We start from the raw sequence: 228,276 nt of genomic DNA on the forward strand, positions 1-228,276 counted from the left end.
CAACGGCCAGCTTGACGGTTATGCCGGAGTTCTTGTCGAGTTATACCGACAATACGCAGGCAACCTATGCCACGGTCGGTGAACTAGAGGACATCATTAAGGAAATCAAATGCTATTGCGGCTGCATGGATGAGGAGAACGGCTACCATGATTCCCTCCACCGCTGCTTTATTGCCGAGAACAAGGACGGCGAAGTCAAATGGACGGACCATGGCGCCCAATGCGGCATCTGCCTGACCGAACTGCAGGATGCCAAACGGCTCCATGACGAAGGAAAATCCGTCGAGGAAATCAAACAGTTCATCGATGACAAATATAAAGGTACCGAATCCTGATTCTGTACGTTCATATAAAAAGAGCTGCCCAAAAGTAGATCCCTCTACAGACGGGCAGCTCTTTTTTCACTTGTTCCTAGGGCTACTTGGAATGTGCCCGCTCCGGCTTTTGCCGCTGCGGAATGTTCGGCTGGATCCGCTCCGATGCCAACTGAACTGCCTGCTTAAGCTCAGTATCCCCAATTTCGATCGTCAAATCCCTATAGGGGAATGGATGAACGCTATACGACGACAGCTGTTTGGCGTATTCCCGTACTTCGCTCACCAGCCTCCCCATCGAGATCCCCAGCTCATCGCCGGGATAACCCTCGAGGCGGGATACAGCGCTTGTGAACATTTTGTATGCTCCTCTTACGTTGTTGTTCCGGAAATGAAAAAGCCCGACAGCCACTTGCAAAAGCCCCTTATACCTTGGATCCCGCTCCCGCGCGAGCCACAGTTCCTCAAGCACCTCATGGCATTCGAAGTAGTCTTGATCCCGGTTAAAGTAGACGAGGTAAGCGACATACAGCGGGTCATAGCTCATGTTCGTTTACTTTCTTCTTGGCTTCGGCCAGCAGCTCCTTCACCTCGTCCAGAAGCACCTTCATCGCATCCATGTCATGATCCTGAAATATCGCATTAAACCGGCTCTGAAAAGCAATCGCTTCATTGACGAGGTGGAAGAAATACAGCTTGTGTATCGCGTTCAGCACCTGTGTCGTAATATTGGAATCGTCCTCGAACTGCCGCTGCGCCTCCAATATATCCTCCCGGATGCTCGACATTTCCGTATCCAGCGTATTCGCCGCTTCTCCGGCTTTCTTCAGCCGTGCCCGAATGTCATCCGGCAGACTTTCCCGGTACTTGTAGCTAAGCGAGTGCTCAATCGTCGCCCAGAAATTCATGGCCAGCGTACGGATCTGAATTTCGGCGAGCACTTTCTTTTGCCCCAGAGCCGTTTGCACCGGATACTCGATAATCATATGAAAGCTCCGATAGCCGCTCTCTTTGAAATTGGTAATGTAATCTTTCTCATATAATACGGTCAGGTCTTTCCGTGCCCGGATATATTCGGCTACCCTCCGGATATCCTCCACGAACTGACACATAATCCGAATGCCTGCGATATCCTCAATCCCGGTTTCCAACTCGTCCATCGGCACATCGAGGCGCTTCGCCTTGTCCAGTATGCTCGAGATCCGTTTGACCCGACCCGTTACGAATTCGATAGGTGCGTATTCCTCCCGCTTTTTCAGTTCGGAACGCATCGTCTTGAATTTAACCTTCAATTCCTCAACGGTCTGCTCATACGGAAGCAAAAATGTCCCCCAGTCTCTAACGTCCATCGCCTTGCCTCCTGTCTTTACCCCTTTACCGATGATTAGCCCCGACGGCTTCGGAAATATGGCTGAAGCCATCCCGTGCAAGCAGCTCCCGGAGACCGGAATGAAGCTTGCGGTTCACCTCGGGCCCTTCATAGATAAGTGCTGTATAAATTTCCACCAGGCTTGCGCCCGCGCGTATTTTGTCATAAGCATCACTTGCCGTAAAAATTCCGCCAGACCCGATAATTGGAAGCGTACCGTCGGTCTGCTTATATATCCGGGATACAATCTCCGTTGACCGGTTACGCAGCGGTTTCCCGCTAAGGCCGCCGGTTTCTTTGGCGTTACTGTGCGTCAGGCCCTTCCGCGAAAGCGTCGTATTCGTGGCGATTATGCCGGAAACCCCGCTTGCACGAATCGTATCTACCATGAATTCCAGTTCCTCATCGCTTACATCCGGCGCAATCTTCACCAGGACGGCCTTCTCGCCTCCATGAATCTTGGCTTGGCGGGACATTTCGTTCTTTACGGCTTCCAGCAAGGATGACAATTCGCTCCCATGCTGAAGGCTGCGCAAGTCCGGCGTGTTCGGTGAACTGATGTTGACAACAAAAAAGTCGCCATACGGAAATAAAGCTTGAATGCAAGCTTCGTAATCACCGTTGGCTTTCTCGTTCGGGGTCGCCTTGTTCTTCCCGATGTTGACGGCAACCGGAATACGGCGTTCCTTGAGTGCAGACAGCCTTTTTGCCATCGCCTCGGCCCCTTCGTTGTTGAAGCCCATCCGGTTGATGAGTGCCTCGTCCGGAGGAAGGCGGAATAAGCGCGGCTGTTCGTTGCCCGGTTGTCCCTTCGGGGTCACCGTGCCTACTTCCATAAATCCGAAGCCGATGGAGGAGAATCCTTTGACGGCCTGAGCATTTTTATCCAATCCGGCGGCAAGTCCGACCGGTGTCGGGAAATGAAGACCGAACAGGTCCACTGCCAAATCCGGTGTTTCGCTAACACCGTACATCCCTCGCATGACAGCGTCTGCGCCAACCACGCCGGAGGCACGTCCAAGGCCGCCAACCACAAGGTGGTGGGCTTTTTCGGGGTCGAGTTTAAAAAATATAGGTTTGCCTATGTTGCGGTACAGCACATCCACTCTTCCTCTCATCCAGTTATTTCTCTATCCTTCAGTTTATCCGTTTCTGTCTCAAAAAGAAAGTTCTTCAGCATAAACCGGGGCGTTCGTCCTGGCGAGAAAGCGATATGGCAATTTCGGGACAAACCCCTTACAATAAAGGAAGATTGTACAAATCATATTTTACGATCATGAGAGAAAGAGGGGAAAGACATGTCAGCCAAACGTAAGCCTCCAACCTTGCAGCAGAAAAAAGAAGAGGTTAATAAGAAGGCCATACTATGGATCAGCTCCGGCATTGCTCTTCTTATTATCCTGATTATCGTTCTGATTGTGATCGCCCAGCCTTAATCCAGCCAGTGATACACCTTGCCCGGGTTGGTCTGCCCCTGGGCATGCTTGAGCTTAAAACGCTCTTTCGGCGTCCACAGGCTCTCGGGCAGAACCCCTTCTCGAATTTTTACGACGGTTCCCATCGGAACCAGATCAAACAGCTCCTCTACATCCTCCTTAAGCATACGAATGCAGCCCTCGGATTCATTGGCTCCGATACTGTCCACATCCAGCGTACCATGTATCGCGTACAACGTATCGGACAGCTGCATTCCCCGCGTCCCATAGGGGCCCTTTGTGGTCCCGTTCGGATTAACAACTTTGTCATTGATATGAAAATCACCCAGCGGCGTTTTCACTCCTCCGAGCCCGACCGCATAATTGCGCAGCATGACGGTGCCGCTCACGACGGCCAGCCGATGACGTTTCCGGTCAATGATGACCTGAAGCGGCTGCTCAAAAAAAGGATCCCCGTTCGGCGAAGTCCCCCAATATCCAGGCTCTTCCGGGTCGTTCCAAGGCGGCTGCTGTCCCGGTTGGTCCTCTGGGCCGCCAGTTCCTTGGGACTTATGCTTCATTAAAGCTCCGAACATCTCCTCCATCGCTTTCGAACGGCCGGACAGCCAATTGTTCGGATACGGGTGCGTCAGTTCATTCAAGCTTTTAGGCAGGCGTCCATGCCGAGCCTTATACTGGCTGACCGCTTCCTGCAGCACGGCCGTCTCGACTTGCAGATCCGCCCATTGCCCCGCGCTCCGCTTAAGCTGCGAACTATCCGCAGGCTCGCAATCACACTCCAATACAGCTCCTTCATATGGCTGGATCGCAATAGCGCCCTTAGCATCCCGATGCAATCCGTATAAACGTTCCATGTCCTTGCTCCATAACAGCCATTTGCCCGATGGCTTCATCCCAAGCGCAACCGACCAATTCGGCAATGCCTGCGGATGCCGGAGCAATAAGGACAGGGCTCCGGCGGAATCTTTCCCCTGGCCGGAAGCAACGGCGGTGTACAGCGGTTCTTTACGCGAATCCCGCTTCTCTTTGTTAACGGCCGAGGCGGATACCGGCTCATTCGGCGGGAACACATCTGATGCCACATCCCCGGGAACGGAGCCCGGCGCCTGGGCCGGAGGAAGAAAAACGAGCAGCAATAACACCAGCGCAGCAAGCAAACGCCGGGTTCTTTTTCGCCTGCGGTCCTTGTCCCTCTCCATCTCCAATAAGCGCTGTTCGTAATTTTTCCATATATCGGACGGGACCTGGCTAAGCTCGAAGGCTTCATAGACCCCCTCGGCCTTGTTATAGCAGTAATTTGCCTTGCCTTGTTCACCGGCCTGCTCATACTCCTTGCCCAGCAGGTACCAGGCCATTTTATTATCAGGATGCGTCTCCACATACCTTTTGAGGTACAGCGAATTATTCATTCGGGAGCCTCCTTTTATGACATTTTTACCTCTATTATCCTGTATATCGGTATAATTGCTCCAATTATGTATGAAGTGTAGGGTACGAAAAAACGCCCCCTGCCTTTGTCGGGCAGAGGGCGTCGGTATAAGTTCAAGATGGAATATCAGGGCTTAAAGCGGTATTGGTTATTCTGCGTTAAACGGCTCGTCTGCAATCCGAATTGAATCTGTTGGGCAGCCGTCGCAGGCATCCAGCATATCGTCATGCATATCTTCCGGAATTTCGGTTACCCCGCGGTTGTTGTCTCCGTCAAAAATGACTTCTGCCAGGCCTTCGTCGTCGTAATCGTAAATATCGGGTGCCGTTGCGCCGCATGCGCCGCAAGCGATGCAGGTATCTTTATCTACCCAAGTAAACTTCGCCATAGTCTCTCTTCCTCCTGTATATCTATAAACATCTCTATAAACATAGTATAAGCTGACGGTCTCCCGCCACCATCTACATATATTAATACAATTTTTTTAGGAATACAAATAAATTTCCTAACATTTTCCGACAAAAATCAGTTGTGCTCAAAGGAAATGAAGGACCTTCAACTATCAAAAAACGGCTAATCGCGGTCCGGGTCCTGCGAGGTCGGCTGATCGGCATTTTTATTATCGTTCCCCAGTTCCCTTGCAAAATCCATCTGTAAAGATGTACCTCTCCGCTTATGATTGCGGATTAAGGACGAGGGGTCATCTCCCAGCATGCCGGCGGTCAGCACTGCACTCTCACCGAATTTATTGCGCAGCTCGTCCATAACCCGGGTGAGCGATTCTTTCTTCGGCTGTTTCTCGTAATCGAACAAATCCAGCTGAATGGCGGATTCCTCCTTCGCGATAAGCTGCTGCAGCGTAACGCCTAGAAGACGGAGGGGCTTATCCTGCTTCCAATGCCGGTTATACAGCTCGCATGCTTCCCGGTAGATATCCTCGGTATTTTCCGTCGGAATGGCTAGATGCCTCGACCTGGTAATGGTCTTCATATCCGGTGTGCGCAGCGTGATCTGTATGCCGCTGGTCATCAGACCCTGCCTGCGGAGCCGGCGCGCTACCTGATCGCTCAGATTCAGGAGCACCCTTTTTGCCTCCTCCGCCGATGTAACATCCTGCGGGAGCGTGGTCGTGTGTCCGATCGATTTGCTCTGTTCCCGCTCCGCATTGACAGGAGCATGGTCGATGCCGCTGGCTGCCCGTTTCATCCATGACCCCATCACGCCAAATGTCGAGGTCAGCAGGCCTTCATCGGCAGCGGCGAGCTGTCCGATGGTCTGGATGTTCAGCTTACGCAGCTTATCGGCCGTCTTGCTCCCGATGCCGAACAGCTCTGCACAGGGTCTGTTCCAGAGCACCTGCGGGACATCCCGTATCCGCAGCACGGACAGCCCGTTGGGCTTTTTCATGTCCGAGGCCATCTTGGCCAGCAATTTATTGGGAGCAATGCCGACAGAGCAAGGCAGCGACAGCTCCTCGCGTATGCGCTCCTGGATCTCCCGGGCGATATCCAGGGGGGTGCCGAACTGCTTCGATCCCGTTATATCCAGGTAACATTCGTCAATCGAAGTCGCTTCCAGCAGCGGCGTATATGCATAAGCTATATTCATGAATGCATTGGAATACTTGCGGTACAGATGAAAATTTGGCTGGATGATCATCAGGTCAGGGTAAATCCGCAGCGCCTGTCTCACGTTCATTCCTGTGCGGATCCCGAGCGACCGTGCCGCATAGGAGCAGGTAACAATGACGCCTTTTCGCAGCTCGATGCTGCCTGCAACAGCCGTGGGTTTGCCCCGGTAGAGCTCCGGCTCCTCCGCTTCGTGTACAGAACAATAAAATGCATTCATATCCACATGAAGTATAACGCGGCCGCTGGCCGGATAATAATTGTCGATATGTCCCACGCAGAATTCCTTCTTTCTTTTGGTACGGTTCTTCCTATTCTAAATTGCCGGCCTCTTTTTCGAGCTCGGTTTGAATGATTCTTACATTTTCTTTATGACATGCCGCTGTAAATTCGGATACAAATCCGTGCTCCTGCTGCAGCCGGTCAAGCGCCGCATCATCGCCATGCATAACCGCCTGTCGCAGACGTTCCAGGTGGCTCCGGGCTGTCTCCACTCTTCGCTCCATGTCGGAACGACTTGTCGCATGCCGGCCATGCCCCGGAATCAGCAGGGATACCGGATGTTTCTTCAGAATCCATGAAGCTTTGCGAATCGTTTCATCGTAGTCCAGTGCGCTGTCGTAAATAAAGGGAAGCTCAAAATCGGATAAATAGTCACCCGCAGCAAATACGCCAACGGAGTCAACCAAGGTAAACAGGCCGTCTTTCGTGTGTCCGGGCGCTCTGTAGAACGTCAAGGTTGCAGAGCCGAGGATAAGCTGCTGCCCATCTTCCTCGATAACGAAGTCAAGCAGGGGGAATTCTATGGGGTAATCGCGAGTAATATAATAGGAAGCATCAAACTCACGTATTAATTTCAATTTCTTCTCTTTCTCCGGATGATCCCTGAGTCCCGCGCTCCCGATCGTCTTGGCGTCCGGAAACGCCTTGTAGCCGATAATGTGGTCATAGTCCCCATGCGTGAAGATCAGATATATTTCTCGGTTTCCCCGGACTGCCTTAACAAACTCCTGAATCTCACGGATTTCGTGCGGCAGCCAGTTCGGATCCATGATAATGACACATTCATCCAGCTCGATGACCGTTGAAGTTGTTTGGAATAACGCACTCTGAAAAACCGTCACCTTATCATTAGAATATTGAATCATCGCATAAGCCCCATTCCATTATAACTTGTTTAGACATTAAGAGTGCCACTAACGTCTTGTTCGTAGGATTATGAACGCATGGCTACCAGCCTAACGCCTCCAGCATACCGTTCCCCTTAACAGGGGTCAAGAATAAGCCCCTATCGGTCGTTTGTTTTTTTACTCTGTTACTTTCCCGCAAAGAAATGCTATAATACAAAATTATAAACAATGCGGTCCAATCCCGGACACCCAAAGGAGGACATCATGTCTAAGTCCATTTCCATCTTTGATACGACACTTCGCGACGGAACCCAAGGCGAAGGAATCAGCTTGTCGGCGGACGACAAGGTCAAAATCGCCAAGAAACTCGATGCTCTTGGTGTTCATTATATTGAAGGCGGTATCCCGGGAAGCAACAGCAAGGACATCGAATTTTTCAAAAGAGTCCAGGATCTCGGTCTAACCTCAAAAGTAACAGCGTTTGGCAGCACGCGCCGCAAAGGCTCCATTGCCGACCAGGATGCCAATCTGCTTCGAATTCTGGAATCCGGCGTTTCCGCGGCCACTTTGGTCGGGAAGTCATGGGATTTCCACGTCCATACCGCGCTTCAGACGACACTCGAAGAGAATCTGGCCATGATCTATGATTCCATCGCCTTCCTGAAGCAAAAAGGCCTCGAAGTGATTTTTGATGCCGAGCACTTTTTTGACGGATATAAGAACAATCCCGAATATGCTGTTGCCGTATTGTCCAAAGCACGGGAGGCAGGCGCTGATTGGCTTGTCATGTGCGATACGAACGGCGGCAGTCTCCCGCACGAGATCTCGAGCATTGTGACATCTTTAGCGGGTCCATTACCTGGCGCTCCGCTCGGCATTCACACCCACAACGATTGCGAGCTTGCTGTTGCCAACACCTTAAGTGCCGTACAGGCTGGTGTCCAGCATGTGCAGGGAACGATGAACGGTTACGGGGAACGTTGCGGAAATGCGAACCTGTGCTCCATCATCCCGAATCTGCAGTTGAAGCTGGGTTACGAGTGCATCGGAGACGATAACCTCCGCACGCTGACAAATACCGCAAGGTATATCAGTGAAATCGCCAACGTCAATATGCCGGTCAACCAGCCGTATGTGGGTAACGCTGCCTTCGCCCATAAGGGAGGCATCCATGTTTCGGCGATCCTCCGCGATTCCAGAACGTACGAGCATATCGAACCGGAGAAGGTCGGAAACAAGCAGCGCGTGCTGGTCTCCGAGCTCGCAGGACAGAGCAACATCGTATCGAAGGCGCAGGACATGGGTCTTGACTTTGATCCGGCTAGTGAACAATCCAAGCATATTATCGGAAAGATCAAGGATCTTGAACATGAAGGGTACCAATTCGAGGGCGCAGATGCCTCCCTGGAGCTGCTTCTTCGGGAAGCGAACGGAGAGCTCAAGGAACTGTTTACCTTTGAATCCTTCAAAATGCTGGTAGAGAAATCAGCCGGCCAGCCCGTCGTCTCCGAAGCCTTCGTCAAAGTCAACGTTGCCGGCGAGAGCATCTACACCGCGGCAGAAGGCAACGGTCCGGTCAATGCGCTTGACAACGCGCTGCGTAAAGCGCTGGTCCAATACTTCCCGACACTTAAGGAAATGCATCTTGCTGACTATAAGGTAAGGGTGCTGGATGACAAGGATGCGACGGCAGCCAAAGTACGGGTGCTGATCGAATCCAAGAACTTTGAGAATTCCTGGAACACCGTCGGGGTCTCCAGCAACGTCATTGAGGCGAGCTGGGAAGCGCTGGTGGACAGTATGCGCTATGCGCTCCTCGGCCAAATCTCACCGGAACAGGTGCATGAGTCCGCGGCCAGACAAGGGTTGGTTAATCACTAAGGCTGCGTTCAATATAAAAAGCGCGTATCCGCCATGTCATATACATGGTGGCCGCGCTTTTTTTGGTGTTTCCTGGTGTTTCCGCCGCTTTTCGCTTCACAATTAATTCAACAGCTTGGCTACCTTTTTGCGAAGATCCTTGGGATCCGGAGCGCCAAGAATGATTTCCTGGATCACGCCGTTTCGATCAATCAGCACATTTGTCGGGAAGACCTGGCCTTTATACAACTCCTCGAACACTTCTCCTTTGGGATCGAGAAGGATCGGATACCGGAGTTCAAAATCCTTAACGAATTGACGCGCTTTTTTCTCATTGTCATACTTGGACACGTTCACGCCGTAAATTTCCAGCTCATCTGCATATTCCGCTGCCAACTTATCAAGCTCCGGGGCTTCTTGCTTGCACGGTTCACACCATGATGCCCAGAAATTGACGACCATCGCTTTATCGCGCGCTCCGCCGCCGGAATATGTCTTGTCGTCCATCCCCTTTAACGTGAAGGTAGGGGCAAGCAGCCCGGCCTTGGCACCTGTCTCCGTCGGGAGCGGCTTCTCCTGCATGAAGACGGCCTGGATATTGTCGCCGGCTTGATTATAGATTACAGCGCCTGCCGCGACAACAAGCAGGACGATAATGATTATGTTTCGTTTCATAGGTATAGGTTCCTTTGCTAAACTTAGTTATAGTCCCTATTGTACCCTGAAACCCTAATCTTTCAAACACGCGATCGACTCCAATTACAGCCCGGGAGGGAAAAAGATGAACCCGTCTGACACGGCCCTGGAGCAGCTTCTGCTGCACGCGGCGGTACAACAGCATATATCGGACTATACGTATCATTGTCTGCCAGAGGAAGCTTGTGGTGTCCTTATCGGGCACTCCAGCGCAACAAGCCGATCGGTAACCGTTACACAATTTATTCCCGTAAAAAATACAGCGGAGTTTCCGCTGCATTCTTTTCTTCTGGATCCTGTTCAATGGACCCGCTTGGTTTTGACTGAAAAACGAATCGTCGGTTTGTTTCACAGTCACCCGCATACATCCCCTGAGCCGTCCGAAGAGGATCTGCTGCAGCTTCCATCCTTCGGCGGACTGCTTCAGGTATATGCCATCGGCTCTCCTGCAGCTTCAACTTCATATGCCCCCGGCTTGAAACCACTGCAGCTTCATGCCTACAAAATTATTCGGGGAACAGAAGCCTCAGAATTAACCAGCGATCTGCCATCCAATTCCTGGGGACGTCCGGGATCGGAATGCTATTCCCTCGCCCCGATTCCTTGCAAAATCCAAATAGAATAATGAGCTATCGCGTGCAGCCATCATGCTCGGGGTTTACGCCTCGCTTAGATAGACATACAAATCCCCAAGCGTGGTTGCATGGCCGCGCGCCTGAATTTCTTGCATATAATCCGCCCACAGCCGGGCGGTCATGCGCGCGTCGGACAGAGCATGATGTCTGCCCTCCACCGGAATGCCGCTGCTTCGCAGCAGCTCATCCAGACTGTAATCCTTCTGCTCAGGATATAATCTCTGCGCAAGCATCATCGTATCAAGGAGCCGGTGGGTTAATCGAACCTTCGATGTCTTCCACAAGGCTGCGTTCAGGAATCCGCGGTCATGCGCAGCGGCATGGGCAACAAGCACCCTGCCTCCTATAAAAGCCATGAAATCATGCAGCCCCTCCATTAAAGGCGGGGCTGCATCAACCATATGCTGCGTAATTCCTGTCAGCTCAGCAATGAATGGAGGAACAGGAGCACCGCTGTTAACGATCATATGAAAGGTTTCGTTCTCAATCACTTGCTCCCCGATGACCTTGGTTGCACCGAATGACAAAATTTCATCACCGTGCTGGTGATTGAACCCCGTCGTCTCGAGATCAAATACGACAACCTCCAGCTCGTCCAGCGGGGTACCCAGCACCTCCGGCCTCCGGTTATCCTTCATCTGGGATCGGATGAAGGCCAGCTGCTGCGCTGTCTGCGCCCCGCGCATGGAAGCGATGGCTGAATTAAAGTTACCCGAACGGAGCGATCTCCAGAAGCCCCCGTTCGATTGTCCCGGTTCAGTCATGGTTTCCTCCTCTCCGCAAAACGGTGCTCTCGCTGCAATGACCGGTGTATCCGTCTGACAACACCAAGCGTATCGCGAAGCTCGTACTGCATGGTTTTGTTCTTGAGCTGCTCCTGCGAAATATACCCGCTGCTGGTGATCAGCCCGTTCTCCACCCGATGGGGCGTGTTATTCCTCAATCGAAGAGCCGTCAAGAAAGCACGCTGTACGCTTTCCAGCAGCAAATTGCCGCCCTCAAGCAGCATGACCTTCTCCATCCGCTTTTGCGTCGAGGTTTCGGTGATGCCTCTTTGCAGCGCCATCGTGCGGATGCTGTTCACAAGGGGAATGTAGACGCCATACTTTACGTCAAATTCACCGGCATGCTCACCAAACCGCTCCGTCACAATTCGCCCCATAACATTAAGCGTTGCCTTGTGCTTGACCGTGTTTCGCAGTACGGCATAGCCGATGTTCGGGTGCAGCTCGACCGAGCTCCGGAAATGGTCGGTCCAAGCCTCCGATAGCTCGCCATCTCCCGCTATATGACGGAGATCCGAAGCGATGATGAAATTGCGAATCGGCTCCCACTGCTGATCTCCACACCACTCGCTAATCTGATTTTTCCAATCGCCAAGCTTTTTGCTCCATAAGGGTTCGGAACACATCACCTTTCCCGAACATTTGGGATAGCCTGCATACTCCAACAGATTCACCAGCCGAAGGCCATATTCCCGAAAAAAGGGAAGCTGATCCTCCTCCAGCTCATCGCCAATGATCAAACCGTTGTCCTGATCGCTCCACAGCGTCGCTTCCTGTCTTCCGCTGCTGCCAAAAGCAACAAACGCATAACGCGCAGGAGGCCGGCCCAAGCCAGCCTCCCACATGTCCTGCTCACAGATTGCCGCGGCACGCTGTCCAATCAGATCGTGCATCGTATTGACGGATGCGATCCACTCTCTCAGCTCCATGTCATAACGCATCTCGATCAGATGGTTCTGACAAACGATCCGTTCATCTCGTAATTGCTGGGCTGTTGCTGCTGTCTGAATTTCCGAGAATACCGGAAACAGATTGACGGATTTCAGAGGTTTCATGCCGCGGCCTCCTTATTACATATTCATGAACTATTTAGAGTTTAGTACTTATAAAGCCGTGTCGCTTCCAGGTACCGCTTTGCCCCCGGAACGAAACTCAGGGGACTTCCCTTCCGATTCCGCCAGAAGTTTCATTTGCTCCGGATATCCGTAAGTTCCGTGTTCACTGATATCAAGACCCACCAATTCTTCTTCCTCCGTTACGCGGATACCCATCGTAACTTTCATGATATACAGAATGATGAATGAGATCACGAGAACGAATGCAAAGGTGCCGACCAGGCCCAAAAGCTGAACGCCAAGCTGACCGAAGCCCCCGCCGTAGAACAAGCCTTCTTTGCCTACGCCTGTAATTTCAACAAGTCTCGGTGCTGCGAACAAACCGGTGGATACGGCACCCCACATACCGGCAATACCATGTACGGAGAATGCATATACAGGATCATCAATGCCTTTGCGGTCAAACCACTGAGCCGTAAAGAAGGTAATCGTACCGGCTACTGCACCGATAACGACAGCCGCCCAAGGTTCCACGAATGCACAAGCCCCTGTGATCGCAACGAATGCGGCGAGAATACCGTTCAGCATGCTGGGAATGTCCGCTTTGCCCAGAACCGCCCAAGAGATCAGCAACGCCGCAAGCGCACCTGCCGCAGCTGCGATATTCGTATTTAATGCCACAAAACCGAAGAAGCCGTCCGTGAGTGCGGAGATCGTGCTGCCTGGATTAAAACCGAACCAGCCGATCCAGATGATGAAAACGCCGAGTACCGATAAAACTTGGTTGTGACCCGGAATGCTGTTAGGCTTCCCGTCCTTATTATATTTGCCAAGTCGAGGCTTCAGAAGAACGGTAGCCACGAGCGCCGCTGTAGCGCCTGTCAAGTGAACGACCGTCGATCCGGCAAAGTCCTGCATACCCAGAGCCCCGAGCCAGCCGCCGCCCCATACCCAGTGAGCAACAATCGGGTAAATCACGATGGTGAACAGCAATCCGAACACGATATAAACGCTGAGTTTCGCCCGTTCTGCCATACCTCCGCAAGCGATAGCCAAGGATACGGCTGCAAAGGATAAATGGAACAGAAACATAATGGTTGTTGGCACATCGTAAGCGGACAAGGAATCAAAAGAGCCGGCCGCATTGTCACCGCTTAAGAAAAAACCTTCAAATCCGAAAAAACTGTTTCCGTTACCGAATGCTAGGCCAAACCCTAGCGCCCAGAAGGCGACGATTGAAATGCCGAAGGTCAGGAAGGTTTTACCTGCAACGTGGCCTGCATTCTTCATACGAACCGATCCGGCTTCCAGCAGTGCGAACCCTGCTTGCATGAAGAATACGAGCAATGCTGCCAAGAATACGAACACGGAGTTCAAGCCAGCCGTTAATTCAACATTCGTGGCTCCCCCATCAGCGGCAAACGCGCTCGCCGGGAATGCAAGCAATGCGATTACTCCCGCCATTAAACCTAGCCATCTTTTTTTCATGTTTTACACTCCCCTTAATGTAAACTAATATAACATAACCTTGAATTCATATTGTCATTATAGGGGGGAGAATGAAAATCCGCAACGGTTTTTTTCAAAATAAACTTCAGTTATGTAATATAATCTAACATTAAGTGCATACAGTGCAAATCGTCTAACATCCTGTATAGTATAAGTAAAGACTAAGCTTCAAGGTTTTTTGTCACAACTATGACGTTTGACTGTATGGTTCATGATCATGTATCATATTTCTATTAAAATGAAAATATAAATGCATTCATTAATGTCCATTCAATGAAAGCTTGTGAGGTGATGAATGATGGGGATCACGAGAGGAAACCTTTTCCGGATCGGTGAGCTGGCCAAGGTTGCCGGAATCAGCGAAAGAACCATTGACTATTATACGAAGCTGGGTTTGATCTCCCCTGAGAAACGGACGTTAAAAAACTACCGGTTGTACAGTTCTGAAACCTTAAGCACTCTCGAACGTATTAATCAGTTAAAGCAAGAGAAATATACTCTCGATGAGATTAAGGAGAGGCTGGATCGCTGGAAGTCGGTTCCCGATGATTCCGAAATGACGGAGAAGCTAACTAAGCTCGAAATACAGATGAAACAGCTGGAACGGGATGTGAAGGAACTCAACCCGCTTCTAAGTGAATTAAAGCCAAGTCAAGCCCGGGAGGTACTAGCTAACATTCTTCCTAAAGGGGCTGCTTGCATCGAGTCGCTACAAATCTTGCTGAACCAGTTCACTTCGATGTAAATGGTGAAGAACCAAATAACAACTTTGTATGGGGGTATGATATATGTATTCTGACTGGATGTTTATTCTCATTATTATCGCTTTTATATTCTCGCTCTGGGCTCAATTCCGGGTTAAAGGCACATTTAACAAATGGGCCAAGGTTGAGAACAGCACCGGCATGACCGGATACGATGCGGCCCGGCATATGCTGGATGCCAACGGACTCCACGACGTGCCGATTGAACCGGTGCCAGGCACACTCTCCGACCACTATGATCCGACCAAACGCGTTGTGCGCTTGTCAGAGCCCGTTTATTATGAACGTACCATCTCGGCCGTCTCCGTTGCTTGTCACGAGGTCGGCCATGCGATCCAGCATGCCGAGCACTATCCGATGCTTGTAGCCCGTCACAAGATGTTCCCGGTCGTTAACTTCGCATCGGGTATCGCTCCGTTTCTCTTGATTGCCGGATTCCTGTTCCAAGCCATGAACCTGGTCGGTCTCGGCATTATCTTCTTCTCTTGCGCCGTTGCCTTCCAGCTTGTCACTCTGCCGGTCGAGTTTAACGCAAGTAACCGTGCCCGTCAGCTGATGGTTCAAGAAGGCTATATCGCCAATGACGAAGAACGCGGAGTTGCTAAAGTATTGAACGCCGCGGCCCTGACCTACGTCGCTGCAGCCTTGATCTCTTTGCTCGAGTTGATCCGGTATATCATGATCTTTACGAGCAACCGGGAATAAACCAATACGCACAACAACAAAGGGCTTTCCTCTCTACCATGGATGGGTGGAGAAGGAAAGCCCTCTTTTTTATATGTTATTTTTGATTAATGAAGCCAGGTTAGGGAGTTGATGCGTCAGTCCCTGCACCTTCCTTTTTCGGCGACGGATCAATGCCAAAATATTGAAGCAAAAACGCACGGAAGGCTTGCGCAACCGGTGGCAGCTTCTCGTCCGCGCGGTGAATCAGACCGATGGAACGCGTTACCTTCGGCTCCGAGATCCGGACGCGTGCTGGCTGCAGCGGATTCGTCTGGAACAGCGCCATTTCAGGAAGCAGGCTGACCCCCATGCCGGCCGCAACCAGCCCGCGGATCGTATCCGTCTCCTCGCCTTCAAAAGCAATTTTCGGCGTGAACCCGGCTTCCAGGCAGGCATGCCACACGATCGGGCGCAAGGAGTAGCCTTTGCTGAACAGCACAAAGCGCTCCTCCTTCAATTGCTCCAGCTTGATGGTCTGCTCCCCCGCAAGCGGGTGATTCGGTGGCAGGATCGCAAACAGCTCCTCTGTCAAGACGATATCTCCGTCCACTTGATCATGGCGATCCGGAAACGGAGACACAAATGCCAAGTCCACTTCAGCCCCGACCACGTCCCGGATCAGTGTCGGGAACATCCCCTGCTTGAACCGGAACTTCACGTTCGGGTACTTCTTCCGGAATTCAGCCACAATGGACGGAATCAAATGGATGCCCAGGCTGTGAGGGAATCCGATGCGGATTTCCCCCTGCTCCGGGTCCAGAAATTCATGTATCTCGACGACCGCACGGTCCAAATCCTTCATAATGCTCTCCACCCGTTTGCAAAAAAGCTGACCAACCGGCGTTAACTGCAGATTCCGGCCTTTTTGCATGAACAAATTAACACCAAGCTCTTCTTCCAACTGATGTATTTGACGGCTGACGGCTGATTGAGCCACATGAAGCTCTTCTGCCGCTTGGGTAACGTGTTCCTTTTGCGCAACCTTTACAAAGTATTGCAACTGTCGTAATTCCACGCCTTTTATCGCTCCATTCTTATTCCCTAGAAGACTTGAAGACTTTATCAAATCATCCAATTCTATTATAACAGACCCTCTAAGGTCCGATTATGTTCGACGTTTAAATAATCGAATCATGAGACCGTAGAGGAAAAATCCGCCTACCAATCCGCCGACATGTGCTACAAGGCTGACCCCTGGTGTAAACGAGAACAGTATCCCCAGAATAAGCAGGGTGAACAGCGTCTTGCGGGACGACTCATCCATGACATGCCGCTGGAACAGGGCGATGTACAGATAAGCGCCATAAGCTCCGTATATGGCTCCTGAGGCGCCTACAAGGAAGGTATAGTCCTCCATGCGCTCATAATAAGCCAATCCGATTACATTACCGAGAACACCGCTGAGCAGATACAGAATGGCAAATTTCCAGCTCCCCATGATTCTCTCCAGCGGGGGAACAAATACCAGCAGTGCGAAGCTGTTGAACAAAAAGTGGTCAAATCCGTTATGGAGGAACATCGCCGTAAAGTATCTCCATGCCTGATCAACGAACTGCGGCAAATCCGATAAAGCTCCATATTTCAGCAGCGTAACCGGGTTTCTGGAACCGCCGTCAAAGGATGTAATTACAAACATCACCAGGTTGATCACAAGCAGCAGCGATGTAACGGGATAATAACGCAAATAACTTTTCCAATTTTCATAACGTACGAATATCATAGCATCCTCCTCATCCTAAACCAGGCAGGGGTGCCCCATAGTGGACATTCCCTTTTTAAAAAGATTATAATGTACCATGAACCTGATCACCAAACTTTGATATCCAAGGAGGAGATTTCTCATGGCTCAAGAACGTTCAGGAGCTGCCACTTTTAAAGGCAATCCTATTACACTCATCGGACCACAGCTCAAGGCTGGTGATGCCGCGCCGGATTTTACAGTGAGCAAAAACCTGCTCGAAGACGTATCTCTTAAAGATTATGCCGGTAAAATCAAGCTGATCAGTGTCGTTCCTTCCCTCGACACCGGGGTATGCGATGCTCAGACGCGCCGTTTCAATGAAGAAGCAGCTGGTCTAGGCGATGATGTGGTGATCCTTACGATCAGTGCCGACCTTCCGTTCGCCCAAGCCCGTTGGTGCGGAGCTGCAGGCGTTGACCGGGTCATTACGCTATCCGACTATAAATCGCGTTCTTTCGGTGAAGCGTATGGCGTGCTTATCAAGGAATTCCAGCTCGACATGCGTTCGATCTTCGTCGTGGATACTAACGATACCATCACCTATGTAGAATACCTTGGTGAAATGACGGAGCACCCGAATTACGAAGCCGCGATCGATGCAGTAAAATCTTTGCGGTAACACGCCAAAGGCTACATACACTGCACACTTTTAAAAAGCGGGAGAGCAGCTCTCCCGCTTTTTCTTATTCTACTAAGCATCCACTTTATACTTGCTCAGTTTTTTATCCAGAACAGCGTACAGGTTCAAGATAACCCGGTAGTTCGCTCCCAGATCCCCTAGGGAACCGCGGGACGCCGAATACATATCAACTGCGCTGCGAACCGGACTGATGCCGAGCACGGATACGGTAATGTCCAGTGTACGTCCAAACGAGGTTCTTTTCTCGAGCGTGATTTCTCCCACGGATTTAACCTCATGCAGAACTTTGTAACCCGGAATTTTTTTCAGTGTCGAGGAAACCTCTTCAAAACACTTTTCTTTTGAAAGATTGTAATAACGCGTCTTCAGCTTGGGATCTTTAGCACGGTCGCTTGTGCCGTCGTAGCTGCGCACGATACCAATTAGAACTCGTTTTAATGACAAAGACCGTTCCTCCTTTATAAATGACCGTTCCTTTCCATACTCTAGTTTAACATTGTTTATGCTTTCAGCAAACCTTTATATATAGCAAAAAGACACCTCTTTCACTTCGAATTCGAAATAAAAGAGGTGCCCATTCATTGGTTAAACGAAACCCGCCTATGCCGTCCGGTAAACATTGTCTTCGAACCTGCATTAGCAGGTGGGTGACCGCAGAACCGCTTATGAATTCCCCTTGTCATATAGACAGGGCATTTCAGCCACGATTACGTATAGATCTCCCTAGACATCGTCATTGGTTCAAAACAACGGAAAACCGAAACGAACATCGCAGGATGTAGTCTTATTATAGGGGGTTTTGCCGGAAAAGTAAACCTCGCATTATTTAAGGTTTCGATCCGTTCTCTCCCTTTTTGGCAGAATCCATGCTTTCCAGAAGGGCTTGTTCGGTTTCGGACTCCTCTTCCTCGGCTTTCTTCATCTTCTCCTGCTGTTCCTGCATTTTGGTGAAGGTGGCATAGAAGTTAAAGAACGCGAACAATGCCATCAGGCAGAACAGGAAGAACACGAACAGCACCGGCATCTGCGTGCCGATATACGCCAAGACAGCGCTTCCGATCAAAGTCGAAAATACGCGGAACGGACGAATCAACGTCAGCAGCACCGCATTTTTCAACAGCTGCGTCGTTTTCATCTCATAATGAACGGCCATGGAGAAGAAATTGAACAGGGAGACAAACAGCACGATAAGCAGCACGAGCATCACAATGCCGACAAGCTGGAAACCATCAAGCTGCGTCATATAAACCGTGTAATCCACGTACATAATCACGAACAGCAGCGTATAAAAAATACCGCCGATCATGCTCTGCTTGTAATTTTCCTTATAACCCTTGAAAAACGTTTTAAATACGGACACATCCGGATTGCCCATTACCCATTTGCGTACAACGGTAAATAAAGCCGCCGTAGCCGGAAACAAAACAAACGGTGATAATATTCCCAGAACCCAGTTGGACAGCAGCTGCTCATTATGCGCCTCCGGTGTCTGAACGGCCATCAGGAATTTGGTTAGAACGATAAACAGGAAAGGCGATGTACAAATAACCCACAAGATGTTCGAAAAAGCAATTCGGGTAATCCACTCGGTGAGCTTGTATAAGCCACCCATGGCTCCTTTCATTTCCAAATCCGTTTCCTCCTCACTCAAATCATGCATGTATCTATTAATATACCTTATTTGGTACATGCATTGCCAGAGCCTAATTTCAACGCACCTGGGTGAATGTCCAATCCATCGCCGTGGTTTCCCCATACGATATCTCGTAATCCGTTCAACAAACTTGAATTTCCAAATTTAAAGAGGAGGGATTATGTATGTCTTGTGAAGGTGGCGGCGGTTACGGCTACGGAAATAATGTTGGTATTGTCCTGGTTCTGTTCATTCTCCTTGTAATTATTCTCAGCACATTCTACATCTAATGTCTCTTTGAATCGTGAAGTGAGACAGATCGGCTGTTATTGCTCTAAAACTGCGAGTTTAAAGGGGATGCACCCTGGGTGCATCTTCTTTAAACATGAACAAAAGACGAAGCGCGGCTCCACCTGGTGTGGGCAGCTGCTTCGTCTTTTAATGTTCGTTTACTTCATTTCAGAAGAAGTTAACCGTTAAATACTATTCGTCTCCGCCCCGGTTAGGACGACGTTCGCCGCCGCTGTAGGAACGAGGTTTACGGTCACCACTATTGTTGCGGTCACGGTTGTAGCCACCGCCATCGCGGTTGCCATAACTGCTGCTTCCACCTTTGGAGTAGCCGCCACGGTTACCACCGCTGCCGCTTCCACCCTCACGGCGATATCCACCACCGCTGTTACTGCGTCCGCCATAGCCACCGCTTGGCTTGCGACCACTGCGGATGTCCGGCTTACGGCGTTTTGCACGGATCGGATCTTCCGGAGTCAAGTGAATATCGGATCCTTCCTTTTTGTCTCCAGTCAGGATCTTCATTGCAGCTGCCAGCAATTGTACGGAATCGTATTGTTCCAGCAATTGAATGGCAAGACCTTTATACTCGGTCAATTCACCTTGCTCAATAATTTCAAGCACACGTTCAGCGATAATGCGCTGTTTACCTTCAATAGCTTCAGCGATCGTAGGCAAAGGTTTACGTGGAATACGGTGACGAGTCACACGCTCGATAAAGTACAGATGATCCATCTCACGAGGAGTTACGAAGGACCAAGCTGTACCTTCTTTACCCGCACGGCCTGTACGTCCGATACGGTGTACATAACTTTCCGGATCTTGCGGCAAGTCAAAGTTCACAACATGGGTAACGCCCGATACGTCGAGACCACGTGCAGCCACATCTGTCGCTACGAGAACATCAATGCTGCCGTCACGGAATTTACGCATAACGGTATCACGTTGATGCTGGGACAGGTCACCATGGAGACCGTCTGCAGAGTAGCCGCGTTTTTGCAGGGCTTCTGCCAGTTCGTCTACCCGGCGCTTCGTGCGTCCGAATACAATCGCAAGCTCAGGCGATTCCATATCCAGAAGGCGGCTCAGCGCTTCAAACTTTTGACGCTCAGGAACTTCAATGTACGCTTGATCAATCAGAGGTGCACTAACGTGCTTAGGAATAACGGATACATGCTCAGGGTCTTTCAGGAACTGAGAAGCCAGTTTCTGAATGTTAGCCGGCATAGTTGCGGAGAACAGCAAGGTTTGACGTTCTTCAGGAACTAGCTTAAGGATCGACTGGATGTCTTCCATGAAGCCCATGTCCAGCATTTCATCCGCTTCATCCAATACAACCGTTTGGACATCATCAAGTCGGATGGTTTTTCTGTTGATGTGGTCAAGTAGTCGACCTGGTGTGCCGATAATGATTTGAGGCTTCTTTTTCAAAGCGCGGATCTGACGCCCGATATCCTGTCCGCCATAAATAGCCAAGGAACGGATTCCTTTAAAACGGGACAGTTTACCGATTTCTTCAGCAACCTGAATGGCTAGTTCACGGGTCGGCGTCATAATGAGAGCGACGATACGCTCCTCTTCCTTGGCGATTTTGTGGATAAGAGGAAGGCCGAATGCTGCTGTCTTACCAGTACCTGTCTGTGCTTGTCCAATCATGTCCTTGCCGGTTAGGGCAATCGGAATTGATTGGGATTGGATCGGTGTGGCTTCCTCAAAGCCAAGTTCGGTAATTGCTTGCAGCACGCGCGGCTCCAAGCCAAAATCTGCGAAATTTTTCAATAGGTTCATACTCCTTCTATCTGTGGACTTCCACTTTCTTCTCTGTATTCTTAAGTAGTGGTGACGTTTATAGGCTTTCCCGGCCAGCAGGATTTTCTGCACGAGGTGAACCGGTATATTTCTCTTATCACCAGCATGTTGACTGGTTAATGTATAATCATCCTGATAAGCTTGCAAAGTTATCAATGTAACGGACTACTCAAGAATATCCAATACATTATATCACAAAACATTTCTGGAATACCAGCAAGCTTAAAGAAGTCATAATAACCGGGAGGTGATTCCTATGTTGAAGCGTCTATGGACCTATTTTTCGATCGTGTTCGGCGGCATCATTATCGCCGGCGGATTTAATTTGTTTCTGATTCCACATCATCTGCTCAGCGGAGGCGTTTCCGGCGTCGCTCTGATTATCGGCTATTTCACGCCGCTAAATATCAGCATCATGTATTTTGTGCTCAATATCCCGATTCTTATAACCGGTTGGTTCAAGCTTGGCAAAAGGTTCGTTGGTCTCAGCGTTCTCTCGGTTATCGTTACAACTCTATTCCTGGAGCTCATTCCGGTTACTCCGGTTGCAACCGACATGCTGCTGTCCTCCGTTTTCGGCGGCGTGCTTGTCGGATTCGGTACCGGCCTCTCCTTTCGAGTTGGCGGTTCCACCGGGGGCTTTGATATCATCGGCTCCCTCGTTACGAAATACCGGGACTTCCCCGTTGGAAGTGTGCTCGTGACGCTGAACGCCATCGTCATTATGGCAGTTGCCTATTTGGAAGACGACTGGAATCTGGCCCTCGCCTCCATGGCCTCCATCTATATTGCCGGAAAGATGGTGGATATGCTCCACGTCAGTCATATCAAGGTTACGGTCTTTATTGTCACGAACCAGACGGAAGCCCTGCTGGAGAAGCTGCTTAAGCGCCCCCGCGGTATAACCAAGATCAAAACCGAGGGGGCCTTCAGTCATAAAGAAAAGGATATGCTAATGACCGTCACGACGCGATATGAGCTGGCTGAGCTAAAACAAATCATTACGGAGACAGATCCCCTAGCCTTCGTTAATATCGTGGAAACTACGGCTGTCATGGGTCAATTCCGCAAGAACTAAATATTTACCACCTGTGAGGGTATGGTAAATTTGTGGTATAATATTGGTGCGCGGTTCCTACAATATTCATGAGATCTTTTCCCGGGCATCGCTTTGGCCCAATTTTAATTGTTTTTCCGTTTTACAAAAGAACGTCCTGCCTAACCAATTTGGAAGGAAAGGGTGATTTTTATGGAAATGGAAACGGTAAAATTGTCACAAATCGTCATGAAGTGGTTCCCGGAAATGATACCGTTCTTTAGACAGAACGAACTGAATTCCATGATCGTTCTTAGGGACGGGCTGAGTATTCTGGAGCAGGAGGACGCTCTTGAAATCATTCAGTTCAGCATTTGCGAGCATCAGAACCAAACGCCGCTTCATTAATTTTAATGCTTCACGTAAATATCGCACGACAAGTGCCGTTATTCTCCGGTAAAATTCACCGGTGAGTAACGGCATTTTTTTATGGATAAATGTAAATTCTATAAGCACGTCATTCCCCACCAAAGCAGGTAAAGCTGCTGTAAACGCTATCCACCTTCTTTTATGGCTGTTATATTCCGATGCTAGTCACTCCCCATGTTCACACGTTGTTCACGGCCAACTGCCACAAATGTCGATTTTTAGCGTTTAGAACGCCCTTGACCCGTTTAATGAACTAAGTACGCTCACCCGCCGTTTCCAATTTATTGTCGATTGTAACAATCCTGTTCTTTTTGAAGGCATCCGTTCCTTTATAATCATGATGTGAATGTACACAAGGGAGAGAGTAATTATGAATATCATCTTGGCTTTATTCATCTTGGCGTCCGCGGGCTTCGGCGGTTCCAGTCCGCAAGATAACAATCTTCCCGCCAAACTTCAGGCTTCGTTAAATACCGCCATAATTCAGGGCATGCACCAAAATAACAACCAGGGTCAAGGACACTCCGGCATTCAGCCAAACACGACGGAAATCGATCCGCAGATTGACGCGCCTAAAGTCAAGGGCATTTATGTAACGGCTTATAGCGCAGGCGGCTCCAGAATGAATCAGCTCGTGGATCTTATGGACAAGACCGATCTTAATGCGATGGTCATCGACATCAAGGACGATGAAGGATACATAACGTACAAAACCGATAATCCGAAGCTGAAGGAACTCGGTAAATCCCAGCCTTTTATCAAAGACATCAAGCAGCTGATGAAGCGGCTGGAGAAACACGATATTTATCCGATCGCCAGAGTTGTTGTGTTCAAGGATACCATCCTTGCCAAGAAAAACCCGGAGCTTTCCTTCCGTAAAGGAGACGGCAGCGTCTGGACCAATGGCGGGGGCGACAGCTTCGTTAACCCGTACAGCAAAGAGGTTTGGGATTACAACATCGAAATCGCCAAGGAAGCCGCAAAACTCGGATTCAAGGAAATCCAGTTTGATTATGTCCGTTTTCCGGAGGGCTTTGAGAAACGTGCCGATTCCCTGAAATATACCAAGACGGATCAATCGCGTGTGGACGTGGTATCCGATTTTGTGCAATATGCCCGGGAAGAGCTAGCGCCGCTCGGCATACGCGTATCCGTTGACATCTTCGGGTATGCTGCTTCGGTACCCGCGGCAGAAGGGATCGGCCAAGACTTCGTCAAAATTTCCAAGAACGTCGATATCATCAGCCCGATGGTATACCCAAGCCATTACACGGCAGGCTGGTTCGGCTCCCCTGTACCGGATAAGGCTCCATACCAGACCATCAAAGGCTCCATGGAAGATACCCACAAAAAGCTGGAAGAGCTGGGAGATCAAAAACCGATCATTCGGCCTTGGATTCAGGACTTTACCGCGAGTTGGCTTGGAAGCGGAAATTATGCCAAGTACGGTAAAAAGGAAATCGAGGAGCAGATTCGCGCCCTCAAGGATACAAACGTCGATGAATATTTACTCTGGAATGCTTCCAACCGTTATACGGAAGGCGTCACTCATAAATAATTCAATTATCCATTCGTTAAGGGTCGGCCCATCAACAGGGCCGGCCCTTTCTGCGTTCAAATCGATCGGTGAGCTTACTTGACAGCAGATGCTATGATGAAGATTAGGGCCGGGCTTCGGGCCCTGAACATGCAAACCTGACGCACTCCGATTCAACCGCTGGTTGAGTTCTGGCTCGCCGCTCAATAAGCCAGTTATTGTTCCCATCCTTAGCAAGACTCTACAATATGGGGGCAGCGTCATAAAAACTACAATAAGAAAGGCACATCGCACATGCAACCGACCACTACAACACGGGGAAAGCTGAAGCAATTCGCGATTATTCTTATCCCCATTCTGATTACACAGCTAGCCTTATCGGCCATTACTTTTTTTGACACCAACATGTCCGGAAAATTCAGCTCCGCTGACTTGGCAGGCGTAGCGATCGCTACAAGCATCTGGATCCCGGTCCAAACCGGCCTCAGCGGAATTCTGATGGGGATAACCCCCATCGTTTCGCAGCTCATTGGCGGGCGTCAGGAAAATAAAGTCGCTTACCAAGTTAACCAGGCGCTCTGGCTGTCCATCTTACTCGCCATCGTCGTGCTTGGGATCGGGTATGCCGTTGTACCGGGCATTCTTGGAGCCATGAGCCTCGAGCCGGAAGTTCGGCGGATTGCCTCCCAGTTTCTCGCCGCCATATCGATCGGCATCATTCCGCTGTTCGCCTACACCGTGCTCCGCAGCTTTATCGATGCTCTGGGGCAAACTAAAATTTCCATGGTGATCACGCTGAGTACCCTGCCGGTGAACGTAGGCTTGAATGCGCTATTCATTTATGGATTCTGGGGCTTTCCAAGAATGGGGGGCGTGGGCGCCGGCCTCGCTTCCGCGATTACATACTGGACCGTTCTCATCATCGCCATGGTGATCATCCATAACAATCACCCGTTCTCTCCATTCGGCATCTTCAGGCAGCTTCAGGGTGTTTCCTTGAGTGCATGGAAAAGCCTGTTAAAAATCGGCGTGCCGATCGGGTTCTCCATCTTCCTCGAGACCGCTGTTTTCGCAGCAGTGACGCTGCTCATGAGCAGCTTTGATACGGCGACCATTGCCGCACACCAAGCGGCCCTGAATTTCGCTACGACACTGTACATGCTGCCGTTAAGCATATGCATGAGTCTGACGATCCTTGTAGGCTTCGAGGCCGGCTCGGGACGCATGAAGGATGCCTGGAAGTACGCTAAACTCGGCATCAGCACAGCCGTTATCCTGTCGCTGATCACGGCTGTCATCCTGTTTATGGCCGGCCGCCAGGTCGCCGGATTATATTCCAACGAGCCTGCGGTCGTGGCGCTGATCCAGCAGTTTCTGTTGTTCGCGATCTTCTTCCAGATCTCGGACGCTATCGCCACTCCGACCCAAGGGGCGCTGCGGGGCTATAAGGACGTTAATGTCGCTTTCATGCTCGCTTTTTTGTCGTTCTGGGTGATTGGCCTGCCAGTAGGATATGTGCTCGCCAACTACACCGATTGGCAAGCCTTCGGCTACTGGATCGGCTTAATCACGGGCCTTGCCGTCGGCGCTGCCCTGATGCTGATGCGTCTGGTCAAAGTTCAACGCAAGTTCGCACACCAGGTCAATGCACAAGCCCGATCCGCATCCTAAACGTCTATCGACGTACTTCTCAGAAGACAGACCGCTTTTAGCGGGTTTTTTCTTGCGAGACAGGGATGATAAGCCTCTGAAGTGTATACTTTCTTATCGTAATAAAAGACCGTCTCCATGCAGAATGCGTTCTGCAATGTGAGACGGTCTTTTTGCTTATCGTCAGAAATTAGGACACGGCCTAATTTATTGGGATAATCGCAATGCCAAATCATATAGTTCACGGTTAAATTCTTTCTTCGTATTAACGACCTTGTCAATATCCGTCAGGACCAGCTCACCCTTGATGATACCGCATCCTTTATCGGATTGGCCGTCAATCAGACTGCGAACTGCAAAATCGCCAAGACGGCTTGCCAGGTTGCGGTCAAACGGAGTCGGAGCTCCACCGCGCTGGATATGTCCGAGCACCGTTACCCGTGCATCGATCGAGGCATGGCACTCTTTAAGATCACATACGATATCCTCACCGCGTCCGACGCCTTCCGCTACGATGATGATACTGTGACGCTTGCCTTTTGCAAAATTTTCGCGCAAGCGGGTTGCCACTTCATCAAGGTTGTACTCCACTTCCGGCACCAGAATGGTCTCTGCCCCTGAAGCAAGACCCGCATGGAGCGCAATGTCGCCGCAGTGGCGTCCCATAACCTCTACAACGGACGAGCGCGCATGGGAAGACATCGTGTCACGCAGTTTGTTAACGGCGTCTACAACAACGCTCACGGCTGTATCAAAGCCGATCGTATAATCCGTAAAGGAAATATCGTTATCAATCGTTCCAGGAAGGCCCATCGTTTTGATTCCGAGTTTGCTGAGCTTGTTCGCCCCATGGTAAGAACCGTCCCCACCGATAACGACCAGCCCGTCGATGCCATGCTGGTTCAGAATCTCGGCACCCTTCCGCTGCCCTTCCGCCGTCTTGAACTCTTCACAGCGGGCGGAACGAAGGATCGTGCCTCCGCGCTGGATGATATCCCCTACGCTGCGAAGATCCATTTTGACAATGTCGTTCTCCAGAAGTCCTTGGTAACCGCGCTGAATGCCATATACTTCAAGACCGTAATACAGACCGCTGCGTACAACGGCGCGAAGCGCCGCGTTCATCCCTTGGGAATCGCCACCACTTGTAAGAACTGCAATTTTTTTAACCTCTGCCATGTTTCTTTTCCTCCTTCAATGTCACTCATGCTTATGCTTGCGAATCCATCGGCTGTTGACGTAGAAAAAGATCCGGGTCATCGGACTCTTCTTCATCAAACGTTTGGATACGGAGCGAACCAGTTGCTGCTCGCTGACTTTTGGATCGGATAAATATAACGCCAGTAACCCCTCAATGATCATACGATGAAAAGGGGTCGAGGGAATTGTTCTGACATCCTTCCGGGCCCACTCAACAATGGAAGCTATACGGTTCAGCATCGTATCGGCATCTTCGTAATAATTACAAAAGTTCAGATCGCCGCCCAGCCTGTCTTCGTCTTGATCAATAAGATAATCCAGCATAATGTGGAGACTGCATACATTCGGAAAATAAGACGCATGAATGGACGAAGCATCCTCGTCATCCAGAAACGGATCGGTTGCAGCCAAGAATAGCATGAACACACCCAAGGTTGATCCCGTTGCTGCCGCAAACTCATTCCACCGCAGATGCGGTGTCCGGTGAGCATGCAGGGACCACCATTCAAGCAATGCCGCTTCCCTCTTATCCGGATGGATGTGCTTGTATACCTGCAAATCGGTATACAGCCCAGCCAAATCCCTTATGTAGGGCTTTGCCGCTTCATATCCTGATAATTGACCGATGCAATCCCGGCATTTCTGCACAAGACGGAGAAGGTAACCTCCATCCTCCCTTTCGGTCCGGAGTGCGTAATAATCGGCCGGCTCAGTCTCAGGCGTAACGGCATCCAGCATCGACTGATGGAGCTGTCTGAAATCCGCTGGGTCCAGCGAAGTACTACGGTCACATAAATTATCGAGATAATCGCTAATTGTCTGGTAAGCTACAATCAATGGAATGAGAATATGCTTCTCCGGCAGATTGGCTGCGGCATACACCGCACCGCCCTGGCAGTGGAATCTTTTGTTATCTATACTGGCCAGTGCCTGCTTTCGTAGCTCCTCATCCGGAATTTGCTCAGCCTCCCGGCGCCACTTCTCCAATTCGATCCGCACTTCCGGGAGTATGAATTTGTACACCCGGCTCATCAGCCCGACAGGACTGCGCGGAACCTTACGGCTTAGCTCTTGATTATTCAATGAACTCTGCCTCCACATGGTTGTCTTTTTATCCCTATCCAAATCAAACCTATTATAATATGATCGTTCATTTTGCACAAATAACACAAATCATTGACGGCGTATGGTAGTTGAGCGCGTCCTATTATCCATCTATCTCCATTCTGCGATATGTTATATACTAGTCGGAGCTGAATAACAGACCATGAACCTCACGAATAGCGTATATGCGCCGGGTTCATAAAAAGAACGGAGATCCCCAGCATGAAACTTCCCGCTACGAAAAGACCGGATCAGAATTGGCTGCGCGCCTTTATGTTTACGATATTTGGCACGACAGCTCTCGTCATTTCCTATTTCCCGCTATATTTCAAAGAAATCGGCTTCAGCAGCGCGCAGATCGGTTATCTGTATGCCATCGGCCCGCTTATATCCATGTTCTCCAATATGATTTGGAGTTACACGAGCGACAAATACCGGACCATCAAACGCATTATGAACATTCTGATAATCGGACAGCTTGTCACGATGCTTGTTTTGTGGCAGGTTGCAAGCTTCGGCGTTGTATTGATTACAATCAGTTTGTTTTATTTTTTCTACTATCCGGTCTATCCCCTGGCGGATACAATGGCTATCCAAACGGCACAGAGGTACGGACGCAGCTTTACCGTCATTCGCGTATTCGGCTCACTCGGCTACGCGTTCTTCGCGCTTGCTATTGGATATGCCATCGGTGCCGCGGGCGCGTCGGCCACACTGGCCATCGGCATCGGAATCGGCGTGTTCACGCTGCTCTGCTCGTTTCTTCTCCGCGACGGAGTTGCTGCCAAGTCGGAGCCTGTCGAACTGGCAGCCCTCCTCAAGATATTGCGTTCCAAAGAAATATTGTGGTTCTTCGGCTGCTCGTTCTGTCTTGCCATCGCCCACCGTATGAATGAAGCCTTCCTCACGCTTACCTTATCCGACCTGGGTGCAGGCGAAGGACTCATCGGCTGGTCCTTGATGGTCTCGGCTGCCAGCGAGATCCCGATCTTCTTCCTGCTAAGCAAGTATGGCGACAAGATGAAGGAGCTGCCTCTGCTGGCTTTTGCAAGCCTGATGTTCGCGCTCCGTTTCCTGCTCATGGCCCTTGCAGCTGACCCGTTGTCCGTGCTCGCGGTTCAGTCTCTTCACAGCATTACATTCGGCGTGTTCTATGTAACCGCCGTGCGGTATATTACCAGGATCATCCCTTGGCAGTACCGCGCGACCGGCATGGCTCTATTCGTTATCTTCTGGTCAAGCGTTTCAGGACTGCTCAGCGGAGCCTTCGGCGGTTTGCTGTTCGAAGCCGCAGGAAGACCCACCTTCTATCAGCTCGCTGCCCTCTTGGCCTTTGCCGCTGGTCTCGGGTTTCTTTACCGGCACCTCTTTGCCAAGCCGGAGGATATGAATGTCGGCGGGATCAGCGCTTAGACTACCCGCTTGCATTTTCCTCCCTTGCTCCAAAAACAGCAAAGGCAAGTACGGACCAGATATTCATCCGTACTTGCCTTTGCTTACTGATGACAATGGCTTGACCCATCGGAATACAAAAAAGCACAGTTCTCTAAACCGAGAACTGTGCTTCATGCCTTGGTAATTCTATAAGATCTCCGTATTGGGAGCTAACTTACAGTTTTGTTACGTTGGCTGCTTGAGGACCACGGTTACCTTCAGTGATGTCGAACTCAACCGCTTGACCTTCTTCCAAACTCTTGAAGCCTTCTTCTTGAATTGCGGAGAAGTGTACGAATACATCCTCGCCACCTTCAACGGAAATGAAGCCGTAACCTTTTTCTGCGTTAAACCATTTAACTGTACCTTTCAAATGAACAACCTCCTAAAAATACCGCCATCTATGGCGAATATCCATATTATATCCCATGTTTTCTGACAATGCAATCCGTCAATTCGCCCTAAGGGGCTTTTTTTGAGCCACTATTTAACAGAAGATTATTTGCTTTTACGCCCGCGAGTGCGTTATCATTTACCCAAAAGCCTAAGTAGCAAACGGAGAATGCATATGATCAAAAAACATGAAATATACAAAAAAGACAAGTGGAACATGATGACGGTTGAAGTTCAGGGCCGGTACATCGTTCTCCGCGAAATTTCTGACCAGTGGGGTGAAGAGACCCATACCTTTATGAGTCGGCCAGCCTTGATGCACTGGGCTCAAAACCGTTTCCCCAAAGCAGATTTTGAAGGCCGGGAAGATGAGTGGAGAGACATGATGGCTGCTTTTAAGCAGGTGTAGAGCATGGATTATACGAATATCGTCATCTTCATTATCCTCGCGTTCAGTCTCGGTGCCATCATGATCATGTACCGGGATAAGATACCGCCAAGACTGAGGAAGGGGATGGCCCTGATTGCCGTCGCCTTCATCTTGTTTGCCTTTTACCTTATTGTATACAGCTTCTTGAATCTGGGTTCCTCGTAAATTTATAGGATGAAAGTGGCGGGTACGCGGCATACTATCGCTCGGATGCTTCAATTCGAGGAGGTATTATGCCATGAGAGGCGCCAAGGTGCTCTGCATTACGATTGCAATCAGCCTGATCGCTCCATCGACTACCCGCAACGAAGTCTTATCTGAAGGAACCCGGACTCCAACTAATACCTATCATTCAAGGAGGATTTCCATGGAACAATTGTTAAAACGCGCTGATGTCCCTAAAGAGCATCAATGGAAGCTTGAAGATTTATTCGCTGACCAGAAGGCATGGGATGCGAGCTTTGCGGAGCTGAAGAATCTTCTGAAACGCACAGCCGATTATCAAGGCAAGTTAACCAACGCAGCTTCCATCAAGGAATGCTTCGAGCTCGAAGACGAAATCTCATATCACGCCGAACGCTTATACGTGTATGCCCATATGCACCATGATGAGGATACAGCAAACCCTACATATCAAGCACTGACTGCCAAAGCCAAAAAACTGAACGTGGAAGCCGGAGAAGCCCTCTCCTTCATCACACCTGAAATTCTGTCCCTGTCCGAAGCGGAACTGGATAAACTGATCGATGACCCTTCCCTCAAGGAATTCAAATTCACGCTGACCGAAATGAAACGGGAGAAAGCGCACGTTCTGTCCAAGACGGAAGAAGCGCTGCTGGCTCAAGTCGGCAACCTCTCCTCTGCGCCGCAGACCATTTTCGGCATGCTTAACAATGCGGATATGAAATTCCCGAAAATCAAAAACGAGGACGGCAAGGACGTCGAGCTCACGCACGGCAACTATATTCAATTCCTGGAAAGCCCGAACCGCGAAGTTCGCGAGCGTGCTTTCAAAGCCGTGTACGAAACCTACGGCAAGCAGAAAAACACGATTGCAGCTACGCTGAGTGCCAATGTAAACAAAAATATTTTCTATTCCCGCGTGCGCAAGTACCCTTCCGTTCTCGAAATGGCGCTCTATGGCGATAACATTCCGAAGGAAGTCTACACCAACCTGATCGACACGATTCACGAGAGCCTGCCGCTTCTCCACCGCTACATGGAGCTCCGCAAGAAGCTGCTGGGTGTGGATGAGCTTCACATGTACGATTTGTTCGCTCCGCTCGTAGAAGAGTACAAGTGGGATATTACTTACGAAGAAGCGAAGCAAATGACCAAGGAAGGTCTTACGCCGCTGGGCGAAGATTATCTGAGCAGCCTGCAAGCAGGATACGACAACGGCTGGATCGATGTATACGAGAACGAGAACAAACGGACTGGCGCGTACAGCTGGGGCGCTTACGGCACCCATCCTTATGTGCTGCTGAACCATAAAGATAACCTGAACAGCATGTTTACCCTTGCTCATGAGATGGGTCATGCGCTTCACTCTTACTATTCCGATAACGCCCTGAAATACCGCGATGCCCAGTACACCATCTTCCTGGCTGAAGTGGCATCCACCACGAACGAGGCGCTGCTGATGGATTACTTGCTGAAAAACGCCAAGGATCCGAAGCAGAAAATGTACCTGCTCACCTACTATGCCGATCAATTCCGGACAACGGTATTCCGTCAAACGATGTTTGCCGAATTCGAGAAGATTGTGCACGAACGCGCGGAGAGCGGCGAATCCCTGACTCCTCAGGATCTATCCGACATCTATTATGAGCTGAACGTGAAATATCACGGCAAAGGCATGCAGGTGGATAAGGAGATCGGCATGGAATGGGCGCGGATTCCTCATTTCTACAACAGCTTCTATGTATACAAATACGCGACCGGCTTCTCGGCTGCGACCAGCTTCTCCAAGCAAATCCTTGAGGAAGGCCAGCCTGCCGTTGACCGTTACCTCTGTTTCCTGAAGAGCGGCGGCAGCGATTACTCCATTAACATTCTCAAGAAGGCCGGCGTGGATATGTCCTCACCGGAGCCGATTCGTGAGGCGATGAGCGTGTTTGAAGACATCATCAGCCAGATGGAGCAATTGACGAAATAAACATCCTCTATTGCAGGATGAGCGAATCTCAATTGACCAGTGGAATAAAATCCCTTGCCCTTTACAGGCAAGGGATTTTATACTGTTTGGAGGAAGGAGGTGTTTCCCATGAAAATTCAATGGTCGCTAATCGCAGCCTTATTGTTCGCCCTGATTACGGCTGTATTCGCCGTCATCAATGTCAATCCGGTCGCAGTCAATCTGTTATTCGGCACAGTCAATGTACCGCTGATTCTGCTGATTATCGGGTGCTCGCTAATCGGGGGACTCATTGTCGGTACGTTCGGCATTTACCGTCAATATCAAATGCAGAAGGAGATCCGTTCGTTAGCGGAGCAACTTATACATATCCGTGAAGTAACGGGATACACCCCGGAAGTACAAGCTGCGGAAGAGGAAAGCAAGAAAGAACAAAAGGACGCCCCCGCTGAATAGGGAGGGCTGTTCGTTTGAAACAAGGAGGCTTAACAATTCGTGTCGATACAACCGAATGAAACTTATGTGCTGGACCTGCTAAAAGAACTGCTCGATACACCGAGCCCTACCGGATATACCCAAGACATTATGAAGCGAATCGAACAGGAAGCCGCAACGCTTGATGTTTCGCTGGAATGGAATGAAAAAGGCGGTGCCATCCTGTCCGTTCCCGGACAAGACGGCAGCCGTACGGTTGGTCTGAGCGCTCATGTGGACACGCTTGGCGCGATGGTTCGTGCCGTGAAATCAGAGGGCACACTCCGCCTTACCTCCGTTGGCGGATACATGATGAACAGCATTGAGAATGAATACTGCATCATCCATACTCGCAGCGGCAAGAAATATACAGGCACCATCCTGTCTACCCATCCTTCCGTTCACGTGTACAGCGATGCTCGTGATTTCAAGCGCCAGGAAGCCCATATGGAGGTCCGGATCGACGAATTGGTGGAGTCGGCCGATGATGTGAAGAAACTCGGCATCGGGGTTGGAGATTTTGTTTCCTTTGATGCCCGTCCGGTCATTACGCCAAGCGGTTACATCAAATCGCGCCATCTGGATGACAAAGCCAGCGTCGCCGCACTCTTCGGCTTGCTTGAAAGCATGAAGCGGGATAACTGGGAGCCTAAACACAATGTGAAGCTTCTCATCTCGAACTATGAAGAAGTGGGACATGGCGCTGCCTACATTCCTGCCGACATCAACGAAATGATTGCGGTCGATATGGGCTGCATCGGCGATGACCTGAGCTGCAAGGAAACCGATGTGTCCATCTGCGCGAAGGATTCTTCCGGTCCCTACGACTATGACATGACCAGCCGTTTGATCCAGCTGGCCGAAAGCGAGGGCATTGCTTATGCGGTGGATGTCTACCCTCATTACGGCTCTGACGCTTCCGCTGCGCTCTCCGCAGGCAGCAATATCAAGGCCGCGCTGATTGGTCCCGGCGTTCATGCATCCCATGCGATGGAAAGAACGCATAAACAAGCCGTTCTTAACACCGTCAAACTGCTGGCAGCTTACGTAAAGTAAATCATTCATAACCAACGTCTATCCACGTACTTGCACAAAAGACCGTCCACGTTTGGTGGATGTTGTTCTTACGATCATCAAAATGGTTCAGCCTTCGCTGAACCTTATACTAACAAAGGGGCGTCCCGCCAGGCATTATGCCTGGGGACACCCCTTTTGTTATGATATGGATCGCTTGAATCATTACAATTTCTTGCTCTGTTCAATCTTCTCTGCGAGCTCGTTCAGATAGGTCCAGCGCTCCATCAGATGCTCCAGCTCACGCTCTGTTTCCTCCTGAGCCTTCATCAGCTCCTGAAGCCTGGCTGCATCGCTGCCGGCGGTCTCCATCTCCGATTGAATGGATGCCAGCTTGCTCTCGGTAGCCTCGATGAGACCGTCAATCTGCTCATACTCCCGTTGTTCTTTATAACTGAATTTCAAGCGCTCCCGCGGCGCTTCTTTAGCCGAGCTGTTGTCCGAACCTCCATTATCCCCCGACGCTGACTTGGAACTGGATGCTTCCGTCTTGCTCCCGGCAGCTTCACCGCCATGACGCTGCATCCATTCCGCATATTCGCTGTAGGAGCCAACATGGACACGAATCTGACCATTGCCCTCAAACGCCATAATCTTGTCCACCGTTCGATCCAGGAAAAAGCGATCATGGGATACCACGATACAGACGCCCGGGAACTCATCCAAATACTGTTCCAGGACGGATAATGTCTGAATGTCCAAATCATTCGTCGGTTCATCCAGCAGCAGCACATTCGGCGCGCTCATCAACACCCGCAGCAGATACAACCGGCGCTTCTCTCCTCCGGACAGCTTCGCAATCGGCGTCCACTGCAGCGCGGGCGGGAACAGGAATCGCTCCAGCATCTGGGCCGCGGTAATCGCCGAGCCGTCCGCCGTGCGGACAACCTCTGCCTCATCCTTGATATACTCAATCACGCGCTGACTGCCATCCATCTCCTGATGCTCCTGCGTGAAATAACCGAGCTTGACCGTCGGTCCGAGCACGACTTCCCCGCCATCAGGCTGAATCCGCCCGGCAATCAGATTGAGCAGCGTGGATTTGCCGCTGCCGTTCGGGCCTACGATACCAATCCGATCCTCGGGAACGGCAATGTAGGAAAAGTCCTGAATTAACGTTTTGTCGTCGATCTTCTTCCGGAGACCTTCGATCTCCAGAATTTTGCGTCCCAAGCGGGTGGAAGCGACCGATACGTCCAGCTCACCGGAGCTGTGTGCCATCTCCTGATCCTTGAGCTTCTCGAAACGCTCAATTCTCGCCTTCTGCTTGGTTGTACGGGCCTTGGCACCTCTGCGAATCCAAGCGAGCTCGCTCCGCAGCAAATTCTGGCGCTTCTGCTCAGAAGCTGCCTCACGCTCCTCGCGTTCTGCCTTCAGCTCCAGAAAACGGCTGTAATTCGCCTCATATCGGAACAGCCGTCCGTGATCCAGCTCCAGCATGACATTGGCCACCCGGTCCAGAAAATACCGGTCATGCGTAATCATGAGCAGCGCACCGCGGCGCTTCTGCAAATACTGCTCCAGCCAGGCGACGGATTCATTATCAATATGGTTGGTCGGCTCGTCCAAAATGAGCAAATCGGAAGGCTGGATCAAAGCTGCGGCTAGAGCCACCCGCTTACGCTGGCCCCCTGAGAGCGTCCCCATCTTCGCGTCATAATTCCGGATGCCCAGCTTGGACAGGATGGTTTTCGCATCGCTTTCTAGCTGCCACGCCTGCAGCGTATCGAGCGTCTGATTGAGCTTCAGCAGTTTCTGCTGCAGCTCCTCATGACTTGGATGCAGCTCCAGCAGCTCCATCGTTTCGGTGTACTCCCGCACCGCCTTCATCTCCGGAAGATCGCCCTCAAACACCTGCTGCAGGACGGTTTTGTCCGGATCAAACTCCGGGTTCTGTGCCAGGTAACGCACCCGGATGCGATTGCCCATCGATACTTTACCGGAGTCGGGCGGCTCGATCCCTGCGATGACGCGCAGAAATGTGGATTTCCCCGTGCCGTTAACGCCGATAATGCCGATTTTATCCTGATCCTCCATTCCGAAGGACGCATCTTGAAACAGAATTTTGTCTCCATAACTTTTTGTTACCTGTTCGACGGTCAAAATATTCATTGTTATGATCCCTACTTACATCTATAGATTTCGTTGAGTCGATGTTTCATCGGTAAGATGGATACATTATAACGCAATAAGCACTGCAATCCCATAAGCTGCCGCGCCGCCGAGAAGTGAGCTGACCAGATTAACTGCATCGTTGGACATCCAGGCAGCGCCGCGGTTACGCACGGTATCTTCACCACAGTGATGAGATACTTCCACCGATTTACCGCACACACGGCAGCGATACATCACTTGTAAAGTCGCTCCGAGATACGAATCGGCAAAAGCTCCTACCAATCCACCCGCAAGGGCTGCAAGGACACACGGCAATATCTCTGCATTCATGCCGCTCCATCCGGCAAGCAGCCATCCGCCTGCGCCTATCAGTATGCTCCCTACCGCTGCAGCCGTGGAGCCGACCCAGGAGACGCCGCCGGATTCCCCGGCGGTCAGTACCTTGCCGTTCAGCACGGAGCGCGGAGGCTTCCGGCTAAGGCTGCCTACCTCCGTGGCCCAGGTATCCGCCGTTACCGTAGCCATCACACCTATAAACAGAAATACCCACAGATCGGACGGAAACCATGCATTTAACAGACATAGCACCATGCCGATGCCGCCATTGGCGAATACCTGGCCCGCGTCCCGCCGGCCGGTCTTGGCATAGGATTTCTCCAGGTCTGCCTTCCGCTGCTTCCCGTATCGGGAAAGCAGTGTGGACGTAATGAAAAAAAGAAGCAGGGTTCCGAACCAAAACACGTTCCCTGCTCCGTAATATATGGTACCCATCAGAATAGCGGCTGCGGCTCCGGATTCCGATAGCGATCGTTTCCTGTACGCGGCTCCTGCCACGATAAGGGCACCTGCCGCCCCGATCAGCCAATCCATCTGTGACCCCTCCCATGTTAAAGCATATCAGATTACCCGATTTCGCAGCGGCCCAGACGGACATCTCCCCAGTACAATTCGAACACGTCACCGGATACCGTCGGTCCTACGCCAGCCGGCGTACCCGTGAAGATTAAATCACCCTGGCCAAGGCCATAATGCTCGCCGATGTAATCGATGATGCGCTGGAGGGAGAAGATCATATCCTTCACATTCCCGCGCTGTACTTCTTCGCCGTTCTTCCTTACGGTAAAATCAATATCCGCCAGCTTCGCGGTTCCGGGAAACGCAATGGATGGCGTAAGCGGTGCGGAAGATTTAAACGCTTTTGCCGCGGTCCAAGGATGTCCCTTCTCCTTAATGACCGACTGTACGTCACGCAGCGTGAAGTCGATGCCAAGGGCCATCGTTTTTACAAGCTCATCAACACTTTTACCTGGCGCGTAATCCTCCGCGAGTTGTATAACAAGCTCACCTTCAAAATGAAGACTGCCGCGGTCCATCGGCAGCTTCAGCACGCTGCCCTCCAGCGGAACGACGGCATGCGACGGTTTTAGAAATATCATCGGCTCTTCCGGTACGGCATTGCCGAGCTCCGCTGCATGCAATTGATAATTACGACCTACACAATAAACGTTATTCACCAGGGCACACATACATTAAAACCTCCATTTTCTTCGCCAGAATGGAACTTTGGGTGCTATTTTATTAATAAAAATCTGACCCCATGTATCGGGGCGGTTCGTACAGATCATGATGGCGGGATTCATTCGAGCGAGCGATCTCATGCTCTTCGCATCATCCACCGTCCAGGCCATCGGCGTAATGCCGTTCTTCACCAAATCCGACGCGAAGGCCGCATCCAGATGGGAGTAGCCGATGGATAAAAAGGAGCATTTCATTTGCTTCAAGCGTGCTACCAAATTGCGAGGATGCGCATCGATAATAAGTCCGGTTTTCACTTCAGGATCCAATTCCTTCGCTTTGATCAAGGCTTTCGGCTCAAAGGAAGTAAGCACCACATCCGAAAGCATCCGGTGGGCATGAATCCGTTCCAAAACGGCTTTCTCAAGACCGGGATACATGTCTCCGCTCGTTTTGAGTTCGATATTAAGTTTCAATCGGCCTTTGACAAGCTGCAGAACTTCATCGAGCGAGGGTACCTGCTCTCCCCTGAATTGGCGTCCCTTCCATTCGCCGGCGTCCATCCTACGGATTTGCTGCCAGGTCAGATCCTTCACCTTGCCCTTCCCGGTCGTCGTACGATCCACGCTGAAGTCATGTATCACGACAGGGACCCCGTCCTGAGTCAGTTGCACATCAATTTCCATCCAATGCACGAAGGGTTCATCCATGGCCATCTGAATGGCTGCGCGCGTATTTTCAGGTGCTTTACCGGAGAACCCCCGGTGAGCCACACATAAATTGTTCATGGTGGGACCTCCTTGATGTAACATTTAACGAATTATTCCACAGCCTTGCCTGCTATAACTTCACCATCAAGCGCTATTTTGACGCCGCCGACGGATCGCTTCTCCACCTCTTTCAGCAAGTCTTCAGCTTCTTTGCCTTCAAGCGGGATGACCTGTCCGATCTCCGTACGGTAAGGCGTCAGCTTCAAGTCACAGTCTCCTTGGTTGCTGCATGATGCCTGAAATACGGCTGTTTTCCACGTATCTTCATTCGACGATTTGGTAAATATGAAATTGCCGGTACTATACGCAATCCACTTGCCTTTGTACTGCTCCAATCCCTGCAGCACATGGGGGTGCCCGCCGATAATCAGGTCAGCCCCACCGTCAATGAACGCGCGTGACAGATTGATCTGATGGACATTCGGCGCCTTATGAAGCTCCTCTCCCCAATGGGCAATCACGACCACCAGATCGGCTTTGGAACGTGACGCCTGGATCGCTTCAACCGCCTTGGGCAGCACATGATCATAAGCCCCGGCCACCCCCGGCCTGTTTTCCAGCGCGTACCAGGTCGTCTCCGGAAGCACACGGCTGAAACCAAGCAATGCAACCGTCATGCCCTGAAGCTCGAAATACTGGGGCGCGAAGGCTTCTTCCTCATTCCGTCCTGCCCCCACGTAACGGATATCATGGTCCTTCAGATGCTTCAGGGTATCCAAAAGTCCTTCTTGGCCTTGATCCAGGATGTGATTGTTAGCCAGATTAACGGCTTCTACCCCGGCATCTCGAAGGGCCGGCAATACGTCCGGCGAGGACTTAAATACGAATTTCTTATTGGCGGCGCCAACGCCTCCGTTCGTAACGGGCGTTTCCAGATTAAGAACGGTCAGATCATCCTCCAGAAATGCCGTACCCAGATGCATGTAGGGATAATCATACCCGTGATTCTTCAGCGCATCCTCCACTTTGCCCGAGAACAAGGTATCCCCGGCAAAATGCATCACCACCCGCTTGGCGGTAGCGGAATCGGCAGGATCCTCTGCTGCGCTGCCCTCTGGCTCGGTCATATCGGAACCTGGAGGTTCGCCGGTCTCCGTCGTCCTCGGAGGCTTCGAATCCGCCCCCTCACTGTCAGCTTGTTGTCCGGAGCCTGGGCTATCCGTCCGATCCCCTTCCATGCCAAATTCCGGCATACCAGGCAGATAAGCCGTTTGCTGAACAGGATCTTCCTTAAATTTAAAATGATAGACAAGCAAAGCAGCGATCATAACAATCAGACATAAGTTAAGTATGATCCAAACCTGTCCGGTTCGCTGCTTACGGGCCTTCTTTTCGGCCTTGCTTTTCTCTGATCGTGACAGATGCATAGGTCACTCCTTTATTCACTTATGAGCTCGCGTAATAAGTCGCTCCCCTCATTATACCAGCTTCCCTATAAAGAATAGAACCCCCCGTCGCCGGGGAGTTCATATCTAAGCATTCTATTCGAATTTCGGGTAATAACGGATTTACAGGCCTATCAAGGTGATCACGGAATCACTCAGCGCTTCCATGTAAAGCGGGTCGCTGTTCAAGGAGTCGATGCGCTCGAGCCGCATATCCATTTCTTTGGCAATGCTCTTGGCTTCAATATCCAGGTCATACAGGACTTCAAGATGATCCGAGACGAAACCGACCGGCGCAACCAGCACATCCTCGACCTGTTCTTCTTTATTCAGCGTTTGCAGCGTATCCAGAATGTCCGGACCCAGCCAAGGCTCCGCCGTCCGGCCAGCGCTTTGCCATGTGAACTGCCACTGCTTGACGCCGGCCTGTTCGGCTACGGCTTTGGATGTCTCAAGCAGCTGCTCCTGATAAGGATCTCCGATGGACAAGATGCGTTCCGGGAGGCTGTGAGCACTGAACAGCACTCTCACGCTGTCCCGGTCAGCCCCTGCTTCCTCGAACTGGTTCAGCTTGGCGGACACCCGGTCGGCAAAGGCCTCGATCAGTTTCGGATGTTTGTGATAGCTCTCCACAAACGAAATCTCAAGTCCCAGCTCATCCGCTTTGGCCTGAGCGCGCTTCACGTAGGATCCGATGCTCATGGTGGAGTAATGAGGAGCCAGCACAATGCCGACGGCTTCCTTAATGCCGTCCCGCACCATTTGCTCAACGCCATCTTCGATGTACGGAGCTGCGTGCTTCAGTCCCTGATAGCATACAAACTCAAGATCGATCGCGCGAGGATCCGCATTTAATGTATCCTGCAGCGTGCGTACCTGCCGGTCCGTATTCTCGCGGAGTGGAAACACGCCCCCCACAATCGCCTCATAGCGGTCTGTCAGCTCCTTGAGCTGCTCCTCCGACGGCTTATTCCCGCGACGGATATGGGTATAATAACTCTCGATTCCTTCCATGCTCTCCGGAGTGCCGTAGGACATAACCAACACGCCAATCTTGTTCTTCATACCATCTCACCTCTGACTAATAAAATATTCAACATTTAAGAGCGTTGTGCACCTGCCTGCAGTGCCTGAGCGGAATATTCGTGAATATACGATGTCAACTCACGCAGTTTCTCTAGCGAAGCCTCCGGGAATAAACCGTGCCCTAGATTAAACACAAAGCCGGGTTCCTGAATCCCCTGATCGATAATCTCCTTCGCATACTGCTGGATGACCGGCATCGGTCCGGTCAGAACGGTCGGGTCCAGATTGCCCTGAACAGCATACTTATGCTCTAAGCGGCGGCGTCCTTCTGCAATGGACACTCTCCAATCAAGACCGATGACATCCGTTCTCAGATCCGTAAGCGTTGGCAGCAGTTCGCCTGAGCTCACGCCTGGAAAATAAATTTTCGGAACACTCAGGTCCTGAAGCTCTGCAAAAATACGCTTAATGGTTGGAAGGACAAACGTTTGGAAATCCTGTGGAGACAATGCCCCCACCCAGCTGTCAAACAATTGAAACGCTTTCCCGCCGTTAGCGACGTGGGCACGCAAATAAGCGATCACCATATCCCCGAGTTTGTCCATCAGCGAGAACCATACCTTCGGCTCACTGTACATGAGCTCTTTCGTGCGAAGATAATTTTTGGATGGTCTGCCTTCGATGAGATAGCTGGCAATCGTGAACGGAGCGCCGGCAAACGTGATTAGCGGCACTTCCAGCTCCTTATCCAGGATACGGATCGTCTCCAGAACATGTCCAAGATCTCCCTCGACATCAATCGGGCGCAGTTTCTCTACATCCGCCGCAGTTCGGATCGGATTATCAATCACGGGGCCGATATTTTTCACAATATCGAAATCTACCCCGATCGAGGCAACGGGATTCATAATATCGGAATATAAAATTGCCGCGTCCACGCCAAGCTTCCGTACGGGCATCAAGGTTACCTCTGCCGCCAGCTCCGGTTGACTGCATATTTCCAGTAGGGAGTACTTTTCTTTAATCTTTCGATACTCCGGGTCGTAGCGTCCCGCTTGGCGCATGTACCATACAGGAACGTGGTTCACTTCCTGCTTACGGCAAGCGCGGATGAATTGATCGTTATAGGTCATGATTAGGCCCCCATCAATGTGTATAAAGTTTCCTAAATTTCATTATGCCCTTTTTAAAAGTAAGTAACAACCGTCTTACATGGACATCCTATGAAAATCACATGACAATCTTATGACATTGTTAGCTTTTGGCACTTTTTAAATATGTTATACTGGAAGAACGGCATTTTTAGGGTAGCTCCACAATTCGTCCGGTCATTCCGGGCTCGACAGCTTAGAAAGGAAGTGAAGGGCACATTGACCAATTGGAAAATCAATCTCATTGTGCTTTGGTTCGGACAGTTTTTGGTCAACTCCGGGATGACTATGATCACCCCGTTCCTGACATTATATCTGGCGCAAGACCTGAATGTCGTGGGAGACCGGGAAATAGGACTATGGGCAGGATTGATATTCGCAGCCAACTTCCTGACATCATTCATTTTTCAACCGATCTGGGGAAAGGTCGCAGATAAATACGGACGCAAAATCATGCTGCTGCGCTCCGGCTTCGGCATGGCGCTGGTCATTGCCTGCATGGGCTTTGCTACCCATCCATGGCATCTGCTGGTTCTGCGTCTGCTGAACGGTACCATATCGGGATTTAACCCTGCTGCGATATCGCTGGTATCGGGCACAACGCCCAAGAATCGAATGGGATTTGCGATGGGCATCATGCAGTCCGGACAAGTTGCAGGCACGATTCTCGGTCCGTTGATCGGCGGACTCATGGCCAGCTGGGTCGGATTCCGGCCGATCTTCTATATCACTGGCGGACTGATCTTTGCCGCCTCGATGCTTGCTTTGTTCCTCGTTAAGGAAAATTTCAACCGCGAGCAGGCAGCCAAGGCGCCTCAGCCTTCGGTTATTGCCGGTCTCAAGGAGCTGAGCCACATTCCGCAGCTGCCGGCGTTATTCGCCGTCACGTTCCTGCTGCAATTCGCCATGATCAGTCCCATGGCACTGCTCCCGCTGTACGTTCAGAAGCTTCATGGATCCGCGGTGGATATTGCGATATGGGCCGGGTTTGTTGTAGCGGTAACGGGTCTGTCGAACATGATCGCCTCCCCGATTCTCGGCAAGCTCAGCGACAAGGTCGGCGCACACCGCATCTTGACCTACGCCTTGATCGGGACGGGACTTACGCTGATCCCGCAAGCCTTCGTTCAATCGGTGTGGCAGTTGATTATCGTGCGGTTCATGATGGGCGTCTTCATGGGCGGGCTGCTGCCGAGCGTCAACGCGCTGATTCGCTCTTACACGCCGGACGGCATGGAAAGCCGCTCCTTCGGTTTCAATACAAGCTCGCTCGCGCTAGGCAACATGCTGGGCGCGGTGATCGGCGGATTCTTATCCGGCTTCATCGGAATCGAAGGATTGTTTATTACTTCCGGCTGCCTGTTGATCATCAATATGATGTGGGTGAGAAGAAAGCTGTTCTCGCAAAAGCCTTCGCCCAAATATCGTTGATCCTCCGGAGTCTTTCATCTAAAGATGGAGGTAGTCTCCCAATCCAAACAACAAGGGGCTGTCCCGTGGTCTATATCGACCCGAGGACAGCCCCTTGTTATATTAAACATGTGCCCGTGAAATCACCTAAGTCTATGCGCCGTATTATGCCAGGTGGCAAGCTACAAAATGACCCGCAGTAACCTCCCTGAATGCAGGAACCTGTTGTTTACATATGTCTATGGCATAGGGACAACGTGTATGGAACTTGCAGCCTGCTGGAGGATTGGCAGGATTCGGAATGTCCCCCTGGAGCACAATCCGGTCCCGCTTCACCTTCGGGATCGGAATCGGAATGGCCGATAACAAAGCCTTGGTATAAGGATGAAGCGGATTTTGGAACAGCTCGTCCCGCGATGCGATTTCCATCATGGAGCCGAGGTACATTACGCCGATCCGGCTGCATAAATGCTCAACCACGCTTAAATCATGGGAAATAAACAAATAGGTCAAGCCCCGAGTATCCTGAAGCTTGCGGAATAGGTTAATGATCTGCGCCTGAATGGAAACATCCAGTGCGGACACCGGTTCATCCGCAATGATCAGATCCGGGTTCAGGATCAACGCTCTGGCAATGCCTACCCGCTGGCGCTGTCCGCCCGAAAATTCATGAGGAAAGCGGTCGATATGATAGGAGGATAGGCCGCACTGCCCGAGGACCTCCTGCACTTTCTCCCGCAGCTCCTGCTTGGAGGCCATCCCGTGATCAAGCAGTGCTTCCCCGATGGCATCGCCGATGCGCACCCGCGGATTTAACGAGCTGTAGGGATCCTGGAAAATCAGTTGAATCTTAGGGCGGATTTTGCGCATTTCTTGATCCGATAAGGCGTGCAGATCATTTCCTTTAAACTTCACTTGACCTGACGTTTTGTCCGTCAACCGCACGATCGTCCTGCCTACCGTGCTTTTACCGCTGCCCGATTCGCCGACAAGGCCGAACGTCTCCCCGGGTGCTATAGTGAGACTAATATCATCAACGGCCCTGACATGCCCTACCGTCCGGTTAAACAAGCCGGCCGTGATGGGAAAATACGTTTTTAAATGATCCAGTTCTAGCAGTGCCTCAGACATGTGTTAACACCTCCTCATACAGCCAGCAAGCCGCTTTTTGCCTCTCTCCAACCTGTTTGAGGAAAGGCTCCGAAGATGTACATACGGACATGCAGTGTTCGCAGCGATCATGAAAATAACATGATTCCTTCAGCATAAGCGGATTCGGCACTTGTCCCGGTATGGAATAGAGTTCCGCCTGTCTCTGGCCTACAATCGGTTTGGAACGAAGAAGTCCCTGTGTGTAGGGATGCTTGGGACGCTCGAACAACTCCACGACCTCGCCTTCCTCTACGATTTTCCCCGAATACATAACCACAACGTAATCAGCCATCTCGGCCACCACACCCAAATCATGCGTAATCAGCAGGATCGACATATTGGACTGCTCCTTAATCTGACGCAGCATGTCGAGTATCTGCGCCTGGATGGTGACATCAAGCGCTGTGGTCGGTTCATCCGCAATCAGCAGCTTTGGATTACAGGAGATGGCGATGGCAATCATTATGCGCTGCAGCATCCCGCCGCTTAATTCATGAGGGTATGAATTCGCGATCTGCTCCGGACGGGAGATTCCAACCTGGGAGATTAACTCAATCGCTTTCTGACGGGCTTTCTTCTTCCCAAGCTTAAGATGATCCATCAACGGCTCCATAATCTGCTGTCCTATCGGAAGAACAGGGTTAAGGGAACTCATCGGCTCCTGGAAGATCATCGCGATATCATTGCCGCGCAGCGACCTTAGCTGCGGCTTCGTCAGCGATAAAATGTCCGTATCTCCAAATCGGACGGAACCGGAAACGTTAACTGCATCTTGTTCAAGAAGTCTCATGACCGACAATGCGGTGATGCTTTTACCGCAGCCCGATTCCCCCACGATACATACCGTCTCGCCTTCCCGAACCCGCAAATTGATTCCATCGACCGCTTTGACGATCCCGTCCTCGGTATCAAAATGAGTGCGGAGCTCCTCGATTTCAAGAATGTTATTCATGACTCAGCCACCTTATTTCTTCTGTTTAGGATCTAGTGCGTCCTGTAACCCGTCCCCAAATACATTAATTGCAATAACGGTTGTGAATATAGCGACTCCAGGCGGAATCCATAACCAAGGATGCTTCTCGAAATCAATTAAATTGTTTGCCGCATCAATCATATTCCCCCATGTCGGTGTCGGCGGCATGACGCCTAGCCCGAAGAAGCTGAGCACGGATTCGCTTAAAATAGCGCCTCCAATGCTCAAGGTGGCCACCACAATGATGAGCGGAATGAGATTGGGCACCAGATGGTGAAACAGCTTCCGGCTGTCCCGCAGTCCCAGAACAATGGCTGCCTGCATGAATTCGCGTTCGCGGAGACTAAGCATCTGTCCCCGGACAAGCCTGGCTAATCCGGGCCAGCCCACAAAGCTAAGCATGAGCATAACGATATACATCCGGTAATCCGTTGGCACCTTCCAATCGGACAGCAGTGCGCCCATGATAAACAGGATGGGCAGGCTGGGAATCGTCAATAGCAAATCAGCAATGCGCATAATGATTTGGTCGACGATCCCGCGATAATATCCTGCTATCGCACCGAGCAATGTGCCGATAAACACAGATAACATCATCGATGCCAATCCGACGGTTAATGAGATCCGTCCCGCTTGCAGCAGTCGAGTCAAGACGTCTCGGCCCAGCAGATCGGTCCCCAGCCAATGTTTCAGGCTCGGTGCCTCGTACGACTCGGCCATATTGATCTTCCCGTCGGTGTACGGCGAGAAGATCGGGCCGATGAAACAAAATACAAACATGAAGACAATAAAAATCAAGCCAGACACGGCTAATTTATTTTTGCGGATTCGGCGCAGGGATTGGCGCCATAGGGATGAACGGGATTGTGAAGCCCCTCTGGCTTCCGACAGCTCGGTTACTCCTCCGCTAAAGGATGACATGGACTTTCCCCCTCGTCTGACAGAACTTAAGTGATCATGCTTGGCAGAATGCTATAATCGAACCCGGGGATCCGCGGCGTGATATAAGACATCGGAAATGAGTGTCCCGATGACCGTCAATATGGCGATAAACATCGTGAAGCCCATAAGCAGCGGGTAGTCCCGGACCGTAAAGGATTGCATATATAACTGACCGATCCCAGGCCAGTTAAATATCTTCTCGATAATCAACGAACCCCCGAACAGACCCGGAAGCTCGAATCCCACGAGCGTAATTGCCGGCAGCATGGCATTGCGCAGCGCATGCTGGAACAGCACCTTCTTTTCCTTTACCCCTTTGGCTCTTGCCGTCCGGATATAATCCTGACGGATGACCTCCAGCATGTTACTGCGGAAATATCTCGTCAGCGAGCCGACACCCAGAAGCACCATTACAACCACGGGCAGAGTCATATGATGAATGACTTCCTTGGCATAAGCCCAGCCCGTTGCATTGCTGCCTGTCGTAACCATGCCGCCGGGCGGTAACCATTTCAAATCGACGGCCAACACCTTAATCAGAAATAGTCCGACGAAAAATGACGGGATCGACATCGCGGCAAATACAAAAATCATGACAAGTGTATCGAACCATGAATACTGTTTATAAGCGGATATCACCCCGATAATAACAGCCAGCAGCCAAGTGAAAAAGGTGGATGTCGCCGCCAACAGAAACGAATTCCAGATGTATTGATTAAACAATGTCAATACGGGCTTCTGCTGGGCTAGCGAATAACCGAAATTACCTTGCAGCGCGTTTTTCACCCATGTCAGGTAACGCTCCACTAGTGGTTTATTGAAGCCATAAATCTCACGAAGCTCGGCTTTGCGCTCTGCCGTCAGCTTCATGTTGTTCGAGATGAAATCTCCTGGCGTCAACGCGTAGAGAACAAAGATAAGAATCGAAGCCGCCAGTAGAATCAGAATCATATAGATGCTGCGCCGAAGTAAGTACGTGCCCATGATGTACTCCTTACTTCAGGGACCATTCCGGCAGGCTCGCGGCAATGCCCCGGAACGGATTTACCTTGAAGCCCTCGAGACGGCCATTATAGGCGATGACCGATTTGCCATAACTCGTGAAGATATATGGAAGATCGTCATTCAGCACTTGATACAGCTCGTGATAAATTTTCTTGCGCTCCTCAATATCGGTCGTTTCCAGACCACGGGCATACAGCTCTTTCACCTTCGGATTGTCATACCCCTTCACTTCGCCGTTCACGAAGGCTACCACGCCATCAGCCGGATCCGTCAGAAGCGGTGTTGAGAATGCGGCGAAGTCATAATCTCCGCTCTCAACCTTGGCAACGAGAGAATTGAAATCGGCGAACTGCTCAGGCTCGAATTTCACGCCGATAGCTGCGTAATTTTCTCTGGCCACAGCGATGAATATATCCGTGGACTGCCTTTTAGAGCCGAGGAAATGAATGGTGAGCTGCTTTCCATCCTTCTCCCGAATTCCGTCGGCACCAACGGTCCAACCGGCCTCCTCCAGCAACGCGATCGCTTTTTCAGGATTGTACTCGTAAGGATTAATTCCTTCTTCCGTATAAGACCAAGAGATCGGGGATGTCGGAATATTGGCCAGCGTGGCTGCCCCTTGATTGGAATCCACATAGATCGTCTGGCGATCCAATCCGTATGTCAGCGCCTGACGCACTTTCTTATCCTTAAGCGCTTCATGCTCCAGATTCAACTGAATGAATCCATAATTGCTCGGTGTGTAGGGGACCAGATTCAGGAATCCGAGACCCTTCAGCTTATCCAGGTTGTCTTGTGTGGCCTGGAAGCTACCGTAATCCTGCTCGCCCGTTTCAATGAACTGCCATGTGTCGCCTTCCGTTGTTTTGTATATAAAACGTTCAAGCTTCGGCTTTCCCTTATAGTAATGTTCATTAGCGACAAACCGGACTTCTTGCCCTGGAATGAATTTATCCAGCTTGTAAGGTCCGCTTCCTACGGGAGTCGCATGGAGGTTCTTGATATATTCAAGCTCACCGAATTTATAATCATTGCCATAGTAGGCTTTGGAGAGAATATCGGAACCCAGTGTAAGCAAAGCGGTTGCATTCGGCTTCTCCAGCGTTACGGAGATCGTGGAAGGATCCTTAATCTGAATACCGGGGATGCTCTCGGCTTTACCGGCTTTGTAATCCTGACCGCCTTTAACGCCGATGGAAGTCAGGTCCGTGCCGCCGTCATAGGCTTTATCATGGAGGAGCGTCCATGTAAAGGCTACATCTTCCGTTGTTAGCGGAGATCCGTCACTGAATTTGACATCTTTTCTTAAATGGAACGTGTATGTAAGCTGGTCCTCTGAAACTTCCCATTTCTCAGCAAGATCCGGAACAGGAACGCCTTGGTCGTCTACAGTCACTAGGGATGCGTAGAGCAGGGAAGACACGTTGCCGTCATAGCCTGTCTGATGAAAATACGGGGTAAACGCCCCGCTTGGATCAGTCAGTCCAACAATTACCGTATCGGTCCGCTCCTTGGCCGAACCTGGGAGTTTGGATAAATCCGATGCGAGCACCGGCTCCGATAATCCAGCACTCACCGGGGTCTTTGCGTTCGCCCCTGTTTGATTCTGTCCACTCACCTGACTGCCGTTCCCTTGGCTCGACTCCACCGCAGCAGGTTCGCTTGAGCAACCCGATACCAGCAAAGTCCCCACCATCACGAGAGATAATAGTATTGATTTCCCCGTTCTCATAGAACTTCTCCTCCATCTCTTATACCTAAATTCCGATCAATTAAGTTTGTTTTATGATCGATAATCCATATTATAGAAACGTAATTCGGTTCTGTAAATAGAGAACTGATATTTTTTTCTCTCTAAACAGAAATATTTTTAAAATAAATAACAAAAGAACCACTTCTCCCGTAGGAAAAATGGTTCTTTTGTCCGACATAACACAAAAACGATGCTAATTCTGCAGTATATATTGTTTTAACGTACGATGAATTTCATCGAGTTGTTTGGACCTTAAACTGTAATAAACCAATGTCTCACCTTCAAAATGTGCATAGATCAGTCCGGCGCTCCGCAATTTCGAGAGATGATCATGCGTGATTCCTTTGGACAGCTTGAGGTATCGGACAATCTCGATGAAGGAACGCGGGCCTTGCTGCAAATATCTTAATATTTTCAAGCGGCTCTGTTCCCCGAGACAACGGATAATCCGCAAATCATGCGGAGGCAGATTCTCCTCTTCCCCTAAATAAATCCTGGATGAATAGTGGCATATCAAGGTAGAGCTATAGTCGCTTATCACATTCATAGGCTGAAAGTGATATTGAGGAATGAAGATAATCCGCTCAAGAGCGGCGGTTTCTCTAAACATCATGCCGTTGGTCGTTTCATCCATGAATGCCTCGGCTGTCATCTGCAATGCGGCAGCGGACCTCTCTTCGGCTACCGCCTCGAGCGAGGATAGGATCCGGGGATTCACTGAACTGAAATACTGGTCATTCCACAAGCTCAGCCGGGACAAAAGCTGGGACCGGAACTCCCCCATGTTCGCCGGAAATTGGGTCACGCACTCCGACATCAGCTCGAACATATCTCCTATCGTCAACCCCTCAAGCCATGCCAAAAACTTTGGCAGTGATTGATAATCAGGACTCAGCAAAGCCAGCAGATAAGCATGCTTCCAATCGGCATTAACCTCCATTGTATCCAGCTCGGCTGCAAATGATGGGGTCAACCGGCTGCGTGTTTCCTTCGCCCATGAAGATGACAGATCGATTTTTTTATGGGACTTGCGGCAAATATAAGTATGGAGACTGTTAAAGAATTCATACACTGGCCCAAATCTGACTTCCAGTCGACAGTCCAATGGCTGCACTCCTTCCAATGGTTATCTTATCGTCCAGCACATCTCGCTATTGGTTGTTTCATCATTTAACGCGTGCCAGGATCAGCCCGTCATAAGCAGGCAGCAGCGTGCTGACCAGCCTCTTGTCCGTCGCGATGACTTCATTAAACCGGCGTACCGCTTGAACCGAAGGACCGTTCTTCTCCGAGTTTAGCGTTCTGCCGCGCAAAAAGCAGTTGTCCCCGGCAATAAGGGCACCCGGATTCGCAAGCTCCATGGCATAATCCAAATATAGAGGATAGTTCTCCTTATCTGCATCAATAAAGAAAAAATCGAAGGTCCGTCCTTCCTGCTTCAACGCTGCCAAACTGTCCGCAGCCGGCCCGATCCGGTACTCCACCCGATCCTGGAATCCGGCCTTCTCCAAATGCGTGCCTGCAAGCTCTGCGTATTCTTCCTTCAGCTCGAGTGAGGTGAGCTTGCCGTCCGCAGGAAGTCCTCGGCACAGACAGATTCCGCTATAGCCGCCAAGGGCGCCGATTTCGAGAATATTCCTTGCGCCGGCTGTCTGGACCAGCATGGTCAGCAGTCGGCCGTATGCCGGTGCCACCGAAACCTCCGGCATCCCATGCTCGCGGATGGCCTCTATCACATACTGAAGCTCTTCATCTTCAGGGTATAATTGGTTAACATAATCATCAGGGGTCATAAGCAATGAAGCCGCCTCCTTTATCTTGATAAAATACGCTGTTTCCCGTTAAACCTAACGAGAACTATCATATGATAATTGTCTTAGTCAATGCAATCGCCTATACTATATAGATTGAACCGGCGGCGACTATCGCCGTACACATGTTAAATGGAGTTGACATCGTTAATGCCTCGATTACAATTGATCGCGACGGCCCCGATGGGGCTGGAAGCCGTCGTTGCCCGCGAGTTGAAAGAGCTCGGGTACACCGACATGGAAGTAGAAAATGGCAGAGTTACCTTTTCGGGTGACCTGATTGATATTTGCCGCTGCAATCTGTGGCTCCGGACGTCGGACCGTATTCTCGTCAAGATGGGTGAGTTTAAAGCCTTTACCTTCGACGAGCTCTTTGAAGGAACAAAAGCTCTTCCATGGGAGGAGTGGATTCCGGCGGATGGCGAGTTCCCTGTGGAAGGGCGTTCCCATAAATCGCAGCTTAGCAGCGTTCCCGCCTGTCAGGGCATCGTGAAAAAAGCAATCGTGGAGAAGCTGAAGCTCTCGCACCGTACGGAATGGTTCCCCGAGGACGGCCCCCGTTATGTAGTCGAGGTTTCTCTCTTGAAGGATCGAGCCATACTGACCCTTGATACCACAGGACCAGCCCTTCATAAACGCGGCTATCGCAAGCTGGTTACGGAAGCTCCGCTGAAGGAAACCATGGCTTCCGCTCTGCTGCAATTAAGCCGCTGGGGCCCCCATCGTCCGCTGTATGACCCATGCTGCGGTTCGGGCACCATTCTGATCGAAGCCGCGATGATGGCCTGGAATATTGCTCCCGGCCTGCGCCGCTCGTTCCCGTCCGAGCATTGGGACATCATCGGAAATGACCTCTGGGAAGATGCGCGCGAGGAGGCTTTTGACGCGGTGAAGGACGATATTCCGCTGCATATCGCTGGAAGCGATATCGACCCGAAAGCGATCGAAGTAGCCAAAGCCGCCGCCAAAAGCGCGGGACTTGCCGGCGAAATCGACTTTAAGGTCCTCCCTGCAGCCAAAGCCATACCTGAAGGTGAATATGGTTGTATCATCACCAATCCACCATATGGCGAACGGTTAAGCGAGAAAGAGGAGGTTGAACGTCTCATTCGCCAACTCGGATCCGTAACGCATTCGCTCCCGACCTGGTCCTTCTTCGCACTCAGCCCGACCAAGCAATTTGAGCATTACTTCGGCCGCAAGGCGGATAAGCGCCGCAAGCTGTTCAATGGCCGGATCGAATGCCAGTATTATCAATACCTGGGCCCCTTGCCGCCGCGTAACAAATCGGTGGAATAACGAAATGACGCTTCTTGCAAACGCCGCCCTTGGGCGGCTTTTTTGCTGCATCGTCGTTTGATTTCATGCCGGGCCAAGCTATAATTAGAAAAGTGTCTATCGACGTTCTTGCATAGAGGACTGACCGCGTTTCGAGAATGTTTTAGTTTTAGATAAAGGAGGATACCCACGTGCTCTCATCCCCATCATGGAGCGATATCCGAAGCCGGGTCTCCAAAGGGCTGCATTACCGGTACACCGCATATTTATTATTCCTTATCCTCATGATGTACAAGCTGGTCATGCTTGATCATCATCTCCATATTACCAACATGAAGCTGGATCAGGCCGATTATGTGATTGCTGTCGGCTCACTCCTGCTGATATCCTTCTGGACCTTGTGGCTTCCGGCCAGAGGCCGTCTTGCGGCTTTAACTTTATTAAATCTCTTATGGACGGGGATCCTGTACGCCGATTTGATTTATTACCGCTACTTCGATGATTTCATAACAGTGCCGGTGCTTATGCAGGCCGGACAGGTCGGTTCCCTCGGGGATAGCATTCGTTCCCTGATTCATGCGTACGATCTGTTCTTTTTTATCGATTGGCTTATGGTTGTCCCATTTACCGCCGTCATGGTGTTCCGCAAACGGAGATCCACCCTTGGAACCTATACACTCCCGGGGGAATACCGCCAGCATCGGCAGAGCCGGATCATTCGCCGGTTGGTAACAGGCACGCTTGTGTTCATCCTGGGCATGGTCATGACTTTCGTTCCTATCAAGAAAGCATCCAATACATGGGCCGTTGGCCTCTTTGAAGGCAATTGGTGGAATATTACGCTGTATAATGTGACGGGACTGATCGGCTTTCACGGATATGATATCTACCGTTATGGACGAGATCATCTCGTGGGGCAGCCCAAGCTGGCGGAAGAGGAAATCAATCAGATCAAGGCATGGTTTGATGCCAAACGAATGGAGCCGTCCGGTGCGGACGCCTTGTTCGGCAAGTATAAAGGCAACAATGTCATCATGATTCAGACGGAGGCCTTTATGAATTTTGTCATCGGCCAGTCGATCGGCGGGCAGGAAATCACCCCTAACTTCAACCGGTTGATGCAGGACAGTATGTATTTCAGCAATTTCTATCACCAAACCGGTCAAGGGCGAACGTCCGATGCGGATTTTGTCACCCACAGCTCCCTGCTTCCGCTGCCCACAGGTTCCGTATTTACGCGATATGCTGATCGCGAGTACGATACGCTTCCGGAGATTCTGAAAGAACAGGGTTATGGCGCAAACGTGTTCCATGCCTATGACAGCAGCTTCTGGAACCGGACCACGATGTACCGAGAGATGAATTACGACCGTTTTTACAGCAAGAAGGATTTTGAAATGAACGATGTGGAGGGATGGTCATTGAGCGACAAAGCGTTCTTCGCGCAATCGCTGGATGAGATGAAAGGCATCAAGCAGCCCTTCTACTCCTTCCTGATCACGTTAACGAGCCATCACCCGTATTATGTCCCCAAGGATGCCGCGAAGCTGGATACAGGGGCTTTCGAAGGCTCAATATTCGGGAACTATTTGCAATCGATCCACTATGTTGACGAAGCTTTCGGTCAGTTCGTCGAGCAGATGAAACAGCAAGGACTGTGGGATAACACCCTATTGATCATCTATGGAGATCACGACAATTCGATCAAGGAAAAAGCGGACTATGAGAAATTCCTGGGACGAGAACTGAATGCGCTCGACATGGAGCAAATCATGAACCAGGTTCCCCTGCTCATCCACCTCCCTGATGGAGGGCATGCCGGAGTATATCCGGAGGCCGCCGGCATGATCAACGTGACGCCGAGCATCCTTCATCTTCTCGGTGTATCGGATGAGCCGTATTACTGGATCGGAAGCCATCTGTTTCAAGACAATCCGCGTCTGATTCCGCTGCGCAGCGGCGCATTCTCCGATGAGAAGGTGTTTTACCTGCCCACCGAGACGGCCGGACTTGAAGGGGGAACCTGTTACGATCTGACGACGCGTCAGCCAACTGACATCCAGGCATGCCGTGACGGATATGATGAGACACAGGAGCAGCTGCGGATATCCGATCAAGTGATCACGTATGACCTGCTGAAGTTATTTAAAGCACAGGGTGAAGCGAATACCCGGTAACCGGGCCTACCGTTAGAAAATTCCCAATCTTATTTTAGCCTCTGATCACTGTTGACCAAGGCTGCTTTAAACCAAAACAAACCAGGCTGATCTTATCCATCGGCCTGGTTTGTTTTGGGGGCTAGGCAGTGTCCGAACACGCACGCCAAGCTGCATTTATGAAGAGATCATCTTTTTCACTGATTTATATCAAGCCCGCCGGGTAACCGACTCAAAATGTTTTCTCCGGCTGACAAGCGTTCCGTACATCAACACAAGCCCCATCAATGCCAGGCTAGCTACAATTCCCAGCGTCATATAGGCAATGTCAGGTGCAAAGAGTCGTATGGAATTCCAAGGGGAGCTTGTCAGACGCGTGAAGAGGGGAATGATGCCAGCTGAAATCGCAAAGAGAACCAAACTCAGCGGAAGCGTGAGATATAACCTCAAGCTGTGTTTCTGCATCCTTAGCAGCATCCATATCACGATAGCGAGCAGAATGATCAAAGTTATCACCAATCCCCAAATTACCGGATGGGTTCGAGCGGAAGGCGGCTTCGGGTCTTGTCCGTCTAATATCCCTCTCAAGTCCTTGGAGACCTGATACAATCTGGCTTCCTCCAAAATGTGGTCCTTGTTGGTTAAAATAACGGCGCCTACGTCCCGATCAGGAATTAAGAAGATTTCCGCCCGTGCTTCCGGCGTTGATCCGGAGTGCCATACCAGCTTCTCGCCTTGTTCCGTCTCGCTTATTCTCCAGCCAAAACCATAGGCGCGATCCGGTCGATGCTGAACTAAAGGCGACAGGAGCAGCTCCTTATATTCCCGACTAAGCAACATGTCGTTATCTTGGAGCAAAAATTGGAGATACCGTGCCATATCGTCGATGCTCGCCGTGATATAACCATAAGAAGCACCACTATTGTCATAGGGAACGCTGCTCACTCGCGGATAGCCGAACCACGATTGATACCCTTGTTCAAAACCGGTTCGAACCGCCCGCTCCTCATCGGCTGCAGCCGTACTCATGCCCAGCGGGCCAAACACATGCTGCTCCATATAATCGGCATAGGATTGACCCGACACCTCCTCCAGAACAGCTCCCAGAATCATATAATTGGCGTTACTGTATTGATGTTGTTCTCCTGGTGGTCTGCTAAGCTTTGCGTTGGAGAGATTGCTCACAATCTCTTTAAGGGCAGAAGCATCCTTCGCACCCACATCGGAATACTCCAAGCCCGTATATGTACTATATCCGCTCGTCTGAGCGAGCAATTGCCTTATCGTTATTGACGACACCTCAGAAGATGCTTCGGCTTCAAACCACGGCAGATAGGCCCCAATGGACTCATCCAAATCCACCTGGCCTGACTCCATTAGCTGAACAATCCCTAACGCCGTCATGGATTTGGAGATGGATCCGAGTAAAAATGGAGTTTTCGAGCTGACCGTACTGCCTTCGGCTGTAACGCCATAGCTGTTCGTAAACACCATGCCCCCGTCCTGTACGATGGCAACGGAGAGGCCCGGAATTTGATATTCCTCCATCGCCGCCTTCATGTAGAGGTCAACCTTATCAGCTATGACTTCTTCCGCTTCTACTACATTCCCCCATGTCGGAAGCACAAATGCCAGAACGGTTAAAACGACATACGTCCACTTCTTTCTCATAACACGCTTCCTTCTTCTGTAAACGGCAGGGAACGTCTATGTCTTCTTTTACCGAAGACGTGGACCAGAATCGTAACGAGCGCCGAAATCGAAAGGCTGAATACAATCAACATCATATTCCACCACATCTGATCGGATATTCGGTACAGCAGATTGAAGCCGGTTATCTCATACCCCTTCACCCATGCCGTCGTTAATGATAAGGAAAATAACAGCTGACATATGATATAAACCACCGCAAAGACCAGTGGATATTTCAGAAAGCCCCATACGCCCAGCCGCCCGCTACGCGGTCCCGGTTCTTCAGGAACAGACTCGAAATCCCTGGTGTCTTGTACTCTAACCAAACCTTGCACCTCTGCATAATCCCTGACATACATATTGGGAGAGCCCAGATCTTCAAGACCATACTCCCCATGCTCCCGGCTTGCCTCCAGATGCTCCTGGATCTGTTCGACAACGGCTTCCACCTGAGTTGGCGTCATTTCGTACCGTTTCAACTCGCGGCGAACGTTCGCGATAAACTGTTCTTCTTCATAGGATAATGTCATGATCTCTGGCTCTCCTGTTCCACGCCATCGGCCATTCGCTGCACATTCGATGAAAGCAATGATCGAATATCCTGCTGCAGCTCCTGCCACTCCTGGATTTTCTTATCCAGAAACAAATCTCCGCTAGGCGTTATTTCGTAATACACTCTGGCTTTGCCGCTCTCGCTAAGCTCCCTCGTATCCGTCACCCATCCCTGATCTTTCAGCTTGGACAGAATCGGATAGATGCTTCCTACTCCCTTCAATTTCAGTCGGTGTTTCTCTAGCTCCTTCATGATCTCGTAACCATAACTCTTGCCATGGCTCAGAATGGCCAATACGCACATTTCCAAATGCCCTTTAATTAAACTTGTTCTATCCATGACAACAATTTAACAAAAATATATATCGGAATCAAGTATATAATTCAAATACGTATACAAATCCGTAAAAAAAGTCCGTTCACTAGCTCGAAAGCTATTGAACGGACTGCACAGGATCATAAACTACTTTTTAGCTGAACGAAGCTTGGACAGACGTTCCTTCTCTTCGCCTAACAACTCTTCCGCTAATTCCACCGCGTTTCGGTTCCCCTGCTCAATCACCTGGGAAACCGCTTGCTCCGTATGGGATAACGAATTCTCCGCTTGTTGAATCAGCTGTTCCGTCGGGTGGGACATTGCCGAGGATACGGCACGGTGCAGCTTCTCAACGGAATCTAGCGCGCTGTTGCTGGGACTGTTGGAATGAAGACTGGAATCGTGACTGTTCATGACGGATGCTCCCTTCTAAAGTTGTTGTTCCTGTTGCCCTCTTAGCATGGATGGCGGAGCCAGGAACTATACCCGTAGAATGGGAATACCACGAAACTTTGATACAGGTGTGTCAAACAGACTGTTTGTTTGTTATTTCACAAACGGCAGCGCCTTTGCCAGCACTTCATCCTCTGAAGGCGCGCTGACATAACGGCCGTTGATATACATAAATGCGCGTTTGCCGCAAGGACCGCAATAGGATTTACAGCCGATCTTAATGTCGGCATCCGGTACCATTTTCTTAATTTTCGGGATCATTGTCTTCAACTTCGTATGTCTGCACTTCTCGCAGACGCGAATATCATTAGCCATTGTACATTACCTTCTTTATTCTGAAGTAACCTAGTGGTCGCCGTGATTGCCCTGGGACGGATTCGTAATCACAAAGCCTTCCTCAGGAAAATAAAGATAGTCGATTTTGACGCCGTCCAGGAAAGGTTGTCCCGCCTCCAAAATGACATCGATCTCTTTATCTGTGGATACGATGACATCATTTTCCTTCGGCGTATCCAGATCCAGACCGTAGTGGGCATGATCGCCATGTGCATGGGTAACCCGCACGCGAAGTTTCTTGTCCTTGTTCTCTTCCTTGTCCAGCTCTCGCTTTAACACCTTGGCGGCATTTCGGGTAATTTTACATTTCACGTATATTCATCTCCTCACGGATGTTTCATTCAATATGTTATTGTAGACCCCTGCCGGCTTTTTCGCAAGGGTCCTGTCTGTATTGTTACAGCCCGAAGCCCATTTACCGTACGCGCTTGGCGGTGCCTTGATCCTCACCGTGAAGACCCGGATATTTCCGTTCGACGCGGGATACGAACCAGTTCATCAGCAGCATCGTAACTCCGATATCATCAATCGGCAGCAATGGCATAAAGTCCGGCAGCACCCAGTACAGCACAACCGGAACCAGGAATAACAGCTTGTCCCCGAGTGTAACCCGGGAAGAGGTTAAATAACCGAATATCCGCTGGAATACGTGCGACCAGCGCCGAAGCGACCATAATCTTCTCCACTTCATGTTGTTCCCTCCATTCCACGTTGCATGTCTATATCATTACCCAATTAGCAAATCTCTAAGAAATCCCGGCATAAACCATATTCCGTCCGGTCCGCAAGCGGTAAGAGGGCGAAAAGAGGCCACTGCCTTGTGATCCATGAAAGCAGCGGCCGAATTCTTCTATAATTGTATACGTTAAATAGACCTTTTCGTTTCAAAATATCCTATTCCAAAGCCATAAACGCAGCTAGAATGGATCCCACCTCGACGCACAGATCCTCGAAATCCTCAAGCGGCAGCGGATTCATCCCATAACCAACCTCCACGGTAAAGCCCGGCCTCCGGTAATGCTGAATGAACCAATCCTTGTATCCCGCATCGCTGCCCTGCAGCTTCACCGGCCTGTAACCGCCGGCCTGACCTAATCTTCTGGCCATGTCCTCACTTTCCGGAGGTTCGTAGTCCCTGTAATTCCAATAGATCTCCCTGCCTTGGCTGTGAAGGGAAAGGGCCCGTTCCGGAGATATCGATAATGTATGGTGATATACGGCTTCGGCTTCCGGCTCGCTAAGCGGCTTAGTCCCCGCATAATCCTGCGGGGAGGGGCGGACTTTCCCCCTACGCGCGACTTCCTCATGCCAATGTGCAGGGAACTGGTCACCCAAATCCACGCCGTTCATATTCGCCTTCCAGCGCCGAAAATCCTCGCGTCCGCCATTCCACTCGAGCAGACGTTCATAATATGGATGGGAAGGAGTGACTCCTTCCTGTACGAGCTCTACCCCATCCGGGTTTGCCATCGGCACAACCCATAACGTATAGTTCCGGTACCAGGCATCCGGCTCCTGAAAATAAACCGGCGACCCTTGCGATAATGCCCTGCCGTATTCCTCCATGAAACGCATCAGACAAGGGGTTGTGATCCATTCATTGGCATGCAGTGCTGCATTAATGTGAAGGTTCTTAGGGCCTTTACCGATTTTGGCCGCATATAGTGGTTTGCCGAGCACACTTCGGCCGATGACACTCCACTCGATAACAGGGTAGCGCAGCTGCATCTCTTGTATATCGCGTTCCAGATCCCCCGGTCCGTATTCGCCGGTTAATCGTATCATGCGCTTATGCGTGGTACCCGGCAGAACGATCGTTTTTCCCTGTGGCAGATGATGAGCCGATAACCCGGGATTCAGTTCTTCCAAGGCTTCCTTCCGAAACCGGAACGTATTGGCAATGCTATCAAAGGTATCATGTTCCTGAATGACATACCTTCGGCGCAACGATGCAGGAAGATAGAGCATTTGCCCCTGCTGGAGATACGGCTGCTGCGCCGCCCATGGATTCGCCGTAATCAGCTGTTCATACGCCAGACTATATCTGGCAGCCACGCGTCTCAGCGTGTCGCCTTTCTGTACGACATATTGCTGCATAATGGATTCCTTTCCGCGGCAAAGCCGCTTCAATTAGCGTCCATTCCATGTATATGAGCGGCCGGTTGTCCAACATGTATGATGCAAAAGATCGAAAAAGGGGCGTTTAGTCCCGCTCTTTTTCTAATCCTGGCACCGGAAATTAATAAAGGCAGGACAAGGTCTTATCCCTTGTCCTGCCTGCGCTTACTTGCTCTTATTTTTCTAGATAAGCTCTAAGGTATGAACCGTGAATTATAGCTTCGTAATTTGCCAGACAACAGGTGTCCGCTTGATATGCTCTCCGAGCCATTCGGTCGCAATGCTCTGAAAAATGACCGGATCTCCTGTACAGAAGAATTGATGCACCGGGCTCTCCATGCTGCTCGCGAGCTGGCCTTTATCGTACAGAATCGTGCTGACCTCGCGAGCCGTCTCATCGGCGGAGCTGATCAGTTTCACGGACGGCCCCATGACGGTTTGGATCGTATTCCTCAGGAACGGATAGTGAGTACAGCCCAGGATCAGACAATCAATGGAGGTATCCTTGATGCCTCTCAAGGATTGCTGCACTACCTGCAAGGATTCCTCGGAACGGAACAATCCGTGTTCGACGAGCGGTACCAGTTCGGGACAGGCTTGGCTCTCTACCTCGATGTAGGGCGACAGCTGTTTCAGAGCCGCTGTATACGCTCCGCTGCCAATGGTTCCGACTGTACCGATCACGCCGACGTTACCGGTCTTCGTTGCGCTTATGGCGGCTCGCGCCCCTGGGTGAATGACACCGATGACCGGTACAGGCACTTTGGACGAAATATAATCAAGCGCCGCAGCCGTAGCCGTATTACAGGCGATCACAATCATTTTAGGATCATACTGAATTAAATAATCTACAATTTGCTCCGTAAATAAACGGACTTCTTCCGGCGTACGGGGTCCGTAGGGTGCGCGGGCTGTATCTCCGAAGTAAATAATTTTCTCTCTCGGGAGCTGTCTCATCACTTCTTTAGCGACAGTCAGCCCGCCGACACCCGAGTCTAGTATTGCGATTGCTTGCTGCACGAACCCACCGCTTCCTTCTTGTCAAATTCATGGTTTACTGTGATACCATATGTCATTTCGGATCGAAATGTACCTTAAATCTTACCCCAATTCCCCCCTATCTTCAACAAGGACGCCGCTGCAAAGAGAGTTGGTTATTTGTTCAAGCAATTGTAGGACTCTTGCGCCAGTCGCTGACCGTAGGTAGTTTATACTATAGTAAGCACGCGTATAGTAAAGGAGAATTCTACGTGAATGACAACATTCATCATACCGACCTTATGGAAGCTGCGGAGCAGTTTATCGAGCTTTGTTATGCAGAATTAAACCGTCCTCCGGAAGAAACCGAGGCTCGGCTCATGGACATACGCTTACAGATCAAACTAACAGGTACATATAAGCATACACTCGAGGAACTGACGCACGGGGCCAAAATGGCTTGGCGAAACAGCAACCGCTGTATCGGCAGACTGTTTTGGGATCGCCTAAAGGTATTCGATGCCAGGCACTTAACGGAGACCTCTGACATTTTCTCAGCACTGCTCCACCATATCGAGAGTGCCACCAATGGCGGAAAAATCATGCCAACGATTACGATTTTCAGGGCTGCACATCCAGGGGAGGCCCCACTTATGATCAAAAACCACCAATTGATTCGGTATGCGGGTTACGAAACGCCGGACGGGACGATTGGCGACCCGGCTTCCGTATCCTTCACGAAGGAATGCATGGAGTTGGGGTGGCGGGGAGACTTGACCGACTATGATGTGCTGCCGCTGGTTGTGCAGCAGGGGAATGAGCCGCCGGAGTGGCTTCCGATACCGGAAGCCTACGTACTGGAGGTCCCCTTGGAGCATCCCGAACTTCCAGCTCTTAAAGAGGAAGGGATAAAATGGTATGGGGTGCCTCTCATCTCGGACATGCTGCTTGAAATCGGCGGCATTATATACACGGCAGCACCGTTCAACGGCTGGTATATGGGAACCGAAATCGGAGCCCGTAACCTAGCTGACGAAGGGCGCTACAACAAGCTTCTGCTTATTGCCAAGCTGATGGGCCAGGATACTTCCAGCGTAACGACCTTATGGAGGGATCGCGCCTTGGTTGAACTCAATGCTGCCGTGCTCTATTCATTCAAGAAAGCAGGCGTCAGCATCGTAGACCATCATTCGGCAGCAGCTCAATTCGGTTTGTTTGAACAGCGCGAACAGCAAGCCGGGCGGGAGCTCACAGGGGATTGGAGCTGGCTGATTCCTCCGGTCTCGCCGGCTACAACACATATTTTCCACACCTCTTATCATAACGACATCCGTTCTCCGAATTTCCATTACAGGAGCAAAGAGCAGTAATCGGGACTTTATTTCGAATCATTTATACACAGCAAAGCCGGGGCTCTGTGCCGCCCCGGCTTTCATGTATTTTGGCGTAATTTCCTTATTCTCGTAGATGATGTGCTTAAGCGATTATCTGATCCTGGATTAATCGTTGATCTTCACTTCAGTAACAGTGGATGCATAAGCCTCTTCTTCAAAATCCTCGTCAAACGAGGAGACCTGCGCAATTTCCTCTTCTGCCAGCCAGCTTTCTTGCCGGTTGCGCCAGGACTGAATGTCGGAGATCACGTTCTCCGCCCGATCTGTCATGATGCCGATCAGGTTAACCCCCTGCTCTCCTACCTTCTCCGCTGCCTCCTGCACCTTGGTGCCGATGCCGCGGGCGCCGTCGGCAATGTCATTCCGAAGCTCTTTGCCGGATTTTGGAGCCAGAAGAAGTGCGGTAACAGAACCTGCAACACTGCCGATCAATACTCCCCAGAGGAGTCCTTTGCTCTTCTCTTTCATATTCCATCTCTCCTTCTATTTGGCTTGCCCTTCGCCGGACTTGGAGGTGTACTTGTTCCATGAATGCCAAAGCGTCATTCCGGCATCAACCCACCGGAACATCTCCCCGATCTGCCGTTCATTATCGAGGCGAGCACGTTCCAGATGCTCAATGGCGGTTATGGAAGCTTTTTTCCCTACAGCATGAATCGCATCGGCCGTCTTGGCTACCGCTGACGCAGCATCGGACATGGAAGCGGCAAATGCTTCGCCGGCCGCCAGCTGTCGCTGAATCATCTCTAACGAGACGGATGCCTGCTCCAGCACTTGCGAGGCTTCCTGCGTCAATCGGGTACTGTCTTCCTCAAGACGGCCCAGCATGGTCTCGGCCCGCCCGATCAGCTTTTTAACCGACAGCATCATGATCACCGCCGCAACCGCGATCAGAACGATGCCGATGGCAGCGGCCAGTGCACTCCATTCTGTCATTGGGAACTCCTCCTTTCGTCCGACCGGGCGAATGCCTAGTCGCTTGATGCATTATAAGCAGCATGGGCTTGTCTTGACACAACATCGGCGTTTTTTTATTCCCGCATCGAAAAACCACGACCATCCCCAAAGCTTCGGAACATGCTAGGGCTTGCAAGGAATCCAACAAAAAAACAGACCGTTCAAAGATTCCCTGAAGGTCTGTTATGGATGAATCATATGGAAGAGCCCATGGCATCATGGGATATTTCTTTTTAATACTTACAAGCATCAATACATCTCGTTTTTTAAATACTCACGGACATTTCCCGCAAACTGCTCCAGCACATCAGGCAGAATCGAGGTTAAAGGATGAAGCGCATGCCTGTCCCAGTCATAGTAGTCCTGTACAAGCGGTTTACGCAATCGTACCAGCTCCAGCAGCACCTTATGAACCTCTTCGGGGAACACCTTTTCCTCATGATTAATATCCATGATATCTTCATAGCTGCTGGCATCCCGCATAATAAATCCGTCAATCAAGTAGCTGCCGACATCCGTTACGACTTCGATCGCCAGATGAAGCGCACGCTCCTGAACCAAGCCCAGTACCAGGCCTCCGTCCCATGTTTGTGCCGCAGCACGCAACCCTTCCGCAATTTCGGGAATCGCGCTCAGACGCCGTTCAATTTGTTCTTGATTCACATAATACACCGCAAATCTCCTCCAGCCTGTTGTTGTAAGGTCTATATCATTGCCTACACTTCAAAATCTACGCTAAGCGTATGATCTTTCACCGTATTAATGTATTGGATCACTTCCTGGTGAACAGGATGGACGGCATATGCTTGCAAATCTTCAAGATTGTCCACTTCAACGATCAAAGCCAAATCATATGAGCGCTCGGAGCGAATAACATCGGCACCCGCCTCAAGGGATCTTAGCATCGGAATCTTGCCATCCATATCCCGCAGCACCTGCACCGTCTTCTCAATATTCTCGGCGGATGAGTCCTTCAGTTTGAAAAAAACAATATGTTTAATCATCGTCCGTTCCTCCATCTCTAGCATGTATGTAAATCTTTCGTATCTATCATACCCCGTTCGTCCGGAAAAAGAAATCGCTCCCACCAACATATCGGACATATCAGCTGCGCTGGATCTAATCAAATAGGAGCACCGTCTGGCTTACACCAGAATGTGCTCCTGAAATCAGCATTCTATTTAAGGGAACAACCGCTGCAATCACGAACTTAATGGGTTCAGCATGTTCTGGGCAATCCAGACGCCGGCGGCTCCCGCCTGAGCAAGCCCCCTGGTAATTCCGGCGCCATCCCCGCCACAGTAAAGCCCCTTGATTTCCGTCTCGAAGGACTCCGACAGCTTCGGTCTTGCGGAGTAGAACTTGGCCTCCACCCCGTAGAACAGCGTGTGCTCCGACGCAATCCCCGGTGTGACTTTATCAAGTGCTTCGACCATCTCGATCAGGCTTTTCATGGTATTGTACGGCAGCACCAAGCCAAGATCACCAGGAACGGCCTCCTTCAGCGTCGGCTCCAGAAATCCTTCGCGAATTCGGCCTTCGGTGGATCTCCGGCCACGGAGCACGTCGCCGTATTTCTGTACAATGACCCCGCCGCTGGATAGATCGTTAGCCCGCTTGCATATTTCACGCGCATATTCATTAGGCTTGTCAAACGGCTCCGTAAACTTATGGGATACGAGCAGCGCAAAGTTTGTATTGGCTGATCCCAATGCCGGATCTTTATAAGAATGGCCATTGGCTGCCATAACTCCGCTATGGTTCTCAACCACAACATGACCGGAAGGATTGCTGCAGAACGTACGCACCCGGGTTCCAACCGAGGTGTTAAAGATGAATTTGCCTTCATACAAATGCTCATTGATCTCGCGCATGACCACATCCGAGGTTTCCACCCGAACGCCCACGTCTACTTGGTTATTATGCATTTTCAATCTGCGTTTTTCAAGTATGCCGGTCAACCAGGCAGACCCGTCGCGGCCGGGAGCAACCATCACCAGATTCGCCTCATGGACCTCTCCGCCCTTCATCGCGATGCCGGTGACGCGGTGAGTTCCGTCTTCTTTGACGGTAACAATGTCCTCGACTTCCGCCCGGAAAGCCATATCAATTCTAGTCTTCAAATATTCATATATCGACTTCAGAATCTCCAAATTCTGCTCGGTTCCAAGATGTCTTACCTGAGCACGCAGCAGCTTCAGGCCCGCTGCGTATCCACGCTGTTCAATATCCCGGATCGCATTTGTTGTCGGGTCCGTAATGGCAGGTGTCGCTCCATGCTCCAGATTGATAGCGTCCACATATTGGATGAGCTCCATGACTTTGGAGCCGGGCAAATAATCGGTCATCCAGCCGCCAAACTCCGTGGTGATGTTGAATTTGCCGTCGCTGTATGCTCCCGCCCCACCAAATCCTGCTGTTATCGAGCAGGCCGGCAAACAACCGGCAAATTCCTTACGTCCTACTGCCGGTGGACAGAGCTTAATCTTCTCCTCCAGGATCGGACAGCTTCTCCGGTAAATATCATGTCCCTTGTCAACCAGGAGCACCTTGCTTCCTGGTGACTTCAATGTCAGTTCATAACAAGCGAAAATACCGGCCGGACCGGCACCAACAACGATAACATCATATTTGCTCATCATATCCCCCTGTGTGTTTGACTGTCGCTTCTGCACACCGCTCTGGGCACAAAAAAATCCTGCTTCGAATAGGTATGCTTGCGCATCCTATTCGTAGTCAGGAATTTAAGGTCCCTTGTAGAAACCCCTGAACCTTATTTTCAGGGATATACGAATAAGCATCTTTTTTCTTCTTCAACCATAGTTAATATAAAACGGATTTACGAATGAGTCAATAGATAATGTGTTTATCGTTCGTATTTGACTCTATTCATCCTCGTTTTAAACCTCTTTTCCCCCAATAAACATCATAAAAAGGCGAACAATACATCAAAATAATCAATCAAACGGGTAGGTCTATCGGACCATTACATCCGACTTATAAATCAGGTAACAACGAAATGGAAACAATTGTTTGATGATTGGCTATTGAAAAGTGAGTGTCGAATATTGTAGTATTGTGTTAAAAAAATCGGAGGAATTATGCCTACACAACTGCAGCAAGAAAAACACTCCATTGAGGCGTGGTCCCTGATCAATCGTAAATATTTGGGGAAAGGTGTGCGAGTCAAGCGCTTTCGCCGGCCGACCCGCTGCCAAATTCGCAACCGCGTCCTACTAGCCGTACTTATGGCCAACGATATCAAATTGTCGCAATTGGCCGAGGAACTGGGAGTATCCTCCCGTAGTGTCAGCGCCTGGGTATATGAGGGACGCGTTCCCGGTAAAAACAACCTGGAGAAGGCCTGTGACTACTTGGGTTATCCCCGCCACATTCTCTTCAGGGAAGAACTGCTGGACAAGTCACCTTTAATCTGTCAGCCGGCGCCTTCCCGCTTCATGAAACGCACCCTGACACGCTCACCCGTTAGCAATCGGATTCTGACAGGCCTGTGCATGGTTCATGATTTGTCGGTAAGCGATGTCAGCCGCTGGATCGGCGTGCATCCCGGCACATTCCGCAAATGGCTGCACCAGGGCACCGTGCCATCCGCAGCGTTCCAGGAAAAAGCGGAACAGTTCTTCCGTATCCCTAAATCTGTTCTATTCGCAGATTGCGCATTAAAGCAAAATTCCTAATTGAAGTTGCACGTTATATTATAACCATACTTACTATTCAACCAATGCTCAGCTTGCCGGGTCGATCCGGCTAAGCCGGGCTTATTTTCTGTTATGGCATATTTCGAGATGATCAGGGAATACAAGTAACATTCCGTTTGCATCATCCAACAATTGAGGTGACAGAAATATGACGCTACGTCAAAAGCAAATTGGTGCTGCACTGGGATTGCTGGCCGGAACAACCATGGGAAGCGGTTTTGGATTCCTGCTGGGCTGGCACTCCTTTAATCTGATCGTCCTGGTGGTCCTCTTCGGTTTATTCGGAGTAACGGCTGGTCTTTGGCTAGGCTCCCGAATGATATTCAAAGAGCTGCCTTAATGAACGATACGATTCATCGTTCTGCCTCTTCCTCGCTGAGAATGGAGGCAGAACCACAAAAAGAAGACCGGAGATTCCGGCCTTCTTTGTTATTCATTCGTTATGGGGCCTCGCATAAACAACATATAACGGTCAAGATACAGCAGCGCCTTCGTTCTTGGGAGCTTCAGCAGCCTCATCGGTGATAGCTCCCGTGGCAGGGCTGCCGACGGTCGTATCCGGTATATCCAGGTTGATCCAAGTTTTGCCTCCGTCCTCGGTTTTGGCTTGACCGCTGAATCCCGTTTCAGGCGATGTGAAATGGAGAAATCCGGCATTCGGCGTGCTTCCAATCCGAATCCACGTCTCCCCGCCATCCATAGTGCGGTACAGATCGTTATTCTCCATCACCGTCCAGGCCTGCTTACCATTCAGCGCAAAGATTTGACGTACGGTGCCTTTCGGCTGAGCTTGAACCTCCCATTCCGTACCACCGTTATCACTAAAAGCAATCCAGCCCTCTCCGCCAATCCAGCCCGAGCTATGATTAATGAGCCGGACCGCCGTCACATCCGCTAAATCCACATCGGGTTCAGCGGCCTGATGATCTGGAGTAACGTCCGTATCATCATCCGGTTCTGCAACGGCACCGCTTCCAGCGGCGTCATCGTCTTCTGAGCCGGATGAGGGCTCTGTCTCCGGGGCATCCTCATTCGAAGAATTCACCGATTGCTCCGGTACCGGAAGCTCAGCCGTATTCCCCTCATCCGTTGGTTGACATCCAACAGACAAACTAACGACAACGAGCAGCAGCAAAATAAAGCTAAGCCCTTTTCGAGGTTTTATCACAGGATCACACCCCTTGTATTCAAAATAACCAGCCAGTAATGCTAACAGGTCTTATATTATAAATCCAACTCCATCGAATTCACCCTAAAGCTGAACGGTTCCTCTTGTTTAGTATAACGCGATTTCCACATGAAGAGGAACGAAAAAAGCTGTTCTTCAAGTTAAATTTCCACTTGAAAAACAGCTTTGCTTCATAGATGCGGTCGAGAGGACTCGAACCTCCACGGGGGTTAGCCCACACGGACCTGAACCGTGCGCGTCTGCCAATTCCGCCACGACCGCATGTTATGTAAGTCGTGATCGAGTTGATCACCGTAATTAAGAGTATATTACGCCCAGAGTTAAAAAGCAAGCATTTTTTTAAAAAAATTGTCGAAACCATCAAACTACATATGGTTTCGACAGCTCAAGTTGATCTCAGATGGTCCATTGATCATGTATGACGCCAGATAACACCCAGTTCTCCCCATCTTGTTCAAATACAAGCCGGAGGCTTTCCCAATCCATCCCCGCATAATCAGGATGAACTCCATCGAAGTAATACTCGACAATGACAGCTCCCTTATACTGGCTGCTTGCATTGTTCACCGTATTTCCTTCGCTCTTGGATTGGTTGTAACCGATCCATGGCGCTGCGGCAAAATCGCGGGTATAGATGAATTTATTAAAATAGTTCTCAAAATTCAACGAGATTGGTTCTCCGCTGCCATCATACTCACCCCATCGGTATAAGGTATCGTGGTTAAATCCCTTCCTCAGCTGCTGCTTGCCAAGTGTGACATCCTTCTGCCGGTCAACATGCGCATAAGGGGAAAAAGTGATCCCGTTTGGATGAGCGAGCTCTGCAAGCTTTTCAAAATCCTTGTTTTTCAAAAATGTTATCGCTTGATCACTCTTCTTGGACAGGACTGCTTCTGCCTCCTTCGGGGTGAGTAACGGATAGATCATAGCTTCTTTAGCCTGGTTATTCCAAACAACCTTACCTCCCAAACCCTCTGCCGAGAATCGGAGGGGGATATAAATACGTCCCTCCTTGAGCAGAGGCGGGGCATCCAGGGTCACAGCTTTGCCGTCTTTCATGGCATGATTCTGCCCCACGGTGTAACTCGTTGAATGTGTGCCATTACTTACAATGGCCGTCTGCTTGGCTTGGTCCCAACGCACTTCGGCTCCCATCGCTGTTGAAATGCCACGGAAAGGCACCATCACCCTGCCGTTATGAATAAAGGGAGGTGATTCCAGCAGAAGTCGGCCTCCATTCACCCGAACTTCGATAGGTCCACCTGAGGATGTGTCCGCAGCCCAAGCTTCTCCTCCATAAGCCACGGAACCGGTCATCCCTAACACTACCGCCACGATCCCAGCCAGCAGCCTTCTCACGCCTTGACGTTTCTTCATCACAAACTCTCCCCTCCTAAAGCCCGGTTCACTATCTATTTTCATTATATAAGATTTATAACCCTTAGGCCCATCCATAATCGGATTTACTATTTTTCTGTCCCAGCCGTCTCGATTGGATAAAAACTCTCCACTGTATGTTTATTCAATAAACCCTTCATACTAATACAACGTTGTCATGGATTGGCGTGTCATAAACCATATGAAATGTGAGGAAATAACGATGTATATCAAAAAATATGCGATCACCCTGCTGTCAGGCTCCCTCTGCCTTTCTTATACCGTGCTTACAGATTGTCTGTTCGGGTTCCCATGGTATAACTTTATGATCAACTGGCAGTTTACTCTATTCTCCATCATAGAGAAGCTAACGGTTACGGTGCTGCTATGTCTCCTAATCCTTCCCGATTGTTATCGGGCATTCAAAAATAAAAAGCCCCGTGATTCAAACCAAAGTCCTGGAAACGCGGGACATGGTTCATGAACCGGAGCTAGATTCGGACTTTGCCTTTCCCTCAGAACTTACCCTGCGTATCAAACCGATCAGGACAAGCAGCAAGGGCACTGCGATTGAAAATATAGGGAGAACCATATATAGATGTTGGCTTCCTTTCATAAGATGCTCGCTATACGAGCGGGCGAGAATCATCGAATTACCGAGCATGATTAAAGCGAAAGGATAAATCAATTTTTGATAGGGAATGTTGAACAGCTCGGATGCAGAGATCAATGCAGCATAATAATACAGACTTATTTTGAAAAACACACCAATAATTAGAACCATCACGATCAGAATTTCCGTCCGCTCAATCAGCTCCGAAATATTGGCTTTTCCGACCATCGTCAGCAGTGGAAAAACCGAACGCTCCGTGATGTTGTCCCCAAGCACAGAAATGGTAACGGCAGAGGTTAGCGCCAGCATCATTCCGCTGAATAAAATAGCCAGATACCCTGCCTTAATCCCGCTCTTCTGCTGGCTCAGATGCGGAAGGAGGACCGTAGCAACGATCAACTCCCCAAACGGGAAATGCATATTTTTTTTCAATACAGATTCAATGATGGGTTGTATGCCGTTACCCAGAACAGGAAGCAAGCGATGGACTTCCACGATCGATGAAAATACGATAACCAGGGCGCTGAATACGCTGATCAGCAGAACAATCGCCAAGAAGATCAAAGCGGTACGCCCAAGCACCTCCAAACCTTGATGAAGCACAAAAGCAACGGTCATCACCATGATCAGATTGACAATGAGGAGGGGGGTCTCCTTAAGGGCTGCCGAAGCCATTACCAACAACCCTCCGTCCACGATATCTCTGGAGCCTGTATACAGATAAAACACGCAGTAGGATACCCCCACCAATCCCCCTAAATATTTCCCAAGCAATATTCGATAATAAACCGTCGGCAAATGATCAGGAAACATGGAGTATAAGTAAACATTCAGCGAATAAATCATCGTCCCGATTACCATGCCAATCAGCAGCCCAATCCACGAATCCTTACCAGCCTGCAGCCCCATGTTCACGACAAGTGTTGTTCCGAACTGAAACAGTACCAGCAACGAGAAGAACTGCAGCGGACTGATTTTCACCTTCACTTTTCAGCTCTCCTTTACTGGGTCTTCATGTTGTATTTAAAGGATCGATCTCTTGTCTGTGAGTTACGCACAACGGATTTCACATGATATTCCACTTCCAATTGCGGAAAGATAACATCCCATCGACCCTTCATCTTGTGCCAAGCTTCTGGTCTGGCGCGCTCTACCGTTTGGCCGAATTCCAGGATATCGCTGTTCGCTTCCTGACACTTTTTCACGGCTAATTTCAGAATGCGAGCCACCTCTTGGTTAGCGGCTGCTTCAATCGTTCTCATCGAATCCGGATTCCGCAGGTCGATGTCGCTCATCACTTCCCGGATCGAGTAGTTAAGTTCGACGAATATGTGGATAACAGGTTGAAGCGGATCTTTAAACTTCGCTTCCAGCCGGGTCTTCGATCGCATCACATCCAATGCAATTTCGCCCTGTCCATTTTCAAGTTTTATATTTAATGGCGTTGCTTGCATTTTGTTCTTGATCCACACGGTTCCCTTGCTCTCTTCCTTGGTCATCCAATCTTTAAGTTTGTCGCCCTTAAAAATAGCCAGATTGGAGATAACGCCCAGACCCGCGCTCTCCGAACTTTCAAGATTGGATTTCTTTACGGCTCGCTGCGCATCACCTTCGATGAAAACGCCGTTAATGACAGGCCCGCCACCAGGAACGAGCAGATCCCGAATGACATCATCCACCTCTACACTGAAGTTCTCGCTTAATTGTCTTGAGGTTAATTTAATCTTCTGTACAAGCGCGAAGGCCGTAATCTTTCCGATGGGCGTCAATACAGCAACCACGTCTTCCGCCCTTTGCCCTTCTGCGGCCACCAATATTTCGGTCGTCAATCGAATATCGGAATCGCGGTCCAAATAGTCGAATAGATCGATAATTCCGTTTCTGGCCACCTCGTCGGATATAACAATTAATCCCGTGTGGGCAAGCGAAATGATACGCGGTACTTTTCGAGACGTATTTCGCAGCGCTTCGATGATCGTTTTTCCGGATGCTCTGTATATGGATGTCGGTGTCGCTCCCCTGCCCGTTTTGCCGGATATTTCATCCGCAATGATGGTCTGGAAGGAAATCATATATTGCTGCTCTTCTTCCTTCCAGTCAATGCCGATACCGGCAACAATGGCCCGCTTATTCAATTCAGTCGCATCCCAGCAGCCCGTTATCGTACTTAGGCAGCAGCATAGGAGGACGATAACCAACCATCTGTATCTGAACATATCCCGGCCACACCCCTAACGTTATTTACGATTGGCCTCAGCGGCTGGAACAGCCGTATTTTGGTCCCCGGCACTACTGTTATCCCTCCCGGGATTCCGGTTGTGTAAACCGGATGTATTCCCAGCTTCCTGCGATGCAACTGCCCCCGAAGCACCTTTTTGTCGACTGCTGCCTGAATGAGATGCGGACAAGGCTTCCGCTTGGAGCGACTTGAAAGGCATACGGATGACAGCGTCTTTTTGATTCCGTAATCGGAAAGGGCTGATCGGCGATAAATAGGGAACGCCGAACGAACGGAGACTATTCATATGGGCAACCAGAATGATTAATCCCAGCGTCAGCCCGTAAAATCCAAACATGCCGGCCAGTATCATAAAAGCAAACCGTATTAAGCGTCCGGCGATAGACAGGTTATAGGCTGGTATGGCAAAGCTTGCAATACCGGTCAAAGCCACAACAATGACCATGGCTGGCGTAATCAGCCCGGCTTCAACGACTGCCTGTCCCAAAATCAAAGCACCGACAACCGAGACGGTCTGCCCGATGGCTCTAGGCATCCTCACCCCGGCCTCACGCAGAATCTCAAATACGATTTCCATCAGCATCGCTTCGACAAAGGCGGGAAACGGAACCCCTTCCCGTTGAGCAACCAAACTGATTAGCAATAAGGTTGGCACCATTTCGTAATGGAAGGTAGTTAGGGCTATATAAACCGATGGACCCAAGATCAATATAATAAAACTGAGATAGCGGACAATCCGCATCACAATCGCAATATCAAATCGCTGTGCATAATCTTCGGGTGATTGGAAGAAGTGAACAAATAAGGTTGGAAGGACCAGAACGAAGGGGGTACCATCAACCAGGACGATGATCCTTCCCTCCAGCAATTTACTGGCGGCATCGTCAGGACGCTCCGTGTTATAGATCGTGGGAAAAGGGGTTATCGTTTTGTCTTGTATAAATTCTTCAATATAAGCCGATTCCAGAATCCCTTCAATCTCAATAGCATTCAGCCGTTCTTTAATCTCCTGTACGATCCCGGGATCTGCTTTTCCCTTCACATACATAAGAGCTACGTGGGTGTGGGTTATGGATCCGATTTTCATGGTTTCCAGCCAGAGATCGGGGGATTTCATCCTCCGCCGGATCAGGGATATGTTGGTAGCGATGGACTCCACGAAGCTATCCTTGGGTCCGCGAACCACAAGCTGGGAGGTCGGCTCGGTAACGGATCTCCATTCTCCGCCCTGCGTCCCCGCCACGATGGCTTTCTCAGCACCTTCCAGCAGGATCACCGTATCCCCTGACAGAATGGCTAGCATGATATCATTCCATTCCGTCATCATTTTGGACTCGCCAATCGACAGCCCATCCTTCATGATCTTGTCCAGAAAGGCATCAGGCCCCTCATCCTTATATAAATCAGGGGTTAAACGCAGGAGAGAATCCATTACGAAATGGTTGATCATCTCTGGATCGCTGAGCCCGTTCAAGTATACAATGGCGCAGTTCTCCTCAGGTCCACCGCCCAGCTTCAAACGGCGGGTAACAATATCCGGGCTATCCCCGGATTCGGTCCGTATGCGATCGAGCAGTTCTTGTATATGGCCCGAAATCACGGATGACCCTGACTTCGAGGATACAGCCTGCTCCTCTGATTTCTTCGTGGGAACTGGACGGCGATTACGAGATCGGTAGCGTATCATGTCGGTTACCCCCATCCTTCAAAGATCAAGTTAACTCCATTATTTGCTTTACATTCCTTTTTCATGCGGAGATAAGAAAGAGGGATTGGGAAGCTGCAAGAAGAATTGTCTAACATTAAGATTACATACGCATAGGAGGACTGTATTTGAAACGATACATGTTGCCATTGATCATCCTGATTATGAGTTTGTTTTATATTTTCTTTATTCCATCCGAACCCTTGGTCATGAAACTGCTGTTCAAGCTCATTCCGATGTGGCTCATCATCCTGTTTGCCTATCGGCAATTCCCGCCCCATAGATCCTGGATTCACTATCTGCTGTTAACAGGACTGTTCTTCTGTATGATCGGTGACGGGACGCTCATCTGGTTTGTTGTCGGTCTTTCTGCCTTTCTGATCGGACATCTGTTCTATACGGCCGGCTTCTTGGGACAGTGGCGTTATTCAGGTCCTCGCCTTCTTAGCATCGTTCCGATTGCAGGCTATTCGGTTTGGATGGGCATCCAATTGGTGTCTTCTCTCAAGTCGAATGGAGAACAGGCTTTGATTATTCCTGTCATCGCTTATATCGCTGTCATTTCATTCATGCTCTGGACAGCCATCATGACCAAGAATCGATATGCGATGGTTGGAAGCCTGCTCTTTGTCATCTCGGACTCGATCTTGTCCTGGAACATGTTTGTTGCCGATATCCGCTTTTCGAACGTATGGATCATGACCACGTATTACGCAGCCCAGTTCCTGATTGCCAGCAGCATCTCGGCTTTTGATAGCCCTCAAGCAAAGGCCTTAGGAAGCTCGTCCTTGAATACATCTGCCTCCCCATAGAAGACGAAAAAAGGCTGAGTCCGGGTCCACCCGGGCTCAGCCCTGTCCAGCATATATAGTCCAATCACAGGACCTGACCATGTATCATTAACACATCAAACAAATCCGATAAGCTCTTAATCCCGCCAGTTCATGCGAACCTGCTTAATTCCCTCTACCTGCCACAATTGCTCGAACAATCCGTTAATTCCCTTGCTGTTAAAAGAATACACCCGGAATTCCATCGTCACCTTGGTCGAATCGTCTTCCGTCGTATCATTATTCACGATCATGCCTTCCACCGTCATATTTGCCTTTTGCAGCAATTCGGTAATGGTGCTCACATGAACCGGACGGTCTCCAGCCTCAATGATGATCTTCAAACTGCCTGACTTTTTGATAAAGAGAAATTTCGATTCCAATTTATTCAACACCAGCGTGCTGACCAGAACAATCGCTGTCGTTATGATCGCGGGCCAGTAAAAACCGGAGCCGACACTTAAACCGATAGCCGCTGCTACCCATAGGGTTGCCGCCGTGGTAAGACCTGAAATGATATGATTGGAACGCCGCAATATAGCCCCCGCACCAAGAAAACCGATACCGCTTACAACTTGTGCCGCCAGCCGGGCAGGATCAAACCTCGCATTGGGATGATTGATCAATGCAGAATCAAAACCGTAAATGGAAGTCAGCATAATCAGCGTTGATCCGACAGCCACCAAGAGATGGGTTTTTAAACCGGCCTGCTTGTTTCTGCGTTCCCGCTCCCAACCGATTAAACCGCCAAGCAATGCTGCGAACAGCAGCCGCATCAGCATGGTCTCCGTATCCAGTTGAAACACATCCATTCCCTAATCTCCACCCATCTTTGTCATGTAAGGCAGCTCTTCGCTATACCATATGTTCATCCTGCCAGCGCCACAGCTCTTTGCTGGAAGTGGATATGCCGATTACACCGCTCTTTAAAGCCGTATCAAAATCCTCCAAATCGATCATGAGTCCTCCTGCGATGACGGGCACGTCCACCTCTGCACGAATCCGTTCCATGATCCGCTGACACACCATGCCCGGCAGCACTTCAATAGCATCCGGATTAGAGGCCTTAATCATCTTGATCCCGTTGTCCAGGGAAACGGAATCGAATACAAACAGACGCTGAACCGTTAACAAGCCCAGTTTCTTCGCTTCTACAATCGCCGTGTTTTTTGTCGTGACAATACCGTCAATGCCAACCTTTTCAGCTAAATACTTAACCCCCGTTTTGTCTTTACCGATCCCCTCGATCAGATCAAAATGCACAAACGAGAGCTTGCCCGCCTCCCGAATCTGCTCGACGATCGATTCGATGATAAAAATATCGGTCTTAAGAATAAACACGATATTCGATTCGGTCGCTAATACAGCAGGAAGTTCCTCGGCATTCATTAATGAAGTAATAATGGGCTTACGCTTCAAGCAATACGAAATTCGTTGTGCACCTTCAACACTGGTTTTCATATTTTCACCTCGTTGCCGCAGCAACATCTCCAATTCTCCCGTTGCCCCGGCATATTTTTGTAAATCATCATGACTTTGCTTCGTCTGCCTGCTTCACGGCAGTACCGCTGAGATAAATATCGTAGACCGAATTCAACACATAGGTGGGCTTCACGCTGCTGTCCATCAGATCGTCCCTGCTCGATACCCCGGTCAGCACCATTGCCGTACTCATCCCTGCCTGATTTCCCATCTTGATATCCGTCTCCAGTCGATCCCCTGACATCAGACAATCTTCCGCCTTCACTCCCAAAATATCAAGAGCCGTCAGTGCCGTCAAGACGGAGGGCTTACCCATGACGGTCGTAATTGTGATGCCGGCAGTGCCTTCGATGGCACCGATCATGCCGCCGCAATCCGGGACATCGCCGCCAGGCATCGGACATGTTCGATCCGGGTGGGTGGCAATCACTTCGGCGCCCCGTTTAATCGCCTGATAGGCAAAATCCAGATGACGGTAGTGAAAATCCCGATCCCACGACACAACCACAACGTCGGTTTCCTCCGGCGATGATGCAAATCGTATTCCATTGTCCAACAGCTCGTTCTTCAATATTTCCTCACCAATGACATACACATTTGCGCCGGGATGATGTTTCTGAAGATAATGAATCGTAACGAGCGCAGGATTCAATATATGATTCAGTTCCACTTGAATGCCAAGCTTCCTTAATTTCTTCAAATAGTTTTCCCTGGAATCTATCGTTTTGTTGGTCAAAAACAATAGCTTCTTATTCAGTCCCTGCAAATAATGAATGGTCTCCACCGCACCATCAATGGCCTCAGCCCCAAGATAGATCGTACCGTCCAAATCAAAAATATACCCTGAATAATGATCCATATTTCGTTCTCCTCTGCATGTTCAATCTGTATTTTCGCCCGTAAACGTAAATTGGACATGTTCTGGTCAGATCAGTTCTGTTGGACCCACAGTCCCCATCCGTAAAGTATACATATGACGGTGTCATGTCCTTTAGTCCTTTGGACAAGCAGTTCCACGCGGATACAAAAAAATGAGAAGCACTTTGCATTGAAAAAGCCTTCATCCATGACAAATGAAAGATTCTCGTTATGCAAAGGGCTTCTCATCATCTCTGCCCAGCTCTATAACTTTATATGGTTATACTACATCCACATTTTACATTTGACAAGATGATCCTCATAAATAAAATCCCTATCGATTCATCGCCGACATGGCGGTGGATTGCCCGGCTTCCTCGTCGGAGCGCGATTCTGTTACGCCTTCCCGATCCGGCGAATCCGTAAACCGTTCCATCCTGATGCCTTCCGCCATACCCCATGCCAACTGCAATTGATCCTGCAGCAGCTCCCACTGCCTGTCGACTTCCACATGATTCCATTCTAAATATTCTCGCATAAGCCTCATCACGGGTGCTATGATTCGCTCGGTTTTTTGCCGGTCAAATAATATCCAGCCTGTTCTTCTTAACAGAAAATCCACTGCGGTCATCGTCATCTCATAGTCGATGGAATACTCGATTTCCGCACGTAACAATCGAGACTCGATCGTATCTGCTTCCTGCGAAGAAGTGCCGATCCGGTTCATCAGTTCCATCGTATTGGAGCCGTACCTGTTCATGAGGTTCACTATATCTTTAGGCCTGATGCCGAGGGATTCACCCTGCTTAATTAACTTCTTCCGAACCTCTTCATAGGTTAGGCCGTTCAGGTCGCCTCCGCTGATGGGAACCCGATCCGTCGTACAAGGAGGATAGATGGTGCCATCAGCGTCTTGAAGCTGTCTGGCTGCAAGGTTCACCACCTTTTCGGCCATTTTCCGGAATCCGGTCAGCTTTTCGCCTGCAATCGTGATCAACCCGGAATCGGATATAAACATCTCATCTTTTCTCGATATTTCCGAAGGACCTTTTCCTTCCTCGCGGACGAGTGGCCGTAAGCCCGACCATCCGGATTCGATATCGTCCGGCTTCAGCCTTGCTTCCGGAAAAGCATGATTCACCGCATCGATAAGATACCGCCGATCCTCCTCGGTAATACCGGGCGTCTCAATCGCCCCCTCATACACGGTATCGGTCGTTCCGATGTAGGTCTTGCCCTCTCTTGGAATGACAAAAATCATTCTGCCACCCGGCACATCGAAATAAGCAGCCTGCCGTATCGGAAGCTTGGCATGATCCACCACCAGGTGAACGCCTTTTGTTAAGAGCAGCCGCTTTCCCTTGAGCGAGTTATCCTTGAGTCTGATCTGATCCACCCATGGCCCGGCGGCATTGATGATTTTTTTGGCGCATATCGTATAGGTCTTACCACTCACTTGGTCTTCTACGTGAGCCCCTACTACTTTTCCTCCCCGATACATGAATTCCTGGACTTTGGCGTAATTCGCGATGAGCGCTCCCTTGGCTCGAGCGGACTTCATCACTTCAACCGTTAATCGCGCATCATCGGTTCGGTATTCATAATAATAACCGGAACCTTTCAATCCCTCCTTTCGAAAGAGCGGTTCAAGGGTTAGGGTACTCTCACGCCGGAACATCTTCCGCCGTTCACTGCGTTTGACCCCCGCCAGCCAATCGTACAGATACAACCCGATCGCGCTGGCAAGATATCCATACGTGCCTTTTTTATAAATTGGGAGCAGCATGGGAATGGGCTCCACCAGATGCGGAGCGCTCCGGTGAAGCAGTGCCCGTTCAGAACCCACTTCACGTACTAAGCCGATCTCTCCTTGCTTCAGATACCGAAGACCGCCATGAATCAGCTTCGTTGATCTGCTGCTTGTTCCCGAAGCAAAGTCATTCATTTCCACCAATCCGACGCTCATCCCTCTGCAGCTGGCGTCCCAAGCAATTCCCGCACCCGTGATACCGCCGCCAATCACCAGCACATCCAGCTTTTTTGCCGACATGCCCTGCAAATATTGGGTCCGCATCTTGGCGGATAAGCTTGTGTCCACCTGACATTCTCCCCTCTGAATTTAAAATAAAGAACCTATTTCATAATAAGAAAAAGAACCGCTTCTGCTAGGAATGCATACCAAATACAGCACGCATTTAAGCAAAAGGGTTCTCCGTTATCTCCGCCACTTTATGCAATAAATATGATTATTCATTATAGGTTGCTTTTATACTTATGTCTACAAGGAGCCTATTCAGAACCGTTAAAGCCGATTCTCACTTTTTCCGTAAAGCCGATGGAGCCATGCTTTTATATTTCTTGAAGGTTCGGCTGAAATAATAAATATCATTAAACCCGGTTGCAGCCGCGATTTCGGATACCGTAAGCGGACTTTCACGAAGGAGATAATCCGCCCGGTTGAGCCTCGTCTCATTCACATACTCCGTCACGGTCCGGCCGCTGATCTCCTTGAACAGCCGGCTGAAATGAAAGCGGCTGAGACCGGCCATGCCGGATAGGAGTTCCACCGACAAATCCTCCCGGTAATGCTCCTCGATATACTTGAATATCGGGGCAAACCGCTCCACATTCTTCATCCGCTCGACGTATTCATCCAGTGTAAGAACCGTCGCTACATAACCTCGTACAAGCAGCGTAAGCAGCCGATACAGCTCGGATTTGACGGCCAGCTCATACCCGAATTCACGCTGTTCCAGCTCATGAATGATGGACAGCATGGAGGCTAGCGCATCGTCCCCGCTAATTCGGTTCTCGAAGATCAGCCGGTTCTGGGTGATCGGCGTGATGAATTTCATCTCGGTTGCATCCAGCGAATGGCTCTGAAGCAGCGAAAAGTCCGCGATTAACGCATAATAAAACAAATGATCCGACAGGCTAAGGCCATAATGCAGCTCATTCCGGTTAATGACGATCATATCGCCTTCCTTGACCGTGAAGGTGGACGAGCCGCACTCCAGACTCGCTTCCCCTGATACGATATATAGAATTTCAAGATGTTCATGCCAATGGTGGTTAAACAAAACCTGTCCCCGGCCATCAAACTCGCAACGATGAACCTTAATCGGAAACTGAGGATCCGGCATCGTCATCGGTTCTCGCAGTGTTTTGTCCAATGTTCTGATCTCCTTCCAGTAAGACAGCACAATTGTACAAACAAACAGCACGGTTTATCATGGTGTCTTCCTCTAAAAGCATTATAATACGAAAGTGTAATGCAGTAAATTCAGAGGAGTGAACTCATGAAATCTATTAATGTTGGCGTCATTGGCACGGGATCGATCTCTGCTATGCATCTGCAATCCTATCAGAAACATGCGAACGCGAATTTGCTCGCCGTGTGCGATTTAAATGAAGAAAGAGCACAGCGTGCAGCTGAAAAATACGGTGCTACCAAAGTGTACACCGATTATAATGAACTTCTGGCTGATCCGGAAATCGATGCAGTAAGCATCTGTACCTGGAACAATACGCATGCCGAAATCAGTATTGCGGCACTGAATGCGGGCAAACACGTCCTGGTTGAGAAACCTCTCTGCCGTACCGTTGAGGAAGCGCTTCAAGTACAGGAAGCCGTTAAATCCTCCGGCAAGCTGCTTCAGGTCGGCTTTGTAAGACGTTATGACCCTAATGCTCAGATGCTCCGCGAGTTTGCAGACAAGGGTGAATTCGGGGACATCTATTTCGCGAAGGCTTCCTCCGTTCGTCGTCTTGGCAATCCTGGCGGCTGGTTCTCAGACATTGAGCGTTCCGGCGGCGGACCTCTTATCGATATCGGCGTGCATGTCATTGATCTGTGCTGGTACATGATGGGTCGCCCCAAACCGGTTTCTGTCAGCGCCAATACATATCGGAAGCTGGGCAATCGCTCTAACGTCCGCAACCTCTCCTTCTACAAAGCGGCTGACTATGACGCTGAGAAGAACACGGTTGAGGATATGGCGAATGCGATGATCCGTTTTGAGAACGGTGCCTCTTTACTGGTGGACGTCAGCTTCACACTGCATTCGAAGGAAAATCTGCAATCCGTTAAATTGTATGGAGACAAGGGCGGATTCGAGATTGATCCTGAAGTGGTCATCGTAACGGAGAAGCACGATACCATCATCAACATCCAGCCTCAAACGGACAACAAAGGATTCGATTTTGACGCGGCTTTCCAAAGCGAAGTCAATCATTTCATTTCCAGCATCGAGAACGGCACGTCACCTCTCAGCCCGGTAGAAGACGGCGTTGAGATCATGAAGATTCTGTGCGGGATCTATGAATCCGCCGAAAAAGGGGTTGAAGTTCTCTTATGAAACTAGGAATAAGCTCGTACAGCCTGTACCAGGCCATGAACAAAGGCGAAATGACCATTACCGATGTCATCGACTACGTTGCGGAAATCGGCGGAGAGCATATCGAGATCGTTCCGCTCGGCTTTAACCTGAAGGAAACACCGGAGTTGATCGATACGATTAAATCCCATGCCGCATCCAAAGGACTTGAAATCTCCAACTATGCCATCGGCGCTAATTTTGCGGAATTGGATGACGCTGCTTATGAAGCGGAGATTGAACGAGTTAAAGGCGAAGTGGACATTGCAGCTGCGCTTGGCGTCAAGCTGATGCGCCATGACGTAGGCTCTTCCAAGGACTTGTCCATCACGCATTTCCTGGAGGAGCTTCCCCGTTTGGCCAATGCATGCCGTATCATAGCCGATTACGCGGCAGAACGCGGCATTACCACAAGCGTGGAGAACCATGGCTATTTCATTCAGCATAGCGACCGCGTAAAAGCGCTGGTTCAGACCGTTAATCACCCTAACTTCAAAACAACCCTGGACATCGGGAACTTCCTCTGTGCAGATGAGGTGTCCACCGTGGCTGTCAAGAACAACATCGGCTTGGCTTCGATGGTTCACTTCAAAGACTTCTATTATCGCCCGGCTCACCGCGCACCTGGATCCGGTTGGTTTAACACCTCCAGCGGCAACTGGCTGCGTGGCGCGATTGTCGGCCAAGGCGATATCGATATGCCGGAAGTCGTTCGCATCGTGAAGGAATCCGGATATGACGGCTACATCTCGATTGAATTCGAGGGGCTGGAAGATTGCCGGACGGGAGCTAAGTTTGGATTGGAATATCTCCGTAAAGCCTGGAACGAAGCTTAAAGCAGACGGCTTATGGATGACACAAGGATGATATAAGGGGGATATTAGGATGTCGAAGCCTATCATGCCTAACAAAATTGGCGTTATTGTTGACAGCTTTCGGGTTGGAGTAAGAGATGGTCTTCTTAAAGCAAGGGATGTCGGTGCAGACGGCGTTCAGATCTATGCCGTTCACGGCGAAATGGATCCGGCCAACCTCTCTGCTTCGGCCCGAAAAGAACTGAAGGATTACATCGATTCACTGGGACTTGAAATCTCCGCCCTCGTTGGTGACCTTGGCGGACACGGCTTCCAGGACCCTGCTGAAAATGCGGCTAAAATCGAGAAATCCAAGCGAATCATGGAGCTCGGCTTGGAGCTGGGAACCAATATCATCACCACGCATATCGGCATCGTGCCGCAAGATCACAACAGCCGCGTATACGAAACGATGCACAAAGCTTGCCTGGAGCTTAGCACGTTCGCGAAGTCCATGAACGCATTCTTTGCCATCGAGACAGGTCCGGAGCCTTCGGCTCATTTGAAATCATTCCTGGACGGTCTGGGTTCCAACGGTGTATCCGTTAACTTTGATCCAGCCAATATGGTCATGGTCACTGGGGACGATCCGGTACAGGGTGTGTACAACCTGAAGGATTATATCGTTCATACGCACGCGAAGGACGGAATCAAGCTGGTTGATTACATCGACCCTCGTGATGTATACGGCGATTTCGGATACGAGGCACCTGCCCTTGACCATGACAAAATTGCCGATATGGCGGAATCCGGCGAGAAGTTCCGTGAGGTACCGCTTGGAGAAGGCGGCGTTAACTGGAATGCTTACCTTCAAGCTCTCAAGGATATTGGCTATACGGGGTATCTGACGATCGAACGTGAAGTGAAAGCCAATCCGGAAGCGGATATCAAGCTCGCTGTTGACTTCTTGAAAACATTCAGAGCTTAGCATTCACACAATCATTCAGAGTTCTTGCTGCAGGATGTCAAGGCTATTGCTTGATACGCAGCCGTGACTCATTAACGAAACAAGGCCAATCAGGCTATTCCCTGATTGGCCTTGTTTATATTGGTTTTACTCTAAAGTAAGTAAAATTAAGAGACCACCTGTTTCCCCGATACGGTCTCCAAAGCGCCGTTCGCTCTCGCGGAACGAATCTCGGCTTCAATAATTTCTAGCGATCCGGCAGCGCTTTCTGGCGTACATACCGTTACCGGCTCTCCTTGTGCAACATGCTCAATGAAATACCGGAGTTCACGGTAATAGCCGGAATCCCCGGACAGCTCAGCCGTAAAGCCTGGAGCGTCTTCAGGATACACCGTCAGTTCATTATTCTCGAACACCAGCGTAGCCTCCTCGAAATTCACCCGGTATCCCATATAAAAACCGTGTTCGCCGTGCAGTGTCCAATCCGCATGTGCGTTAATCACTTTGCCATCCGGGAAACTGTAGTGGGTGGATACGATATCGTACGAGCTTCCTTTAATCATCGTTTTGGCGAATGTTGATACCCGCTCCGGTTTGCCCATCAGCCAATGGATCATATCCACGTCATGCACATGCATGTCCGTGATACAGCCACCGCTCTTGTCTCCTTCCAGGAACCAGCCTTGAGGCGGCTCCGATCCCCGGAAGAATTCGCCTGCAACGATGCTTCCATAACGGCCGTCCTCCACGCATTCTTTTAAATATTCATAGGCTGGCCAAAAACGCAGGCATTGTCCGATCATGAGCGTTTTTCCTGCGCGCTCGGCTGTTTTCACCATGCGCCAGGCTTCCTCGGAGCTGCCTGCGACAGGTTTCTCGCACATGACGTGAATGCCCCGCTCCAACAGCATGCAGGACATGTCCGCATGCAAATAAGTCGGCAGGCATACATCCACAATATCCAGCTCTTCATGCTCCAGCATTTTGTCCACATGGTCATAAAGATGATAGGGCTCCAGGTCGTATACATCCCGTTCGGTCGCCATATTGCCGTTGGCTTTACTGTCCTTAAGCTCATCGATACGCAGGTCGCAAATCGCCACCAGCTGGATGGCCGCACCCTCTTCGGCTAGTCGAACATAATTGTCAAAATGCATGCGGCCCATGAACCCAAATCCCAATATTCCGATTTTCAGCATCCTTATTCCCTCCGTATCCCTTATTATGATTGGCCTTGATGCTCGCGTGCATCTGGCTTGCGCAAAGATGGCGTGCGTCCAAGAATCGCATCCATTGCATTGGATGTATTAAATATAATTTGCTCCGAATAGTGGGTATACGCCGGGATCATCTCTGCCGTAACATAGTTGTCATAACCGATCAAACGCAGCGCTTCAACGACGGCCGGATAATTAACGTCCCCTGCCAACAGATCGACAAAACCGTGCAGTCCGCCTGCCTGTCTGCGGTAATCTTTGAAATGGACTTTTTTGATCCGCTCACCCAAAATCCGAATCCAGTGCTCCGGATAACCGTTATTCACAACATTGCCTACGTCGAAATAGGAGCCGACATATTCGGAACCGATCTCATCGATGAAGGTCCGCAATTCCAGTGGTGACAGCAGGAATTTATTCCATACATTCTCGATCGCGATGGCAACGCCGGCGCTTTCAGCGTAAGGAACCAGCTTGCGAATGGATTCTTGAGCCCGCTCGTAGGCATATTCGTAATCGATGACGGCTGAACCAGGAACAAAATCGACCCCGACCGCCCCTGGGATCACAAGTATGGCATCCACTCCGAAAGCAGACGCAAGTTCCAGCTGCTTCTTGCAAATATCCATGGCCTTCTCACGGACAGCCGGATCATCACTTGTCATCGGATATTCCCAATACAAACCTGTCGCCAAACCCGCGATATCCAGGTCCGCTTCTTTCAGCTGTGCCGTTATGGCCTGTACTTCTTTATCGCCAGCTTGAAGCCCGAGCTCCCCTGTTTGGTTTAGTGACAATTCGATTCCTTCAAACCCGGCTTCTTTGGCCAATCGGATGCAGTCGGAGATGGAAGCATCTCCCGGGAACGACCAGATATTAATCCCTTTCTTCATCGTAAATCCCTCCTAAAATCAATAGGTTGATGTTGTAACACTCGTTTTCTGAAACGCATCATTTGACTTTTTCCGTCAAGTTGTAAATAAACCATTTGGATGTAATAATACTTATATAATAAATAAATATTCCGCCAAATGATTTAGATAGAAAAGTGATTATTTGGACAATTCCGTTCTATTTACCATCTCTTAATAACATTTTGGAGTGAGCATACGATGGCCGATATGGACCTCGATTTTCCGATACAACGCGAAGCGCCCTTTCGCGAATGGTCACCCTGCATTCACTATGCGCAGTTTCAACGCATGGCGACGGGATCACTCCCGCAGCGCAGGTTATACGATTTTGAGCTGCTCTATGTATACCAAGGGGAAGCCGCTACAACGATGTACGGGAACCGCTATCGCATCGAGGCCGGTCAGCTGATTTTTCTGCCGTCCGGTGTTTACCATCAGAATGAGGTGGTTTCCCATCCTGACGCGCGGTTTCTGGGGATTCATTTTGATTTCTTTGATGAGCTGGACATACAGACCGAAGCGGATATGATCGTGAATGAAGCCGTGCTGGATACGGATAAATTCGCGCATGAAGCGGTGTCCTCCGCATTTCCCCCACTCTCTTCCCGTGTCATCTACACGCCACCATTGCCATGCGTTCAGATGATGGAACGAATCGTGGAGGAATTCACCCTGCGTCCCGCCGGCTATGAGCTTGCCTGCAAAGGGCTGATGCTGGATGTGCTGGTGCAACTGCTTCGGACGCATCCTTCCCAGGCCTTGACGGAAACGTCACCGCACGATGCCAAACTGATTGAACTGATGTCTCAAATCGAAAAAACTCCAGCCAAAGACTGGAGCAACAAAGTGATTGCGGAGCATTTGATGTTAAGCCCGGATCATACCGCCAAATTGTTTAAACGCTTTGCCGGGATGCCGCCAAGTGAATTCGTGCAATCCGTTCGTCACCGGGAAGCACGTCGGCTTCTCCGGGAATCCGACATCTCGATCGAGGCGGTTGGCGAAGGGGTCGGATACCCGGATATTCATTATTTTAGCCGAATCTTCCGCAGACTGGAGGGGATTACCGCTACCGATTACCGCAAACTCTCAAGAATTCTGTAAGGTGGGCAGACCATGGTCAGCACTTGCGTGCGTTCTAAGCCAGCGATCCATTCGATCGAGTGCTTCGCTCAATTGATCGGACGAAGTTGCATACGAGCAGCGAATAAAGCCTTCGCCCCCGGCGCCAAACACATGACCGGGTACAACTGCGACCTTTGCCTCCCGAAGCAATCGCTCCGCAAACTGCTGCGAGCCCAGACCCGTTCCGGTTATGCTGGGGAACGCGTAGAAAGCACCTTGAGGATTGCGGCAGCTTAGGCCGATATCGGACAGACCTTGCACAAACATCCTTCTGCGTTCATCATAAGCCCGCTTCATTACGTCCCGATCCCCGAGTCCATTCCTTAAACATTCGAGAGCCGCAATCTGCCCCATGATGGGTGCACAGAGTGCAGTATATTGATGAATCTTGACCATAGCGCTCACCAGTTGGGAATCGCCGCAGAGGTATCCGACCCGCCAGCCCGTCATGGCAAAAGCTTTGGAAAATCCGCCGATGACGATGGTGCGCTCCCGCATTCGAGGCAGCGAAGCAATGCTGGTATGCGTGCGGCCATAGGTAAGTTCGGCATACATCTCGTCTGAGATCACCACCAAATTGTGCGTAATCGCAAGGCGTGCAATCGGAAACCAATCCTCATAGGTCATAACGGCGCCTGTCGGATTGCTCGGAAAGTTAACAACGATCGCTTTCGTCCGGGGTGTAATCACCTTCTGCAGCGCGTCCGCAGTCAATTTGAAGTCATGCTCTGCGGAGAGCTCCAGTTCGACGACAGTTCCTCCGTTCAATTGCACAAGAGGAGCATACGCCACATATCCCGGCACGGGAATAATAATTTCATCCCCCGGCGAGATGAGCGCCCGCAGCGTAAGGTCAATCGCTTCGCTGCCGCCAACCGTGACCAGTATCTCGCTCGTCGGATCATATTGCAGCTGGAATCCGGCAACCAGATATTCCGCAATCCCTTCCCTTAGCTCCGTTAGCCCTTCATTCGGCGTATACATCGTGCGGCCATGCTCCAGAGCTCGTTTGCAAGCCTCAATCGCACACGAGGGCGTCACAAAATCCGGTTCACCCACGCCGAGAGAAATGACGTCACCATCCGCTTCCGCAGCATTAAAAAATTGCCGGATGCCGGAAGGCGGCATGACTTGCACCGTTGATGTTAGAAAGCTGCTCGTTGTATTCATATGCTTCTACTCCTTGCCTTCGCTTTTTCGTTCCGATAATGAAGTTTCAATAATGGCATCCAGAAGTCCGCTGAACGAATAACCCGCCGCTTCCGCGCTTCTCGGCAGCAGACTGTTCTTCGTTAAACCCGGGAGCGTGTTGACCTCCAAAATATAAGGAATATCGTCCTTCAGGATGATATCGATCCGGGCATACACCCTGCACTTCAGCGCCTTATAGCATTGAAGCGCTGCCGCGCGCACTCGCTGCTGAAGTTCGGAGGGAAGCTCAATCACTTGCTCATCCGCTTCGCCATCTACGTATTTGGATGTATAATCGAAAAACTCGGAGTTCGGCTTGATGGACACAATCGGGAGCATCTCGCCATTCAAGACCGGGCAAGTAATCTCTTCTCCCTCGATCAGTTGCTCGATCATCACGGAGCGGTCCCACCCCAATGCCTCTTCAACCGCGGAAGCTAGGGCATTCGCATCACGCACGATCCGAGTGCCAACGCTGGACCCGCCTGCGTTCGGCTTCACCACGACAGGAAAACCAAGTCCCTCCACGTCGGCGGCGGCCAGCTCCTCCATACTGTTGACTATGATCCAATCGGCTGTATTCAATTCCTCGTACCGCAGCAGCTTCTTGCTCAGGTCTTTATCCATGCAGACACTGCTGGAGAGAACGCCGCTTCCGGTATACGGAATGCCCAGGGAGTCGAGTGTGCCTTGCACCGTCCCATCTTCCCCGTATTGCCCGTGCAGGGCGAGCAAAGCGATATCGATGCCTTCGGTTTTGCTGATCAGCTCGCGTTTATCGTTAATCTCGATCGGATAGACCTCGTAGCGGCTTTTATCCAGATGAGCTATCATCTCTTTGCCGGTCATTAGCGAAACTTCCCGCTCGGATGATACGCCTCCCATGATGACGCCAACCTTCATGATGTTCCCTCCTAAAAAGTTTAGTATGACAGCACTCCGCATGCGGATTATTCTTCCGATCTCTGTTGCCCTCAGATTTCCACTGATTTGAATATTCATTGTTGAAATCCGACCGCAAAGGAGCACGCTGCGCTTCTCCAGAATAATTCCGCCTTCTCCGTTGAAGTCAAAAGATTTCTCAGAGAAGCATTCCTTGTATGCTAATCAGCACTTCGCATGCGGATTATTCTTCCGATCTCTGTTGCCCTCTGATTTCCATTGATTTGAATATTCGTTGTTGAAATCTGCCGGCAAAGGAGAACGCTCCGCTTCTCCAGCATAATTCCGCCTTCTCCGTTGAAGTTGAAGATCTCTTATTCAGGTTGAAACACCTTTCAACCTGTTAAACAGCATCATACTTCGCATTTGCTTACGTCCTGGCATTTTTGCAATTTATTTCTTATTAGCATCATTTCGCTTCATCAGTTGAAAACCGACTTTTTCTCCAGTTTTCGCTGCTTCTATTTTGCTCTGCTTTATTACACCAGCTTCCTTGCCGCCTCGCCGATGATGCGAATCCCCTTCTCGATGTTCTCGTCGGAGACGCGGGAGAATCCGAGACGCATGGTGTGATGGCCCCCGCCATCGGTATAGAAAATGTCGCCTGGCGTGAACACCACGCCCTGGGCGGAGCAGGCTTCCAGCAGCTCGCGGGTTCGGAATTCGGGACCGAATTCAACGAACAGGTGAAGCCCGCCGTCGCCGGACAACCGCTCCATCGGGATCCACTCCTCGCAGCAGCGGATCGCAAGCTCATATTTTCGCTTGTACTCGGCCTTCGCCTTCTTTAAATATTTTTCGAAGTTGCCGTTGTACAAATATTGAAAGAGTAGGGATTGATCCAGGGTTGATGTGTGGATGCTGCGGGCGCGTTTCACGCTCTCCAGATAATGAATCAGGGTCTTGTCGGCTAGCACCCATCCGACTCGCAGGCCGGGAAATAGGATCTTCGAGAAGCTGCCCAAATAGATCACGCTGTTATTCTCGCCGCCAGCACATGCAACGAGCGGCGCGATGTGCGAGCCCGAATAGCGCAGCTCTTCGTTGAACCCGTCTTCGATGACGGGAATCTCGTGCTCATTCAGCAGCCGGAGCGCTTCCAGCCTCTTCTGGTGGGACATCACGATTCCTGTAGGATTATGATAGGAAGGCACAAGGTACGCCATGTCGTACGTCCGCTCCGACAGCTCGCGCGCGAGCCCCGTCAGGCTGATGCCGTCATGCTCCATCTCAACGCCGGTAATGGCGTACCCGTGCATTTTAAAATTTTTAATGGCTGTATGATGGGTGGGATTCTCGCACAGGATGCGGCCATGCCCTTTGTTCAAGGCCGATAACACTAGACTTAAGCCTTCCGTAAAACCGCTGGTGATCAGCATATCCTTCCCCTCAATATTCACGCCCTTGTTCTCCATATAACGGAGAAGGTAATCAATAAGCGGTTTATAGCCCTTGGCGTAACCATAGTTTAGAAGTACATCGCCTTCAAGCGACATCCGGTCCAGGAAAGCACGCTTGACATTTTGCAGGTCGAACAGCTTCTCATCGGGAGCGATGCTTGTAAAAGATATGGAGCCCTTCTCGGCTCGAATACCGTGCTTCATCAGATCATGCGCTTCCGCAAGCCTGGCGTATTCGTTCAGGCGAGGACCCCAGTCCAGCCGTTTGCCAACGGGCTGCAGCGAAGCTCCGCTGATCGATGGGGTAACAAAGTGCCCCTGCCCTTTGACCGCATAGATATAGCCTTCGTCCTCCAAATCCGAGTACGCGCTCAGCACCGTATTGCGGCCCACTCGAAACAGCGCGCTTAGCTCACGCGTGGAGGGAAGCTTCTGATCGGCTTGCAGCGCGCCGGTCGTCATCAAGCGCTTCATGTAATCTTTGACTTGAATATACGCCGGGCGGTCATTCGCCAACTTGAAATCCAAATACATCGTCCGTTCCCCCTTGCTCTTATGATGGCATATTTTCGGAGATACCACTAGAACCACGACAGGCCTCTTTCGCCTCAGGCGTGGTTTACCCGGTAACGGCTAAACGTTCGCAGAACCCCCAAACATCTCATCTCTATGATCGGTCTGCCCTTAACATCGGTATACCTTAGAAACACGCCATCTTCCCTAATCATGGAACCATACGGGAACTCGCCTAAGCAAGTATGCATCCGGGAAGAAACCATCCGGCAAGGAAAAGGCAGCCGTTATGCAAATCAAAAACTGCCCCACCTTCAGAAGAAGATGGGGCAGTCTTGCGGATGATTCATGCGGCCTAAAATGGCCTGATTAGTCTAAATAAGTCGACGGCCCGCTTACTTTACAACCAAACTTTCCTTAATCTTATCGTTGATCCACTGCCGCTTCGACAGCAGCCATTCCTGATCCCTCGGGTACGTCTTGAAGGTGATCGGCTCTTCGAGCCCTTCCTCCAGCGCCTGCAGCACAGCCTCCCTGCCGATCTGCGTCTCCAGCAGTTGAAGCGCTCTCAAATCCTGAAGCGCTTCCTGGAATACCTTCAGCCGAATGGATTCAATCGGTCCTTCTTCACCAGGGTATACCACAAAAGCATCCCCGGAAGGAAAACCGCAATCCGCATCCGTCACCTTGAACGGATCAATGGCGCGTTTCGAGTATTGCGAATTCCAAAAGTTATAACCCCAATGGAGAAATCCCTCGATGTTAAACTTATACAGCTGAATCCCGATGATCCGGTTTCTTGCCGAAGGCAAATTGAAGAAACGGTTGGACACTTCCTTGTACTGGGAACAGCAATAATAGGTCCACAGTGGCGCTACCTGTTGATCCAAAAAAGGCTCAATGTGATTGCTGGCCGGAATCGGACGCTTCACCAGCCCCTGCTCATAGAACGAAATATCGGAGAGCGCGTCAATGATCGGGTAATCCGGCAGCAGCTCGTTCATCAACCGGCTTGCATGACCGTAAGCCTCCAGATGGGACTCGGACGGCTCATCGGATACATGGAAATAACAGCGCTGCTCAAGTCCCCGGCTTTCAATCCAACCGGTGAGGGCCGGTATGAATTGTCTGATGAAGGCATGATACGCTTCTCCGGTCGCATCCGTCTCCCATCCGAACAGCTTCTCAGGCTTTCCGTTCACGTTAGCGATAATCTTCGGCGCATGCCCGGCTCCCCACTGGGTGAAAAGATGCGAGAATTCCAGGTACTGAATCCCATTAGAATTACACAGGTCTGCCCAGCGGTCCAGCTTATCAAACCCAAACGCATACGTTCCATCCTGGGTAACAGCCACGTCTACCAGCTGCACCGTTGGCCGTTCTCCGCCCACTTCCGTATCCAGTGGAGGCGTAAACAATGGGGTCAGAATCATATTGATGCCATGCTGAGCGGCGGTCCGCATAAATTGACCGATCAACGTCCAATGCCGTTCGCTAAAAATCCCCGCCTCGTAGTAGTTCGCCAAGCAATCGGCATGGAACCATTCCGTATGAATCAGCTTCTGGTCCGGCAAGGCTGCCGGAATCACTTCCAGTGTGAATACCTCTTCTCCAAGCGACTCCCCCGATTCCGCTTCAAAACGGATCCGGATTTCATATGTACCGCCCTTGATCTCACCCTCAGGCTGTACCGTAATCCACAAACTTCTCCACTGGTTCGGGCATCCGGTTACTACAGACTCTGATGCCAGAGGCAGCAACGGGTCCGGATACAGCCCGGGAGCAGCTCTTAAGATAAACTCGTCATGATCATGATACGTGGGCAGCTCCGATGGAACCATGCCTACAGAACGGACGGTAATCCGTTCGCTCAACGCGGATTGCAGATGAACCCGGATGTTTTTCAACAAGCGATGGGAACGGTAAGCAACTTGAAACGAGAACGTCTCATTGCCAAACGAAGACCCTCTGTCATACGAGGCTTGGGACAGTTCTTCATCGGCAAATACTTTGGTCAAAGAGCTCAACAGCCGGGTCTCAAATGATACGGAATGGCTCATGCAGGTTACATCCTCTCTACAATGAAATGGGGTACTTTCACGTACATCTTACACTAATCTGGGTGGAACGGAAGGTAAAATTTACGTTTTCGATAAAAAGGAGCCACCGCCCTTTTGCGATGGCCGCCTTATCATGGCATTCCATACCGGAATTCCATACAGGATATCCGCCGGATGTTAGAATGCTCCCATCAATCCTTCGAGCTCCGGTATACTTCAAAGCCCGACAGGCGTGGACACCATCTCGATTCCAAAATGGTAAGCCGGATATATTGAGCCCGTACAGCGGGAAAACGGCAGATACGTTTGCGCCCGATCACCGTCCCGGATTGGATCGCGTGCCAGTTCCCATTTTCCATATATTCAAGCTCGAAGCGCTCGATCCGCTGCCCGTACCGGTATTCAGCCAATACGATATGATCGAAATCGATCGCTTGCCCGAGGTCCAGCTCAATCACGGCGTATTCCGTACCCTCCTCGGGACTCCAATACGTATTCTTGCTGCCATTGACCATATTTCGAGCATCCGATCCGGCTTTCGTCTCGGATGCCGTAATATCCGCACCGGCAGCCAAATTGGTATCAAACGTTGTTCGAATGGCGTCCCCGAGCTCCTGCAGACGCTGCAGATCGAACTCATGAACCAATCCGCGGGTATCCGGCGGAATATTGAGTAAAAATGTGGCATTGCCGCCAACCGAGCCGTAGTAAATATGCAGCAATTCCTCCAGCGATCGGACCTTATCATCTTCGGACGCATGATAGAACCAGCCGGGACGGATCGAGGTATTGACTTCGGCCGGATACCATACCAGCTCCCTCTCGCTCTGAATGACGCTCCGGCTGCCGAGATCCTCTTCGCTCGATTCATAGCGGCGCGAAAACGCCCGGTCATCGGTTTGCTGCGACTTTTCCTGGATCGCTTCATTCTGGCGCAGCGACGCGGGAACGACGCTCCACTCCGACTCCCTGCAATGCCCCGCCTCATTCCCGCACCAGCGAATATCCGGTCCGCATACCGAGATGGCGGCATTCGGCTGCAGTTCCCGAATCAGGGCATAGTACGCTTCCCAATCGTATTCCTGACGCTTGCCGTTCGGGCCTTCGCCGCAGGCACCGTCAAACCAGACGCAGAATATCTCGCCGTAGCCGGTCAGCAATTCTCTTAATTGGTTCAGGAAAAATTGATTATACCTCAGCGAATCGCCATATGACGGTTCATGCCGGTCCCACGGGGATAAGTAAATGCCAAACTTGATCCCCCCTCTCCTGCAGGCATCGGCAACCTCTTTTACCACGTCCCCAAGTCCGTTTCGCCAAGGACTGCTCTTCACGGAGTGCTCCGTATATTGACTCGGCCATAAACAGAAGCCGTCATGATGCTTGCAGGTAAGAATCAAGCCGCGCATGCCGGCGCTGACACAAGCGCTCACCCACTGATCCGCATCCAGCTGCTCCGGATTGAACAGCGCAGGATCTTCTTTTCCCGTGCCCCATTCCATATCCGTGAACGTATTGATGGTAAAATGAAAGAATGCGTAGAACTCCATCTCCTGAACGGCTAATTGACGTTCAGAGGGCTTAATATTGGCAGCGTATTCAATGAAATTGTGCAAGCGATACACCTCCTATACCTCTATTCTTGGTTGTCTAATGCTTTCTGATGAATCTCCAGATACTTATCCAGCTGCAGTCCCTTAAATCCGCTGACATAGGCATCCCAGTCCTTCTCGATGTCCTTGCTGCCGGTTACAAATTGGGCCAGATTCGATTTCACGTAATCCTGAATCGTCTTCTGAATCTGCGCGATGAAGGTGGCGTCTTTCGGATCGATGAACACATCCGTCGGGTACACCAACTCCGGTTTGGCAAAAGGCTCGTATTTCTTCGCAGCCAGCCACAAGCGATACTCATAAGCTCCGTTGCCAAGCGGATCTTCCGGAGCGACAAAGGATTCGCGGAGGGAGTTCACCATCAGCATCGTTCCAAGCTGCCACCAGGTTACGTCAAGCGATCCCTCGGGCACATCCCGCTTCAGCGCTTCGTATGCGGCCGGCTCGCCATTGTAATCAAGCGCACCGGACTCCGCCTTCCGCCATCCCTCTCCTTCAAAGCCCCAGGAGGTCATCACGGTGCCTTCTTCGGAGAACAGGTAATCCGCCAGCTTGATCGCCGCGATCCGCTGCTCCTCCGTCGCTTTATTCGTAATGACAAACGATCCATCCCCTGCTCCGACGCTATAACCTGCAAGCTGCACGCCATTCGGTCCTTTCAGCGGGGGAACGACATCGTATTCCTTATGGCGGGGCTTGGCATCGGTTGGTTCCAGCACGCTGCTGATCAGCGCATAACCAACGGCGCCGACCACATTGTCCGTTTTGTTGCCGAGCTGCTTGACGGCATCGCCGTTTTGGGTAAACGCTCCTTTGTCGATCAGTCCTTCGCTGTACAGTTTGTTGAGATATTTTAAACCTTCCTTCCACTCGGACTCAGCCGCGGACAAAATCACCTTGCCATCCTTCACGCTTAAATAAGTCGTGCCATTGTTATATATAAAAGCATTCATCAAAAAGGCATCAACTCCTCCTCCCCACACATCGAGCGAAGTGGTCATCGGAATTTCGTCGGCCTTGCCATTGCCGTTCGGATCCTGCTCCTTAAAGGCTTTCAACACTTCATAGAACTCATCGGTTGTGGTTGGCATCTCTAGACCTAACTTCTCAAGCCAGGTTGTATTGATCCACATCCGCTGGCCATACGTACAGTGCAGGCACTCATTCACCTTCGGAAGCGCATAAATATTGCCGTCCGGCGCGGTCATCGCCGATTTTAAATAGGAGACTTCCTCCAACGCTTTTTTAATGTTAGGTGCATGCTTGTCGATTAACTCATTCAAGGGGATAAAGGCCCCTTGCATACCATACTTGATCTGATCCGCCTTGGATATGCCGGCATTCATAATGAGCGCCGGATAGTCTCCGCTGGCCAGCATCAGCAGTTTCTTGTCGTTGAATACCGCGTCGGGCGTCGTATTCCATTTGAACGTAATCCCCAGCTTCTCTTCGATATGCTTGGAGAACGGATTGACATCGAGGCTCTCGATGCCGGCGGACTGAGGAGCGAATACCGATAGTTCAACGGGTGCCCCTGACTCCGGAGGGCTTGCCGGACCTTCAGTTCCTGTTTCACTTGTCTTGCCGCAAGCGGATAGAACCAGCACTGCCACGAGAACCAGACTTAAACCTAATCCAGTGAACCTTTTCAAATCAATTCCTCCCTAATATGGAATACCTGCCCGTACTTCGTAAGCGAAACCGTATTTTTGCATATACCCCCTATATGTCCGAACATCGGAAATACCCTATTCTATAGTGCCGGCCTCACCTCCTTCACGAAATAGGAATCACCCTTTCAAGGACCCGATCATTACGCCTTTGACAAAATACTTCTGCACAAACGGGTAAATGATCAATACCGGGGCGCTTGCTACCACGATCAGCGAATACTTCAGCAAATCCTTCAGCCCTTCGCGGACCAGCAGCTCATTCACGTTTGTCACCATCTCGGCGCTGACGGAATTCAGGATCAGAATATCCCTCAGGAAGATCTGAAGCGGAAACAGGCTGCTATCCTTCAAATAAATCAGGGCATTGAAATAGGAGTTCCAATGGCCGACGGCATACATCAGCCCGAGCACGGCCAGAATGGGCTTCGAAAGCGGAAGGACGATTTTAAGGAAAAAGGTAATGTCGCTGCTCCCATCCATTTCCGCCGCTTCGGCCAGTTCATCGGGGATCGTCGTCTGAAAAAAAGTCCGGGCGATGATGACCTGGAATACAGCTAGCGCACCCGGTATAATCATGGCCCAGCGCGTGTCGAGCATGCCGAGCGACTTCACGAGCAAATAGTTCGGTATGAGCCCACCGTCAAAAAACATCGTGAACACCAGCAGCATCATAATGATGTTGCGAACGTAAAACGTTTTGCGGGCGAGCGGATAGGCAAGCATCACCGTGAATGCGACGTTTACGATCGTGCCGACAACGGCATAGAACAGCGAGTTGCCAAACCCGATCAGAATGTTGGAATTCTGGAACACCGCTTTGTAGCCGATCAAGGTCACATCCACCGGCCACAGCCACACTTTGCCCGAGGACACCGCACCCGGGGAGCTGAAGGATGCGCTTACAATATGCAGCAGCGGAAACAGAATGACGATCAGAACGACGGATAAAAACAAATACACGATTCCAAGGAAAATCCGGTCTGCAGCGGACTCCCGTACGGTTGACCTGCTCATGCGATTCCTCCTACCATAGACTTGTGGATGAGACTTTTCGGGATACGTAATTGACGATAACCAAGAGAATGAAATTGATTATGGAATTGAAGAGGCCGATGGCGGCAGAGAAGCTGAAATTTGCTCCGAGCAGACCGACCTTGTACACATAGGTGGAGATGACCTCGGACGTGTTCTGATTGAGCGGGTTTTGCATGAGATAAATTTTCTCAAAGCCCAGGCTCATCAGGTTGCCCAGATTCAATATGAGCAAAATGACGATGACCGGAAACAAGCTGGGAATATCGATATTGATGATTTTTTGAAGCCGGGTTGCCCCGTCCACTCTTGCCGCCTCGTACAGATCGGGATTGACTCCAGCCAAGGCCGCAATATAGATGATGGCGCCGTAACCGGTGAACTGCCACACATCGGACCAGACATAAATCGACTTGAACAGTTCCGGCACGCCAAGGAAATCAACGGTCTCAAGCCCGAGCGCCCGGAACAGATTGCTCATCAGCCCCGTGTTGGGCGAGAGGTTCACGATCAGAATCGAAACGATGACCACCGTTGAAATGAAGTACGGCGCGTATGTCACCATCTGGACGGTTTTCTTGAAGCGGCCGTTCCTGATCTCATTCAGTGCCAGCGCCAACAGAATGGGTGCAGGGAAACCGACCAGCAGGCCGTACAGGGAAATTTCAAGCGTGTTGCGGACATACTGCCAGAAGAACGGAGCATCGAATAATTGCCGGAAATAATCGAATCCTACCCAGGGACTGCCGAATATCCCCTGTACGACGTTGTATTCCTTGAATGCAATCAAGACGCCGAACATCGGAACGTATTTGAAGAGGATGATGTAGACTAACGGGAAGAACACGAGCAGGTAGAACTGCCAGTGCTTTATCAGCTTCTTCCTCGTTCGGTTCATGGGCTTGTTCGGTGGTAGATTCGTTGGTGCCTGTGCATCTGCAGGTACTGGGATTGCGCTGCTCATTCGAGCCAATGGGGTCACCCTCCTTCGCTTTGTGTTGATCCTAAGTCTAGAGCGGACGGCTGCATCCGATCAATAAACAAGATTCTCCGAATCAACGTATTTCCGCGGGCAAGGTGTAATTTTAGGGCAGCCAGGCCGTGAGGCCGATAAACCTTTTTCCGTCGCTAAACCAATCTCCGCTTACAGCAAAAAGGCCCGCGGGACGGTTCATCCGCAGGACTCTCTACTTGGTTCATATAGGCATGGAAGGGCTCAGAAGGGTGGTTAGTTCCCGTACTTCTGCTGCCTAAAAACAGCTTGCTCACGGTAATCCCCCGGTGACATCCCCATCAGCTTTTTAAACATCCGGCCAAACGAGATGGCATTGGAATACCCAACTTCGGTCGCGATATCTTGTACAGGCAGCAAGGTCTCTTCGAGCAGCTTCCGGGCATGGTTCATCCGCAGCTCAATTAAATAATCCACGAATTTCTGGCCGGTCTCCTCCCGGAACAGCTTGCTCAGCGTCTTCCAGTTCATATTGAAGCGTTCGCTTAAATAATTGAGAGACAGATCCGGATTACTCGAGTTCTGCTCCATAAACAAGCGCACCTTCTGAATCGTGTCCGCATGATTTCGACCCTCCATGAGAGCGAGCATACTGTCGTACAGAGCGGATAAAACCTCCCCGAACTCCTGTTCCAGCTGCTCCAGTGTATAGGATGATTGGAGCGCGTTCCGTAAGGCAGGCTGCCCCTCTGTCAGCCACAAATCCTGATATTCTTTTGCCATGCACGACATTTCACGTCCGAGCGCGTACATCATGTAATCCACCAGGTTCACCACGCCGTCCCGATCCAGCATGTTTTGTCCAATGTTATGGATGAGGGCATTGTATTTCTCCAGCCAATCCCTGTTGACGAGCCGGAAGGATTGAGCCATCGAACGGATCAGGTTCAAGAAATCAAAGGCGTGGCCCCGCTCCTCCCCGGATACTTGGGTGTAATGAATGATTCGGTTCTCGCCGAGGATCATTTTGTATTTCAATGCGGTGCGTGCCTGCTCATAGGAGTCCGGAATATCCGTATATCGCTCCGCTTTCTCCCCCATACCAACGGTTATGGTCAGCTTCAGATGCTGCTCCACCCACTGGCGGGCCTGCTCAAGCAGCGTGACCACGTGCTGTGCTGCGTCCTGGTCATCCGCCATCGTCATCACGCCCAGCTTCGAAGCGGATATCCATTCTGTCCAAACACTCGTTTCCTGCCCTGCTGCAATTTCTTGAACGACACTTTTGAGGGCAAATTTGATCAAATACTGGTCCTGCTGCGGGTACTGCTCGCAGAACAATGGATATTTATCGATTTCGATGACATTGACGATCTGTGATTCGGACAAGTCCGGCAGTCCCATGGCGTCCCGCTGCTCGTTCCACTGCTCCAAATGGGACGGGTACTGCCCCTCCATCAGCTGCTGGAACAGATACGCTCTGCGCAGCAGCAAATCCTCACGATGCTGCTGTTGAAAGCTGCTCGCCTGTTCCAGCATACTTTCGAGTGCCGATTCGATAAATGCGAACTCATCCTGTTTACTGTTATGGATCAGCGCGCTCGTTTTAGACTGGGAATAGTTATGAATCCGGGACACGATGGCTTCAATCGGCTTATAGTTTCGGCGCGTAACCAATACGATCCAGACGACCCCGGCAACGCACATGAGCAAGCCGACGATAAACCAGATATTGTACAGCTGGCTGACGATACCAACCACTCTGCCTTGGGTAAGACCTCCCTCATATACCCACCCGGTATAAGGCGAAACCGCCTGGGAGACAAGCTCCCCACTCTCTGCCATCGAGGTACCGGGGAGCATGGACTGCCCCTGCGTATCCTTCATATGAATAAAACTAACATCGGGATTGACCATGCCCTGAATCATGTTATGTATGGCGTCCACCTTGATATTGACGGCAATAACACCTTTCCCATGGGTAACGAAGGGTGCATCTCGTACCAGGGTTACCACATGCTGCATGCTGTTGAAGCTGAACTCCCGGAAATTCCGCATAGCACTCCACTTTGCTTCACTATTGACCTGGCCCAAATAAGGCTTGAGAAAGTCATAATCCGCATAATCCTGCAAGTTGAACGAGGACGAAGTAGTCAGGACGAACTCATCCTGGGTCCGCACGAGCACCATGGAATCGACAAGCGGATTGGACACCTTGAACTGCTTCATGGCCTTTACGGCCTGCATGTTCAAATAGACGTTGTCCTGATCCTCATGATTGAAAAATCCCGACATATCGGGGTTGAACAGCAATTCCTGCACGAGCATCTGATCGATGGCCTTCAGCGAGTTGTCCACCGAACGCATCGCCTGATGAATCATCGTCTCATTGGCCTGAATCGCACCTAGCCGAGACTGTTCCCCAAGCATCTGGAAAAATACAAAAAACACAAAGGAAATCACGATAAAGAAGACCGGCATATACGATAAAAGCTGACGGTAAAACCATGCTTTTCTTCCCATAGGCACCCCCCTAAAGCGAACTAATTCCTTATCTCATCGCCGATTTGAAGTAATTTCATCATAGAAGAATGCGCGGGGTTTACCAACACTTTTTTGGAGCGCGGAAGAAAAACAAGTCTAAAGCCTCACGACTTCCATAGCATTTACACCGCCTTAACCTATGGTAATTATCCTTTGTCTTAAGCTGCGGCAACAGAGGGAGATCAACCGACTATAGACCGAAACTACGGATTTGGAGGAGTCGGCATAGCCGGTTCTCCCTCGCGGCCAAGCCGCCGGCTTGCCGTTTCCCTGCGTCCTGTCGCGGGGACATGGGCTCCCGCTTTTGCCAAACCGAACCTCGGCATATTGTTGTACAGACATTCATATTGTCCTTCCGGAACCAAATAGGTTTCGTGGAATATCCCTACGTCCCCTCCCGTTCCAATCTTGCGGTTGAAATCCCGCCATGCCTTCAGGTGATTGGCTCCGTGACGGGCATAATGCTCCAGGTGTTCGAAACTCCTCCAATATTGAATGAGAGTAAGCCCCCTGCCGGAAAAATGATAGGTACCGTCCATGAAGCCGAGCTCCTCCTTGTTCCGGTACAGCTCCTGAAGCATCGGGGACATGGCATTCATAACAGGCAGCCACTTATGGACCGCCCACCACTTGTTAATCCGAAACCCGATCACGAATACAACGAAGGATCCTTCCATGTGTGCGGTATATCGACCTGGAATGACTTTGCTCATACTTGTTCACTCCTCTTCCTTTATTTCTAGCAGACCAAGATGCGTTTCGTAAAAGCGACTGATTTCGGTTGAATTGTACAATTGAGCCGTCAGAAACGCGCCATAAAAAATAGTGAAACAGATCTGCACGGCTTGCTCCAAGGTAAGGGCTTTGTTCAGCCTTCCGGCTTGATCTTCTTCCTTCATGAACTGCTGGAATAAAGCATACATGTTGGGTGATCGGCTTCCCGCTTCCTCGTGACCGGGAAAGAGCAGTGATACTTCCGCAGGGCTCAGCTCCGGCATGCAAGGCTGCATGTTCTGCTCTGCGAGAAAGGAGATCAGGCTAGGCATCATACCAGGCCTTACTTGATGTTCCTTAGCCACTTGAGACAACAGATGCCGGAACGCCTGAAACCCTTTTTTCCCTTCCGTATCAATCTCGATGACCCGCTCGGTCAGCCATATCCGCATAAAATAAATCAGCAGATCCTCTTTGCGTTGATAAAACTTAAAAAAAGTGACCTTGGATATTTCTGCGCGCTTGCAGATGTCCTCCAGCATAACTTGGCTGAACATCCGGTCCTTCATCAAGGATAATGCCGCTTCATACATTGCGATTTTGTTCTTGGCTTTTTTTAATTCCCTTAATGGGATTTCCGAATCCATTGTGATTAGCACCTCTTCAAAGTTAACTTATGTAAATAAATTAACACGAGTTAATTTATTTTGTCAACATAGCCAAACAGACAGACAAAACACCCCTGACATCAGCAATGCTGATGCAGGGGTTACGTTCACGCTGCCTTTCGAATATGGTCCCTCTTCATTCACCAGTACATATCCCAATCTTTAAAGACCCTCACCAACGCCTCGAAATAGAAATAGTCCCCCCAAATGCAGCATTCGTCGATTCCGTTTCCAAGCGGCTTTCCGTAGACCGCATGCTGCAGAATGCCGTTGGATTCAGGGAGCGTTGCTGTCGTATATCGATCGCTTAAAGACGCCAGGATGCGCAGTGCCGCGTTCTCGTATGTACGGCGCTGCGGATGCGAGAGCGGTAAACGCTTGGCCAGCTCCAGCATTCCGCATACCGAAATGGCGGCTGCCGAGCTGTCCCTCTCTTCCTGCCCTTCGGTGAATATCAAATCCCAATAGCACACATAATCCTCAGGCAGCCGATTCAAATAGTAATTCGTGACTCGCTCGGCATCATGCAGCAGTGTTTCTTCCTTCGAATAGGCATAACTGAGCGGCATACCGTAAATGGCCCAGGCCTGACCGCGGGACCAGCACGAATGATCCGCATATCCTTGGGACGTTTGCCCAAACCTTGGTTCTCCGCTCTCGACATCCATATAATACGTGTGATACGTTGAGGAATCCTCGCGGATCAAATAACGAGCGGACTGCTGTGCATGGCTTATGGCAGCGCGCCGATACTCCGGTTTGCGGGTTTCCTCCGTCGCCCAATAGAGCAAAGGCAAATTCATACAGCAGTCGATGATCATTCGGCCGCGCTGTGACGGTTGATCCAGCTTGCCCCAAGCCTGAATGATCCCGGCTTTCTCGAAATACCGCTCCATCAGCAGGTCTGCTGCGGCCAAGGCAGTCCGTCTCGCTTCTTCATTCCCGGTCAGCTTATAAGCGGCAACGCAGGACAAGGAATACAAAAATCCCAGATCATGCGTCTCCGTGGCGATGCGGTTCTCCACGCGCTCCTTGTAGCTGTGGAGCTGAAGCTCCGCAATCAACCGGTACTTGGCATCCCCCGTGACTTCATAAGCCAGCCACAGCATTCCGGTCCAGAAGGACGAGGTCCATTCCGTGTTGCCGATTGCCTCGTAGATATTATCGCGGCTGGCAGGGGACGGAAAACGATTGGAGAACGTATCTAAATTCTGATCGATCCGATGAAGAACGAATTCGATGGCGGCTTCGGTCCTTTGCTGCGTCCATGTCGTTACCTCGCCGTATTTTAAAGGTTCCTGAATCGCTTCCATTTCTGATTGGCCACTCCTCTCTGCGTTCAACGTTACTGCCCGCTTGCGCTCACCCGGTATTTGCCAGGGGTGACGCCCTCCAATTTCTTGAATGCCCGGATGAACACGACATCATTGGTATAGCCGACCAGTTGGGCCAGCTGCGCATTGGTCAGTTCCGATTGCTCCATCAATGTCTTCGCCTTCTCAATCCTCGCACGGGTAATATAGTCGGTGATATTGCATCGATTCATCTTTTTGAAGAAACTCGAGATATACTGCGGCGTCATGCCGAAATGGTCGGCAATCATGCCAAGTCCTAAATTATAATCGGTTAAATTCCTGTCGATGAATGCCATCATATCCTGCTGCAGCTGGATGCTGTGATCGCTATGCTCCGTATGAAAGAGACAAGTCAGTTTGTCATATAACCGCTTGGTCTCGGCTTGCATTTCATCGCTTGTGGAACAACCGAATATATGCTTTACGGGGTCAAAGTTCGGGCCCAGCAGACTTTCATGATCCGTGTTCGTCAAATTCAGTATTTTCAGAAATGTGCTTATGATATTGAAGAACAGGCATCTGCCCAGTTCAGGGGTCATTCCCGCCGAATTAAAATTCATCGTATAAATATTGTCCAGCAGCTTAGCGACATTTACCGTATCGCCGCTTCTCACATGGTTGACAAGCTGCGTCTCGAATTCGATCGGATAGTAATAATGATGCTTGATGTCCCGTACATGCCCGAAGTGAATGATGGAGTTTCTGCCGCTGAACATACGGTAATCCAGGGCGGCCATGGCTTCCAGATAAGCGCTGCCGATCGTTCCGTTTCCTGTGCGTACGCTGCTGACGGCAATCGTCACGGAAATATGGAAACGGTCCTCCAGTACCCGGAGAAATCGTTCTGCAAATTCATGAAGGAAGAGCTCAGCCTCCCCGCTCTCAACTGGATGGAAATTGACCAGGAACGCTATCCGGTCGCGTTCCATATCGACGGCGAATCCCTGGTGGCCCGAATTCGCAATGTCCGTGCCGATATTCGAGACAATAAACCGGATTTGCGTCCAATCTTGCTCCGATGGTTCCGGCGACAGCCTTGTAATATCCACTGCCTGAACGATGATGACTGCAAACATATCGGATCTGAAGTGGATGCCCATGGTCGTTAAAGACGGCCCTCCCTCCTTTCCTGCGTGATCCGGATCGATGTAACCGCGAATGAGCCTTGACAGAAAATCGGCTCGTATGACGGGGCTTTGCCGGAACAATCGCTCCCTCAGATCCCGCTCCTCTACAAACGATCCTTCAATCGTTTGCAAAATGAAATCATATTCGTTGGTGGCTGGTTTACCCTGAATGGGCTTTCCCTGGAGAATGGCATCAACCACGCGTTTAATGGGGCTATACTGTCGGTACCCAAACCAACACGCGACGCCTGCTCCTGCGAGAAGTGATGCAATAAACACAGACAAAGCCATTCTTTTCAGCTGCGTCACTCGCTCCATGACACTGTCCATCGGCATGACGGACACGTAATGCCAGCCCGCCTCCTTGGATTCCGTAAATGTTATCATGCTGTCCGTGCCGTTCAGCATTTCTTTAAACAATCCCGATGGTCCGGCAAGCCTTTCCGTCACCTGTTCGGACAGTTCCGAGCCCGAGGAGCTTGCGATGACTCTGTGTTCCCCGTCGACGATATAAATCTCGCTGTCATTTGCGGACTCGATTTGCCGGAACATCTCCTGAACCTGCTGCCCATCGATCATGATAACGAGCGCTCCCCGGATATCGGACACATCATGAACCGGAAGTGATTGCGCGTAGGTGATCACGTCCGCCGGGTTGCCGTTCCCTTGGTTCGGATTCTGCAACAGCACATCGGAGGGCAGGAATGACATGTTGTGATAGCGGCCAAGCATGCTCTGCTTCCAAGTTTCAAAATCCATATTTTCAAATCGGTAGTACTTGTCGTAGAAGGCTCTTGCATCTGTTCGCATGCCAGGCTTCAAGATGACATCTCCCGCCTGCAGATGAACATAGAAATCCTTCACGAATCCGCTTACAAATGTTTGATAACGGTTCAGGTAATCGCGGACGAACTCCACTTGACGATACGATTCCCCTTGATCATGCCGATCAAGGTTCAGCAGATAAGCCAGCTTGGGGTTAAACATGATTTGCTTAGCCAATATATCCACTTCTTTGAGCTTGCTGTCCATGGAAAGCCGCAGCTGCTCCAGCATCGCCGAATTGGAACGCTCCGCATTGTTTTCCATCACGTTTTCCACCCGTTCATACAGAAACAGCCCAACGGTCATCGGCAGCAAAAGTATGAACATATACGAAACGATCATGGTTTTCAAGACACGTCCCCGGCTGCTTTTGCGCTTGCCGGGCAGAAGGCTGGGTATCGAGATCATGACGCATTCCTCCAAGAAAATGTATGGAAACCTATTATCTTGAATCCTTCGCCGAACGGACTAGCAAACCCTTTAATAATTTGGGTCACCCAGGTGAGAAGCGTCCCCATTAAAGGGATGTCTAAAGTTGAGGTACATCGTAGTATTTAAAGCGCCTGAACTAATCGCACGGAACGAAGCTTCACGGCAGCCGCCTGCCAAATTTCCGGTCCAAAAGGTTTTGGCTTCGCAAGCTTGCTCGATAAGGTCAACACATACGTGCCCGGATTCTCTATTACGATCCGCCCGATCGATGAATGAATCTCGGTGTACGGATGCTGACAAGAAATGGAGTCGTTGACGACCTTATCCTCTCGGGGAATACACGCAATCGTCTGTCCTGCTGCCCGTACGGTGACTTCATGATCATATTCCTGTTCCCAAACGGCATCGGATTTTTTGAAGTTGACGAGGTTGACTTCATATATGCCGGACGACGCTGCCTTGAAGGTCCACCGGGCCTCGTTCATCCCGTTGCCTGTCGTTATTTCCGACAGGACAAGATCCAACTTAACAGCGCCGTTTGCCTGTTGGATAAAACCCTGATCTACATCGGTCCTGCCATCGAGTTCCAATGCAATAACCGATACATGGTCTTCTGGGGGAAGTTCAGGCAATCGGATCCGCATCTCGTGATGGTCCGTTTCCGGCTGATAGCTCTGGTGCACAGGAAGACATGTACTGGGGTCCGTGAGCAGATAAGCTTTTTTAACCGTATTTCTTACGCCGTTCAATACCAATTCTTCCGCAGGCCAATAGCGATTGTACACATGTAGGAAGAGCGTATCCCCTTTCACCGTAACCGCTCCCCATTCCAGCTCATAAGGGAACGGGCTTGCGCTTGTGCCGTAGACCGCCTCTCCATTTCGCCCAAGCCATTCGCCGACTTCCTCCAGGCGCAGAACGGATTTTTCCGGAATTATGCCTGTTTCCGTAGGGCCGACATTGAGCAGCAGGTTCCCTCCCTTGCTTACGATGTGCACCAACTTTCGGATCAGAGCATCCGTCGATTTCCACACTTGATCCTTGGTGCTGTACCCCCACGATTGATTTAGGGTCATCGGCGTCTCCCATTCCCGCGTTTCCTCGCCATGCATCGGGATTTCGTTGTCACCCTTGGATTGGTAATCCCCGAAATCAGGCCAATGGCTTACCCTGCTGTTAATCAGGCAATCGGGCTGAAGCCCACGGATCATGTTTACCATCGCTTCGCTCTCCTTCTTCGACAATCCCCCGGAGGTGTCGAACCAGAGCAGCCCGACCGGACCATATTCCGTCAACAGCTCACGCACTTGTCCCTTCGCTTTATGGTTCCAGTAACTAAAGAACGCCTTCTTCTCCAGCTCATAGTCCCATAGATTGTTAAACGTATCGTGAAGCGCATGCGGATGATGCCAATCAATGACATGGGAATAGTAAAAGCAGAGCCGGATTCCTTCCTCCCTGCAAGCCTCGGATAATTCCTTCAACGGATCCCGGCCGAATGGAGAAGCGTCCACGATATTGAACGGGTCCGTCCGTGAATGGTACATGGCGAAACCATCGTGATGTTTGGCTGTGATGACGATATATTTCATGCCTGCCCTTTTGGCGCAATTGACCCAAGCCTTGGCATCATACTGCGTCGGATTGAATTCCTCGGCGAGTTTCTCATATTCCTTTACCGGTATTTTGTTGGCATACATGACCCACTCCCCTTTGCCGAGCAGCGAATATACCCCCCAGTGGATGAACATGCCGAATTTGGCGTCCTTCCACCACTGCATCCGGCTCTTGCTTTCCGTTACGATATCTAATGAGTCAGCCATCGTTCTCCTCCTATTCCTTAATGGCGCCGATCAAAACGCCTTTGACGAAATATTTCTGCAAAAACGGATACAGAAGCAGTATCGGCAATGTGGAAACGATAATCGTTGCATATTTAATGGTGTCCGCGATCGCCATCCGGTCTCCCGAGGCCTCCGTCATCATGCTGTCGGTCGTATTGGTTATGAGAATTTCCCGAAGCACGAGCTGAAGCGGGAATAGCTCCCGGTCCCTTAGATAGATGAGCGCTCCGAAATATGAATTCCAATGTCCAACGGCATACCATAAAATCATGACGGCGATAACGGGCATGGACAGCGGAATAATGATCCGGAACAGAATGATCAGATCGTTCGCCCCGTCGATTTTCGCCGATTCTTCAAGACTTATCGGAACGGACTGAAAGGCAGTCCGCATAATGATCATATTGAACGTACCGATCATCCCGGGGATCAGCATCGCCCAGATCGTGTTCAGCATCCCCAAGTTATTGATCAGCAGATAAGTCGGAATCAGCCCGCCGCCGAAAAACATGGTGATGACGATCAGCATCATCAGGACATTTTTGAAGTACAAATTTCTGCGGGACAGCACATATGCGCCGATCGCCGTGGCCACCAGATTGATGGCCGTTCCCGCCACAACGTAGATTAGCGTGTTCCGATATCCCGTCGTAATCATCGGATTGTTAAACACCGCCTTATAGGCTTCGAAGTTAATATCAAGCGGCGCGAACAGCAGCCCCCGGTGCTGGGCCAATGAAGCGGGATCGCTGAACGAAGCGAAGGCAACATACACGAACGGATATAAGGTGACGAAGCAGAGGCCCGTCAGGATCAACGCATTCAAACAGACGAAGGTTATCTCGCCTGCGGATCGTTTGTTAGCCATGGATGCCCCCCTCTCTACCACAGTTTATGTTCGCTGACCCGCTTGCTGATCGAGTTCGCGAGTACAAGCAGGATGAAGCTGACCACCGCATTGAATAAACCAACGGCGGTCGTGAAGCCGTAATCCGTCTCCAGAACCCCTCTTCTGTAGACAAAGGTCGAGATCACGTCTGCCGTTTCATAAGTAAGCGGGCTGTACATCAGCAATACTTTTTCGCTGCCAACGCTAAGCATGGAGCCCATATTGAGAATGAAAATGATGATGATCGTCGGCAGCATGCCCGGCAGCGTAATGTGCAGCATCTGTTTCCAGCGGCCTGCGCCGTCCATCTTAGCCGCTTCGTAAAGGGTCGGATCAATGGTGGCGATGGCAGCAAGATAAATGATCGAACCCCAGCCCACGCCTTGCCAAATGCCGGAGCCGACATATATCGTACGGAACCAGCTGGCCTCGCTCATGAACGGAATCGATTCGATGCCGAAAAAGCCCAGAATCTGATTCACCAAGCCATCTCTTGCGAGGAAATCGAACATGATCCCGGTCACGACGACGATGGATACGAAATGTGGCAAATATGATATCGTCTGAACCGTACGCTTAAACAGCCGGCTGCGGATTTCGTTCAGCAGCAGGGCAAGGATAATCGGTGCCGGAAACGCGAAGATGAGCTCATAGACATTGATCAGCACGGTATTGCGCAGAAGGCGTTCGAAATAATAGCTGTTAAAGAAATTGCGGAAATGCTCAAATCCGATCCACTCGCTTCCCCAAATGCCGTCGGCAATGCTGAAATCTTTGAAAGCCATCAACAGACCGTACATCGGTCCATAGTGGAAGACGGCATAGTATAGAATGACGGGAAGCGCCAGTATGTAGACGAATTTGTTCCGTTTCAAATCGTTCGCAATCGTTGTCCATTTCCCTTTGCGATGCTCGAAGGGATACTTCTGGGTGGCTGACAATCGAATCCCTCCCTCCAAATCAATTTATATTGCGCCAAGAGCGGCGGAGTCTGCATGTTTCCGCCGCTTCAGGACGTTTACCGTTTACCGCTTACCGTTTACCGTTTACCGCTTACCGTAACGCTCCAAGGCTTTCTGCTGTATTTCCAGAGCTTCGGCAAGACCCATGGATTCAATGGTTTTTACATACTTGTCAAACTGATCCAAAGGTTCGGCACCCATGACGAACTTCAAGTACATCTCGTCCTTGTACGTGTTGATGTCCGTCATGATGGAAGCATAGCGGCTGCTCTCGGATTGAGTCGGCGTTGTGCGCGGCATTTTCTTCTCCATGGTCGGCTCTGCCCAGATGATCTTGGACTCCAGCTGATCCGGCTCGGTCGTGTATTGTTGATCGAACCGAATATCAAGCATGAACGGCCCGCTGAAGGTTGCGCGGTTGTGCTTGGACATGGACTGAATCACTGGCAGTCCGGAAGGGTCCTTCAATACTTCGGGCTTAAATATCGGCTTGCCGTCCTCCATCGAATAGCTGACGCCCTCTTTTCCGAAGTTAAACAATAGGGTGCCTTCCTCGGAATAGCCGTAATCCAGCCACTTCACCGTTTCAATCGGGTTTTTGTTGCTGGTGGTAACCGCTGCCCCGATTCCGTTAAACGCATGGTCCTTGTATCCCCAGATTTGCTTGTCTCCCTTGTTCATCACAGGGTAAGGGGCTGCCACCAATCTGAAGTTCGGATCTTTATCCTTCATGAGCGTTCCATACTTGCCGATCCCGCTGCCGGTGTATAGAATCGCTGATCCGATTTGCCCGCCCGTAATTTTGGCCTCCAGCATTTTCTCATCGGTCGTCGCAAAGTCTTGATCAAGCAAGCCTTCCTTGTACCACTGGTTCATGAGCGTCAGGAACTCCTTAAACCTCGGGTCCGTCGGGCCGTATTTAACCTGACCTTCCTCTTGATAAAACCCGGCATTAATACCCCATGCCCCGAGAAAAGCGGTTGTTGTATCGACATCTCCTTTCGTCAGATACAGGGGAATCTCATCCGCCTTGCCATTACCGTTCGGATCTTGCTCCTTAAAAGCCTTCAATACGTTGTACCATTCATCAACCGTGGTCGGCATCGATAGCCCCAGCTTATCGAGCCAATCCTGCCGGATCGTCGGTCCGAGAAATACCTTAAGCTTGTCGTCGGTGCGCAGAAACGGGAACACGTAGATGCTGCCGTCATCGGTCGTAATTTCCTTCTTCCACTCCGGATGCTCCTCGAGCACCTTTTTAAAGTTCGGGGCATATTGATCGATCAAATCATTGAGTTTGATGATTTTGCCGTCTTTGATCGCCTTCTCCGGTCCCCCCGGATAGCCGGCCCATGAATATTCAATCACGTCCGGGAGTTTATCCGAGGTCATCATGAGGTTGAACTGCTCCGTCGCCTGCTGGCCCTGCGGAGGATGCTGAAAATCCACTTTCACCCCGGTGATCCTCTCCAGCTCCTTATAAGCCTCGATTTCGTTATAACTCTTCATCGTAGCGGACACCTGGCTAACGATTTGCACCCAATACGTCAGTTCCGATAGAACCGGAGGGTCTTCCGGGTCCGACGCTACCTCCGGTTGTTCCTTGGCAGGACCGCCGCACCCTGCCGCCGTAATGGCCATGGTGACGGCAAGCAAAACAATCCAGAATACTTTAAACCTGTTGACCTTCATTATCATTTGCCTCCCTTTTCCTTTGCTTGTTGTGTGAACTTCTGGTTTGTTAAGCACCACCTTACTGAACATTTTGGCGATTGAACACTGCCGTGTTTTCTAATTGTGCAATATTTTTTTAAGGCAGTACATTGTCTATATTTAATCTTGGACTGACTTATTTCATGATGATGGCCATTACAGAAATGAAGGGCGGCCATTTCGGCCGCCCTTCATTTCGCAAGCTGCTAGGAAGCCGAGCTGCGGCTTCGGATGTAGTCTATGTCTCCAAGAAGCAGCTCCGCGAAGCCGAAATCGAGATGCTTGCCCTGCTGCGCCTTAATGGCATTCTCCAGCGAAGTGATCGCATCCTCAGCTGCTTCGCTTCCGGCCGGATGCTGCTGGAGATCCGCGATTTTGGCCAATATGCTTTGGGAGATGCCATGATTATCGATCCAGCCCTTCTCTTCCCCTGCTCTCACGATATCGTCGAGCTGTTCCTGATCGACAACGACTTCAAACGGGTATTCGCGAACCGAAATATTCCCGGCTGCATCTTCTGCCGTTATCCGAATGGAGTGCGGTCCTGCTGTCAGCGTTAAGGGCTCTCTAACCAGCGTTTCGGCAGCTTCCTTGCCATCCAGTTCCACGATAACACCGGATACGCCGCTTAATGAGTCCGTGATTTGAGGTGAAATGGTGAAACGCTCGGTTTGGTATACGGACTGGGTCACGTTTGCCGTGATTTCCGGGCCGGTCCGGTCGATCTTCACCGTCTTGGAAGCTTCGTCGCTGGTCACACCCGACATCGCGGCTGCCCGGGCATGTATCGTTGTCTGGCCTTCCGCTTCTACAAGTATGGGAGCCGTGTAATCCGTCCATTTGCCTTCGGATCCGATCTTGTACTGGCTTCGCATGCCCGCCGCTTCAGCTTCCGCTGTCATGGCAACGGTGACCTTCACCGATTCACGGTTCCATTCGCCGTCCGTGTCGGCCTTGATCTCGGGAGGAGCGTTCAGCGTATGCGTCTCCCGCAGCCGCCACACCTCCTGCGAAGGCATCGGCAGATTCAGGGCGTCAACGCGGGAACGAACTTCTTCTTTGGAATACGGAAGCGCCCATTTATCGAAGAACTCCGTCAGATTCTCGCCTGCGATGGTGGATGCCATGATCACAAACGTATCGATTTCCTGTTGGTTCGTCGCAGGCAGCTGCGATGCTGGCAGCTCCCGGTACGCCTTATGAAGCTCAGCGTAGAAATCCCATCCGTAAGCTAGCGACAGCTGACGGAACATCACGAGATAACCGAAGAGATCCAGCTGGCCCGAACTGCCGAACGACTTGTTTGGTATGTCGCTTTCGATATAATCAAAAGCGCGGTCGTAGAAGTCCTTTCCTTCCGCGTTCCGAATCAATAAGTTGCTGCTGTTGCCGAATTTTTCTTGGACATATAAAGAATAAATATTAACGGTAATTTCGCCCGTTACGTTCCAGTTCCAAGCTCCTTGCTGATATTCGTGGCCGGTCTCGTGCCAGAAGCCCCATCCACCTTGCGTTACGCGGGATATGTCAACGGCATGACCCGCGGAAGGATCAATGTGGAACATGATGGGATAGCCGGCATGCATATAACCCGCGCTAATCTGTCGATCCGCAACATAACGGAACGGAAGGTCTATACTCTTATGCGGCAGCGGTTGATTCGGGGAAAGCCCTGCAACTTCCTCTGTATAGTCCACGATCGCGTCCCACTTCTCCAGTAATTGCTGCGGATCTCCAAGCTGCCTGATATACTCTGACGGAAGCGTCAAGATCACTCTGCGTCCCTGCAGCTCGGCCCAGGGAGCAGGATAATCACGAACAGCGACCTGCCATTGATCGGGAGAGGTCTCTCCGAGGATATAATACGGCGCTTGAACCCCGCCGCTGATTTCAATATTCTTCTCAACGCCAGGCTGCGGCTTGGTTGGAATCAGGTAAATCAGACCGCCATACGGGCTGCGAATCCGATTTTCACCCGGAAGAAGCGGCTTTCGCTGCGTTATGACCGGAGGTCTTTCCCATTCTGTTTTACTTGTCAAATTGTCCGTGTGTGCCCCAACCTGCACATCCAGATGCTGCGTGCCTTCAGGGACCTGAACCGTCACCCATTCCCCAGCCGGCGCGTATATCCCCGTGCTGATCCAATTCTTTGGAACCGTGCCTTGACGTAAATAGTCAAAGGTTGAATAATCAAAATTCACGTGAACGGATTGTCCCGTCACTCGCGGGGTGTCCACCGGAACGGCTCCAGGAAATTGATCGGCATAAGGGGATTGGGGTGCCGTCAGATCATTGCCGATCCTCCCTAATTGAAAAGCTAACAATGCACTGGTATAGGGCGCCTTGGAACGATCCAGCGGAAACGTAAGCTGGGACTCCAAATCGCTGGCATCCTGCTCGATCACGGCATACAGCTGACTTTGAGGGGTGATGCTGCTGACGGTTCCACCGGTCACCGAAGCGATGACCTGCAGCTTCTTATCCGCGCCGGCGCCAGGCCGTCCGACGTTCACCTGATCCGGTGACAGCGTTCCAGCCTCAATCGCCTCGGCCTGCTCCAGCAGCTTTAGCGAATGATAATTGGCGGATTGCTCCGGTGTCAATTTGGGCAAGGTTTCCGTTCGAGTCGACGCCGTATTGTTCATCAGACCAAGACCCATCCGGTTCAATAGGCGCTGCACCGGGAAATCTTCACTGAGCCTGCCCGAGCGGCCCTGATATTCATTCCCGAGAAAGACATGCGGATACTGCTCCATCACCCATCCCTTTAAAGGGACTACAACATGACCACCCTGCGCGACGTAATCCTCGAGGACGTCGACCTCACTATCCTTCAGCGTGCCGTCAACATAAGCTACGGGGTAGCGGGACGGATCCAAATGCTCAGGCGTGAATTGCTCCAACCGGACCAGATCGATCGGCACATCGGTTTCGATGGTATAATTCTTCCACGTTGCCGACAACATAGGCAATCGGCCCTTGCCTTCCAATGCCTCCTGATAGGTCAACGTCTCGGAATCCTCGGTCAGCCACAGGAGGATGTTACGGGCCACCGTCTTCCGCTCATCGGTAATATCGGGGGAAAACTTGAAATAAGAATCGTCGCCTGCAACAACGACTTTGCCTTTTCCGTAACGGGCAGCCGCAAGAATTGGCGTCGTGTCCGGGTTGACCGCCAGGACGAAGGCTTGGTCTCCGATGGCGGCACCCCCCCCGTTATACGTGGCCGATACCGTCGGATAACCGGACAAATCCTTGTAAATAACATCCAGATCCTGTTGAGTCGCCATATTCGCGGCCGTGTTTGAGTCTAATGAATGAACATCAGCCTGCTCTGTCATACCATTGGCCGCCATCAGTGTCTTTCCTGCTGGCGGAACGGCCACAAGCACGCACGCAACTGCCAATAACAGCTTCAGCCACTTTTTGGTGTGGAAACCCATAGTCAACCGTTCAACTCCTTTGTCGATGATTTCGTAATCACAATGAGAAACGAATAATTTCGATTCCACCTCCCCCTGCGGCCCCTTTTTCCCACGTCTTAAATATAAAACGGCCGCCCGGAACACCATACAGTCGATTTTTAAGATCGGGCTGTATTTTCTCCGGGCGGCACTAACTTTTTTTAATATTCGGTTGACGGTAATCAAACGGTATGACTGTTTCTAATGATCAGCCCCTGGCTGCGGCATCCGCATAGAAAATAATCGTGTAAAATTTCGTTGTCTCGTTGCCAGGGTTCACGTACCGATGGGGCCGGTTAGCCGAGAAATGCACGGAGCTTCCGGCAGGCACGGTGTAGCTTTCATCTTCGCGCCAGAGCTCCAGCTCCCCCTGATGCACAAAAATATACTCCTCAACGCCATCATTATGAGCTTCAGATCCGTGATCGCAGCCCGGATCCATCATAACCATGTAGGACTCAAATTTAGTGCGCAGATTGTAGGAGAACAAAGGGTATACCCGGTACGCGCCTTCGGCCTCGTGAAAAGGCTCCACGTCCTCCGGTGATACCACGGTTACTTCGGTTTCCGCCTCTTCGATGAGCGTGGTGAATGAAATGCCGAGACCGCTAACGATGCGCCATAATACGGAGATCGTCGGGTTGGAATCCCCCCGCTCGATCTGTCCCAGCATGGCTTTGCTTACACCGGTCAACTCGGCTACGTTATCGAGGCTGAGGCCCCGTGATTTGCGGATGGCTTGCAGATTTCTCCCTACTTTTTTATGAATGGGTTCCAAGTGTAACCATATCCTCCTTCTGAAACTAAGCCGTTAACTGATCTTGCTCTGATCCGCTTGCGGCTTCTCCATAAGCTTTGACACCATATCATCGGTCATATGGTTCAAATCATATTGTACATCAAATCCCCATTCTTCGCGTGCTGCAGTTGCATCGATGGAATCCGGCCATTCATTCGCAATCGCTTGACGGACAGGATCCACGTTATAGTCGAGGCTGAAATCCGGTATGTGCCGACGGATGCTGGCCGCAATCCCCTCAGGATCAACGCTCATTGCCGTGACATTAAAGGCATTACGGTGCTTCAGCTTGGACGGATCCGCTTCCATCAATGTAATGATGGCGGAAATCGCATCCGGCATGTACATCATGTCAAGGTATGTCCCTTTATCAATATAAGAAGTGTAGCTGCCATTGCGGATGGCGTCTACATACATCTCAACCGCATAATCCGTCGTTCCACCGCCTGGAGGCGCGGAGTGGGAGATCAGCCCTGGAAAGCGCAATCCGCGGGTATCCACTCCGAATTTATGGTAATAGTAGTCACACAACAGCTCACCGGAGACCTTGCTGACTCCATACATCGTTAACGGGCGCTGCAGCGTGTCTTGCGGCGTTGCTCGTTTCGGGGTGTCCGCTCCGAATGCCGCGATGGAGCTCGGCGTAAAGAACTGGCAGGATAATGCCCGTGCCGTCTCGAGCGCGCTTAACAAACCGCCCATGTTCAGGTTCCACGCCAGGGCCGGATTGGATTCTGCCTTGGCGGACAACAGGGCTGCAAGGTGGATAATCGTATCCGCCCGGTGCTCTTTGGCCGCTTCGTGGAAAGCGTGGTGGTCGGTTACATCCAGTATTCTGAACGGACCTGATTGCACCGTTTCATGCTGAATTTGGCGAATGTCCGTTGCTAGAACCGCTTCTTCGCCATATATCTTCCGCAATTTTGCCACCAGGTCTGAGCCAATCTGACCGAGCGCACCGGTTACCATAATTCGTTTCATCACTTGTGCCCCCTTATTAGATCAGACCCAGCTCGCGTCCGATGGTTTCATATGCGGAAAGTGCGCGATCCAGCATCTCCTTCGTATGGATGGCGGTTGGCATATTCCGAACTCTTCCCGTGCCTTTTGGCACCGTCGGGAATACGATCGATTTGGCATACACGCCTTCTTCGTACAATCTGGTGCTGAATTTCTGGGTGGTTGCTTCATCTCCAATGATGCAAGGCGTAATCGGAGTTTCCGTACGGCCGACAGAATAGCCAAGATTTTTGAGCCCTTCCTGCAGGTATCTAGTGTTCTCCCACAGCTTCATCTGCAGATCTTTGCTGTTCCGCAGGATGTCGATAGCCGTGATGCAAGCGGCTACGGTGCCTGGAGGCAGCGCCGTGGAGAACAGGAACGGCCGGCTGCGGACCTTGAGCCAATCCACCAGATCCTGGGATCCGGCAACATAACCGCCGACGGCTCCAACCGCCTTGGACAGCGTGCCGATCTGAATATCTACCCGCTCCGATAAACCGAAATGCTTCACCGTACCCGCACCGTTACCAAGTACACCCGATCCATGCGCGTCATCTACATAAGTGATCAAATCATAGGTTTCGGCAATCTCCACGATTTCGGGGAGCTTCGCAATATCGCCGTCCATCGAGAACACGCCGTCGGTAATAACCATAATTTTGTTATATAAACCGGATTCTCTCGCTTCTTTCGCTTTCGAACGCAGATCGTCCATGTCCGAATGGTTAAAACGAATAACCTTCGCCTTGGTCAATCGGCAGCCGTCAATAATGGACGCATGGTTTAATTCATCCGACAAAATCGCATCCCCGGCACCCATCACCGCCGAGATCGCCGCCATATTGCAATTGAAACCGGACTGATACGTCAGCACCGCTTCGGTTCCCTTGAACTGCGCAAGCTTCTCCTCAAGCTCTACATGAAGTGCAAGCGTTCCGTTAATGGAGCGAACAGCGCCGCTTCCGGTCCCGAAATCGGTCGTAGCCCGGATGGCCGCTTCTTTCAAACGCTCATCATTCGCCAGTCCGAGATAGTTGTTGGAAGATAAATTCACGAATTCACGACCCTGAATGGTAATAAGCGGGCCATTCGGACTTTCAAGAGGCTGGATGGTATTATAGAGTCCTTGCTGCTTGAGTTCCGTTAGATTATCCTGTAAGAAAGCGCTTAACGATTGACTGGACATATGAAATTCCTCCCGTGGATCCGAAGTATCTTAACGTACATATCATTTACCATTCCATTGTATGCAAAAAGTCACATGCATGCAATATCCTGTACAAAAATATGTTATATTGTATAAACAAAAAAGCCATGCTTCCTCAATCGAGAAAGCATGGCTTCTTCATGGTTATTCTCTTAGCGTCCAAATATCAGTTTGCGGCTTAGGCAAATTCAATGAGGCAATCCTTGTTTTTCCGTCTTCCGTCAGGCCTATTGCCCATTTGTCGAAAAATTCAGTCAGGTCCTCTCCAGCCGTTTGAGAAGCTATGACGGCAAAAGTATCGACCGTGCCTTGAATTTCATCGCGAGATAATTCGCGGTATTTCTCGAATATCCGGGTATAAAATTCCCAGCCGTAAGCAAGCTGAAGCTGCTTGAACATCACCAGTCTTTCATAATTGCCGATTTGACCGTATTTTTTTGCCGGATCATGACGTTCTACAAATTCGATTCCCCGGTCATAATAATTCTTGCCGTCATTCCCGACTTTCAATAGTTCGGAGGCATTCCCGTACTTCTCTTGGGTATAAAGTGAGCACAGGTTAACGGTCACTTCCCCGACATCGCTCCAGGTCCATGTGCGCTGCTGGTATTCATGCCCAAGTTCATGCCAGAATCCCCAAGCGCTTGTTTTTATATAATGGACATCCAGCAGGTTGGCCGCATAACTGAATGGCATCATGATCGGATATCCCGCATGCATCGCCCCCGATGAGATCTGTCCGTCTGCGACGTAACGGCGATTCAATTGATGGGCGGTATGAGGCATCGCCCTGTCCGGGTCAAGACCTACCAGTTCATCATAACTATCGTAGATTTCGTCCCAGGTCCGCATCAACTCCTCCGGATCGGTTACTTGGCGAATCAAATCCGAGGGGACCGTCAGGATCATTCGTTCGCCTTGAAGCTCCGCAAAAGGGACGGCAACCGGGCCGGTGCGAATTCTCTCCCATTCCTCAAGCGTAGTTTTGCCAAGCACGTAATATGGTGCTTCCGCCGCCCCGCTGATCTTGACGGTTGCCCGAAAATCATCCTTCGCCTTTAGGGGAATGAGATATATGAAGCCACCATATGGGCTGTTAACTTGATGGATGCCCGGGGTCAGCTTCTGGTGGTTTACGATAAGCGGAACTCGTCCCCACTTGCCGGATCCTCTCAAATCGTCATCATGCGAACCGATTTGAACCGTTAAATGCTCCACGCCTTCCGGTACTTCAAGCGTAATGACTTTACCGGGGGGTGCATACAATCCGGTACTGATCCAGTTTTTCGACGGAAGGGCGTGCGTGTACATCGTATTGGGGAAATCAAAGTCGACCTCGACTTCCCAATCGTTAACGATGGCCGCTTCCTCCGAAACTACTCCCGGAAATGCGTCGGCATACGGAGATTTCTCGTTGGTAGGATCCAAGGTAAAGTGACTGAAACGGAAGTTATGCAGCGCATTCGTATAGGGCTGCTGAAATTTTTGGATCGGGAACACGGCGGGTGGCAGGCTGCCGGCCTCCGTATCTGCCCAAGCGTACAGCGGGGATTCGCTGGATAGCGTTTCGAGCGTCTCGTTTAGTATATTGTAGAGCCGCTCCTGTTTTTTGTTCGCAGGGGTGCCCGGCGGGCCGATATCGATTTGATCGTAAGTGATCGTTCCCTCTTCCACTTCCTTGCCTTGAGCAAGCCGTGTCTTGATATGATGATCGTGGGCTTGCTCATAGGTCAATGCCGATTCGCCCACACTAGACTCCGAGCCTCTGTTCATCAGCGTCAGCCCAGCCCGGTTAAGCAGCTTTTGAATCGCGAAATCACGGCTGAGTCTGGCTCCCCTCAGATTGCCTACCTGAAGCACGATTTCCTCAGGGGTATCACGCGTTATTCCCTCGATGCCGCTCAGGTTATCCGCCACGACAATGCCGCCGCCTAACCTTAGATATTGATCCAGCGCTTCCAGATCCTTTTCCTTCATCGTTGGGTCTACATAGGCTGCCGCATATTTTTGCGGATTCAGGTTTACGGAATCCCAACTGTCGATTTTCACCAATTCAATGGGCAAATCCGGGTTTACCGTAAGCCCGGCGGAGGTAGTTATCAATCGAATCTTCTTCCCAGATTTCTTCAATGCATCTTCATAGCGGTTCGTATAATCGTTTCCTTGACCTTGATTCGTGGTGGCATCTTCCGTCAGCCACCATAAAATATTCCGGGCCAGTTTACCGGCAGTATCACCCGCCGACTCAGTCAGATTGAAATACTCCTTGCTCCCCGCGACAACGATACGCCCTTTGCCGTAACGGGCTGCCGAAATCGTTGGAATATAATCGGGCACGTTGATATTGAATGCCGCATCCCCTACTGCAGCAACTCCTCCGCCTGCGAAATAGGGAATCGCTTGCAAATCCTTATAAAATATGCTGAAATCGTTCTTAAGTACGTCCAGTGGCGTTCCTGCCGACCAAGCGGAACCAGTCGCTCCGGATGATTCAAGTTCGGGCATCCCGGTGGTATTTGCCATAGCAGGATCCGTCACCGTCCGTGTACTGATCTCCGCAGGTTCGGCAGCTGCAATGGATGCGGTCATTAATAATATCGCGGACCCGATTACTCCGTATTTCTTAATCCGTTTCATCATCATCATTCCTTAACGATTCCTCCTCGATTTCCTTTGATATCCTGATGGAATGGCAGATCAGCCATAAGCTTTGAATTCATTTCCTCCCCCTTGATATGTCATGGAATGCGATTTCTCATTTAGCTTAATGAATGCCGCTCGGATTTGAAATGCATAAAAAACACCTCAATGTATCCAAAATACACAACCGGTAGGGGGCAGCCAATGGATATTAACCACCTGAAGTTGATTCAGAACTACCTGGCTAACGCGAAGCTTCGCTTATCCATTGCCAAGGTTGATAAAGTGTCCCAGAACTGGCGCTTTTTTAATATGAGGCCGTCCTATAACGCCCTTTATTTTATAAGGGAAGGGGAAGGCTGGATTAAGATCGACGAACAAGAATATTTTCCCTCCCCCGGGCAAATCGTGCTCATGCCAGCCGGATCGCTTCATTCCATCTCTGTCGTTAACGACAATACCTACAGGAAGTTCTGGTGCCATTTTACCGCCAAGGTGGACACGCTGAACTTGTTTCAGCTGATTCATCTTCCCCACGTGCTGGATGTGCCGGACGAGTCATATATGGAGCAGTTATTCAAGGAATTGATCGATGCCTATCGGAGCAGCGCTTGGACCGCCCCACTGCAAAGGAACGAAATACTGATGAAGCTTGTCCGACATTATCTTGACATCGTTCCCGAGCGCCAAATCTCACTGTCCATGCTGCCTGATATGCAGAAGCTGAACACGGTATTCCAGTATATCGAGGAGCATATCAACGATAACGTCAGCGTGGAACAACTGGCAGGACTTATCCATTATAATCCCAACTATTTCATCCGCTTCTTCAAATCCAAAATGAAGATGACACCTGTGCAGTATATTATTAAAGTCAGGATCGAGAAGACAAAAGGTCTACTGATGACCACGGATTTGACGCTGGAGGAAATCGGGAGGAAGGTGGGAATGGAGGTCCATTATTTATGCCGGGTATTCAAGCAGTTCACCAACATGTCGCCGGGGGAATTTCGTAACCAGATTATGTCCAACCGCTAATAAAAATCCCCCTGAGAGGGTTATCGGAATCCTATTCCGATACCTCCTAGGGGGATATGAGGGACGACGCTATACAGTAACTCTTATAAACTATAGCTAACTAATGCTGGAAGCTATACCCATTAAAATCAGGTGGATATCGCTTCATGCAGCGCCTCGACATAAGCGGCAGCAAGCTTGGACAGGGTCGCATTCTTATGGCTGATCCATCCGACGTTGATTGTCTCATCGCATGCGAGCGGAACCGGAATAATCTCGTTCCCGTTCAGGTCAGCGCTCAGCACCCCGGTCGAAATCGTATAGCCATTCAGACCAATCAGCAGATTGAACAGGGTCGCGCGGTCATTGACCCGGATGCTTTTTTTATGGGACAGCGTGCTGAGGATTTCCTCAGAGAAGTGAAACGAATTGTATTCCCCTTGCTCAAATGACAAATACGGATAATTCTGAAGCTCGTCAATGTTCACGATGGACTGCTTGGCCAGCGGATTTTTGATGCTGATAAAAATATGCGGTCTGGCCGTAAACAAGCTGGTAAACTGCAGTCCTGCATCCTTCAACAGCTTGTTGATCACCTTGGCATTAAATTCATTGAGGTACAGAATGCCGATTTCGCTGCGCAGGGTTTTGACATCCTGGATAATTTCATAAGTCTTCGTCTCCCGCAATGCCAGCTCATATTCATCCTGTCCGTATTCCTGAACCAGATTCACGAAAGCATTAACCGCAAAGGCATAGTGCTGTGTGGATACCGAAAAATGCTGCGGAGAAGGCTTCGCGTTCAGATAACGCCCCTCCAGCAGCTCGGCCTGCTCTACCACCTGTCGTGCATATCCTAGAAACTCCGCTCCCTCTTTGGACAATGAAATGCCTTTGTTGGTCCGCTCGAATATCGTAATACGGAGCTCCTCTTCCAGATCCTTGATCGCGTTGGACAGGCTGGGCTGGGAAATGAACAAGCGTTTGGCCGCCTCATTCATCGAGCCTCGATTGGCTACTTCAATGGCGTATTTCAGCTGCTGTAAGGTCAAGAATATCCCCCTCTTTAATTTTGAATTTAGATACCGATAAATAAATCGTATAGAACCATTTTTCATATTTTAAAATTATATATCTCGATTTGAAGGGAAACGCTAACTCCTGTCAAATACGGTAGGATATATCAAGGTTTTCATGTCATTATATCGAAAAATAAGGAGCGCGATAAACTTTCTATGCTGAAACAAAAGAACAAGCTTATGAATTCAGTCTCACTGGCCGTCATGGTTATTGCCGGCATCGTACATCTGCTCGCCCGGAAACTTCATCTGTTTGATCACACCATGCATGCACATGGCATGCTCACATCTTCCGAGATGGAAAGTCAGTTCGGCCCCACATTGTATATACTGCTTGCCCTTCCTGTTGTTCTACTGGCAATAACTTTGGCTATCTATGCCAGACGTTCGGATCATCCGATGATTCCGTACTTACACACGCTCATCCTTACGCTTGGAAGCGTTTCGATGATTGCCGGCGCAGGCGGTCACGTCGAATTTCACTTTTCCATCTTTATGGTTGTTGCTGCATTATCCTATTATAAAGATATAAGACTTATCGTATTGATGACGGCTATATTTGCCATACACCATTTGCTTGGCTATCTGGTCATTCCTGAACTTGTGTTCGGAACAACCAGTTACTCGCTCACCATGCTTCTCATACATGCCTTATTCCTGATCTTCACATCGGCAGCAACCAGCTGGCAAATTCTCAGCACACTGAAGATCGAAACATTATTAAAAGAGGAACAGCATCAACAGCGTGCCGCGATCATTGAGGAGATCACGTCGAAATTGTCGCAGACCTCCCTCCAATTGAATGACACGGCGCTGCAGCTAAGCAGTCAATCAGGGCACAGTACAGAGATCAGTAAGCATCTTGGCGGAGTTGTTCAGCAAGTAGCCGCCGGAGCACATCATCAGTTACATGTTATGAAAGCGAATACCGCCGCCATTGGCGATATTGCCGTAGGAATCCGGCATGTGGCAGCTTCGGCAACAGAAGCCGCAGCTGCATCCGAAGAATCCGCCAGACAGGCAGAGTTCGGCAGTCATATAATCGGTAATATCGTATCCGAGATCAGGAATACCGGTCAATCCGTCACTAGATCGCAAGAGGCAGTAAATACGTTAAACCACCATATTGCCCGAATCGGACATATATTGCAGGTGGTTCAAAGTATTGCAAGCCAGACGAATTTGCTGGCATTAAACGCTTCCATCGAGTCGGCAAGAGCCGGCGAGGCCGATAGAGGGTTCGCGATTGTAGCGGGTGAAATCCGCAAGCTCGCCGAGCAATCCTCCGCCTCCGTTGAGGAAATCACGGAGCTGATCCGGACTATACATAGAGAAACCGCCGATCTGTTAGGCAGCATCGGCCTAGTGGATCACAACATGAACACCGGGCTGCAGGTTGTAGATCAGGCGAAGGCTTCATTCGAAGTAATCTATCATGCCGTAAAGCAGGTAGCGCTCCAAATGCAAGAAATCTCCGCATCCACACAGCAGTTAAATACGGGTTCCGACCAAATGAATCAGTCCATACAAGAAATGACCCAGTTTACAAGTGAAACGGCGGAGCATACTCATGAAATCGTCGAAGCGTTCCGGGGACATTTTGAATCCATTAAGCAAGTCTCGGATGCAGCCGACATCATGACCAAGCTGGTTGCCGATTTAAATCTTATTATAGAACGTTTGAAGGAGTGAAAGTGGGGAGTCCTGCATTCTCCATAACAATAAAATGGGACAGTCGCTTGGACTGTCCCTTAAGCACTTCGTGCTTCCTGGATGCTCTAAATATTCACCTTATAACCCAGAGCTAATTCATCCCCGGGCAAACCCCGGATTCCCCAGTTATGCTGCGGTGTTTCAAATATCGTAATCTCCACATCCTGCGGTGCGATATGCAGCGTATTCTGAATCCGTTCGAATAACAATCGAATCAGATGTTTCTTGGCCTCCACAGTACGACCTTCAAATACGCTGATCTCGATCACGGTGTAGCGATCCGTTCTCCCGTCAGGGAAGTGGAAATCCTCCCCGTTCATGGGAAAAAACCGATGGAATTTCTTATCCTCCGGAAGTTCAAACGCTTCGACCACGCATGCGTGTATCACTTCCGATAATTGCTCCTTGACTGGGTTCAACCGATCCCGGACGCCGTAAATTTTGATCTGCGCCATGCTCTGCTCATCTCCTCTATTCTCATCTAAGCTCAGGCTATGTTACCTAATAACTTCATTCGATTCGAGCAGTGAAAAAACCTTCTTGCCTGGATGCACATTTGAACAATATATGCGGATCATTTCTTCCGATCACTGTTGTTCCCCGATTTCTTAGACTTATTATACTGTAGTAGAAATTCGGGAACAAAGGCGCTACCGCTGCGCTTCTATAGAATGGTTCCGTCCCCTCGCCTGAATTGATCTCTCCCCTGTCTCCTACTCCCCGGTCTGGAACTGCTTCTTCGCCCACTCCACATAGGATGGATGGTTCCGGATCAATTCTTCATGCGTCCCGCTTCCCGTAATTTGTCCTTTTTCAAGCACAATGATCTGGTCCGCCTCGACGACGGTCGATAACCGGTGCGCGATGACCACGGTCGTACGCTCGACCATCAGATTGTTCAGAGCCTTCTGCACTTCATGCTCGGAGTCGCTGTCCAGGCTTGCCGTCGCTTCATCCAGAAGCAGGATGTCCGGCTTCCGCAGCAGCGCCCTTGCAATCGCCACCCGTTGACGCTGACCTCCGGATAACTGGATGCCTCGCTCCCCAACCTCCGTGTCATATCCTCTCGGCAAGGCCTCGATAAATCCCTCCGCATAGGCCAATTTCGCCGCTTCGGCAATTTCCTCGTCGGAGACCGGCTCCTCCCGTCCATAGACGATATTGTCCCGGATCGTTCCGGTCATCAGCGGGCTGTCCTGGGACACATATCCGAGCTTTCGCCGCCAGGACTCCAAAGTATAATCACGGATCGCTTCAAAGCCAAAGTAAATTTCCCCGCCGGATGGCGTGTAGAACCGCTCAATCAAGGAGAACACCGTGGTTTTGCCGCTGCCGCTGGGTCCTACCAGCGCGGTGACCTTCTTGGCAGGTATCGAAAAGGATACCTCGGACAGAATGGTCTCGCCTTCATGGTAAGCAAACGTCACCTCTTTAAATGCAACGTCCCGATGCCCTTCCGGTGCAGTACGCACCGCACGATCGTCGCTCTCCGGCTCATATTCGAGGATAAGCCGCAATCTCTCGGTTGCCGCCATCACTTTTTGGAGCTGGGAATAGAACGTGGCAAACTGGCTGAAAGGAAACATGATCTGGAACAGCAGCAGGATAAACGATACCAGCTCGCCTGCGCTAAGCGCGCCGGAAGAGACGCGAACGCCGCCGTATCCGATGATGACCACCAGCAGCACAACCATGACCATCGACATCAACGGAATCAGGACCGAGTTGATTTTGGCTTCCTTCATGCCAAAACGGTAAAGGCTGTCCATATCCTCGTACCCGCTTTTCTCCTCCCTCCGCTCTGCATTGGAGGCTTTCACCAGGCGGATCTCGCTGATCACCTGGGTCAGCATGGCGGACAGCTGGGCCAGCTGTCCATACATACTGATGGAGATTTTGTACATTTTTCCGCCGATGGGCATTAATATGCCGAACCCTACCGGAACGGCAATCAGGATGATGAGGGTCATCCGCCAATCCAAGTAAAACAATATGGCAACAGCCCCCAAGACGGTCAATAGATTCGAGCAAAAAGCAATCAAATGATCCGTGATCAGCGTCTTCACTTCGTTCGTATCATTGGTCACCCGACTCATCGTTTCTGCCGAGCGATGCTTGTCAAAGAACGGAACCGGCAAAGCCAGCACCTTGGTCCAAAGCCGTTTACGAATTTTGTTGACCGTCTGGTTCCCGACATAGGCAAGCATATAATAGGAAAGTCCGCTCGCCACAGCTTCCAGCAGGAACAGAACGGCCAGAAAGCCGACCGTGCGAATATTAAACGAATCTGCCGCAAAGTTATCGATTAATTGGCCGGTGATGAGCGGGACGACCAGTCCCGTCACCGCACCAACCAAACTGAGCACGATCGCCAGAAAGAGCACCAGCTTCGGAATGCCCGAAGAACGCAGCAGCTTGATAAAATATCGAACTGTGGTTTTTGTTACCTTGCCCTTCTCATCTACGGTTTGCTCCATTCAAACTTCCTCCCTTCTCGTTCAACCCGTCACATATAGATTTCTTTGATAAAACGGCCGGTAAACGAGACTTCCACAGCCGCCACGTCCTCAGGCGTTCCTGTCGCCACGACAGACCCGCCGGCAGCTCCTCCGCCAGGCCCGATATCGATGATCCAATCCGAATGCCAGATCAAATCCAGATTGTGTTCAACCAAAATCACAGTGTTCCCCGCGTTCACCAAGCGGTTCAACAGAACGAGCAGCTGCCGGACATCTCCTGGGTGAAGCCCGGTTGAAGGTTCATCCAGCAAATACAGCGTGTGATTCTTAGTTTTTTTGCTCAGTTCCTTGGCCAATTTAATCCGCTGTCCCTCACCGCCGGATAAGGTACTCACCGATTGTCCCCACTTCAAATACCCAAGTCCGACATCGCAGAGCAGTTGGGTCAATTCCATTATTTTCGGTCGATCCTCCAGAATCGACAGACTTTCCTCAATGGTCATATCTAAAATGTCGGAGATGGTGTAACCGTTATAGGTCACGCGCAGAACCTCTTCCTTAAACCGCTTGCCCTTGCAATCCGGACAACGTACTTCCAGCTCCGGAAGGAAGTGCATATGCACGGACACCACGCCAAGGCCTTGGCATGTCTCGCATCGCCCACCTTGCGTGTTAAAGGAAAAGTGCTTGGCCGTCAATTGACTTTCCTTGGCTTCCGGCAAGCTGGCGTACCAGTTTCTGATATGGGTGTAAACATCGGTATACGTAGCAATGTTGGAGCGCTGCATTCGGGATACCGGCGATTGGTCAACCGTAATCAGCTGTCCCACCGATTCCCAACCTGTGATGGCCTTGCAGCCGATTGGAGTTGATTGATCACTTCCGGATTCCGCCAGAAGATCAAACAAAAGTGTGGATTTACCAGATCCCGATACACCTGTCACCGATATGAGACAGCCGAGCGGGAAAGAGGTCGTGATATGTTTCAGATTTCTTAAATGTGCATCCTCGATCGTCAGCAGGCTTCCGTTTCCAGCCCTGCGCTGACTCGGTGCCGTGAGCATCGTGTTATCCCGGAAGTAGGATCCGGTCACGGACTGGGGATTATGGATCAATTCCTCCAGCGTTCCTTGACCTACAACCGTACCGCCCATCGTTCCCGCACCCGGTCCGATATCAATGATATGGTCAGCGGCCCGCATCACTTCTTCGTCATGCTCGATGACGAGCACCGTGTTGCCCAAATCTCTCAGTTGTTTCAGAACCTGGATGAGTCCCCTGGTATCTTTGGGATGCAGTCCCGTTGTCGGTTCGTCCAAAATGTAAAGCACCCCCGTGAGGCCTGATCCCAGAATCGATGCGAGCCGAAGCCTCTGGGCTTCTCCGCCTGACATGGTGACGACCTGCCTCTCCATGGACATGTAACCCAATCCGACATCCATAATACGTTTAAGTCTGACGACGGAATCATGAATAAGCGGTTCCACAATCGTTAATTGGTCCTCCGTCAGCTTATTCAGCAGTGCCTCCATCCAATTCAAGGCTTCCCCGATCGACCAGGCGTTGACTTCGTTAATGGAGACTCCCTCTACCCGGACGCGGCGGCTGTCCTCCTTGAGCTTCGTTCCGTAACAATCCGGACAGACATGCTCATGAAACAGGGAGGCTTCACCGGACTCGCTCCCCTTCTCCCGGTACCTCCTCCATATCCCGGTAACCACGCCCTCGTACTTGCCTTGTCCTACGGACTTCGGCGGCTTCATCTCAGGAAAATGTCGGCTGAACTGCTCGCTCTCTACGCCGAAATACAGGAGATCACGTTGAACCTCGTCATAATCCCGAAGCGGCATGAACTCATCGAATGCGAACCCGTAATACTTGGCTGCCGCTTTCAGAATGCTGGTGTTATAATCGGTAAGAGCGCTGTACCACGTTGCCACCCCGCCATCTCTTAGGCTTAATTCCGGACGGAACACGGCATCCATGTTCAGACTCACCGTTTGACCGAGTCCGCTGCATGTCTCGCATGCGCCTTCCGGCTTGTTAAAGGAAAAATGCGACATCGTCAATTTTTCGAGACCATGGCCGCATCGCCTACAATGAACCGTCTCGTGAGAATTGCTGATCTCTTCCTCATCCGCCAGTCCGTGATAGGCTTCTCCATCCACATGAGGTATCACCGTATCGCCACAGGACGGACAAGTACGTTCACCAAGCTTGGCAAACAGAATTCGAAGCAGCGTGTAGATATCCGTCACCGTTCCGATGGTGGATCTTGGGTTCCGGTTCGTAATGTGCTGTCCCACGCTGATCGACGGGGAAAGTCCTTCAATCGAATCCACCTTCGGCTTGCTGACCGAGTCCGACACCATGCCCATGGATTCCATGTACTGCCGCTGGCACTCCCGCTGCAGTGTATCCATTGCGAGCGTGGACTTCCCGGAGCCGGACGGTCCTGTCATGACAACCAGTTTGTACTTCGGGATTTCAAGCGAAACATTCTTCAGGTTATTCTCCCGGGCACCGCGAATCTTAATCGTTCCTTCCATTTTCGAACCTCCTAAAAGTTTTATGGAGCATAACTTCATTGGAACACGTCGCAATAAAACTCGCTTCGAATACTCTTTCATTTTGGAACCTTAGTTCCAATACTTCATTTTACAAACCCATCTTACAACATTGATGCAAGTACAAAATCCCAAACATAAAAAGGTTGATCTATCGCCGCTTTCGATATCAAAAGCCGTCACGGAGCTTTAAGGTTTATGTATAATGTTTGGTGCCGTTTCATTTGTGTAAACACAGCATTGACTATATAATGGGCTACAAATAAACTTATCGTATGTTCTGAGGAGAGCGGTACCTATGCCGAAAAAAATCGCACCCGAATTTTATTTTATTGGCAACCATCCCGTACTGGATTTCGTCAATACCAAAATCGCTGTCAACGGTCAGCCGCTGGATTTACTGCTTGACTTCGAGGCTTTACTGGATTGGCAGGTCAAGGCTAACCTGCTGACCGAGGTGGAGCGAAACTTGCGCAAGGCGGTATGGACTGGCTCCGAGGAGGAAGCCGGAATCGTGGAAGCCGCCAGACTGCTCCGCGATCACCTCTTTATTCTGATTCAGCCGGGCAGTGTGAACGAAACCTCAACGGAGGCAAGCCTGCAGTTTGTCAATGGGCTGCTGCAGGAGCAAATCACTCGCACAACGCTTGTGGCAGAAGGCAGCACGTACAGCCGCAAAAGCCGTATGCTTTTTCGCAAGCCGCTGGATCTGTTGACCCCGGTCGCCGCATCTGCCGTTGATTTTTTAACCACCCATGACCTGAAACTGGTGAAAAAATGCGAAAATCCGGCGTGCGTGCTTCGTTTTTACGACCATAGCAAAAACGGCACAAGGCGCTGGTGCAGTCCCAAAACATGCGGAAACCGCATGAAGGTCGCTGCCTATCTGGAGCGTCAGAAACAGCAGCAAACGAAGGAATCTTAGATAAACCATCTAAGATTCCTTTTTTTAATACCCAAAATAACACTTTACAGGTTAAACACCAAAATATATAATACCCTTAAATCATTTACGATGGTTAATAAAACCATAGGGGGGTGTTTTTTTCTTATCATTACGACCAGTCAAAAGGATCTACATAGCAATCGCATCATAAAAAATCGTAGGTATTCAAGGAGGCGTTTATCGAGTGGAACACAAAATCCAGTACCACACGGCTCAAATCGAAGGTTTGGACATTTTTTACCGTGAAGCAGGGGTCCCTGGCTCGCCTGTCGTCCTGCTGCTGCATGGTTTCCCGACTTCCAGTCAAATGTATCGCCAATTGATCCCGGCTCTTGCCGATCAGTACCATGTGATTGCACCTGATTATCCCGGTTTTGGATACAGCAGTGCACCTGACCATGATCAATTCCAGTATAGTTTTGACCATTTCAGTCAGCTCATCGAGGCATTGCTCGCACAATTAAATATCCAGAAATTCTACGTCTACCTTATGGATTACGGTGCACCCGTTGGGTTCCGGATTGCAGCACGCCATCCCGAGCGAGTTCGGGGGCTGATCATCCAGAATGGGAATGCCTACGACGAGGGGCTCGAAGAATTCTGGAATCCCATCAAAGCATATTGGGAAGATTCCGCGAATCCGGATAAACGTGAGGCTCTGCGCGGGTTAACCAGCATCGAGGCAACGAAGTGGCAATATACGCATGGCGTCCATGATACCTCCCTTATTAGCCCGGACACCTACACGCTGGATCAAGCGCTGCTGGACCGCCCCGGCAACCAGGAGATACAACTTGATTTGTTCTTGGATTACGGATCAAATCCTCCGTTGTACCCGGCTTGGCAGCAGTATTTCCGGGATGCGCAGCCACCAACGCTTATTGTATGGGGACAAGGCGACCACATCTTCCCTGAGAACGGGGCCCATCCGTATCTGCGTGATCTGCCCGAGGCCGAGCTTCACATCCTGAAGGATGCCGGGCATTTTGCGTTGGAGTCACATGGACCGGAAATCATCCAATACATTCGCGCATTTTTGGAACGGCAATCATCATGACATAGATCAAGACGAGGATCCGCTATTTTCCCAACAGGCTTTTCATTGAGTCATACTTCATGATACAATCCCCCAGAAAAAAGGATTCAGGCAGACCCGCATGAGGCAAGGGGGACCGTCATGGGTATCAGACCGATTGATATCGCCAAGAAACTGGGGGTTACCACAAGTGCGCTCAAGCACTATGAAAAATGGGGAATTGTCCCTCCTGCGAAGCGTGCTCCGAACGGTTACCGGATATATACCGAGGAGCATGCCGCTTACTTTGAATGCATCAGAGCCATGTTTCCCGGTTTCGGTGTAGACGTTACAAAGCAAGTGATGATCAAACTGCAGGAGAACGAGCTGGATGAAGCTCTGTGGATCGTAAGCGAGGTCCAGGCCAATCTGCAGCAGGATAAAATCCTCGCGGAGCGGACCATCCGCATTCTGGAAACCGAGCAGCTTGACCTTGTCGATGCCCGTGGCCGGAAAAGAGAGTTGACGATCGGGGAGGTTGCGGCAGAGACCGGCGTTCCTACCTCGGCCATCCGCCACTGGGAGAAGGAAGGCGTCCTTAATCTGCCTCGGGATCAGGATAACGGCTACCGGAAGTTCGATGGCGCGCAGATCCGGCAGATCATGATCGTTCGGATTCTTCGCTCAGCCAACTATCCGCTTGAAGTCATTAAGGATGTACTGCATGAGCTCGAGCATCATCAAGTTCATAACGCCAGACGGGTGCTCAAGGACACGCTGGTGTACCTCAATTACCGCAACCATAACCAAATACGCGGCGTGCACTATCTATATCAGCTGTGCCAAGTATTGAAGTTAATGTAAGCCCCATTTTCCAATTCGCGTTATGGTTTACACATACAAAAAAAACAAACACGAAAGCTCCATCCGTGTTTGTTTTTTTGTATATATATTGATCCTTGATAACCTTATGTACTAGGGGGATTTGAAGAGTTTTCCCCGATTATTCCAAGAGATTATCTCGTTATGGAGTCTGGCATGTTCTTAGCTGTCATGTGCCGTTTGTGGATTAACTTTGATGGAACCGACGGAGGTAGTCAGGGATATTTTCGCTCCGCCGCCGTTTACATCACTCTGCCCCCGGCTTGCGCCTGTAATCTGTCCCAGCTCGGTTTGAGTATCCAGCGTATATTTCATGGACGGCGCAAACGTAGCCGTGATGCTGCCTGCCGATGTGGTGGCCGTCAGCGTGCTGTCCTTATCGATCTGCTCTAGATCCAGCTTCACGCTGCCCGCTTCGGATACGATCTTGGAATTGCCCGTGATTTCGGTTTTACCGAGCAGAATTTCCCCGGCTCCCAACTGAAGTTCAAAAGCTCCCTTCAATTCATTCAGCCGAATCTTTCCAACATCATTCTTGATGCGGATATGGTGCAGGTCTTCCGGTACTTCGATCACATAATCAATCATGAATCCGGAATCGCCAAATTGCTTCTGCGACCAATCCCATAAACTCTTGCTGGAGTCCTCCATGGGGTGCGTTCTTAATTCCAGCGTACCGTCGTTGAGCGTAAAAGAAGTGGCCGCCTGCTCCGTAACCTGGGTACGAATATTGTCATTCTTGAAGAAGCTTTCGTTAAACCATACGGTGGTTTTTACTTTGATCTCATTACCGGGTACAGCGATGAGCTCAATATTGCCTACGGCATGGTCGATGGCCAGTCCCTCGGCTGCTCCCGCTTCCTGAGCCGTCGTCAACTCGAATTCTTTCCCTTCCCGCTTTACTTGATCACTGATAGCCAGCGCTGAATCGCCGGCAATATTTCCGACTTGCGCTAGTTTATCAAGCTCCTGATTTAATGCTTCCTCCGCATTATTGGCGGCATCGCATCCCACCAGTACGGCAAATATCAACAGCGATGAGATTTTCACTGCCATCATACTCTGTTTTCTCATAAAAATCTCCACGTCCATTCCTCTTTATGTATATGTCCATTATATCGTGAAGGAAAAAGTTAACACGCTGCCACGGACCAGTTTCTTCCTGGACCTTAGTCTGGGACGCCCCCTCCGTCTTTTGTATGACGCTGCGCGTACGAATCATTGCCCCAACATCATGCGCGGTTCTCATGGCTGGTCTATTCGCAGCACGACCTTCCCCCGAACATGGCCGGACTCCACGATACGATGCGCTTCTGCCGCTTCGCTCAGCGAAAACGTCCAGGACACATGGATCCTCAGTTCCCCTTGTTCATATAATTGAACCAGTTCGGCCAATCGATCCTTGGATCGCTGACTGCGGATCGCGCGAACGCCCAATTCTTCTACCCGATCGAAGGCTACAATCGTGCCGATGCGGCTCCGGTCGCCGACAAGCTCCACCGAAGCCCGCAGCGCTTCTTCGCCGGCGGCATCCAGCGCTGCACTCACTCCCTCGGGGGCTGCTGCCTTGACCCGGTCTACAAGACCTGGGCCATAAAAAACAGGAACAGCACCCAGTGAACGAAGATAATCATGATTTCGCTCGCTTGCCGTTCCGATGACCCGGGCCCCCCAGGCACGAGCGATTTGGACGGCAAAAGAACCGACGCCACCCGCTGCCGCATGAATCAAAACTGTATCCCCGTGACCGACCCCTAGCGTCCCAAGTGCCGTATGAGCGGTTTGCCCCGATGCGGTCAAGACACCGGCTTCTTCCCAAGGCATGGAATCCGGTTTGCGTACCACTTGATCTGTGCTGACCACCACATACTCAGCGTAGCAGGCGAGTAAAGACCAGCCAATGACGTCCTCTCCAACCACAAAGTCGGTGACTCCCTCACCTACCTGATCTATCGTTCCGGCGAACTCGTTACCGAGGATTTGCGGCATCCGCAATGTCACGCCGGGCGGCGCCCAGCCGCTCCCCCTGATTCCGCAGTCGGCCGGCTGTACGCCAGCTGTCTTGACGCTAACTCTTACCTGACCGCTACCGGCCTGAGGATCTTCAAATTCCAAGACACGCAGGACATCCGGCGGTCCAATCGTACGAAACGCAGCGGCTCTCATATCGATCATCCTTTCATGAATCCCTTGATCTTCTTTCTGAGATCATTCTATAATCATCGATAGATAATAAAAAATACAAAATTGTCTATGTATATATATACTGGAGTATATAAGCAAGGACGGTGAACCGTAATGGAAATGTTACAGCTGAAGTATTTTATAACCGTAGCAAGACTTGAACATATGACCAAAGCTGCAGAGGAGCTCCATATTGCTCAGCCGGCGCTCAGCAAGACCATTTCCAGACTCGAAGAGGATCTCGGCACTCCGTTATTTGAACGCCAAGGCCGGCAAATCCGTCTCAATCCGTATGGCAAAGCATTTTTGGCAAAAGCCAAAGCAGCGCTGCAGCTGCTGGAAGAAGGACGGCGGGAAGTCGAGGATCTGGCGGGACTGGAGCATGGGCGCATTCATATGGCCCTATCCAACATGGAGCAGCTCCGTGAGCCTTTAAGATTGTTTCTAAGCAAACATCCGAAAGTCAACTTTCATATCATCCAGTCTTCGATGGAGGATATGGTTCAGACCATTGAACATAATGAGGTTGATTTCTTTCTCACTTCCATGCCCATCCGGCACCCGGATATACGCAGTTTGCCTTTGCTCGTCGAAGAGGTGTTCTTAGCCGTTCCCCCTACCCACCGCTTAGCCGGAAAAAATCAAATTCACTTAAGCGAGGCTGCAGGAGAATCGTTTGTCGGTTATAAAGAAGGCCATCCGTATCAGAAGATGAATAATGAGTTTTGCAAACAAGCCGGTTTTCAGCCGAAGGTCGTCTGCGAGGTGGAGGATCCCGGAACCATAGCCGATTTGGTCCGTTCCGGATTTGGCGTGGCTTTAATCGGTGAATGCAGAAGCGGCGAGGAATTAAAGCTGACGAAGCTAAGCATTCAGGAGCCTCTGACCCGCCGCATATTCCAAATTGCATGGCTGGAATCCAGGTACTTGTCCAAGGCCGCGATTTCTTTCCGTGATTTCCTTGTGGAGTATTACGCGGAATCACGGTAAGGGGGTCACAACCACGTCGTAAACGACGTGGTTTTTTTATCTCGAGCCCCTAGAAGCTCCGGTTAATTTCATCTTTGGCTATTCTCCCTCCGGCCGGAGTCTGTCGGTATAATAAACCCAAACAATCGCAGCCCAAAGCGGACAGCGATTGTTGGTTAGCATATATTCAAAAGGTCTACTTCACGGTACGGTTATAATCCTGGATTTTGGTCGTAATTTCTTTCGCTGCGTCGTCCAAGGCCTGCTGTGGTGACTTTTTATTGTTCAGTACCTCCTCAATCGCACCTTCCACAATCTGTCTTGCCTCAGGGAATACGCCCATCACCGCCCCCTGGGTCGCTTTAACCAGCTTCGTCTGGTGCAGCTGATCAATGGCCGTCTGGAATTGCGGGAATTTCTTCAGATTCTCCTTCACGCTTTCTTCTTCATACGCCTTCGTGGTAATCGGGAAGTACCCGGTATTGATATGCCAGTATGCCTGCTCCGATGGAGAGGTTAAAAATTTAATAAACTCCCATGCGGCTTTTTGCTCTGCTTCAGGACGGCTGTTCATCATCCAGAGGCTTGCTCCGCCCACGATAACGCCGCCTTCTCCCGCTCCTTGCGGCTTCGGAAGGAAGCCTGTGCCTACTTCGAATTTGCCTTCCGCGCTATCCACAAGTCCTTTCAAGGCTGCGGTTGAGTCCAGGATCATGGCGACCTGACCGGCCGAAAAGGCCTTCTTGGAATCATCGGTTTTACGTCCCAGATTATTGGCTGCCTTGGAATCGATCAGATCCTTCCACCAAGTCAGCACCTTCTCGCCAGGCTCGGTATTGACAAGTGACTCGGTCGCCAGATCGTCTCTGCCGTTGCCGTTGTTCACATACTCCGCACCCTGATTGGCAAACAACTGCTCCATAAACCAGCCGTATATGGCAAAATTCGCACCAACCGCCTTCCCTTTTTTCGATATCGTGTCAGCCGCGATTTTCAGTTCTTCAAACGTCTTGGGCGGACTTTCCGGATCGAGCCCTGCATCCTTAAACAGGTCTTTATTGTAATACAGTATCGGATTAGAGGAGTTGAAAGGCATGGAATACAGCTTATCCTCAAATGTATAATACCCGCTGATGTTAGGCTCTAGCTGCGACACATCCCACTGATCCGCATCGATGAACTCCTGCATGGGTGTAATTAGTTTGGAATCGATCATAAACCGGCTGCCGATCTCGTACATCTGGACCACGGACGGTCCCTCGTTTGTACCCATCGACGCCTTCAGTTTACTTAACAGGTCATCATAGGTTCCCTGATATACCGCCTCTACCTGCACCTTGTCCTGCGAAGCGTTAAAGTTAGCGACTAATTGATCAACCACCTTGGTTGTCGCGCCTCCCATCGCATGCCAGAACACCACTTTTTGAGTGCCAGCATCGGTCTTTGGTACGGGATCCCCCCCTTTTTCAGACTCCTCGCCCATGTTAATGTTACATGCGCTAAGCAGCATGATCGCAGCTAACACGATACTTACCAGCCTCGTTCTTCTTTTCATCCGCGCTTTCCTCCCCTTTCGTTCGTAAAATGTTTCCTATGATAAACCTGCCTATGACAGGCCAACCACCGCACTAACCCTTCAACGCACCAGCGGTAATTCCGCTCACCAATTGTTTAACGCCAAAAGCCAGCAGCACAAAGGAAGGGATCAGCACGATGGTCACGCCGGCCAGAATCAGGTTCCATGACATCACCTCAGCATGCTGCAGCATAGCCACCCCGATCTGCACGGTTCGCATCGAGGCCTGGTTCGTGATCAAAAGCGGCCACAAGAAGTGATTCCAGTGCGTCAGAAAGGTATACACCGCCAAGGTAGCAATGGAAGACCGGGACAACGGCAGCACCATGGACAGATAACTGCGGATATGACCGCACCCGTCGATTTTCGCCGCATCAAACAGCTCACGCGGGAGCTGCAGAAAAAACTGGCGCAGCAAAAACACGCCAAAAGCCCCTGCCATAAACGGCACAATCAATCCCTGGTAGCTGTCCATCCAGCCCCAATCCTTAATGGTCAGATAGTTGGGAATAATCGTAACTTCCCAAGGAATCATCATCGTTGACAAGAAGAGTCCGAACAGCAGTGTCTTGCCCTTAAAATTCAGAAATGCAAACGCGTATGCGGCCAGACTCGATGTAATGACCTGACTGATCATGATGGCCGACGAGACGATGAAGCTGTTCAGAATAAAACGAATAATCGGAAAGCCGGAGATGGCCTCCGTAAAATTGCCCAGATAGAAGCTCGACGGGAACAGCGGCGGTGGAAAATTAGCGACCTCCTTCTCGGTCATAAAGGATGAGAACACCGTAAAGATGAGCGGATATAACACAATCAAAGACAGGAGGATGAGCAGCAGATAGGTGAACAGGGACGTGATTCCGCGCAGGGTCATTGGTAATGCACCTTCTTTTCCAGAACTTTAAACTGCAGCAGCGTAAGGAGCAGAATAATCGCAAACAGGATCAGTGCCTGTGCGCTGCCGATGCCAAACCGGAAATTGACGAAGGCATCCTGATAAATGGAGTAAACCATGACATTGGTGGAGTTGATCGGGCCACCCTTGGTCAGGATGTGAATTTGTCCGAATGCTTGAAATGCACCGATAACCGATACAATCAAAGCAAAGAAAATCGTGGGTGACAGCAGCGGCAGTACGATTTGGATAAAGGTCCGGATCGGCCCGGAGCCGTCCATTTTAGCGCTCTCGTATATTTCCTCCGGAACTCCCTGTAAACCGCTGGACAGCACAATAAACAGAAACCCCATGTTCATCCAGATCGTCATGATCGAGATTGAGATCAGAGCCCAGGAAGGATCGGTTAACCAAGGGATCGGCCCGAGATGAACGAGGCTTAGAAAATAGTTCAGCATGCCCGCCGTAGGATGAAACAGCAGGAACCATATAATCGATCCGGTCCCCACGGAAATGACAATCGGCAATGAGAAGACAAACTGAAACACCTTCATCCCTCGCAGCTTGTTGTGGGTAAAGGCGGCAAGAAACAGTGACCATATCAGGGAGGTGGGCACGGTAAACAAAATAAACATCATCGTTACGCCAAGATTCTTATAGAATGATTCTGTTGATAGAAGGCGAATAAAATTCTCCAACCATACAAATTCAACAACCTGACCCCGCGGATCCGTTATCGTCATGCTGAGATAAACCGATTTCAGCATCGGGTAGAACAAGAACATCATAAACAAGATGATGGAGGGTGCCAGAAATCCATAGGCTAAAGCATGCTCACCCCAGAGCCTTTTTCTTATCGCTGCGCTTTTAGGTTTCTTGCTGTGTAAAACGCTTTCATGGCTAGACAACCGACATTCCCCTTTCTTCGAAAATTTCGCTCTGCCATTCGAGAAGACGCAAGGATTCGTAAAAAAAGAGAACAAAAAAACACATAAACTGCATGCCGAAAAACAGACAAGCAATTGATGTGATTCTCCTCTTCTCCATCACATAGGCAGCATGCTTTATACAAATCCTCCTTTCATTATTATCAATAACAATGAAAATTTAGAACATTCCATCCCTTGATATTTCGAGGGTTGACAATACCTGGGAATCGATTATATTCTTGAGTAAACACTCAGTAAATTAAATTCATCATGTAATCAAAAAAGGAAGCCATCTGCCTATGCCTACAACAAGCAAACGAAATGCCAAGAAGGAACGGATATTGAACGCCGCTCTGAAGCTGTTCTCGCAGCAGGGATTTCATGCGACGACAACCAAAGAGATTGCTTCTGAAAGCGGCGTTGCCGAAGGGCTAATCTTCTACCACTTCGGAGATAAGCGGAAGCTGCTGCTCTACCTCGTGAACAATTTTTCCTTTGTTGCGCAGCTTCAGGAGGATGCGGGTGAACTGTCGAAGCTTCCTGCGGAGGAAGCCCTGTTTCAATACGGCTTGGCGTACCTCGAGTTCCTCAGGACGAACATGGATTATCTGATGCTCATTTGGTCACCTGAACTCATAAGGGATGCCGAGGTATCCAATGAGGTGTCACGGCTGATCGAAGGTTTTGGGACCGCAGGCAGCAGCATACTCAAACAGGCGGCGGAATCGAAGCATCAACCGGAACAAACGATTCAGGTTGCGTTGATGATGATGACCTCCTCCATCCTGGTCTATTGCATGCTCCATTCCCGTTTCGGGCAGGAAGCGCTCCCGCTCGGGGACGAATCCTATATTCGCGAGCTCGTCCGGCTGCTGATGCATGGTTTTAATGAAGAATCCTAAGTCGCAATGTCAATCCAGGAAGGATCGAATAGAAAAGCTGATCGCAGAACAGACAGAACCTCTCTGCATCAGCTTCTTTTGTCCGCTAGATTTGAGTGTTTACTCAATTTATATCAGTATCGCTAAATTGTTAGATGGAAGGGAGAAATGAGGATCATGCCAGATTGGAGTTTCGCCATGGTGTTGTGGCTGCTGCCGGCTGTATTTTTCATTCACGATGGGGAAGAGATTGCCACGATGGAATGGTGGCTAAGGAAGAACAAGAATAACCCCAGAGTCTCCCCATTCTCGCCTGTTTCCATTCCATGGGATAAACACATCACCCTGCAATTCACATTTGCCGTCCTGCTGATCGGCTTCATTCTCACAAGCGTAACGGCCTTTACAGCTCTTAACTTCGAAAGCAGCAGCCCATTCAACGCGCTGTTCGCGGGCTTTGTTACGGTGTTCCTGCTGGATGGTGTGAAACATGTGGGAGCATCGATCGCCCTGTGGGCATACACCCCGGGTGTCATTACTGCCGCCATCCTTGAAATTCCGTACGGGATATATGCGCTCTGTCGCCTGCTTCATGCAGACATCATCAATATGACTTCATTCGCCCTCGGAATCATCATCGCCCTGCCGATCACCCTGCTGCTGGTATGGACTGGTCTGACGCTTGGAAAACGTATTGCACCTTTCCGCCAAAACATATAGAGCATTCCTTCCATGTTCCGAGAAAAAAAAAATGCTTCCGGACTTCTTCATCCGGAAGCATGCTTCTTCTCACTCTTTCGCGAATCCTACAAGCTCCAATCGCGTCTAGGCTTATAACCTGCCTTCTCCAGGAATTCCCGCTCCATCTCCGGACCAAGACCCTGAATCCCCACCTTGGCGCTCATCGACGTAATCAGCATCCGGCTGGCCACTTCCAACGTTTGCAGGGCCATCCGCGCTTCGCGAATGGTCGTATCGTACACAACCACGCCATGGTTCTCCAGCAGCAGAACATTGGCGAGCTTGGCCTTTTCCCGAACGCCCTCGCCCAGCGCGTCACTGCCCGGATGATAGTAAGGCACCCGTTCGATTCGCTCCAGATAATACATGGTCTCTACGAACATGTTGGACGGGAGCTCCAGATCGGAGCAGGCAATAAGTGTTGTATAGAACGGAGAAGCATGGAGCACTGCGCCGATCTCCGGACGGCTCTCGTAAATCGCCCGATGCATCGGTGTTTCTTTGGACGGTTTGCGCCCCTCTGCTCCATATATATTTCCGGACAGATCACATTCGATCAGGTCCGATTCTTCCAGTTCGCCAAGGAAAGTCCCGCTGGCCGTAACCACATAACGGTCCCCTTCCGTTCTGGCGGAGATATTCCCCGCATTACCCCACGCAAGGTCATATTGCATCATATACTTGCCGGTGTGCTGCAGTTCTTTTCTAATCGTTTCCGCGCTAGCCATGATATCTGCCTCCTGTATTTCAGCATTTATTCTACTTCAAATAACCACTCATATGACGAGCATCGCCCCGCGTATTGCTATTTACCGCCTAACAAGTTCGGCAGGAACATCGACAATTGCGGAAGATACGTGATCAGCAACAGGTCAATGATCAACACAATATAGAACGGCACCATCCCCCTTGTGATCTGATCCAGCCGGATCTTCGCGATCTGGGCCGATATGAACAGATTGATGCCGAGCGGCGGCGTGCACATCCCGATTGCCAGGTTGACGATCATAATGATACCGAAATGGGTCGGGTCAATCCCGAATTCAGCTGCTACCGGCGCCAGCAGAGGTGCCAGGATGATGATCGACGCATTGGATTCCATGAACATGCCCACGATGAGCAGGAACACGTTGACCAGCAGCAGGAACACAATCGGATTATCGGATATGTTCACGAAGAAACCTGCAACCGCCTGCGGAATTCCTTCACGCGTCATGATCCAGCTGAACAACCCGGCGCTTGCAATGATGAACATGATCACGGATGTTGTAATCGTGGATTGCGTCAGAATGTTAATCAGCTTGGAGAATTTAATCTCTTTATATACGAATACGCCGACAATGAATGCGTACGCTACGGCAACGCCGGCAGCCTCGGTCGGCGTAAAAATACCGCCGTAAATTCCGCCAAGAATAATGATCGGCATCAGGACAGCCCAGAAGGATTCCTTGAAGGCCTGCCATACTTCTGGCGGCGTCTTTCTCTTCTCGCGAGCATAGCCTTTTCGTTTCGCAATAATATAAACGGCAATCATAAGCGATAAACCAATCATAATTCCCGGAATGAGACCCGCCATAAACAGATCGCCGATGGAAGTTTCGGCAGCTACCCCGTATAGAATCAACGGAATGCTTGGCGGAATGATAACCCCCAACTCACCGGACGTCGCTTGAAGGGCACCCGTAAAGTTCTTGTGATACCCCCGGGAGATCATGGCCGGAATCAGGATACTGCCCAGCGCCGCGGTTGCCGCGGCGGAAGAACCCGATATAGCGGCAAAAAACATCGAGGTTACAATCGTTACAAGTCCGAGTCCGCCAGGCAAATGGCCTGTAAGTGCATTCGCCAGGTTCACCAGTCGTCTTGAAATCCCGCCAAATTCCATCAAGGTACCCGCGAACACGAAGAACGGAATCGCCATGAGCGGGAATGAATCCGTTGACGTGAATGAGCGCTGTACGAGTACAAGCAGCGGCGTGCCGCCTTCCCACCAGATCGCTACCGCCGACGCCATCCCCATCGATACGGCAATCGGGACACTGATGGCGAAGAAAAGGATCAGACATCCGAATAGTACGATAGGCATTATAATCCTTCCTCCTTCGCTGGCGGTATGGTATCGGAAACGATCGTTTCCAGAATGACCGCTACCGCATTCATGATGAGCAGCACCGCTCCAATCGGAATAGCTGCATAAGGAACCGACATGCTAAGCCCCATCGCTGCCGACGATTGCACGGAGACCCGGCCCAGAATATCGATGCCCTGGACCAGCAAAAGAACGAAAAACACGATGCATATCGCCATGACGGTGATTCGAACCACCTTTCGGTTGACTTCACTCACCAGCTCCGGCAGCAGCTCGATCGCTACCAGCCGATGATGGCGCAGCGCCAGCGAGGAACCCAGGAATACAAGGTAAACCATCAAGTATCTGGCAAGCTCCTCGGACCAGTGAAGCGGATATCCGACAATCCGGTATATAATCTGCATGATAATCAGGATGGACATGACACCCAGGATCATGGCCACTGCGATGCCTACGAGTTTGTTGAGCGTATCGATCGCTTTTAATGTCTGCCGCATGGCTTATCCCCCCTCTTGAAGAAAAAATAGTTATGGCGTGTTGATAATTTTGTCGTACAGCTCTCTTCCGTACATGTTGGCAAAGCGTTCATGCACCGATTTGGCTGCCGCCTCGAACGATCCCTTATCCACTTCCACAAACTCCGTACCGAATTCCTCAAGCTCATTGATGATCTGCTCTTCTTGTTCAAAAACCAGCTGATTCTCGTATTCCGTCGCTTCCTTGGCCGCTTCTTCAATAGCCTGCCGCTGAGACTCATTCAAGCGTTGATACGTCACTTCGCTCATCGCGAGCATCACGTAGCCGTATACATGATCGGTCATCATCATATACTTCTGGACCTCCTGAATCTTGGAGCTGGCCGTAAAAGCAACCGGATTCTCCTGCGCGTCAATAACCCCGGTTTGCAGCGATGAATAGACTTCGCCAAAGGCCATCGGCGTCGGCGTCGCGCCCATCGCTTCCCAAGCCGCAATGGAAGCCGGAATCTCCGGCACGCGGATTTTCAAGCCGCGCAGATCGCTTGGCGTTTCAATCTTCTTGTTGGCGGTCAGCTCGCGCGGGGTTCTCATCCAGAACTCCAGACCGCGGACCTCGGCATTGTCAAGCAAGCTCTGCTTCAGTTCATCGCCGACATCCCCATAGAGCACGTTCTCCAAATGCTGCTTGTCCCGGAACAAATACGGCAGCTCCAAGATGGCATAAGGACTGTAGAAATTCGATAACACGCCCGCCGGCAGCGCAAAATCCACCGATCCGATCTGCATCCCTTCGATCAGGTCACGGTCATTCCCGAGCATCGAGCTGGCATACACCTCTACCTCGATCTCGCCGCCCGTTTTTTCCTTCACCAATTCCGCAAATTTGAGCGCGCCCAGATGCCACGGATCGGATTCGCCCGTAATATGACCGAGCCTCAGCTTCATCGGGCCCTCATCCGTATTCGGCTTCGTCATAAATAAAGCGCTTACAATGAGCAGTGCAGCCACCATGACAACTGCGAGTCTTTTCCACATTTGTCGTTCCCCCAATCTGATATGAAGTTCCTGCAGCCTCCGCCGCTAGAAGCAGAAGCTGCGGGGAAATGTTGATTATGAAAAGGTGACGATGACCTTCAGGGACGAATCTTCCTTCTTGTCTACCAGGCGGAACCCTTCCGCGGCATCTTCATAAGACAGTCGATGGGATATGACGGCTTTGACGTCCACCGCTCCGCTGGCTAATAAATCGATGGCGGATATGGTATCCTCGCGCGTATACGTCATGCAGCCCACGATTTCCTTCTCGGTTTGCTGCAGATTCACGATATCGAAGGTTTGCGTGCCATGGAACATCGCTATCGTTACGCAGCGGCCGCCTTTGCGAAGCAAGGCAAGGGCATCATCCACGATCCCGGGAACCCCGGCTGCAATCAGCACCTTATCAAATTCGCCATCGATTTCCGACTTGGCTTCCTCGGTCCAACGTTCCTTGCCGCGGATGTTTAAGGTGTGAGTAGCCCCCATCTCCTTCGCGGATTCAAGCGCATAATCCATGACGTCCGTCACCATGAGCGTTGTAGCGCCGGCAGCCTTCGCAGCCGTCATGGCGAGCAGCCCGATCGGTCCGGCACCGAGAATGGCGACCTTGTCTCCGACTTCGATCCCGGCTTTGCGTACCGCATGGACCCCTACCGCGAAGGGCTCAACCAGCACGCCCAGCTCATGGTCCAGCTGATCCGGCAGCTTGAAGACGCATGCTTCCGGCGCCGCAAAATACTCCGCCATCGAACCGTACCAGCCCTTCAGGCCCGGTGCTCCCCGTTCCGCGCAGTAATTCGTTCTACCCGTCAGACAGTAATCGCATTTGCCGCAGCCGACCTGGGGCTCCACGGTTACCCGATCGCCGATCCGGAAGGATGTGACGTCCTTGCCCACCTTCACGATTTCGCCGGACACTTCGTGGCCGATAATGACAGGCGGCTTCCGAAACAGGTGCAGTCCTTTGTAGGTATGAATATCCGAGCCGCAAATGCCGGCTGCTTTTACCTGGATCAGCACTTCACCTGCCCCGATCTCCGGTATGTCCACGTCTTTAACGACAACTTTGTACGCATCCTCCACATATACAGCCTTCATTGTCTCTCCCCCTTGATGAATTCAAAATCGCGGTGTGATCCCGTATCTCTCTGTTATATAAAAAGCGCTTGCTTTGATTCCTGCAGATGCTTGCGCATCACGTCGGCGCTGCTCTCCTTGCCGGTTTTCAAGGCTTCATAGATCTTCCAGTGATCCTCCAGGAACTTCTCCATCCGGTGAGGATCCTTCCGCAGATGCCGCCGGGTGATTCGCTGCAGATGATCATGGTAGTTCAGCAGCACCCGGTGGATTTCCTGATTGCCCGTGCACTCGCATAGGATCAGGTGGAAATCATGGTCGGCCTGGGCGAAATTCTTGACGTCGAGCCGGCTGACGATATCGGCAGTTTCGGCTAAATTGCTCTCCAACTCCTGCTCCTGCTCCGGCGTCAGTCTGGATTCGACCTGCTGGCAGTTGAAGGTCTCCAGCGCGATCCGAAGATCGTAGATATCCACGATCCGGTTCACGGATAAATCATTAATGATAATGCCCTGCTTCGAGGAGACCGTGACAAAGCCCTCAGCTTCCAGCCGCGTCAACGCTGCTTTAATCGGCGTCTTGCTCATCCCCAGCAGCTCAATCAATTCCCGCTCGGACAAGAATCGTCCCGGCTCAAACTTCTCGTTCAGAATGCTTTCCTTGATTTCATTGTAGGCCACGTCTTTTAACAGAAGAGAAGAAGTGGTCCCTTTGCTTTTATCCATCATCATTCGTTGATTCTCCTATCTTGGCTATTGATCCCGTGCTATTGATCCGGTTCAGGGAATCCGGCATCCCGTACTTTGATAAAATAATCCGGCGATCCCAGCTGCCCGCCCTTGAGGGCCAATTCCAGACCGTCAAGGCCGGCGTCATCCGAATATACCCTGCACAGCGGAGCCCCCGGGGATATGTCCCATATCATCTCCAGCCCGTAGGCGCCCATTTCGCTGGTGACAAAACCGGAGGTATCTCCTCCAGCGACGACAATCCGGCGGAGCCTGGCGTGATTCATGACCCGCTTCGTTAACTTCCCGAGGCTTCTGCCGATAAACTCGCCCGCTTCCGCTCCGATCAGTCCCATGGCCTTCAACCGCGTTCGCGTCTCACCGATCGCTTCATCCTCCGGGCCAAGCGCCGTATAGAGCACCACGCTTTGTCCCTTAGCGAGAATGTCTACAGCTTGCTGAACAAGTTCCGACTGGGCAGTATCATGGGTATCCTCGATCACGTCTGGCGTAATGCGAATGCCGCGGAACCCTGCGGCTATCGCCCGCTCAATCTGAAGCCGACTGACCGGCGAGGCACTCCCGGACACCACCAGAATCGTATCGGTAGGCCGGACCGGCGCTTTGGTCGTGCTATTCTCCAGCGAAGGGGAAGCAAGTCCAAGCTCATCCCAATGGGCGGCCAAGGCGTATTCGACGCCGGACGAACCGACAACGAATGCCCCCGCCCCTTCCGGCTTGTCCTGAATCAGCTGCCCGCACAGCTTGAGCCTGTCCTCATCCAGCGCATCGAACAGCAGAATTCCCGGCTTCTCCCCCAGTTTATCACGATAACGGCCAAGAACCGCATCCTGGTCTCCATCCAATTCGACAATATCCATCAAAGCAATCGTATCGGCCGTCTGCGCCGCCAGATGAAGACGCAGATCCGCCTCATGCATCGGCGTGGAAGGATGCTGCGACATGACGGGATGCCGGTCCAAGCGGTACACCGTATCCTGCATTTTCGCAAAATGCTGGCCGAACAGCGTATAGCGTCCTAAGCGGGGTGCTCCGACCAGCAGCGGAACCGTAACCTGATCGGGAAAATAGTCTCTTGCCACCCCAATTGCGCGGCCGATACTGCCAACCTCCGGTGAAGAATCGAAGGTGGAGCATGTCTTATAGTGAACGAGAGGCGCACCGCTCATGGACAGCTTCTCAAATACCGGCCGGAGCTCGGTTTCCATATCCTCCGAGGATTTGGCTCTGCTGGTACCCGCTACCCCTATGCAGCGCAGGCCTTCAAACTTCTTGAGCCGATCAAGCGAAGGAGCTTCCAAAAACAGCACCGTGCGGTAACCGCTTCGGGCCAGCGCCTCCATCGCATCCGTCGAACCCGTGAAATCATCGCCATAGAAAGCAAGCAGCAGCTCATTGTGGTTCATGCGTGTCCCTCCTGAATCTATGATAGATCTATCATAGATCTATTTGAGACCTATTGTATGGGCAGCGCTTTCAAATGTCAACTGTCTTTTCGATTTGAAGTGAGATATGTCATTGCGGAACCCCCATGAGATATCCTCGCATTCCTCAACATATTAACCAAGCGCTGGCTCATAAACTTAATGGATAGCAGTTTAACCGGATACGTTACGTAAAAACCATATGGAGGGAAGATACAGATTGATGGAGGATTAGAACCGGAACAGAGGAACTCATGACCGCATACCACATCCGATACGCAGCGACGGAGCAGGCGGGCCGGACTACGGCCCGCGGGATGTGATGAGGGATATCGAGAATCCCGACATGCTTGTTCCACCAGCCACGGATGCGGGCTTGATGCCCAATCTGAAAATGTCGTTCTCCGACACGCATATCCAATGGATGCAAGCGGTAGAAATTTCATCGGAGATGTGGGGCCCGGCGATCTGTGGTATTTTCCTGCCGGTCTCCCCCACTCGATCCAGGGACTCGAGGAAGGCTGTGAATTCCTGCTGGTTTTTGACGACGGCCACTTCTCGGACCTGAACACCTTATCGATCTCCGACTGGTTTGCCCATATGCCAAAGGATGTGCTGTCCGCCAACTTCGGCGTTCCGGAGAACGCTTTTGACCATATCCCGAAGGAACAGGTTTATATTTTTCAGGATCAGGTGCCAGGTTCGCTCGAAAGCCAGGAGGTCCAATCCCCTTACGGAACAGTGCCGCTGAGTTTCAAGCACCGGCTGCTGGCGCAAGAACCGATCATAACCCCCGGCGGAAGCGTAAGAATCGTGGATTCCAGCAATTTTCCGATCTCCAAAACCGTTGCAGCCGCGCTCGTTGAGATCAAACCGGGCGCCATGAGGGAGCTTCATTGGCATCCGAATCAGGATGAATGGCAGTATTACCTGGCAGGACAAGGACGAATGACCGTGTTTGCCGGCAATGGAGCGGCGCGGACCTTTGATTACAGAGCCGGTGATGTGGGATATGTCCCCTTTGCCTTCGGCCACTACATACAGAACACGGGCACGGAATCCTTATGGTTTCTCGAAATGTTCAGAAGCGACCGGTTCGAGGATGTTTCTTTGAATCAATGGATGGCCTTGACCCCTCGGGACCTGGTCCAGGATAACCTGAGAGTTGGAACCAAAGTCACCGATGCTTTGCGCAAGGAAAAGTGGCCTGTTGTTAAATATCCGAGGTAAATTCTAGCCTCCCCTTTGATCGAGGACATTGCCTGTTCGATTAAACGTCATGCAGACCGGCCAAGAGGATTTTATTCCAACGCCGTCTGCCTTTGCCGTCATGCGGACATTTGACTTTTCTTTCCTCCTGCCATATAGTTCATTAATGAAACTATTTCATACGTGAACTATTCGAAAGGAGAACTATTGTTGAACGACAAGGCAAAGCAATGGATCGACCGATATGTGGATGTCTACCTGCTGGTCACCCGGCGGATTAACGCCCAGATTCGGGAACATCTCGGTGAAGATTTGACCAATGACCAGTTTCAGGTTGTGCGCATCATCAACAGCATGGATCACTGTACTTCATCCCATCTGGCGGAAACGCTTGCCGTTGGCAAGAGCTCGATTACCGCTATCGTCAACCGTCTCGTGGATGCCGGCATTATCGACAGAACCCGGGACAAAGCAGATCGCAGGCTGGTTTATCTGACTTTAACGGAATACGGACATACGATTTTTGAATCTGCCCAGGAGCAGATGAGGGAGATCATCTCCCCTTACCTGCAGCATTTTGAAGAAAAAGATATCGAAATGTTTATCTCGATGTTCGAGAAACTGGGGCAATTGATGTTTGAATCAGGGGGGAGAAAGAATTGAAAGCCATACTGAAAGCAAGATGGGCCATTATCGTGCTGTGGCTGGCAGCCGCAGTCGTGCTGTTTTTGTTCGCGCCATCCATGTCGGACTTGGTTCGGGAAAAAGGGCAATTATCCGTACCGGACGGTTACACCTCTTCACGCGCTGCTGAAATTCTCAAGGAAGCCTCCGGCGGCGAGGGCGGGGAAACCCTGCACCAGGTTGCGCTCGTCTTCAATAAACCCGATGGGTTAAGCGAAACGGATAAGGAGAGCATACGGGAGGGCGTTCAAGCTTTAAATGACAAAAAAGAAAGCCTCCATATCGATTCCATCAATGAACCGTTCACGCAAACGGAGCTGGAAGACACACTGATTGCCAAAGACGGCAAGACCATCATGGTCGCGCTTCAGGTCAGCGGAGGCCAGGAAGCGGTGAAAGAGCTGCCCGAGAAGGTCGATCAGGTGCTCGAAGGCGTTCAAGCCGATCATTACCTGACAAGCGAAGGCCTCATTAATGAAGATACCATCGTCAGCTCGGAGGAAGGCCTGAAGAAAACGGAATATATTACAGTCGTCTTTATTCTCCTCATTCTATTCGTTGTATTCCGTTCCTTCGTCGCACCGTTCGTGCCGCTGTTGACCGTAGGGCTCAGTTATATCGTGTCGCAGTCGGTTGTCTCTTTTCTCGTGGATCAGTTCAACTTCCCGATATCGACCTTTACCCAGATCTTTATGGTGGCCGTCATGTTCGGGATCGGGACCGACTACTGCATCCTGCTGATCAGCCGGTTTAAGGAAGAACTCACCACGTCGGAGGATACCCAGACGGCGATCATCGAAACTTACCGAAAAGCCGGCGGCACCGTGCTTTATTCCGGGCTTGCCGTATTTGTCGGCTTTGCAGCTATCGGGTTATCCAAATTCATTCTGTACAAATCCGCGGTTGCGGTTGCGATCGGCATCGCCGTTATGCTTCTTGCATTGGTTACAGTCGTGCCGTTCTTCATGGCGGTCCTTGGGAAGAAACTCTTCTGGCCGTCACGTGGCAAGCTGGAGCATAGCGAAAATAAGCTTTGGGGAGCGGCAGGTTCCTTCTCTCTTAAGCGTCCTTGGGCTGCGCTGCTTGTCGTAGCTGTTATCGTGGCCCCTTTCCTGGCTACGTACAGCGGCAAGCTGTCGTTTAACAGCCTGGAGGAAATCGGGCCAAGTTACGCTTCGGTTAAGGGCTTTAACATTATTTCGGACAGCTTCGGTCCCGGACAATCGCTGCCATCCACCATCGTGATCAAGAACGATGACCGAATGGATACGGCGGAATACATGGGACTCGCGGAAAAAATCAGCCGTGAAGTGGAAAAGGTGGATGGCGTATCCAGCGTACGCGGGCTCTCCCGTCCAACCGGTGAGCAAATCAACGATTTCCTCATTCCAACTCAAGTCAAAACGTTAAATGAAGGATTGGGAGAGTCCAAAGACGGACTGACCCAGATTCAGAATGGACTATCCGAAGCAGGCAAACAGCTCAGCGAGAATACGCCGAAGCTGAATGAAGCCGCAGCGGGAGCCAAAGAGCTAACTAAGGGAACCGCCGACCTCAAGGACGGCATCACGGAGCTTGGCCAAGGCCTCAGCGCCATTCAAAAAGGAATCCAGAGCGGCAGCGCAGGTGCAGGCGAACTCAAAGCAGGGCTTGCCCAGGCTGCGAAAAGCGCGAAAGAGTTAGCTGCAGCGCATGCCCAGCTTCTCCAAGGTTATAAACAGCTTGATACCGGATTAACAGCTCTTGAAGGCGGCGTTGCCGGACTTAAAGAACAACTGGGCGGCGTTGCGGCTGCACTGAGTGGACTTGAAGGCTCCTTTACGGGACTGGAGAGCAACCACCCGGAACTCATTCAGGATGCCGACTATCAAACCATCAAAGGTACCATCACGCAAACAGCGGCAGGCACAGCCGAGCTGGCAGCAGGGTTAGGACAAATCTCCGAGCAGCTTAAAGGCGCGTCAGCCGGCTTATCGGAAGCCAACGCCGGCTACGCCAAGGCAGCCGCCGGGCAAACGGCGCTTGCCGACGGTCTTCAGCAGCTCGTGACCGGTATCGCCGAGCTTCAATCCGGCCTTTCGCAGGCAGCTAACGGGCAAGGACAGATCGTGAGCCAAATTCCTTCCATTACGGGCGGTCTTGACCAGCTGCAGGGCGGCCAAAAGCAGCTTGCCGACGGCTTTGGCGACCTAACCGGCCAGATCGGAGAGCTGACGGAAGGACTGAATTCCAGCGCGGACGGATTGAAACAAATTTCGGACGGACTGCATTCCGCTCAGGATTATCTGCAGCAGATCCAGGACGTTCAGGATGAAGAGCTCAGCGGATTCTTCATTCCGCAGGAAGCCCTTGAGAATAAGGAATTCCAGACGGTATTCGATACCTATCTCAGCGATGACCGCAAAGTGATGACGCTGGATGTGGTTCTGGCAACCAATCCGTACAGCGAAGAAGCGCTGGGCAGCGTCGAACAGATTCAAGCTGCGGTTGATCGCGCAGTAAAAGACACGAAATTGGAGAACGCCGAGGTTGCCATCAGCGGCATTACCAGCACGAACAACGATTTGCAGAACATATCGAATGAAGATTACTCGCGAACCGTCATTCTCATGCTGAGCGGAATCTTCATTATCCTGGTCGTGCTGCTGCGCTCCATCGTGATGCCGATCTATCTGATTGTCTCACTGCTCATCACGTACTTTACGGCTGTCGGGGTTACGGAGATGATCTTCGTTCACGGCTTCGGGTATTCCGGCATCACCTGGGCTACTCCGTTCTTCAGCTTTGTCATGCTGATCGCGCTTGGAGTGGATTACAGCATCTTCCTAATGGCGCGCTTCAACGAAAACAAGTCCTGGAATGTTCAGGATGCCATTCTGCATGCCATGCGCAACATGGGTACGGTCATCCTGTCTGCGGTGGTCATCCTTGGCGGTACCTTTGCGGCGATGTACCCGTCCGGCGTACTGTCCATGATGCAGATCGCCACGGTTGTCCTGGTTGGACTTGTGCTCTATGCACTCCTATTCCTGCCATTCTTCGTACCGGTGATGGTCCGTATCTTTGGCCGGGCCAACTGGTGGCCGTTCACCCCCAAGGAGCAGGACGTAAAGGGCAGCCCATCCGGGCATGACGTAGGAATGTAGCTATTATAAAGATGACCCAAACCTAACAATGATCAAAATAACCGCCTTTTCCTGATTCATGACAGGTAAAAAGGCGGTTATTTTCTATGCCATTTCAATAAATGTGAACGGAAATCTTATCCGTGAGTACTTGGGACGATTACCAAAGAACCGAGCGAATGCTTTTTGTTGGGGAATAGCTATACGATCCTCACATTTTCTCGTATATTAAGAAGAAGAATTCTCGGATCTTAAACCATACCAAACCTAAAAGGAAACGTGAACCGTGCCAACACGATCTGCAAACCATACCTATCGCATTCAAACTAAAAAGATTCTTCAGTATATATTGGCCATTGCTGTTTTTCTGTCCGTGCTCCTCAGCATTCGGTGGTATTGGATCGAGACCTTCGTTCCTCCCCACCATCCGCAAGCCTCCCAAGGGGTGCTCGACTTACGCAGCTGGGACCTCATTCATTCCAAATCCATAACATTGGATGGAGAATGGGAGTTCTATCCTGACATGCTCGCCACAAAACAGGAACTGGAGCAAACCAATCCGCAGCATCGCTATGTGCAGGTTCCGGGAAATTGGCGGGGAAGCCAAACGAAGGCATCCGGATCCGCTTATGGTACCGGAACCTATCGGCTTTGTATTCTGGTCGATCCATCCTTAACCGCTCCCCTTTCGTTCTGGATCCAACAGATTCAGGCTTCGGCGAGCGTCGAGATAAACGGCCTTAAGATGGGAGAGATGGGCAACACCGGAGAGGACGGCAAAGACAACTATTCACCGGCTCGAAGTCCCTTCGTTGTCGATTACGCTCCCGCTAAACACACGCAAGAAATCGATTTGATTATACGCGTGGCCAACCATGAGCATCCGCTCCAAGGCGGAATTGTAAATTCCATCAAGCTGGGATCCAGCGAAGCCATCCACGATGAACGCGGTCTTTCCATCGATCTTCAGCTCATTACATTCGTCGTGCTGATCCTTCACGGTTTGTATTCCTGCATTCTGTATTTTTTCAATCCGCGGGAATGGACGCTTCTTGATTTTTTTCTGCTGCTTCTTACCGCATCCGTGACGATTGTAGTTTCAGATGACGATTTACTGTTGAAATGGCTGCCCATCAATTACGCTTGGGATCTTAAAATCTCCATCTTGTCTTATTCTTGGCTATCGTTTTTCGTATTGAAAATGACCAGGAGCTTCACCTTGAAGACCCGCAATCGATGGTTTATCGGTTATAGCATTTCCCTGCTTCTATATTCCGGATTTATTGCAATCGCACCTGCTTCTCTTATTTTCTGGACGGTGGAATACAAAGTTTTTGCCATTCATTATTTATTACCAATTATCATCTCTATATATATGTTCGGGAGAATGGTGGCTGCAAGCCGGGATGACGCGATCTTTCTGCTCTTGGCAGCCAGCGGCGTTTTCTCCAGTGTTATTTGGGGAGCACTCATTAAATATCAGGAACTTCCAAAAGTGTATTACCCCGTTGATGTCATCGCGGCCATCATCGGTTTCTCTGCCTATTGGTTTAAGCGTTATTTCCGCAACGTCGATAAAATCAGCAAGCTCAACCGCGAATTGCAGAAAGCGGACAAAATGAAAGACCGGTTTCTGGCCCAGACGTCACATGAGCTGCGAACGCCGCTGCACGGGATCATGAATATCGCCCAGAGCGTCTCAGACAGAGAACAGCATAATATGGACAATCGAAGTGCGGAGGATATGCAGCTCCTTGTTAAGGTTGGACGCCAGATGTCGCATTTGCTGAATGATCTACTGGACGCCGTAAGGCTGAGGGAAAAGCGAATCGTACTGCATGCCGAGCCGCTGTCCCTTCCCTCTATCGTAAATGGCGTTATCGATATCTTGAAGTATTTGGTCGAAGGAAAAGCCGTGCAGTTAAAAATGAATATCGACACATCCGGAGCCCTCCCTCTCGTTATGGCTGATGAAAAAAGGCTTGTGCAAATCCTCATGAATGTATTGCATAATGCCATCAAACATACCGAGGAAGGAAGCATTGCCGTAACGGCTAACGCCAAGAACGGGCAAATGTTCATCGAGGTAACGGATACGGGAACGGGAATGGATCAGGAAACACAGCAGCGGGTATTTCTGCCCTACGAACAAGGCGATCCCGGATACGGCGACACCAACGGCATAGGTTTGGGCCTTAGCATCAGCAGAGAATTGGTAGAGCTTCATGGCGGCTGGATGACGGTTCACTCCGAAATCGGAAGGGGTTCGACGTTTACATTCACGCTTCCTTTGGCTGATTCGACTGACGTAGAGATGTCCCCCAATATATCGGCCGTTCGGTTCGAGGCCTATGAAGAAATGGCGGCAAGCCGGAACGACCTGAATGACCAGCCGCTCCAAACCGCAGAAGTCCCGTCAGCGGAAGAGCAGATGAACATCCTAGCCGTTGACGATAACCTTGTAAATTTGCGAGTGCTTGCGAGTATATTGATGTCTGAACCTTACCACCTGCAATTAACAACTTCGGCCGGAGAAGCGCTGGAATTGCTCGGAACGAAACCATGGGATTTGGTAATCGCAGATGTCATGATGCCGCAGATTTCAGGTTACGAGCTGACACGGAAGATAAGGGAACGTTATTCCCCTTCCGAACTCCCTGTGCTTCTGCTGACGGCGCGCAGCGATCCCTCCGACATGTATGCGGGATTTCGGGCGGGTGCCAACGATTATGTCACGAAACCGGTGGATCCGATGGAGCTTAAATACCGTATCCAGTCGTTGATTACGTTAAAGCAGTCCGTGAATGAGCGTCTTCGTATGGAGGCCGCCTATCTGCAAGCGCAAATCCACCCGCATTTTTTGTTCAACACCTTGAATTCAATCCACGCTTTGAGTGAAATTGATGTGGAACGAATGCGAAAACTTAATGAGGCTTTTAGTTCATTCCTGCAAATCAGCTTTCAATATCAAAACTCCGGCAAATTTGTCTCACTATCGGAAGAACTCGAACTTGTACGCGCATATTTGTATGTTGAGAAGGAGCGACATGGCAACAGGCTCCATGTTATATGGAACGTGGATCAGGATATGAACCTCATGCTCCCTCCCTTAACGATTCAGCCTCTGGTCGAGAATGCGGTACAGCACGGTATTATGCAAATAGCCAAGGGCGGAACCGTACAAATTCGTATTGAACGTCAGCAATTTTCCACGCTGATTCAGGTCAAGGATGACGGCATGGGAATGAGCAGAGAAAAAGTACAGGAGTTGCTGGATGCTCCGCGAGAGGACAAAAGAGGAATCGGCCTCTACAACACGAATCGCAGGTTGATTCAGACGTATGGGAGCGGTCTTACCATTCAAAGCGAGGTCCATGAAGGGACAAACGTGTCTTTTGTCATCCCGGATTCGGAGTAATGTAACGAGCGGGCACCGTCTCCCGGCAAGCCACCTGAACATGGCATTCTCCAGACGCTCCGTTGGCAGATAAAGCGGGTCCATGAAATATGGAAGGTACAAAAGAACGGGAGTAAGGATTCATACACGAAGCGTCTCTTAACAGAAAAAGGAGGGCATCCCGCCAGATCTAAGATCTTTGGGACACCCTCCTTTTTTTTAAACATACTTGCGAATTCGATTGCCGAGTGTGGCTTTTTCCTTCTGCCATTAACTTGATACTCATCGCCGTAAACCGAAGATGCTTCAGTCTAGTAGCTCACGATACAACTCCGATATAAAATCCGTCATACCCCTTACTTCCCACCGTTTGAATTGCCGTTCCGGAAATGGCGGAGTGGGCGGAGAGCATATCCATGAATTTGCGGATACCGTGCACCCGAGGGTCTGTGCTGTGATGATCGATAACTTCTCCATCCCGGATCACATTATCGCTAATCATGACGGTGCCCGGCCGTGAGAACTGTAACGCCCACTTCAAATAATTCGGATTGTTGGGTTTATCGGCATCGATGAAGATCAGATCGAACGGCTCCACCTTCTCCTCGGCCAACTGCTCCAGCTGTTTCAGGGCATCGCCTACCCGGATTTCCACTCTATCCTCCAGTCCGGCCAATGCCACGTTGGATTTGGCAACCTCGGCATGATGCGGATCAAGCTCCAGTGAAATCAGCTGCCCGCCATCCCCAATCGCCCTAGCCATCCAGATCGTACTGTAACCTCCCAGCGTACCGATCTCCAAAATTCGTTTGGCTCCCTTGATCTGAACGATGACGTTCAGCAGCTTACCTTGAGCCTTGGATACATCAATTTCCGGCAATCCGGCCTCCCGATTTGCAGCTAACACCTTCTCCAGCACCTCATCATAAGGAATCAAATGTTCTGTGAGGTAATCGTCCACTTTTTCCCAAGTTGCAGCTGCAGTTTCCTTCTTTTTCATATCCGTTTCCTCCCATATTCTCCATTTGGATCTTACAAAATCATTGTATGTGATATATTGTTATAGATATAATATATATTTAAGCGACTTATATAACTTGAATATATGAATGGATAGGAGTGCGCTTCTCATGAATTTACACGCATTACGGCTCTTTCACGTCATCGCCACAACGGGTAGTGTTACCCGTGCTGCTGAATTGTTAAATATAAGCCAACCCGCCATAACAGCCCAGGTAAAAAAATTCGAGAAGGAACTCTCCCTTACGCTGTTCAAACCACAAGGCAGGGGCATCGGATTGACGGAGGCCGGTGCCGAGCTCGTCCCGCTTGCCAAAAGACTGTTCTCTGTCGAGCAGCAGATTGAACAATTCTGTCTGGATTATCGCAGCGGTTCGAGGGGACAAATCCGGATGGCGGCAACTTATCTTCCTTCCCATTTTCTCCTGCCGGCCTGGCTCGCGAAATACAAGCAGCGGTACGAAGAAGTAGAAATGAGCATAACCACCACGAATTCTAGCGATGCGCTTAAGCAGCTGTTACATATGGATGTCGATCTTGCGATATACGGCGGCCTGCCAGAGGAATCTCCGAATACGATACGGACCGAGGAGCTGTTCCGGGATGAGTTATGGTTTGTCGTATCCCCCGATCACCGTTACGCCAATCAGCGTATCTCCCTGGATGAGATGATGAGAGAGCCTTTTGTTATGCGGGAGGAAGGCAGTTCAACGCGGGAGCGGTTATTTGCCTTATGTCGTACCCATAGCGCGCCTTCCCCGCGGATCACGCTGCAATTCAATGGTCTGCACGAAGCGATTATGGCCGTCATTGCCGGATACGGTGCAAACTTTGTATCCTCACTCGTCGTGCGGGAGTATGTGGAGCGCGGCGAGCTGAGCCGGGTCTATGTCGATGGAATCGAGCTGCAAAATATCATTGCGGTCTGCACCCGCAAGCATGAACCGTTATCCGCTGCCGCTATGAACTTCGTGGATATGATCCGAAATCAGTAATAAGTAACCGTTACATTTTCCCTATACATTTTGCCTGCCGGGCTCCTCGTATTCTGATGTGCCGTAATTCCAAAAGGGCTGTCCCGCCAAGATCCAAGGATCTTTCGGGACTGCCCCTTTTTTTTGTCTACTCCTCTGAAGCTTGATTAATATATTCGCCGAACGCGTTAACCTTTAATGGAGCCGATCATGACGCCTTTCTCGAAATATTTTTGCATAAACGGATAAATGAGCAGAATCGGAAGCGTCGATACGATAATGACCCCGTACTTGATCTGATCGGCATAGCGCTGGGCATACCCTCCTGCATCCCCGCCTGTTCCCGCACCGCTCGAGAACACCTGGTTCGACAGCAGAATATCCCGCAGAACGATTTGCAGCGGCTGGAGCTTCGTGTCTCGGATGTAGATCAGCGCGGTAAAGAAATCATTCCAATGCCCCACTAAATAATAGAGTCCGATGACGGATACCAAGGCTTTGGACAGCGGCAGTGCCACCTTGAAGAAAAAGGTGAAATGGGAGCAGCCGTCCATGACGGCTGCCTCATGCAGCTCCTGCGGCAGCGAGTTTTCAAAAAAGGTCCGCGCAATGATCAAATAAAACACGTTGACGGAGAACGGGAGAATAAACACCCAGATCGTGTTGGTCAGGCCAAGCCCCTTCATCAACAAATAGGTAGGAATCAGCCCGCCGTTAAAAAACATCGTGATCACGAAAATAAACATGATGATCCGTCTGGCGCGAAATTCCTTTCTCGACAGCACATAAGCCGCCGGAAGCGTAAACAGCATGTTAACCAGGGTGCCGAATACCGTGTAAAACAGCGTATTTCGGTACCCCGTCCAAATCCGCATATCCTTGAAAATCTCCTGGTAACCGAAAAAGCTGATGTTTTTAGGGATAAACATAACCTTCCCCGTAGAGACGAGTGTTGAGTCGCTGAACGAAGCAATGATGATAAAGTACAGCGGATAAGCGATCAGCAGAAAAATCAAACCGCACAGAAAACCCAATGTGACCTTAAACGCTATCTCCTTGCCGTTGATGCGCGTTCTGGTAAGTTCATGTTCCACAACCGTTTCTCCTTCCCCGATCATTAGAATAGGCTCGTTTCCGACATTCTCTTCGATATCGTGTTCATCGCATACAAGAATACGAAATTGATGAGCGTGTTAAACAAACCGATGGCCGAAGCCAAGCTGAATTGATTGGAGATGATCCCGATTTTATAGACGTAGGTGGCAATGACCTCTGAGACGGGAAGGTTCAGCGAATTCTGCATCAGGAATATTTTCTCGAAGCCGGTCCCGAGGATATTCCCCATGCTGAGAATAAACAGGATGATGATGGTGGGTATGAGGGCGGGAATGTCGACATACCGGATCGTCTGCCATCGGCTGGCCCCATCGATTTTGGCAGCATCATACAGCTGGGGATCCACGGTGGACAAGGCTGCAAGATAGATAATGCTGTTCCAGCCGCAGTGCTGCCATATGTCAGAGAGCACATACACCGGGATAAATGTCGAGGTGGAGGCTAACAAATTGATATGTCCCAGCCCCACCGCCTTCATAAAGTGACCGACAACTCCGGTTTCGGAGGATAGCAGCACATTCAGCATGCCGACCAGCACGATAATGGATATGAAATGAGGTAGGTATACGGTGGTCTGCATCAGCTGCTTCATTTTTTTTCTGCGGATCTGGTTAAGGATGAGAGCCAATATAATCGGAGCCGGAAAGCCGAGCACGATCGTGGCCAGACTGATCAGAAACGTGTTTCGCATCAAATCCGTGAACAGGTAACTGTCGATGAATTGCTGAAAGTAGGCGAGCCCTCGCCACTCTCCGCCGGTCAGGCCTTGGCTGAAATCGTAATCCCGAAACGCAAGCTGAATGCCGTACATCGGGACATAGTTAAACAAGAGAATAACGGCAATCGCCGGAAAAATCATAATCCACAGCTGATAATCTCGTCTGAAGGTGTTTTGTCTTTTGCGGGATTCCATATCCTCCCTCCTAGTTTTGATTCATGTAATTGTCATAATATTTTTGCATAATCTCCAGATTCTGCTTCAGTCCTGCTTTCTCGCTTTCCTTGATGTACGCGTCCCATTCGGCTTCCACGCCGCCCTTGGTCACCCATTTGGCAAAGCTGGATTCCGCCAAATTCATCACGTTGGTGTTGTTCAGGCTCATGGCGTTATTGTCCATGGTGGAATATTTAATAAACATGCCGGGGAACACGTCCTTGTCGGGATCCACGTCTTCTAAAGCAGCCTCTAGCGGCTCCGATTGTCCCAGCACCTCCTGCATATCGGTGCCGAGCGTCAGCTTCAAGGAATCGGGGATATAAAATGCGCCGTTGTCCGCCATCGTTGAGGTCCATTTCCATGTGCCCGGATCCATCTTGGCATCGGCAGGAGGCAGAACGGCATATGTACCGTCTCCATTATCTTTAATATTCGGACCGATGGATCCGAACAACACTTGCATACCCACCTCGGGAGCATAGAGCTCGTTGATGAATTTCATGGCCGCTTCCTTGTTCTTGGTCTTGGCGGACATCACGATATGGTTGGGTCCATAGTTCAGGGAGTAATGATCATAACTCCAGGACAGCTTCCCAGCATAATCTGCCGACACCTTCATCGGCGGCATGGAAGCATACTGCGGTGCCAGCTGTTCGCCGAAACGGTCGGAAGCCACCCATCCCCAAGTGAAGCCGACCTTGGCTGTGTCCCCTTCGCCGCGCGCAATGGATTGATATTTCGTATAATCATGGGTGAACACTTCCGGGTTAATCAGCCCGGCCTTGTACAGCTTGTTCAGGAACATGACCATCGTTTTGTACCGGTCATCGGTGAGGAAGTTCTTCACCTGTCCGTCCTCCACGAAATAGCCCTGCCCGCTGCCGTCTGTCAGCGTGATGCCCATGCTGCCCAAGAGGACCGCAGGGTTAAAATATCCGCCGATGCCTCCCGGCCAATCCATCGGAATCTCGTCATTGGGATCGCCATTGCCGTTGGCATCCTTCTCTTTGAAGGCCACGAGCACTTCATACAGCTCATCCCATGTGGTCGGCATGCTCAGGCCGAGGTGATCCAGCCACTGCTGGTTAATGAATTGCCTGCTGGCGGAAGCCGGCCAGAACCGCTGGTATTTCGGAAGACCGTATATTTTGCCGTCCGACTGCGTTGCAATCACTTTGGTATCCGGTTTTTCATTAAACATGTTCTGTACGTTGGGTGCTTGATCAAGCATGCTGGACAGATCCTGGAAGAGCCCCTGGAACTGCGCAAAGTCGGCATCCGTAATGACGTTCGGCCCGATAAACAGATCGGGAATATCTCCGCTGGCCAGCATCGTCCCTTTCTTCTGTCCCCAGTCCGCGGTAATCTCCTGCCATTCGATGTCCACGCCCGCCGTTTCCTCAACCTTCTGCAGCCATTCCATTTCGGCCAGTGGCTTCGTGAGCGGGTGCTTGGTAATGATGGCGGTGAGCTTTACTTTGCTGCCGGTTTGCTCTCCGGGCGTCTCGGCCGATTCGTTCTTGTCGCCTCCTGCCCCGCTGCAACCTGTTAACAACATAGCCGTTATGGCGACGAGCGAGATGAAAACGTTTACCCTTTTCTTCATTCCATTACCTCCTGGTTTGGTTTGTTGGTCTGGTCCATAGGAAATGCAGCCATGTCTTGGCCTTGCCTTGGGACACATATCACTCTAAACGGAGGGGAAGAGCCCCGTAAACGAACAGTTTTTTAAGCATCCTCATTTTTTGAAAGCGCTTATAATAAGCCGGTTGAGAGCGCATCCATTTCGGCCCGCTGCAGGGAATTCAAATATTGTATATGTTCAAAAATTGAAGCTGCTTAGCTTAAAAAAGCGCCGGCACAGAAGCTTATAAAGAAAAAAGTTTATAAAAGACCGCTGTAAGCTGCCTTAGTTGGCATCAGCGGTCTTCGTTTTATGCTTTATGTGTATTTCGATATTGTCCGGGTGTCGTGCCCACCATCTTTTTGAAGGAACGGATAAAACTCGAGGTGTTGGTGTACCCCACCTGTTGAGAGATGGCTTCAAGGGTCTCCTCGCTGTTCCGCAGAAGCTGAATGGATTTCTGAATCCGGAGCTGATCGATATACTCTTTGAAATTTTGCCCCATCGTTTTTTTGAAGTGATGGCTGAAGTTAGAGACCGACATATCAAAATAATCGGCCATCATCTGCAGCGAGCAGTTTGGATCCATTCCTTTCTCCGCAATAAGGGACAGTATCTCTTCCTGCGTTGCCGTACGGGACACGGGGAGCGTTTCGCTGATCATATCGCACAGCTTGGCATAACTCTCCCTGATAATTCCGATCATCTGCTCCAGCGTATAACGGTGGTTAAATGCAGCCTCGGTTAGCCGAAGCAGGCTCTGGTCGTCATGACGGAACCGCTGGAGGCCGTTGAAGATGACGGTCACCGTATTGAGGTATACGCTCCGTATCATATGCGGCGGCAGGCTGTCATTGCTTAAATAACCGATCAATCGCTCCGCCAAAGAGCCCAGCATAGCCGCATCGTTCTTGAGGATCGCAAGTTCGAGGGATTGCAGGATTTCGGCAAAATAGGATACGGCTCCGGTTTGGGGGACCTCGAGGTTGTCAAAGATCAGCACGGTCCCGGTCTTCCGGATGCGCAGAAACTCCGCCGTGCGGAGCGCCTGCAGGTAAGAGAGATGGAGGTCCACCGGCAGTTGAGCTGCGCTAGGCTTACCAATGCCAATCACCGTTCGCCGGCCCGTCTGCTCCAATATTTCATCTTGCATCCGTTCCAGGCAGGATTTGAGCGGGAAATTCTCCACATGGGAGCACACCAGAATCAATTCCTGCTGATAGATGCTTTTAAAGAAATAGCCTTGGACATCATCCGGCAGCCGTCCTTCATAGTTCCGGCAGTAATCCAGTATCTTCTCTATCCCTGCTCCATCCGCTTCACAGCATAGTACGGCAACCGTGAAGGAATCATGATGAAACCGGATGCCGACCTTTCTTGCTTCCCGTTCAAAATCATCCCAGCCTGCAATATGCCCGCTCACCAGCTCAAACAGCAGGTTATCCCGCATAATCGGCAAAGATCCCTTCATATGCTCGTCCAGCTTGCTGTTGGCCAGCGAAAGCTCCTCCAACGTATATTTGATCGTATCGATTTCATTCATGTGTTTCCGCTCCCGCGGTTCAAAAACTTGAACGGCGAGATCAACCAAACGGCGAATCGGCTGGTAGTTCTTCCGGATGGATACGTAGATGATGAACATTTCAAGCAGCAGAATCAGCCCGACCAGGATGGCCGTATTCAGCTGAATCGTCCGAATGCCCTGCAGGGACTTCGTTACCGGCAGCAGGCTCACATATTTCCAGCCATTCTTATCCGAAACCGAGAACGACACCAGATAGTCCGTTCCGCTGATTTGGTAAATGCCCGAAGAGGATGCTGACTCTTCCCCTATGCCGTGCACAAGATTCCTGAAATCATCGGAGGATTGGTATGACGTATCATTGGAGGATACCAATCGCCTTCCCTGACCGTCAAACACATAAAAATCGCCGCTATAGGTTTCCGAAACGGACTTCATCATCCGGACAATCGTATCCTCCCTGACCATGATCATGACGGCTCCGGGAGAATTCGAGCCTCCTACCGGCAGCGGCTGTACGAAGGTCAGCATTCTGACCCGGTTATTGCCGGGCACAACCACATTCTCCACAGGCCTGACGATAGGAGAATGAAGATCATTCAGGGTCTGGATCATATCTTCATGCGCCCAGTTTTCATAATAGTAACCGACGCCCGGAATGGAAAGGTCGTCTAGACTGTATGCGCTTCCAGTTTTGGAAAACAAATAACCGATGTTCTTCACATACAGCAAGGTGTTGTAAATAAACGCATCGGTTGCATTGTATTTTTTCATCTCATTGGCAATAAGCACCCGCTGGTAGTCGCTTTCCTCCGCCTTATACATCTTGAATTCCCGGTTCTGCACCAGTTCAAACGGCAGATTGTATACATACCTTGTAAACGTATCCATCGATGTCATGAACTGCTCCGTAATATGCGCATTCCAGTCCATTTCCTTCTCTTTCACCACTTCTGCCGAATAAGGGTAGTAATAGCACAGGATGACGATCACGGGAAACATCAGCACAAGCAAATAGGAAATCAACAATTTTGTCAGCAGATTAATCTTATGGATTCGCAAGCGACGACCACCTCCCTATCCTTCATACCAAACCTGAAAATGTTATCTATAAGAATACGTAATTTTCAAAAAAAAGAAAACTCATTTCCTGTTATAAACCTTTGGAAATGAGTTTTTTGATATGTGTACTATTTTTGTGGCAGCAGTCAAGAGGATTGCTCCACGCCCCATTTTTCGGCCCACTTCTCCATCTCCTGCAAAGAATCCAGGAAGTCCAGCCCCTTCTCGGTCAATGAATACTCCACGGAGACCGGAACGGTAGGGAATACCTCGCGTCTTACGATCCCGCTGCCTTCCAAATGCCGGAGCACATCCGTTAAGGATTGCGTCTTGATGATGGCTGCATCCCGATGAAGCTGATTAAACCGTTTCGGTCCTTGCGCTAATTGCGCGATGACGAGAAACGCCCATTTGGCTCCAAGAATTTGCAGCACCGAGCAGATATGATTGAAAGCTGGCTTTTCCTGAAAGTCTTCTCTTACCGGTTCCAATACCTCACCCCATCACTAACTAATCGTAAGTTAATCAAAATGATTGGATAATATCCAAATACTTTGCCTTCTTACATAATATATGCGCACTACTTATAATACAAACACAATGAGATTTCAAGTTATACCAACCCGTTTGCGGCATGTGCTAGCCATGATCGCAGAGGGTATTGATCTCCGAACGAAAGGATGAATTAGATATGAATCGATTTACGATATATTTATTAGCGCTTGGAGTTTTCCTTACCGCCACTTCGGAACTGGTCGTCTCGGGTATTCTGTATGCGATCGCTGACGATCTTCATATTTCCTTGGCCTTTGCCGGCCAGCTGATTACCGCTTATTCGCTGGCTTTTGCGATCGGGACACCGTTTCTGGTCTCGCTTACCGCTCGGATGAACCGTAAAAAAGTGCTGCTCGGCTCGCTTCTGCTGTTCATTGCCGGCAGTCTCGTTTCCTATTTCAGCACCGAGGTATGGATGCTCATGGGTTCCCGCATCATCCTGGGGGTAAGCTCAGGGGTGTATCTCGTTGCCGCCATGGGGACTGCAGCCAAACTGGTATCGCCCGATACATTGGGCCGTGCCATCGGCACCATCGTGCTGGGTTTCAGCAGCGCCATGGTGCTGGGCGTTCCGATCGGAATATGGATCACGAATCTGCTGAACTGGCAATCCATCTTTCTGCTGCTGGCTCTGCTCAGTCTGGTGGTTGCCTTTGTCCTGATTAGACTCCTGCCGGATGTTGAAGGAGATACACCTGTTCCCTTTCGCCAGCAATTCAAAGTGCTGGGGAGCGTGGTCATCGTGAGCGCGCTGCTCCTTACGTTCTTCCGGGAATCGGGTAACTCGGTACTGTTCACGTATGTTACACCATTTATCCAGGATATTTTCCATATGGCGCCGTCAGGCATCAGCATCATTATGCTCGGCTTTGGACTGTTTGGAGCAATCGGCTCCAGGCTCGGCGGATATGGGGTCGACCGGTTTGGGCCTGCGAAAGTGATTACCCTCAGCACGCTCATTCATATCGCGGTATTCGCGCTTCTTCCGCTGCTCGCCAGCCAATCGTTCATAGGGCTCGTGCTGATGGGAATCATGGTGCTGTCCATGTTTGCGGCGGGGCCGGCCGTTCAGAGTTATTTTATCCAGCAGGCTCCGGGCTCTTCCAATCTGATTCTCAGCCTAAACACCTCCATTGTGCATCTCGGGTTAGCCGCAGGCGCGGGTGCAGGAGGCTTCATGGTGAATACGACGTCCACCCTTCAATATCATCCATGGCTCGGTGGATTCGTGCTCGCGCTCGGCCTGGTTGCAGGACTGGTCAGCTTCTCGACGGGACGGAACTCGCCGATTTCCATACCGAAATCGGCCTGACCTCGCCTGCTCCACCATAGGATTTTAGCGCAAGCCGCCCTGCCAGCGGGCGGCTTGCATCTGCTGATTCATAAAATGGGCTCACGGATGTTTGCCCATGGGCATAACGTGTGTTATGGGTCAACGCCTATTACATTATGAAGGGCAGGAATCAATAGTGGCGGTCTCTTATATGGATTTCACCTCACCCTCCGTTCGGTATACTTACGATATGAGCAATAACCCTTTTTTCAAAAAAGATAGTCAGAATTACATTAATTCTCTCTCCGTAAAAGAATTGAACACGCTCGGCAACGCTTCCCTGCTGGATATATACCTCAGTACCGGAAACGTAGTGGAGCCGCATATCCATCAGAATGCAACGGAGCTGGTCTATGTCGTTTCCGGCTCAGCCATCGTCTCCCTTGTCAATCCGTTTACGAAAGAGCTGCTGAACTTCACGGTAACGCCGGGGCAGGTTGCGCTTGTGCCCCAAGGCTGGTGGCATTATGAAATGGCGACGGTTGACAACACGCACCTGATCGCGGTCTTTGACGCGCCGGTGCCTGAATTCATTGGAGGTTCGGATCTTTTGAGATTGACGCCGGCCAGCGTGTTCGCTCACACCTACTGCCTGGACGAAGCCAAAGTCAAAGAGACCTTGGCGCCGATCACCGACACGGTTGTCATCGGGCCGCCCAAAAGCTGTCTGCAGCAAGGGCAAGTGCAAGGACAGATGAAACATCAGCCTCATGCGTCTCATCATAATCAGCACTATTATCATCAAGAAGGCACTGTGAACCGTGATTATGAGCTGCTACAACAACAGCAGCAGTTGTTCCAGCAGCAGTTCCAGGTTCAGGATCAACCGCAGCATGGAACGTATGCTGCTGAACCACAGCGAATACCAACTCAAGAACAAGAGCAATTCCGTTCGCAGCAGCAATTACAAGAACAACAGCGTCAGCAGTTCATTCAACAACAGCAGCAGTTGCCATTCCTGCAGCGCCAGCTCATTGGAAATGGCTGGGATCAATTCTGATCAACCCTCTGGTGATAGAGGTCCTCCATAGAAATACGCAGCATCACGATTCGCCAGCGATGCTGCGTATTTCTTTTTATATGGAATTATATTAATTAGGAAAACCGGATGCTCCCGTTATTTTCATCTTCCGTCTGGGGTATGGCATGATCGCAGAAGCTGCCATACAAGAAGAACTGGCAGAGGGGAAACTCCAATCACGACCTATTCCGTCCTGGCTGCCCGAGCGCCGGATTTATGCCGTTCGCCACCGCAATAAGCTGATCAGTCCCGCGCTGCGGCTGTTTTGGAGAAACCTTTTGAACAATTTTGCATCACAACAGCCGGAAGAGAGTCATGACACGATTCAAGATTAATCCCGCTATATTTCGTATTCTTCGAAAAACGGTTAGAATAGTAAGGTACGGCATCTATCGAATGCCAATGTATATTGAAGGAGGATCCCTATATCATGAGCGTTGATTATAAAGCGTATTTCGCTGAACACCGCGAAACCCATCTGAATGAGTTGAAGGAATGGTTGTCCATTCCGAGCATTTCGGCCCTGTCCGAGCATAAAGGCGATGTGGCAAAGGCTGCCGAGTGGCTCGCAGGCAAGCTGACCGAAGCGGGACTTGAGCATGTGGAAGTTCATCAAACGGCAGGACACCCTATTATTACGGCAGACTATTTGCATGCCGAAGGCAAACCGACCGTGCTCGTTTACGGCCACTATGACGTACAGCCTGTAGATCCGCTTCATCTGTGGGAAACGCCGCCCTTTGAGCCGGCTATCCGCAACGGTAAATTGTATGCACGCGGAGCAACGGATGACAAAGGCCAGCTGTTCCTGCATGTCAAAGCCGTTGAAGCCATTTTGAAGCAAGAGAAAGAGCTTCCGGTCAACATCAAGTTCTGCATTGAAGGCGAAGAAGAGGTGTCCAGCCCGAACCTCCCGCTCTACCTTGACAACAATAAGGACAAGCTGGCTGCTGACGCCATCGTGATCTCGGATACGTCCCTGCTCGCACCTGGCAAACCGGCCATTTCTACAGGCCTTCGCGGATTGTGTTCCCTGGAGTTGTCTCTGGAAACAGCTAATACCGACCTTCATTCCGGTACATATGGCGGCGGGGTACCCAACGCCCTGCATGCCCTCGTCTCCCTACTCGCCTCGCTTCATGACGAGCAAGGCCGCGTCGCCGTAAAAGGCTTCTATGACGGCGTGCTCGAGCTGTCGCCTGAAATGCGCGAGGAATTTGCCAAGCAGGAATTCGACGAGGATAAGCTGAAGCAGGATCTCGGCCTCGATTCCCTGTACGGTGAGAAAGGGTTCTCCTTCGTTGAACGCGTGGGAGCGCGTCCGACCCTTGAGCTGAACGGCGTATATGGAGGGTTCCAAGGAGAAGGCAGCAAGACGGTCATTCCGAGGGAGGCCCATGCCAAAATTACGTGCCGTCTGGTAGCAGACCAAGATCCGCAAGCCGTGCTTGACGCGATTGAAGCCCACTTGCATGCCCACACTCCAGTCGGATCGAAGATTACCTTTAAGCCGAAGGAAAAAGCATTCGCCTTTAACATCGATCCATCCCATCCGATGCTGCAAAAAGCCGCGGACGCGTTCGAGCATGTCTACGGCACGCGTGCCCTCTTTACGAAGGATGGCGGGTCCATCCCGATCGTGGAGAAGCTGTCCAGCACGCTCGATGCACCTGCCGTCATGATGGGCTTTGGCTTGCCGGACGAGAATCTGCATGCTCCGAACGAGCATTTTAATTTGGAGAATTTCGATCAAGGCTTGCTGACGATCGTAGAGTATTTGAAGCTCGTGTAACTTTTGACACCCGGCACAGTCCGAAGAGTAAAAGTAATATTCTAAAAAAAGAACGCGTATGGCGGGAGAACCGACTCCCTGCCAATACGCGTTCTTTTGTTTGTATGAAAAACCGCTGCCATCCCAAACATACGGCTGCCAACGGACCACAGATCCGTTATTTGCCACGATTCAGGCCATTCTCTTATGGTAACGGACACCAAGTCCGCTATTTAACCTTTTCGCTGCGGAAAAACGAGCTTTTTAAGCAAATAACGAACCTCATGTCCGCTAGAATCAAAGTTTAGCTCTTATCGGATCAAATAACGTCCGCTGAGTCCGGTGAATCCGAAATTACATTTGACACGCTGTCCACTCCACCTTCTCGCTCGTTAATGTCAGCAGCTCATTATTTACTTCGTTTTGTGTATCGCGATCTTGCGAGCTAAGATTCTCCAAATAACGATTAGCGTCATTCGTCCTTGCTCTAAGCCCCTCCATTTATGGAATCAGCAGTTATCATATCACCGTGATTGTACTATGGTTCAGCATTGGCCTTTCTTCTTCCACAAACTATGTTGTTGCGCTAGCAGCGCATATGCATTCATAGCGATGGGGATGTTAATAAAAGTGCATATCGGGTATTAAAAAGATAACATCTGTACATCGCTGAGGAGGGAACGTATGAGAGCAGTCACATTTCAAGGCGCAAAAGACATTCAGGTCAAACACGTGGAGGATCCGTCCATTCAGACCCAGGATGATATTATCGTCCGCATCACCTCTACAGCCATTTGCGGTTCCGATCTTCATATATACCTAGGGGCTATGCCTGCGGCTAAAGATTACGTGATCGGCCATGAGCCTATGGGGATAGTAGAAGAGGTCGGAGCTAACGTAACCCGCGTGAAAAAAGGCGACCGCGTCGTTCTTCCGTTCAATGTTTCTTGCGGCCACTGCTACTATTGCAATCACGATATGGAGAGTCAATGCGACAATTCCAATGGCAACCCGGATGTCCATACCGGAGGTTACATGGGTTTCACTGAACGCTATGGCAACTATCCTGGCGGGCAGGCTGAATATTTGCGCGTACCGTACGGGAACTTTATGCCGTTTGTCATCCCCGAGTCATGCGAATTGGAGGATGAGGCGCTTCTCTTCTTGTCCGACGTTCTGCCTACGGCCTATTGGAGCGTGGAGAATGCCGGCGTGAAGCCAGGCGATACCGTCACGGTGCTCGGCTGTGGACCGGTCGGTCTGATGACCCAGAAATTCGCCTGGATGAAGGGCGCTAAACGGGTAATCGCCGTGGACCGCCTTCCTTACCGGCTGCAAAAAGCAAAGCGAATGAACAACGTTGAGATCTACAATTTTGAAGACTATGAGGATATGGGCGCGTACATCCGCGAGATCACCAAGGGCGGAACAGATATTGTGATCGACTGCGTCGGCATGGACGGGAAGAAGTCAACCATGGAAGCCATCGGTCAAAAGCTGAAGCTCCAGGGCGGAACGTTAAGTGCAATTGATATTGCCATCGATGCCGTTCGCAAATTCGGCACCGTTCAGCTGACCGGTGTATACGGTTCATTGTACAACATGTTCCCGCTGGGCCATATTTTTGAACGGAACATTACCCTTACCATGGGACAAGCCCCCGTCATCCATTATATGCCGGAGCTGTTCAAGAAGATCACCGCCGGGGAATTTGATCCAACCGAGATTGTATCTCACCGGCTTCCGCTGGAACAAGCAAGCGATGCCTATCGGATATTTAGCGATCATGAAGAAGACTGCACCAAGGTGGTTCTGAAGCCGTAGCGTCAATTCACAGCGACAAGAATAAACCAAGCATCTCCTCTCTCAACTTTGGGATTGGATAGGAAGTGCTTGGTTTTTTGTTTCCCGTTTCATGGAACTCTTAGTGAGTGAGCTTAAAATCTTCCCGGATGAGTGTTGGACGCTTCGACATAACCTCAAGTCTCAAGGGATGCGTGTCGTCAACGGCTAACATATTCGCCGGGGAGGCTGTCTATTCATTCGCTTTTCTGGGATTCACCCGAATGATCGTCCCGCATGGATCGGATATCCAGTAGCCCTGCGAGTTCTCGTAAACCTCCACCTCATCCCTGCGATCCACCTGATGCTCTCTCAAATATGAAGCGGCCGCCTCAGGATGATCCGTAGTGACCTCTAACCAGACATCCTGCTGAGCATAGTGAGTCATGCAATCCAGCCATAAATGGTTCGGGCCGTGCTGAAAGAGGTGTGAACCATCCTTGAAGCCCAAATAAGGCAGCTGCAAAACCTCTTTGTAAAAATGCACAGTTTCCTCATACTTGTACTTCGGAATTTTAAGGGCAATATTGTTTCCACCGACAAACCGAATATCCGCTGATGACATGAGTACAAACCTCCGTCTGTTTTTTTATTATCGTATCATGCTCTGGCTTCAATAAATTCTTCTAGATTGCTATCCTGTCAATGATAGGCTAAGACGACCTCGGCATCGGTTTATACCAGTTTGGTATATGCGTCTGAAACCCCTCATACCAGTTCAGTACCTCTTGAGCCTGATTCAGCATAACCTCCACTTCCTGCTCTCCGAAGGGAATCGCCCAATGAATCGAGGAAATCTGATTGCTCGCGATATAGAGTGCCATTAATCTAAAGAATGAATCCGGTACCTCTCCACCTTGGAAATATCCGTGAATACGACCGGAAGCAAACCACGGGCTAATCGCGGCATCCCATGTTATCCGGTTAAACTCCTCCCAAGGATCACCGGAATCCGCCCGGTTGAAATCGATGATGCCCAGTTCACCTTCTGGCGTAACCACCATATTGCCGATATGATAATCCCCATGTTGAAAAGCACGAGGCCGCTCCTCAAGCAAATACCGATGCTCCTCCATATAACGAATCATGTTGTCCGCACCTGCGAGTCGGATGCCGCAGCTCTCATAATTTTTGATGTACCTATCCATCTTGGAATGATAATAAACTGCCCACGTGTCAAAGCTGCTTTCAGCCGGAATACGATGCAATTCGCTTAAATATTTGCCTGCCTGAACGCCAAGCCGGTACTGCTCCTGAGAATCCAGCAAAGGAATCGCATCCCTTGCATCTTCTCCCGGAACCCATGTGAACAGGGAAAATACTTGCCTGCCCTCATGGCAGACGCCAAAATCAATCGGGCGGGACATTCGCATTTCGATAGGATCCAGCTTTTTTACCGCTTCAAACTCCCACCGCTTTCGCTCATATTGAGAGATGTCGGATAATCGAAGGAGCCACTCCTTGCCTTCCGTATCCTGAACATAGTATTTGCGATCTGCCGACCAGCCCTTATCAACCGTTTGAACGGTCATCCATTTATCTGCCCCCGGGATTTCGCGAATCTCGTCCTGCATGCTGCACACCCCCTATATTCGATATCCGGCACGATCTTTAAATCTCATACATTATAAATGAAGAGGGTTCTATAGACCATGCAGATAATTTCCGGCTAAACACTGAAATACATAAATTCTTCTTCTCCCCATAATCACTGACCGTAATTGTCAGGAATGATGTAATATACTCGACTTACAGCATCCATCCTAATATAAAGCGAGGGTTTACACATGAACATGAGCATAGAGGATTTTACGACAGAATGGTTAAAAGAGGCTCGGATTACGGAACAAGTCATGGACGCATTAACCGACGATTCGCTCAAAACCGCCATGACGGATCAGCATCGCACGCTCGGTCAGCTGGCATGGCATTTGGTTATGTCGGTTCAGTATATGACCATGCTCGGTCTACAATTTGAAGGCCCGTCCCGCGAGCAGGAAATCCCGGATTCCGCCGCCGAGATTCAGAGCAGCTACCGCCGGATCCGGCATGCCTTCCTGGATGCCGTGAAGTCGCAGTGGAGCGAGGAGGATCTTCGCGCTACCCGTGAATTCGACGGAGAGCCTTGGTCAAATGCGGCATTCCTGCATTTTACCCTGGTTCATCAAGCGCATCACCGCGGACAGATGACGGTGCTGATGAGACAAGCCGGCCTGCGAATTCCCGAGCTCTACGGTCCGACCTACGATTCCTGGATCGACAAGGGCATGGACCCGCTCGTGTAAAAAGGATACAATTTATTGGAAGTAACATGGGGGATTCTCCCCATCTGGAAGGAGCACGCTTGATGTCTAAAGCGGATAATATGCTGTCGATCCTGTGGATGCTCCGCTCGGGCAAAAAGATGACCGCACAGCAAATCGCCGATGAACTGGAAATCCATGTTCGAACGGTGTACCGCTGCATCGATTCGTTATGCGCCAGCGGCGCGCCCATCATCGCCGATTCCGGGCCGAACGGCGGCTTTCGGATCCTCGGACAGTTTGCCGAATCCCCACTGATGTTTGATGCAGAAGAGCAGAAGGCATTGGTGCATGCTTCGATCTTTGCCAAAGAAAGCGGCTATCCGTTTACAGATGCGCTGCAGCGGGCGATTGACAAGCTGAAGCTTTATACGAACGAAGAGCAGCTTTCTCAGATCGAACGGCACAGCGGCGGCGTCTCGGTGTTGCAGCCTCCTGTCCATAAGGGGCTGCGGCCGCTGCTTCAGACGCTTGAAAGTGCCGCGGCGCACGGGCAAACCCTGAAAATGACGTATTCGAAGGGCAGGGAAGGCGCCAGCATTACCCGAAACTTTGACCCCTACGGTATCATCCACTGGAAGGGTCAATGGTATGCCGCCGGCTTCTGCCATCTGCGTCAAGAGATTCGCAATTTCCGCGTGGATCGGATCATTGGGCTGGAGCCGACGGAACATGCATTTGAACGGCCCGCTGATTTTTCGGCCAAGGATGTACTGCTTGGCAGTCTGCTGCCCGATCAAGGCAGCCATGAACCGCTGGTCCATGTCGTCATCCAAGGTCACGAGCATGTTCTGAATGAATTAAGTCAGCATTGGTTATTTGGACATACGCTTGTGAAACGCTGTGATGGAGAAGCTCATTTCCGACTGGATACGTCTTCGCTGACGTCCTATGTTCCCTATTTTCTTCTCCCTTATGGCAAATCTTTAACCATTCTGGAGCCCGCTTCTCTTGTTCTGAAACTGTCAGAAATCACGACAAGCATGGCGCTCCATTACGAACGCATGTTAAGCGACATGACCAAAAAGGAAGGGTGAACCCGATGGAGAAATTCGCGATGTACGGAAAGTTGACCGCCCATCCCGGCAAACGGGATGAACTTGCAGAGATCCTGCTCGAAGCAGCAGCGATGCTTAGCGATAACAAAGATTGTGAACTCTATATCGTCAACGTTTCGGACAGCGATCCGAATGCCGTATGGGTCACGGAATTGTGGAGCAGCCAAGACGCGCATGCCGCTTCATTGCAGGGAGCCGATACGTCCGAGCTGCTCCAGCGCGGACGGCCGCTGATCGCCGGCGCGGAGCCGCTCAAGCTTAAACCGCTTGGAGGAAAAGGTTTTTAGATATAGCTGGTCTGAAGAAAAGAGGCTTTCCCCGAATCGAATTTCTGGGACAGCCTCTTTTTTGCTATATATTGTTTCGGTATTCCGAGGGGCTGTAACCGACCTCTTTACGAAACGTTTTCGAGAAATAGTTCGCCGATTCAAAGCCGGTTGCGTCCGCAATTTCTTTGATGCTCAGAGGGGTCGTTCTCAGCATGAGTTTGGCCTGCTCCATCCGCTTAAGGCTTAAATATTTCTGCGGCGTGATCCCGAAATGCCGCTTGAAGTACTTAATAAAATAATTCGGATGCAAATGCAGCGTCCCCGCCATCTGCTCCAGCGTAATCTCCTCATGCAGGTGATTCTTAATGTACTGCTGCACTTTGTGGAGCCTGCCCATATCTTCCATTTTGTCCTTATGAATCTGCGGGTGCTGGTGTTCGAACACTCGGGACAGGATGTCCAGCATCACCGACTTTTCCCGCAGACGCGCGGCGATGGTATCGGAGCGATGCGCATCGACCAGTTGCTGGAATAATGTCGGCATCTCTGCGTTCCCCGACAAATCATAGCAATAGGGAACGTTCAGCCAGGAAAATACATCGGAATCGCCTACGGTCGCCGAGAAGTGCGACCAGTATTTAAGATAGGGGCGGCCGCTGATGACAGAGTAGGATTGCCTGGTCCGTGCCGGCATCAGAACCAATTGACCCGGAACGGGATACAGCTCCTCATCGCCGATTTTCACCCATCCTTCCCCATCCAGGATAAAATAGAGTTTGTTATAAGACACGGTGTAGTCGAATTCCTTCCACTCCGGCCAGCACTGCGTTCTTTCGGCCTCCCAGATCTGAACCTGCATGTTCAGGAGCATCTGCTGAATGGCTTCATGTTCATTTCGTTCATTCTTCATCTTCGATTATCCTCTAAAGTTATTATAATACCCGTCAGAGTTAAGTAATTATCTATTCATACTAACACATTCTTGTTAAAATCAAACTCGACAATTCCAAGAATCGGAGGTTTGAATCCATGACAACGACTACCACTCCAACCAATCAAGTCATCCAGGAACGAAACCAGCGTGTGCAATGGTTCCAGAACGACCGTTTCGGCATGTTCATCCACTGGGGACTCTACTCGATCCCAGCCAGAGGCGAATGGCTCCGAAGCTCGGAACAGATGAGCATCGAAGACTATCAGACCTATTTCGATGAATTTGATCCCGTTGACTATAATCCGCGGGAGTGGGCCAAAGCGGCCAAAAAAGCAGGCATGAAATATGCGGTGCTAACGGCCAAGCACCATGACGGATTCTGTTTGTTCGACAGCAAGCTGACGGAATATAAATCAACGAATACCAAAGCCGGGCGGGACCTCGTGCAGGAGTTTCTGGAAGCTTTCCGTGAAGAAGGCCTTAAAGTCGGCCTCTACTTCTCGCTGATCGACTGGTACCATGAGGACTATCCGGCCTATGGAGACCGCATTCACCCCATGCGCGCGAACGAAGCCTTCAAGCGCGATCCGAAAAACTTCGACCGATACCTGGATTACATGCACGGGCAGGTTCGAGAGCTGCTGACAGGCTACGGCAAGCTCGATATTATGTGGTTTGATTTCTCCTATGGTAACATGCGCGGCGAAGTGTGGCGCGCCACCGAGCTGATGAAGATGATCCGCGAGCTGCAGCCGCACATTCTCATCGACAACCGGCTCGAAGGCAGCGGCGAGAGCGGAGGCAGCATCTATACTACCGATCCTTCCGTTTACAGTGGAGATTTCGCTTCACCTGAACAGATCATTCCGCCGCACGGCGTCGTGGATCAGACGGGTGCCCCGATCCCGTGGGAAGCCTGCATCACGCTGAATAACAACTGGGGTTATGCAGCCGCCGACCGCAATTACAAATCGGCAACCACGATCATCCGCAAGCTGGTGGAATGCGTCAGCAAGAACGGCAACATGCTGCTGAATGTCGGACCAGACGCTAGAGGCGTCATCCCGAGGGAGAGCCTCGACGTGCTGGAGGAAATCGGTGACTGGATGAGTAAGAACGGCGACAGCATCTATGGCTGCGCGGCCGCTGATTATCCGAAGCCGGATTGGGGTCGGTACACCCAAAAAGGCAATAAGCTGTATGCCCACGTCTTTGAGGAGTCCATCGGACCGATCAATCTCATCGGCATGGCCGACAAGGTGAAGAAGGCACGTCTGCTCGCGGACGGATACGAATTGTTCCTCAGCCGCCCATGGAGCGCTGCGGAATTCATCGAGGACGCATTTGTGAATTTCGCGCGTCCTGAACACTTCACTTATCCGCTCCCTGACAAACGCAATACCGTCATTGAACTGGAGCTTTATGACGAATCGGATCGTTCGTAACGATAAGATCGCATATACCATGAACTAATCCCTATAAGAGCCTGACTTGATGTTTTGTTACATCGCGTCAGGCTCTTTTTTATGCCCCGACACCCTATCCTCCTGTTATCATCATGCAATTCCAAACGCAAAAAATCGTATTGCACAATAACTGTTTATGCTATATACTAATTATCAATTAAACTGTTTATTATATATACAATTAATTAAGGGAGATGTGCTGACAATGAGTAACTATGCTGTTGAGATTCGGCAACTTCGCAAAAGCTTTGGGCACCAAACCGTGCTGGACGGGATCGACCTGAGCGTGCCGCAAGGAAACGTATTTGCTCTTCTTGGTCCTAATGGGGCCGGCAAAACAACCCTGATCAACATCCTGTCCACATTGGTGACGCCCGATGCCGGCAGCGTGAGGATTAACGGATTTGATCTCCGCCATCACAAGCAGGATGTGCAGCAGTCCATCAGTCTGACCGGCCAATTCGCTGCCGTTGATGAAGTATTGACCGCGGAAGAGAACCTGCGGATGATATGCAGGCTGTCCGGTCTATCCGCAGCGGAAGCGCGCCTGCGAACCGCCGAACTGCTCGAACAATTCGATCTCGCTGCTGCTGCCGCCAAGCGCGTGAAGACGTATTCGGGCGGGATGAAGAGACGGCTTGATCTTGCGATCAGCCTTGTCGTGACGCGGCCCGTGCTGTTCCTGGATGAACCGACCACGGGACTGGATACACGCAGCCGCCGTACCCTGTGGGATATCATTCTGCAATTGAAGAGCCAGGGCATCACCATACTGCTGACCACGCAGTATTTGGAGGAAGCGGATCAGCTCGCGGATCGGATCGCGGTCCTGGATGGCGGGCGAGTCGTTGCTGAGGGAAGTCCGGCCGAGCTGAAGACCCGAGTCGGAGGAGAAGTGCTTGAGCTCCGTAACGAACACGAAGAGGTGATTCACAGGATTCCGACAAGCGGCAGCATCGGGGACGTCGCACAGACGCTTCAAGAGTTCACTCGCCTGATACCGAATGAGACGCGCGTAAGTCTTCATAGACCGAATATGGATGATGTATTCCTGTCGCTAACCGACAAGAAATTGGAGGAAATCATATAATGAGAGCAACAGCTTCGAATACAAAAACAACGTCCTTTGCGGTCACCCAGACCGTCTTTATCGGTCGCAGCTTACGTCACAGCATCCAGAACGCAGAGGCGATGATTACAGCAATGATGCTGCCGATCATGTTGATGCTGCTGTTCACCTATGTATTTGGCGGCGCACTCGATCCCAGCGGACAGTATGTAGACTACGTGGTGCCGGGAATCATTCTGCTATGCGCAGGTTTCGGATCGTCCAGCACGGCCGTCGATGTCTCCCAGGATATGACCAATGGCATCATTGACCGCTTCCGGACCATGCCCATTCAAAGCATGAGTGTCATTACAGGTCATGTGGTAGCCAGCCTTGCCCGAAACATGTTGGCGACTGGCGTCGTTATCGCTGTGGCTCTGCTCGTTGGATTCAGGCCTTCAGCCGGACTTCTGGATTGGATTCTCGCCATCGGCTTGATCGCGCTCTTTATCTTTGCTTTCACCTGGCTTTATGCCGCCATCGGCCTCGTTGCAGGCAGTCCGGCAGCGGCCAGCAGCTATGGATTCGCCCTGCTCTTCCTCCCCTACCTCTCCAGCGCCTTCGTTCCTACCGAGACGATGCCGACATGGCTGCAAGGGGTCGCAAGCAATCAACCGATCACGCCGGTGATCGAGTCCATTCGCGGGTTGCTGACGGGTGGTTCTATCCAAGATCACATCGGCTGGGCAATAGGATGGTGTCTGTTCATTCTTGTCGGCTCCATGGCATGGAGCATGTGGACCTTTAAGAGAAAAGCTGGGCGACGCTAAATATGCATAGGGTCGACAGCTATCCAAGGATGCCCCGGACCACGCACCGTGCGCATAATGGAGCAGTGCGCACGATGTAGCATTGCTTTTTTAAGAGCCAATCTGGACACGGCATCTGCCTTCCAGCGAATGTCATGTCCGTCCCGGAACAATATCAACCAAACCCGATGCTTGATAAAACATCCGCTTTGGGCCTAATCAACCAGCAAGAAAAACCGATCCTCAATGCGAGGATCGGTTTTTTTACCCAGCTGCGGCGCGCTTTTACTGCACTCTCTTACGGCAAGCTCTTACTCCACACTCTTACTGCACTCTCTTACGGCAATTTCTTACTCCATACTCTTACTGCACACTCTTATCTGCACACTCTTACGGCACTCTCTTACGGCACTTTCTTTCTTCACTCTCTTATCCACCACGACCTGTAACTGTAACTTTGGCCGATATCATTACTTGTCCGACTTTCCCGGCTGTGTCTTGGTCTGGAGATAATGATCAATGCCGTCCAGAATGCGTTCTAACCCGAAATCAATGTCATTGCCAATCGGATTCACTTCCTCGTTGTCTTCCGTATAGACCCCCGACATCACAACCGGATACAGGAACGGAAACCGATCCGGCTTCATAAGCTGTTTCAGCGCTGCCGTATAATCGATTCCACTGAACTGTTCCGGGGTGGAGCCTGCCTGTATGGCGCGGTCCATATCCCGCTGCATCATGCCGCTTGATCTAGCGTAATTGCTTAACAAGAGAATCAAAGACATCCGCTCATAATCATTCAGCGGGAGATCCGTCATGAACCGCAGACCCCAATCGATAAATCGCAGATTGTTCGGCGTAATGGGAATACCCGTAATCGGAATGTCTCCAAACCAGGGGTGATCCCGGAATACCTGCATCGTCGATTTGACGTAGACCCGCATATTCTCGCGCCAGTCGGCAGAATCTTCCGGCGGAATGGGAATATCGCACGCGGCGTTCTGCATCAGCAGCAAAAGGTCGTCCTTACTGGAAATGTACCGGTACAGCGACATGGCGGTAAAACCCAAGGTGGACGCGATTCGATTCATGGAGACAGCGGAAAGCCCTTCTTTATCGGCGATATCGATAGCCGTGTCCACAATCTGCGACAGGCTCATCTCCCGTTTCGGTCCCCGCTGCGGCGGCTTTACCAATCCCCAGCTAAGAGCCGCCCCTCTGGGCAGCTTGGATCCAATATCCGAATCCATACTCTTATCGTTTGACATAAACAGTGTATCCTTTCTGCATCCTAGCTTCTGATGTCATCGATAATTGTTTATATTATAAACAGTATATCATATATGCTCACCCTTATGTACTGGGTAGCATATAAGCATCAGTGCGGGGATACCGACTTGACCCACGTATACTCAATCATGTGACAGATGCATCAAAATGTTGACCAGCTTCCCGAACGGATCCCGGACAAAAAAGCGTCTTACTCCCCAAGGCTCATCAACGGGTCCATATTCAATGGAAAAGTCTGCCCGCCTCATCGCATCCAGCACAGCCTCTAGCTCATCCACTTCGATCGACAGATCCGGGACGGGCGTGCCGCTGCCTCCCTCGGAAGCAAAGCTGATCTGTATGCTCATCCTCTCCTGCGAGCCATAAGTGGTGAGCCAGCCATGATCCATTAACATATCCAGACCCAGCACATCTTGATAAAACGTCTTGGCTGCGGCGACATCCTTCGTTGCGACATTTGCGACAATGCGTTTTACTCCCAACTTATACTCCTCCATTCATCATGCTAAAAATATCATTACATCTACGTTATACACACCCTCATGTAACTACACGACTAGTATAACAAATCCTTCCAATTGAAAAAACTGTTGAGAGTTAACTCAACAGTTTTTTCGTTAGCTCCCTGATGCAGTTGTTGTTCCCTTCCCTCCATGCAGAAGCCTGGCGGATTGTGCAAATCTCAGCTTTTTCGGTAACATGAACCAACGCTCCCATAGAGGGTTGTTATAGTTAAAGATGTATCTTTCAGTTAAACGGAACTTGCGGTCGGCCTGATGATGATTTCATTCACATCGACTTCCGGCGGCTGCTCGATGGCGTATAAAATCGCATGCGCAATCGAAGTCGCCGGGATGGATATTCTTCGATATTCCTTCATGACCTGTCTGGCCGTATCATCGGAGATACTGTCGGCCAGCTCCGAATCCGTCACGCCCGGCGATATTTGCGTGACCCGAATACCGCTGCCGACCTCCTGGCGCAGGCCCTCCGAGATTGCGCGAACCGCATGCTTGGTGGCACAATAAACGGCTGCGGTTGGCGATACTTCGTACGCACCAATGGAAGCGATATTGATAAATTGGCCAAAGCCCTGCTTCTGCATCACCGGCAGCCCTGCCGCAATACCATGGAGGACGCCGCGGATGTTCACATCGATCATCCGGTTCCACTCGCCCACCTTCAAGGCCTCCAAGGGTGATAGAGGCATGACCCCGGCATTGTTGAGCATGACATCAATCCGCCCGAACTGGCTTACCGCCAAGTCGATGAAAGATTCCATTTGATCGAGATGAGCCACATTCAGCGATTGGTAAACAGCTGAGCCGCCTTCCCCATTCAAAGCGGAAGCAAGCTTCTCCAGCCGGTCCGTTCTTCTTGCCCCAAGAACCACATGGGCGCCATGATGAGCCAGCAACCTGGCTGCCGCTTCGCCGATCCCGCTGCTCGCGCCTGTAATGGCCACGACTTTTCCTTTTACGTTAGACATACAACTCTCCTCCTGATCCTGTTCTGTACTTCCAAGCCAAACCGTCTTCTGCTATAAACGCACGGTTAGTTTTCCCGGTACAATACCATCCCTGCATGATAGAGAACGCCATCCCGAAAATCACCGTCAGCCGTGAATCCGGTATCATCCACATATTCGATATGATCGCCTTGAATGAAATAGCGGCCTTGATAGGCGCTTTTCCGCCGGCCCCGTGCTTCATCATAACGACCGTTCGGCAGCAGCTCGTGGCGGATATATCCGTCCTTGGTCACCCACATGCCTGCATAGGGATGCTGCACCCCATTCGCGTTAAGAGCTGGATCCATTGCACATACCCCCTCATTCCTCTTATCCGATCCTCTTGAATTTCATGAATAACCGTCCTGTCTTCAACCATCGAGGATATTCTTATTATGCGTTCACACAGCATTCATCCGGTAGCCGAATCCACCACGATTCTTGCCTATTCCTGCAAACTTTATTAAGATTAAATCAGATACCATCGGAGGAGGCTTATCGAACCGGGATGTTAGATCATGAAGGAAACAGTCTGCAGAACGAACTTGCAGGATACATAGAAAAATACACGGGTACGGACGGTACGCATGCTACGGCTATAGCCGATCTATCTTTTATACGGGCATCCAACGAGTCGGAAATGATCCACTCGATTCATGAGCCCGCACTGTGCATCGTGATTCAAGGCAGAAAACTAGTCATGCTGGCACAGGAATGCTATTTTTACGACCCGTCCAGTTATCTTGTCGTCTCGCTGCAATTGCCCTTATCCGGCCAAGTGATTCAAGCATCACCGGAGCAGCCCTACCTGTGCCTTCGGCTGGATTTGGATCGACATCAGATCTTCGATTTACTCAAACCCTGCCAAGAGACTCGTCCTAAGAAATCCGACTCCAAAAAAGCCCTGTTTGTCAGCCCGATGAATCAAGCGCTGCTGGATGCCGTCATCCGCCTCGTACGCCTTCTGGATACGCCGGAGGATATTCCCGTCCTTGCTCCTCTGATCACGAAGGAAATTCTTTATCGAATCCTTCAAGAAGAACAAGGCCAATCCCTGAAACAGTTTGCCGTCAGCGGCAGTCATGCGCAGCGGATCGCGGCAGCGGCCCAGTTGATCGAGCAGCATTATAATCAGCCCTTACACATCGCTAAACTGTCCGCAGCCGTCAATATGAGCCCTTCTTCGCTTCATCATCACTTCAAGGAAATCACCGCCATGAGTCCGCTTCAATATCAAAAACAAATCCGATTGCAAGAGGCCCGCCGGCTCCTGCTCTCGGAAACATCCGAAGCCGCGGATGCCGGCTTTCAGGTCGGCTATGAAAGCCCCACTCAGTTCAACAGGGAATATGCCCGCATGTTCGGTTTGCCTCCGATCCGGGATATTAAGCGTCTTCGCGATTCATTGGACCTCGGCCCCAGGCAGGACCATGCTTGATTTGGACAAAACAGCTCACGGTAAAGATTTCGCCAAAGACAAAAAAACGGCATGGTTGCCGTTTTTTCTACTTTGGGCATCCGATGCCCTGCATCCTTTTATTTTCCCTAGCCCTTCGTTCCGCCCTGCAGCCCGAAGCCCTTGGACATGAATTGCTGGGAGAGAATGTACATGATGATCGCCGGGATGGCGTACAGCACCGAGAAGGCGGCCAGGCTGCCGTAATCGACCATGCCATACTGCCCGAAGAACTGATAGAGCTTCAGGGAAGCCGGGAATTTCTCAGGCGACTGCAGCAGGATATACGGGACGAAGAAATTGCCCCAACTGCCCGAGAAGGTAAATATCGCCACCGTACAAATACCCGGAACCATCAGCGGTGCCACGACCTTGCGCATTCCCGTAAACACCGAAGCCCCGTCCACCCAGGCAGCTTCCTCCAGATCGCTCGGCACGGAATCCATGAAATTCTTCATCATCCATATCCCGTATGGCATGGACGACGCTACATAGAACAAGATAACGCCAAAAATGTTGTCATACAGCTTCAGCCCCAGGAACAGCTGGTAAACAGGCACCATCACAGCCGTAATCGGGAGCGATGTCATAAACAGAATGGTCAGCATAAAGGGTTTCTTATATTTCATCTGATAACGGGATAGCGGATAAGCTGCAAGCAGCGCCAGAAGAACAACCAATACGGCTTGGCCAAGCGACATCACCAGACCAATCAGGTAAGCGCGCTGGTTCTCGCTGCTGGTAATCACCTCAACATAATTTGCGCCGGTAACCTTGCTGGGCATCTTCAGCGATTGCATTGCATTCGGATCGACGGAAGCCACGAGCACCCAGAGCAGCGGCAGGACAAAGCAAATGCCGATCCCCGTAAGGATCGCGTACGGCAGAATTCGATAGATTAATTTATATTGTTTGGCATTCATATGATCTCACCTCTGGTTACTCTTTCATCGACCTGATATACAGAAGGCTTAAGACAATCCCGATCAACAGCAGCAGCAGCGAAATGGCGGTTCCATAGCCTAATTGATAGTTTACAAACGCCTGATTGTACATAAAGATCGGCAGGGTTGTCGTGGAGTTGCCCGGACCGCCTCCGGTCATCGCATAGATGAGCCCGAACACCCCGAGCGTCTGTAAAGTAACCAGCATCATGTTCGTTGTAATGGTGCTTTTGATGTAAGGGAGGATGATGCGCGTGAAGATTTTCCACTTGGAGGCTCCATCCACCACCGCCGCTTCCTCGATTTCGTTAGGCACGTCATCCAGCGCAGCTTGAAATACCAGCATCGAGAAAGCCGTGCCGTGCCAAATATTCGCAAGAATGATCGTCAGCATCGGGACGGTAAACAGCCAGGTCACTTCCGAAAATCCAAAAAATGTGATAATCGCATTCAGCGTGCCTTCATCCCCGAAGAAACTGTACAAGCAAAGGGCGCATACAATCTCGGGCGTCACCCAGCCCGCCAGCACAATCGTTCCAATCACCCGCCGAAACGTCTTGTTCCGCTGCTTCATCAGCAGCGCGATTAGAAATCCCAGCACCTGCTGCCCGATCACCGCCGAGCCGATGAGGAAAACCAGCGTGTTCCAGATACTGATTCGAACCGTGGGGTCCTGGAACATCCGGGTATAGTTGTCAAGGCCGATAAACTTGAGCTCCCTCGCCGCTTCGCCGGTTAACGCCAGATTGGTGAAGGAATAGAAGAACGTTAACAGGATGGGATATATAAAAAACACGAGCATAATCGCGATTGAAGGCAGCAAAAAAAAGAGCCAGGTATACGTTTTTCTTCGTTTCGGGTAAACGTCCACGGACAGACTGCTCATGTGTGGTTCTCCTTCCATACGGATGATCTGAAAAACCGCTTGCCCAAGCCTCCGCGATGAATGGAGTGCTTGAGCAAGCTGGTATTGCTTATAGCCGATTATTTCTCCACGATATGATCCGCTCCGACAATGCGGGTAACGTCCTGCGCATATTTATTCATGGCATCCGCAGGCGACGTTCCCGTTGCCACGGACTCCACCATCGTCTGGATTTGAGTCGACACTTCCGGATACTTCTCCTGCGCCGGTCTGAACTCTGCGTTCTGCAGGTATTCGGTCGCGATTTCGTTGAACGGCATTTTCGTATATTCCGGATCCTTAGCAACATCGGCACGTACCGTGATATTCCCCGAGGACATGACAAGCTTCTGAGTATTTTCCTTGTTTAGCGCATACTTGATAAATTCCCAAGCCTCGTCTTTATTCTTGGAGTTGCTTGGAATCGACAGCGCCCACCCTCCGGCCAATGTAATCGACCCAGGGTCCTGCCCTTGGCTGGTCGGCATCGGCGCGAAGCCAAGCACATCTTTGTATTCAGGCCATGGCGCCGCACCTGATTCCATATAGTTGCCCGTAATCCAGGAGCCATCAAGTGAAATCGCCAGTTTGCCCTGCGGCAGGTATTCGCGGGAAGCCGTGTTGCCTGCCTGGCCATTCAATACTTTGGAGAGCGGCGGTCCGAGCTTCTCTTTATTAACCGTCTCCACAAAAGTCAGCGCATCCAGAATGCCCTGGCTTTTCGTAATCCATTTGCCGCTGGCATCGTCATACAGTCTTTCGCCTGTTCCATAAAGCAGCATTTCGTAGGTTTGCATGGAGGTTGCTTCGCCTGTAGCCTTGCCCATGTTCATCCAGATCGGCACAACGTCAGGCGCCTTCTCCTTGATCGTTCGCGCAGCGCTTAAGACCTCCTCCCAATTCTTAGGCTGCCAATCCTCCGGAAGACCCGCTTGTTTGAAAATGTCCTTGTTGTACCAGAGTCCCCTAGAATCCGTATTGTACGGAACGCCATATACCTTGCCATCGCTGGCGGTGACCCCCTTCTTCATCGCTTCGATAAAGGAACCGTTGCCCCAGTCTTCCCACGCTGCCAATTTATCGTCAAGCGGCTCCAGATAACCTGCGCTTGCATCAGAGTTAAGGATAAAGGTATCCTCTGTCACAATATCCGGCGCCGTATCTTTGGACTTGAGCGCCAAGGCCACCTTGGCAAAATAATCGCCTTCCGATGCCTGAATCAGTGTCGGCTTAATCTCTACACTTTTATCGGGGTAACTGGCCGATACTTCCTTGAGCCATTTATAGAACGCTCCGTTCTCACCGATCCCGTCATCCCGAAACGTAACGGTAATGATTTTCTTAGCCGTTTCTCCATCCTTTCCCGGCTCCGGATCACCGGTATCGGCCGGCGTTCCCTTCCCCCCGGTACAACCGAATAACAAAGAAACGCTTAATAAAGCCGTCGTTACTAGCCAAAATCCCCTCTTACCTGACCTCATATGGATCCCTCCTTTTGGCTGCAGCATATTTGATATATTATCCAAAATTTGTATACGCTTACGAGAGCGTATATATAACTCTATTTTGAAAATAGTGTGGATATTCTGAACTTTTTTTCGCATTTTCTCTTCTTATTCTTTATTTTCATAACGGGATATATAACAAACTAACTACCAGAAATAGAAAATATTAATATATTAATTTGGATCTATTGATTGATTATGAAGTTCCTGCATGTTTAGGTCTTTACTTTTGCTGGAAATCCTATTATATTTGTATGTACAAACAATTAAATGACATACTGGAACCATACCCGTAATAACCTATGACATTGGAGGTATACCAACCATGAGTGACCGCTTGATTTTTTTGTTGGCTTTATTCTCGGTAACTGGATCAGGACTCATAGCCGGGCTGTTCTTCGCTTTCTCGTCTTTTATAATGACAGCGCTGGCCCGGATTCCGAACGAACAGGGGATCAACGCCATGCAGTCCATCAATGCAACCATACTCAACCCAACGTTCGGTGCACTGTTTACAGGTACTGCCCTAACGAGTATCGTCCTTGCAGTCCTATCCCTTATGCGCTGGGGGGAACCCGGCTCGTTGTACTTGCTTGCCGCCAGCCTGCTCTATTTAGCAGGATTCATCGTAACGATGGCGTTCAACGTCCCGCTAAATGACGCACTGGCCGCCGTTGACCCGGGAAGCAGTGCCGGAGGCGAGGTGTGGAACAACTACCTGAAACGCTGGTTGCCCTGGAATCATGTACGAACCATCACCTCTTTAGGGGCGATGATCCTGTTTGTTTTTGCGCTAAGGCATCTTAACTAGCATGCGATAATGAGGTGTCGATGACCCATAAGCCTTAAATGCCTGTCCATCGTTCCACATGTTATGAAATGCCGATTCAAAACTTGCGCCTGTCGCTTGATCCTCGATGATAACCGAGAAATCGTCGTTCTCTTCCACGGACGATTGAGTTTGCTGCAGGGAGGGCTTCACGAAGGAACAACGGTCCACAAAGCCGTGCAATAACTTTCTAACAGATCACCCATACCAACTCTACCGATTCTTCATTAGATATACTATCAATCTAGTAAAGGCGGTGGAGATATGGGGATTCTCACGATAGATCAGTGGAATCACACATGCCAACTTGACACTTCAGCCAAGCCGCGTCGTAACATCGGATGGATATCAAGCAATTGGATCGGATACAGCATTACTGGAAAAAAAGGGGCTTTCAAACGGATCTCCGCCAAATGGAATGTGCCGTTTGTTCGTCCAAGCCGCGGGGCGTCCTACTCCTCGGCATGGATCGGCATTGACGGATTCGGCAACAGCAATCTGATACAGACCGGAACGGGTCATGAATTCATAGACGGCAAGGCTTATTATTATGCTTGGTGGGAGATTCTCCCCGCCTCGGTTACAATCATCCCGCTGCCCATTCAGCCGGGCGACCGCATGCATGCCAGCATCATCAAGCGCAGCGGCTCGAACTGGTTGATCTGCCTTCGAAACGTATCCCGAAGCTGGACCTTTCGAACATTGCAGCGGTACAACGGTCCACAGACCTCGGCGGAATGGATTGTCGAAGCGCCGCAGGTCAATGGGGCTCTTGCGACCATGGCACGATTATCCCCCGTTGCCTTCTCCTGCTGCCGCGTCAATGGGAAAAGCCCCAAACTCACGGCAGATGATGGAGGCATCATGCTTCAGAATCTAAGCGTTACCTCCATTCCTTCTTATCCGAACCGGGCAGGAGACGGTTTCATTGTCAAAAGCGTTCGTCAATAAGGGGCTTGACCTTCACGCAGCGTAAAGGATTATCCTCATGATTATACGGAGCAGCCATGCTCCGGTAAGAGGAGGAAATCAACATGCAATTGATCGCTATCGATACACTAACCCATCAACAACAAGCTTTGAAATCTGCGCCTGAGCTGCGGAGCTCCGCATATGAACAGCTTGTGAATCAGCCGCTTCAGCCGTTTATGGACACGATACGTAAGCGTATGCCTCAAGGGCAGGACGATTACGATATGACGCAGCTGCTGGGATTATACCGCTTGGCCACTCATCCTGAAGAGGCGCTCCAGGCTTTGTACCGACTTGAACAAGCCGGCTCCTGGAGCCGGTGCAAGGAAGCCGTAATGAAGGCTTATACTGCATTGAAACCGCAAGCTCACGGCATTGAGCTGGGGGAATTGCTCTTCACCCTGGCGCTCGGTGATCATGAGCGGTTCGGCCCGCATCCCGGATATACAGGCTCAGGGGGAACGCCGGGGCAAATCATGGTCGTTGTGTGGCCGAACGATTATAATCTGCCAAGGCTCGCAGCCATTACGGCACATGAATTCCATCATAACGTCCGGCTCTCTTACGAGCCATGGAGCGCAGAGACAACGGTCGCTCAATACCTTGTGCTGGAAGGACTCGCCGAAGCTTTTGCCGCCGAGATGTACGGGGAGGATCACTTGGGACCCTGGGTTCATTCCCTGGACGAGGACCAGCACAGCGAGCTCCTGCCGCGCTACCGGAAAGCGCTGCATATAACCGGGTTCAATGAGATACGAGGTTACATGTTCGGGGATCTGGAAGGGGACTTTTACGGGTTCACGAAGATGGGCATTCCGACTTATGCGGGTTACGCCATCGGCTATCGGATCGTAACCGAATATTTGAGGCAGAGCGGTAAATCCGTGGTGGAGGCTACTTATATTCCCTGGAAGGAAATCATAGCGGAGTCTCCCTACTTCAGGGAATAACAACTCCGTAGCCCATTAACCAACAACAGCCGCTGCACACCGGAAAAAGCCCGGCATGCAGCGGCTGTTTCTATATCATGATTCGTAAACCGGTTTTCCCTTGAACAGCACGGCCCGGCGGCGTGACCTCCTGGCAACGGCTTCTGCGGAGCAGCTGGCTTCTACGATCACCGCGTCCGCCGCATCTCCGACATTAGGCCAGGCATAACGGCCGTCCTGTTCTAACGGCGTCACGCCACCTGTAATAAACCCGAGAGCCTGTCCGAGCGAACGCTCATCGTACATATGGAAGCGTTCGGCCAGCGTGCCCGCCTTGTCCAGATTATCCCCTTTGCCAAACGGGGACCAATGGTCCATAATGCTGTCTTGCCCAAGCGAAATGTCTACGCCGCAGCGGTGCAGCTGCGGGATCGGGATGGTTCGGCCAAGCGGTACGGAAGAGGTGACGGAAATGCCCAGATCCGCCAACCGAATCGCCACTTCATCCACTTCGCTGGGTGAGACGTCCGCGAAAGCCAGCGCATGGCTGAGCGTCACTCTCCCGTTCCAACCCGCTTCCTCCGTAAGGTCAGCCACATACTTAAAGGTATTCAGCCCTACATGCGACGACTCATGCAGGTGCAGGTCAATGCCGGCGTTGGCTTCAACCGCCAGCTCCATCACGGTGTTCAGTGATTTCTCCATGTTCTCATCCACCGTTGTGGGATCCAGACCACCAACAAGCGCTGCTCCGTTCCGGAGCGCATCCCTGACCAGGGAGACGGACTGGCTGCGAAGCAAGCCGTGCTGAGGAAATGCTACAATCTCAACAAAAGCTTTTTCCCTGTATCCTTCAACCGCCTGCAAGGTGGCCTCTAAATTTCTCAAGCCGACAACAGGATCCACATTGCAATGGGAGCGGATATGGGTAGACCCGTAGCGCAGCAGCAGATCCAGCAGTCCCTCCGCTCTTTCCTTGGCGGTAGGAAGAAGCTTCGGAAGCAGTCTCTCTTCCTCCTCGATTCGGCTGAATATTCCGTGAGCCGGACGGCTCGGTGCCTTCCAAGGGCCTCCATAATAGGTTTTGTCCAGGTGGATATGCATATCCCTAAATGATGGGAGCATCAGATCCCCCTTCATGTCCCGAGCCGGCAATAACGTATCAGGCAAAGCATCCGCCGGGCGGATCTCTGAGAAAGCCCCATTCTCTATTTTCATATGAAAAAGTCCCGTTTCTGTTCCGGTCACAACGTCATCCTCGCAGCGATAGCCTGTTTCCAGACGGACATTCAGCAGCCAATATGCAGTGCTCTGTTCGTTCATAGCGTTCATCCCCTTCTCGCTTATACTGCCTTCTATTTGACTTGCTCTTGGTTTATAGCGTCGCATCCAATAGGATGCGTTCGATCTCTTGGTATCCCCGCTCTCTGGCATGCTGCAGGGGAGTTACGCCATTCCCGTCGGGAATCCGAGGGTCCGCTCCATGATCCAGCAGCAGCTTCACGATACGCTGATAATTCTCGCTGCCGTCACCCAGAATGACAGCCTCCAGCAGTGCGGTCCAGTTCAGATTATTGATATGGTTCACATCGACGTCGGTCCGGGTCAGCAGCTCCTGAACAATCTTCACATGTCCGCGGTCAGAGGCCGGAATGAGAGCCGTCCCGCCATAACGGTTGGTCAACGTCACATCCGCATCGGCATCGATCGCCAACCGCAAAATTTCCGTCATTCCCTCTGCACCGGCATACAAAAATACATTGTTTAGTTGATGATCCCGAATATTGATATCGGCGCCTGCCTGGATCAAAGCCTCTACCGTTCCAACATGATTATGATAGGTTGCAGCCATCACGGCCGTTCTTCCCTGCTCATCCGTCGCATTGATGTCTGCGCCGGATTGAAGAAGCTGTCGTACTTGCTCCGTATTGCCTTGCTCGGCATATTCAATGAGTTCACGATTCATATTCTGCCCCTCTTCTTTCTCCGGATTGGGTTGACAGGCCGACAGGAAAAGGATCAATAGAATGGCTGATAAACGCAGCACTCGATGCTCCCTCCTCTTTCTATCGTGTATATTGGTATGCTAACATGAGACAGAACCATATGAAAAATACTTAAAAAATTGAATTCACTAAGGTTTTTCATATACAAGGAGGGTTGCATCAACCTATGGACATCAGACAGCTCCGCTATTTTATTGCCATCGTGGAGGAAGGTACGATCTCGCTTGCCGCCAACCGGCTTCATATATCCCAGCCGCCTCTCAGCCAACAGCTGAAAGCAATGGAGGAAGAGCTCGGGTCCGTCTTGGTATATCGTAGAGGGAAGCGGCTTGAAATCACCGAATCGGGTAAAGCGCTGTATAAATATGCGCTCCAGATGACCCAGCTCATGGAAGAGGCCAAAGCCGAGGTGAAAGAGGTCGGGAACGGCGATAAGGGTACGCTGAGTCTTGGCATCAATACATTATCTTCGGTAGAACTGCCGTCATGGCTGCATGAGTTCAAAGCAAGATATCCCCAGGTTTCGTATAAAATTCAGCAGAACGAGTCGTATCAGCTCTGTGAGCTCGTGAGAAACCGATCGCTTGAAGTAGCGATCGTCCGCCTGCCGCTTGAATTGGATGATTTCTCGATCCTTCATCTGCAGACGGAGCCTTTTTATATGCTCACTTCTGAGCCATCCATCGAACAGGAGATAACCCTCCCGCATATTGCGCAGTATCCGCTCATTCTGCCAAGCACGGAAGGGTTAGGCGTGTATTATACGATCCAGATGGCTTTCTCGGAACAGAAACTGCAGCCGAACATCGTAGCCGAATGCTCCGACATTTCGCTGCTGCTGCGTTTGGTCGCTTCGGGTTTTGGCGTGGCGATTGTTCCCGAAACGCTGGTCAAGCAGCACGTGCCTGCATCTGTTCATGCCTTCAAAATCAAGGACACCCCGGCAGCGGCTTCCACAGCCTTGATCTGGCTGAGGGATCATCACGTCTCCAGAACGGCTCTGAACTTCATTGACTTGTTGACAAGCGCCTTATAAATACGGCTTCCCTAATCGCACGCTCATAAAAAAAGAGGACAGCGCTAATGAAAGCTCCGTCCTCTGGCAAGAATCTGATGCGGTTATTTTGTACGATACAATGAACCGGCAGTCTCATGCTCCTGCTTCTGTCCTTGGGAGTGAAGATACAGCTCTTCATAATACCCATGGGAGTCCAGCAGTTCCTGATGCGTGCCTTGCTCCACGATCCGGCCTTTGCTCATGACCAGAATCCGGTCTGCCCCCATGATGGTAGATAAGCGATGGGCAATGACAAGGGTCGTTCGCCCTTCGGCCACGAGCTGCAGCGCGTTCTGGATCAGCTGCTCCGTATGCGAATCCAGGTTGGCGGTCGCTTCATCAAGAATGAGAATCTTGGGCTGGAAAACGATGATCCGGGCGAAGGAGATCAGCTGCCGCTCGCCGGCGGACAGGCCGCTCCCCCGCTCCGACAACCGGGTGTCATAGCCTTCCTTCATCCTCATGATGATCGAATCCGCACCGATAAAGCGGCAAGCCTCGATCACCCGTTCCCTCGAGATGGTCTCATCGAACAGCCGTACATTGTCCAGCACCGTCCCGGAGTAAAGATACGGCTCCTGCTGAACAAGGCCTACCATCCGGTGCAGATCGGACTGTGCGAGCTCCCTGATGTCGATTCCATCAATCCGAATGCTTCCTTCGTTCACGTCATAGAAACGGCACAGGAGACTGATGAGCGAGCTTTTTCCCGCTCCGGTGGTTCCGACGATCCCGATCATCTCTCCGGGGTTGATATGGAGATCCAGATCCTGAATAACCGGCGCCCCGCCTTCGTAACCGAACGTGATCCGGTCAAAGTCAACGCGTCCCTCGACGCTTGCTTTCTCAATGGCCGCCGGCTTGCGTTGATCGGTAACCTCAGGCTGAATCGCCAAGAGACCCCATATCCGGTTAATCGCCACCGTCGCCGATTGCAGCGTATTCCACTGCTGGGTGATCGTGTTGATCGGCTGGAAGAATAAACGGATATACGTTATGAAGGCGTACAGCACGCCGAACTCCAGCGTTGTCCCCAGGACGGCTTGTCCGCCGAGCCACGTCACGAACGCAATGGCCAAATTGTTCAATATTTCGTAGGAGCGGTTAAACAGCACATTCGTCCGGATCTCCCGAATATTGGCCTTGAAGTAAGAGCCGTTCCGTTCCTCGAACTGCTTCTCCTGCTCCTTCTGCTGATGGAAAACTTGAATCAGATTCATCCCCGAGAGATTCTCGGCCACAAAGGCCACCAGCCGGGATAACCGCGTTCTGGCCATCTGGTAGGTGTGGCGCATATAACGCCGGAACGCAATGGCGATCCCCGCAATGATCGGCAGCAGGATCAAGCAGTACAAGGTCAGCGTGACATCGAGCTGGAACATCAAGATCAGAATGAAGATCAAGGTGAAGCCGTCGCGGAACAGGCTGAGCAGCACCTGGTTAAAAAATTGATTAATCGCTTCGGTATCACTGGATACATGCGTAATCAAGCTACCGCTCGGCACTTTATCGAAATAAGACATCGACAGCTTGGATATATGGGCAAACAGCCGTTTGCGAATGCTCGCTACAATGCTCTGCCCCGCCTTTTGCAGCAAATTATTTTGCAAATAGGTGAACACCATACTGAGCAGCGATAACAAAAAATAAATGCCGCAAATGACCATCAGGCTCCGAAAATCGTTCTTGCCGACCATCAGATTATCATCGATTGCGATTTTCATCAGGTACGGCTGCAGCAGCTCTGCCGATATGGCAATCAAGGTGCAGCCGATAAACCCGGCAAAGATCAGCCGGTATTCCTTCATGTAACCCGATAAAGCACGGAATGTGGATATATACTTGGGCTTGGACTGAGGGGCATTCAGATCCGCCTTCTGGTCCAGTTGCCAATTGTTAATGGCCTGTGCCATGATGCTTCATCCCCTCTTCCTGAATGTCATGCAGCGTCCGGTACAGTCCGTCCTTTGACAGCAGTTCTTCATGCGTACCCCGCTGAACAATCTCTCCCTGATCCAGGACGATGATCTCATCGGCATGTTTCAATGCACTGATCCGGTGAGCAATAATGATCGTAGTCTTTCCAGCACGGATATCCCGAATCGTCTCCATGATTTCCGTCTCCGTCACCGCGTCGACAGCGCTTACGCTATCATCCAGAATGAGGATAGGTGCATCCTTGATTATTCCTCGTGCAAGGCTTGTCCGCTGCCGCTGTCCTCCGGAAAGCGTAATGCCTCGCTCCCCAAGGCGGGTTTCGAACTTGTCCGGAAACTCTGCAATGTTGTCATACACCCGTGCTTTTCGTGCCGCTTCCTCAACGATTGCCGGCTCCGTGTCCCGTTTATAGAAGGCAATATTCTCGCGGATGGTCGAGCTGAACAGGAAGCCGTCCTGGGGAACATAGGCGATCCCTTCACGCAGGCTTTTTAATGTAAGCTTCCGAATATCCTCCCCCCCGATCAGCACTTTCCCCGGAGGCGGGTCATAGGTACGCAGCAGCAGCTTCATAAGCGTAGTCTTGCCGCTTCCCGTTCGGCCAATGATGCCTAGCGTCGATCCTGGCGGAACATCCAATTGAATGCCGCGCAGAACCTGTCTGGCCCCCTCCCCTTGACCATCCACATCGTCGTAGGAAAAGGATAAATCACGCACTTCAATGCCTGGAATCTCCTGATTCAGCGCCTTGGCACCAGGCAGTTCCTTAATATCGGCCTGCTTGCCAAGCAGGTCGTTCAATCGGTCAAGCGAAGCCCTCGCGCGCTGAACGACATTAATAACATTGCCGATCTGCTGCAGGGGATTCATCAGCATGCGAATGTAAAGCGTCAATGCGACAAAGTTTCCGACCGTAATGCGTCCTAGAATCGTCAGGTAACCGCCGAATAAGAGGGCGATAATGAGTGAGGTGGCACCCAGAAACGGAATGATCGATTGAAAGAGCGATGATACGCGTACCAGCCGCAGCTGCTTGTCCCGGATGCGGTCCACCGTCATCCCAAAGCGCCGCTTCATCGTGTCTTCCACCGCGAACTTCTTGGTGACGCGGATCCCGCCAAACTGCTCCTCCGCGGATTCCGTCATCAAGCCCAGCGCTTCCTGTACCTGCAGCGATCTTCTTCTGATAATCGGTCCGAGCCAAACAACAATAACCGGAATCAGCAGCAAAGGGGCGATGCTCGCTGCCACCAAATACAGCGGTACGTTCGTTATCAGCAGCATGACGATCGTGGAGACCAGAAGGATGGAGGAGTTTGCCGTCTGATTGATCCCCATCGAGATGGCTTCCCTTACCGTCGTCACGTCATTCATGAAATAACTTAGCAGTTTGCCAACGCCATGCTTGGAATAAAATCGCTCACTGAGCCCCGTAAAGTGGACAAACAATCGCTGCCGGTTCATAAATTCGAAATACCGCCCCGTGTACATAACCAGAAACTGGCCGATCCCGCCGATGACGGCAAAGCCGACGCCGATTCCGAGCAGCGTCCAGCTGTAACGCACGATGCCATCGACAGACAATAAACCATCCTTCAGTTCATCCGTAAAATGGCCCAGCACCCTTGGGAAATTCACGTGAATGATGTTGGCTACCAAATGGCAGCAAATCGACAATACATAAAACGGCCACGTCTTCCTGAAAAAATCTCCAAGTATTCGATGAGAGTCCAATGTCCCATATCACTTCCTGTCCCGTTGTTGGATTGATTAGCCCGTTACGTTCCTCCTTCCATACGTTTGCTGTGCTACTCTCATATTAATAGGTTCGAGAAATAAATCAGTCCTCCTTCCTAAACGCCATATAAGTTCTCCTGCGATGATCGAATGGGCTCAGCTTCGCTGAAATCTTATGCATGGTCTAAAGAAAAAAAAGCCGCAAGCATCGGTTGCGACTTTCTTAAAAGGTGTTTCTATGGATGACATGGATGACGCTATCCTGATTTTCGGCTCACGCTCACACGGCCAACCAAGCTGCCGGTTCACCCGAATAGGTCAGCGAAAGTTTATGCATGGCCCGGGTACAAGCAATGTAGAGTAAGCTTCGGTCCATCTCGGAACGATAGTTTTCGGCGTCCGCAAAAGGAACGATAACCTGATCGAATTCCAGGCCCTTGGCCATATGGGCGAAGGTGATCGTAATTCCATCCTGAAAGCGGTCGCTGCTAAAATCGAGCAGATTCACGCTGCCCCCAAGCTCCCTGATGGACTCGTACACCTGCCGGGCCTGCGAGGACGTTTTGCATAGGATCCCCATCGTCTGCAGCCCGGAATCTAAAAAGTGACGGCTAAGCTCTTGAATGAACGCCAGCTCCTCCCGGGCGTCACGACACCGGATCACCTGCGGTTCTTCTCCATGCCGCTCCACGGGAATCATGGTGCTGCCCGGACGGATTCGCTTCGCAAGTCCCATAATCTCCAGCGTGGAGCGATAGCTCTTTAACAGTTCAATCGTATCGGCATGTGGAAACACGCCCTTGATATCATGCAGTGAAGTGGACGTATATACGTTGACCGACTGGTTGCTGTCCCCAAGAATCGTTTTTTTGCACGAAAACCATTTGGAGAGCACGACATATTGAATCGGTGTATAATCCTGCATTTCATCGACGAGCAGATGCTTCACCATATCGTATGATGTGCTTCCCTCCAAATACATTTTGAGATACAGCAGCGGAAAAACGTCAGCATACTCGATCGTTTTCCTTCCGATCATGACGAACATGTCCGGTTTGTTCCTATGCGAGAAGAATTCCTTGTACATGCTGAGTGCATTTTGAAATTTGAACATTTTTTTGATCGCGGTTTTGACCTTATTGGCTTCTGCGGTTGTCAGCCTCTCTCCATCCTCCGTACGAACCCGGCCTGACAGGATGGAGGCCGTCTTCTCCAATCGCTGCCTGAGCGGCATGGTCATGGTGCCAAGGTAACCGTCCATGATCTCCGAAGCCGAAATACATACGCCCTTCAGCTGAATATCCGCAGGCAGGAAGAACTGCTCATCGGCATACTTCATATAAGCCTCTAGCTCGTGCACGAAGTGCATGCCGGCCTTATACCGGATCCGTTCAATAGCCTGCTCGTCATGGGCGTGCACGATTTCGTCCACCTGTTCGGAGAAGGTCTGGAACTGACATAATCCTCCCAGCTCTTTGGCAGCAAGCTCCTCCATCGTAACCTCCATGATTTTCTCTTCGCCAAGCTCTGGCAGAACGTTGGATATATAATCAGAGAATACTTTATGGGGGGATATAATGAGCACGTTGCTGGAAGTCAAAGTCTCCTTATGGCGGTACAACAGAAAAGCTACCCTGTGCAGAGCCACTGAGGTTTTGCCTGAACCGGCCGCTCCCTGTATGATCAGCTCATTTGCGGTTTCGTTTCGTATGATGGCATTTTGCTCCTGCTGGATGGTAGCCACAATATTCTTCATCTTCTCGTCCGACGTGCTGCTGAGCTCCTTCTGCAGAACGTCGTCATTGATGTTCATGGAGCTCTCAATCATATATTCCATATGACCGTCTTTGATTTTGTACTGTCTTTTGACGGTAATTTCGCCTTGCATTCTGCCCATGGGCGCTTCATACGACGCAGGACCGACATTGTAATCATAGAACAAGCTTGCCACCGGCGAGCGCCAATCATAGATGAAATGCTCCTGACTTCCTCCGTCCGTGAAAGAATGGATGCCGATATAGTAAGCACCTTCTTCAATCGTTTCATTCGTTCGGAAATCCACCCTGCCAAAATACGGCGAGGCAAGTAGTTTGCGAATCTTTTGCAGCCTGGCCACCGTCTTCTCTCCCGTATCAATCGATAAGGAAATATCAACCCGGTTGGCCGCTCGTTCCGCCGCATCCAATTGGGCCATGTTCACCCACAGGTATTTCTTCGCTTCAATGATCTCCTTATACGAGTCGGACACCTTCCCCTCTAATTCATCCGATGCTCGATGAAGCTCCTTTAATACAAACTCAAGATATTCCCGCTCCGCGCTTTCGCTTCGATTCAGCATTCCGATTTCCCCCTCTTTGCTAAAGAATAGCTTTAAGTATAGGGGTTTCCCGAAAAAAATATAGACTTATACTTTCCGTTGTAGTATTGTGTATTTATCGTGGGTCCAAAAATAGTGATACGATTTACATCAACCGCAAATGACATACCATAGATAAAAAACCAGGCTGCATGCTCATGCAAACCTGGTTTTTTTGTGCCTCTTACCGCTCGTTTTTTGTCTGATACAGATACAGAGTAAACGGGGCGAAAATAGCGATAATCACCACGCAGACCCCGATTCCGATCATGCTCACGGCCATGATTGCCGTGCCGTTCATCAGTCCCCTGACCGTGGCTGCCGCCATGCTGATCGGATTCAGATCGATAAGAATGCCCGTCCATTTCGGCATCGTCGACGAATCCACCAGAATGTTGCTGGCGAACAGCAGCGGATATATCGCGATCATGCTGGACCCCGACACCGTCTCCGGCCGCTTGGCCACGACGCCGATCAGCGCAAATATCCAGCTGACGCTGAATGCAAAAAATAAGATGAAAGCAATGGCGCATACCATTTGGATGGCGCTGCCCTCGGGGCGGAAGCCCAGCGCAAGCCCCGTACCCAGGGCAACGATAACGCCGACCGTATAACGCAAACCATCCGTAAGGATGGAGCCGATGACGGAGGCGGGCTGCCAAAAGGGCAGCGTTCGGAAACGATTGTACACCCCTTTGGTAATATCCGAGCATATCGTGGTTCCGCTGTACACCGTCATGGGAACGACCGTCAGGATGAGGATGCCGGGCAATAGGAATTGAATATAAGCTCCGGTTGACCCAGCCATGGCACCTCCGAACAAGTAACTAAATATGAGCAGCAGCAGAACCGGCGACAGAATCGCATCCATCACCAGACCAAACCCGTTATGCTTGGTATGCTGCCAAGTTCTCCACATAAAGATTCGGATCGCCGTCAGGGCATTGGGATGATCGATATCGGCTTGACGAACAGGCAGCACGCCGTCCTTATTCGCTGTATGTCGGCTTACACTCATGGCGTGCCTCCCTTCGACTTCGCGTGGGTCAGTGACAGAAAGACCTCATCCAGACTCGGTTCGCTTAAGGCGAAATATTCAATGGCGAATCCGTTCTTCATCAGCGTACGAAGAGCCTCATTGGCGGTACTTGCGTCCTCCACCGGGATCTTATGTACCAACGGATGATTGCCCTGCAATACGGTCAGCGCGTGTTCCTCGTTTAACAAAGTACCGAGCTTGCGCTGATCGGCCGGTTCGATGAATTGGATGGTTAACGTTCTGTTGCCAACGGAAGCCTTTAATTGGCGGGGCGTCCCTTCCGCAATCAAACTCCCCTTATTCATCACGGCAATCCGGTCCGCCAACTGGTCAGCTTCCTCCAGATATTGCGTCGTCAGCAGCACAGTGGTTCCACGCTTCAAAAGCGACCTTACAACCTCCCACACTTGATTGCGGCTTTGCGGATCGAGGCCTGTTGTCGGCTCATCCAGAAAAATAACGTCGGGCTCGGTAACGATACTGGCGGCAATATCCAGCCGCCTCCGCATCCCGCCAGAGTAATGCTGCACCGCGCGGTCCTTCGCTTCGCTGAGTCCAAAGGATTCGATCAGCTCCTCGCTTACGGATCGAGCCGTTTTCGCCGAATAACCGTAAAGCCTTGATATCAGCATTAAATTCTGAAGACCGGAGAGCCCTTCATCCAGTGCTGCAAACTGGCCTGTCAGGCTAATCTTTCTTCGAACGTTCCGGGCATTGCCCACAATATCAAACCCGGCCACGCTTGCGAACCCCCCGTCCGGCTTAACCAGGGTGGATAGCATGTGGATGGTCGTTGTTTTTCCGGCGCCGTTCGGACCTAACAAGGCAAACAGCTCTCCTTGTTCGACTCGCAGATCGATTCCTCGAACGACCTCCATGCCGTTGTAAGATTTGCGAAGCTCCTTCGTTTCAATGGCGTAAGGCAAGTTTCACAGCTCCTCCTCTTCCTATAAAAATCTGTCCCTAGAATGCCATAATGGCTTACTCTTAAAAATCGTCCAGATGATCGCGGACCCAATCAGCAAGCGTGGCTGCCGGCCGCCCCGTGACTTCCTCCACCGTCGGCAATACGGTATAACCGATCTCGAGCGGATTTTTTCCCATTTGCACAAAAAACTCAATCGATTCCTCGTCATAGCCTTGCGCTCTCCATTGATCTCTCGCCTGTTCCTCGGTCAGTTCGACAAAACGGATGTCCTTGCCTGTTACCTCGCTTATGATCCGAACCGCTTCCGTTCGCGATAGGGCTTCCGGTCCCGTAAGGAAATATTCTTGGCCATGGTGACCCTCCTCAAGAAGTGCGGCGACGGCAACCCGCGCAATATCGGCTTCATGGATTCTCGCGCTCAGCGCATGGCCGAACGGCTCGCGGACGACTCCCTCAATGCGGATCGATTCCTGCCAATCGGCCAAAATATTTGCCATAAATTCGCCTGGCTTGAGCAAGGTCCATTCCATCCCGCTCTCTCGAAGGGCTGCTTCGACAGGACCTTCTTCATAGCCTACCAATACCGTTACCCGCTTTATGCCTGCCTTCTCGGCAAGCTCAATAATCCGCGGATCCGTCTGCAGGGACCCGTAAGCCTCATCACTGGAAATGATCAAATGCATGGCCGTCACGCCTTGCAGGGCGGGAATCAGGCTATCCGGGTCATTGAGATTTCCGGCAACCACCTGGACGCCCTCCGGTACTTTCGCTTGCTGGGGATTGCGTGAGATTGCCCTCACTTCGCTGCCTTGCAGCACAAGCTGCTGCACAATGTGTTTTCCAACGGTTCCTGTAGCTCCTGTTACCAAAATAGTCATATTCAACTTCCTCCTCAAGCGTCGATTTACGATCCATCTTTTTGGATGTTCCTCATTCATAACGTTTACGGATTTCTTCCAGCTCCTGCAGCAGATCTTCTTTCAGCTCCGGCGGGGAGATGATCTCCACCTTTGAACCGTAGCTTAAGATCACCGAGATGGCATAAGCTTTGGTATAGAACACCGTTCGGACATCGAGAAGTCCCTCGCCGGAGATAAAGGCCTCCGGAAATTGCTCGGTCACCCGCGGTCCGGCGGATGAATCGAAGCGGAGATGAGCCTGTATCCCCTGCAGCGCCTCCCGATCCTCCCGCTCCAGGTTTCCTCTTGGGAGGAACGTGTCGGTGGATACTTCAAGACTGGATATGCGCGATACTCTGAAGATTCGATTCGCCTGCTTTAACAAGCAGTAGGCCTCCAAATACCATACGCCTTGTTCCCAGTACAGCTGAAGCGGCTCCACTTGCCGCTCCGAACAGCTGCCGGATGTACTCGTATAATGAAGGGTCATCAGGTTCGAGCGTTCAATGGCATTCAGAATGGGCTGAACCAACGCCCGCTCATGTTCCGACGTGCTCATATCGAATAGGATTTGTTCATGACATCCTCCGTTCAACAGGGCAGGCTGCAAGGTTCCGAGCTTATTCATGATGCTGGTGTATCTCCCCTTCACAGTCCCTTCGATGCCCTTTAAAAGATTGTAGATGGCCAAAAAGTCCTCAACGGAGAAGTGCTGCCTCGTCAGATAGAACCCCCCCATCAATTCAAACCCGCCATCCGCACCGGGATAGGAAGCAACCGGAATGCCGGCCTGATTAATGAGGTCCACATCGCGGTAGATCGTACGAACCGAGACCTCATACCGGGCGGCAAGCACCGTGGCCGTCACTCTTTTTTTGGTCAACAATTCCATCGTAATGCCTAGCAGCCGGTCGAGTTTCATCGTTAACACTCCTCGCGTTTCGTACTTTTTGACTTCTGAATCGAATATTAAAACATAAATCCTGACACCTAGTATGTCAGGATTAAATATCGTTCCTGTTGAAATAAGGGTTATTTTTGATGAAAAACAGTAGATGAGGTGGAACAACAAAAGGGGCTGAGCAAATTATGGGCAAGCGAAAGCCACCCGACCTCCAGGCTCACCTTATGCAAGCCCCGAAGCAGAATGCGCCGGAATCCCCGGTTGTTATTGATCTGCCCAAACACACTTTCCGGCTCGGCCATTCGCCGAACCAACAACGCATGACCCTCCTCACTTCTAAGATTCTCCCGGCAATCCACATGAACATAACATTCTTGCGAACGGCTTTGGCGATCTGACGAGAAGATCCGTTATGTGTAAGTGTAGACGAAGACTTTAGCGAGCATCTTGGGATGGTAGCTGTCTCGACCGCCGCCGGGATAGGCACTCACAAAAATTCGGTCGTCCAAACGGTTGATTGGCTTCATTACGACGCGAACTAGATGGTGTTGAAGAATATCTTCCTACAAATCCATTGGCAGATCGAGTAGGTCCATGGTAATTGAATGTACAAAAGAAACCGTTCCTTTCGTACACGGTTTGGGTAGCACCACCATTTTACCAAAGAACGGTTTCTTTGCGTCTAAAAGTAAGCAATCTGCACGGCGTAGCGGAGAGGACGAATCGGTTTCGGACAAGCGTCAGCGCTCGCCTTTGCCCCCACATTTCGTCCTTGCTCAGAACCATTCCAAGAAATGTGGGGGCAACAGCGATGGGAGAAACGATTCGTACACGGAGCGTCTTCTAACAGCAAGAAAGGGGCCTCCCGCAAGATCTAAGATCTCTTGGGACAGCCCCCTGCATAGATTATATCATGTTCAGACAGGTCCCACTACTACAGAAACCATCGGCTGACTGCAGCCTTTCCCGCTGCTGTGCCAAGCTGTTGCGTATTACGCTTTCCATTCGACCCATTCGCCATCCTCCGGAATTTCGATTTGATCGCGCAGACCTTCCGCTGCCAGACGACCGGACAGCTCCTCTCTTGTCACAAGGCAGTGGTTGATGGCTTCCATATGGACCGCAACCGCCTTCGTATAGGGTGCATGAAGCAGCAGTTTGATCACATCGTCCTCATCCATAATAATCGGATCTCCCGTGAGAAACCGGGCACCGCCGGCGTTGACAACCGTCATCTCGGGTTTGTGTGCATCCAAAACTTCTTTCACTTCATCGCACCAGATCGTGTCGCCTGCTATATACAGCGTCGGGTGTCCTTCTGCCTTTAAAATAAAGCCGGATACCTGTCCCATCATCTGACCGATCTCACCCGTGCCGTGATGACCACCGGTACGGATTATCGTAACCCCCTCATATTCCAGGGTTTCCTGGACTGCCGTCACGGACGTAAAGCCTTGCGAAACCAAGGTGTCCTCGTCTCCCGGTTGACACAGGATCGGCGTCGTCTTTGGCAGTGCATCCATAGCAGCTTGATCCCAGTGATCCGGATGCAGATGCGTAACCAGCACCACATCCGGATGGAGCTTGTCAGTCACGGAGAACGGCAGCGGTACAAGCGGATTCCGTCTGTCATTCGCGGAGTTGATGACCGGCGGGTTCGCCTTGGCATCGCTAAACATCGGATCGACCAGCAGTTCAAGATGGGCGTACTGTATTCTTAACGTAGCATTACGTATCAGTTGAAGTTTCACTTTCATTTCCCCTTTGTTTCATTTAATATGGTTCTGAACCCATTATAGAGAACGCTGATATGCCCGCCTACAGATTCGTGAAAGGAATTAGGGGGACTCACTTTCATCGTGAAAGGATATGACCATGCCAAGCGCTCATGAACTCGACGAAGTCGATCTTCGCATATTACATCACCTGCTGGAGGATGCGAGCCTGTCTCACAAAGCCATCGGAGAGCGGGTGCATTTGACGGGACAAGCTGTCGGGGCCCGTGTTCGTAAGCTGCAGGATCTGGGTGTCATCGAAGGCTTTACGCTTCGTTGGAACCCGGACAAAATCGGTCTGGCCGTACATGCTTTTATCACCATGTTCTTGGCGTTAAATACGGCTCATTCTCCCTTCTTGTCCTTTGTTCAGTCCCACGACATGGTCGCCGAAACCCACCGCGTCAGCGGTGAGGGCTGTTATTGGCTCAGGGTACGGGCGGGCTCGCCCAAGGAATTGAATGATTTTCTGGAAGAGCTTCTGAAGTACGGGAATTATAAAGTCAGCCTGTCCATTGATCAGGTGAAATAAACAAGAAGAAGCCGCGGATCCTCGAGATCGGCGGTTTCTTCTTGTTTTCTATTATGAATTTTTCATATGATGTATTTTTAATATAATTCCATTTATTTCACCGCGTTTTCTTCCGCCATCAATTCCAGCGCATATTCGTTCAAATTGATGGATTGGCCGTGATTCAGCCTCGATTTCTCTGCCGCGAACGCAATAAGGTGGCTGCGTACGGAGGCACTGGCCGACGTCAGGCTCTCCTGCCCATTATAGCTCCGAACCTCTCTCAAGAAGCTGGCCACAATTCCGCTGTCGCCCCCGCCATGACCGCTGGACTGCGAAGGAATCGTAATCTCCGTTTTCTGCCCGGTCAGAAAATCGTAAACCATAATCTTGCCTTCCTCTCCCCGAAGCTCGCCGCGGGTGCCCATGATCTGAATTCTGCGCTCCTGTTCATACGTAAATCCGCACATGCTGAACATCGCGGTGGCGCCGCCCTCAAACTCCATGTTGACGACCTGATGATCGACCACGTTGTTATCGCTCCGATAGACGCAGCGGCCATAGTCCGTATCGCGAAGCCCTTGAATGATATTCGGCTTGGTCAGCTCCTGGGTGAAATGCCCCGCCCATCCCTTGTATTGATCGCTCAAGTAAAACCGGGGTGCCGAATATGGACAGGTTGGTTCCACCTGGCAATCAAGGCAGCGGTCGGCCGCACCTTCGGGGGCCTGCTCCTCCCGGAAATGCATCAGGGAGCCAAACGAAGTGACCTGCGTGCAAGGACGGTCCATCAACCACGACAGCACATCCATGTCATGGCAGGATTTGGCCAGTATCATCGGGCTTGCCTTGTCGGAGTTATTCCAATTCCCCCGCACAAAGCTGTGGGCAATATGCCAATATCCCACATTCTCGTTCAGCTGGATCGAAGCCACCTCGCCGATGGTCCCTTCCTGAAGCACGCGTTTGATGGTACTCCAAAAAGGGGTATATCTCAGCACGTGGCATATGGTCAAAAGCCTGTTGTTACGTATGGCAGCCTGCTCCATCTCTAGACATTCCTTCGGTTCCGGAGACATCGGCTTCTCCAGAAGCACGTGATACTGTTTCTCCAAAGCCTGCATGGTTGGGCCATAGTGCATGCGGTCCTGCGTACAGATGACGGCGATATCGGCAAGCTGGGGCTCTGCGAGCAGCGGCTCCCAGGATTCATAACACCGCTCCGGCGGGATTCCATGCTTCTCGGCAAAACGGATGCGCCGCGCCGGATCAGCCTCGGCTACGGCCACGAAGGTCAGCTCATGCGGGTAATCCAGGGCATAGGGGGCGTAACCCCCGGCGCCGCGCGCGCCTGCCCCGATCAATATGGCTTTCAATTGTGTCATATCATGTCGCTCCTTTTAGGTTCTGGTACTCGCATTTATTCGGTATATCGGTCTGCCGCGGACTGGTAAATGGCCAGATAGCGCTCCGACCCCATCTTCTGCAGGTTAGCTACATATTGGTCCCAGTTCTCAAAGGACTCGTTGCCGGCTATGAATTTATCCCGCATCTCATCCACGTACGTGTGAATGTCGGTCTGGATACCGGTAAGCTCGGACTGCTCATCGGCCGTAAAGTTAAACGGCGGCCAAACCTTGTCTTGAGGGATGACGTACGGCTCGGCTTTTTGTGCGTTCTCTACGGACGTCGGCAGACCTTCCGCTCCCTTGAAATACTTCTGCGTCACGAAGCCCGGATAATATCCGCCTGGCCATATCAGATACTGCCCTACCGCCTGGTCCAGATTGAGACCGTCCGGATTGTTCTTGATCTCGTCCACGTAATCCACATTGCCTTCTGCATCTTCCTTATACGTTTCGTCTTTCCAGCCCATGAAGAACATGCGGATGCCTTCGTCGCTGTAGAAGTAATCCATCCAGCGGATCAGCGCGGCCGGATTCTTCGCTTTATCGGTCAGGACAAACATCCCGATGTTCCCCAGTGGAGAGCCCGTGGCGCTGAACATCTGATCGCCGTGCGGCCCCTTCAATACCGGAAGCCCTACATAACCCTCCTGGTTGTAGATGGCGACCGGGTCTACGTTATCGACTACGCCGAGAAGACCTTCCACGCCCTTGGCGTCCACCTCCGTGCTCTTCACGGACATGATATCCTGTTCCAGCAGGCCGTCCTTGTACAGCTTATTCACGAACTGAAGCAGTTCCTTGTATCTTGGATCCGTCGGAATAAACCGGACCTTTCCGCTCGCCGGATCGGTATCCACGTTAATGTTCGAGGTTCCGTGATAATTGAGGCCAAACGAACCGCGCAAATAGTTGACGATGCCGGCGGTTCCCACACCACCCCAGGCATATTCATCCTTCTGGCCGTTGCCGTTCGGATCCTTCTCCTTGAACGCCTTCAACATATCGTAGAATTCATCCAGCGTCTGCGGCTCTTGAAGGCCAAGCTTGGTCAGCCACTCCGACTTCACCCACGGCGTTCCGTACAGCACGGACCGGAACTCCGGATCATACAGCGTCGGCAGCCCGTAAATGTTGCCATCCGGCATCGTAATCCCCTTCTCAATGACCGGATACTTCTCCATCAATGCCTTGAAATTCGGCGCATATTGGTCAATCAGGTCATTCAGCGGGATAAACGCGCCCTGCTTGCCGTATTTCAGCAGATCTGCCCTCGGGAATGCGGAAGCATAGAACATTTCCGGATAATCGCCGCCGGCGAGCAGCAAATTCCGTTTTTCCGCCAAGTTGTCTTTGTGCACCGTGTCCCACTGTACCTGAATATTGGTCATTTTCTCATATTCCTGCCACAGCTTGATGTTGTTCCAGTCGGCGTTGGCAAAGAACTTTCCGGCAAATCCTGTCACCGTCATCTTGTCACTGACAATCGGAAACCCGGTCTCATTCATCGCTGTTTTCCCTTCACCCGCGGAGTCCGATTCAGCCGTTCCTCCCGAACCTTTCGAACTGCAGCCCACCGCCAGCGATACCGACAACATGCAGGTCAACAGAAGACTTCCCCATTGCTTCAGCTTCATCCGTAATCCTCCCCTTTTCATGTTCCATCCATCTATCCATACAAGGAATTATCCTTTGATGGCCCCAATCATAACGCCTTTGACAAAATACCGCTGCAGGAACGGATAGAGCGCCAGCACGGGTATATTAGCCACGACCAGCACCGCGTACTTAATGCCCTCCACTTCCCTTTGCTGCTTGATCGCCGATTCGGTCGACATTTTGACCATGTCGTTTGTTTGTCCCTGAATCAGAATTTCGCGCAGGATGAGCTGCAGCGGAAATTTATCTTTATCCGATAAATACAGAAGTGCATTGAAGAACGCATTCCAATGACCGACCGCATAGAACAAAATGGTCACCGCGATAATCGGCATGGACAGCGGCAGTATGATCCGGGTCAAAATTTTAATGTTCGAGCATCCATCGATCGTCGCGGCCTCCTGCAGCTCGCCGGGTATGGACTGCTGAAAGAAGGTGCGCATGATGATGATGTTCCAGATCGATACGGCATTCGGGATAATCATGACCCAGAGCGTATTCAGCATGCCGAGGTTCTTAATCAGCAAATACGTCGGAATGAGTCCTCCGCTGAAAAACATCGTGAAGACCAGCAGCGCCATGATGGCATTTCGCCCGACAAAATCTTTCCGCGACAGCGGATAGGCCGCAAGGATGGTCATCGTGAGATTAATGAACGTGCCCAGCGACGTATACACCAGCGTGTTGGTAAAGCCGCTGATGATATCCTTGTTCTGAAAAATTTTCACATAGGAATTCAGGTTGACTCCCTTGGGCCACAGCAGCATCTCGCCCCTCAGAACCGCCTGCGGGTCGCTAAACGATGCGCTGAGCACAAAGACCAGCGGGTACATAACAATGATAGTAACCAGGATCAGAATCGTATAATTGATAACATTAAAAATGCGGTCCCCTCTGGTTTCGATTTGCATGGTTCTTTCGCTCCCCTCTTTACCAAAGACTGGTCTCGCTCACGCGCTTCGAAATAAAGTTCACGACAACCAGCAGGACAAAATTGATGACGGAATTAAATAATCCGATGGCTGCGGAGAAACTGTACTCGGCATTCTGAATCCCCATTCGGTAAACATAGGTGGCAATAATGTCGGAGCTCTCCATATTCAGGTTGTTTTGCATCAGGAGCACCTTCTCGAACCCGATGCCCATAATGCTGCCCATGTTCAGGATCAAGAGGATGATGATTGTTGGCATAATGCCCGGGATGTTAATATGCCATATGCGCTGAAGCCTGGTCGCACCATCGACACGCGCAGCTTCGTGCAGCTGGTTGTCTATGCCGGCAAGGGCTGCTAAATAGATAATGGAGCTCCAGCCCATGGTCTGCCATACATCCGACAGAACGTACAGGGATTTGAACCAGGAGGGCTCCGTCATAAAATTGATCGGCTGACCGCCGAACATTTCAATAAAATGATTGATGATGCCGTAGCGGGGCGACAGGAAAATCATCATCATCCCGACAACGACCACGGTAGATAGAAAGTGAGGAGCATACGTGATGGTCTGCACGAATTTCTTGAAACGTTCAGCCCGAACCTCGTTCATGAGCAAAGCCAGAATAATCGGGATCGGAAAACCGACAGCAAGGCTGTATAAACCGATGCCCAGCGTGTTCTTGATCAGGCGCCAGAAATAATAACTGTTGAAAAAGCGATCGAAGTGCTCAAAGCCGACCCACGGACTGCCCCATATCCCTTGCGTTGCTATAAAATCCTTAAAGGCGATCTGGATGCCGTACATTGGAACATACTGGAACAGGATGTAATAGGCGATGACCGGTGAAATCAGGGCATAAAGCTGCCAATTGCGTAAGACACGATTCCACAGTAAGCGCTTACGTTTTGTTTCAGGTACCTCGATTGCTGCGGGCTGCAGGGTCGTATTAGCCAATGAGCATCACCTCGTATGTATGGATTGGGTTAACCTCGTAACACTAGCAAAGCGATCTTGACATGCCATCAAAGCATGGGGTATCCGCTCATCAGCGGATCAGTTCCATTTCACATGAATGGAGCTTGGAAAGTACTCGTTTATGATTTCCCTCCTTTTCTATGCAATCCGTCATATGACTAAGCTATCACCACCTCATGCTGTCCGTTAGTCAATACGGTTTTTGCAGCGCACAATATGTTAGGTATAGTAACGCTAAATCATTTTATAAATAAAACCCGAATAAGTCAGGCGTTATTTCATTTCTTTGGATTTATTTTGGATATATATCCCGTATTTTTTGGATTTAATTTGGATAAATATTGATACATGAAAGGCATCACGCTGACAATGCGAAGGGCCAAATTCATGAATGAGAGGAATTAATATATTATTACAATCTCTTTATATTAAAGGAATGAAAACGCAATCAACAATAAAATGAAATGAAGCGAAGAGTACTTTATTTCGAATTCCAAAACCAGAAATCCTATTCCAAATATTTCATTGATTTGCACTCATAATAATATAGCGATATGGCATTGTCAAACACTTTTTGGACTTTTTTGGCACAACAACCTCGATAGTCGGGTAAAAAAATCGCAAAAAACAGCTGTCGGATTTCAGTCCGACAGCTGTTCGATGATTCTTATTTATATGTTATGTCAACTAATCACACATAATACGTTAGTTAAATTCATTCTCTAGTAAAACTGGAGGACTCCCGAACAATCAACGAGCATGGCAGCAATATTTTGGTTGCCATCTTGAAGTGCCCGTCCAAATAATCCACGATCGATTTGGCAGCTACCCTGCCGATTTCGTACTTCGGCACGGAGACGGAGGTTAACGGGGGCGTTGTATATTGGGCTACATCAATGTTATCCATCCCCACGATCGCGATATCTTCCGGTATGCGGCCTCGATTCTCGACAACGGCACGCATTGCCGGAATGGCAAGCATGTCGCTGGCACAAAAAACAGCCGTTGGCCATTGATCTTTGGGAAGGCCTCCGAGTAACTCGGACAGCTTGCTGAAGCTTCGATCCACATTCCATCCGGTATTCATCAGCCACTCCTCGCGCACCTCCAGGTTGGCTTCCAGCATAGCGAATTTATATCCGACATACCGTTCTTCGCTCTCCATCTGCTTGGAATACGCAGGCCCCCCGATATAAGCGATTCGCGTGTGTCCCTGGTCAATCAGGTGGCGTACGGCTGCCCTTGCTGATAAAATCCGGTCACAATCTACAACCGGCACGGTCAGCCGGTCATCATTCAAACTCACACCCATGATGGCAACCCCGGCCTGCTGTATCAGTTCAAACAGCTCCTTGTCGTACCAGCTGACGGCTACAATCCCCTGAGCTCCTGTCTCCCTCAGCATGAGGCGTATTTTGTCTGCATCAGCGATTTCCTCGCATGTACGAACGATCGCCGGGGGCTGTCCGAGTTCCTCCATTTTTTTATGGAAACCGGCAAGAACCGTTGAGAAATACGGGTGGTCGTCCATCAGGTTTTGGGGAACGACGCAGACAACCCGCTTATCGGCCATGCCGTTATCATGTACGCTATGGGATGACTCAGGTAGTTTATAACCAAGATCAAGCGCCGCTTGCCGGATTTTCTGCTTGGTGTCCTCGCTGACCGGACGGCTTGCATCATTGCTGATGGCCCGCGAAACCGTAGATATGGATACCCCGACCCGCTCGGCGATATCTTTAAGCTTAGCCAATCGCATCTCCTCCTCCGCAAAATTTGGAGCCAAATTTTCCGCCATCCATTGATCATAGCATAAACTTTCTCATTTTGGGGCGTCAAATTGATGTCCGGTTTTTCGCTGGAGAAGAAGGGCAATATCTTATGGATTCTTTCGTTTTCCGACAGTGTTAAAAATGCTGCATATCAGGCTCCGTCACAGCATAGCCGTTGCCAGCGGTTATCCCATTAAGCTTCCAATGGCGCGCGCGCCGTGCTCTCCTGCTTCCCTAATCGGAAAAGGACAAACGACACTATCATGGCTATGGCAACGCCCCCGGCACCGATCCAGGTAATGGATGACAAGGACCATTGCTCGACGGCAACCCCTCCGATGCCTGCGCCCGCAGCCATGGCGAGCTGCATCACGGACTGGTTCAGGCCTAGCATAACCCCGGATGAATTCGGCTCCAGCTGGACAAGGTTATACTGCTGCGTCGGACCGGAAGACCAGGCAGATAACGACCATATAACAAGAATCGCCAACACGAGAATGACAGATACGGCTGCTTGGGTAAAAGTCAGAGCGATTAACGCGAGAATATGCAGAATCATGCCACCGGATAATGTAAGCGGTACTCCCCATCGATCCGTACTGAATCCACCGAACTTGGAGCCAATGAGGCTGGCAATGCCAAAGGCAAACAGTGCTGCACTAATCAGTCCTTCGTTCAGGCCGCTAACATGAAGAAGGTAAGGAGACAGGTACGTATAGGCAATGGAATACCCGCCCAGCCAGAAGAACGTGATCGCCAAACCGAGTGCAACTTTAGGCTTCTTAAGCAGCGCGAATTGCTGGAGCAGCGGTACAGGCGCATCTCCTTTTGTTTTCGGAATCGCCTTATGCAGCACAATCATGGAAACAACCCCCAGAATGGCAATGAAACCGAACACTGATTTCCATCCAAAAGCAGCAGCTACGAGACGACCGAGGGGGACGCCAATGATCAGGGAAGCCGTGAAGCCCATGATGACCGTAGCGATCGAACTCGCCTGTTTGCCAGGCGGAGCGATTTTGGCGGCAATCCCGAGTGCAGTTACAACTACCATCCCTGCGCCCACCGCCATAATGACGCGCGCAATCACAAATGGAACATACCCCGGAAGGGCAAATGACAGTAGATTCGCAATCACAAAAATGCCTAATGAATAAACCAACAGCTTCCGTCTCTCCACTCTAGCGGTCAGCGCCATAAGAATGGGGGTCAAGATCGCATATACCAATGAGAAAATCGTGACCAGCTGACCAGCAGCGGTTATTGTAATCCCTAACGAATCGGCAATTTTATCCAAAACTCCCGATATAATATACTCCGACGTTCCTACTAAAAAACTAACGATAGCCAAAAAATAAATCTTCCAAGCACCCGTCATGATATGAATTACACTCCTTTATTTGATATTTATATATTACGAATTGTCGATATGTTAAACCAATAAAAAGACATATCGCAATATGTAGATGCGAATCACAAAGCAAGACTGAATGATTCCTTATTTCTTAAGGAATCATTCAGTGCCTGCGCTATATCTCCTGCTTCAAATACTCTCCGATTTCCCGGATAACCTCTTCATCCCGAGTATAATACGTGAATTTTCCAAGCCGCTCCGTCTTGATCAGACCTGCCCGGTGCAGAATCGATAAATATTGCGATGCGGTGGACTGCGTCATATTCAGTTTCTCGGTCACCTGGCTTACGCATACCCCGACTTTCCTCATATCAATCCCTTCATGGGGTGTAAAATGTTGTTCCGGTTCCTTGAGCCACTGCAATATTTCAAGCCTCGATTCATTGGACAATGCTTTAAACACTTCGATTGGTTTCATACGTATCATTATATCGAGAATTATCGATATGTCAAACTATTTTCCTCAGGTTTGATCCTCCGAACAAATGCCATAGCGTCTCATGGCACTCGCGTAGAACCATTCATTTGCCGTATGCAGCGCCGTCTCCTCGTCGATCCAGCCAGATAGGACCCGCTCCCATAGAAACTCGGCGGCCAGCTTCTTCACAAGCAAAATCTTGCCGTAACTCCATTCCATAGAGCGGGCATCCGAGACGATAATCGAGCTCTTGCTTGCCGGGAGTGCCTCCAGACGGTACTGCATGCTGTCTCGGTAGGTGCTCGCTCGGAAATTGAACCACCACATGCCGCCGACATGAACGTTCGGGAAATTCCAAGCTGCCTGCACCGCATCGAGATTGTTCAGCTCCGATGCAAGCACAAGCTCAAATTCACAACGGTACGACTCAAACAAAGCAGTCAGCTTTAGAATCCGCTCTGTATCATTGGCAGGGAACGCCGTACCACACCATGATCTCTCCACTCCCAAAAACAGCTGAACGAGCAGGCCGTTCCGAGCCGCAGCACCACATAGGACGTGCAGCAGCTCTATCAGAATGTCGTCACGCCCGCTTGCCGGCCCAATTTCCTTACGGATGTGCGAGCTCGATTCATACCGCGGCAGCGTTGTCATGATGCCCGGAAGGCCAGCTTCGCGAAATCCGCCGAGCAGCAAGTCAATCTCGCCTCCCACATCCCGAAAAGTCCTGGCCGGATCATTAGATTGCACGATCCGGTCAACCCATGGACCCAGCACTCCGTCAATCCGGGGGATCAATACGGCATCGTCCCGCATGCCTTGAAACGCTGCATGCTCCGGATGATTCACGACAAACCGGCGGATATTCATCCGGTCTGCCGTTTGCTGTGCCCAGCCTTCTTCGGCGGACGTATGCTGAACGCGAGCCATGGCTTCCCGCACCGAATGTTCATCCTTGATGATGACTCCGTATAATTCACGCATAATGGAGGTGAATACCCAGTTCATCAGCGTGCTTCTCGTTGATCGATAGGCTTTTAGAAAAGCGGCAATTCGCTCCTCCTCAGGCAATTTATCCGCTTCATCCGGGTAGCCACCGGCTTGGAGCTCTCGATAGAACCAGAAGTAATGGGCGATTTCCCAGAAGTCCCTTGCACCAAGCCGGTCACCGATAAGATGGGTATGGGTATCGAAGACCGGCAACCCCATGATTCGCTCGAAGAATACAGCTTGTTTGCCGCTCCTATCATGCAAGCTCATGTGAACATCTCCTTTTCTTCATGAATCGGTTATTTCCGGTTTTCCGAGACGACAACGCCCTTCCCTTCGTTGTAGCGGTCTGTGGCTTCCTTTATAATCTCAAGGCCACCCTTCTTCTTGTACTCCTCAATCACTTTCGGCCAATCCGAGATCGGCTCTCTGCCGTAGATCATCTTGATCATATGATCAAGAACCAGCTTTGGCCCCACGTCATCGCCTTGCGGCGCGGTGTCCGGATATTTGGAATAAGCCTCCAATGCCGGGGAGAAGCGGATCGACCCCAGCCCTTCCTTGAAAACCACCGTATCCATAAACTTGATCATGTCCTGCCCGTCCTCGGTCAGCTCTTCCTTTGCCTTGTTGTACACCATATCGTGGACGAACCAGAACATGCCGCGGAAACCGTCTTCGTCCATGGCTTCAGGCGTGGATGGCGGCGTAAACTTGATCGCGCCGTTCTCCCGGGTGAAAGTTTCGCCTTCAATGCCGAACGAGAAATATGTCTCTGCCTCCGGCGTCAGCATCCAGTCAAAAAACTTGATAATGCCGATGGCCTTCTCTTCTGAGACCTTGCTGTTAATATAGTAAGACGTATTTATGCTTGAATACAGCAAATGACCTCCGGTGTTCTCCGGACCGCGCGGCGATGCAATGATATCAACCTTGGCGTCCGGCACGGCATTTTTCAGCTTACCGCGGAAGCCTGACAGAAGCTGGGCGTTGGCGGACCACATGCCGGATTTACCGCTTTCAATGTTTTTGCCGTAGTCACTGGAGGTCAGGGTCGCAAAATCCTTAGGAATTAGGCCTTCATCGTACATGGTCTTATAGGTCTCCAGCGCCTTTGTCATATTTTCCACGTCGAAGAACTTGGGAACGACCTCCCCGTTCTGCAGTTCGTACTGGGATGGCAGCACATCGAACGCTCCCAGAATCGTGTCCGCATATTTAAAGTTCTCCCGCATTTGATATGGAAACTCAACGCCTTCCTTCTTCATCGCACGCATCACGTCCAGAAATTCATCCACCGTCTTGGGTGCCGGGAGCCCTGTCTTTTCCAGCAGATCCGTCCGGATATACAGCCCTCTCCGGGACGGGTTGGACAGCCATGCCGGTATTCCGTAAATTTTGCCGTCATAGCTTGTCTCCTGCCAGGCTTCCTTCGGCACGCTCTTCATCAAATTCGGAGCATGCTCCTTCAGCAAGTCGTCAAGCGGCATAAATACGCCTGCTTCCACGGAACCGGACATTCCCTTGCTTGTAGCCCCTCCCACGTTCTGAACGACGTCAGGAATATCATTAGAGGCAAACATTAAAGTCATTTTGCTGTCGAAGTCCTTCAGCGGCAGCATGGTCAGTTCAATATCCGTATTGGTCAGCTTTTCAAGCTCCTTCACCCATCTCTCTTCATTTACGTCCTTCGAACGCTCGGCATGTTTGTTTCCGCTGGTTGCCATGGACATCGTGAAAGACAGCTTGCCATCAGCGGCAGCGCCGGAAGAACCGGAGGTTCCGCCATCCGCTTCCTTGGCACCATTACAGCCGACCGCCGTTAAGGCGATTAGCGCGCTCATCAAAATCAAACTCCATTTTCTTCTCATCCACATCGCTTCCTTCCATATTTCTGACAGATTGTTTACATTTGTCGCTTCTGCATCGCGGCTCGGATATCGAGCTGCCCATTTCCCTATGAACCCGAATACCTATCCCCCTGAGCGTCTCACCCCACAACCTAAAGCGCTTTCATAATAACATCCAACTCCCGAATATTAACATGTACTTTCTTCTGATCGCATGTGTTTTCCTATGCTGTCCGTTCTTCAAATAAAAAAAACGGCATTTCTGCCGTTTAGCCGTGGAGCTCATTTCAAATGGTTGTTGATCCAGTCCAACAGGGGTTCCTATGATATCATCTGCAAGATTTGCATGATCTCCTGCTCCATTTTCGCATCCTGCACGGAATCGAGATGTTCTGGCTGGAACAGCTGGTATTTTTTCAACTGGTAAAAATCCATCAACGCCTGTTTTAACGTGAGATCATACTGGATCGAGAATAGCGGGTCCAAAATACGACGGAGAACCGCATCGTCCTGAACCATGAACAACGCCGCGTTCATCCGATTAAATATGCCCTGGTCCATTCCGGCTTCAAAGAATGCCTCGAGATTTTTGTTGCGGGTTAACTGGGCTGCCCACAGTCGGTCAAATAACTGCGGATAGGATTCTTTAAGATCCTGCAGGAAAAGATCCGACACGTAAATCACGCATCTCAGAGACTGCTCGTACGTTTTCTGAAAGCGATCGGCAAAAGGAATCTTCTCATCCTGGACCATGAAATCTGCCCGAAGCAGATAGTCGATGTAATGCTCAACCACCACCTGAATGACATCATCTCTGGAAGAAAAATGCTTATACAGCGTTACTTTACTGATGTCCATATGATGTGCAATATCATCTATTTTCAATTGGCTGAACTTCGTTTTTCTCAGTACCGGCTTTATCTTCTCAATATATTGCTCTATGCTTACCGCCTTCTTCACCTCTAGAACTCCCCCTCCCGTTCTACTCCTCATTATAGCGCATGAATGAGATCCATAACCATTTGAATTATTTTTATTAACTTTACTAATTTAGTAATTTTAGTTTACTTTGTTCAGAATTCGTTATATACTCTCCTTGCAAGTGAGAATAGAGGAGGAATAAGACCATGAAGACCATTTTAATTACAGGCACATCTTCAGGAATCGGAAGAGGAACCGCACAGTATTTTTGGGAGCGAGGATGGAACGTTATCGCAACCATGCGTTCGCCGGAGAAGGAGATGGAATTCATTCAACTAGAGCGTATGCTGGTCACAAGACTCGATGTTGTACGGAAGGAAACGATCGAAGCATCCATCGCTGAAGGGATTCGGCAATTCGGTAAAATCGATGTGCTGCTGAACAATGCAGGCTACGCAGCCATTGGCGCATTTGAAGCCGCGACGGATGAACAGGTAAGAAACCAGTTTGATGTCAACGTATTTGGTGTCCTCCAGACAACCCAGGCTATACTCCCCCATTTCAGAATGAACGGCGAGGGAACTATCATCAATGTTTCATCCGTTGGCGGCAGAGTAGCCTTTCCTCTTCTGTCCTTGTACCATGCGAGCAAGTGGGCCATTGAAGGGTTCTCGGAATCCTTGTTCTATGAGCTGGCTGCACAGAATATTAAGGTGAAAGTTATAGAGCCCGGAAACGTTGCAACAGACTTTACCGGACGTTCATTGGATCTGCTGTCAGACCCTTCGCTGAATGCTTATGCAGCCTATTCAGAAGCGGTGCTGCAAAAACAAATGGCCAGCTTTGAAACCAACGTCTCCACACCGGAGTTAATTGCGGAAACCATTTACGAAGCAGCTACAGATGCATCCTCCCGTTTCCGCTATTTATCCGGAGCAGATGCTCATTTCTTGATGAATTTGCGAAGCAAGGCCTCGGAGGAGGAGTTTATGGCGGGGATCACGCAGCAGTTCAGCTGAAAATTAGAAACCACCAGCTCCGTATATTCGGAGCTGGTGGTTTCAGGTAATCCATCATTGATCGGATGACAGAGGCTGTGCCTTTCCTCCACCTCGCGCGGCTGGCAGCAGGGACAGCAGGCCGAGAACAGCCAGCAGTGCGCCAACCCATAGAGGCGATCCCAAGCCATAACCGGCATCCATCGCCATCCCTCCCATGGAGGAACCAACGACAACGCCGAGGCTGATAACGGACCCATGCACCGTCGTAACAAGCGATCCCGTATCGGCAACCCGGGTGACACGGGTCGCCATGGCCGGGTTCATGGGCACACCCGCCAAACCTACGATCACAACCGCAATCATAGCGATCGCCTGGCTGTGCACAAATAATCCGAATACCACTAAAGCCGCGGCTAGAGCGACCAACCCAATGGTGAGGATCTGCATCATATATCGATCTGCCAGCCTGCCGGTGACCATGTTGCCAAGCACCGTTGCCACGCCGTAAACGCCAAGCAGGATCGGAACCGCCCGAGCGCCAAAGCCGGCGAGATCGGTTAAGATCGGCGAGAAATAACTGAATGCGGCAAAGGTAGCTCCGATAATCAGCATGCTAGTGGCATATGCAGCCCATAGATGGCGATTCTTTAGGGCGACAAACTCTCCCCGGATGCCGGACGATTCAGGTCTGGGTAAGGACGGGATCGTAAACAGCCCTACCAAACCGGATACCGACACCAGAACCACCACGGCCCAGAAGCTGGCGCGCCAGCCGAGCAGCTGCTCGATCCACATCGCCAGCGGAAGTCCGATCGCCGTTGCAACCATTAAACCGCCGAGGACGATCGACGCCGCCCTTCCACGCGACTCCGGACCGACGAGGGAAAAGCAAATCGCAAGCGATATGCCAAACGCTGCCGCAGAGGAGATGCCCGTGATCACTCTGGCCGCCATCATTACTTCATATGTGGACGCGACAGCGCCCAGCGTCTGACCGACAAGGAAGATGGCAGCCAAGATCATAAAAGCCTGTTTGCGCGGCACCTTCAAAAGCCCCACCGTCAGCAGCGGTCCTCCTATAATCATGCCGACAGCATAAGCGGTAATGAGATACCCGATGGCTGCAACCGAAACGCCGAATTCTGCTGAAAGCGAAGGCATCATGCCTGCTACCATAAACTCAGAGGTTGTCATCGAGAAGATCATTAAACCCAATATATAAATGGAAAATGGCAATGGGAACAACTCCTATCATGATGATTCTATATTTTTGTAACTTTCGGTAAAAAAATAAACGCAATAACTCCAACCATACTATAGTTGGATTTTCGTTTTCACATAAAAACCAACTTTTTTTACTATTTGGTACAAAAGTATCTAAAAAATCATGCCTCTCTAAAATACTACATATCGTAACGTACCATTTCGTCGTTGCAACAACAGGCCCCTGCATACTCTTCTCATGGTGATTGGCTCCTTTCCTAAGGCTTCCAGCTCATTATATATATTTTGTAACGTTCGGTCAATAAGTGTTGTTCGTTCCAAAAGTTATCCTTTACGGACAGCCAAATACCCCACTTCTACATTAAAAATAGCGTGGGGTACTTAGCTCCGCAACAGCTTTACGTTACCTTTAGGATTACCCATTGGTAAACGTCCCGAGCTCCCTTATCGTATTGAATCAACCATCAACGATCTGATGACGGTATTAACTATAGTTCTCTCGCCGGCGCTTGCACCTGCACATCCTGGCCGGCATCAAGCAATACCGCGTTAATCCCGTTAAGAAAAGCCAAAGCGCTTGCCTTAATGATATCCGTATCCATCGCGCGCCCGGAATAGATTTTGCCTTGATATTCGATTCGGATATTCACCCGGCCGATGGCCTCTTTTCCCCTGGACAGACTGTTGATTTTGTAATCCTTCAACTGTACGTCCAAACCGACCAACGCTTTCATGGCGCTGTACAGCGCATCGATCGGGCCATCCCCCACCATGCTGTCCCTGAACGTCTCGCTGCCTTTTCTCAGCTTCACGGTTGCCGTCGGATACAGATCATTGGTCACGACCTGGAACGAATCCAGCTCATACAGATGACTGCTGACTTCTTCATGGGTACGATGCTGGGTCACCAGATAAAAAACGTCATGGTCATATACTTCCTTCTTGGCATCGGCCAGCTGCAGGAATTTCTCAAACAGCGCTTCAAAATCTTCGCCTTCACCTGTCTCGAAGCCAAGCTTCTCCACCGCATTCTTGAACGCATGCCTTCCGGACCGCGCCGTCAGGATCAGCTCCATGCTGTCAGCGCCGACTTCCTCCGGCGACATAATTTCATAAACCTGCTTATCTTTCAGCAGACCATCCTGATGAATACCGGAAGAGTGCGCGAAGGCATTCTCGCCCGTAATCGCCTTGTTCACCTGCACATCCAGGCCCGTCAAATGCGTCAGCAGCCGGGAGGTTCGGATCAGCTCCTTGAGCCGGATGTTGGTGGAGGCTTTAAAGTGATTCTCCCGGACCTTCAGTCCCATGACCACTTCTTCAAGCGACGTATTGCCTGCTCGCTCCCCTAAACCATTGATGGTGCATTCCACTTTCTCGGCGCCGTTTCTCACCGCGCTGAGCGTATTTGCCGTAGCAAGCCCCAGATCGTTATGACAGTGAACGCTGAGGATAACCTGATCGTTCAGATTCTTCAGGCGCTCGTTGATTTTGCGGATCAATTCGCCGAATTCATCCGGAACGGCGTAACCGACCGTATCCGGCACGTTAATCATTGTTGCTCCGGCCTTCACGACGGCTTCGATCGTTGTCCACAGATATTCAAAATCGGACCTGGAGGCATCCTCCGTCGAATACTGCACATGGGGCAGCAGCGTTTTGGCGTACTTCACGGCATCCACGCCCATCTGAAGCACGGCATCCTTGGAGCGGTTGAATTTCTTCTCTACATGGATGTTCGAGGTGCCGAGCACGATATGAATCAGCGGGTTTTGCGCGAGCTTAATGCTTTCATATACGGCATCGATATCGCCCTTCACCGCGCGTGCAAGCGCAGTAATGGAGACGCTGTCTCCCACGGTTCGGGCGATTTCCTGAACCGCTTGAAAATCCCCTGCCGAAGACGCGGGAAAACCAGCCTCGATAATATCGACGTTCAGCCGCTTTAGCTGCTGTGCAAATTCGATCTTTTGCTGTACGTTCAGTTTGGCGCCCGGAACCTGCTCTCCGTCGCGCAAAGTCGTGTCCAATACAATAATGTTGCGTTCCATTTGATATTCCTCCTCGATAATCGATCGTTCATTTCGTTGATTTATATCAAGCGGGGTTGGTTAAACCCGGAATTTAACCAACAAAAAAACCCCGCCTCTACGTATAGAGGCGGGGTTGAACCCGCGGTACCACTCTAATTCATTTTATGCAAAATGATCTTCTTCGATGGCCATCACCATCTATCCCTATAACGGTGGAACTCCGGCTAACCCTACATGATCAGGCAGCTGTTCATAGACGAGTTCAAAGGGAACGACATTACCGTTTCACACCTGCCAACGGCTCTCTGAAAAGTCATTTCGCTTTTACTATTTCTAATCAAAACATTTCGATATGAATTTTGATAACTATCTTAAGGAATGAGAAGCGTTTTGTCAACCCTTTATCTTCCAGAGGCCAAAGAATGCATGGTTTACAGCAAGCCGGACTTCTTCACATTCGCCAGGAAATCATGGAATTCCGGAATATTCAGCTGCTGCGCCGCATCGGACAACGCCGTAGCCGGATCGGGATGAACTTCGACCATCACGCCGTCTGCTCCTGCAGCAAGAGCCGCTCTGGCACAAGCGGCCAGGATGTCCTTACGGCCTGTGGAATGCGTCACGTCCACCAGTACCGGAAGATGCGTTTCTTGTTTCAGAATCGGCACGGCCGAGATGTCCAAGGTGTTTCTCGTCGCCTTCTCGTACGTCCGTATGCCGCGTTCAATCAGCATCACCTGCGTATTGCCGCGGGACACGATGTATTCCGCAGCGTGCACGAACTCATCGATCGTAGCCGCAAGACCGCGTTTCAACAGCACCGGCGTCTGAACGTCGCCCGCCGCTTTTAACAGCTCAAAGTTCTGCATGTTCCGCGCACCGATCTGAATGACGTCAATGTATTCGCACGCAAGCTCGATATGCGCAGGGTCCACGATCTCGCTGATCGTCTTCAGCCCGAACTCGGACGCCACTTCCTTCAGAATTTTCAGACCTTCAATGCCCAAGCCCTGAAAATCGTAAGGCGACGTTCTCGGTTTGAACGCGCCGCCGCGCATGACGGTTATGCCTGCTTCCTTAAGGGCAGCCGCAACCTGGCGTACTTGCTCATAACTCTCAACGGAGCATGGCCCTGCGATCATGACCGGCGTGCCGCCGCCAATGATGGTGCTGCCCAGCTGAATCAGTGTATCTTCCTGTTTCTTCTTCCGGCTCACCAGCAAATGCTTCTTGTGATCGACTTGCTGCAGCTTCAAGGATGCCTGGAAAATCTGTTTAAATAAATGACGCACCGTTTCATTATCAAAAGGACCTTGGTTATGCTCCACCAGAGTATCCAACATTTTTTTCTCGCGTACCGGATCAAAATCAGGAACTCCCTGCTTTTGTTTCTCCTGACCGATCTCCTGGGCGATCCGTGCCCGTTCCGACAGCAGCTCCAGCAGCTGAAGATTAACGGAATCGAGCTCCGATCTTAATTGTTCCAAACGTCCTTGACTCATCTGAAATCTCTCCCTCACATTTTTTTCTAGTTTATAAAAACAAAAAGACCCCCCGCCCGGAAAGGGACGAGGAGTCGTGGTACCACCCTTATTAGATATGCAAAAAAAAGCAAACACATCTCACTTGAACCTCTTAACGCAAGGGTTACGGGTAAACCTACCATCTGCACGAAACATGCAGATTATCAGCATACCAGCTCCGGAATGAACTTCAGCGGAGAACCTTCGCCCGGGCGCTCTCAGTCGGTGGCGGCCCTTTCCTGTCAGGAACGTTCTTTCGCTTACTCTTTCCATCATCGCTTGTTATAACATATCGTGTTCGTTAATTAAGAAGCATTGTATTACACCAGGGATCGATAATGCAAGAGTTTTATTTAAAGCTTGGGTGCTTTGATGCAGCGAAGACTTAAATAGGCGGCCTCGATCTTCAGGAAGGAGCATGCCCCCTCTCTCCTTGTTTCACTGGATTTCCCCAATACGTAAACAGACGCCAAACATATTCGAATGGTCCGATCGGAAGCCGCTTTAACCAGGCTCTACTGAACACAACTTGCAGAGCGAAGATAACGAATACCATCACCATCTGCCAGATCGGTTCGATCGTTCCGTACCACCCCAATCCGTAGCTGTAAAAGATCAATCCGCAAAGGATCGATTGAAGCAAATAGTTGGTGAAAGCCATTTTTCCCGGATAAGAAAATAGATTCAACACCTTCTGCCACGATTTGTTCTGGTATAAAAGTGCAAACATGCCGATATAGCCTAGGGTCAAGAGTGGTGCCCCAACGAATAAAACGACCGCCTCGCCCCAGGATGGAAGTCCTTCCGCCAGCGACATCACGAGTTGGAGGACAAAACCCAGGCCTCCGCCAATGGCGACCAATCGGATGATCCCCTTCCGGTTCTTCCGGACCTCATGCAAAATACGACGCTTGCAGAAGTAGGCACCCATCAGGAACATCCCTAATACTTGCGGGTAAAAGACCACCATATTCAAGATGGAGCTGATGTAATCATTCAGTCGCTGAGCGATGATCTCGGCCATCGTCCCCTCTCCGTATATGGCTGCATCCCGCTCCTGGAAATAGATTCCCATTTGATGGGCATCCGCCGGGCTAAACGGCTCGAATACCTGGCCGGATGCCGGGTTCAGAAGGCTTGCTCCCGTTAGCAGAACGGGAACGAGCAGCAGCAGGGACAGTGACCAGATCAGCAGCGTTCGCGGCTTGCAGCGTTGAAACAGCATCAGCAAAAAACCTATGAGTGCATAATGGGTCAGAACGTCTCCGTACCAAATCAGGATGCCATGAATCAGACCGATCAGAAGCAATGCCGTCAACCTTCGAGCATAGATGCGATTAAAGTTCCGGCCTTTTGCCTGACTGCTCTCCTGTAACAACACCATGCCATAACCAAACAGGAAAGAGAAAATCAATATAAATTTGCCGTCAATTACAATTCCGCGGAGCAGCATCAGGACTTCATTGTACCAGCCTGACCATAATTCGACCCCGAAAGAAATCGTTTGTAACGATGTCGTAAAAAACGTAATGTTCACCAAAAAAATGCCTAATAGTGCAAATCCCCTCAAGCTGTCAATGAGCCTTATTCTTGGCTGTGGTTTTGTTGCCATCATCGTACCTCCTTATCATTGTGCCTTCAGGTTAAGGTACAATCATAAAGAAAGGATAAAGAAATGTTCAGCTATTTGAACTTATGAAGTATCCATACTTCAACGGAGCAGGCGGAATCGTTCTGGAGAAGCGATAAGCGGTCGCCTTTGCCCCCGGATTTCAACATTTTTTAATTGTTTAGATAGAAATCTGGGGGCAACAGCGATCGGAAGAATGATCCGCATGCGAAGTGATGCTATAGCTACTGAAATTTAAGACCTATTTCCTTATCCTTTCTTTAGAATTTTCAAGTAAACTATTAAGAAATTCGTAACTAGGACTTCTCGGAGGATGTAATAGATATGGCAAACGAAACGATCCTATTAGTGGATGATGAAGAAGAGATCATCTCTTTTATACAAGACGCGCTGGAGCTTGAAGGCTATCACGTACTGACTGCCGGAAGTGGACGGGAAGCATTGAGCCAGAGCAAACAACAACCGTCCCTGATCATACTCGATGTGATGATGCCCGAGATGAACGGCATTGAGGTCTGCGAGCACCTTAGGGGAAGGACGCAGTGTCCCATTGTGTTCTTGAGTGCTTGCCAAAGTGAAGTGGACCGGATACGCGGGCTGGCTGCGGGCGGGGATGATTATCTGCTCAAACCCTTTAGCCTCGCGGAATTGAAAGCCAGAATCCATGCCCATCTGCGGCGAGAACAGAGAATCCACACGCAAAAAGAACAAGGCATCCTGCGGTTCCAAGCCCTGACGATCAATTGCAAGGGGCGTGCCGTTAGCTGCAACGGGCACAGCATCGCTCTTACGAATAAGGAGTATCAGATCGTGGAACTGCTGGCGATGCATCAAGGGCAGGTCTTTTCCAGAGAGCAGATTTACGAGAAGTTATGGGGGTTTGACGCCGAGGGGGACGACGCTACCATTACCGAGCATATCAAGAAAATCCGGGCCAAGCTGGCCGCCCACGCACAGGACCGCAGCTATATTCAAACCGTATGGGGCATTGGCTACAAGTGGGATCCCAAATGATGAAACAGCGTTCCATCAAAAACACGTTCGCCCGCCATTTCGTCTCAATTCTGGCCTGCAGCCTGCTGGCTACGCTTGTAACCTGGGGACTGCTCGTGATGCTGCTCGGGTACTTGTTCAACCATGACATCGCACTCCCGGCGAATCATTACGAAGCTCAAATCCCCGTGATTACGGAATACGCCCAGAGCCGGGGCGATTCTGTCATGAGCAAGCAGGGACAAGCCGAACTGGAAAAGGTGATCCCCTCCCAGGGCATGTCCTACCTGGTAGTATCCCTTACTGGCGAACCCTTGTACGGGGATCTTCATATCAATGAATCGCTTAGCCGGCAGAAGATCCTGGCGCGATTAAACCAGACGCGCAGAGGCATGAATGAAATCATAGTATACAAGCCGGTTGTCTCCAGGGACGGCAATCTTATCGGCGCTCTTCTGGTTGGATACAGCCTGAAGGTAACGGCGGCCAATCCTGCGCTGAATCCCTTGGTGACCTTTGGGTTCCTTGCGTTCTTTCTTACGCCATTTATGTATATCATCTTGTTCACCTTGGTATTCGGCAGGCGGATCAGCCGAAAAATCAGCGCTCCGCTGCAGCAGCTTCTGCAAGGAGCCGAAATGATTAAAGAGCGAAATTTACACTTTTCGATGACAGGGACATCGTCTATAACGGAAGTTAACCGTCTTACACATGCTTTCGAGGACATGCGTCAAGAGCTGGAGCAATCCACCCGGCGGGAGTGGAGATTGGAGCAGGATCGAAGCACCATGTTTGCGGCTCTCGCTCACGACCTTCGGACACCGCTTACGATTATTCAAGGACATGTTGAGGGCTTGGAACAGATGAACGGGGAGTCTTACGAAGCCAAACGATCGCAATATTTGCAAGTCATCAAACGCAACACGACGCGTGCTTCGAAGCTTCTTCAGGATATGAACACCATCGCAGAAATTGAAAAGGTGTCCTTTCGGCTCCAGTCGCTTCCCGTGGATATTGAAGAGCTGGCGGAGGATAAAACCATGGAATATGCCGCTTTATGCAGCAATAAGAACATAACCTTCCATACAGAGATCGACGATAAACGAATGAACAAGAAACTCCTCATCTTGGATCCCTATCGCATCATGCAGGTTCTGGATAATCTCGTTTCGAACAGCATTCGATATACTCCTGAAGCCGGACAGATTCTATGGCGGATCGAAATCACCGAGGAGCAGGTGATGATGGCTGTCACGGATAATGGAGCAGGTTTTGGGCAGCAGCAGGATCTGCAGCAGGTATTTAAGCAGTTTTATCAAGGAGAACATCATTCCTCAAGACAAAAAGGGCATTCCGGTCTGGGACTGTATATCGCCAAACTTCTCATTCAGCATCATGGAGGGCAAATTTCTGCAGAGAACACCCCTCCTCGCGGGGCGACGGTGCGCTTTACCATACCGATATCGAGCCAAGAACCTTAAACTTTTCCAAGCATAACGAAGAGGCATCCTCCATGATCCAACGGATCGAAGGATGCCTCAATCATTTTATGAAAGGCACTCTCTTTTCTTACTGTACAGCAATCGTTATACCTTCAGTCGATAAATCGCCTTATTGTCGAGTCCGCGGATCATCGGTGTCCACGGCTCCGTTTCAAGTGTCGTATCCAGGGCGTCCTCTACCATCTGCAGCTTGGCATCCAGCAGATCGATATGATGCAGCGCAACGGCTTCAGCCGTTTGCGGCTGAACTGGGCTCCCCCACTCTCCCAGGTTATGGTGGGAAAGTACGAGATGCTGTAATCCCAGTACCACTTCGGAATCCAGCGCGATGTCGTTCTGTATGGCCGCTTCCACGATCCAATTGGATGCCAGGGCGATATGTCCGATCAGCTTTCCCTGATTGCTGTAGTCCGTAACGATGCCCATCTGAGCGATCATCTCTTCCGGCTTTGCGATATCATGAAGGATAATGCCCGCCCTAATCAAGTCCGGATTCAGAAACGGCCGCTGCTTGCAGATGAAATCGCCAATCTCCAGCATGCGGACAATATGATAGGCAAGTCCGGCAAAATAGGCATGATGATAGGTTTTGGCAGCCGGATAATGCATCAGCTTCTCTTCCACCTTCGACACACAATACTGCACGATGCTTCGTACCTGCGGCTCCGTAATCTCATTCATCGTAAGTTTGATCGTATGTAACAGATCCACGGGACGGATTGGCGCAGCCCTCACAAAATCGGTCAAGGAAACGCCGTCCTCATCCGTCGCCTTGCGGATTCGGCTGATCTTGACTTGAGGCTGATCCCGGTAGCTCAGCACGGTTCCCTGAATTTTGACTAATTGCATCGGCAGGAACGTTTCTTTATCCTGAATGGTCACGTCCCAGTACTTCGCCGAAATCTGGCCGCTCGCATCCGAGAGAATAATATCGAAATAATCTTTCGGCGGCGTGCCGTTGGTCTGTCTCATATTTAACTCTTTCAGCAAGTAGAAGCCGACAAAATCATCTTGAACGCTAAGTTTATTAATAGGTTTCATCTGGTTCCTCCCCAAAAAATCCCGTTAAGTTAACTATAACAAAGTACCCTACTTTGAGTCTATCAGACAGCTATCTTGACTTTGACACTAGTGTCATCGTTTAGCATGGGGTAAGACTTATTTGGAAGGAGTTATCAACCATTATGAAAATTCGTCAATCAAGTAAATCATCAGTGACCATCATCGGCCTAGGTCCGATGGGCCAAGCGATGGCACGCACGTTTCTAAACCATGGCCACGCAGTCACCTTGTGGAATCGTACGGCCAGCAAAGCCGATGAGCTTATTAAACTGGGAGCTGTCGGAACCTCTACAATTAAGGAAGCACTGGATGCGAATGAATTAGTGCTTCTCAGTCTTACCGACTACAACGCGATGTACGCCATCCTGGAAAATGCCGCAGACAGCCTTGCCGGCAAGGTATTCGTTAACCTTAGCTCGGACACCCCAAAGAAAGCCCGGGAAGCAGCCAAATGGCTGGCCGGGCATGGTGCCTCTCAGCTTACCGGCGGTGTGCAGGTGCCTCCGTCGGGGATCGGCAAGCCGGAATCGTTCACCTTTTACAGCGGTCCCTTGGATATCTTCGAGGCACACAAGGAGGTGCTTGAAGTGTTGACTAGCACGGACTACAGGGGTGAAGACCCTGGACTCGCCGCGCTGTATTATCAGATCGGAATGGATATGTTCTGGACGGCTATGCTCAGTTATCTCCACGCTGTTGCAGTAGGACAGGCGAACGGCATCACCGCAGAGCAATTAAAGTCACATGCAGTCAGCACCATGGCTTCGCTGCCACAATTCATTGAGTTCTATACGCCGCGCATCGATGCAGGAGAATATCCGGGGGACGTAGACCGGCTCGCCATGGGCGCTGCCAGTGTTGAGCACATCGTTCATACCGCACATGACTCAGGGGTGGACACCTCATTGCCTGCAGCGGTTTTGGAGATTTTCAAGCGGGGGATGGCGAATGGCCGTGAAGGGGACAGCTTTACCAGCTTGATTGAATCGTTCAGAAAGACCGCAGCATCATCGCATTGAAGCCATCCCGCCCATAATCGAGTTACCTTTAAACTCCGATTTTTGCCTGCAAAGCGGAGTTGATCGGTTTCCCATAAATACGGATGATACAAAAAAAAGCACCTGTGCAGGTGCTT

General features: G+C 50.7%; 202 protein-coding genes, 1 tRNA gene, 1 other RNA gene, 3 pseudogenes, 1 riboswitch and 1 other annotated feature (1 of these 209 only partly in view). Of the genes and pseudogenes, 64 read left to right on the top strand and 143 right to left on the bottom strand.

What is annotated here, in order from left to right; translation table 11 throughout:
* Positions 1-335: the 3' portion of a PCYCGC motif-containing (lipo)protein gene (locus PLA01S_RS08160; RefSeq protein WP_127591497.1), read on the top strand. The gene continues 121 nt to the left of window position 1, outside the view; only the last 335 of its 456 coding nucleotides appear in the window; its start codon lies beyond the left edge, outside the window; its stop codon occupies positions 333-335.
* A gap of 82 nt (positions 336-417) precedes the next feature.
* Here PLA01S_RS08160 and PLA01S_RS08165 read toward each other — a convergent pair whose 3' ends face one another.
* From PLA01S_RS08165 to PLA01S_RS08175, 3 genes are read right to left on the bottom strand one after another with little or no spacing between them, the layout of a single operon-like run.
* Positions 418-861: a DUF309 domain-containing protein gene (locus PLA01S_RS08165; protein WP_127591499.1), complete on the bottom strand. Its 444-nt coding sequence runs from the start codon at positions 859-861 to the stop codon at positions 418-420.
* Positions 851-1,663: a GTP diphosphokinase gene (gene yjbM, locus PLA01S_RS08170; protein ID WP_076325749.1), complete on the bottom strand. Its 813-nt coding sequence runs from the start codon at positions 1,661-1,663 to the stop codon at positions 851-853. Before yjbM ends, PLA01S_RS08165 begins: the two co-directional genes overlap by 11 nt.
* Positions 1,664-1,688: 25 nt before the next feature.
* Positions 1,689-2,783 (bottom strand): quinone-dependent dihydroorotate dehydrogenase, encoded by a 1,095-nt coding sequence (locus PLA01S_RS08175; RefSeq protein ID WP_174819201.1) that lies wholly within the window; start codon positions 2,781-2,783, stop codon positions 1,689-1,691.
* A 198-nt stretch (positions 2,784-2,981) separates the two neighbouring features.
* Here PLA01S_RS08175 and PLA01S_RS31905 point away from each other — a divergent pair, with 198 nt between their 5' ends.
* Positions 2,982-3,119: a hypothetical protein gene (locus PLA01S_RS31905; RefSeq protein ID WP_015736685.1), complete on the top strand. Its 138-nt coding sequence runs from the start codon at positions 2,982-2,984 to the stop codon at positions 3,117-3,119.
* Here the strand turns inward: PLA01S_RS31905 and PLA01S_RS08180 are convergent.
* The 4 genes from PLA01S_RS08180 to PLA01S_RS08195 all read right to left on the bottom strand — a co-directional run bounded on the left by PLA01S_RS08180 (position 3,116) and on the right by PLA01S_RS08195 (position 7,324).
* Positions 3,116-4,528, bottom strand: coding sequence for a L,D-transpeptidase (locus tag PLA01S_RS08180; RefSeq protein ID WP_127591503.1), 1,413 nt, complete (start codon positions 4,526-4,528; stop codon positions 3,116-3,118). The genes PLA01S_RS31905 and PLA01S_RS08180 overlap by 4 nt on opposite strands.
* 168 nt (positions 4,529-4,696) lie before the next feature.
* Positions 4,697-4,936, bottom strand: a complete 240-nt coding sequence (locus PLA01S_RS08185) for a ferredoxin (protein ID WP_009594795.1) — start codon at positions 4,934-4,936, stop codon at positions 4,697-4,699.
* Between the two features lie 185 nt (positions 4,937-5,121).
* Positions 5,122-6,453 (bottom strand): DNA polymerase IV, encoded by a 1,332-nt coding sequence (locus PLA01S_RS08190; protein WP_127591505.1) that lies wholly within the window; start codon positions 6,451-6,453, stop codon positions 5,122-5,124.
* Between the two features lie 34 nt (positions 6,454-6,487).
* The gene (locus PLA01S_RS08195) at positions 6,488-7,324 is read right to left on the bottom strand and encodes an MBL fold metallo-hydrolase (protein WP_127591507.1); all 837 of its coding nucleotides are present in this window, start codon (positions 7,322-7,324) and stop codon (positions 6,488-6,490) included.
* 246 nt (positions 7,325-7,570) lie between these two features.
* On the opposite strand from PLA01S_RS08195, the gene cimA reads away from it, so the two are divergent.
* Positions 7,571-9,187: a citramalate synthase gene (gene cimA / locus PLA01S_RS08200; RefSeq protein ID WP_127591509.1), complete on the top strand. Its 1,617-nt coding sequence runs from the start codon at positions 7,571-7,573 to the stop codon at positions 9,185-9,187.
* A 102-nt stretch (positions 9,188-9,289) separates the two neighbouring features.
* Here cimA and PLA01S_RS08205 read toward each other — a convergent pair whose 3' ends face one another.
* Positions 9,290-9,841, bottom strand: coding sequence for a TlpA family protein disulfide reductase (locus PLA01S_RS08205; RefSeq protein ID WP_100538480.1), 552 nt, complete (start codon positions 9,839-9,841; stop codon positions 9,290-9,292).
* A 106-nt stretch (positions 9,842-9,947) separates the two neighbouring features.
* Between PLA01S_RS08205 and PLA01S_RS08210 the strand changes: the two genes are divergently transcribed.
* Positions 9,948-10,487, top strand: a complete 540-nt coding sequence (locus PLA01S_RS08210) for a M67 family metallopeptidase (protein ID WP_127591511.1) — start codon at positions 9,948-9,950, stop codon at positions 10,485-10,487.
* A gap of 33 nt (positions 10,488-10,520) precedes the next feature.
* Here the strand turns inward: PLA01S_RS08210 and PLA01S_RS08215 are convergent, their stop codons facing one another.
* The 3 genes from PLA01S_RS08215 to PLA01S_RS08225 are packed head-to-tail and all read right to left on the bottom strand — an operon-like array spanning position 10,521 to position 13,825.
* Positions 10,521-11,261: a 3'-5' exonuclease gene (locus tag PLA01S_RS08215; RefSeq protein ID WP_100538482.1), complete on the bottom strand. Its 741-nt coding sequence runs from the start codon at positions 11,259-11,261 to the stop codon at positions 10,521-10,523.
* The gene (locus PLA01S_RS08220; RefSeq protein ID WP_127591513.1) at positions 11,258-12,337 is read right to left on the bottom strand and encodes a DUF294 nucleotidyltransferase-like domain-containing protein; all 1,080 of its coding nucleotides are present in this window, start codon (positions 12,335-12,337) and stop codon (positions 11,258-11,260) included. The genes PLA01S_RS08215 and PLA01S_RS08220 overlap by 4 nt, the downstream gene beginning before the upstream one ends.
* A gap of 48 nt (positions 12,338-12,385) precedes the next feature.
* Positions 12,386-13,825, bottom strand: coding sequence for an ammonium transporter (locus PLA01S_RS08225; protein ID WP_100538484.1), 1,440 nt, complete (start codon positions 13,823-13,825; stop codon positions 12,386-12,388).
* Positions 13,826-14,141: 316 nt separating this feature from the next.
* On the opposite strand from PLA01S_RS08225, the gene PLA01S_RS08230 reads away from it, so the two are divergent.
* Positions 14,142-14,591, top strand: a complete 450-nt coding sequence (locus PLA01S_RS08230; protein WP_100538485.1) for a MerR family transcriptional regulator — start codon at positions 14,142-14,144, stop codon at positions 14,589-14,591.
* Between the two features lie 43 nt (positions 14,592-14,634).
* On the top strand, positions 14,635-15,315 hold the full coding sequence (locus tag PLA01S_RS08235; protein ID WP_009594846.1) for a zinc metallopeptidase: 681 nt from the start codon (positions 14,635-14,637) through the stop codon (positions 15,313-15,315).
* A 100-nt stretch (positions 15,316-15,415) separates the two neighbouring features.
* On the opposite strand, the gene gltC is transcribed toward PLA01S_RS08235, so the two are convergent.
* Complete coding sequence (gene gltC, locus PLA01S_RS08240; protein ID WP_100538486.1) at positions 15,416-16,351, bottom strand: glutamate biosynthesis transcriptional regulator GltC; 936 nt, start codon at positions 16,349-16,351, stop codon at positions 15,416-15,418.
* A 90-nt stretch (positions 16,352-16,441) separates the two neighbouring features.
* Positions 16,442-17,056 carry a rhomboid family intramembrane serine protease gene (locus PLA01S_RS08245; protein WP_100538487.1) on the bottom strand — a complete coding sequence of 205 codons (615 nt, stop codon included), beginning with the start codon at positions 17,054-17,056 and terminating at the stop codon, positions 16,442-16,444.
* 121 nt (positions 17,057-17,177) lie between these two features.
* Between PLA01S_RS08245 and tpx the strand changes: the two genes are divergently transcribed.
* Complete coding sequence (tpx, locus tag PLA01S_RS08250; RefSeq protein ID WP_071223106.1) at positions 17,178-17,696, top strand: thiol peroxidase; 519 nt, start codon at positions 17,178-17,180, stop codon at positions 17,694-17,696.
* 72 nt (positions 17,697-17,768) lie between these two features.
* On the opposite strand, the gene PLA01S_RS08255 is transcribed toward tpx, so the two are convergent.
* The 3 genes from PLA01S_RS08255 to PLA01S_RS08265 form a co-directional block, all read right to left on the bottom strand.
* Positions 17,769-18,161, bottom strand: coding sequence for a DUF1499 domain-containing protein (locus PLA01S_RS08255; RefSeq protein WP_006211699.1), 393 nt, complete (start codon positions 18,159-18,161; stop codon positions 17,769-17,771).
* A 145-nt stretch (positions 18,162-18,306) separates the two neighbouring features.
* Positions 18,307-18,498: non-coding RNA, 6S RNA (gene ssrS, locus PLA01S_RS08260), on the bottom strand.
* Between the two features lie 45 nt (positions 18,499-18,543).
* On the bottom strand, positions 18,544-19,347 hold the full coding sequence (locus PLA01S_RS08265) for a YesL family protein (protein ID WP_100538488.1): 804 nt from the start codon (positions 19,345-19,347) through the stop codon (positions 18,544-18,546).
* Between the two features lie 188 nt (positions 19,348-19,535).
* On the opposite strand from PLA01S_RS08265, the gene PLA01S_RS32270 reads away from it, so the two are divergent.
* Positions 19,536-19,640, top strand: coding sequence for a YjcZ family sporulation protein (locus PLA01S_RS32270; RefSeq protein WP_207797483.1), 105 nt, complete (start codon positions 19,536-19,538; stop codon positions 19,638-19,640).
* A gap of 193 nt (positions 19,641-19,833) precedes the next feature.
* Here PLA01S_RS32270 and cshA read toward each other — a convergent pair whose 3' ends face one another.
* A complete protein-coding gene (cshA, locus tag PLA01S_RS08270; protein ID WP_127591515.1) occupies positions 19,834-21,420 on the bottom strand; it encodes a degradosome RNA helicase CshA in 1,587 nt (528 codons plus the stop codon).
* Positions 21,421-21,706: 286 nt separating this feature from the next.
* On the opposite strand from cshA, the gene PLA01S_RS08275 reads away from it, so the two are divergent.
* The 4 genes from PLA01S_RS08275 (at position 21,707) to PLA01S_RS08290 (ending at position 26,123) form a co-directional block, all read left to right on the top strand.
* Complete coding sequence (locus PLA01S_RS08275; RefSeq protein ID WP_127591517.1) at positions 21,707-22,528, top strand: YitT family protein; 822 nt, start codon at positions 21,707-21,709, stop codon at positions 22,526-22,528.
* 171 nt (positions 22,529-22,699) lie between these two features.
* The gene (locus tag PLA01S_RS08280) at positions 22,700-22,894 is read left to right on the top strand and encodes a hypothetical protein (protein ID WP_006211704.1); all 195 of its coding nucleotides are present in this window, start codon (positions 22,700-22,702) and stop codon (positions 22,892-22,894) included.
* Between the two features lie 391 nt (positions 22,895-23,285).
* Positions 23,286-24,473, top strand: a complete 1,188-nt coding sequence (locus PLA01S_RS08285) for a putative glycoside hydrolase (protein WP_127591519.1) — start codon at positions 23,286-23,288, stop codon at positions 24,471-24,473.
* Positions 24,474-24,746: 273 nt separating this feature from the next.
* On the top strand, positions 24,747-26,123 hold the full coding sequence (locus PLA01S_RS08290; protein WP_127591521.1) for an MATE family efflux transporter: 1,377 nt from the start codon (positions 24,747-24,749) through the stop codon (positions 26,121-26,123).
* A 186-nt stretch (positions 26,124-26,309) separates the two neighbouring features.
* On the opposite strand, the gene pfkA is transcribed toward PLA01S_RS08290, so the two are convergent.
* A complete protein-coding gene (gene pfkA, locus PLA01S_RS08295) occupies positions 26,310-27,281 on the bottom strand; it encodes a 6-phosphofructokinase (protein ID WP_127591523.1) in 972 nt (323 codons plus the stop codon).
* 21 nt (positions 27,282-27,302) lie between these two features.
* A complete protein-coding gene (locus PLA01S_RS08300; protein WP_100538494.1) occupies positions 27,303-28,385 on the bottom strand; it encodes a tetraprenyl-beta-curcumene synthase family protein in 1,083 nt (360 codons plus the stop codon).
* A gap of 243 nt (positions 28,386-28,628) precedes the next feature.
* Between PLA01S_RS08300 and PLA01S_RS08305 the strand changes: the two genes are divergently transcribed.
* On the top strand, positions 28,629-29,819 hold the full coding sequence (locus tag PLA01S_RS08305; RefSeq protein WP_127591525.1) for an MFS transporter: 1,191 nt from the start codon (positions 28,629-28,631) through the stop codon (positions 29,817-29,819).
* Positions 29,820-30,015: 196 nt separating this feature from the next.
* On the opposite strand, the gene PLA01S_RS08310 is transcribed toward PLA01S_RS08305, so the two are convergent.
* Positions 30,016-30,213 (bottom strand): cold shock domain-containing protein, encoded by a 198-nt coding sequence (locus tag PLA01S_RS08310; RefSeq protein WP_006211711.1) that lies wholly within the window; start codon positions 30,211-30,213, stop codon positions 30,016-30,018.
* A gap of 195 nt (positions 30,214-30,408) precedes the next feature.
* Between PLA01S_RS08310 and PLA01S_RS08315 the strand changes: the two genes are divergently transcribed.
* From PLA01S_RS08315 to PLA01S_RS08335, 5 genes are all read left to right on the top strand, one after another.
* Positions 30,409-30,642 (top strand): hypothetical protein, encoded by a 234-nt coding sequence (locus PLA01S_RS08315; RefSeq protein ID WP_100538495.1) that lies wholly within the window; start codon positions 30,409-30,411, stop codon positions 30,640-30,642.
* 3 nt (positions 30,643-30,645) lie between these two features.
* On the top strand, positions 30,646-30,828 hold the full coding sequence (locus PLA01S_RS08320) for a hypothetical protein (RefSeq protein WP_100538496.1): 183 nt from the start codon (positions 30,646-30,648) through the stop codon (positions 30,826-30,828).
* A gap of 202 nt (positions 30,829-31,030) precedes the next feature.
* Positions 31,031-32,821: an oligoendopeptidase F gene (gene pepF / locus PLA01S_RS08325; RefSeq protein WP_127591736.1), complete on the top strand. Its 1,791-nt coding sequence runs from the start codon at positions 31,031-31,033 to the stop codon at positions 32,819-32,821.
* Positions 32,822-32,929: 108 nt separating this feature from the next.
* A complete protein-coding gene (locus tag PLA01S_RS08330) occupies positions 32,930-33,256 on the top strand; it encodes a LapA family protein (RefSeq protein ID WP_100538498.1) in 327 nt (108 codons plus the stop codon).
* A gap of 39 nt (positions 33,257-33,295) precedes the next feature.
* Positions 33,296-34,330, top strand: coding sequence for a M42 family metallopeptidase (locus tag PLA01S_RS08335; RefSeq protein WP_127591527.1), 1,035 nt, complete (start codon positions 33,296-33,298; stop codon positions 34,328-34,330).
* Positions 34,331-34,513: 183 nt separating this feature from the next.
* Here the strand turns inward: PLA01S_RS08335 and taeA are convergent, their stop codons facing one another.
* The 7 genes from taeA to hemE all read right to left on the bottom strand — a co-directional run bounded on the left by taeA (position 34,514) and on the right by hemE (position 42,292).
* Positions 34,514-36,460 (bottom strand): ABC-F type ribosomal protection protein TaeA, encoded by a 1,947-nt coding sequence (gene taeA, locus PLA01S_RS08340; RefSeq protein WP_127591529.1) that lies wholly within the window; start codon positions 36,458-36,460, stop codon positions 34,514-34,516.
* A gap of 66 nt (positions 36,461-36,526) precedes the next feature.
* A complete protein-coding gene (locus PLA01S_RS08345; protein ID WP_127591531.1) occupies positions 36,527-37,333 on the bottom strand; it encodes a DUF92 domain-containing protein in 807 nt (268 codons plus the stop codon).
* A gap of 32 nt (positions 37,334-37,365) precedes the next feature.
* Positions 37,366-37,989: a fumarylacetoacetate hydrolase family protein gene (locus PLA01S_RS08350; RefSeq protein ID WP_127591533.1), complete on the bottom strand. Its 624-nt coding sequence runs from the start codon at positions 37,987-37,989 to the stop codon at positions 37,366-37,368.
* Positions 37,990-37,992: 3 nt separating this feature from the next.
* On the bottom strand, positions 37,993-38,766 hold the full coding sequence (locus PLA01S_RS08355; protein ID WP_100538503.1) for a glycerophosphodiester phosphodiesterase: 774 nt from the start codon (positions 38,764-38,766) through the stop codon (positions 37,993-37,995).
* Between the two features lie 32 nt (positions 38,767-38,798).
* Positions 38,799-40,115, bottom strand: a complete 1,317-nt coding sequence (locus tag PLA01S_RS08360) for a CapA family protein (RefSeq protein WP_127591535.1) — start codon at positions 40,113-40,115, stop codon at positions 38,799-38,801.
* Between the two features lie 141 nt (positions 40,116-40,256).
* Positions 40,257-41,198, bottom strand: a complete 942-nt coding sequence (gene hemH, locus PLA01S_RS08365) for a ferrochelatase (protein ID WP_127591537.1) — start codon at positions 41,196-41,198, stop codon at positions 40,257-40,259.
* A gap of 35 nt (positions 41,199-41,233) precedes the next feature.
* A complete protein-coding gene (gene hemE / locus PLA01S_RS08370; RefSeq protein WP_127591539.1) occupies positions 41,234-42,292 on the bottom strand; it encodes a uroporphyrinogen decarboxylase in 1,059 nt (352 codons plus the stop codon).
* Positions 42,293-42,529: 237 nt separating this feature from the next.
* Between hemE and PLA01S_RS08375 the strand changes: the two genes are divergently transcribed.
* Entirely contained in the window at positions 42,530-43,741 is a 1,212-nt protein-coding gene (locus tag PLA01S_RS08375; protein WP_100538507.1) for an MFS transporter, read from the top strand.
* Between the two features lie 144 nt (positions 43,742-43,885).
* Here PLA01S_RS08375 and PLA01S_RS08380 read toward each other — a convergent pair whose 3' ends face one another.
* From PLA01S_RS08380 to PLA01S_RS08410, 7 genes are all read right to left on the bottom strand, one after another.
* Entirely contained in the window at positions 43,886-44,851 is a 966-nt protein-coding gene (locus tag PLA01S_RS08380; RefSeq protein WP_127591541.1) for an ABC transporter ATP-binding protein, read from the bottom strand.
* Positions 44,844-45,824, bottom strand: coding sequence for an ABC transporter ATP-binding protein (locus PLA01S_RS08385; protein WP_127591543.1), 981 nt, complete (start codon positions 45,822-45,824; stop codon positions 44,844-44,846). The genes PLA01S_RS08380 and PLA01S_RS08385 overlap by 8 nt, the downstream gene beginning before the upstream one ends.
* Before the next feature lie 12 nt (positions 45,825-45,836).
* Positions 45,837-46,766, bottom strand: a complete 930-nt coding sequence (gene opp4C, locus PLA01S_RS08390) for an oligopeptide ABC transporter permease (RefSeq protein ID WP_127591545.1) — start codon at positions 46,764-46,766, stop codon at positions 45,837-45,839.
* A gap of 51 nt (positions 46,767-46,817) precedes the next feature.
* Positions 46,818-47,771, bottom strand: a complete 954-nt coding sequence (locus PLA01S_RS08395; protein ID WP_127591547.1) for an ABC transporter permease — start codon at positions 47,769-47,771, stop codon at positions 46,818-46,820.
* A 10-nt stretch (positions 47,772-47,781) separates the two neighbouring features.
* The gene (locus tag PLA01S_RS08400) at positions 47,782-49,524 is read right to left on the bottom strand and encodes an ABC transporter substrate-binding protein (protein ID WP_127591549.1); all 1,743 of its coding nucleotides are present in this window, start codon (positions 49,522-49,524) and stop codon (positions 47,782-47,784) included.
* Positions 49,525-49,738: 214 nt separating this feature from the next.
* Positions 49,739-50,650, bottom strand: coding sequence for an ArsR/SmtB family transcription factor (locus PLA01S_RS08405; protein WP_127591551.1), 912 nt, complete (start codon positions 50,648-50,650; stop codon positions 49,739-49,741).
* A 61-nt stretch (positions 50,651-50,711) separates the two neighbouring features.
* Entirely contained in the window at positions 50,712-51,338 is a 627-nt protein-coding gene (locus PLA01S_RS08410; RefSeq protein ID WP_174819203.1) for an O-methyltransferase, read from the bottom strand.
* Between the two features lie 168 nt (positions 51,339-51,506).
* Here PLA01S_RS08410 and PLA01S_RS08415 point away from each other — a divergent pair, with 168 nt between their 5' ends.
* Together PLA01S_RS08415 and PLA01S_RS08420 are read left to right on the top strand one after the other, a co-directional pair.
* Positions 51,507-52,655 (top strand): THUMP domain-containing class I SAM-dependent RNA methyltransferase, encoded by a 1,149-nt coding sequence (locus tag PLA01S_RS08415; protein WP_127591555.1) that lies wholly within the window; start codon positions 51,507-51,509, stop codon positions 52,653-52,655.
* 170 nt (positions 52,656-52,825) lie between these two features.
* The gene (locus PLA01S_RS08420; RefSeq protein ID WP_127591557.1) at positions 52,826-54,811 is read left to right on the top strand and encodes an LTA synthase family protein; all 1,986 of its coding nucleotides are present in this window, start codon (positions 52,826-52,828) and stop codon (positions 54,809-54,811) included.
* 189 nt (positions 54,812-55,000) lie between these two features.
* Here the strand turns inward: PLA01S_RS08420 and PLA01S_RS08425 are convergent, their stop codons facing one another.
* From PLA01S_RS08425 to racE, 9 genes are all read right to left on the bottom strand, one after another.
* Positions 55,001-56,461, bottom strand: coding sequence for a serine hydrolase domain-containing protein (locus PLA01S_RS08425; RefSeq protein ID WP_127591560.1), 1,461 nt, complete (start codon positions 56,459-56,461; stop codon positions 55,001-55,003).
* Positions 56,458-57,012, bottom strand: coding sequence for a hypothetical protein (locus PLA01S_RS08430; protein ID WP_127591562.1), 555 nt, complete (start codon positions 57,010-57,012; stop codon positions 56,458-56,460). Before PLA01S_RS08430 ends, PLA01S_RS08425 begins: the two co-directional genes overlap by 4 nt.
* Positions 57,009-57,374 carry a PadR family transcriptional regulator gene (locus PLA01S_RS08435; RefSeq protein ID WP_127591564.1) on the bottom strand — a complete coding sequence of 122 codons (366 nt, stop codon included), beginning with the start codon at positions 57,372-57,374 and terminating at the stop codon, positions 57,009-57,011. Before PLA01S_RS08435 ends, PLA01S_RS08430 begins: the two co-directional genes overlap by 4 nt.
* Before the next feature lie 123 nt (positions 57,375-57,497).
* Positions 57,498-57,764, bottom strand: a complete 267-nt coding sequence (locus PLA01S_RS08440) for a hypothetical protein (RefSeq protein ID WP_127591566.1) — start codon at positions 57,762-57,764, stop codon at positions 57,498-57,500.
* Positions 57,765-57,896: 132 nt separating this feature from the next.
* Entirely contained in the window at positions 57,897-58,118 is a 222-nt protein-coding gene (locus tag PLA01S_RS08445) for a YuzB family protein (protein ID WP_127591568.1), read from the bottom strand.
* 30 nt (positions 58,119-58,148) lie between these two features.
* Complete coding sequence (locus tag PLA01S_RS08450; RefSeq protein WP_127591570.1) at positions 58,149-58,451, bottom strand: HesB/IscA family protein; 303 nt, start codon at positions 58,449-58,451, stop codon at positions 58,149-58,151.
* A 103-nt stretch (positions 58,452-58,554) separates the two neighbouring features.
* Positions 58,555-58,830, bottom strand: coding sequence for a hypothetical protein (locus PLA01S_RS08455; protein WP_127591571.1), 276 nt, complete (start codon positions 58,828-58,830; stop codon positions 58,555-58,557).
* A 203-nt stretch (positions 58,831-59,033) separates the two neighbouring features.
* Positions 59,034-60,236 (bottom strand): M14 family metallopeptidase, encoded by a 1,203-nt coding sequence (locus PLA01S_RS08460; protein WP_127591573.1) that lies wholly within the window; start codon positions 60,234-60,236, stop codon positions 59,034-59,036.
* A 234-nt stretch (positions 60,237-60,470) separates the two neighbouring features.
* On the bottom strand, positions 60,471-61,277 hold the full coding sequence (racE, locus tag PLA01S_RS08465) for a glutamate racemase (RefSeq protein ID WP_127591575.1): 807 nt from the start codon (positions 61,275-61,277) through the stop codon (positions 60,471-60,473).
* 260 nt (positions 61,278-61,537) lie between these two features.
* Here racE and PLA01S_RS08470 point away from each other — a divergent pair, with 260 nt between their 5' ends.
* Positions 61,538-62,605, top strand: a complete 1,068-nt coding sequence (locus PLA01S_RS08470; protein ID WP_127591737.1) for a nitric oxide synthase oxygenase — start codon at positions 61,538-61,540, stop codon at positions 62,603-62,605.
* A gap of 129 nt (positions 62,606-62,734) precedes the next feature.
* On the opposite strand, the gene PLA01S_RS08475 is transcribed toward PLA01S_RS08470, so the two are convergent.
* The 5 genes from PLA01S_RS08475 to PLA01S_RS08495 form a co-directional block, all read right to left on the bottom strand.
* Positions 62,735-63,097, bottom strand: a complete 363-nt coding sequence (locus PLA01S_RS08475) for a YtxH domain-containing protein (RefSeq protein WP_127591577.1) — start codon at positions 63,095-63,097, stop codon at positions 62,735-62,737.
* Positions 63,098-63,112: 15 nt separating this feature from the next.
* A complete protein-coding gene (locus tag PLA01S_RS08480; RefSeq protein WP_127591579.1) occupies positions 63,113-63,565 on the bottom strand; it encodes a DUF948 domain-containing protein in 453 nt (150 codons plus the stop codon).
* A 270-nt stretch (positions 63,566-63,835) separates the two neighbouring features.
* On the bottom strand, positions 63,836-64,258 hold the full coding sequence (locus PLA01S_RS08485; protein WP_127591580.1) for a DUF86 domain-containing protein: 423 nt from the start codon (positions 64,256-64,258) through the stop codon (positions 63,836-63,838).
* Positions 64,259-64,302: 44 nt separating this feature from the next.
* Positions 64,303-64,590, bottom strand: coding sequence for a Dabb family protein (locus PLA01S_RS08490; RefSeq protein ID WP_076325696.1), 288 nt, complete (start codon positions 64,588-64,590; stop codon positions 64,303-64,305).
* A 198-nt stretch (positions 64,591-64,788) separates the two neighbouring features.
* Positions 64,789-66,225, bottom strand: a complete 1,437-nt coding sequence (locus PLA01S_RS08495; RefSeq protein WP_127591738.1) for an NAD(P)/FAD-dependent oxidoreductase — start codon at positions 66,223-66,225, stop codon at positions 64,789-64,791.
* A gap of 74 nt (positions 66,226-66,299) precedes the next feature.
* A riboswitch (purine riboswitch) is annotated at positions 66,300-66,399 on the bottom strand.
* Positions 66,400-66,687: 288 nt separating this feature from the next.
* Between PLA01S_RS08495 and PLA01S_RS08500 the strand changes: the two genes are divergently transcribed.
* Positions 66,688-67,284, top strand: a complete 597-nt coding sequence (locus PLA01S_RS08500) for a helix-turn-helix domain-containing protein (protein ID WP_071223142.1) — start codon at positions 66,688-66,690, stop codon at positions 67,282-67,284.
* A gap of 169 nt (positions 67,285-67,453) precedes the next feature.
* A complete protein-coding gene (locus PLA01S_RS08505) occupies positions 67,454-67,645 on the top strand; it encodes a hypothetical protein (RefSeq protein ID WP_127591582.1) in 192 nt (63 codons plus the stop codon).
* A 132-nt stretch (positions 67,646-67,777) separates the two neighbouring features.
* On the opposite strand, the gene PLA01S_RS08510 is transcribed toward PLA01S_RS08505, so the two are convergent.
* The 3 genes from PLA01S_RS08510 to PLA01S_RS08520 all read right to left on the bottom strand — a co-directional run bounded on the left by PLA01S_RS08510 (position 67,778) and on the right by PLA01S_RS08520 (position 69,871).
* Complete coding sequence (locus PLA01S_RS08510; RefSeq protein WP_246059396.1) at positions 67,778-68,473, bottom strand: WD40/YVTN/BNR-like repeat-containing protein; 696 nt, start codon at positions 68,471-68,473, stop codon at positions 67,778-67,780.
* A gap of 198 nt (positions 68,474-68,671) precedes the next feature.
* Positions 68,672-68,755, bottom strand: a tRNA-Leu gene (locus tag PLA01S_RS08515).
* 135 nt (positions 68,756-68,890) lie between these two features.
* Positions 68,891-69,871, bottom strand: a complete 981-nt coding sequence (locus PLA01S_RS08520) for a copper amine oxidase N-terminal domain-containing protein (protein WP_127591584.1) — start codon at positions 69,869-69,871, stop codon at positions 68,891-68,893.
* A 223-nt stretch (positions 69,872-70,094) separates the two neighbouring features.
* Here PLA01S_RS08520 and PLA01S_RS33210 point away from each other — a divergent pair, with 223 nt between their 5' ends.
* Positions 70,095-70,355, top strand: coding sequence for a YczF family membrane protein (locus PLA01S_RS33210; protein ID WP_503826090.1), 261 nt, complete (start codon positions 70,095-70,097; stop codon positions 70,353-70,355).
* Here PLA01S_RS33210 and PLA01S_RS08525 read toward each other — a convergent pair.
* Genes PLA01S_RS08525 through PLA01S_RS08535 form a run of 3 tightly spaced genes read right to left on the bottom strand, consistent with a single transcriptional unit; the run spans position 70,350 to position 74,410 of the window.
* Positions 70,350-71,471, bottom strand: coding sequence for a GerAB/ArcD/ProY family transporter (locus PLA01S_RS08525; protein WP_127591586.1), 1,122 nt, complete (start codon positions 71,469-71,471; stop codon positions 70,350-70,352). The genes PLA01S_RS33210 and PLA01S_RS08525 overlap by 6 nt on opposite strands.
* Positions 71,472-71,485: 14 nt before the next feature.
* On the bottom strand, positions 71,486-72,700 hold the full coding sequence (locus PLA01S_RS08530) for a Ger(x)C family spore germination protein (protein ID WP_127591588.1): 1,215 nt from the start codon (positions 72,698-72,700) through the stop codon (positions 71,486-71,488).
* A 21-nt stretch (positions 72,701-72,721) separates the two neighbouring features.
* Complete coding sequence (locus tag PLA01S_RS08535) at positions 72,722-74,410, bottom strand: spore germination protein (protein WP_127591590.1); 1,689 nt, start codon at positions 74,408-74,410, stop codon at positions 72,722-72,724.
* Positions 74,411-74,556: 146 nt separating this feature from the next.
* Between PLA01S_RS08535 and PLA01S_RS08540 the strand changes: the two genes are divergently transcribed.
* Entirely contained in the window at positions 74,557-75,240 is a 684-nt protein-coding gene (locus PLA01S_RS08540) for a lysoplasmalogenase (RefSeq protein ID WP_127591592.1), read from the top strand.
* Between the two features lie 116 nt (positions 75,241-75,356).
* Here PLA01S_RS08540 and PLA01S_RS08545 read toward each other — a convergent pair whose 3' ends face one another.
* The 5 genes from PLA01S_RS08545 to PLA01S_RS08565 form a co-directional block, all read right to left on the bottom strand.
* Entirely contained in the window at positions 75,357-76,070 is a 714-nt protein-coding gene (locus PLA01S_RS08545) for an MgtC/SapB family protein (RefSeq protein ID WP_100538530.1), read from the bottom strand.
* A gap of 43 nt (positions 76,071-76,113) precedes the next feature.
* The gene (locus tag PLA01S_RS08550; RefSeq protein ID WP_100539487.1) at positions 76,114-76,719 is read right to left on the bottom strand and encodes a glycerol-3-phosphate responsive antiterminator; all 606 of its coding nucleotides are present in this window, start codon (positions 76,717-76,719) and stop codon (positions 76,114-76,116) included.
* Positions 76,720-76,786: 67 nt separating this feature from the next.
* Positions 76,787-77,599: an HAD-IIA family hydrolase gene (locus PLA01S_RS08555; protein ID WP_127591594.1), complete on the bottom strand. Its 813-nt coding sequence runs from the start codon at positions 77,597-77,599 to the stop codon at positions 76,787-76,789.
* Between the two features lie 333 nt (positions 77,600-77,932).
* Entirely contained in the window at positions 77,933-79,696 is a 1,764-nt protein-coding gene (locus PLA01S_RS08560) for a glycerol-3-phosphate dehydrogenase/oxidase (RefSeq protein ID WP_127591596.1), read from the bottom strand.
* 217 nt (positions 79,697-79,913) lie between these two features.
* Positions 79,914-80,771 carry an AraC family transcriptional regulator gene (locus PLA01S_RS08565; RefSeq protein ID WP_127591598.1) on the bottom strand — a complete coding sequence of 286 codons (858 nt, stop codon included), beginning with the start codon at positions 80,769-80,771 and terminating at the stop codon, positions 79,914-79,916.
* Positions 80,772-80,897: 126 nt separating this feature from the next.
* On the opposite strand from PLA01S_RS08565, the gene PLA01S_RS08570 reads away from it, so the two are divergent.
* The 3 genes from PLA01S_RS08570 to PLA01S_RS08580 are packed head-to-tail and all read left to right on the top strand — an operon-like array spanning position 80,898 to position 83,756.
* Positions 80,898-81,956: a Gfo/Idh/MocA family protein gene (locus PLA01S_RS08570; protein WP_100538534.1), complete on the top strand. Its 1,059-nt coding sequence runs from the start codon at positions 80,898-80,900 to the stop codon at positions 81,954-81,956.
* Positions 81,953-82,810: a sugar phosphate isomerase/epimerase family protein gene (locus PLA01S_RS08575; RefSeq protein WP_100538535.1), complete on the top strand. Its 858-nt coding sequence runs from the start codon at positions 81,953-81,955 to the stop codon at positions 82,808-82,810. Before PLA01S_RS08570 ends, PLA01S_RS08575 begins: the two co-directional genes overlap by 4 nt.
* A 49-nt stretch (positions 82,811-82,859) precedes the next feature.
* On the top strand, positions 82,860-83,756 hold the full coding sequence (locus tag PLA01S_RS08580; RefSeq protein WP_127591600.1) for a sugar phosphate isomerase/epimerase family protein: 897 nt from the start codon (positions 82,860-82,862) through the stop codon (positions 83,754-83,756).
* A 146-nt stretch (positions 83,757-83,902) separates the two neighbouring features.
* On the opposite strand, the gene PLA01S_RS08585 is transcribed toward PLA01S_RS08580, so the two are convergent.
* Together PLA01S_RS08585 and PLA01S_RS08590 are read right to left on the bottom strand one after the other, a co-directional pair.
* Positions 83,903-84,934, bottom strand: coding sequence for a Gfo/Idh/MocA family protein (locus PLA01S_RS08585; protein ID WP_127591602.1), 1,032 nt, complete (start codon positions 84,932-84,934; stop codon positions 83,903-83,905).
* Positions 84,935-84,957: 23 nt separating this feature from the next.
* The gene (locus tag PLA01S_RS08590) at positions 84,958-85,845 is read right to left on the bottom strand and encodes a sugar phosphate isomerase/epimerase family protein (protein WP_127591604.1); all 888 of its coding nucleotides are present in this window, start codon (positions 85,843-85,845) and stop codon (positions 84,958-84,960) included.
* Positions 85,846-86,064: 219 nt separating this feature from the next.
* Here PLA01S_RS08590 and PLA01S_RS08595 point away from each other — a divergent pair, with 219 nt between their 5' ends.
* Positions 86,065-86,970: a helix-turn-helix transcriptional regulator gene (locus PLA01S_RS08595; protein WP_127591607.1), complete on the top strand. Its 906-nt coding sequence runs from the start codon at positions 86,065-86,067 to the stop codon at positions 86,968-86,970.
* On the opposite strand, the gene PLA01S_RS08600 is transcribed toward PLA01S_RS08595, so the two are convergent.
* The 22 genes from PLA01S_RS08600 to PLA01S_RS08705 form a co-directional block, all read right to left on the bottom strand.
* Positions 86,956-88,161 carry an aminotransferase class I/II-fold pyridoxal phosphate-dependent enzyme gene (locus PLA01S_RS08600; RefSeq protein WP_127591609.1) on the bottom strand — a complete coding sequence of 402 codons (1,206 nt, stop codon included), beginning with the start codon at positions 88,159-88,161 and terminating at the stop codon, positions 86,956-86,958. The genes PLA01S_RS08595 and PLA01S_RS08600 overlap by 15 nt on opposite strands.
* Before the next feature lie 6 nt (positions 88,162-88,167).
* Positions 88,168-89,085 carry a D-alanine--D-alanine ligase gene (locus PLA01S_RS08605; protein WP_127591611.1) on the bottom strand — a complete coding sequence of 306 codons (918 nt, stop codon included), beginning with the start codon at positions 89,083-89,085 and terminating at the stop codon, positions 88,168-88,170.
* A gap of 518 nt (positions 89,086-89,603) precedes the next feature.
* Positions 89,604-91,058, bottom strand: a complete 1,455-nt coding sequence (locus PLA01S_RS08610; RefSeq protein ID WP_127591614.1) for an aminotransferase-like domain-containing protein — start codon at positions 91,056-91,058, stop codon at positions 89,604-89,606.
* 374 nt (positions 91,059-91,432) lie between these two features.
* The gene (locus PLA01S_RS08615; RefSeq protein ID WP_127591616.1) at positions 91,433-93,097 is read right to left on the bottom strand and encodes a DUF4091 domain-containing protein; all 1,665 of its coding nucleotides are present in this window, start codon (positions 93,095-93,097) and stop codon (positions 91,433-91,435) included.
* A gap of 191 nt (positions 93,098-93,288) precedes the next feature.
* Complete coding sequence (locus PLA01S_RS08620) at positions 93,289-94,713, bottom strand: alpha-L-fucosidase (RefSeq protein ID WP_127591618.1); 1,425 nt, start codon at positions 94,711-94,713, stop codon at positions 93,289-93,291.
* Between the two features lie 20 nt (positions 94,714-94,733).
* A complete protein-coding gene (locus PLA01S_RS08625; RefSeq protein WP_127591619.1) occupies positions 94,734-96,362 on the bottom strand; it encodes an ABC transporter substrate-binding protein in 1,629 nt (542 codons plus the stop codon).
* A 138-nt stretch (positions 96,363-96,500) separates the two neighbouring features.
* Positions 96,501-97,397 carry a carbohydrate ABC transporter permease gene (locus tag PLA01S_RS08630; protein ID WP_100538546.1) on the bottom strand — a complete coding sequence of 299 codons (897 nt, stop codon included), beginning with the start codon at positions 97,395-97,397 and terminating at the stop codon, positions 96,501-96,503.
* 10 nt (positions 97,398-97,407) lie between these two features.
* Positions 97,408-98,379 (bottom strand): ABC transporter permease, encoded by a 972-nt coding sequence (locus PLA01S_RS08635; RefSeq protein ID WP_371860407.1) that lies wholly within the window; start codon positions 98,377-98,379, stop codon positions 97,408-97,410.
* A 264-nt stretch (positions 98,380-98,643) separates the two neighbouring features.
* Positions 98,644-100,890 carry a helix-turn-helix domain-containing protein gene (locus PLA01S_RS08640; protein WP_127591623.1) on the bottom strand — a complete coding sequence of 749 codons (2,247 nt, stop codon included), beginning with the start codon at positions 100,888-100,890 and terminating at the stop codon, positions 98,644-98,646.
* Between the two features lie 224 nt (positions 100,891-101,114).
* Complete coding sequence (locus PLA01S_RS08645) at positions 101,115-101,624, bottom strand: DUF4188 domain-containing protein (RefSeq protein ID WP_127591624.1); 510 nt, start codon at positions 101,622-101,624, stop codon at positions 101,115-101,117.
* 6 nt (positions 101,625-101,630) lie between these two features.
* Positions 101,631-102,272, bottom strand: coding sequence for a TetR/AcrR family transcriptional regulator (locus PLA01S_RS08650; RefSeq protein WP_127591625.1), 642 nt, complete (start codon positions 102,270-102,272; stop codon positions 101,631-101,633).
* A gap of 161 nt (positions 102,273-102,433) precedes the next feature.
* Entirely contained in the window at positions 102,434-103,606 is a 1,173-nt protein-coding gene (locus tag PLA01S_RS08655) for a glycoside hydrolase family 88 protein (protein WP_127591626.1), read from the bottom strand.
* A gap of 32 nt (positions 103,607-103,638) precedes the next feature.
* The gene (locus tag PLA01S_RS08660; RefSeq protein ID WP_127591627.1) at positions 103,639-106,008 is read right to left on the bottom strand and encodes a helix-turn-helix domain-containing protein; all 2,370 of its coding nucleotides are present in this window, start codon (positions 106,006-106,008) and stop codon (positions 103,639-103,641) included.
* A 146-nt stretch (positions 106,009-106,154) separates the two neighbouring features.
* Entirely contained in the window at positions 106,155-107,855 is a 1,701-nt protein-coding gene (locus tag PLA01S_RS08665) for an alpha-L-fucosidase (RefSeq protein ID WP_127591628.1), read from the bottom strand.
* A gap of 10 nt (positions 107,856-107,865) precedes the next feature.
* Positions 107,866-108,744: a carbohydrate ABC transporter permease gene (locus tag PLA01S_RS08670; RefSeq protein WP_071223180.1), complete on the bottom strand. Its 879-nt coding sequence runs from the start codon at positions 108,742-108,744 to the stop codon at positions 107,866-107,868.
* Positions 108,745-108,758: 14 nt separating this feature from the next.
* The gene (locus PLA01S_RS08675; protein WP_036660146.1) at positions 108,759-109,706 is read right to left on the bottom strand and encodes an ABC transporter permease; all 948 of its coding nucleotides are present in this window, start codon (positions 109,704-109,706) and stop codon (positions 108,759-108,761) included.
* Positions 109,707-109,811: 105 nt separating this feature from the next.
* The gene (locus tag PLA01S_RS08680) at positions 109,812-111,419 is read right to left on the bottom strand and encodes a type 2 periplasmic-binding domain-containing protein (protein WP_127591629.1); all 1,608 of its coding nucleotides are present in this window, start codon (positions 111,417-111,419) and stop codon (positions 109,812-109,814) included.
* Between the two features lie 227 nt (positions 111,420-111,646).
* Positions 111,647-114,952, bottom strand: coding sequence for a M60 family metallopeptidase (locus PLA01S_RS08685; protein WP_246059397.1), 3,306 nt, complete (start codon positions 114,950-114,952; stop codon positions 111,647-111,649).
* A gap of 160 nt (positions 114,953-115,112) precedes the next feature.
* Complete coding sequence (locus PLA01S_RS08690) at positions 115,113-115,682, bottom strand: helix-turn-helix domain-containing protein (RefSeq protein WP_100538557.1); 570 nt, start codon at positions 115,680-115,682, stop codon at positions 115,113-115,115.
* 33 nt (positions 115,683-115,715) lie between these two features.
* Positions 115,716-116,684 (bottom strand): NAD-dependent epimerase/dehydratase family protein, encoded by a 969-nt coding sequence (locus PLA01S_RS08695; RefSeq protein WP_127591630.1) that lies wholly within the window; start codon positions 116,682-116,684, stop codon positions 115,716-115,718.
* A 16-nt stretch (positions 116,685-116,700) separates the two neighbouring features.
* On the bottom strand, positions 116,701-117,891 hold the full coding sequence (locus PLA01S_RS08700) for a glycine C-acetyltransferase (RefSeq protein WP_127591631.1): 1,191 nt from the start codon (positions 117,889-117,891) through the stop codon (positions 116,701-116,703).
* A 165-nt stretch (positions 117,892-118,056) separates the two neighbouring features.
* A complete protein-coding gene (locus tag PLA01S_RS08705) occupies positions 118,057-120,558 on the bottom strand; it encodes a M60 family metallopeptidase (protein ID WP_127591632.1) in 2,502 nt (833 codons plus the stop codon).
* A 198-nt stretch (positions 120,559-120,756) separates the two neighbouring features.
* Here PLA01S_RS08705 and PLA01S_RS08710 point away from each other — a divergent pair, with 198 nt between their 5' ends.
* Positions 120,757-121,590: an AraC family transcriptional regulator gene (locus PLA01S_RS08710; RefSeq protein ID WP_164817374.1), complete on the top strand. Its 834-nt coding sequence runs from the start codon at positions 120,757-120,759 to the stop codon at positions 121,588-121,590.
* Between the two features lie 128 nt (positions 121,591-121,718).
* Here PLA01S_RS08710 and PLA01S_RS08715 read toward each other — a convergent pair whose 3' ends face one another.
* On the bottom strand, positions 121,719-122,621 hold the full coding sequence (locus PLA01S_RS08715; protein WP_127591634.1) for a LysR family transcriptional regulator: 903 nt from the start codon (positions 122,619-122,621) through the stop codon (positions 121,719-121,721).
* A gap of 183 nt (positions 122,622-122,804) precedes the next feature.
* Between PLA01S_RS08715 and PLA01S_RS08720 the strand changes: the two genes are divergently transcribed.
* On the top strand, positions 122,805-124,340 hold the full coding sequence (locus PLA01S_RS08720; protein ID WP_127591635.1) for a methyl-accepting chemotaxis protein: 1,536 nt from the start codon (positions 122,805-122,807) through the stop codon (positions 124,338-124,340).
* A gap of 86 nt (positions 124,341-124,426) precedes the next feature.
* Here the strand turns inward: PLA01S_RS08720 and PLA01S_RS08725 are convergent, their stop codons facing one another.
* From PLA01S_RS08725 to uvrA, 3 genes are all read right to left on the bottom strand, one after another.
* Entirely contained in the window at positions 124,427-124,816 is a 390-nt protein-coding gene (locus PLA01S_RS08725) for a tautomerase family protein (RefSeq protein ID WP_127591636.1), read from the bottom strand.
* Between the two features lie 258 nt (positions 124,817-125,074).
* Entirely contained in the window at positions 125,075-126,838 is a 1,764-nt protein-coding gene (locus PLA01S_RS08730; protein WP_127591637.1) for an ABC transporter ATP-binding protein, read from the bottom strand.
* Between the two features lie 29 nt (positions 126,839-126,867).
* Positions 126,868-129,369, bottom strand: coding sequence for an excinuclease ABC subunit UvrA (uvrA, locus tag PLA01S_RS08735; protein WP_127591638.1), 2,502 nt, complete (start codon positions 129,367-129,369; stop codon positions 126,868-126,870).
* Between the two features lie 316 nt (positions 129,370-129,685).
* On the opposite strand from uvrA, the gene PLA01S_RS08740 reads away from it, so the two are divergent.
* From PLA01S_RS08740 to PLA01S_RS08750, 3 genes are all read left to right on the top strand, one after another.
* A complete protein-coding gene (locus PLA01S_RS08740) occupies positions 129,686-130,312 on the top strand; it encodes a CGNR zinc finger domain-containing protein (RefSeq protein ID WP_127591639.1) in 627 nt (208 codons plus the stop codon).
* Between the two features lie 205 nt (positions 130,313-130,517).
* Positions 130,518-131,390, top strand: a complete 873-nt coding sequence (locus PLA01S_RS08745) for an alpha/beta fold hydrolase (protein WP_127591640.1) — start codon at positions 130,518-130,520, stop codon at positions 131,388-131,390.
* 120 nt (positions 131,391-131,510) lie between these two features.
* Complete coding sequence (locus PLA01S_RS08750) at positions 131,511-132,212, top strand: MerR family transcriptional regulator (RefSeq protein ID WP_127591641.1); 702 nt, start codon at positions 131,511-131,513, stop codon at positions 132,210-132,212.
* A gap of 180 nt (positions 132,213-132,392) precedes the next feature.
* Here the strand turns inward: PLA01S_RS08750 and PLA01S_RS08755 are convergent, their stop codons facing one another.
* Together PLA01S_RS08755 and PLA01S_RS08760 are read right to left on the bottom strand one after the other, a co-directional pair.
* Positions 132,393-133,304: a DUF4097 family beta strand repeat-containing protein gene (locus PLA01S_RS08755; protein WP_246059398.1), complete on the bottom strand. Its 912-nt coding sequence runs from the start codon at positions 133,302-133,304 to the stop codon at positions 132,393-132,395.
* 171 nt (positions 133,305-133,475) lie between these two features.
* Positions 133,476-134,396, bottom strand: a complete 921-nt coding sequence (locus PLA01S_RS08760) for an NADP-dependent oxidoreductase (protein WP_127591643.1) — start codon at positions 134,394-134,396, stop codon at positions 133,476-133,478.
* 132 nt (positions 134,397-134,528) lie between these two features.
* Between PLA01S_RS08760 and PLA01S_RS08765 the strand changes: the two genes are divergently transcribed.
* Complete coding sequence (locus tag PLA01S_RS08765) at positions 134,529-135,404, top strand: LysR family transcriptional regulator (RefSeq protein WP_127591644.1); 876 nt, start codon at positions 134,529-134,531, stop codon at positions 135,402-135,404.
* A gap of 175 nt (positions 135,405-135,579) precedes the next feature.
* Here PLA01S_RS08765 and PLA01S_RS08770 read toward each other — a convergent pair whose 3' ends face one another.
* From PLA01S_RS08770 to PLA01S_RS08780, 3 genes are all read right to left on the bottom strand, one after another.
* Positions 135,580-136,938 (bottom strand): ABC transporter substrate-binding protein, encoded by a 1,359-nt coding sequence (locus PLA01S_RS08770; protein WP_127591645.1) that lies wholly within the window; start codon positions 136,936-136,938, stop codon positions 135,580-135,582.
* 73 nt (positions 136,939-137,011) lie between these two features.
* On the bottom strand, positions 137,012-137,836 hold the full coding sequence (locus PLA01S_RS08775; protein WP_127591646.1) for a carbohydrate ABC transporter permease: 825 nt from the start codon (positions 137,834-137,836) through the stop codon (positions 137,012-137,014).
* Positions 137,833-138,765 (bottom strand): carbohydrate ABC transporter permease, encoded by a 933-nt coding sequence (locus PLA01S_RS08780; RefSeq protein ID WP_174819199.1) that lies wholly within the window; start codon positions 138,763-138,765, stop codon positions 137,833-137,835. The genes PLA01S_RS08775 and PLA01S_RS08780 overlap by 4 nt, the downstream gene beginning before the upstream one ends.
* Before the next feature lie 320 nt (positions 138,766-139,085).
* On the opposite strand from PLA01S_RS08780, the gene PLA01S_RS08785 reads away from it, so the two are divergent.
* Together PLA01S_RS08785 and PLA01S_RS08790 are read left to right on the top strand one after the other, a co-directional pair.
* Positions 139,086-139,688 carry a TetR/AcrR family transcriptional regulator gene (locus tag PLA01S_RS08785; RefSeq protein WP_127591647.1) on the top strand — a complete coding sequence of 201 codons (603 nt, stop codon included), beginning with the start codon at positions 139,086-139,088 and terminating at the stop codon, positions 139,686-139,688.
* A gap of 156 nt (positions 139,689-139,844) precedes the next feature.
* Positions 139,845-140,387, top strand: coding sequence for an HXXEE domain-containing protein (locus PLA01S_RS08790; protein ID WP_246059399.1), 543 nt, complete (start codon positions 139,845-139,847; stop codon positions 140,385-140,387).
* An 86-nt stretch (positions 140,388-140,473) separates the two neighbouring features.
* Here the strand turns inward: PLA01S_RS08790 and PLA01S_RS08795 are convergent, their stop codons facing one another.
* From PLA01S_RS08795 to PLA01S_RS08825, 7 genes are all read right to left on the bottom strand, one after another.
* A complete protein-coding gene (locus PLA01S_RS08795) occupies positions 140,474-141,136 on the bottom strand; it encodes a class II aldolase/adducin family protein (RefSeq protein ID WP_127591649.1) in 663 nt (220 codons plus the stop codon).
* A 77-nt stretch (positions 141,137-141,213) separates the two neighbouring features.
* Positions 141,214-142,494, bottom strand: a complete 1,281-nt coding sequence (locus tag PLA01S_RS08800) for a TRAP transporter large permease (protein WP_127591650.1) — start codon at positions 142,492-142,494, stop codon at positions 141,214-141,216.
* Positions 142,494-142,994, bottom strand: a complete 501-nt coding sequence (locus tag PLA01S_RS08805) for a TRAP transporter small permease (RefSeq protein ID WP_127591651.1) — start codon at positions 142,992-142,994, stop codon at positions 142,494-142,496. The genes PLA01S_RS08800 and PLA01S_RS08805 overlap by 1 nt, the downstream gene beginning before the upstream one ends.
* Before the next feature lie 30 nt (positions 142,995-143,024).
* Positions 143,025-144,011 (bottom strand): TRAP transporter substrate-binding protein, encoded by a 987-nt coding sequence (locus tag PLA01S_RS08810; RefSeq protein WP_127591652.1) that lies wholly within the window; start codon positions 144,009-144,011, stop codon positions 143,025-143,027.
* A 75-nt stretch (positions 144,012-144,086) separates the two neighbouring features.
* On the bottom strand, positions 144,087-145,112 hold the full coding sequence (locus tag PLA01S_RS08815) for a zinc-dependent alcohol dehydrogenase (RefSeq protein WP_127591653.1): 1,026 nt from the start codon (positions 145,110-145,112) through the stop codon (positions 144,087-144,089).
* A 53-nt stretch (positions 145,113-145,165) separates the two neighbouring features.
* The gene (locus PLA01S_RS08820; RefSeq protein WP_127591654.1) at positions 145,166-145,822 is read right to left on the bottom strand and encodes a GntR family transcriptional regulator; all 657 of its coding nucleotides are present in this window, start codon (positions 145,820-145,822) and stop codon (positions 145,166-145,168) included.
* Positions 145,823-145,857: 35 nt separating this feature from the next.
* On the bottom strand, positions 145,858-147,246 hold the full coding sequence (locus PLA01S_RS08825) for a four-carbon acid sugar kinase family protein (RefSeq protein ID WP_127591655.1): 1,389 nt from the start codon (positions 147,244-147,246) through the stop codon (positions 145,858-145,860).
* Positions 147,247-147,526: 280 nt separating this feature from the next.
* On the opposite strand from PLA01S_RS08825, the pseudogene PLA01S_RS08830 reads away from it, so the two are divergent.
* The 4 genes and pseudogenes from PLA01S_RS08830 to PLA01S_RS08845 all read left to right on the top strand — a co-directional run bounded on the left by PLA01S_RS08830 (position 147,527) and on the right by PLA01S_RS08845 (position 155,700).
* Positions 147,527-148,494: pseudogene (locus PLA01S_RS08830) on the top strand (cupin domain-containing protein).
* A gap of 189 nt (positions 148,495-148,683) precedes the next feature.
* Complete coding sequence (locus PLA01S_RS08835; protein WP_127591656.1) at positions 148,684-149,136, top strand: MarR family winged helix-turn-helix transcriptional regulator; 453 nt, start codon at positions 148,684-148,686, stop codon at positions 149,134-149,136.
* Positions 149,133-152,303: an MMPL family transporter gene (locus PLA01S_RS08840; RefSeq protein WP_127591657.1), complete on the top strand. Its 3,171-nt coding sequence runs from the start codon at positions 149,133-149,135 to the stop codon at positions 152,301-152,303. The genes PLA01S_RS08835 and PLA01S_RS08840 overlap by 4 nt, the downstream gene beginning before the upstream one ends.
* 265 nt (positions 152,304-152,568) lie before the next feature.
* A complete protein-coding gene (locus PLA01S_RS08845) occupies positions 152,569-155,700 on the top strand; it encodes a hybrid sensor histidine kinase/response regulator (RefSeq protein ID WP_127591658.1) in 3,132 nt (1,043 codons plus the stop codon).
* Between the two features lie 298 nt (positions 155,701-155,998).
* Here the strand turns inward: PLA01S_RS08845 and PLA01S_RS08850 are convergent, their stop codons facing one another.
* Entirely contained in the window at positions 155,999-156,679 is a 681-nt protein-coding gene (locus tag PLA01S_RS08850) for an O-methyltransferase (RefSeq protein WP_127591659.1), read from the bottom strand.
* Positions 156,680-156,809: 130 nt separating this feature from the next.
* Between PLA01S_RS08850 and PLA01S_RS08855 the strand changes: the two genes are divergently transcribed.
* Positions 156,810-157,694 (top strand): LysR family transcriptional regulator, encoded by an 885-nt coding sequence (locus PLA01S_RS08855; protein WP_127591660.1) that lies wholly within the window; start codon positions 156,810-156,812, stop codon positions 157,692-157,694.
* A 167-nt stretch (positions 157,695-157,861) separates the two neighbouring features.
* Here the strand turns inward: PLA01S_RS08855 and PLA01S_RS08860 are convergent, their stop codons facing one another.
* The 5 genes from PLA01S_RS08860 to PLA01S_RS08880 all read right to left on the bottom strand — a co-directional run bounded on the left by PLA01S_RS08860 (position 157,862) and on the right by PLA01S_RS08880 (position 164,425).
* Positions 157,862-158,791, bottom strand: coding sequence for a carbohydrate ABC transporter permease (locus PLA01S_RS08860; protein ID WP_100538594.1), 930 nt, complete (start codon positions 158,789-158,791; stop codon positions 157,862-157,864).
* Positions 158,791-159,702 (bottom strand): ABC transporter permease, encoded by a 912-nt coding sequence (locus PLA01S_RS08865; protein WP_127591661.1) that lies wholly within the window; start codon positions 159,700-159,702, stop codon positions 158,791-158,793. The genes PLA01S_RS08860 and PLA01S_RS08865 overlap by 1 nt, the downstream gene beginning before the upstream one ends.
* Before the next feature lie 10 nt (positions 159,703-159,712).
* Entirely contained in the window at positions 159,713-161,332 is a 1,620-nt protein-coding gene (locus PLA01S_RS08870) for an ABC transporter substrate-binding protein (RefSeq protein WP_127591662.1), read from the bottom strand.
* Between the two features lie 328 nt (positions 161,333-161,660).
* The gene (locus tag PLA01S_RS08875) at positions 161,661-163,934 is read right to left on the bottom strand and encodes a helix-turn-helix domain-containing protein (RefSeq protein WP_127591663.1); all 2,274 of its coding nucleotides are present in this window, start codon (positions 163,932-163,934) and stop codon (positions 161,661-161,663) included.
* A 146-nt stretch (positions 163,935-164,080) separates the two neighbouring features.
* Positions 164,081-164,425: a winged helix-turn-helix transcriptional regulator gene (locus PLA01S_RS08880; RefSeq protein WP_127591664.1), complete on the bottom strand. Its 345-nt coding sequence runs from the start codon at positions 164,423-164,425 to the stop codon at positions 164,081-164,083.
* Between the two features lie 200 nt (positions 164,426-164,625).
* Here PLA01S_RS08880 and PLA01S_RS08885 point away from each other — a divergent pair, with 200 nt between their 5' ends.
* The 5 genes from PLA01S_RS08885 to PLA01S_RS08905 all read left to right on the top strand — a co-directional run bounded on the left by PLA01S_RS08885 (position 164,626) and on the right by PLA01S_RS08905 (position 170,438).
* On the top strand, positions 164,626-165,801 hold the full coding sequence (locus PLA01S_RS08885) for an MFS transporter (RefSeq protein ID WP_127591665.1): 1,176 nt from the start codon (positions 164,626-164,628) through the stop codon (positions 165,799-165,801).
* A 157-nt stretch (positions 165,802-165,958) separates the two neighbouring features.
* The gene (locus PLA01S_RS08890; protein WP_127591666.1) at positions 165,959-166,822 is read left to right on the top strand and encodes a cupin domain-containing protein; all 864 of its coding nucleotides are present in this window, start codon (positions 165,959-165,961) and stop codon (positions 166,820-166,822) included.
* Between the two features lie 146 nt (positions 166,823-166,968).
* The gene (locus PLA01S_RS08895; protein ID WP_246059400.1) at positions 166,969-167,178 is read left to right on the top strand and encodes a LysR substrate-binding domain-containing protein; all 210 of its coding nucleotides are present in this window, start codon (positions 166,969-166,971) and stop codon (positions 167,176-167,178) included.
* 95 nt (positions 167,179-167,273) lie between these two features.
* Entirely contained in the window at positions 167,274-168,635 is a 1,362-nt protein-coding gene (locus PLA01S_RS08900; RefSeq protein WP_127591667.1) for a dipeptidase, read from the top strand.
* Positions 168,636-169,298: 663 nt separating this feature from the next.
* The gene (locus PLA01S_RS08905; RefSeq protein ID WP_127591668.1) at positions 169,299-170,438 is read left to right on the top strand and encodes a zinc-dependent alcohol dehydrogenase; all 1,140 of its coding nucleotides are present in this window, start codon (positions 169,299-169,301) and stop codon (positions 170,436-170,438) included.
* Positions 170,439-170,649: 211 nt separating this feature from the next.
* On the opposite strand, the gene PLA01S_RS08910 is transcribed toward PLA01S_RS08905, so the two are convergent.
* Together PLA01S_RS08910 and PLA01S_RS08915 are read right to left on the bottom strand one after the other, a co-directional pair.
* The gene (locus tag PLA01S_RS08910) at positions 170,650-171,021 is read right to left on the bottom strand and encodes a hypothetical protein (RefSeq protein ID WP_127591669.1); all 372 of its coding nucleotides are present in this window, start codon (positions 171,019-171,021) and stop codon (positions 170,650-170,652) included.
* 88 nt (positions 171,022-171,109) lie between these two features.
* Positions 171,110-172,030 carry an aminoglycoside phosphotransferase family protein gene (locus tag PLA01S_RS08915; protein WP_127591670.1) on the bottom strand — a complete coding sequence of 307 codons (921 nt, stop codon included), beginning with the start codon at positions 172,028-172,030 and terminating at the stop codon, positions 171,110-171,112.
* Positions 172,031-172,243: 213 nt separating this feature from the next.
* On the opposite strand from PLA01S_RS08915, the gene PLA01S_RS08920 reads away from it, so the two are divergent.
* The 3 genes from PLA01S_RS08920 (at position 172,244) to PLA01S_RS08930 (ending at position 174,104) form a co-directional block, all read left to right on the top strand.
* Complete coding sequence (locus tag PLA01S_RS08920) at positions 172,244-172,741, top strand: DinB family protein (RefSeq protein WP_127591671.1); 498 nt, start codon at positions 172,244-172,246, stop codon at positions 172,739-172,741.
* Positions 172,742-172,803: 62 nt separating this feature from the next.
* On the top strand, positions 172,804-173,796 hold the full coding sequence (locus tag PLA01S_RS08925; protein WP_127591672.1) for a helix-turn-helix transcriptional regulator: 993 nt from the start codon (positions 172,804-172,806) through the stop codon (positions 173,794-173,796).
* A gap of 5 nt (positions 173,797-173,801) precedes the next feature.
* Positions 173,802-174,104 (top strand): putative quinol monooxygenase, encoded by a 303-nt coding sequence (locus tag PLA01S_RS08930; RefSeq protein WP_127591673.1) that lies wholly within the window; start codon positions 173,802-173,804, stop codon positions 174,102-174,104.
* Between the two features lie 64 nt (positions 174,105-174,168).
* On the opposite strand, the gene PLA01S_RS08935 is transcribed toward PLA01S_RS08930, so the two are convergent.
* Positions 174,169-174,996, bottom strand: coding sequence for an AraC family transcriptional regulator (locus PLA01S_RS08935; RefSeq protein WP_127591674.1), 828 nt, complete (start codon positions 174,994-174,996; stop codon positions 174,169-174,171).
* Positions 174,997-175,115: 119 nt separating this feature from the next.
* On the opposite strand from PLA01S_RS08935, the gene PLA01S_RS08940 reads away from it, so the two are divergent.
* From PLA01S_RS08940 to PLA01S_RS08950, 3 genes are all read left to right on the top strand, one after another.
* A complete protein-coding gene (locus tag PLA01S_RS08940; protein WP_127591675.1) occupies positions 175,116-176,465 on the top strand; it encodes an alpha-L-fucosidase in 1,350 nt (449 codons plus the stop codon).
* 226 nt (positions 176,466-176,691) lie between these two features.
* Positions 176,692-177,576, top strand: coding sequence for an ATP-binding cassette domain-containing protein (locus PLA01S_RS08945; protein WP_127591676.1), 885 nt, complete (start codon positions 176,692-176,694; stop codon positions 177,574-177,576).
* Positions 177,576-178,364, top strand: coding sequence for an ABC transporter permease (locus tag PLA01S_RS08950; RefSeq protein WP_164817376.1), 789 nt, complete (start codon positions 177,576-177,578; stop codon positions 178,362-178,364). The genes PLA01S_RS08945 and PLA01S_RS08950 overlap by 1 nt, the downstream gene beginning before the upstream one ends.
* Before the next feature lie 449 nt (positions 178,365-178,813).
* On the opposite strand, the gene PLA01S_RS08955 is transcribed toward PLA01S_RS08950, so the two are convergent.
* The 4 genes from PLA01S_RS08955 to PLA01S_RS08970 all read right to left on the bottom strand — a co-directional run bounded on the left by PLA01S_RS08955 (position 178,814) and on the right by PLA01S_RS08970 (position 181,451).
* Positions 178,814-179,611: a TetR/AcrR family transcriptional regulator gene (locus PLA01S_RS08955; RefSeq protein WP_127591678.1), complete on the bottom strand. Its 798-nt coding sequence runs from the start codon at positions 179,609-179,611 to the stop codon at positions 178,814-178,816.
* Positions 179,612-179,755: 144 nt separating this feature from the next.
* Positions 179,756-180,115: a VOC family protein gene (locus PLA01S_RS08960; protein ID WP_127591679.1), complete on the bottom strand. Its 360-nt coding sequence runs from the start codon at positions 180,113-180,115 to the stop codon at positions 179,756-179,758.
* A gap of 269 nt (positions 180,116-180,384) precedes the next feature.
* The gene (locus PLA01S_RS08965) at positions 180,385-181,122 is read right to left on the bottom strand and encodes an SDR family oxidoreductase (protein ID WP_127591680.1); all 738 of its coding nucleotides are present in this window, start codon (positions 181,120-181,122) and stop codon (positions 180,385-180,387) included.
* A gap of 65 nt (positions 181,123-181,187) precedes the next feature.
* Positions 181,188-181,451, bottom strand: a complete 264-nt coding sequence (locus tag PLA01S_RS08970) for an Atu4866 domain-containing protein (protein ID WP_100539491.1) — start codon at positions 181,449-181,451, stop codon at positions 181,188-181,190.
* Positions 181,452-181,651: 200 nt separating this feature from the next.
* Here PLA01S_RS08970 and PLA01S_RS08975 point away from each other — a divergent pair, with 200 nt between their 5' ends.
* On the top strand, positions 181,652-182,581 hold the full coding sequence (locus PLA01S_RS08975; protein ID WP_127591681.1) for an AraC family transcriptional regulator: 930 nt from the start codon (positions 181,652-181,654) through the stop codon (positions 182,579-182,581).
* Positions 182,582-182,688: 107 nt separating this feature from the next.
* On the opposite strand, the gene PLA01S_RS08980 is transcribed toward PLA01S_RS08975, so the two are convergent.
* The 3 genes from PLA01S_RS08980 to PLA01S_RS08990 form a co-directional block, all read right to left on the bottom strand.
* Complete coding sequence (locus PLA01S_RS08980; RefSeq protein WP_127591682.1) at positions 182,689-183,522, bottom strand: carbohydrate ABC transporter permease; 834 nt, start codon at positions 183,520-183,522, stop codon at positions 182,689-182,691.
* 16 nt (positions 183,523-183,538) lie between these two features.
* Positions 183,539-184,429 (bottom strand): carbohydrate ABC transporter permease, encoded by an 891-nt coding sequence (locus tag PLA01S_RS08985; protein ID WP_100538620.1) that lies wholly within the window; start codon positions 184,427-184,429, stop codon positions 183,539-183,541.
* A gap of 98 nt (positions 184,430-184,527) precedes the next feature.
* Positions 184,528-185,928 carry an ABC transporter substrate-binding protein gene (locus PLA01S_RS08990; RefSeq protein WP_127591683.1) on the bottom strand — a complete coding sequence of 467 codons (1,401 nt, stop codon included), beginning with the start codon at positions 185,926-185,928 and terminating at the stop codon, positions 184,528-184,530.
* Between the two features lie 349 nt (positions 185,929-186,277).
* Here PLA01S_RS08990 and PLA01S_RS08995 point away from each other — a divergent pair, with 349 nt between their 5' ends.
* Positions 186,278-186,763, top strand: coding sequence for an anthrone oxygenase family protein (locus tag PLA01S_RS08995; protein ID WP_127591684.1), 486 nt, complete (start codon positions 186,278-186,280; stop codon positions 186,761-186,763).
* On the opposite strand, the gene PLA01S_RS31910 is transcribed toward PLA01S_RS08995, so the two are convergent.
* Positions 186,746-186,952 (bottom strand): hypothetical protein, encoded by a 207-nt coding sequence (locus PLA01S_RS31910; RefSeq protein WP_164817377.1) that lies wholly within the window; start codon positions 186,950-186,952, stop codon positions 186,746-186,748. The genes PLA01S_RS08995 and PLA01S_RS31910 overlap by 18 nt on opposite strands.
* 93 nt (positions 186,953-187,045) lie before the next feature.
* Between PLA01S_RS31910 and PLA01S_RS09000 the strand changes: the two genes are divergently transcribed.
* Positions 187,046-187,732 (top strand): G1 family glutamic endopeptidase, encoded by a 687-nt coding sequence (locus tag PLA01S_RS09000; protein WP_127591685.1) that lies wholly within the window; start codon positions 187,046-187,048, stop codon positions 187,730-187,732.
* An 83-nt stretch (positions 187,733-187,815) separates the two neighbouring features.
* A complete protein-coding gene (locus PLA01S_RS09005; protein ID WP_127591686.1) occupies positions 187,816-188,703 on the top strand; it encodes a DUF2268 domain-containing putative Zn-dependent protease in 888 nt (295 codons plus the stop codon).
* A 75-nt stretch (positions 188,704-188,778) separates the two neighbouring features.
* Here PLA01S_RS09005 and PLA01S_RS09010 read toward each other — a convergent pair whose 3' ends face one another.
* Together PLA01S_RS09010 and PLA01S_RS09015 are read right to left on the bottom strand one after the other, a co-directional pair.
* Positions 188,779-190,005 carry an amidohydrolase gene (locus PLA01S_RS09010; RefSeq protein WP_127591687.1) on the bottom strand — a complete coding sequence of 409 codons (1,227 nt, stop codon included), beginning with the start codon at positions 190,003-190,005 and terminating at the stop codon, positions 188,779-188,781.
* A gap of 52 nt (positions 190,006-190,057) precedes the next feature.
* Positions 190,058-190,648: an ankyrin repeat domain-containing protein gene (locus PLA01S_RS09015; protein ID WP_127591741.1), complete on the bottom strand. Its 591-nt coding sequence runs from the start codon at positions 190,646-190,648 to the stop codon at positions 190,058-190,060.
* Positions 190,649-190,854: 206 nt separating this feature from the next.
* On the opposite strand from PLA01S_RS09015, the gene PLA01S_RS09020 reads away from it, so the two are divergent.
* Positions 190,855-191,724, top strand: coding sequence for a LysR family transcriptional regulator (locus tag PLA01S_RS09020; protein ID WP_127591688.1), 870 nt, complete (start codon positions 190,855-190,857; stop codon positions 191,722-191,724).
* An 83-nt stretch (positions 191,725-191,807) separates the two neighbouring features.
* Here PLA01S_RS09020 and PLA01S_RS09025 read toward each other — a convergent pair whose 3' ends face one another.
* The 10 genes and pseudogenes from PLA01S_RS09025 to PLA01S_RS09070 form a co-directional block, all read right to left on the bottom strand.
* Positions 191,808-193,658 carry an ABC transporter ATP-binding protein gene (locus tag PLA01S_RS09025; RefSeq protein ID WP_127591689.1) on the bottom strand — a complete coding sequence of 617 codons (1,851 nt, stop codon included), beginning with the start codon at positions 193,656-193,658 and terminating at the stop codon, positions 191,808-191,810.
* On the bottom strand, positions 193,642-195,417 hold the full coding sequence (locus PLA01S_RS09030; RefSeq protein ID WP_127591690.1) for an ABC transporter ATP-binding protein: 1,776 nt from the start codon (positions 195,415-195,417) through the stop codon (positions 193,642-193,644). The genes PLA01S_RS09025 and PLA01S_RS09030 overlap by 17 nt, the downstream gene beginning before the upstream one ends.
* Before the next feature lie 283 nt (positions 195,418-195,700).
* Positions 195,701-197,758 (bottom strand): HelD family protein, encoded by a 2,058-nt coding sequence (locus tag PLA01S_RS09035; RefSeq protein WP_127591691.1) that lies wholly within the window; start codon positions 197,756-197,758, stop codon positions 195,701-195,703.
* Positions 197,759-197,960: 202 nt separating this feature from the next.
* Positions 197,961-198,794: an ABC transporter permease gene (locus tag PLA01S_RS09040; protein ID WP_127591692.1), complete on the bottom strand. Its 834-nt coding sequence runs from the start codon at positions 198,792-198,794 to the stop codon at positions 197,961-197,963.
* The gene (locus PLA01S_RS09045; protein WP_127591693.1) at positions 198,791-199,741 is read right to left on the bottom strand and encodes an ATP-binding cassette domain-containing protein; all 951 of its coding nucleotides are present in this window, start codon (positions 199,739-199,741) and stop codon (positions 198,791-198,793) included. The genes PLA01S_RS09040 and PLA01S_RS09045 overlap by 4 nt, the downstream gene beginning before the upstream one ends.
* Before the next feature lie 61 nt (positions 199,742-199,802).
* On the bottom strand, positions 199,803-200,621 hold the full coding sequence (locus PLA01S_RS09050; protein ID WP_127591694.1) for an NAD(P)H-binding protein: 819 nt from the start codon (positions 200,619-200,621) through the stop codon (positions 199,803-199,805).
* Positions 200,622-200,673: 52 nt separating this feature from the next.
* A complete protein-coding gene (locus PLA01S_RS09055; protein ID WP_127591695.1) occupies positions 200,674-201,564 on the bottom strand; it encodes a helix-turn-helix transcriptional regulator in 891 nt (296 codons plus the stop codon).
* A gap of 110 nt (positions 201,565-201,674) precedes the next feature.
* A pseudogene (locus PLA01S_RS09060) lies at positions 201,675-201,890 on the bottom strand (transposase); the annotation flags it as partial.
* Positions 201,890-202,103: pseudogene (locus tag PLA01S_RS33170) on the bottom strand (transposase); the annotation flags it as partial. The pseudogenes PLA01S_RS33170 and PLA01S_RS09060, both read right to left, overlap by 1 nt.
* 435 nt (positions 202,104-202,538) lie before the next feature.
* A complete protein-coding gene (locus PLA01S_RS09070; RefSeq protein ID WP_127591696.1) occupies positions 202,539-203,297 on the bottom strand; it encodes an MBL fold metallo-hydrolase in 759 nt (252 codons plus the stop codon).
* Between the two features lie 124 nt (positions 203,298-203,421).
* Between PLA01S_RS09070 and PLA01S_RS09075 the strand changes: the two genes are divergently transcribed.
* A complete protein-coding gene (locus PLA01S_RS09075) occupies positions 203,422-203,853 on the top strand; it encodes an Lrp/AsnC family transcriptional regulator (protein WP_100539493.1) in 432 nt (143 codons plus the stop codon).
* A gap of 92 nt (positions 203,854-203,945) precedes the next feature.
* Here PLA01S_RS09075 and PLA01S_RS09080 read toward each other — a convergent pair whose 3' ends face one another.
* From PLA01S_RS09080 to PLA01S_RS09125, 10 genes are all read right to left on the bottom strand, one after another.
* Positions 203,946-205,217: a Gfo/Idh/MocA family protein gene (locus tag PLA01S_RS09080; protein ID WP_127591697.1), complete on the bottom strand. Its 1,272-nt coding sequence runs from the start codon at positions 205,215-205,217 to the stop codon at positions 203,946-203,948.
* 35 nt (positions 205,218-205,252) lie between these two features.
* Positions 205,253-206,875: an extracellular solute-binding protein gene (locus PLA01S_RS09085; RefSeq protein ID WP_127591698.1), complete on the bottom strand. Its 1,623-nt coding sequence runs from the start codon at positions 206,873-206,875 to the stop codon at positions 205,253-205,255.
* A 48-nt stretch (positions 206,876-206,923) separates the two neighbouring features.
* Entirely contained in the window at positions 206,924-207,808 is an 885-nt protein-coding gene (locus PLA01S_RS09090) for a carbohydrate ABC transporter permease (RefSeq protein WP_113060632.1), read from the bottom strand.
* A gap of 19 nt (positions 207,809-207,827) precedes the next feature.
* Positions 207,828-208,787 (bottom strand): ABC transporter permease, encoded by a 960-nt coding sequence (locus PLA01S_RS09095; protein ID WP_127591699.1) that lies wholly within the window; start codon positions 208,785-208,787, stop codon positions 207,828-207,830.
* Positions 208,788-209,523: 736 nt separating this feature from the next.
* Positions 209,524-210,561, bottom strand: a complete 1,038-nt coding sequence (locus PLA01S_RS09100; RefSeq protein WP_127591700.1) for a LacI family DNA-binding transcriptional regulator — start codon at positions 210,559-210,561, stop codon at positions 209,524-209,526.
* Positions 210,562-210,773: 212 nt separating this feature from the next.
* Positions 210,774-211,958, bottom strand: a complete 1,185-nt coding sequence (locus PLA01S_RS09105; RefSeq protein WP_127591701.1) for an MFS transporter — start codon at positions 211,956-211,958, stop codon at positions 210,774-210,776.
* A 151-nt stretch (positions 211,959-212,109) separates the two neighbouring features.
* Positions 212,110-212,412: an ArsR/SmtB family transcription factor gene (locus PLA01S_RS09110; RefSeq protein WP_127591702.1), complete on the bottom strand. Its 303-nt coding sequence runs from the start codon at positions 212,410-212,412 to the stop codon at positions 212,110-212,112.
* 45 nt (positions 212,413-212,457) lie between these two features.
* The gene (locus PLA01S_RS09115) at positions 212,458-213,672 is read right to left on the bottom strand and encodes a glucuronate isomerase (RefSeq protein WP_127591703.1); all 1,215 of its coding nucleotides are present in this window, start codon (positions 213,670-213,672) and stop codon (positions 212,458-212,460) included.
* A gap of 29 nt (positions 213,673-213,701) precedes the next feature.
* Positions 213,702-215,273, bottom strand: coding sequence for an extracellular solute-binding protein (locus tag PLA01S_RS09120; protein ID WP_127591704.1), 1,572 nt, complete (start codon positions 215,271-215,273; stop codon positions 213,702-213,704).
* A gap of 300 nt (positions 215,274-215,573) precedes the next feature.
* Positions 215,574-216,245, bottom strand: coding sequence for a TetR/AcrR family transcriptional regulator (locus PLA01S_RS09125; protein ID WP_127591705.1), 672 nt, complete (start codon positions 216,243-216,245; stop codon positions 215,574-215,576).
* A 134-nt stretch (positions 216,246-216,379) separates the two neighbouring features.
* On the opposite strand from PLA01S_RS09125, the gene PLA01S_RS09130 reads away from it, so the two are divergent.
* The gene (locus tag PLA01S_RS09130; RefSeq protein ID WP_127591706.1) at positions 216,380-217,192 is read left to right on the top strand and encodes an SDR family oxidoreductase; all 813 of its coding nucleotides are present in this window, start codon (positions 216,380-216,382) and stop codon (positions 217,190-217,192) included.
* Positions 217,193-217,246: 54 nt separating this feature from the next.
* Here PLA01S_RS09130 and PLA01S_RS09135 read toward each other — a convergent pair whose 3' ends face one another.
* The 4 genes from PLA01S_RS09135 to PLA01S_RS09150 form a co-directional block, all read right to left on the bottom strand.
* Complete coding sequence (locus tag PLA01S_RS09135; protein WP_127591707.1) at positions 217,247-218,410, bottom strand: MFS transporter; 1,164 nt, start codon at positions 218,408-218,410, stop codon at positions 217,247-217,249.
* Between the two features lie 476 nt (positions 218,411-218,886).
* Positions 218,887-220,449, bottom strand: coding sequence for a 2-isopropylmalate synthase (locus PLA01S_RS09140; protein ID WP_127591708.1), 1,563 nt, complete (start codon positions 220,447-220,449; stop codon positions 218,887-218,889).
* 102 nt (positions 220,450-220,551) lie between these two features.
* Positions 220,552-220,781, bottom strand: a binding site (T-box leader).
* Positions 220,782-220,862: 81 nt separating this feature from the next.
* Positions 220,863-221,933, bottom strand: coding sequence for a bifunctional 3-deoxy-7-phosphoheptulonate synthase/chorismate mutase (locus tag PLA01S_RS09145; RefSeq protein ID WP_127591709.1), 1,071 nt, complete (start codon positions 221,931-221,933; stop codon positions 220,863-220,865).
* Between the two features lie 427 nt (positions 221,934-222,360).
* Positions 222,361-223,566, bottom strand: coding sequence for a DUF418 domain-containing protein (locus PLA01S_RS09150; RefSeq protein ID WP_127591710.1), 1,206 nt, complete (start codon positions 223,564-223,566; stop codon positions 222,361-222,363).
* Positions 223,567-223,908: 342 nt separating this feature from the next.
* Here PLA01S_RS09150 and PLA01S_RS09155 point away from each other — a divergent pair, with 342 nt between their 5' ends.
* Together PLA01S_RS09155 and PLA01S_RS09160 are read left to right on the top strand one after the other, a co-directional pair.
* Positions 223,909-224,598, top strand: coding sequence for a response regulator transcription factor (locus PLA01S_RS09155; protein ID WP_127591711.1), 690 nt, complete (start codon positions 223,909-223,911; stop codon positions 224,596-224,598).
* On the top strand, positions 224,595-226,058 hold the full coding sequence (locus PLA01S_RS09160) for a HAMP domain-containing sensor histidine kinase (protein ID WP_127591712.1): 1,464 nt from the start codon (positions 224,595-224,597) through the stop codon (positions 226,056-226,058). Before PLA01S_RS09155 ends, PLA01S_RS09160 begins: the two co-directional genes overlap by 4 nt.
* A 105-nt stretch (positions 226,059-226,163) precedes the next feature.
* On the opposite strand, the gene PLA01S_RS09165 is transcribed toward PLA01S_RS09160, so the two are convergent.
* Positions 226,164-227,120: a 3'-5' exoribonuclease YhaM family protein gene (locus tag PLA01S_RS09165; protein ID WP_127591713.1), complete on the bottom strand. Its 957-nt coding sequence runs from the start codon at positions 227,118-227,120 to the stop codon at positions 226,164-226,166.
* Positions 227,121-227,263: 143 nt separating this feature from the next.
* On the opposite strand from PLA01S_RS09165, the gene PLA01S_RS09170 reads away from it, so the two are divergent.
* Positions 227,264-228,160: an NAD(P)-dependent oxidoreductase gene (locus PLA01S_RS09170; RefSeq protein ID WP_127591714.1), complete on the top strand. Its 897-nt coding sequence runs from the start codon at positions 227,264-227,266 to the stop codon at positions 228,158-228,160.
* Positions 228,161-228,276 lie beyond the last annotated feature (116 nt).

Source organism: Paenibacillus lautus NBRC 15380, assembly GCF_004000945.1.
Taxonomy (GTDB): Bacteria; Bacillota; Bacilli; order Paenibacillales; family Paenibacillaceae; genus Paenibacillus_AQ; species Paenibacillus_AQ lautus.

Excerpts from the sequence above, each read along its gene's own strand:
- PLA01S_RS08165 (WP_127591499.1), bottom strand. The coding sequence starts at position 861 with ATGAGCTATGACCCGCTGTATGTCGCTTACCTCGTCTACTTTAACCGG.
- yjbM (WP_076325749.1), bottom strand. The coding sequence starts at position 1,663 with ATGGACGTTAGAGACTGGGGGACATTTTTGCTTCCGTATGAGCAGACC.
- PLA01S_RS31905 (WP_015736685.1), top strand. The coding sequence starts at position 2,982 with ATGTCAGCCAAACGTAAGCCTCCAACCTTGCAGCAGAAAAAAGAAGAG.
- PLA01S_RS08180 (WP_127591503.1), bottom strand. The coding sequence starts at position 4,528 with ATGAATAATTCGCTGTACCTCAAAAGGTATGTGGAGACGCATCCTGAT.
- PLA01S_RS08185 (WP_009594795.1), bottom strand. The coding sequence starts at position 4,936 with ATGGCGAAGTTTACTTGGGTAGATAAAGATACCTGCATCGCTTGCGGC.
- PLA01S_RS08195 (WP_127591507.1), bottom strand. The coding sequence starts at position 7,324 with ATGATTCAATATTCTAATGATAAGGTGACGGTTTTTCAGAGTGCGTTA.
- cimA (WP_127591509.1), top strand. The coding sequence starts at position 7,571 with ATGTCTAAGTCCATTTCCATCTTTGATACGACACTTCGCGACGGAACC.
- PLA01S_RS08205 (WP_100538480.1), bottom strand. The coding sequence starts at position 9,841 with ATGAAACGAAACATAATCATTATCGTCCTGCTTGTTGTCGCGGCAGGC.
- PLA01S_RS08210 (WP_127591511.1), top strand. The coding sequence starts at position 9,948 with ATGAACCCGTCTGACACGGCCCTGGAGCAGCTTCTGCTGCACGCGGCG.
- PLA01S_RS08215 (WP_100538482.1), bottom strand. The coding sequence starts at position 11,261 with ATGACTGAACCGGGACAATCGAACGGGGGCTTCTGGAGATCGCTCCGT.
- PLA01S_RS08220 (WP_127591513.1), bottom strand. The coding sequence starts at position 12,337 with ATGAAACCTCTGAAATCCGTCAATCTGTTTCCGGTATTCTCGGAAATT.
- PLA01S_RS08225 (WP_100538484.1), bottom strand. The coding sequence starts at position 13,825 with ATGAAAAAAAGATGGCTAGGTTTAATGGCGGGAGTAATCGCATTGCTT.
- PLA01S_RS08230 (WP_100538485.1), top strand. The coding sequence starts at position 14,142 with ATGATGGGGATCACGAGAGGAAACCTTTTCCGGATCGGTGAGCTGGCC.
- PLA01S_RS08235 (WP_009594846.1), top strand. The coding sequence starts at position 14,635 with ATGTATTCTGACTGGATGTTTATTCTCATTATTATCGCTTTTATATTC.
- PLA01S_RS08245 (WP_100538487.1), bottom strand. The coding sequence starts at position 17,056 with ATGATATTCGTACGTTATGAAAATTGGAAAAGTTATTTGCGTTATTAT.
- tpx (WP_071223106.1), top strand. The coding sequence starts at position 17,178 with ATGGCTCAAGAACGTTCAGGAGCTGCCACTTTTAAAGGCAATCCTATT.
- PLA01S_RS32270 (WP_207797483.1), top strand. The coding sequence starts at position 19,536 with ATGTCTTGTGAAGGTGGCGGCGGTTACGGCTACGGAAATAATGTTGGT.
- PLA01S_RS08275 (WP_127591517.1), top strand. The coding sequence starts at position 21,707 with ATGTTGAAGCGTCTATGGACCTATTTTTCGATCGTGTTCGGCGGCATC.
- PLA01S_RS08280 (WP_006211704.1), top strand. The coding sequence starts at position 22,700 with ATGGAAATGGAAACGGTAAAATTGTCACAAATCGTCATGAAGTGGTTC.
- PLA01S_RS08285 (WP_127591519.1), top strand. The coding sequence starts at position 23,286 with ATGAATATCATCTTGGCTTTATTCATCTTGGCGTCCGCGGGCTTCGGC.
- PLA01S_RS08290 (WP_127591521.1), top strand. The coding sequence starts at position 24,747 with ATGCAACCGACCACTACAACACGGGGAAAGCTGAAGCAATTCGCGATT.
- pfkA (WP_127591523.1), bottom strand. The coding sequence starts at position 27,281 with ATGGCAGAGGTTAAAAAAATTGCAGTTCTTACAAGTGGTGGCGATTCC.
- PLA01S_RS08305 (WP_127591525.1), top strand. The coding sequence starts at position 28,629 with ATGAAACTTCCCGCTACGAAAAGACCGGATCAGAATTGGCTGCGCGCC.
- PLA01S_RS08315 (WP_100538495.1), top strand. The coding sequence starts at position 30,409 with ATGATCAAAAAACATGAAATATACAAAAAAGACAAGTGGAACATGATG.
- PLA01S_RS08320 (WP_100538496.1), top strand. The coding sequence starts at position 30,646 with ATGGATTATACGAATATCGTCATCTTCATTATCCTCGCGTTCAGTCTC.
- pepF (WP_127591736.1), top strand. The coding sequence starts at position 31,031 with ATGGAACAATTGTTAAAACGCGCTGATGTCCCTAAAGAGCATCAATGG.
- PLA01S_RS08330 (WP_100538498.1), top strand. The coding sequence starts at position 32,930 with ATGAAAATTCAATGGTCGCTAATCGCAGCCTTATTGTTCGCCCTGATT.
- taeA (WP_127591529.1), bottom strand. The coding sequence starts at position 36,460 with ATGAATATTTTGACCGTCGAACAGGTAACAAAAAGTTATGGAGACAAA.
- PLA01S_RS08345 (WP_127591531.1), bottom strand. The coding sequence starts at position 37,333 with ATGGATTGGCTGATCGGGGCGGCAGGTGCCCTTATCGTGGCAGGAGCC.
- PLA01S_RS08350 (WP_127591533.1), bottom strand. The coding sequence starts at position 37,989 with ATGTGTGCCCTGGTGAATAACGTTTATTGTGTAGGTCGTAATTATCAA.
- PLA01S_RS08355 (WP_100538503.1), bottom strand. The coding sequence starts at position 38,766 with ATGAACAATTTATGTGTGGCTCACCGGGGGTTCTCCGGTAAAGCACCT.
- PLA01S_RS08360 (WP_127591535.1), bottom strand. The coding sequence starts at position 40,115 with ATGCATCTGTCACGATCAGAGAAAAGCAAGGCCGAAAAGAAGGCCCGT.
- hemH (WP_127591537.1), bottom strand. The coding sequence starts at position 41,198 with ATGAAGAACAAGATTGGCGTGTTGGTTATGTCCTACGGCACTCCGGAG.
- hemE (WP_127591539.1), bottom strand. The coding sequence starts at position 42,292 with ATGACCTATAACGATCAATTCATCCGCGCTTGCCGTAAGCAGGAAGTG.
- PLA01S_RS08380 (WP_127591541.1), bottom strand. The coding sequence starts at position 44,851 with ATGTCTGAGGCACTGCTAGAACTGGATCATTTAAAAACGTATTTTCCC.
- PLA01S_RS08385 (WP_127591543.1), bottom strand. The coding sequence starts at position 45,824 with ATGAATAACATTCTTGAAATCGAGGAGCTCCGCACTCATTTTGATACC.
- opp4C (WP_127591545.1), bottom strand. The coding sequence starts at position 46,766 with ATGTCATCCTTTAGCGGAGGAGTAACCGAGCTGTCGGAAGCCAGAGGG.
- PLA01S_RS08395 (WP_127591547.1), bottom strand. The coding sequence starts at position 47,771 with ATGGGCACGTACTTACTTCGGCGCAGCATCTATATGATTCTGATTCTA.
- PLA01S_RS08400 (WP_127591549.1), bottom strand. The coding sequence starts at position 49,524 with ATGAGAACGGGGAAATCAATACTATTATCTCTCGTGATGGTGGGGACT.
- PLA01S_RS08410 (WP_174819203.1), bottom strand. The coding sequence starts at position 51,338 with ATGACCCCTGATGATTATGTTAACCAATTATACCCTGAAGATGAAGAG.
- PLA01S_RS08415 (WP_127591555.1), top strand. The coding sequence starts at position 51,507 with ATGCCTCGATTACAATTGATCGCGACGGCCCCGATGGGGCTGGAAGCC.
- PLA01S_RS08425 (WP_127591560.1), bottom strand. The coding sequence starts at position 56,461 with ATGAGAAAGAAGTGGACGTATGTCGTTTTAACCGTTCTGGCATTTGTG.
- PLA01S_RS08430 (WP_127591562.1), bottom strand. The coding sequence starts at position 57,012 with ATGACATTATCCTATGAAGAAGAACAGTTTATCGCGAACGTTCGCCGC.
- PLA01S_RS08435 (WP_127591564.1), bottom strand. The coding sequence starts at position 57,374 with ATGGATAGAACAAGTTTAATTAAAGGGCATTTGGAAATGTGCGTATTG.
- PLA01S_RS08440 (WP_127591566.1), bottom strand. The coding sequence starts at position 57,764 with ATGAACAGTCACGATTCCAGTCTTCATTCCAACAGTCCCAGCAACAGC.
- PLA01S_RS08445 (WP_127591568.1), bottom strand. The coding sequence starts at position 58,118 with ATGGCTAATGATATTCGCGTCTGCGAGAAGTGCAGACATACGAAGTTG.
- PLA01S_RS08455 (WP_127591571.1), bottom strand. The coding sequence starts at position 58,830 with ATGAAGTGGAGAAGATTATGGTCGCTTCGGCGCTGGTCGCACGTATTC.
- PLA01S_RS08460 (WP_127591573.1), bottom strand. The coding sequence starts at position 60,236 with ATGCAGCAATATGTCGTACAGAAAGGCGACACGCTGAGACGCGTGGCT.
- PLA01S_RS08470 (WP_127591737.1), top strand. The coding sequence starts at position 61,538 with ATGGAAGCTGCGGAGCAGTTTATCGAGCTTTGTTATGCAGAATTAAAC.
- PLA01S_RS08475 (WP_127591577.1), bottom strand. The coding sequence starts at position 63,097 with ATGAAAGAGAAGAGCAAAGGACTCCTCTGGGGAGTATTGATCGGCAGT.
- PLA01S_RS08480 (WP_127591579.1), bottom strand. The coding sequence starts at position 63,565 with ATGACAGAATGGAGTGCACTGGCCGCTGCCATCGGCATCGTTCTGATC.
- PLA01S_RS08490 (WP_076325696.1), bottom strand. The coding sequence starts at position 64,590 with ATGATTAAACATATTGTTTTTTTCAAACTGAAGGACTCATCCGCCGAG.
- PLA01S_RS08495 (WP_127591738.1), bottom strand. The coding sequence starts at position 66,225 with ATGAGCAAATATGATGTTATCGTTGTTGGTGCCGGTCCGGCCGGTATT.
- PLA01S_RS08500 (WP_071223142.1), top strand. The coding sequence starts at position 66,688 with ATGCCTACACAACTGCAGCAAGAAAAACACTCCATTGAGGCGTGGTCC.
- PLA01S_RS08505 (WP_127591582.1), top strand. The coding sequence starts at position 67,454 with ATGACGCTACGTCAAAAGCAAATTGGTGCTGCACTGGGATTGCTGGCC.
- PLA01S_RS08520 (WP_127591584.1), bottom strand. The coding sequence starts at position 69,871 with ATGAAGAAACGTCAAGGCGTGAGAAGGCTGCTGGCTGGGATCGTGGCG.
- PLA01S_RS33210 (WP_503826090.1), top strand. The coding sequence starts at position 70,095 with ATGTATATCAAAAAATATGCGATCACCCTGCTGTCAGGCTCCCTCTGC.
- PLA01S_RS08530 (WP_127591588.1), bottom strand. The coding sequence starts at position 72,700 with ATGTTCAGATACAGATGGTTGGTTATCGTCCTCCTATGCTGCTGCCTA.
- PLA01S_RS08535 (WP_127591590.1), bottom strand. The coding sequence starts at position 74,410 with ATGATACGCTACCGATCTCGTAATCGCCGTCCAGTTCCCACGAAGAAA.
- PLA01S_RS08545 (WP_100538530.1), bottom strand. The coding sequence starts at position 76,070 with ATGGATGTGTTTCAACTGGATACGGAGACCATGCTGATGCGGCTGCTG.
- PLA01S_RS08550 (WP_100539487.1), bottom strand. The coding sequence starts at position 76,719 with ATGAAAACCAGTGTTGAAGGTGCACAACGAATTTCGTATTGCTTGAAG.
- PLA01S_RS08555 (WP_127591594.1), bottom strand. The coding sequence starts at position 77,599 with ATGGATCATTATTCAGGGTATATTTTTGATTTGGACGGTACGATCTAT.
- PLA01S_RS08570 (WP_100538534.1), top strand. The coding sequence starts at position 80,898 with ATGAAATCTATTAATGTTGGCGTCATTGGCACGGGATCGATCTCTGCT.
- PLA01S_RS08575 (WP_100538535.1), top strand. The coding sequence starts at position 81,953 with ATGAAACTAGGAATAAGCTCGTACAGCCTGTACCAGGCCATGAACAAA.
- PLA01S_RS08580 (WP_127591600.1), top strand. The coding sequence starts at position 82,860 with ATGTCGAAGCCTATCATGCCTAACAAAATTGGCGTTATTGTTGACAGC.
- PLA01S_RS08585 (WP_127591602.1), bottom strand. The coding sequence starts at position 84,934 with ATGCTGAAAATCGGAATATTGGGATTTGGGTTCATGGGCCGCATGCAT.
- PLA01S_RS08590 (WP_127591604.1), bottom strand. The coding sequence starts at position 85,845 with ATGAAGAAAGGGATTAATATCTGGTCGTTCCCGGGAGATGCTTCCATC.
- PLA01S_RS08595 (WP_127591607.1), top strand. The coding sequence starts at position 86,065 with ATGGCCGATATGGACCTCGATTTTCCGATACAACGCGAAGCGCCCTTT.
- PLA01S_RS08600 (WP_127591609.1), bottom strand. The coding sequence starts at position 88,161 with ATGAATACAACGAGCAGCTTTCTAACATCAACGGTGCAAGTCATGCCG.
- PLA01S_RS08605 (WP_127591611.1), bottom strand. The coding sequence starts at position 89,085 with ATGAAGGTTGGCGTCATCATGGGAGGCGTATCATCCGAGCGGGAAGTT.
- PLA01S_RS08610 (WP_127591614.1), bottom strand. The coding sequence starts at position 91,058 with ATGTATTTGGATTTCAAGTTGGCGAATGACCGCCCGGCGTATATTCAA.
- PLA01S_RS08615 (WP_127591616.1), bottom strand. The coding sequence starts at position 93,097 with ATGAGCCATTCCGTATCATTTGAGACCCGGCTGTTGAGCTCTTTGACC.
- PLA01S_RS08630 (WP_100538546.1), bottom strand. The coding sequence starts at position 97,397 with ATGAGCAGGTCAACCGTACGGGAGTCCGCTGCAGACCGGATTTTCCTT.
- PLA01S_RS08635 (WP_371860407.1), bottom strand. The coding sequence starts at position 98,379 with ATGAGCAGCGCAATCCCAGTACCTGCAGATGCACAGGCACCAACGAAT.
- PLA01S_RS08640 (WP_127591623.1), bottom strand. The coding sequence starts at position 100,890 with ATGGGAAGAAAAGCATGGTTTTACCGTCAGCTTTTATCGTATATGCCG.
- PLA01S_RS08645 (WP_127591624.1), bottom strand. The coding sequence starts at position 101,624 with ATGAGCAAAGTCATTCCAGGTCGATATACCGCACACATGGAAGGATCC.
- PLA01S_RS08650 (WP_127591625.1), bottom strand. The coding sequence starts at position 102,272 with ATGGATTCGGAAATCCCATTAAGGGAATTAAAAAAAGCCAAGAACAAA.
- PLA01S_RS08655 (WP_127591626.1), bottom strand. The coding sequence starts at position 103,606 with ATGGAAGCGATTCAGGAACCTTTAAAATACGGCGAGGTAACGACATGG.
- PLA01S_RS08660 (WP_127591627.1), bottom strand. The coding sequence starts at position 106,008 with ATGATCTCGATACCCAGCCTTCTGCCCGGCAAGCGCAAAAGCAGCCGG.
- PLA01S_RS08665 (WP_127591628.1), bottom strand. The coding sequence starts at position 107,855 with ATGGCTGACTCATTAGATATCGTAACGGAAAGCAAGAGCCGGATGCAG.
- PLA01S_RS08670 (WP_071223180.1), bottom strand. The coding sequence starts at position 108,744 with ATGGCTAACAAACGATCCGCAGGCGAGATAACCTTCGTCTGTTTGAAT.
- PLA01S_RS08680 (WP_127591629.1), bottom strand. The coding sequence starts at position 111,419 with ATGAAGGTCAACAGGTTTAAAGTATTCTGGATTGTTTTGCTTGCCGTC.
- PLA01S_RS08695 (WP_127591630.1), bottom strand. The coding sequence starts at position 116,684 with ATGAAACGAATTATGGTAACCGGTGCGCTCGGTCAGATTGGCTCAGAC.
- PLA01S_RS08700 (WP_127591631.1), bottom strand. The coding sequence starts at position 117,891 with ATGTCCAGTCAATCGTTAAGCGCTTTCTTACAGGATAATCTAACGGAA.
- PLA01S_RS08705 (WP_127591632.1), bottom strand. The coding sequence starts at position 120,558 with ATGATGATGATGAAACGGATTAAGAAATACGGAGTAATCGGGTCCGCG.
- PLA01S_RS08710 (WP_164817374.1), top strand. The coding sequence starts at position 120,757 with ATGGATATTAACCACCTGAAGTTGATTCAGAACTACCTGGCTAACGCG.
- PLA01S_RS08720 (WP_127591635.1), top strand. The coding sequence starts at position 122,805 with ATGCTGAAACAAAAGAACAAGCTTATGAATTCAGTCTCACTGGCCGTC.
- PLA01S_RS08725 (WP_127591636.1), bottom strand. The coding sequence starts at position 124,816 with ATGGCGCAGATCAAAATTTACGGCGTCCGGGATCGGTTGAACCCAGTC.
- PLA01S_RS08730 (WP_127591637.1), bottom strand. The coding sequence starts at position 126,838 with ATGGAGCAAACCGTAGATGAGAAGGGCAAGGTAACAAAAACCACAGTT.
- uvrA (WP_127591638.1), bottom strand. The coding sequence starts at position 129,369 with ATGGAAGGAACGATTAAGATTCGCGGTGCCCGGGAGAATAACCTGAAG.
- PLA01S_RS08740 (WP_127591639.1), top strand. The coding sequence starts at position 129,686 with ATGCCGAAAAAAATCGCACCCGAATTTTATTTTATTGGCAACCATCCC.
- PLA01S_RS08750 (WP_127591641.1), top strand. The coding sequence starts at position 131,511 with ATGGGTATCAGACCGATTGATATCGCCAAGAAACTGGGGGTTACCACA.
- PLA01S_RS08755 (WP_246059398.1), bottom strand. The coding sequence starts at position 133,304 with ATGAGAAAACAGAGTATGATGGCAGTGAAAATCTCATCGCTGTTGATA.
- PLA01S_RS08760 (WP_127591643.1), bottom strand. The coding sequence starts at position 134,396 with ATGAGAGCCGCTGCGTTTCGTACGATTGGACCGCCGGATGTCCTGCGT.
- PLA01S_RS08765 (WP_127591644.1), top strand. The coding sequence starts at position 134,529 with ATGGAAATGTTACAGCTGAAGTATTTTATAACCGTAGCAAGACTTGAA.
- PLA01S_RS08770 (WP_127591645.1), bottom strand. The coding sequence starts at position 136,938 with ATGAAAAGAAGAACGAGGCTGGTAAGTATCGTGTTAGCTGCGATCATG.
- PLA01S_RS08775 (WP_127591646.1), bottom strand. The coding sequence starts at position 137,836 with ATGACCCTGCGCGGAATCACGTCCCTGTTCACCTATCTGCTGCTCATC.
- PLA01S_RS08785 (WP_127591647.1), top strand. The coding sequence starts at position 139,086 with ATGCCTACAACAAGCAAACGAAATGCCAAGAAGGAACGGATATTGAAC.
- PLA01S_RS08790 (WP_246059399.1), top strand. The coding sequence starts at position 139,845 with ATGCCAGATTGGAGTTTCGCCATGGTGTTGTGGCTGCTGCCGGCTGTA.
- PLA01S_RS08795 (WP_127591649.1), bottom strand. The coding sequence starts at position 141,136 with ATGGCTAGCGCGGAAACGATTAGAAAAGAACTGCAGCACACCGGCAAG.
- PLA01S_RS08800 (WP_127591650.1), bottom strand. The coding sequence starts at position 142,494 with ATGCCTATCGTACTATTCGGATGTCTGATCCTTTTCTTCGCCATCAGT.
- PLA01S_RS08805 (WP_127591651.1), bottom strand. The coding sequence starts at position 142,994 with ATGCGGCAGACATTAAAAGCGATCGATACGCTCAACAAACTCGTAGGC.
- PLA01S_RS08810 (WP_127591652.1), bottom strand. The coding sequence starts at position 144,011 with ATGTGGAAAAGACTCGCAGTTGTCATGGTGGCTGCACTGCTCATTGTA.
- PLA01S_RS08815 (WP_127591653.1), bottom strand. The coding sequence starts at position 145,112 with ATGAAGGCTGTATATGTGGAGGATGCGTACAAAGTTGTCGTTAAAGAC.
- PLA01S_RS08820 (WP_127591654.1), bottom strand. The coding sequence starts at position 145,822 with ATGATGATGGATAAAAGCAAAGGGACCACTTCTTCTCTTCTGTTAAAA.
- PLA01S_RS08825 (WP_127591655.1), bottom strand. The coding sequence starts at position 147,246 with ATGAACCACAATGAGCTGCTGCTTGCTTTCTATGGCGATGATTTCACG.
- PLA01S_RS08850 (WP_127591659.1), bottom strand. The coding sequence starts at position 156,679 with ATGAAAAAGAAGGAAACTGCAGCTGCAACTTGGGAAAAAGTGGACGAT.
- PLA01S_RS08855 (WP_127591660.1), top strand. The coding sequence starts at position 156,810 with ATGAATTTACACGCATTACGGCTCTTTCACGTCATCGCCACAACGGGT.
- PLA01S_RS08860 (WP_100538594.1), bottom strand. The coding sequence starts at position 158,791 with ATGATCGGGGAAGGAGAAACGGTTGTGGAACATGAACTTACCAGAACG.
- PLA01S_RS08865 (WP_127591661.1), bottom strand. The coding sequence starts at position 159,702 with ATGGAATCCCGCAAAAGACAAAACACCTTCAGACGAGATTATCAGCTG.
- PLA01S_RS08870 (WP_127591662.1), bottom strand. The coding sequence starts at position 161,332 with ATGAAGAAAAGGGTAAACGTTTTCATCTCGCTCGTCGCCATAACGGCT.
- PLA01S_RS08885 (WP_127591665.1), top strand. The coding sequence starts at position 164,626 with ATGAATCGATTTACGATATATTTATTAGCGCTTGGAGTTTTCCTTACC.
- PLA01S_RS08895 (WP_246059400.1), top strand. The coding sequence starts at position 166,969 with ATGATCGCAGAAGCTGCCATACAAGAAGAACTGGCAGAGGGGAAACTC.
- PLA01S_RS08900 (WP_127591667.1), top strand. The coding sequence starts at position 167,274 with ATGAGCGTTGATTATAAAGCGTATTTCGCTGAACACCGCGAAACCCAT.
- PLA01S_RS08905 (WP_127591668.1), top strand. The coding sequence starts at position 169,299 with ATGAGAGCAGTCACATTTCAAGGCGCAAAAGACATTCAGGTCAAACAC.
- PLA01S_RS08910 (WP_127591669.1), bottom strand. The coding sequence starts at position 171,021 with ATGTCATCAGCGGATATTCGGTTTGTCGGTGGAAACAATATTGCCCTT.
- PLA01S_RS08915 (WP_127591670.1), bottom strand. The coding sequence starts at position 172,030 with ATGCAGGACGAGATTCGCGAAATCCCGGGGGCAGATAAATGGATGACC.
- PLA01S_RS08920 (WP_127591671.1), top strand. The coding sequence starts at position 172,244 with ATGAACATGAGCATAGAGGATTTTACGACAGAATGGTTAAAAGAGGCT.
- PLA01S_RS08925 (WP_127591672.1), top strand. The coding sequence starts at position 172,804 with ATGTCTAAAGCGGATAATATGCTGTCGATCCTGTGGATGCTCCGCTCG.
- PLA01S_RS08930 (WP_127591673.1), top strand. The coding sequence starts at position 173,802 with ATGGAGAAATTCGCGATGTACGGAAAGTTGACCGCCCATCCCGGCAAA.
- PLA01S_RS08935 (WP_127591674.1), bottom strand. The coding sequence starts at position 174,996 with ATGAAGAATGAACGAAATGAACATGAAGCCATTCAGCAGATGCTCCTG.
- PLA01S_RS08940 (WP_127591675.1), top strand. The coding sequence starts at position 175,116 with ATGACAACGACTACCACTCCAACCAATCAAGTCATCCAGGAACGAAAC.
- PLA01S_RS08945 (WP_127591676.1), top strand. The coding sequence starts at position 176,692 with ATGAGTAACTATGCTGTTGAGATTCGGCAACTTCGCAAAAGCTTTGGG.
- PLA01S_RS08950 (WP_164817376.1), top strand. The coding sequence starts at position 177,576 with ATGAGAGCAACAGCTTCGAATACAAAAACAACGTCCTTTGCGGTCACC.
- PLA01S_RS08955 (WP_127591678.1), bottom strand. The coding sequence starts at position 179,611 with ATGTCAAACGATAAGAGTATGGATTCGGATATTGGATCCAAGCTGCCC.
- PLA01S_RS08965 (WP_127591680.1), bottom strand. The coding sequence starts at position 181,122 with ATGTCTAACGTAAAAGGAAAAGTCGTGGCCATTACAGGCGCGAGCAGC.
- PLA01S_RS08970 (WP_100539491.1), bottom strand. The coding sequence starts at position 181,451 with ATGGATCCAGCTCTTAACGCGAATGGGGTGCAGCATCCCTATGCAGGC.
- PLA01S_RS08975 (WP_127591681.1), top strand. The coding sequence starts at position 181,652 with ATGTTAGATCATGAAGGAAACAGTCTGCAGAACGAACTTGCAGGATAC.
- PLA01S_RS08980 (WP_127591682.1), bottom strand. The coding sequence starts at position 183,522 with ATGAATGCCAAACAATATAAATTAATCTATCGAATTCTGCCGTACGCG.
- PLA01S_RS08985 (WP_100538620.1), bottom strand. The coding sequence starts at position 184,429 with ATGAGCAGTCTGTCCGTGGACGTTTACCCGAAACGAAGAAAAACGTAT.
- PLA01S_RS08990 (WP_127591683.1), bottom strand. The coding sequence starts at position 185,928 with ATGAGGTCAGGTAAGAGGGGATTTTGGCTAGTAACGACGGCTTTATTA.
- PLA01S_RS08995 (WP_127591684.1), top strand. The coding sequence starts at position 186,278 with ATGAGTGACCGCTTGATTTTTTTGTTGGCTTTATTCTCGGTAACTGGA.
- PLA01S_RS09000 (WP_127591685.1), top strand. The coding sequence starts at position 187,046 with ATGGGGATTCTCACGATAGATCAGTGGAATCACACATGCCAACTTGAC.
- PLA01S_RS09005 (WP_127591686.1), top strand. The coding sequence starts at position 187,816 with ATGCAATTGATCGCTATCGATACACTAACCCATCAACAACAAGCTTTG.
- PLA01S_RS09010 (WP_127591687.1), bottom strand. The coding sequence starts at position 190,005 with ATGAACGAACAGAGCACTGCATATTGGCTGCTGAATGTCCGTCTGGAA.
- PLA01S_RS09015 (WP_127591741.1), bottom strand. The coding sequence starts at position 190,648 with ATGAATCGTGAACTCATTGAATATGCCGAGCAAGGCAATACGGAGCAA.
- PLA01S_RS09020 (WP_127591688.1), top strand. The coding sequence starts at position 190,855 with ATGGACATCAGACAGCTCCGCTATTTTATTGCCATCGTGGAGGAAGGT.
- PLA01S_RS09025 (WP_127591689.1), bottom strand. The coding sequence starts at position 193,658 with ATGGCACAGGCCATTAACAATTGGCAACTGGACCAGAAGGCGGATCTG.
- PLA01S_RS09035 (WP_127591691.1), bottom strand. The coding sequence starts at position 197,758 with ATGCTGAATCGAAGCGAAAGCGCGGAGCGGGAATATCTTGAGTTTGTA.
- PLA01S_RS09040 (WP_127591692.1), bottom strand. The coding sequence starts at position 198,794 with ATGAGTGTAAGCCGACATACAGCGAATAAGGACGGCGTGCTGCCTGTT.
- PLA01S_RS09050 (WP_127591694.1), bottom strand. The coding sequence starts at position 200,621 with ATGACTATTTTGGTAACAGGAGCTACAGGAACCGTTGGAAAACACATT.
- PLA01S_RS09055 (WP_127591695.1), bottom strand. The coding sequence starts at position 201,564 with ATGAAACTCGACCGGCTGCTAGGCATTACGATGGAATTGTTGACCAAA.
- PLA01S_RS09075 (WP_100539493.1), top strand. The coding sequence starts at position 203,422 with ATGCCAAGCGCTCATGAACTCGACGAAGTCGATCTTCGCATATTACAT.
- PLA01S_RS09080 (WP_127591697.1), bottom strand. The coding sequence starts at position 205,217 with ATGACACAATTGAAAGCCATATTGATCGGGGCAGGCGCGCGCGGCGCC.
- PLA01S_RS09085 (WP_127591698.1), bottom strand. The coding sequence starts at position 206,875 with ATGAAGCTGAAGCAATGGGGAAGTCTTCTGTTGACCTGCATGTTGTCG.
- PLA01S_RS09090 (WP_113060632.1), bottom strand. The coding sequence starts at position 207,808 with ATGCAAATCGAAACCAGAGGGGACCGCATTTTTAATGTTATCAATTAT.
- PLA01S_RS09105 (WP_127591701.1), bottom strand. The coding sequence starts at position 211,958 with ATGACGGGTGCTTGGAAGATTTATTTTTTGGCTATCGTTAGTTTTTTA.
- PLA01S_RS09110 (WP_127591702.1), bottom strand. The coding sequence starts at position 212,412 with ATGAAACCAATCGAAGTGTTTAAAGCATTGTCCAATGAATCGAGGCTT.
- PLA01S_RS09115 (WP_127591703.1), bottom strand. The coding sequence starts at position 213,672 with ATGAGCTTGCATGATAGGAGCGGCAAACAAGCTGTATTCTTCGAGCGA.
- PLA01S_RS09120 (WP_127591704.1), bottom strand. The coding sequence starts at position 215,273 with ATGAGAAGAAAATGGAGTTTGATTTTGATGAGCGCGCTAATCGCCTTA.
- PLA01S_RS09125 (WP_127591705.1), bottom strand. The coding sequence starts at position 216,245 with ATGAGGAGTAGAACGGGAGGGGGAGTTCTAGAGGTGAAGAAGGCGGTA.
- PLA01S_RS09130 (WP_127591706.1), top strand. The coding sequence starts at position 216,380 with ATGAAGACCATTTTAATTACAGGCACATCTTCAGGAATCGGAAGAGGA.
- PLA01S_RS09140 (WP_127591708.1), bottom strand. The coding sequence starts at position 220,449 with ATGGAACGCAACATTATTGTATTGGACACGACTTTGCGCGACGGAGAG.
- PLA01S_RS09145 (WP_127591709.1), bottom strand. The coding sequence starts at position 221,933 with ATGAGTCAAGGACGTTTGGAACAATTAAGATCGGAGCTCGATTCCGTT.
- PLA01S_RS09150 (WP_127591710.1), bottom strand. The coding sequence starts at position 223,566 with ATGGCAACAAAACCACAGCCAAGAATAAGGCTCATTGACAGCTTGAGG.
- PLA01S_RS09155 (WP_127591711.1), top strand. The coding sequence starts at position 223,909 with ATGGCAAACGAAACGATCCTATTAGTGGATGATGAAGAAGAGATCATC.
- PLA01S_RS09160 (WP_127591712.1), top strand. The coding sequence starts at position 224,595 with ATGATGAAACAGCGTTCCATCAAAAACACGTTCGCCCGCCATTTCGTC.
- PLA01S_RS09165 (WP_127591713.1), bottom strand. The coding sequence starts at position 227,120 with ATGAAACCTATTAATAAACTTAGCGTTCAAGATGATTTTGTCGGCTTC.
- PLA01S_RS09170 (WP_127591714.1), top strand. The coding sequence starts at position 227,264 with ATGAAAATTCGTCAATCAAGTAAATCATCAGTGACCATCATCGGCCTA.